The sequence below is a fragment of the Paenibacillus sp. cl130 genome, from assembly GCF_900116035.1.
Classification (GTDB): Bacteria; Bacillota; Bacilli; order Paenibacillales; family Paenibacillaceae; genus Paenibacillus; species Paenibacillus polymyxa_B.
The window spans coordinates 1-230,686 of sequence record NZ_FOYG01000007.1; the positions used below are offsets into that span (position 1 = coordinate 1).

A 230,686-nucleotide genomic window follows, 5' to 3' on the forward strand; every position below is an offset into this window, starting at 1 on the left:
TAATATTGCAGTATTCGCAATTCTCCATTTCTATCTCCTTTAAGTTAATAAGGTTATAAATGCTTTTCAACGCACTTCGAATATTTCACCTAACGTTCCTGTATCTACGAACCCGAGAGGCTTAAGGCGCATCGCGCCGGGTCCGACGGACTTAGCCTCGCAGGGTTGTGAGCTGATTCAACTTCCCAGCACTATTACTTCTTGCGAACCAAGGGCAACGCCTGCAGCGTAGATATGTTGTTAGATGATGCATCTGACATCTTTGAATCTACTCTCATTAACCTCCAATATGATAGTAATCAGGATCCAAGACAATCTCACTACCATTCTTATCTAGCCACTCATTACTGATTGTTATAACATCCCAAATTCGTTTCGAAAGTTTATTCCTCGAATCGAAATTTATATTATGAAAAGATAAAAGAGGTTCTTTCTGACCAATGTTTATTATCGCTTTGTTGACTACCCTAAACTTTCCCTCAGCATCTTTCTTTGCAAGAATATATGAATTAATTGGGTTTAAAGAGTTCATTTTAGATGCGGAAATCACATCATACTTATCATCTATTTTCTTAACGTCTTGAAATATATTCAAGTTACTCCTCGGTGAAATGCTCCACCTATAACTCCTTATCCAATCTCTAAATTTTAAAATTGTTATAGCCCATTCAACTGGATAAGTATTGGAGGTAGTAATCACAGTGTAAAGATCATCTAACTTTTCACTTACATCATTCAGATTATTATATACAAAGAAACCAAGTATCTCTTTATCTTCTTGTAGCTTCTCATTTAATGTTGATTCGGTTAAATTTAGAAGTTCAGTCACTCTAGCTAATGATTCAGACATTGAAACAGTCCCAAACACGAATGAAGTCATATGCTTTAGTATTTCAAGCAAACAGAAATCTATTTTTCCTTTAATGTGATCCTTTATGGGATTAAACAATATGCCCTTTGAATGTATTTCAGAAATACTTTGATAAATTATTTTTGATACTCTCTCTTTTTCATCTAATTCATCTGAGTCGTAAAATAATATACGCTTGTGATTTAGATCAAATGGAACATCTCGTACATTTCCAAATTTCTTATTAAAGAGACATATTATTTTTTCCCATCCTAATACCTTCGCTGCATAACCTAATTCTAATAACACATTAGGATTAGGTGTCTTTCTGCCACCGTAGTCTTGATTAATTATTGATACGTCACATATAAAAATATCTGTCTTATCGATTTTATTAAATATTGTTTCACTAATGTCCGGAGAACCAGTTACACCGAGAGTATCTCGGTCATAATCGAAATAAATCGAATATCCAGTGTTTTTACTTCTTTTTATTGCCTTTTTGATCACATCTTCAATAAAGGAGCGATTTGTATTATTGGGTAAATCAGATTGCCAAGAATAAAAAATGGTATAATTCAAAAGATCAACCTCACTATCCTTTAGGTTTACAGATGTTTCATCTAACGTTCGCACATTCCTGACGTTCAAGCGGCTTAAGTGACCATAGGGAACGGGTCGTTAGACTTAGCCGATTGAATGTGTCGCCAGAATTAACTTCTCCGAAATCCCTCTTGGCGACCGAGGACGCGACGTTGTAGGAATGTAATGTTAGGTGATGTCATCGGTTCTAAGAGTTACCTGAGGTTCATTAGAAATTATTGATGGATCGTTTGTTATAAAATCGATGATCTTAATAATGTCTGTTTTTACACTTGAAAAATACTCATCTATTGCTTCCTTAGTAATCACGTTTATTACAGTATGCGGCATCCCAACAATTGGGTTTCTCCATACCATAACTCCTTTAGAAACCTCAATTACAGACATCTCATTACTTTCATTTAAATAAGTTTCAAATAGTTTACCGTCGATCACTATTACAGGCAAACAGATACTTACATATCTATCATTCTTTCTTGAATCTACACTTTTTGATATAGCTCTAGTTGCTTTAGAAACCGAAACACATGAATTATATGCAACATCATTCCCGTTTGTAAAAGCTTGTGTAAGTCCATAACCGGGGCGTTCTGGTAAGCTAAATAGATTAAGGTCTTGAATTTCTTTTTTATGTGCTAAGTTTCTCAATACAATATTTCCAATTCTTGAGCCAGCTCTTTGAGCTATTCTAGCTGGAGGAGCTAATCTTGTATTCTCTGAGGTAAATATTATCCATGGTTTATCTTTCGATACTTTGCATTCAATTATCAGGCTTATTCTAACAAGTTTATTACCAATCTCTTTTTGAAGACTTGCAACTATATCTATCTCTCTTTGTTGAGTTGACTCATCATCAATAAAATACTCCGATTGAATAACATTAAATTTTAAGTTCAGTAAAACTTCTGCCACACTCATCTCTAATGGATAGCCCTGAGAATTTAACCAATCCATTATTCGTGTATTAATATTATTGTCTGACAATATCTTCACCTTTTCCTTTCACGATGATTTCACCTAACGTTCCTGTATTCATGAACCCCGAAGGGTTGTCTGCTGAAATGCTTCCCTGAAATCCTTCTCGCAGACCAAGGCTCCGAAAGGAGCCGCTGCTTGAATACTATGTTATATGACGGAATCACTTCTTCGATTAACCAACAGTCATTCTTGATTATAATCAGTCATTGTTCTGCTATATGTTCCAATAAATCTCCTGGCTGACAACCTAAAGCCGCACATAATTTATCAATCACTTCTAATGACACATATTCGTTCGTATTGAGTTTCGCCATTGTAGCAGACGAAATACCTGTCATTTTCAATAAATCCTGCTTCTTAATCTCCCTGTCGATCAATAATTTTTGAAAAGGTTTATAACTAATCATCTGATATTCCTTTCACACATCAAGTGAATTTTTCTTTAATTATATGAAAGTATATTTTCTTTATCAAAAACATCTTCAACATGTATTGACTTAATTGTTTTACATGTTAAAATTATATTTAATAAGTTAAACTTTAATTCATAAAGTCAAATGAATTGGATGGTGTTCAGAATGCATAATTCTTTGGAAGTCTTACTTGATTCACTGATTCAGACTCGAATTGAATCTTTATATGGCGAGCTTATCAAAAACAACTCCAGCTACAACCAGTTCTCATCCGAACGGAATCTCTACTTCAAGCAGTTACATGAAGGAGTACCGGAGAATATACAGAAGATCCTATTCCTTTACGATGATGCTGAGCTTTCTGTTCAAGCTATTTTAGAACGTGAAATTTATTTGCAAGGTTTTAAGGACGCTCTTCATCTGCATAACGAATTACATATATCTTTAGATTGAGAGCCTTCAGGCTCTTTTTCATTTTGATTCTGTCATATAAAGTTTTGCCCATTCACGAACTCCGTCAGGAGTTATCTGCCACGATTTTTCGGCAGATCAAGGAACATATTAACGGTGCGTGAATGGAATGTTATGCGGAGTACTTGTCGTCACTGAATTATTTACTGACCTCCTTAGTTTCCTCGTTCGCAACAATTGCTTCAGCCTTATAATCCATCATTGTTCTCAAGTGTTTTTTATAGGCTGAAAATGTTGAATAAATATAGTAAACGTAAAATACTGGGATACCGATACCCAGATACATTAACAAGTCACCAAGTAACAATTCTGTCGAAAAAAGATTGATTTTGTTATTAATGCTGGAGTTATTATTTGTATAAAGACCTAAGATAAATATTATAATGGGTATGGGTGAGAACGTTTTTAACAGATCTAATTTTGTTTTAGTTATTTCAACAAAAGTCCCTGACCACACTGCATACATCTCTAACCTTGCATAAGATAATTTTTCTTTTTTAGTTTTATAAATCAAGTTCATGTGTCTAGAAAACTCAATAATTTCTTTATAATCCTTATAACATATACCAATTATTATGATCGAATAAATTAACCAAAAATAAAATGAAAACATAAATTTTGATACATCAGGAAAAAAAGTTTTTCCCAAATATGAAACTATAATCATTAGAATAATCTTAGATATAAAGGAATAAATAGATCGTTTTAAGTGATAGTTCAATTGTTTGTCTCCTTTTACAAGAATTTCGTATAACATTCTCGTATTCATGAACCCCAAAGGGGTTGTCTGCTGAAATCCCTCCCCGAAATCCATCTTGTAGACCAAGGCTCCATTAGGAGCCGCAGCTTGAAAATTATGTTATATGGTATAGGCCACTTCCTCGAAAGCATGCTATATTATTTCATAAATCTTCAAACTTCTAATCTTTGAATCTAGATACCTACTTGTTCCTAGTGACTCTGAATATATGGTTTCAATGCAGTGCTCAATAATTTTGTCTTTTACTCCTGTAAAATTCATAATTACTTTAGGATTCACATCAATCTTAAGCATCTCGGTAATTGCATATTTTATAATTCCTGTAAGTCCACCTCTCCCTGTTATTTCCTTCAATAAAGTTACTCTTGAGCTTGTTTTTTCTGGTAAATCGCTCCCATCAAATTGTATTAATAATTTCGTGGAAATTGACTTACTGTCACGTATATAAATATATTCATTAAGTTGTCCTACAAGTTGCTCTGGAAGATGTATAGAAAATTCGTTAATTGTTATTATCCCAATATTCTCTTTATACGAGGTTCTAGGTAAATCAATAATTTCTCTATATGCAATTCCAGTAAATATAGTTAACTTATAAATTATTGCAGACAATAGTTTATTAAAACTAATCGAATCAGATTCTGCATACCTTGATACATCCTGTATGACGCTATTACATTCATTAATTAAATCTATAATCTCTTCTTCAGTGAATCGGCTTGACTTCCCAGATTCTTTAAGGATTGGGTGATCAGAAACTGCTTTATTTATTGAATACCTAAATGAATCAATTTTATGCGCAGGTAAACCAATAGCCTTTAACAGAGGCTCATTCTTAACATGCCCTACAGTCATTATGTATACAAAAAATTCCTTTACCGCTGAAACAAACCTCTGAACAGTTGACACAGATGTTACGTTGTTCTTCGTGATATAATAATTAATACAATCAATTATTATATCAGTTGAAATTCCCCTTAAATATTCGTTAATATTTTTTTCTGTTACATCTTTACTTTCAAGAAAATCATGAAATACACCTAAATCCTTATAATATCCAACGACATTCCTTGATTGTTCATTTTGCTTTGCTTGAATGAACTCATCAATTAAATCTTTTAGCTTCATGTAAATTCCCCCACAAGAGTAATAGAACTTCTAATTATTCGGGTTATGTCATATAACGTCCTATTTACGAACTTTATGAATCCTGCACTTTTCCCCTTATTCTCGCACTTTCTGCGTTTCTATCCTCCAGCCCGCTCATCCGGTCCAACGGACTTTGATTCCCCCCAATGTCCCGTCTGCTCACATGTGTATACCGCTCCTCGTTCGCACACTCTGATGCCCTAGCAGTTCCTGAATATATAGTGAAGATCGATCCTATTCTCCAGTAAGTGGGTCGCAAAGCAATGCCTTAGCGAATGGATACTCACCTGTTTGCGAATGTCCGCTTCAACCAGCGCTTTTTCAAACACTTTCTGCGCTGAACGTTCCGTCAGGTGGCAGCCTTCTCTCTGCCCTGGAAATAGTCAGTCTTCTAGCTGTCCAACCCTTATGTACTGCTCGGCCACCGCAAAGGCCACTTTGGAGAGCAGCGTTTGCCGAACCTTCCTGCTTCATCCCGATAGAGTAGGTTTATCTTCATCTCACTTGTCTCCTTAGTATATCAGCCGTTCAAAAATTTGGAAATCTAATTTTGCACAAAAAAAGGGCCTTAAGATGGAAATTTACCTTAAGTCCCTGATTCTTTCGGATCAAATTATTGATCCTTTAAGTTCAATTTTCATTATATAATTACTTGAAATAAGACTCCGAAAACAGTGGAATAATGTAACGTTAATCTCTTGTATAAGGATACGCGGCTAAAAAGCATAGTTTCTCGCCGCTTTTTTCAAGCAAACCGCTTGTATTACAATCATATATAAAGAACAACGAATTATATTTACCATCTATTTTACTCAAATCATGTAATAGTGGAGATAAAAAAGAATCAACATAGGAAACATCTTTTATACCATCATCGGTCCCGTCAACCTGAAAGACTCCTTCAGCAAAATCTTCGTCAAAATCATCTATTTCATGATCATTTAAAAAACCGCTAAAAACATCCTCATTCTCATCTTCCGGGTATTTGATCTCAACATATTCAAACAACTCATCTTCAGAGGCAAAGTGACCGTACCAGACGGACACAACATTTTTTTCAAAGCAATCCATATCTTCACCCCGCTAATATTTCAGTTTATACGTATAGTCTATCTGTATCCCGCACCAGCTACCATGCTCTCTATCCCACAACAGCTGTTAAAGCTAAAAAGCCCGCGCTGATCGCGGGCTTTGCTGTATATAAGTCAAAATCATGCCTAGTAGACTTGCTACTCAACCTTAAACTGCTTTAATTCGTCTTGCAGCTTATTGGACAATTGATTTAATTGTTTGGATAGTTCAGCAACCTGTTCGAAGCTCTCCAATTGTTCCTGCGTGCTGGCGCTGACCTCTTCGGTTGAAGCGGAATTCTCTTCTGTGGTAGAAGAGATGATCTCCAGCGCCTGTAAAATCTCATCTTTGTGCTTGTGGACTTTGGAAGTGTTCGTGCTGATCTGGATCATTCGCAATTTCAAATCTTCCAAATCCTTGTTAATGCTAAAGAATACTTGCTTCGTGTCCTCCACCGATCTCGCGTTTTCTTCTGCAATTTTCAGACCGTGAACCGTATGCTCAACTGATACACTGGTTTTTTCTTCGATGACACGGACCTTCTTGTAGATTTCCTGTGTCGCCAGTGCAGTCTGCTCAGCCAGCTTGCGAACCTCCCCGGCAACCACAGCAAACCCTTTGCCCTGTTCTCCTGCACGTGCAGCTTCAATAGAAGCATTGAGCGCCAGCAGGTTGGTCTGCGTTGCAATTTGGTTGACCGTATCCACGATGCTGGAAATCTCATGACGGCTCAGATCAATCTCCTGAATAATAGACGACATCGCTTGTGTGGAATTGTGATTTTCTTCCGCCCATCTGGATAACTGATCTACTACCGCAAGCCCCTGTCCGCTTTGCTCAACAGAGATTTGTACCATCGTTTCGATGGCTCTGGCATCATTGGCAATTTCGTCAATTTGGCCGGATAATGCTCCGGTTTTTTGTAAAATGTTATCCGTTTCGATGGATTGGTAGTTCGTTGCATTGGCAATCTCATTAATTGCTGTCGCAGTATCGTTCATAGTGATCGCGGTTCTGGAAGAAATGGATTGCAAATCATGAGAAGACTGATTCAAGACTTGAGCTGAGCCGCCCACCATTTGGAGCATGCCTTGAATTTTTTGAACCATATTGTAAATTCCTTGAGAAATTTGCCCGATTTCATTGTTGGATTGCGTATCAAACTGAACGGTCAAATCTCCATTTTCAATCAGCTTGATTTTTGCAAGCAATTTCGGGATTGATCTCAACAGATAACGGAGCGTTATATAACAAATCACAACGAGCAGGATGGTGGCTGCGGCAAAGCCGCCAATGGTAAGCCAGGTAAAGGTTTTTAATTCTGTGAGCACCTCTTCTTCAGAAATGGTTAAGCCTACAGACCACCCCGTATCTTTACTGGTTGCATACCCAATATAACGAGGTTCCCCATTATCATTAATTAGCTGTACTCCGGACTCGCCGGCAATCATTTTCTTTCCAATCTCCCCAAGGTCACCTGTGCTTTCGTTAATCTTTTCTTTCAGCACTTTATTTTGATCGGGGTGATACAAAATATCACCTGTTTTGGACGCAAGAATCGAATAACCTGTGCTTCCAAGCGAATAGCTTTGCATAACGGCAGGGATGTCTTTGAAAGCAATATCAACTGCAGCAAATCCGATTAATTGGTTACTGCTATCTTTAATCGGATAGAAAATGCCCATGAGCACATTACCCGAATTGACGTCCTTATAGGGTTCTGAGTAGTATAAACCGTCTGCTTCAACAGCTGGCTTGAAGTATGGGCGTGTATGGATATCAAAATCCGGTTTAGAAGCAACACCATCATTCTGAAGAAAGAAGCCTTTACCAGATATTCCTGCAATCCAGGCGTCGGCAAAAGATGGCTCTGCCTTTACAATGGCTGCCAGAGTCGCTACTGTTTCCGCAGCATAAGGAGAAGTTTTCACCATTTCTGCCGATGGGGTGGTTTCTAAATATTGCTTAAAAAGATTGTTCGTTGACATTTGTTTGACAAGTGATCCCTTTTCCTTAAACAACGCATCAAATTGAGTGACAACGGCCTGCGTCTTGGTTTGGAGCATGGCCTCTTGCTGCTTGACAAGTATGCTTTGCGTGCTTGCAAACATGAACGTCCCCAAGGTTGCAAAGACGACAACGATAATGACTAACAAGACCATGGCCAATGTGTTGGCGATGCTGGATGATCTGAATACGCGCTTCTTAATATTTTGTGACATGCTGCCATCTCCCCGAGGAATATTGAGCGAAAAGCTCTTAGATAATATGTCGGAAGTTTGCAGCTATTTTAATAGGTTTTTAGTATACACAATTTAAAGTTTCGCTATCTGATTCCTCATAGATTCCCTCCCAACCTGTTCGGTAACTCCAGCAAAAGATTAGGACAGCACAAAGAGCCTCCGTCAGACGTAGGCTCTTTACTAAAAGCTATATATGAGAACGCAGGGTTTTGCGGATTTAGAGCGTTTCAGCGATCCGTAAGCTCAACCCTCATCCTCCGTCGTTAACCCAACTGCATCGTTGTGATACACGTATCGTTTTTCTCATATGTAGAGAATTCAGTTTCAGCCGTTTTACCTTCATGATTCACGCTAATACGGTATGTTTTATCCCTCGGTAGCCATAGATCAATAAAACCATTGGATTGTGATTTTATGGCGGCATTCTCCATGATGACATTCCCTTCGGAGTCGTGAACGGTCACATTGAACGCTCCGTTTTTTATTTCGCCTTGGCAGCCCGTTAGACTATGAGTTGCACAAGGGTGGGTCTGTTCCACATATGGCGCAATCGAAACAAAAAACTCGTTGTCAGGCAAATCATAATTCATGGTCTGAGTATCGTCCCCTGTGACAATCAACTGACTGGAATTAATGGAAGCGGACTGGGGTGTTGCCTTGCCTGCACTGATATCATGCACCAATTGCTTGATGTCTGTGGTCTCGTGGTTTTCTGCCCCTTCTTTCTGAATATTTCCTGCAATTAGGTATGTCCCCAATGCGGCAATAACCAACCCTGAAGCGACCAAGATTCCTTTTTTCATCTGGAGTTCATCTCCTCGTCTGTTTTGTATTATTATAAGGGAGAATGCACCATAATGGGCAAAATGGGGTGCTGAAGTCACCAGATATTCACATTCAACGTAAAAATACCCCATTACTCTTGTGGAGCATTGGGGTACACTCGTTTTTAACGGTCCCTGTTCACGACATAATGTATTAAGTGCTTCAGAAAAGCAATATTACGTGGGATTTCTTCCAATGCTTCCATCGCGAGGCAATAGTGTTCCCACATCTCTTTACTGGCACCTTCAATACCGAGGATGGACACGAAATTCGAATTGTTATTATCAGAATCTTGGCCAACAGGTTTTCCGAGTACGAGCATATCTCCTTCCACATCCAGCAAATCATCTTTAATCTGAAAAGCAATCCCCATATGATAGGCGAAGTTCTTCAAAGCAGCAATTTCCGACTCCTTGACCTGTGCAAGCATGGCTGGCATAACCAGACAAGCCTCAAACGCCACCCCTGTTTTGTAAAAGCACACCATATTCAGCTGCTCCAAGGTCAGTGCCTTTCCTTTGGAATCCAGATCCATCGCCTGACCCATACACATATCCTCTGCCTTACGGGCCGAGTATTGTATCAAAGCAAGCACCGTTTCAGCATTGAACTGGTCAAGTGACGATTGTTCCCCAATCGCCTTCTGGATCAGATACAGACCGGTTAGTTCCGCAGTGGCGCTATTGTGCACCTGATGCAAGGTTTGACGCCCTCTACGGGTAGACGCATTATCCTGGGAAGGAAGATCATCAAAGATCAGGGATGCGGTATGCATATATTCCAGTGACCTCAGAAGAGGCACGATTGCCGATGCATCTAATCCATATTCGTTCACGCCCATGACCCAAGTCAATATAGGCCGTATCCGCTTCCCGTCCCCTTCGAGACTGTAATTTGCAGCCTCAATAAGCTGTTCTTTCATGGCCGGAATCCCTTGTGGCTTGGTAATTTTCAATTGGTTGTTAATCTGCTCACGGACCATTTTGACCGTATTGAAAAAGTCTTCTTTTTCCCTCGCATCGTTTTTCAGATGGGTAATCATCTGGTCCCGAAGCAGCTTATCTAAGAAATCTACATCATCCGCTTTTTGTACCATCTTCTGAATAAGATTATTAAATTCCGGATTTCCGGATGCAAAGATCTCCATCGTTTCGTCATACTTTTCAATACCTACACGTTCTTTATAACGTTTGAGTCCATTCATTGCCCGATCCAGTATCACCTCACGAGCCATGGCATCGGAGTCATATACATTATGGATCAAATAGGAAATAACCGCCCAGTATAATTCAAAGGGATTGATCAAATCCGATCTCTGATGATGATATTTTAAATAGTAGGTATAGGGTGTTACCGCACCGTCTCTCATATCGTCAACCATATCCGCAAAATCATCAGCAAGCTGGTTATAGATGCCATAAAAGAATGTTCGTTGCTCAAAACCCTCATCCGCAGGAACACTAATCACGGAACGGACAATCAATCGGGACGAAGAGGACTTCAAAATAACGGGTATATAAAGCTCTTCATTGGTATAAGTAACTCGCGTTAGGTCCTTAACACGGTCAATATCTTGAGCATGAAAAAAAACATAGGACTGCTCGAAAAAGGTTTGCTGTGTGTCTGGCCGCTGATGTTCCTTAATATACTCAAATGCATCCGAGAGCTCCGAATGTATGTATTGAATCAACTCCATATGATTTCCGGTCCAATCGCCCAACTCAGGCACAGATCCACTAAGAAGCGCGGTACGTATCATACGGGAATATTGTTCTTTTTCTTCAACCGTCAAAACCTGGGAATCGAGAAGATCATCAATGAAAGGATAGGTTAGACCATAGGAGTACCCAAGCCTGATGGCTTCATCAAGTCTGCGAGCACGTTCCACAGGCAACACTGTATCGTCCATTTCTTCCATCACATGCAGAATAACCCCGATAATGATCTTAATCAGTTTGCGCTGGGCTTGCTCGGCATCCATCTCCATGGGAATATGGGAGGATACAGACCTAAGTTTGTTGATCACCCAAATTATCGCGGTTTCTATACCTTCCCTCTGGGCCCACCGATACACCCCGGCCAAATTCATAAATTCCGGTTGGTCTCCCCCGTTTGCACTGGTGGATTGGATCAAGTGTTTTTTTACGTCTGCAATGACACGCTGAATCCGGGTATGTGTGTCAGGAGAATTCAGAGCTTTGCCTAGGTCCCTCATATAAATATAGGAGACACTTCGGTCCAGATAATCATCCAATTTGCCTGTATAATTCAGCCATTGAATGTATCTATTATAGTCCCGAGTATCAGGTTTTCTCTTTCTCCGTGAAAAAAAGGATAACCATGAGGAATGATGAATATGATTTTTTTTCCACTTTTGAACGTCTTCTGTCAGGGTGGTCACATAAGATTTGTCTAAGACCTGATCATACAGTAATGCAAAATACTGAATCGCCTTCCGCTCAGCCAGCTGATATCCTGTATTGGCTTGTAATTTTTCATTCATATAATGCATTACCTCAACTTCTCATTTTGTTAAACATGGTTGCATTTCTCCCTGAGGGAACGAACTTGGATCATGTTTTTATCTTTATACGGAAAAAAAACTGTAAGGTTACGAAATTATCATGCTGCTTATCGATACCCCCTCTTTGGCAATATCCATGAATTTAAAACAAGAATATAGGCTCAAATTACTTCCAATCAACAAAAAAACCCACGTCTGACGTGGGTTTTTATAATAACTCTTCTATCGCCACCTGGTACAACAGAGAACCTTCACGGAGCAGCAGGCGGTTTTTTCTGAAATCCTGTTCGTGCGGCTGAAGAAACTCTTGATCGTCATTTAAAAAACGGATGTTTTGCCCTTTGCTCAAACTACCTGGCTTCACATTCTTTTTCAGGACATATTGTCCACTCTTTCCATACCCGCCATCGAATAAAAAGTGATATCCATCTGTAGCCACCCCAGAGCAGCCAGAAATCCTCGGATTCATTAACGTAATATTCGTGTGGTCACTACCGGAAATACGTCCTAATGAAAAGTCTGAATAGTAATAAAACCAGATTTCCTGTTCGCTGACTACGTTTAATGCATAGCAATCATCAATGGCTGCTGCTTGGTTCTCATATATTTTATCTCCCTTTTCATTCCAGGCAACAAGGCCGGAGGACCCAACAGGCTCAACCCAACCATAATTGCCAAATATACCTTCGTCAAAATAACTGGTCCAGATCGTACCTTCTTCTGTTACCTGAACACTCTGGATGCCGTCTCCAAGCAACATCTCATTGACGGTATGACCTTCATAATCAAGGATTTTACCATTTAGATCGTATTGACCAGGTCCGTAATAATGGCACCGTGCTCCGACGAGTAACAAATGATTTTTTAGAGGCTGTACATAATGATAGTTGAACTGCTGCCCCTCCACACACACTTCTTCGATGTGATCGTCTAGGATGAGTACCTTGTAAGTATGTCTGTCTTTAAGAGAGGCAGGCGTGAACATCCCCCGCACTCGTTCTGGGGCTTTATCAATCAGCAAAATATACACGCGCCCATCAGGGCCAAATTGGGTCGAAACGATCTCAAATCCTTTTATATCATTGGAAATATCAACAAATGAATGAAGCTGTTTAAATAGATGTGACAAGGTAATTCCTCCTCTGAAGGGTCAATAAAGTGAAGTGTTATTTGTATTGAACTCATTTTGTCATAACGGCATGTTGCTGAGTAGGGCGGAAGTATGGCGATATAGTGAACAAAAAAAGCTGGGTTCTGCTTCATAAGAATAGCAGCCCAGCTTGATCTTTATAGATGTTCCCCTTGGAGCGTTTGGTCCTTCTCAACCTTCTGCCATAAAGCCTCAGTCAGTTCATCTATCGTCTCCTTCATCGCCAGCTTCTCGCGCCAACGACTCGGAATACCGCTTATTCCGTAATAAGCTCCTGCAATTTGCCCGTACACCGCCCCAGTCGTATCAGCATCATCCCCCAGATTCACTGCCAACAGTGCTCCCTCTTCAAATGAAGTCGAATGGTGGAATGCCCACAACGCAGCCTCAAGGGAACGAATGACATACCCGGTTCCTTGTATTTCAGGCGGCTCTTTATGCCGGTAAGATCCCCGAATTATTTCTTCAATGGCTACCGAATAAGCGGGCTCGTCCTGCCGCCACTTATAACAGACGTCCGCCGATAACATGGATTCTTTGTCCGCTCCTCGCAGACCTGCCACAAGGATTGAAGCAAGCACAGCACAGGACTCCACACTTTCGACTGCTCCATGAGTGGTTCGTGAGCTCATCTCAGCGTACATCACCGCCTCTTCCGGACGGTTCGCATAGGCCATAGCTACAGGTGCAAGCCTCATAATAGAGCCATTGCCGGCAGTCATGGGGTCAACGGACCCACTGTACGGATCTCCGGTAGCTTCGAAGCGATGCAGTGCTGCTCTCGTTGCACCACCGATATCAAAGCACGTTCCCGTGCTGCTCATATATCCCAAGTGGTACCAATTGGTGTATCGGCGCATTTGATCTGCCGGATCAAAGCCATCTTTTCGCACCATACTCTCGGCCAAGCAGAGCGCCATCGACGTATCGTCCGTCCACTGGCCCGGCTTTAACCCAAATACACCGCCGCCCACGATATCCGTTACAGGTTCAAATGTACCTGGACTGCTGAATTCCACAGTGGTTCCCAAAGCATCGCCCACAGCCAGCCCAACCAGACATCCCAAAAAACGATCCTTGATAAGTGCCATTTTGGTTTTACGCCCCTTTTCAAATGTAATAACTAACGCATATTTTCCCATCTCGCCAGGAAGGAAGCCCGACACTGCCATTTATTCGTAGCTTAAGGCCTTACAACGACTATCCGGTTTCAATTCAATGAAAATTCCTGCCTCTTGATGGTAAACGAGTGGAAACCGCTCCGTATCTACATATTCCCGCACACCGCTTGAAAGCCGCCATACCTGAAGCGGGACTCCTTTTCCCCATAAGAATAATCGGTCGTCGCAAATGGCCATATCCGCTTGGGGGTAAGGAAAAGCCCCGTCTTCAACAGGCTTACAATTTAGGGATGGGATCGCTGGAAGCACACGCCGGTACCCGGGCTGGGTCATATCGAATAGGACAACAGCCGGTTCAACTCCTTCCTCTCCCCAATCTTCCTCCTCCAGCAAATCGGCATCCATCTGTCCCCAAACCGCCAATGTATCGGGTCCTGTCCAGTACACCGGCCCATCCCAATCTATGGTTTGCCAAAGATGGCGAACTGACGGACCATTCTCCGATTCCCATGGGTTCATCAGCCAATCGGATAAGGACCAAGTTCGGACCACTCCTAATGGAGCCCATACCCATCCCGTATCCGCAATCCACTTTCCACCTGGTGAAATCAGCAGCCTCCCATGAAAATAATCTAGATAGTGCTCATTTTTGCTTTCGCTGTTATAAACAGGAGTAGGTCTTGCTGTCAAAAGCATGCCTGTTTCTACATCCGTCAGATCAAGCCGGTTCCATTCCGTCCCATGAACAAGAATATATGCACCGTCTTGATGTACAAATGCCAGGGGAAACATACTTTTATCGTAGTGATATTCGTCCCGTGATAATTTCATTTTTTCTTGAGCATGGACTAAATCATACACTGCCGCATGCCGTCCAAAACGATTGGAGATAGCTACGTAGCTGCCGTCAGAACTGGTAACCATTTGGACAGGTTGCATGGGATTAAAATCAGGAATACAAATACGTGTGCACAATTCTGCGCTGCCTGAGCGAAGTTCTAGTCTCCACAGTTCTGCTTGTGTGTTTAGTGCCAGCAGGGTTATGCTTTCCTGAGAGTCGCCCTGTAGTGGATGAATGGCTGTAAGGCGCCCGATAGACGGTGGTAAATCAGGTAAAGAAACGTGATGGAATGGCATCATTAAACCCCTTTTATTCTGGATAAATAATAATTTATACCCGCATTTGTGAAGCTGGATTTATCAACAAAAAATCTGATATCAAGCAATGCAGTTAATATTTTAATAAAAACTCCCGGTTTTTTCGTGCAAAACAACTTAAGATATGTAATTTCGCTAGGATTACTTTTGAGAACAAAATAGGAGTAATTCATCAAGATCAAGTTGGAGATGAACTGCTCTGTTGGAGATTGATGCTCATTGATACAGTCGATCAGCACCTCTAACACCCTATTTTTATCAGACTTGTAGGCTTGCATAAATATCGTTGCTTCTACAAACGGCTTGTTGAAATCATCGAGTGGAAAATCATATACATCATGACTACCCAGTATGAAGTTAACCCATTGGCCTTGTAAAAATTTTATTTTTTCCAGCGCTGCTTGTGTATCCATATCCATCTTACTTTTGTGAATATGCTCATGCAAAATGTTAATAAGAATGTGCAGATCATAATGTTGTGCGTCTTCCATTCTGTACATAATCCTATTATTTTCAATCGTTAAACGATCATAAATGTCGTCACCTAAACCCAGTTCAAATAAAAGATGTTGAAGGAAAAATAGTCTGTCCTGAGCAAACGTGAATTCATTGCCTCTCTCTGCTAGATGTGAAACTTGATATTGATAATAAAAACAACATAAGTTTTTTCTCCTATAAGCAACATCTTTATGTATATCAAAAACATTAAAAATGAGCGAAAGCAATCGAATCAGGCGTTCAGCATCCAGTTCGCCTCGAATGACATGATCCATTTTTGTAAATAGCGACCTGTCAAACAGATCATGCCATCGCACTAGAGAAACATAATCCTGCTCGTTTATATTCAGGGTTAATATTCTTAAATTTTGCTCTTGATCGGGATAAGAATAAAATAGATATTCATGACTTAAATCAGAAATACGCTCATTAAAATAAGCTCTTAATTTGTAATCGTATATTTTAGAAAATGACATACCTATCCTCCTTACAAGTAAGCCTGAGCATATTAAACTAAGCACAAAACATTTTCGAACTCCTATATTGTAAAATTAATCTGGATAGACTGGCAAGGCGGCACAATTACAGAAACATATGTTCTCCATATCTATATTATGATATCTTTACGATAGAAGTAAAACGTGATGTCGGAAATCATAGCCTACGATTAGAAAGGAATGACAACCTATGAAACAGCTAAGCGAAGCTCTGGCCCGTTTTGTACAACAACAAAACTTATATAATGAAGCCTACGGGCTGTTCCAAAACCACGACATCCAGCCCCGGATGGAGAAACTAGCAGATTGCTGGGACAGTCAGATTCCTGTATCCCCTGAGCTTAAGTACCTGTATAGCCATTATGAAATGATCGATGCCAAGGCAGCGGGAACACACAAATTAAAAAATGCAGCAGTTGAAATCGGGGATGCCGCGGTTCTCTTTTTTGCCGCACCAGAACATCTGTATCGCCAACAGCTGGGCTATCGCTGGATTACATCTGGTGAGCTTGTCCAAGAATCTTCTTCGTGGCCGCCCCATCATATCGTGATTGCCACTTTTAATGACGATCCAGTCATTGTCGATACTAGCGCACTCGGTTCCCCTGTATATGCTGCATTCGAAGGCGGTGTCCCGCAGCAGATTGCTGACTCTTTAGCTAACTTCTTTACGGCTCTCTCCATCCTGATTGAAGGTGCCTGTACCTTTAAGGGAGAATTGAAAGATGAGGAGACCTACGAAACCAAAGCAGAATATATCGAGCACGTAAAACCGCTGCTGCATCATTGGTTGGGCGACAATCAAACTACGTTTTTATTGGAATACCTATCCCTTTGTTAGAAATCCTTTTTTTTGAAGAGAGGTGGAGCTTATATGATCTATATCGCATTACTGCGAGGCATCAATGTTGGCGGCAACAACAAGATCGAGATGAAGAAGCTCAAGCAAACGTTTGAAAATGTAGGTTTGGGGCATGTGACGACTTACATTAATTCTGGAAACATCATCTTTTCCAGTCAAGGTGATTCCAACGAGGAACTATCGCTCAAACTGGAACAGGCGATTCTGGAGGATTTTAGCTTACCCATCCGCGTCATCGTCCGTAACATGAAAGAGATTCAGAGCATTATGGAGGCACTGCCGAATGAATGGTCTAATGATACACAGATGAAAAGTGATGTAATGTTTCTGTGGGATGAAATTAACGATATTTCCGTTCTGGACAAGCTTCCTTTAAAAACAGGAATAGGCCATGTAATATATACGACCGGGGCCGTTCTGTACTCTGTCAGCAAAGAACAAGTCACAAAAAGCGGGTTAACGAAATTAGTCGGAACCAAGCTGTATCAGCAAATGACGGTGCGGAATGTGAACACAACTCGTCAGATTTATAAGCTGATGCAAATGGCTGAACAGGAAGAGTTGCAGGATACGAGTTCTTGACTGTAATCCAAAAGCAACGTTGGGAGGGTAAACTTAAAAAGGAGCCTTTTTAGGGCTCCCCAACTGTTTTTCTTCGATGTAAAGTTTTCCCTAGTCTTTATATATTGTCTCGTTAAATTTTAAAGCCTTCGACCAGTTCATTCAGTCGGGCCGCGCTTTCCTTCACCTGATCAGACTGGTGTGCCACTTCAAGAGATTTCTCCGTCGATGAAACCATATTCTCTGCAATGTGCTGAGTGGATATAGCGGACTGTTCGCTGGCTGTTGCAATCTCATGAATCGCTCTCACCATCGTTTGGATGGTTGCATTCACCTGCTTAGAGGTGGCGTTCAAATCATTGACCGTGTTCGTATGCTCCACGGCATCATTGTAATATTGTCCTGCTGTATCCTCAAGCAGCTGATAATCCTTGCCTACCTGGGCTTGCAGGAAGTGCAGTAATTCTTCGGCATTAGTAGTTAAATTCTCTACCGATTGCACAACTTCTTGAGTAACACTCTGAATTTGGTCTACCGCGTGTTTGGAGCCGTCTGCCAACTTGCGAATCTCGTTAGCCACAACCGCAAACCCTCGACCTGACTCACCCGCACGAGCCGCTTCAATGGATGCATTTAGAGCCAGCAAATTGGTTTGTGCCGTAATTTCTAAGATAGACTGAGAAAGTAAACGAATTTGGTCTACGGCCTTGGCTCGTTCTAACGCTTCCTTCATCTTTTCATTGGCCTTCCGGTAAATTTCCTTGGCCGCTTTATTGGATTCACTTGCCGCATGCTTCAATGTTTCGGCTTTTACACTTGTATCATGGGCAGACTGAGCTCTTTCTTGAGTTTTGACCGAAATGTACTCTGCTGCCCGCTGCATTTCTTCCGCCGAATGGTTCATATTTTCGGTGTATGCCGAAGTCTCTTCCATAGCTGCTGACAGCTGTTCGACCGTGGCAGATACATCTCTAATCCGCTCATTGAGATCTGTCATATTATGATTCGTCTGATCACTCAGTTGGTTAATTTGGCGTGACTCTTTGATAACCCCCGTAATGACCATTGAGGTTGAATCTGTCATTTGTTGAATGGCACGCGCAATCACAGCGATCTCATTATTTCCTTTAAGCAAGGCAGGATCAAGTGCTGCCGTTAAATTTCCTTGGGTAATCTCCTCACAGTATTTCGTAATTGTACTCATCCGAAAACGGATATTTCGAATGGCCGCAAAGGAGATGGTGATAAGAATAGCCAGCACGAGGGCCAGAACTGTGATCAAAACAATTGTACGCATTTTAATCTCATTTTGCGTATTTTGATATAAGTTAGCGGATTGCTCATTGTTATAATCTGAAATCGTAGTCAGCATCGTAACAATTGCCGTACTGGATTTATTAATTCGGCCTCTTTCTTCCGTGTCATACGTTCCACTATTTTTTTTGACTGCCATGATTTGCTCAATATCCTGATAATATGTGTCTATACTCCCCCGTAGTTCCTCGTACATTTTCTGTTCCTTAGCATCCAAATTCCTTTGTGAGAATTCATTTAGTCCGGTTGTAACGCTATCTTTTCCTTTCTGCACCTGCTTATACTGTTTATCTGTGTACTCCTTATTGTCGAGTATTTTTGTATAATTAGCCCGCATATTATAGAAATCACTTTTGACTTCAAGAATATTCGTTTGGTGTTGAAAGCGATCCACATACAAAATACCTTGACCCTCTTTAGCTTGATACATACCGATAACCCCTACCAACGATACAATGAGTAAACCCACTAAGCTGATTACAATCATGGAAATCATCGTTGTCGTAACCTTTAAATCTCTAAAACCCTTCCCTTTTTTAGTCCTGTCTGATAGCTTGTTACTCATCCAAACCCCTCCAGATCGTCTATGGATAATAGTTCACGCTGCTCTCAACTTTCACGAGTTTCCGCTCGGTCTCCTTGACATTGCCCTCCAAACAACACAATGAAGCAGATCACAGAACGTGATGATATCTATATTTATATATATCGGTAGAAAGCGCTTAAATTTATAAGTAAGATAACAGTGATGCAAAAATAAAGAATATTATAATAGGCAACTTCATAGTTGGACTTGCTATGTAACTCAAAAATTTTGATGCTCATGGGCTTAAAGAATTTGCTAAACCTATCTACTATTTACATTTAGCCATAGGATAACAAGCCCCGATGATAAGTTATTCCATCGGGGTATATTATCCTATGGCTATGGCCTTCTTCTCTTTATTATTAAGTCTTCAATTTAAAACCTAGTGTGATAATTTCATGCGGCTTTACAGACTGAAGTAACTCATCAGAAGAATCCATTACGATGTCTTCTCCTTGTTCTTCGAGGATATTACTTTTATAAAAATCGTATTGCTGCGTCCTGGGCTTGATAATTAATTCGGCTATACTATGACTCATATTGTACCAGCGTAACAGCACATCCCCCGACAGCTCATTCATTTTCATAGAGGAAAAGGCAAGCTCCGTGCTTTTCCAATCAAACGGCGCATAATCTGGAGCAACTGTACCCTCATGAATCCCCGTTTGTTTTACAATCCAAGGAATTTGGTATTGATAGGCTTCTCTATACGCGCCGGACTGAATACCGTCGCCATCATGTGGAATGATTTCCAGACGGGCGGTATGCTCACCTGGACATTGCGCTTCCGGCGTCGGGAACCATCCCCAATCACCCAGCTCGCCAACTGAGCGAAGCAGCGTTACTGCAATCGTGTTACGTCCATCACGCAGCACTTCATATTCATTCAACCCGAGATTGGCCACGGTCAGACCGGTTTGTTCCCCGCTTACATCCACAAACGCCTGCTGATGTTGTGTATTGCTTGGGTTTTCCCACTCAGGTGCGGGTTCATTGTCCCGGATTGCAATTTCAAACATGGAGTCCACCCGATGCTCGCCAGAGTGTATTTCTGTCGGAAACAGCGCGCGTAGTCGGTGGTCCTTGGCTTGGTTGTTGAAGGTGGTTTCCATGGAAACACCCCTGCTGTTCCGAGATAAAGAAATGACAGTCCGTATCGTCAGCGGAACGGTCTGTCGGGAGCGCTGAGCCTGACGATACGGATAATAAACCAGTTCTCGCTGCTCCTGCCCCAGCGTTTCATCCGCAGAGGCTGGTATTTCCCAATGATGGATAATCTCCAAGGATGCGAGAAAAGGTGTATCTTCAAGCACACGGATGTCAGCGATCAAATCTTCGGTGGTCCGCGCCTGCTCTCCCTCGGGATGTCTGAACATATACTCGTTGCCGATATCACCAACATTTTCATATACGCCAAGGTCTTTGTAGCTGCAGCCTGTACGCTTATCCGTCAGGGTAAAAGAGCCGTTATCCGCAATTTCGACGTGAAGCAGATCATTTTCCATACTTCGACTGCCTTGAAAAAGTGAAGAGGAGTCAGTCTCGACATTGCTTTTCAGCCAAGCATAGGTTTTTAAGCCTAAAAGGGGCACACGTTCTACCTCAAAGGTAAGGCGAACCCGACGAGACATGTAAGGCTGGCGGAATCGATCATCCGGCAAATCATAACCGAACTGTAGCCCGAGGTCCTCCACCTTGCATGCCACCGGACACCCTTCACTGTCCACCAGTACGCGCCCGGAAAGATCCACTTTCTTCGCTCGATGAGAGGCCTCCTCAAGCGTGTATCCTTCACGGAAGTACAGACGCACCACTTCCAGTTCTGCCGACACTATACCACTGCGTTCCCAGCCTGACGTATTAAAAATCACGAGTGGCAACGCATCTTCTCCAAAGCGACTGAAGCCCGTCGTATCCACTGCTTGCGCAATGACCTCAATGCTTTCATCCACAATGCTCTCGGCTACATGACGGCTCTTATCAAACCGGGTCACCATCTCACGGTGCACCTCGTCCACACTACAGCCGCAAATACTGTCATGCGGATGGTTCTGCATCAGTGTTTTCCAGGCATAGGTGAACAAATGGTGAGGGTAAGCCTGCCCCAACAGATGCGCGAAGGTTGCAAGCGGCTCAGCCACTTTTTCCAGCATCACTTGTCCCAACTGGTTCATCTGTTTCAAATACACCCGGGCAGAAGCCGTATTCACCAGCGTTCCCCAGCCGTCCGTGCGCTGACTGCGAAACTCTCCCTTCACTGACGAGAGTTGCCTTTGGGTAGCCCGTTTCAGAGAGGTCAGATAATCGTTGAAATTAGAATGAATAAACTCGATATCCGGATAAAGCTTCTGTGCCGTACGGATTGCTTCCGGTAAATCAAGCTGTAAAGGCTGGTGATCGCATCCGTTCATGAACAGCAGCTCGCCAGTTGAAGCATATTTTTGCGCATCATCCAGTTTACGCTTCCAATAAACCTTGGCTTCCGCCTCATCTACCGGAACCTCATTGCCGTTGGAATACCAGTTAGCGAATAAAATACCGAGTACCTCCGATCCGTCTGGCCCCGTCCATAACAGTTCCGAAAAGGAGGACTCGTAGCCTCTATCCGACACTGTATTGTTAAACCCTGTGGGCTTTACGCCCCTTCCGAAGAAAACATTCGTAATCCCCGACTGTAGCATTAACTGCGGAGTCTGCCCAACCAGACCAAACGTATCGGGGAAGTATCCGATCTTGGACGGATTGCCGTAACGTTCAGCATCGCGGTGCCCGATCTGCATATTACGTACATTGGCTTCGCCGCTGGTCAGAAAAGCATCCTGCAAAATGTACCAGGGTCCGATAAAAATACGACCATTGCGAATATGCTGCTCCAGCCGTTCCTTATGCTCGGGGCGAACCTGTAGATAATCCTCCAGAATGATCGTCTGCCCGTCCAGATAAAAGCTTTTAAAATCCGGGTCCTGCTCCAGCTTATCCAGTAGAGAATCCATCAGGCTAATCAGGCGCATATGGTGCTTCTCATAAGGCAAATACCACTCCCGATCCCAGTGGGTATGCGAAATAATATGTGCTGTCGTCTTGCTACCCGTATATGTGTCTACTTCCCTGCTTATCGCTTGATTGCTGATTGATTCATCCCTTTGCTCGCTCATCGCATATCTCCTCACCGTATGTCTTGACCTGCCATTGTTCACTGTATCACTTCAATCGTCACGTCCTCAGGACGATATACTGCTAGCAACTGACCTTCTCGATCCACAGCAAACAAGACAGAGCGGCTCCTTGGCAACAGAAAAGCGTAGGATAATCCAGTCGCCTTATCTCGAACACGCACTTGCGTATCCCGGGAAAACTCCGATACGAAAATATACAAGCCCCCATTCTCGAAATTCAGCTTACGTCCATATAGTCCCGGCTGATCGCCACCGTCTATCCACTCCAGTTCTCGCTCCACCCCGGCGGCAGTGAGGGCATAGCGATATAGCTCACCAATCGGCTCATCCCTGCCATTCAACTCCAGTGGAAGCGGACTCCAGATCAAGCGCCCCTTGCCAAGCGGCAGGTTCACGACTTCATCCCCCATCGCTCCATCCGCTTCCGGTGACAGTTGTTCCTCCTTAGCCACCTCAGCAATTCGCCGCTGACCGAATGAGACAGGGAAGGTTTGACCCTCCAGACTCATCATTTCCTCCCGTTGGACGTTCCCCAGCGTACGCTGCCCAATAATATCATCGACTCGGTCGCTCACTTTCCAGTAAGGATCAAGGCCCAACGGTCCGGTGACTAGTAAAGTCACACCGAAGGATCGCACCATTTCCAGAAGATGTTCCAGCGATGTACTGTCGAAATTGTGCGCGCTAGGGATCATAATCAGTTTCGGTAACTGCCGCTTGAGCGAGTCCAGATGATACTCGGAGACGGCACGGAATGGCTGCTTGAGATCATAGGACATCACCCGGGTAAGCCGTGTCGTGGCATCAAAGGCAAGCGATCGGTTGGAGAAATCATTCGAGTACGGGAATACAACAGCCGTTTCCTCCAGTTTTCGGTCTGTAAACAGATCGCGAATATCATTCATAAAACGCCCAAAATCGTAAGATACCTCTGCTTCCGGCTTCTCGGTCCCATCCGCACGTAACGCACCGATGTGAGATTCATTGGCATTATCCATATAAAAGTTCGTATTCCATATCCAATGAATCGCACCCGCTCCACCAGTCGAAAAGGCATACGCATACTTGCGCTCCAGCATGTCGCGCAGCTCCGCCTCTGAACGCTTGGCTCGACCATCCGGCGTCTCAACATACATTATTCCGGTTTCCTGCACGAGATTCGGTTTGTCTGGTGTTTTGGCAAAAATACCGTCCCACACCAAATGGTCATTCAGCCACCATGAATGCACCGTCGTATAATCCACCACAGCCTCATAAAAAAACGGAGACGGCCGCTGCGCGCCCATTGCCTCGTCCTGTCCTACAGTTACCAAATGCCCGGGACAAAGCTCTCGAATCGTAGTCGCCAATTGCTCGGCCCACAGATTGTGCATATCCATTGAAAACAGACAGTAATCCAGCCACTTGGCTCCCTTTTTGGCCTGATGCATATCCTGAACGTCGAAGTTTATCTCCTCCGGCTCGGGAATTGTGGCAGAAGCAAAACAGGGAAGCTGCTGTGGCGTCATATTCCATGCTTCCTGCAAACCCTCAATGCTGCCGTGCCGTTGCCCCAGCCATGTGCTGAATGCCTCCTGTTCCCATGAGTTCCTCGCAGAACGCGGACCATCCGCGAAAATGCGCGACGGATCAAACATGGAAGGCTCGTTAATCAGATCCCAGTCTACATGGGTTGTAGTCGTGTGACGGCTGACAATACTGCGAATGAACCGCTTTTGTGCTTCAACGCTTTGCGGATCGAGATAAGGGTTAACCCCTTCCCATGTTTCCGGTGTAAAAGAAAAGAACGTGAACGTCACCTGCAATCCATGCCTTTTGGCTGTCAGCAAAAAAGCATCAATTGCTCGAAGCGCCTCTTCCGAGGCGTGCCCGTCTATCTGCATCATGTTGCGATAAGCCGTCCATACCCCTGTACGAATCCAGTTGATGCCCGCTTTGGCCATCTGGGCCATATCCCGGTCCCAAATTGCTGCATTGGGCAAAAACAGAAACTTCCGTGCTACATCTGAGGTCATATAGGTCATGCCGACAACAGGCAACGGGCGCCCATCCTTTATAAAATAGTCCCGACTGCGCATGATGATCTGTCCTTCAGCCAGCAGTTCGGCATCCTGCCCCCAAAAGCCCTGTCGCAATATACGCACTTCACCATCCGATGACTCGGCTCGGCAAATGACCCGATATAAACCGCTTAGGATGAAAAAGGAAAGGGGAATACGTACAAAGTCCTGTTCTCTGCTAACTTCAATCTGCAAGCGCTTGCTCCATACCTCCTGACTGTGATCATCCAATATTTGCTCCACCGTCAGGTCAAAGCTCCATATCTCGTGATATCTGGGCGTGGCTCCTCCTCGCTGCAATCTTTGGGTTTGAAGTGTCAGTACGGCTTGTTCCCCAGGCTCATAAGCAGCATAGTTTGGCTTGATAGATAGCTCCGTCATCCCCTTGGCGCAAAAACGTGCCCATTGGGCAAGCAACTGCTCCCCATCCTGTTCCCAAAAGGAAGCTGTCAACGGCAATTGGACAAACATCCAGCGTGCGCCGGCAAACAGACCTCGGGCATGCTCCCATAGCACCACTGGGGCGGCAATGTCCCGTCCGTCCTTACTTACTCCCTTGAGCAAAGGATAAATTCGCGTATTCATCGGCCCGGCAGAGCCCATTTGGTGCGGCAGATCGCTGCTTTTGGTCGTATGTGGAACGAGATTCCACGTATCCGCCACCTGGAACAGAGACTCCTGACCACACAGCACAGAAATATCCTCTGATGCGACCAGAGAAGTCACCTTCGACGCGTCTACTCTCAGCACCTCATGAATATGCAATTCCTGATGATATGCAGTCTGCTCAGTCTCAATTACCCAGTCTCCATGCTCATCAGCAGGATCGCGGACCGGATTCTTAAAGGGTGCTCCCCCGACGTTAAGCAGCCCCCCTCCCCTGTGGAGAAATGCCACGATTTCGGTCCAGGCGGACTTGGGGAAGTACGGTGCATGCAGATTGACAAAGCAGCCGTTGTCCATATGCTTTAGCGTTTCAGCCAGTTCATCGGCTCGTACGACCACCACGTCTGCAACTCCCTGAAATGCCTCGTCTGGCAACAGGCTCCCTATAGCGGGAAAGCCTTGCTCACTGAAAACAACGATGGATAGGTTTACTATGGATTCATTCATAACAAGCCATCCTTCATGGCCTTATACACAAGCTGGGCAAACAGACTGTTGGACCAGGCGAACCATTTTCTCGTATAAACCGTGGGATCATCTGCATGAAAGCCTTCATGCATATATCCGGTGTCGCCATCGGTCGCTTCCAGCATCCGGATCATCTCCAGCTTTTCTTCTGTGGTCTGGGCCGTTAACCCTTGCATAGACAGGGACATATGCCAGATGTAACCCGGCAGAGTGTGCGGACTTCCGATGCCTTTAGCCGCCTTGCCTTCATAGTAAAACGGATTCTCCTGACTTAAAGCGAAGAGTCTCGTATTTTGATAGATAGGATCGTCCGCCGTCGTATAGCCCAAATACGGAATGGACATCAATCCCGGCGTACCTGCGTCATCCATCAGGCAGTAGTTGCCAAATCCGTCCGTTTCATAAGCATATATAGGCCCGAATACCGGGTGGCGGTAAATGCCGTACAAGCGGATACCGTGCTCCACCTCAGCCTCCAGCTCCTTCAGCTCGTTCAGAAAGTCCATATCACGAAATACCCACTCCGCAAACTCCTGCATCTGCCGTAAAGCAACTACCGCAAACATATTACCGGGTATATTGTAGTGGAAATCGCAAGCATCATCACTGGAACGGAAGCCCGACCAAATCATCCCTGTATAGTTTACAGGCATACCGAGTCCCTGATTGCGCAAGGAATCGGTGAAAATGCCGTTATTACGCGTAAACCGATACGCAGATTGCTCTTGGTGACGCTGCTCCGTTTTGAACACATCCACCATTTTACGCAGAGCCATCTTGAATTTTGAATCAAAAATATCGGTAAGCTCCGTTTCCTTCCAGTACATATAAGCCAGCCGAATGACAAAGCAAAGCGAGTCGATTTCAAATTTTCGTTCCCACACCCATGGCGACATTTCCGTCTCATCGGCCGCGTTCCAGTGCCAGTCATTCGCCGTCTCATTGAACGCATTCGCATACGGGTCTATGAGGACATAATGAATATGGCGCTTGATCAGACCACCAATGATACGCTGTAAATCAGCATCCTCCCTGGCTAACGGCACATAATGAATGACCTGCTCTACGGAATCCCGCAACCAAAGAGCCGGAATATCACCTGTAATGAGAAACGTTGTCCCATCATCCATTAGTTTGGTCGTTGTCTCCAGTGAATTTGGAAAACAGTTTTTAAACAGCTTCAGCAGCTTCGGCCTGTGAGCCAGTGCTTGCTCCGCTTCCTTAAGTACGTCCTGAACAGCCTGCGGCAAGTCAAGGTCGGGCATCGGTATTTTGGGAAGTCTGAATTGTTCCAATAGCTTTTTCGCTCCTTTATCATATCTATTGCAAGCGTATCGTTTTAATTTCATAAGGTGTAAAAGACAATGTGAGACAGCTACCTTCCAGCTCAAGCGGCTGAAGGGGTTCCTCCAGCGCATTCGACACGTAGGCTGCGTTGAACGTGTAAGGCCAGAGCAACTTGATCGTTTCCCGTCCCCCAGAAGATTCGTACAAACGAAGAATCGTCCCCAGTCCATCTTCGGCCGGCTTGATCGTATCCAGCATAACGTGACGGCTATCAAAGTTAATGAACGATCCGCTGCTCGGCAGCACTCCGGTGCTGCGCTTTTGCTGTTGCACAACAGGCATATCTTGGTTCAGCTCAGCCGCATGACGCAAGGTATGGGCGCTGCGCCAGTCTCCCACATGCGGATATAGCGAATACGTAAAATCGTGCTCGCCCAGATCGGCATCTTTATCCGGCCATTTGGGTGCACGCAGCAGAGACAGACGGATGGTGCTGTCTTGAATGTCGTAGCCATATTTGCAATCATTGAGCAGACTCACGCCATACCCGTGCTCGGAAACATCCGCAAATCGGTGTCCACACACTTCATACTGCGCCTGCTCCCAGCTCGTATTCCGATGGGTCGGCCGCTCCAAAGCACCAAAAGGAATTTCATATGTCGCCTTGTCCGTAACCACATCTATAGGAAAGCCTACCTTTAGCAACTTGTGCGCTTCATTCCAGCTCACATGCGTCTTGAAATCAATTCGCCGCTCATGATGATAAAAGATCACATCCTGTGTCATTTCAGATTGATGGATTCGCCATCGGAAGCGCAGCACATCCTTCGTTTTCCCCTGGAGCACTACTTGTTTTTCCAGCAACTCGGCTTCTCCTGCTACCTGTTCCTCATAGCGGTCATCCAAGTCCCATGCATCCCACAAGGTCGGGCGGTCATGGAAAAAATGAAAACGGTTTGCCCGTTCCCCTTGCTTCAAGATTTCACGGTTTGCCGCTTTATCCAGCAGACGAATCATTTCGCCCCGCTCATTAAATTGCACCTTATAAAATCCCGTCTCCCAGATATCCCCCAGCGATCCAGATATCACAGCTAGCTCGGGCTTCTCACCTGTTTGAGCCTGTTCTCGCTCCAACCAAATCGTTTTGTAGCCCAGTGCAGGAACATCCGGAATACGCACCGAAATGCCGCCTTCCTCCACATCGATGTCCAGCCGCTCGGCTTCATCATTAGCGTAGTGGTAGGCATACAATCCCTTTGCCGATTCCGTAGCGATATGGATCATGGCACTACGGCTCCAGCCCAGGCTGTTAAACACAAGATACGGCATTCCTGTTCTCGAGCCTTCCGTGTTCACTTGAGCCGCCAGCGTCGTAATCCCCTGTTGAAGCCCGACATGTCCCCATTCGAAAATTTGCTGATACTCCTTATCCGAAGTCCCGTAAACCTCGGTAATCGCAGAGCCGGGGATAATATCGTGGAACTGATTCAACAAAATCAGCTTCCAGCCCTCATGCAATGCCGAACAGATGTCCTGCACCTGCTTCGGCTCCAGCTTTGGTAATGCTAGCGTGCTCCATAGCTCTGCCTCGCGGTAGACTCCCTCCGCTTTCCGGTTATTACGTTTGTTGCGAGCATGGGTCGTGTAGGTTCCCCGGTGCAACTCAAGGTACAAGTCACCATGCCATTGGGGAAGCTTCGGATGTGCCTGATCTATGCCTGCGAAAAACTGCCCCGCCGTGCTGAACCGACTCGCAGGCAGTCCCACCATTAGCGGAGAACGCTCTATATATTCCAGCATTTCACGCGTAACTCCACCGCCGCCGTCTCCATGTCCATAGAGCAACATGTGCTCAGGATGAGCCGATTTTTCACGATAGGACTGCCAATGGTCATGAATGTCCTGTGGCCGTGTATTTTCATTCACGCCATGATTGAGGTAGGACAACATCGAAGTACCATCGATGCCCACCCAGTGGAACAAATCGTAAGGAAACACATTCGTATCATTCCAGCCGAGCTTGGTTGTCATAAAATAGTCTATCTTCCCATGCTTTAAAATCTGCGGCAGGGACGCACAGTAGCCGAACGTATCCGGTAGCCATTCGATATGAGAGGTTTTGCCGAATTCCTGTTGGTAAAAACGCTGACCATACAGCATTTGGCGGATGAGTGATTCGCCACTAGGCAGGTTCAAATCAGGCTCTACCCACATCCCCCCAACCAGCTCCCACCGTCCTTCGGCGACTCTCGCTTTGACCCGTTCATACAGCTCTGGATCATTTTCTTTTACAAAAGAGAACAGCAGCGGCTGGCTCTGTGCATATTGATATGCCGGGTATTCATCCATCAGCGCATCCACCGTTGAGAAGGTTCGGCTTGTTTTCCGTACGGTCTCGCGCATCGGCCACAGCCAGGCAATGTCAATGTGCGACTGTCCTACCATGTGCTCCAAACCTTGCGCATTCCCACCGATCTCCTGAACTTGCTGAATGAGCTCCTTTTCTGTCGCTGAGATCGCTCCCCCTTCTCGAATGGCGTCTTCCTCCAAATTCGCAAAGCAATCCATCACCCCATACAGAGCTTTCAGCAGGCGTATTCTGCGGATATCGCCCTCAGGCAGCAGTAGAGCGGCTTCGCTAATAACGGTAACGGTATACATCAGACTCTGCACGGGCTTGTTTAGCCGTACAAGATAGCTTGTAATAGAAGAAATCGGAGGTTGAATGACAGCCTGCCGATTAAGTGGATCAACGGGTTCGGGTACAGGATCAAACAGTTCTATATCCAATACCGGTGAAGGCCCGATGACCTGCGGATTAAGCGTGACATAGGTATGATTGCGATCAAGCCCGTGATAGGCAGCACCATTGACCCGCAGCAATCCTTCTCCCCCGGACTCAAACACCAATCCAAAAGGTTTTCTCAACCACGCTGTCGGTACATCCAACTGCGTTTGAAAAAAATAAGTCGTCCCCTGACTGCTGGGGAATCGCTTGAGGTCCAGTCCTTCCGATAAAGGTGCGGCGTCTTCGTATTGACCTGGTGTTTGGTAAGTGGAGCGTGTAATGTTCCAGCTTCGCAAATCCAGCTTCTCCAGCCATTGGCATTCCGACAATTCCCGAATCAGGCGTTTGATACGCTCCATTATTCATCCTCCCGTACGATCAACTCGGCACACAGGGTATCTTTGGAGTGCCTGCCTACTTGAATAGAAAATCGCCCTGCCTCAACGACCGGCTGTAGATCACGCCCTATATATTGCAGCTTGTCGGAGCCTACAACAAACTCAACCGTCCGTGTTTCTCCCGGCTTTAATACAACTTTGCAGAAGCCCTTGAGCTCCCTGATTGGGCGGGTCACCAAACTCACCGTGTCCGAGATATAAAGCTGTACCACCTCAGCCCCTTCCCGTTCTCCCGTGTTGGTTACATCGACTGTAACCGTAACGGATTCGTCCGCTCGGATCGAGTCGGTGCTTAATGTAAGCCTTTCATAGCTAAATGTCGTGTAGCTGAGACCGTAGCCAAACGGATAGCACGGCTCGGAATCGTCCTCCAGATACCGCTTGCCCCGGGAACGCTTGCCATTGTAATATACCGGCAACTGGCCGACATGCTTAGGGATGGAGAGGGTCAAACGTCCCGAAGGATTTACATCCCCAAATAAAATATCCGCGATTGCATGTCCCCCCTCCTGACCGGGATACCATGCTTCCACAATGGCGTGCGCATGCTGCTCCACCCACGGCTCAGCAATCGGTCGCCCGTTCATATAAATGACGACCAGTTCCTTTCCCAGCCTGTAGACTTCCTGCATGAGTTGGAGCTGTACCCCCGCAAGCCCCAACGTCATCCGGTCGATGCCTTCGCCGCATTCCATGTCGTTCCAATCGTGATCCGATACCTTCGACGCGCCGGTTTTAAGATCAATCGTCCCTTCCCCGAAATCGCGGGCGCTGGACCCTCCAACCACCATCACCACTGTATCGGCCTCAGCCGCACATGCCAGTGCATTTTCAAAGCCTTCCCGGGATTCTCCCTTGATCCGGCAGCCAGGTGCGTACAGAACGCTAACCTGATCCTTGCCCAGCTTGCCACGGATACCATCAAGTACAGTTATCACGCGGGATCTCGGCTGCGGTGATGTATAATCTCCCAACTGATTGTAGACCTGATCCGCATTCGGGCCGATGACCGCAATACGCTTGGAGGTTTTCGGCAGGGGGAGCGTTCCATCGACGTTTTTGAGCAGCACAATCCCTTCTGTCGCAAGCTGACGAGCCAACCGAATATGCTCCGCCTGACCAATCACCTGCTCTGCTCGTTCCGCATCCACATACGGTTTGTCAAACAGACCCAGCCTGAATTTTAGCGTGAGCACCCTGCGAACCGCCCGATCCAGCACACTCGTCTCCAGCTTGCCAACGCGAACCGCCTCGGCCAGATGACTTCCGAACATTTCGCCGGACATTTCCATATCAATCCCTGTGCGAATCGCCTGCACAGCGGCATCCGATCCATCCTCGGCCACATCGTGCCCGCTCGCCAACATTTCAATCGCGCCACAGTCCGTAATGATCACACCATCAAATCCCCACGCCTGACGAAGAATATCGTCCAATAGCTCAGCATTCACTGTACACGGGACCCCGTCGATTTCGTTATAGGCTGGCATAACAGATTGCGCCCCTGCTTCCACTGCTTTTTGAAATGGATACAGATCCACCTCTAAAAGCTCGCGCCAGCCCATATGCACAGGTCCGGCGTTACGTCCGCCTTCCGAGCTGCCATAGCCTGCAAAATGCTTTAATGTAGCAGCTACGCTATGTTCGCTGAGTAAGCTTTCCCCCTGAAGCCCCTCCACTGCGGCAACAGCAAATTCACCGATGAGATAAGGATCTTCGCCGAAGCATTCCTCTGTGCGTCCCCAGCGCGGATCACGCACAACATCAAGCACGGGCGAGTACGTGACCGCCCCGCCCTGAGCGCGGGTTTCACTCGCAACCGCACGGCACATATCGCGGTACAGATCGACATTCCATGTGCTGCCGATGGACAGCGGAACCGGAAACACAGTGCCGTCAATCGCCATATGCCCATGAGAGCATTCCTCACCGATCAGTATCGGGATGCCCAGCCGGGAATGCTCTACTGCATAGCGCTGGATCAAGTTCACAGCCTTCGCCCCTTGCTTGGCAGATAAGCCATTCTCCAAGGTCACCCCGGTCCACGGATCAGCGCGAAGTACCCCGTATAAGGAACCGACTCCCCCATTTTGCACCTGCTGCTTGAAATCATGATGTAGGGACAATCCCCCATCTGTGTGCTCATACACTTGCCAGCCAAAGGGCTGCACAAGCTGTCCCACCTTTTCCTCTATTGTCATCAAACCGATTAAGTGCTCCACCCGTTCTTCGATCGGTTTGCTTTTATCTTTATAAATCAACATGGTCATGCCCTCTCCTCCCCTGTTATTCCTTCACAGCCCCAACCGTAAGCCCCTGCACAAAATAACGCTGGAAAAATGGATAAGCGAATATAATAGGTAGCGTCGCCAGTACTACCATCGCCATTCGTGAAGTATCCTGCGGAATGGATTGAAGCGCAGCCAGGCTCATAGAGCTATTCTGCGAATTTTGCTGGATGAACTGAATGCTGGATTCAATCCGCATCAGCATGGACTGAAGTGGCACCAGATTGGGATTGTCAATATACAACAGGGCATTAAACCAGTCGTTCCAGTAACCAAGCGTGCTGAATAAACCAATGGTCGCAAGTCCAGGCAGAGAGAGCGGAAGCACCATTTTTAAAAAGGTGTAAAACTCGCCTGCCCCATCTATTTTGGCTGATTCGACGATGGCATCTGGCACGCTGGTGCTATAGAATGTGCGCAGGATCATAATATAAAAGGCATTCATAGCCAGCGGTAAAATCAAAGCCCAAATCGTATCCTTAAGCCCGAGCAATTGGGAAACGACCATATAGGTCGGGATCATTCCGCCATTAAAGAGCATGGTTAAAATTGCAAAAACCGAAAAAAATCTTCTATAACGGAAGCTCTTTCGTGAAATAGCATACGCATATAATGAAATAAGAATGAGACTGATCACCGTACCGATGACCGTTACAGCAATCGTCACCCCATAGGAGCGCAGTAGCGTATCACTGGTACGAAATATGAAACGATAAGCCTCCAGACTCCATTGGGACGGGAGTAACCGATATCCGTCCCGCGCCAGCGTTTTCTCATCGGTTAGGGAAATAATGACGACGAATAAAAAGGGAAATACACACAAGAACGCGAACACCCCTGCTACCACATTCAGAACAACATTCCAGCCCCGTGAAATATGATGGAAATCTCGTTTTTTTCTTTCTTTTCCAGAAGCCACAGTCCACACCCCTCTCCTCTTTTTTAGAACAAAGCGCTGTCTTTATCTATTTTTCGCACAACATGATTGGATAGGATGACGAGAACGAAGCCAACCACCGACTGATACAAACCTGCGGCTGTACTCATCCCAATTTCCCCTGTCGTTTTCAACCCGCGATATACATAGGTGTCGATGACGTTCGTTACCGAATACAAGGTGCCCGAATCTCTTGGAACCTGATAGAACAAACCAAAATCCGCATAAAAAATCCGACCAACCGCAAGCAGCGTCATTATGATAATGATCGGCGAGAGCAAAGGGAGCGTCACATTACGAATTTGCTGCCACTTGCTGGCTCCATCTATCATGGCTGCTTCATACAAGGCTTTGTCGATCCCCAAAATCGAAGCCAGATAAACGACACTGTTATATCCGATCGCCTTCCATAGACTGACTAGAATCAAGATATACGGCCAATAAGCAGCCTCCGAATACCACTGAACCGGCTCGATGTCAAACCCTGCGAGAATTTGATTCAGCATCCCCCGATCCATGCTCAGAAAGCTGAAGGCAAAGTAGCCCACAATGACCCATGACAGGAAATACGGGAGAAACATGCCTGTCTGGTACAGCTTCGCCAATCGTTTATTAATCAGTTCGGAGAGCAGAATAGCCATAGCTACCGAAAACACAAGTCCGAGAATAATAAAGACCAGGTTATACAAAAGGGTATTTCGCGTGATGACATAGGCATCGTTGTTATTGAACAGAAACTTGAAGTTATCCCAACCCACCCACTTGCTCGTATAAATACTGGCCCAGAATCCTTCCCTGTTAAAACGATATTGCTTGAAAGCAGCCACTGTCCCGACCAGCGGCAGATATGAAAAGAAGAAGAACCAGATAGCGCCGGGCAGCACCATGAACAGCATAACTTTGTTTCTAATCACATTTTTGAAAAATGCGGCCATAGGTATCCCCTCCCAATCTGTTATGAGAAAAGCAGCTAAAAAAGCTATTGGAAAAAGATCGGGCGTAACTTACACCCGCCCGATCTCTCCTATATTTCACGACCTAAAATATTATTTGCTGTTTTTTTCCTTCCAGGCATCAAGCTGGGATTGCGCTTCCACCATCACCTTATCCAGACCAGCCTGCTTGAATTTCTCAATCACTTTCGGGAGATTCGTTTCCGGGTCCAGCGTACCTGTCATCAGCGAAGCCCAAAATTGCTCTTTGACGTTCTGAACGGCTGCCATCTCCGCAGATACTTTACTGCTGTCAAAGTTGAAGCTTAGGATTGGAGAGTTTTTTCCTTCCGAATTGAACTTCTTGAATTGCTCCCATTTATCAGCCGGATCATTCGGATTCAGATACAACAGCATATTGTTGCCGAGTGAATACGAAGGCATATCATAGTTTTTGGAATTAGCCAGATTTTCGATATACTGGCCATCTGTTTTTTTGTAATGCACTCCTTCAATACCGGAGTCAACCATATTGCGTAATACCGGATCTGTATTCAGCAGGTTCAGGAACTGCATCGCCTTTTCAGGGTTTGCCGAGTTTGCCGAGATCGCCATAATGGAGCCCTGTACAGACGTATTGGTCACAATTGGATCGCTGGCAGGTGTCGATATAACCGGATAACCGTAGCTTGCAGACCACAGGTTATCGGCCAGCGGTTGAGTTTGCGCACGATCCAGAAACCAGTTCCCGGACGTAGTTAAATCATTGGTCGAGCCTGTGGTTGCAGCTTCCGGTGATACGTATCCGGCCTTGTAATACTTATGCATCGTCTTCAGCGCCTGCTTCATTTCAGGCGTTTCCAAGATGTTTACGATCTTATAATCCGTGGTATCCAGTTTGACAGCCATCGGCAGGTTTTGAATGATATAGTCATATGGAACATAAGGAACATAGTTTTTGTCCATGCCGAATGCAGTTACGCCAGGCTCGTTTTCTTTAATCGTTTTGAGCAGAGGCTCCAGGCTATCCAATGAGCGGACATTTGAAAGGTCCAGCTTGTATTGCGTCAGCAATTTGTTATTGAACCGCCATACCTCTTGCTGCGGAAGCTCCTTATTGGCAGGAATGCCATAATGATGTCCATCCACCTTAGAGCCTTCCAGAAACGCAGGGTCAATCGTCTTTTTAAGATCCTGGCCGTACTTGTCAAGCAAGTCGTCCAGTTCCATGAAAGCGCCCTTTCTGGCATTTTGCACATAATCAAAGCCACCGGAAGCCGTGAATACAATATCCATGGGCTCTCCCGAAGCCACGTTCACCTGCATTTTTTGCGGGTAGTCGCCCCAATCGACCATTTTCATTCTAATCGTGGCGTTTATTTTCTTTTGGGTATACTTGCTAACCTCATCCATCACCCGATCTACATCTTTTTGAGGCGTACCAATGGTGTACCAGATCAGTTCTACCGGTTTTTCCGCTCCTCCATTCGTCGTTTCCCCGCCACCGCTGCTTCCTCCACAAGCACTGAGAACGAGCGTCAGCACCGTACACATCACGAGAACAAGCGAGTATCCTCTTTTGTTTTTACCCATGTATGATCCTCCCTTATGAATTGGAATTTGACCCTATCTTGTTCATTGGAAGTCGCTTATGGGATTTTTGCAAAATCCTCATTTATGAAGCAACTACATTAACCTTAACTAATGTAAGCACTTTCATAAAGAAGATAAACTTAATAAACCAAGGTACAAATTAAAGAAATCCATGTACACCTGGTATTTATCCCAATCCTTTATAGTCTGTCGGGGAAATGCCCACATATTTTCTGAACTGCTTATAAAAATATCCCGTCTCCCAATACCCCACGTTCCGCGCAATTTCGTGTACCTTGAGATTGGTGTTTTTAAGCTGTTCCTTGGCTTTTTTAATCCGGTACTGATTGATATATTCAGCAAAGGTTTCGCCCGTTTCCTTATGAAACAACTGACCGAGATAAACGGGATGAAGGTGGTACTGGTATCCTAATATTTTTAATGATAGCTCCTTGGCATAATGAACATGGATATAGGACAGCACCTGACTTACGATAGGGTTTTTCATATCTTGTAGCAGTGAATTCACCGTCTCTGTCGCCACATGCTGAAGCGCACTCACCAGCTCTGCCAATGTCGTACAGCATTTTATCTGGTGAAGCCCCTGCTGAAACCGTTCCGACTCATTGGAATGCTTGATGTTCTCCAGCTCCATCTTGAACCGGATCACCAACTCCAGCGCCATATTCCGCAGTTCATCCGGGGTAACACTTTCGAGATGCTGAAGCTGCTCAAAATCACTCTGAATTCGTGCGGTAAGCGCATCTAGGTCTCTTGCTATAATCAGCTTCACATAATCCTTCCAGTCGATGGAACAAGTCTCACCAGCGTTGCCCTCGCTCTCCTCCAGCATTGTATAGTCAATGATCCGGCGGTCATTATATATCATAAAATATTCCAAAGATTTTTTAGCTTCATTATAGCTGCGTGGAGCTGCAGCAAGCGAACCGGCGCTGCCTATCCCGATATACACCGTTTCTTCCCCGTCCGTCGACCACTGAACAGAAAAATCCTCCAACAGCGTTAACAAGTCCTGTCTGCCCTCTTCATAATTCGGTAGTGCGGCAATGATTACACTAACCGCATCAACATCGCGAAACAATGTTAAATCGGGCTGGTGTTGAATGTACTGCCTTAACTGTTGATGCATTCCTGCCGAATTCCCTTCCGTCCGTAACACAGCTACCTCCATGAAGGGGATATTTAACGAAAAACCTATCAATTCAGCACGTTCCTGGAATTCTGTAGGCGCAATCTGTCCTGTCAGCCAACGGTACAACGTATTTTCCTTGAGAACTTGCACCCCAAACGTCTCATATTGTTGATCCAACCGGGACCTGTCCAACTTCTCCATTGTATTGCATAAAGTGGATTCCAGTTCCTCCACATTAATCGGCTTCAAAAGGTAATTTTCGATGCCCAGCTTCATGCCTTCCTTCAAGTAATCAAATTCATTAAATCCACTCAACACAATCGCCTTCAAGTCAGCATACAGCTTTCTCGCCTCATGAATCAGCCTGAGACCATCCATCGTCGGCATAGAAATGTCCGTAATCAGTACGTCCACGGGTCTGGAGGCCAGCGCTTCCAGCGCTAAAGATCCATTTTCCGCATGTCCGACAATTTCTAGCCCAAAAGAGGTCCAATCCACAATATCGTATAATCCCTCAATGATAAAAGGCTCATCGTCTACAATAAATACTTTATACATATATGGCATCCATCCCTTCCCTGTTAGGGCATCGTACCCGAATCGTCGTTCCCTCGCCGCTGCGGCTCTCCAGTTCAATCCCGGAATCGGCTCCGTGTAAAAACCGAAGTCGGGTGTGCACACTGCGTAGTCCAAACATTTGTCCGTCTTCTTCCTGGCGTTCCAGTTCCTCCAGAATCTGTTTCAAACGCTCCCCTTCAATGCCCTTCCCATTGTCACGGATCTCAACCAGCAGAACCTCCCCCGTTTCACTCACTTCAATGGTCAGCACATTATCATTCCGGTCGCTTTGGATACCATGAACAATATAATTCTCAATAATGGGTTGAAGCATCAGCTTCATGACAGAACGAGTATACAACTCGGGGTCGACCGTAATCGTGTAATTGAACCTTTCCTTGTAGCGTATTCTGAACAACTCAAGATATAATCTGCAAGCCTCCAATTCATCTTTAAGCGTGTATATTTTTTTCTGCTGAACCAGGCTTTTGAACAATACCGATAAGCTATAGATCATTTCTCCTACATCCTTGGCTCCCTGGGAAATCGCCCTCATACGTATCACTTCAAGCGTGTTATACAAAAAATGTGGATGAATACGTGCCTGCAAGGCAACAAGCTCCGTTTGCTTTTGCTTGATCTCTGCTTTATACACCCGTTCAATATATAGATTAAGATCGTCCAGCATATCGTTGAAGCTTCGAGAGATTTGTCCCAGCTCATCCTCTTGGGGGTCTTGGATACGAGCTGTAAGATCGCCATTTTTCACCTGACGAGTGAATTTAATAATCCGATTCGTTCGTTTAGCAAAGTTAATGACGAAAAAGGCAGGGAACAGCACAGCAAACAGAATACAAACGACACTGATTGTCAAAATCGTATTACGGATACCCCGATACGATTCCGCCATTTCCTCATTAGGGACAGCGCCAATCACGACATACCCTTCGTCCGGAGAAATCAGCTTGTTAATATACATATTTTGCTTCGCCTGAATGATCCCGGCATCGGAATCCACATCGTCATATAATGATCGGGTCACTTCCACATAAGGGTACGTTTTTCCGTAATAGTTATTCCTTGAATCGAACAGAACGGTTCCATGGGTGGACAGAACGATAATTTCTCCCTTCAGGTTGTTCCCGTAGCTGGCAAGTGCATTGGAGATACTTTTGGAATTTAGAAACACCAGAAGCTGACCGGTATTTTTGAGTGTTTGCTTATTGTTAATGGGGACTTGTAACGAATATAACGAGGGGCTCCACTGATCGATCGCCTTCCGAATCCAGTAATTCGGAGCAGAGACGCTTTTGCTTTCGGCAGCCATCACATCCGGTACAAAGGAACGCGCCGCATGCACCGGGAATTGCTTGAATTGCTTGCTCTCATTGAAGGTGGACAAATATTGCTGGTCGGCACTGTACAATATCAAATTGCTAATATCGCTATTTTCATCCAGCCAATTTTTAAAATAAGTGAGCACATCTGTTGAATAATCATGACTCTCCATGTACGTTTCGTCCATGCGGTGCTGTACATATTCGGAATACGCGTGGTCCATAAAAAAAGAAACGTTCATCGAGAGCGCCTCATTCCGGTACATATCCCGCACCATGTTCTGAACGGATTCATGCCGGAGATGGATATAGCGGTCAACACTCTCCATCGCTGCTTTCTGGGTATCCAGTTCCCGTCGAATCATGGATTGCGATATGGATATATACGTGACATATGCAATCGTAATAATTGACAAAATGGCAATACAGGAGAACAACAATAGTATCCTCAGGAACATGTTGTTTTTAAAATAAGCTGTGTATCTATTGCCCCTTTTCATCGTATAAGCCCTCCAGGATCGTTCATGCGTAAATAAAGTATACCATGTCCTTCGCTGGATATAAGTAAGCGCATTCATGAAAATGAGGATTTTCTTTAATTTAAACGCCATATCTTTAATTTAGCCTCTATGTAAAAACCGTTTTATTGATTATCTTTAGGGGGGATAAATACTCGTTAGGGGGATGAGCTATGAAACGTAACAAGGTTCACAAGTTCGCTTTAAAATGGACTGCGCTGGTTTTGACTTCTGTCCTGTTAAGTCAAACCCTCTCTCCATCCGTTTATGCAGGCGATACCCTCCCATATGAAGGAGAAAGCGCCAAAGGGCCGAATCAGCCTTATCAGCACGGATACGCCAGCTCACATATTTTGGACTGGACTCCTACCAAAGATGTCTATGGAGATATGCTTCGCGCTCGCGTCCCTCTGCAACAACGTAACAGCTCCTTCGCCGCTACACAGGCCCAACCTGCTTTAAGCCCTGACACGCAAATGTTTACACTTAGCGGCGATTATGGAAACGCTTTTTTTGATAGCTATTCCTATACCAATAAATTCAGTCAATACTTGTTTAACTATTGGCAGTATACCGACTATTACGGCTACTGGCATGGCATGCCTACCGCCCATGTACCCGAAGAGCTATACGATCCCCAAAAGGATTGGACGGAAAAATGGTTCGAGTTCGGCATTCTGAACATTCCAAATCCGGGTTATACGAATGCGGCGCACAAAAACGGCGTTCTCTCCATCGCCTGCATTTTTTTCTCGGATAATGACCGTGGACCGCAAACGTATAAGCAAATGCTCGTGCAGGATGCTCAGGGTGGATTTCCAGTAGCCAAAAAATTGATCGAAATGGCGAAATATTATGGCTATGACGGCTACTTCATCAACCAGGAGGAAGCTTCAAAAGGCGTAGCTACAGAGGACATCCCCCGTTACAAGCAGTTTATGAAATACTTGCGAGATCAGGGCATGTATGTGCAATGGTACGACTCCACCGTAAACGAAACCGGTAAAATTGCTTATCAAAATGAGTTTAATGCCGTGAACAGCCCGTTTGTCAAAGACAAGCAATACGGACAGGTGTCCGATTCTATTTTTCTCAATTATTGGTGGGACAAAGCGAAGCTGAAAAGCTCCGGCGACCATGCCAAGCAATTGGGTCTGGACCCTCTTAAAACCGTTTTTGCTGGGATTGAGGGCGGGAACGGTGACTTTGGCAGATGGAAGCAAAAATACGATCTACGTCTGAATATCGGTGAGAACGGGCAGCCAATGAACAGTATCGCGACGTTGGGAGCAGATTTCACACATAATGCGCTGGATGAAGAGTTTGGCGGACAGGACACCAATCGCAGAGCTGACAATGCCTATCAATGGATGACCTTTATCCGCGACCGTGTCTGGTGGTCAGGTCCGAATCAGAATCCCGTCCGTGCACAAAGAAACCCAAGTGTAGATTTGTCCGATGTAAAAGCTTCGGGCGCAAACTGGGACGGTATCGCGGCATATATCGCCGAACGTTCTGTCATCCGTGGCTCCCATTTTAATACCAGCTTCAATACCGGACATGGCTTGCAGTATGTCGTGAATGGAGTCATCTCCAATCCCAAGGAATGGTCCAACATCAATATTCAGGATATCCCGGTAACTTGGCAATGGTGGCTCGATACCAAAGGTAAACCGCTCTCGGTTGACTATGACTATGGTCCGAATTATACCAAAGGCACTCGGTTTACCTATCAGCCTGTGGGCGCTTATCAGGGTGGCAGCTCCCTCGTCGTTAACGGAGAGCTGAATTCAGATAACTTTTTACGCCTGTATAAAACGGATCTGTCGGTAAATAAGAATTCAAACTTGTCCATCACGTACAATAAGCCTTCCTCCGATGACAGCTCGGTGCTGAGTATCGGACTTATTTTCAAAAATAACCCCGGCCAAGTCGTAAAAGTCAGCATCCCTAACTCTGGTAAACAAACCACGGGCTGGGTAAGCCACAATCTGGACTTGAGTGCCTATAAAGGAGAAACAATTGTAGCTTTGGGTTTATCTTTTGATAACGCAAATAAAACAATCAAAAACTATCAGATGAATATCGGCCAAATCAAGATAACAGACCATTCTGTCCTGAAACCAGCCGCGCCGACGGGATTCAAAATGACTCATCCTATTATATTAAATCCCTAAACCATAAATCCGGTGAATTAATGCTTACTGCAGTTGGGGCTGATGGAACGGAAAGCGAACCGGCTCGATTAAGCTACGATCTGAATGCTGCCGTCAGTCATATTAAGGTGGAGACTCAAGAAAACGGTGAAGCTACAGTAACATGGAAAAATCCCTCTGAAGCGGACGGAACGGTTAAATTGAACTTGATCACCGACTATACGGACACCGTATTCCATAAAACCATTACGGCGGACAATGGCGCTGAAACGGCTACGTTTACCGATCTGCCCACAAACGGTGATAGCTACACACTACGTATCGCTATCGGCAATCATGAACCTGTAGCATACACCGGGCATCTCGCAGACACGACGATAGAGCCTTATGTAGAAGAGAATGTGACGGTCACTGGGTCAACGTATACGCTTGCTCTACCAACCTTGAAGGACTGGCATCGTTTATATGTATACGAAAACGATGTGCCCAAGCAATTTGGCGTAACTTATGTATCGAAAAAGTTTCCTTACATTGTCCGGGGAAGAACAAAATTAAGTGAACTGACTTTTACCCCTACTTCTCGTACCAGCTCGCTAAAGATCGTGCTTGAAGATTATGCCGGCAATCAGGCCACAACATATGTAAGATAGCTTTGTGCAAGAATCCCATGGTCCTGATTGTGTATCGCATATCCGCTACAAACAGTCCCAATGAAGAGTTCCTTCAATGGGACTGTTTGTAGACTTCTCACTATTGGCTATATATTGGGCAGAATCATGCAGGTATCAATACAATGCCCATTTTTCCGTACACAGCTCTATAAATGAATGGGCAACCTGTTCACATTCGTCATATCCCAGACTACCAGAATGAGCAAAAAGAACGGGATACTCATTGTTTCTTTTTTCCTCTCTCATATCAAACATATAGTGGTTTCCGCACCCATCCATCGCAAACGACACAGCACCCGGCATATATTCCGGCAACTCGTAGGCGAGGTTCATTTCTCTCAAATCTTCGGTATTGAAAAACTGAAAATAACGTTCTCCATTTTGAAACTCCCCACCATTAGAATATTTCAAAAACTCCATATAGCTGTCAGGAAATTGTCCTTGGGGCAGATGCCAGCCAACAGGATCTAAAGGTTTATATTGATCATAGAAAGGAGACGACTTTGGAAAAGGGTTCACTTGTCTTTGCTTGATTTCGTGAATCTCTTGCTCGGATAGCTTTATGTTCCATGTTTTCAAAAAATTCGCGATTTGTTCATCAGTTGCTTCCTGACTTATTACAAACGGTTGTTCAAATTGAATACTCCACATATGTGCCAACCTCCATGCCTTGATGCCTCTAAGAGTTGTTGTTTCTACCACAAAAGCTATTCCTTATCCAATGCCACCTGCCATGCATTTGTAATGTCTATAGGCGACTTGCTGCTGGTCTCCCCTCCACCTTCTTGGGTCCATAGCGGCGGATAATATGCAAATACCTCTCCCTGCTGAAGTTGCTCCATATCCTTCTGCCAACCGTTCCAGCGGAATGTCTGGTAGAACAAGCCCAAATCTCCCTCAGCCAACCAGCTCAAGAAACCGGAATAGGCCAGCTCAGTGGATTCCCATTCCAATGCATCTGGTGCAAAATAGTAGATGTGACCGCTACGTCCGAATTTCCCTATATCCAATCCAAAAAATCCACCTGCTGCATCATAGGCCACCATTAGCATCCCCTCAAGCGCAGGAACACTTTCCGGTTCTTGAAGCCCGTTCCATGAGGTCAAGCTACCGAAAATTCCAGAGCCACCCGCACCCAGCAAGGTGATCCAACCGTAATCAAACACGATTCCTCCTGTCTCATAGGCAACTGTTCCCAAATACGATTTCGTACTCACCTGCAAACGGTACAGCGTGTCCCCCGTAGCGGATTCCGATTCGGCCGATACAATTTGATGTGAATTCCGGCCTTCTTTCAGAATATTTCTGACCTCTTCCCATGCATGGTTATCCTTATCCACCAGTTCATCAACCGTTAAAGTATGCATGTTCATTCCCCTTCCCGCATATCCCAAAATTCACTTTCAACCTGCGAACTGATTTTTGAAAACCTGCGTTTGATCTAAAATCACCCACTGATTCACTTCGTCGTATCCTTTTACAATTGCCGTGACCTCATGCTTCGGATACATCCACTCGGATGGTGTCTTTTCCTCATATGTACGAGTGTCTGACAATCCGACCGCATGATGCTGGAAAATATGAATAAGCGTACCGTGTGGAAAAAATACTTCAATATAACCCTTTACCTTAGTTCCAACGGGCAGTGCATTTTTGATTTGATGCCATTCCTGGTTCAAGGTGTGAAGATAATTGGACCAGACTTCTTCAAACTCTTTTTTTGTAATTTGCGTATAATAGGGCTCTGTATATTCAATCGCTTTCTCAGCTAATAAGAAATGATACTGCTCGTGCTTGCGATTAGAGGCGATATACGTGCCGTCATCCTGGATAACAATTTGTCGATAAGCTATTCCATCCGAATCTATTTCAAAATACCAGGTTCCCATGCCTGGTTCCGGGCAATCCTTAAGATATTTCATGGGCCCCTCCTATTAAAAAATTCAATTCGTTTGTATCACTTTTTCCCGCCATAGGTTCTTGCCAAATATGCGAGATATTCCGAACGCGTGAGTCCTCCCGTTTGACGGTTGAACTCATCATACGAAATGTCTTCCGGGAATCCGAATTCGGCCAGTGCTTTTCGACGCTCATCCTGATGTAACGGATTATCCAGCGTTTTGTGCCACTCCCGCTCTTCCCAGGAGCCAAAACAGTCGGCAACGATACCTGAATAAGCACCGTTATTTGAAAATTTTCGCGAGGACTTGAACACGGTCTCCCCTTCCGGTTTGGAAACCGTGCCCGTTCCCCAGGACAGACTATATGTTTTTTCTTTTCTACTATCCGTACTACAGCCATAGCCGATGGGGAACACAATATCCTCTTCCACTAACAGCTTATGCCCTACTCGCTCATAGGCACCCCGCATAAAGGAATCATCCATAACAATCCAGGTCGTTTCGGATAATGGGGCGGATGTGATAGATTCCAAAGCTGTTGAACGGTCACGACTCGTAAACAAATATGGACGTACGAATAAAGGCATGGTCATGACACTGTTCCAAATGCTCTCCTCTGAAAACAACTGATCCTTTTGCATTTGGCGCAAATCTCCAACGACCAGCACATATCCATCTGTGAAAAGGTCTATTTCCACGCGGAAGATGTCTCCTGGGACCGTTTTATAACGCTGGTTTTTCATATGCTTCAACCGGTGCAACCTGCGATCGTAATCCTTGGGCACAAGTGACGGATATTGCTGAAGCCAATCGATGATCTCTTCTTTACTATGTAAATGCTCACATCCCGTAATAGGGAGTTTCACACCCGTTTTGCTATTCACAGCAGTAACATAACTAAGAGGACGATCCCTTCGAATGCCTGCTGAAAAGGTCACGCCTTCTGCCTTGATGCTCGAAACACTTGTGTAATTCAGCTTTTTCTCTTTGCCACGAGCCGTTTTAGGCAAAACAAATGCCCGGTCACGCGTAAAAATCTCTACATCGGTTTCTCCATAAGTATCCTCAGTGGAAGAAATTCGCTTGCGAATAACGTCTCCATCCACACAAATAAAGTATCCTTCTTTAATTTCTACCACATCCCAATGCTCTTCCAGCACCTCCAGCCCGAAGTACGGTCGTAACGCGTTCGTTAGCCAACTATTCATCTGTTCCTCCAGTTCCAAGTACATCTCAATGCACCCGGGTTCAATTTTCCCAAAGATTATAACATAACGCAGCATGTAGCTCGTTTATTCCTACACTGTTCCAGCTTGGACCAACTCCTCCTGAATCCAGCTACTGCTGGTGGAAAGCTGGCGCAAGTCGGCAGAGATCTGTTTGACCTGCTCTTGCAATACGTGTGACTGATCCGTTCCTTCCAGAAAGCGACTCAAAAAATGAAGAAATACGTCTACCTTCCTAAGCAGCATCAATATAGGCACAGCATCAATCTCGGTGTGGCTTAAATGAACCTGGCGGCTGAAGCCCCGGCAAAAATCCCGAACTGCTGTCGTCTCCTCTGGTTGTCCCAAAAATCCTGATAAGATGACCGCCGGCTCCATGACCCGAACGTCTAGCGTACAAAATTCGAAATCAAGCAGTGCGGTTACTAGACTATGATCAGAATCCTTTACTAACAAATTGGAAGCGTTCAAGTCTCCATGTACAAGCTGATGCGGCAACTCTTCCAATGCATGAAGCGAATCTGTAATCTCTTCATAAGCTTCCCCTATTAATCGCAGCTCTTCATGCAAATCCTTTAGAGGCTCAGGCGGATGTAAACAAAAGCCCTGAACCGTTTCACGGTTACACAACGGATAGGATTGCTTCAAAGCATAATACGGTCGATAGACTGGAGTCATATCAAGATTGAATGTCGCAAGCACAGCCGATAATTCCCCCGTAGTCTCGCCCAAAGAATAGGCAAAGCTTGAATCCTGCTCCAGGGGTGATATGCCTTCTATGTATTCGAACAGACACACATATTTACCGCTTTCCTTCTCCAGCTGAGCGAGCGTCTCTCCCCTGACCGTCGGAATAGGCGTGGGTGTCCTGAACGATAGTGAACGCTTACTCAGCTTCTGCAAAACTGCATGCTCAAATTCAATTTTGTCCCGATCCTTGTGTGTATCGTAGACGCGCAGCACTCCGTTTCGCCCACCACTCTTAACAAAATACGTCGTATTATTCCAACCCCCGGTTTGTTTCTGCAGCGTTCCGTTCCACTCCGGCCAGTGACGTCTTAGTATTGCCTCCAAGGATGTACCCTCCCTTATAAACACCAGCTTATGAATTTGCAGATATTATAACAAATATAGACGCCCATTAGAATTGGACGTCCTTGTATATCCTTCATTTCCTCAACTGTTTGTTTCGGATATTTTGCGGGGTGGCACCATATGCTGTTTTAAACTTTTTATAGAAAAAACTCATGCTGTTATATCCCACCTGTTTAAATATCATTTCGAACGGCAGATTGGTATTCACTACCAAAGAATAGGCTGCATTGAGTTTAATGTTGGCAATAAGCTGAGTGTAAGTAAGACCGGTTACTTTTTTTAACTTATTACTTAAATACGTACTATTGTAATTAAAATGGTTAGATAATTGCTGTAGGCTTAAATGCTGATAGTGCTCTTCCATGTAATTCAGAATAGAGGTAATATTATCTTCCTGCTGGTTTAAGTGAATATTATGCTCGCTTTCCAATACACGGACCAATTCTCCAAATACAATTTGCAAATAAGCCTTCACCAATTCCATCGAATCCTCTTGCCTGGAATAATATTCGATTAAGATTCTACGCAATATATATTGAAGGTTTTCATTATGCTGCGACTCAAAAATAATAAAGTGATTATGGTGCTGATGCTGGAGGACAGAGTTGGCTAGAAATTCGCCAATCAGGCTTTTTTTCTTAGATAGCCGCTGCAGAAATAGGGATGAAATTGTTTCTCTTTGTAGCAAGATATTAATCAGTATATCGTCTTCTCCCAAAGGAGCGATGCTGTGCGGCACATCCTTATCCAGGACACATACTTGGCCTTCACAAAGCTGAATTTCTTTGCCTGCTATGATTTGGTTGCACTTACCTGAGTAAACATAGTTTAATTCAATAAATTCATGCATGTGTTCCAGCATCGGAGCAAATCTATTGTGCTTGCTAATATAAATATCATGTTCTCCAAAGAAAAATAAAGCGGGCATACGGTATATATTCTGATTTATATCAAAAAAACGCTCATTCTCCGATTCTTTGGAGAGATCATTAATCACCTGATTGTTTTGCTGTTGTAAAAGTTCAATTTCCGTTTTGTTTCTCAGCAACTGATCCAACTCATGAAGGTTCATAAATACTGACTCCTCCTTCAGACTCCCCATTAACTGTGGACTGCCGCTTGAGTTTTGCTTCCCTTTCCTCTAATAGCGATTCCCAGACAAAGGAGTGCCGCAATCGTAAATACAATCGCAGAAACAAGGAAGGAAAATGAAGCCGTTTCATTTCCAGACAACACGCCAACTAACTTGATCACATAAGGCGAAGCAAACGCTCCCAAATTGGACCCTACCATCGCAATGGAAATGGATAAAGTCTCACTGCCTTTAGGTACGATTTTAGTTAGTATGGTAAAAATATAAGGAATAAACAGCGCAAAACTAAAGCCAATGATCAACATAGCAACGGTAACCATGGTCACATTCTGAGCAAACCATAGTAGTACAAAACCTGTTGCTGTTAATAGACTGGAGATAAAGGGAGCGTAATTTCTAAACCATTTATAGATTCTACCAAACAAGAAGCCTGCAATCATGGTGGACAAGGAAAACAGCGTTAACGCAGTTCCTAAAAAACCAGCATTGGGCATGCTCTTTTCAGCAATCATAATGCCTGTTTTGGTATATACAATCATGATAAAAGTCATAAACAGAAAAAGTGCAGCCCCTAATCCAAGTACAGGTATGGATATTCCCCCGCTCTTGTGACCCTTTTCTGTCGAATCCTCTACTGTAGGCTCACCGCGCTCTGGTTCGGGAATGATCAGAAAGAATAATAGCGCAATAGGAATGGTGATTCCATAGCATAAAAAAGCGAACTGCCAGTCAATTAGGGCGAGCTGCCCTGCCACAAAGGTAGCCAAGCTGCTTCCGAGTCCTTGAACGGCGCTTTGAAAGCCTACTAATTGAGCGCGTTCATCCCCTTCAAAAAAATCACTAATTAAACTGACGGCCAGTGAATTGAACATCCCGAGACCTGCACCTAGTACCAAACGCAGCGCAAGAATCCATGTAATATTAGTCGTGAACATAGGAAGTATTCCGCCGATGACCACCAGCAAAAGTCCTAGCAGGACTGTATTTTTCTTACCCAATCGGGAAGAAATCGGACCACTCAACAGCACAAACAGCATCATCGAGAAGGATGGAATCGTGACTACGCTTTCAATCAGCGAACTGGAGACGCCTGATAATTGGTTCAGCATCATCGGTATGACAGCCGAAATGGCACTCGCTGACGTCAGGACTAAGGAAATGGATAGCAACGCCGTTTTAAACAAAACTTTGTTCTTTATATTCATTAAGCTCTCACCTCTAGTCTATGTTATTTAGCCTCTAGTTGCATCTGTACTGGAACGTATACTGTCCAGAACCGACCGTAAACGTCATTTCATGATCTCCGCCCCTTTGGAAAATCGCCTGTTCCCCTGTAGAACCTAATTTCCCGGCCAGCTCCTGTGGCACATCACCAGGCGGATACTGAATCGACGGATATTGCATAGCAATGGTCTGCTGTAGTGCATCCGGCTCCATAACGCCCGGAAGTGTAATCTCAGCCGTCGTATTATGTGGTACGTGAACCGTCATCTTCATTTCTTTATTCGCGATTTCCCATTGGACTTCAAGCGTGCCATATGGCGTCTCCAGCTTGCCATGGGCCGAAGTAAGATTGGCAGGCGGTTTAGGAGCTAAACGTGATTTTTTATAGCCCGCTTCAAGCACATCGATTCCAGCAATATTTTGGTACATAAAGTCTCCTACTGAACCGTAGGAATAGTGATTGAACGAGTTCATATCGGTGCTCCAGAATGAGCCGTCCACTTTGATGCTATCCCAATGCTCCCACATGGTCGTTGCTCCCCGTTCAACCTGATAGAGCCATGAAGGATAATCATTTTGAAATAAAATGTTATAAGCGACATCCGTATAGCCATGGTCGGATAAAACCAGACATAGATAGGGGGTGCCCACAAAGCCGGTATCCAGATGCATATCATTTTTTTCGATGAGCCGTACGAGCTCCTGGATCACTTGCGTTTTATACTTTTCTGGCACCAATCCGAAGTGCAAAGCCACAACCTGTGCAGTCTGGGTATTGGAGGTCAATTTGCCCGCGTCATCGAAGTAGCGGTTCGCAAAAGCCGTTTTAATCCCATCATGTAAGCTTTTATATGTGTTGTAATCGGTATAGCGATTCAGAAGTTTGGCCGTCTGTGCCAAAATATGAGTCGAATACGCAAAATAAGCAGTGGCCACTAGCGTTCCGTCCGTCGCCCCAAAATAGCTTCCTTCCTCGCTATCCAGCGCCAACCAATCTCCCAGCTGCAAACCGGTATCCCAAAGACACTCTTCGTCCCCTTGGGCGCGAATATAATCCACCCATGCTTTCATACTGTCATACTGCTGCACTAAGATTTGCTTATCCCCATAGCATTGATATAGGGTCCACGGACATATAACCGCCGCGTCTCCCCATGCTGCCGTCGTTTTGTCCATATTATCGGCAAAGGTTCCTTTGAGGACATCCGGCACTACAAAAGGCACTGCCCCATTTTCCAGCTGGTTGTAAGCCAAATCCCTAAGCCACTTTCGGAAGAAGGAAGCCGCATTCATATTGAAGCTGGCAGTTCTAGCAAAAATCTGTGCATCGCCGGTCCAGCCTAATCGCTCATCACGCTGCGGACAATCGGTTGGCACATCCAGGAAGTTCCCCTTTTGCCCCCACACAATATTGTGTTGAAGTTGATTCAGCTTTGGATCAGATGTCTCAAACACCCCGATCGTCTCCATGTCCGAATGCAGAACAACACCCGTAAAATCTTCAATCGTAACGCCATCAGGAAAGCCCTCAAGCTTCACATATTGAAAGCCTTGAAAAGTGAAATGCGGCCTAAATATCTCCGTCCCCTTCCCGCTACAAATGTACGTAATCTGCTGCGCTGCATCCCGAATATTATCTCTGTAAAAGTTCCCTTGCTGATCCAGCACTTCACCATGAACCAGATTCAGAACCGTACCTTCGGGGGCTTCCACTTTAAATTCCAGCCAGCCTACCATATTTTGACCCAAGTTAAGCACCAGCTCACCTTTAGGAGTTCGAATGAGTTCAACAGGCTTCAATCGGTTCATCACACGGACAGGCTCGTTCTCCTGAGCAATCAGATGACTTAACGGGAACGAGACGACCTGCATCATTTTCCGTTCGGTTAAGGAGCTATGTTCGGCTGCCTGGTGCTCAAGTCGGGCATCATAGATTTCGCCGTTATAAATATCCGACATTAAAATGGCACAGCTCGCTTCCTCCCAGGAAGAATCAGAGCAAATGACTTCAGAACGGCCATCTTCATAACTAATCTTCATTTGAAATAACAATGCATTCGTGTTCCCGTAGGTGTCCTTGCGCTTTTGCCAGCCCAGATAACCGCTGTACCAGCCTTCTCCCACCGTGGCTGTGATTCGATTATGTTGTTCTCGAATGGTAGAAGTCACGTCATATGCTTGCACCTGGACACGATCGTTATAATCCGTCCATCCCGGGGTAAAGTAGGCATCGCCCACCCTTTGTCCATTGAACTCCAGTTCATACAACCCAAGACTTGTAGCATAAATGACTGCTTTTTTCACTTTTCCCTCAACCGAAAAATATTTGGAAGCGGCAAAAGGAGCTCTTGTCTGAAACTGTTCATGGATGCTCCGCTCCTTCACTGTGATCCATTGTGCTTTCCAGTCCTGCTCATGGAGCAGCCCCATCTCCCAAAAGCCGGACTCACTCCATTCCGATTCTTCCGGTTCTGTGTCACCTGCTCCCTGAGCCCATACTTTTACCCGATAATAATATCTTTGTCCTGATTCCAGCGGGGGGCCTTCATAGGGAAACAAAATGGATTGATCCGAATAGGTAAAATGATTCCAAATCAGCGGTTCAAAAGTGGGATGAACGGATACTTGCAATTGGAAACGTTTTTGAGAAACATACATTTTTTCAGATTCGATCTGCCAACTTAACCGCGGTTTTAGACAACCCAATCCAATCGGATTATTTAAATGCTCGCATCTAAGCGCTTTCACTTTTAGCATTCTTATGTCCTCCCTGAGGTCTTCTTTTGTATTTCTATATTCAAATTAAAACGCTTCCATTGATTGTGCGCAATGTTGTATCCCTGCATGTTATATGCTTGATTTACAGGTGTTGAAATTCCACCCCTTATATTGAATCTTAAAATGGATTTATTGGAAAAATATGTGCGTTTGCAGAACAGCTACACTTAAAAAAAAGCCTGAATCCGTTTGAGAAGGATTCAGGCTTGATTCTTGCTAGAAGGTTTATCTATTCTTTTTCAGCTGGCCTATGCCTGTCCAGCTAGCGCTTGTTCGGGCGTGGAAGCTGGATACAAGTGACAGGCTACCTGTCGCCCTGGTGCAGCTTCGGCAAAGATGGGCTGTACTTTGCTGCATATCTCCATGGCTGCCGGGCAGCGATTATGAAACGCACAACCACTTGGCGGATTTTCTGGACTGGGCACATCCCCTTTGAGTACAATCCGATCACGCTCCGCTTCCGGATCAGCTACAGGTACCGCAGACATTAGCGCCTTTGTATACGGATGCAGCGGCTTTCTGAACACTTCTTGGGTCGGTGCGAGTTCGACCAACTTGCCCAGGTACATCACACCCACGCGGTCGCTGATAAATTTGACGACCGACAGATCATGGGAAATGAACATATACGTCAGGTCATATTGTTTTTGCAGGTCCTTCATCAGATTGAGCACTTGCGCCTGAATCGACACATCGAGGGCCGAGACTGGCTCGTCACACACGATAAATTTGGGATGAAGCGCCAGTGCCCGTGCGATCCCGATCCGCTGGCGTTGACCACCCGAGAACTCGTGCGGATAACGATGTGCGTGATAAGGAGACAATCCGACCACTTCGAGCAGCTCTTCCACCCGCTCTTTGAGCTGCGTTTTGCTTAGCTTTTCATGCGTGATGAGCGGTTCTTCCAGCACCTGCTGTACCGTCCATCTGGGATCAAGCGAAGCAAACGGATCTTGAAACACCATCTGCATATCCGTTCTGAATTTGCGCAGCTGCTCTGTGTTTAGCTTACGTATATCCGTGCCGTTAAACAGAATCTCTCCATCCGTCGGTTCGATCAATCTGAGAATTGCCCGTCCAGTTGTGGATTTGCCGCAGCCGGATTCTCCCACGATTGCCAGGGTTTCACCCTGCTGTACAGTCAGGTTAATACCATCCACCGCTTTGACTGCTCCCACTTGTTTGGAAAAAAGTCCTTTTTTGATCGGGTAGTGTTTTTTCAAATTACGTATTTCAAGCAGTGTACTCATGATATCCCTCCTGCTGTAGCAAGCAGCGGCTTTTGTGTCCGGGTTCCACTTCTGTAAGCTCCGGGGCCTCTGCACGGCAAATTTCCTTGGCAAACTGACAACGTGGTGCAAAGCGGCAGCCATGTGGCATATCAAGTGGGTTGGGAACCTGGCCCGGAATGGAAGCCAGACGCTCCTGATCACTGTTTAATTGTGGCAGTGAAGCTAGCAAACTTTGTGTATACGGATGCTTGGGCTCTTTAAAAAGCGTTTTTACATCGGTTTCTTCTACCACTTGTCCGGCGTACATAATCACGACCCGATCGCACATTTCAGCAACGACACCAAGGTCATGAGTAATCATCAGAATGGAAGTTCCTTCGGACTTCTGCAGCTCACGCATCAAGTCAAGAATCTGTGCTTGAATGGTTACGTCTAGTGCCGTTGTCGGTTCATCGGCGATCAGCAGCTTCGGATTGCACACCATCGCCATCGCAATCATCACCCGTTGGCGCATCCCGCCCGAGAGTTCATGCGGATAAGAAGCGGCTACTTTTTCTGGACGTGGAATTCCCACTTTCGTCAGCATGTCCACAGCCATGTCTTTCGCTTTGTGTTTGCTTACACCGTGGTGGTATCGGGCAGACTCCGCAATTTGCTTGCCGATTTTGAACACAGGATTTAGCGAAGTCATCGGCTCCTGAAAAATCATGGCCATCTCGTTGCCACGAATCGAGCGCATTTTCCGCTCCGAAAAATCCAGCATGTTTTCACCGTTAAACCGTACTTCACCAGCGGCTACTTTCCCAAGTCCCTTGGGGAGGAGCTGCATAATGGAAAGGGAGGTAATGCTCTTGCCGCACCCGGATTCGCCAACGATTCCGAGTGTTTCGCCTTTGCCAACCGATAGATCGACGCCGTCCACAGCCCGGATGGTGCCAGCCGCAGTCTTGAACTCCGTCCGGAGGTTGGTTACTTCAAGCAGTTGTGCCATGCCCTCTTCCTCCTCCTTGTCCATCATTGAACCTTCATGTTCTTTTTAACTTAGGGAATAAAGCTTATTCAGACTTGCCCATCGTTTGTAGATGCTTCATAGTACCGTACAATTTAGTAATATGTTGAAACTCCTTTTCCGAATGAAAAGAGCATTGCCCACGTCCATAAGCTTTGGCTGTTTCTACAGCCAATTTGGCCGCCAGCGCAATATCGCTTTCGTGGCTGGCCCCCGTTGCACTGCCTGGGACAGGAGCAGCTGCCGTGATGGCTACACCAACCACTGGAGCGGAAGTTGCCACCGCTGGTTGCAAAATGCTGTTGATGTGATACAGGTCGTTACCATAAGGTGTGATGTCCTGCGTAGTTACAGCAAACGTGACACACGGTTCGCCAGTAACGGTCTGAACAATATCGACGAGGTCTTCACTAATTCGTAGCACATAGCCTTGACGTACCGTCGGGGAAATGGCAATACCTTTATGGTTAATGACCCGATTCCCTTTGGTCGTATCAATGGATAGGATCGCTTCCATTTCGGGTGTCACTTCATATTTGTTCATCGTCAAAATATCTACGGGTGAATCCATAAATGGAACCGGATCATGGGGCTGAGTGGGTGCATCTGGACAAATATGTGTACAGATGATCACATCTCCGTCAAGCACATCTCCTTTGGACTGCATGCACAATAGTTTAGCCGCCGCCGAAATTGCCGCTGCCGCACCGTCACCATCGGATACAAATCCGATCATTTCCGGTCGTGCTCCAAGTCCACCAAGTCGCCCTACTACACCCAAGGTTGGAGAATCGCCCCCCTGAATGCGACCCGTTTTACCGGCAATGACAATTTTAATAAAATCCGTAGAGCCCTTTTCACCTTTCACGGTGGAGACCGTAATCTCCGCTTGACCCAGTTGTTCCAAATAAGCTTTGACTTCTGCCCCGCTGGCAAACGGGCTATCCAAAAGGTCATAGACTTCAAAAACTTGTTTCATCATACGGCAGATCCCCTTATGCTTCTTTTTGTGTTGTTTTCAGATATTTAAGCGCCGTCAAGGCGTATACTTTCGCAGATTGAATGATCTGCCATACCGGAGCTTTTTCATTAAAATTGTGAATGGTCGACAGTTCGGCAGGCCCGTATTGCAATACCGGGATATTGTATTTGCGGAATGCACGTGCATCGCTGGTTGCCCATTGCAGTACGCCATAGGCCTCTTTACCGCTGACCTCAGCGATAGATTCCACAAGCTCCTGTACAATCGGCTCGGTTGGAGGGGTCCAGTTGGCATTACCATAAAATCCGAATTGTTTGGGTTCCGCGTCAATGCCTACACTTGCAAGCAATTCTTTGGCTTTGGCCAGTACATCGCGGTGGTCTACGCCAAATGGAACACGGGAATCCACTTGCACTGTGCAACGGTCTGCAACCACATTGACTTTGGTGCCTCCCTGAATCGTACCAATGTTCACTGTTACATGATCAAACGCTTGTCCATAGCTTGGGTTCTCCCGTTCACTTGCATAACGCTTGGAAATTTCAATGATCTCTTTGACTTCTTCCGGGATGTCCGGCTTGATGTCCCACAGTTGTTGCAGCGCTTCAATTCCTTTTGCTGCCTTCAAAATAGCACTTTCACCTGCAATCGGCTGCAAACTGCCATGACCCGGTGTGCCTTCAACGGTAAATTCAAACCAGCAGCTTCCTTTTTGCCCGATGGTCGGGTTTTGCGGGCCTGAAGGCTCTGCGATCACAGCAGCTGTTCCTTCAATCAGCTTTCTTTCCAGCACCCAAGGTACTCCGAGATGTCCCCCAGTTTCCTCGTCTGGAACTACAAGCAACGACAACGCACCTTCGAGTGGTACGCCTAGTTTGGAGAAAAGCGCAACGGTAAATATTAATCCGCCCAGTCCTGCTTTCATGTCCGAAGCACCGCGACCCAGGAGATAGCCATCACGTATCTCACCACAAAACGGATCAAAATCCCAACGAGTACGGTCCCCTGCCGGCACGACGTCTGTATGCCCACAGAAAATCAATTTTTTTCCGTCCGCCGTTTCAGCGCCATAATCAGAAATGAGATTCCACATATTCGGCCCGGATTCATGCACCGTTGTTTCTATACCTGCTTCTTTAAGATAGTCCATAATGAACTGACTAATTTCGCGTGAATCACCTGGAGGATTTTCCGAAGGAAACTGAATCAACCGCGAGCATAGCTCAAGCAATTCGTCCTGCCGTTTATCTATTTCATCAAGAACTAACGTTTTCCAATCTGTCATTTCCATTCAATCCCTTCACGTTTTTCATTTAGCCAACTAAATTTTTTACGATCCATCGGGATCAGCTTCATACTTCAGGTGTAAAATGATAGCCTTCGGCTGTAAAAACCGAAGGCATAAGGTAAGATCACAACTTACTCTTTATTCAATGAATAGAATCGGATAACCTCATCTGGGTAGTAAACATATCCAGTGACGTCTTTGCTCATGCCAACAACCCGATTGTATTCATACAGGTACGCCCATGGCGAATCTTGATTTATAAGCTCTTGTGCTTTGCCATACAGCTCTTTACGTTTATTTTCATCTTGCTCTTTGCCTGCTTGTTCCCAAAGCTTATCCACTTCTGCATTAGCATAATGCATATAATTCGAAGAACCGCCGCTGTACATCAGGAACCCGAGATGGTAACCAGGGTCGTTGACGAAGGAAGTCCATTTGGAAATGTATGCTGTCAGGTTGCCTTCTCGTTGCTGTTCAAGGAACTGTGCACGGGCAACATTGACAACATTCATCTTTACGCCAATCTTGGCAAGTTCAGCTTGAATCAATACAGCATCATCTGCCCAGTCCTGGAAGCCGGAACCCAGTGTCAGATCAAAATTAAACCCATTAGGATAACCCGCTTCTGTAAGCAGCTGTTTTGCTTTGTCCAAGTCGTGCTTGTAGCTGTAGCCCGCATCCGTGTAGCCAGGCGTGTTACTCGCTACAGAACTCTTCATTTGCTTTGCTTGACCGTACATGACATCGTCGATTAATTGGTCGTAAGGAATAGCATAAGCAATGGCTTGACGCACTTTTGGATCATTAAAAGGTTTGACTTTGTTATTCATGGCGAAATACAGAATCCGGTTACTTGCATTGGATTGAACCTTCAGATCAGCGTTGGTTTCCAGCTTCGAAACGTCCTTTGCAGGAATTTCAATCGCCATGTCCACATCGCCTTTATCTAGCAGAAGTACACGGTTGGAAGCTTCCTTGGTAAACTTCATCGTTACTTTGCTCAGATTTGGCGCTCCTTGCCAGTAGCTGGCATTAGCATTAAAGACAGCTTCTGTCGCAGGGTCCCATTTTTCAAGCTTGAACGGACCTGAACCTGCCGCATGTGTTTTCAAATAGTCGCCATCGCCATTTTCTTTGACAAGCACATCATCCACAATAGAGAAGTTGTACAATGACAGGATTTGCAGAAACATATGATTGGGTTGGGACAATGTAACGACAACGGTGTGCTCATCAGACGCTGTAGTGGTTTTAATGGAGCTCATACCATACAGGAAGCTACCGGAATCGGAATTTTTAAGCCGCTCAAAGGAATACAACACAGAATTGGCGGTCAGCGGGTTGCCGCTTTGGAATTTAACGTCTTTACGCAGATGGAGCGTATAAGTCATGTTATCAGCGGACACATCCCATTTTTCAGCCAGCATGGGCTTAATTGCTTCCGTATCTGCCACTTCACCGCTATCCGTAGACTTTTTGCCGTAGGTCACAAGCTGATCATAGAGCGCAAGCACAAGGGTGTCCGAGGTAAGATCACTTGCTTCAGCAGGGTCCATGGTTGACCCTCCCTCCGAGTAAGCAAGTGTAATCGTCTTTGGTGGGGATGGGGCATCTGCGCCTTTCTCTCCAGATGAAGCGGACGGGCTGTTAGCATTGCTCGCACAGCCTGCCGTCCATAGCAACGTAGACAAGACGACAATTAGAGAAAGACTTTTTTTCAACATGGCTTACGTTCTCCCCTTTAATGATCTATTTATTTTTATTTGCTAGAGCGCAGTCTAGGATCAAGAACATCCCGCAAACCGTCTCCAAGCAAATTGAAGCCCAAAATAGCTGTCGCAATTCCAAGACCTGGGAAGGTTACAATCCACCACTCACCGGAAATGATATACGCTCGCCCTTCTGAAATCATTGCACCCCATTCAGCAATCGGGGGTTTCACACCGAGCCCCAGGAAGCTGAGACTGGCTGAGGTGAGGATGGCGAAGCCCATTCCGAGCGTTGCATTCACAAGCAGTGGGGCAAGTGCATTAGGCAAGATGTGGCGAAACAGGATCGTTCCGTTCGTTACACCAATTGCCCGGCTGGCCTCAACAAACTCCTTTTCCCGGAGAGAGATGGTTTGTCCGTGAATCAGTCTGGCGAATTCGGGTATGCCTACAATGCCCACAGCGATGAGTGCACTCATCAGTCCTGGTCCCATCGCTGCAGCAATGGCCATGGCGAGTACCAGCGACGGGAAAGCCAACAGAATATCCATACAGCGCATAATAATGCTGCCCATTCGACCGCCATAGAAACCTGCGATGGCTCCAAGCGGTACGCCGATGATAAATGAGATCGACACGGCAATCATCCCGGTCCATATGCTGATTCTGGCTCCGTAAATGACACGGCTGAGAATGTCACGTCCGTAATTATCGGTCCCAAACCAATGTTCTGCACTTGGCGGCAGCAGCTTGTTCGCCGGGTCGGTTACATAAGGATCATGTGGAACGATCCATGATGAGAGGATGGCAATGAGCGTCCAGCCAACGATAAAGATGAATCCGATTAAAGCGAGTTTATTGCCAAACAGTAATCGCCAAAAGGTCTTGCGTTTCGGTATAGCGGCTGCATTGGGCTGAGGTACAGCCGCTTTTGCCACCAAATCACTTGCAGTGCTCATCCGAGTACCTCCCCCTACTTTTGTGCTTCGTTCATTATTCGTACCGGATACGTGGATCAATCAATCCGTAAACCAAGTCGACTCCAAGATTGATAAAGCTGTAAATCAGCGCACTTACGAGGGTAAATGCTTGAATCGGTGCGTAGTCAGCCGCCAAAATGGAGTCCGTCACATAGCTGCCCACTCCTGGCCAGGTAAAAATGGTTTCGGTAATAACCGCTCCACCAATCAGGTAACCGACCTGCAAACCAAGTACGGTAAGTGTTGGAATAAAGGCGTTAATGAGTGCGTGCTTATAAATAACAATTCCTTCGCGCAGACCTTTGGCTCTGGCTGTGCGAACAAAATCCTGACCGATCACTTCCAGCATGCTGGAACGCATCATCCGTGCCACAATCGCCATAGTGCCTGTACTGAGACAGACTGCTGGCAGAACCAAATGGGATAAACTGCTTTTTAAAGCTACAAAATCACCGGTCATCAAACTATCGAGTACATAAAGTCCCGTAACGTGCGTCGGCGGATTGATGTCACCGCTAATTCGACCCATGGGCGCAGGAGCGATGCCCCATTTAGCATAGAAGATATAAATGAATAACAGGCCAATCCAGAAAATGGGCATACATGCACCGATCAAGGAAAACACACGTGAAATGTGATCCACAATCGATTCTTTACGGGTTGCTGCCAGGATGCCGATTGGGATTGCCACCAGAATCGCAATAACCAAGCTTGCCAGCGCCAACTCGATGGTTGCTGGAAACCGGGTAGCAAAGTCGCTTGCCACTGACTGTCCGGTGTGATAAGCCTGACCCAGATCACCTTGGAACAATCCAACTACATAATGAAAAAATTGAATGTACTTCGGTTGATCCAGTCCCATGCTGCTTCGAATATTTTCAATCGTCTCGGGTGTAGCCTGTTCCCCCGCAAGCATCACGGCAGGATCACCCGGAAGCACTCTTGAGATCATGAATGTAATGACGACAATACCAAGCAGTGCCGGAATCATTTGTATCAATCTACGTAGTGTGTATACGGCCACAGCCTGTCCCCCCTTATCCGTAATTCCTCGTGTATTTGTCACCTTTCTTTTCATCGCTTGTTATTTTTATTCATTGTACTAAGGAACAAGAACGGTTTCCACGTCCTGAATAACTAAAAATAATGACGAATTTTGTCGTTTGCGCACTAAAGTTACTCATCATGTTATTTAAATGTCGTGTTTTATTCGAATATAGAAATCAAAATCAGCATGATGCCAAACAAGCGATCCCCTTTCAAAAGGAAATCGCTTGTTTTTTTATATATAGAGATTGTAGTATTAGGCCGATCAGGAAAGGAGAAATAATCGCGAGCACTGCAAAAAACGAGGTGTTCGACTCAGCAGCTTGCTGTCCGGTCGCACCTTAAAGCGAGGGGTAGCGAAAATACGTATTGCTTTGTCTTTCTCTATAGATTTCCAGTCACGATAATACCATTTGCTCGCTTCAGGTGTGCTCTGACCCAAGCTATAAAGGAATCGATAAATATGCGCAATTCCGGCTCCTTGGCAGGCCAAGCATCCAATTCTGTTAATATCTCATGCCATATCGACTCCGGAATCGGATTATCCCAACAGGGATCAAAAGCCTCATACGTTTCCCCCGTATCAGGATCGTCAAGTGGATATTTGGACTTTAACGCAGACAACACGATATCAAAGTCATCTGCGTAGATAAAGATTATCTCCTCCAGCTTTGGTTCATCCGTATCCCCATAACGCAGCGGTTCAAAAGTATATCCAATATTGGCTCGTGGACCACTATAGCGATAGATTAGTGTCTGAATCTCTTTTTTGTCCTTCTTACTCAATCTCACCACTCCTTTCTTCGGCTACAGATCGAACCATTCCGCAGCACGCTCCTCTTCTTCCAGCACCCTGTACATTCCTTCCCTCCACTTCACCGCATCTTCGCCACCAATATGAAATAGACAATAGATATAAGGTTCACCGTCTTTTAACCCTTCAATATTCCTTGCCTCTTCCACTGAAACTTGGAGCGCCTCAGGCCAATCGGGATCATTTTGAAGCAGGACAAAGCCATCCTCATCCCTTTGCATCCGATATCCATCAATCCTAGGCAATGCTTCAGCTAAACGATCCATTAGCACTTGAATATCTTTAACATCTGCGACTTTAATTCCATACTCCCAACCCATCTGCATCCCTCCAATTTTATGAACTCCTCCTTAACTATCCCCCCCCCTAAATCGGATTTCACCTTCTCATTCACCTCAGGAGTTCAGTCGTAGTCCGCATATAAGAGGTACTTTTTTGTTTAAAACCACCCACTTTTGCTGGATTTCCATGAGCCTCCCACTTTCCTTCTGCTTTCCCTGAATTTTCTTAAAACTTATTATAATAGATATCTAAACTATGTAGTTTATGAATTAGCAAATTGAGACCTTTTGACTATCATTCAAACCAGCAAACAAAATAGGCTTCTCGTGAATATAGCACGGAAGCCTATGGGTTCATCAAACAATTCTTTTATTTATTTGGTCCTCTGAGATACCAGCTCACTATTCCCTTTTCTCTTTCTTACCCCCAACATAATGATGGCCATAACAGCTACTAGAGCTGCTATAAGAGCAAAAGGAATATATTTGTCCACCCGATATAGCGTCGTTGTCAAAATAGGAGCAATAATTGCAGAAATCCCTTGGACAGTGGCCACCAGACCAGCGGCTCCCCCTTGCTGTTCTTTACTAACAGAAAGAGAAGCCCCAGCCATAAATCCAGGCATAAGCAAGCCTGTACCTATACCAAACATAAAGAACGCTAAATAGTAAACAACCATGCTGGCTGACATGAGGAATATCAGCATACCGGCAATAAGGAACAGAGAACCGAGCAAAATCATCGGCTTGGGTTGCCATTTAAGCCATTTCATCTGAACGATCTGTACAATCAACATGGCTGCACCGGAAAACATAAGTCCAAAGGAAACCACTCTTGCTGTTTCTTCGGATGAAAGGCCTAGTTGATCTTGAAAATAAAATCCGCCTATAACCTGGATGGTCACAATACTAATCATCGTAACCAAACCTGCAAACAAATACATTCGTAGACCGGGTTGAAACGGGTTAATCCGAGCTGGCTTTTGCTGAATAACGGGCTTGGCAGACGGAATTGCCAGCAAGGCCACTACAAATGCTACAGCAGCAATTACAATCCCAAAATATAGAGGCCACAGCAAGCCTATTAAAGTAAAGGCACCTGCAATAGCAGGACCAAATACTAATCCAAGTCCATTGGCTGCGCTAATGATCGCCATCCCACTGCCTCGATCTTCTCCCTCGGTCACATCTCCCATATAAGCTTGGGAGGATGACAATACCGCCGGGATAAACCCGCCGATCAAACCGCGTGTAACAATTAACAGGACTAACAGCAGCCCACCGCTGAGCCAACCTTTTAATCCTGCAAAAAGAGTAAGCGTAAACAGCAAGCAGCTTACACACATCCCTATGAATCCAAGCAGAATCACAGGCTTGCGTCCCTTTGCATCACTCAGATTTCCCCATATTGGGGCCATTAAGGCCATCGTTATGGAGCCAAGCGATATAATTAACCCAGAATGACTTTCTCTTAATCCCAACTCACGAATAAGGGGCGGCATAATTGGAGCAATGAGCATGAGCCCTAGCATAGCCACAAATACACTGAAAAAGATGCTCCCTTTTATTCTGTTCATCCTCGCACACTCCTCTGTTATAGATTCTCTCTATGCAGAAGTATACGAGTCACAGCACCACTCTACTGCCTATATACGGATTATTCTACGGTTAAACGGATTTTATTTTAAAATACCTTCTTTAAGGATGATGGCTTCACTCCGTATTCCCGGAAAAATTGCTCTGAAAATGCACTCACATTGCTATATCCTACAGCCATCGCAGCTTCAGTCACATTGCTTTCTTGGCTTCGGAGCAGCTTCATCGCATAATCAAGACGAATTTGGCGCAAATATTCAAATACAGTAGTTCCAAAGCAGGCTTTGAATCCTTTTTTTAATTTAAAATCGTTTAATCCAACCTTTTTGGATAATGTGATCAGTGAGGGTGGATCAATCATGCTGAACTCAAGTATCTCCCGAGCCATATGCAGCTTTCTAACATCTTCTTTAGACAAACCTTCGGGCATAGGTGTTAAATCAAATAATTGAATCATAAATCGATTTAAAATCTCAAGTGCTGCTGCTTCCATTAACAAAGGCGATTTATGCACACTTTTCAAGTCTTTGATCAAATGTTCAATCATCACTATACTTCTGTGATCCAGTTCAAAACTAAAGTGATGGAATGCAGCTCCCTTAAGAATTTGATTAAATTCAATAGCTACCTGCCGACGAGCCGCTAACTGTGAAGCCGCATAATTAAACAACGAAATCGGAATGCCAAGTGCAAATGATTTGTATTGTTCGTTAACCGGAGGATGAAAGCAAGCTTTAAAATCCTGTAAAAAAATAAGTGCCCCCTGTCCCATCGGGAGTGTATAATCCAACCCAGCCACATTCACATGACGTTGACCCGAAAGCGCAAATTGGAGCTCAATCATTTGTCCACTGGAAGCAAAGTTGGTCGGATACGGCTCGTGATATTGAATATGCGAATACACGATCTCAATTCCACTATAAGTTGTAACTCGGTAGATATGTCCATGGCCCGCTTCCGGTAAAATCATATACGTATGCTCGTTCTGTTGTCTGAACGGGGTCTTTTCCAAATAATGCTGATATATTAATGATAACGAATTTGAATTCACAAGCGTCCACCTCAAATGTTTTCATTCATCCTGATCCTTCGAATGAGAATCGTTATCAATAATAGTAGCTGAATTTGTATGGTTTGACCAGACCTATTGGAGTAAGCTGTGGAGACATTCGGGGGCTTTTATAATAAAAAGCCCGCCGTAAGAGGCAGGCTCGGCTAATTAGCTCTAAGGCGTGTCAGCTCTTAATTCCCTTTATTAAGACTTTATCTATCTCTTTACGAGATTTGCTGAATGAGTGACCCGATTTCTCCCGCCACTTTTGGAAGTATACAGAGCCAAATCCGCTTGATGAACCATCGTTTGTTCCGTATCCTCTTGCGTCACCGTTGCCACACCAATACTCACAGTAATAGCATATTCTCCCCAATCCATCGAGGCCGTCGTGGAGCGGTATCTTTCCGCTGTAAGAATAGCTTCTTCTTGATCGTTGCCCGGAAGAATAATTACGAACTCCTCGCCGCCATACCGAGCGACAATGTCCCTATCCCGTGACATGGATTGCAGTAATTCTGCCAGATTCGTAAGCACTAGGTCGCCCACTGGATGACCATAAGTATCGTTAATACTTTTGAAACGATCAATATCAATGATAAGCAGCGAAAAAGATATTCCACTCTCACGAAAGGACGCGAGGCTAGCTAGTAATTGATCTTGGAAATACCTTCTATTTTTAAGACCGGTTAACGGGTCCGTTGATGCCATCGTTTCAAGCTGGAGATTAATCCTTTCTAGCTCCTGCTGTTTGATTTCATATTCTTCGTGCAACCGTTCAAGCTTCTGGTTCGCTTCATTCGTAGCCTGATATAATTCCTGAAGCTTGGTTTTGGTCTGCAGAATATCTCTCTCATGTTCAATTCGCTTACGCATCATAAGCACTACACAATCAATAACAGTTTCTCCGTTGCGTTCCTGGCGCACCCCGTTTAGAAGTACAGGCACATCCTGTCGATCACTTGTCCGAAACGAAAAGTACATCTCATCGACATGCCCGTACAACTGAATATAGGGATAAAAATAAGTATGAAAAAATAGCTTGTTGGTAACAGACATTGTGGATTCAATCGGCCGTCCGAGCAATTCATTACGGTCATAAAGTAGCATATCCAATAAAGTTTGGTTTACCGATTGAATGAAGCCAGAATCCGAGATTGAGAAATATCCACAGGGAGCTTTATCTAATTGAATATCCATTTCATGACTGCCTTTCTCCTGATATTACACACTGGCTAAATACTCTTTAATCAGATCGCTTGTTTCTCCAGGTTGACTTAAGTGAGGATAATGCCCCTTTGCCCTCATCTGTTGAAGCCTGCTGTTTTTAAGATGAGTATGTAAATAATTCCCTACTTCAATCGGAGCAATGCTATCGTCCGAGCACTGGAGAATCAGTGTAGGAATCGAAGCATGCTGGAGATCGACACGGCAATCCGAAAAAAAAGTCACTTCCGCAAATTGTCGTGCAATATGAGGGTCTCTTGAGCAAAAGGTTTTCTCCAACTCTTCGGTTAATTCCTGTCGTTCAGGATTCTGCATAACAATGGGTGCCAGGTAACTAGCCCAGCCAATGAAGTTCATTTGCATCATATCAAGCAATTCATCGATGTCACTCTTATCGAAGCCTCCATAATAATAGGGGAGGTCATTCACATAACGAGGAGAGGGACCGAGCATGACGATGCGCTCAAAATATTGGGGATTGCGGATAGAAGCAAGCATTCCGATCATACTACTAACAGAGTGTCCGACGAATATGACATTTCTTAATTCTAGCGCTTCCATAATATCTAGCACATCTTGGGCATACCCTTGTAAGTCGCTGTATTTTTCTGAATCATAGTACTTAATTTGAGATTCTCCGGAACCTACGTAATCAAATAAGACGATTTGGTAGTTGTCGATAAAGCTAGGGACGATATAACGCCACATATCCTGATCGCATCCAAAGCCATGAGCAAATACGATCGTTTGGCTGCCTGAGCCCAGCACTTTTACATTATTACGTACGAGGATGTCAACGGTCATTATAAATCACCTCTCTGAGGTAGTATCTGTTCTATCAGCTTCTTTTCATTATTATATCGGAAAAGATTTGATTATGGATAATGAATCTCATTCAGAAATACATGTACCCAATATTCTTCTAGTTCGGAGTAACTCTGTTCATTTAACTCATTCAAATTCATATCTGTATCCTCTCCGAGGCATTTATTCATCTAAATGAAAATATTTTTTTATAGGCAAGGGCATCGCAGAGAATATTAATTCGCCTAATTGCTCTGGAGATTCCTTCATGCCGTTCTCAAGCCAGTCCTTAGTCACATTCACTCCTCCATAAGCGTTAAATCTTATAGCAAAAAGGATGTCGGGAGGCAACGAAGTCCTATTTGTTTTCTTAAGAATATAATTGGTGTGGCATTCAACCGTATAGTTAAAAATATTATTATAAAAAGACAAGTGCGTATTGTCGTCAAAAGCCTTTTTAAAATAGATGTAATCCTCTTTAATAAACTCAACAATTCTCCCGGCAACACGTCCCCAAGGCTCTTTTTCTATATATTGTTCAATAATTTTATCTGCCTTATCACTATATATCCATGAGATCAGGTCATATTTACTGGAAAAATGATAATAAAACATCTGTCTGCTAACCTGACAATTGTCAGTAATATCCGTTACGGTGATGGACTGGATTGGATGTATTTTGGCTAAGTCTATCAAAGATTCAGCAAGAAGTTCCTTAGGAGTTGTTTTTCGAATCATGTTAGCCCTCACAAAATTTTATTTTACATTTGTACACTATGAAGCATTTGTCTACATTTTTAACACTCTTAAAAATCAGTCTATTATTATTTAATTGCCTATATTTTATACTAATGATGTAAATAGAAGCTGGACAGCCATCTACCAAATGAAAAGGTAATGGTTCAAAATCTTTTTTATAAAGGAGAATAACAGCATGAATCCCAAAAAGATTAAAAATGTAACTATTAATGCTTCATTCAACAGCGAGAATGAAGTTGCTAAAAAGAACATGGATGTCATTGTAGACTTTTTTTCTTTATATTTAGGAGATACGGACAAATTTTATTCTTTGTGGGTTGAAGATAATCCGGCTGTAATCACCCCATTTACCACTGATGATGTGGCAGTTTTGCACAATTCTGTTCAAGAAGGCTGGGATGCTGTAAAAGGCTTCTTTAATCCCATTTTTAATGATATGAAAGGGAAATTCGAATGGACCATCGATGAGTTTATAGTCGGAGAAAATCCTAACACGATTGTGACAAAAACACGCAGCCATATTGATATCACAGCGAATGGACCATGGGGAGAAAATAAAAAAATAAAATACAACGGGATCTATGTCCAGATCTTTAAATTTGAAAACAATAAAATCAAATCTTTCGAAGAGTATTATGATACTGCACTGTTAAACCAACAATACTCGTAAATATTTACTATTAGAAAAAGTCTCGGCCTGTAATCTACATTTCCATACGGAATGTACAATTCACAGACCGAGACTTTTTTTCATTCTTTATTCTGCTTCAACATCATCCGTGATTTTTTCTACTAACCCTCTCAAGCCGTGGTTGGTTACATTTAATTGATCAATAATATTCATAAATTCCGTAACAAGCTTGGCTTGCTCTTGGGAGGATACCGCAATCTGTGTGATTTCTTGTTCCATGTTATAAACCGATTGTCTGACGGCTTGCAAGGACTGCTCAATCCGTCCGGTTGCTTCCTTGGTGCCCGTAGACATTTTTCGGATTTCTGTAGCCACAACCCCAAAACCAGCTCCTGCCTCACCCACTCGGGCTGCTTCAATTGCTGCATTTAATCCAAGCAAGTTCGTCTGCTCTGAAATTTCCTTAATGTAGCCGGCCACCTCAGTCACGTTACCGGAGTCCTCAACCGCCTGTTTAGTATTGCTTAGAATTTCTTCGGCTGTCGCACTAAGCTCCTCCGAATGGGCCGCCACATGCTGAATCCCTTCAACTAGCTTGCTTGTAACATCCTCGGCTTGAGTCATCAACTTCTTCAGTTGATCTTGATTATCCATACTATAGGTGATACACATTACGGCCTCGATCTCATTCTGTTCATTCTTAATCGGATGAAAGTAAGAATCAGCAGCGATGCCGAAAACTTCAGCAGCGTAACGCTCTCTGGTCTTTTCACCGCCTACTAGCATTTTGAAGTCTCTGTGTACATCAGGAAGAGGATCGCCTGCTTTGAAATCATAAACTAAGCTTTTACCCGACTGAAAGAACAGAAATTTTTCCCTGTCCATTACGGAAATTGAAACATCTTGTCGTGCAGCTTCTTTGATAAATGGCATGGCGGTCAAAACAGCTTCTACTTGATTCATAATATGTATCCACTTCCTTATATTTTGATATAAGTCCTATCTTCTTTTTCGACATTTTCATCCCATGTGTTTAGTGAATTTTAAAATACATGGATGATGTTGAGCCCCTACCTATAAACAATCTCCGTAGTTTCCTGAAGGGAATCCATTTTTACGACCGGGATGCATATCCATTTAAGGTATTGTTTTCATTTCATAATAAATACAAGCAGCGCGTACCGATTAAAATTGGCACGCGCTGACGGTATGACTTTTATGAAACAGGCACTAAGATTTAATCCAACTGCTCTCCATTGGTTTCAATCACATTCTTATACCAATAGAAGCTCTTCTTTCTGGATCTGGCAAGTGTCCCTTTGCCTTCATTATCCTTATCGACATATATAAACCCATAACGCTTTTTCATTTCACCGGTTCCCGCACTTACCAGATCAATACATCCCCAAGGCGTATACCCTATTAAGTCTACTCCATCAGCAATCGCTTCTTTCATTTGCTCAATGTGTTGCTTTAGATAATCAATTCGATAATCATCGTGAATGGAGCCGTCTTCTTCTACTGAATCTACGGCGCCAAGGCCATTTTCAACAACCATTAACGGGATTTCATATCGGTTGTAAATGTTATTGAGGGACCATCTCAACCCCTGTGGATCGATCTGCCAATCCCAGGCACTTGCTTTCAAATGAGGATTCTTTAAGCCCATAGATAAATTTCCTCCCACCTTCTCCTGGTTGGGATCGGCACTGACACAAGTAGAGGAATAATAGCTGAAGGTATAGAAATCTACGCAGCCTTCCTTTAAGATGTCCTCATCCTCTTCTTGCATTTTGATCTGAATGTTATGATCTCTAAAATAGCGTTTGGCAAATCCCGGATAAGCGCCTCTTACTTGAACATCTGAGCATAAGAAATTACTTAAGTTATCCTTTTGTTGAGCTAGCAGAAGATCATCAGGATGGCATGTAAGTGGGTAGGAACACATATAAGCAATCATACAACCGATTTTAAAGTCCTTATTGATTTCATGACCCAGCTTTACAGCCTTTGCACTGGCAATAAATTGATGATGCAACGCCTGATACAAAACCTGCTCATCCTTCACTGTAGCATGGGCAAGCTCTCCATTCCCCTCCGGCATCATAGCTCCAGCCATGAATGCGCCAAATGACAAGGTTAAAATATTGATTTCATTAAAGGTTAACCAGTATTTCACAACATCTTTGTATCTGTTAAAAAGCACTTCACAATATCTCACATAAAAATCTACGACTCTGCGATCTGACCAACCATTATATTTTTGGGTCAAATGAAACGGTGCTTCATAATGTGAGATTGTAACCAAAGGCTCAATATTATACTTTTTCAATTCTGCGAATACACGATCATAGAACTGCAAGCCTTGCTCATTCGGCTCTGCATCATCTCCGTTAGGAAATATTCTTGACCACGCAATGGACATTCTAAAGACCTTGAATCCCATCTCTGCAAATAAGCGGATATCCTCTTGATAGTGGTGGAAAAAATCAATAGCCTCGTGACTCGGATAGTTCACTCCTTCTTCCAGTATAGGTGTAATTCTTCGGGAAGTCGTATGCGTTCCAGCCGTAATCACATCCGCAGTGCTTAAGCCTTTCCCTTCTTCATTATATCCACCTTCAAATTGGTTGGCAGCCGTTGCACCTCCCCATAAAAATCCTTGTGGAAATTCCAATTTAGTTGTATTTTCCATTGTTAATTCCTCCTCAACATTTAATTAAGATTAGACTACGACGGTCAATAAATCCTCTTGATACTCAATCGCCTTCTTCTCTGTTTCAATGACATCCAGGTAATTCGTAGTATTGGCAACGATAACGGGTGTGGTCAAAACATAACCAGCCTCTTTTATAGCTTCCATATCAAACTCCATAAGCAGCTGGCCTTTTTTAACAGCATCTCCCTGTTTTACTTTAGGATAAAAATGTTTGCCTTTTAATTTGACCGTATCTTTGCCTACATGGATGAGGACCTCAACACCGTGATCACTTGTAATTCCAATCGCATGACCTGACGAAAATAATGATGTTAATACACCATCTACAGGTGAAACGACCTTACCTTCAGAAGGTTCAATGGCGATCCCTTTACCCAGAGCACCTGTCGAAAAGGCTTCATCTGTTACTTCAGATAAAGACTTCACTTCACCTTTTAATGGACTCATCACCGTCTCTTGTTTTACTAAAACTTCTCCTCTTGCCGCTCCTGGTGTACTGTCTTCCTTTTTTGCTTCTTTCACTTCATCATCTTTAAATCCGCCAAAGAACATAAGCAAGAAACCTAATACAAAGCTTACCAGGATACCGATAACAGCCCCATAAAATCCGTTGTCTATACCTGCAGGACTGATATAGCTCGGGATAGCGAAAATACCCAATCCACCAATAATGTAACCTTTAGTTCCCATCATTCCTATAATACCGCCGCCTACTGCGGATGCTATACAGCTTAAAATAAATGGTTTCTTACGTGGTAATGTAATCCCGTATATTGCTGGTTCTGTCACACCAAAAATCCCGGAGATGACAGCTGGAATGGAAAGTGATCTCAGTTTTACATTTTTGGTTTTAAACAAAATCGCCAGTACGACGCCCGTCTGAGCAAAGGAAGCTCCCAGTGTAGCCGCAAGAATCGGATCGAATTTAAGCACTGCTAAATTGTTCATAGCGATAGGAACAAGTCCCCAGTGTAATCCAAAAATAACAAACACTTGCCAGAAAGCGCCCATGAGCATACCTTCAATAATCGGACTTAAGTTATACACAAAGAGGGTTCCAGCGCCAAGCAGTTGACCTGCCCAAGTCGAGAGAGGTCCAATCACAATCAACGCTAAGGGTACAATAACTAACAATGTGAAAAACGGAACCAAAAATGTTCTCACTACGCTAGGGATTACCTTTTTAAAGAAGTTTTCTATTTTTGAGCCTACATAGGTGGATATGATAATCGGAAGAACGGTTGACGCATAACTCATCAGAATGACCGGAATACCTAAGAAGGTGATATATACCGGTGACTCAAATATAGTACCGCTAAATAGAGTATATAGTGGTTTGCCCGAGGCTGTTATCGTGCTAAATGTTGGGTACACAAGCGATGCACCTATAGCCATGCCTATAAAAATGTTGGCATTGAATTTTTTAGCTGACGTATACCCCAGGAAAATAGGAAAGAAGTAAAACAAACAATCACCTAAAGCATTGAGAATTTGATAGGTACCCGATGTAGTGGCCAGCCAGCCCAAAGCTACAAATAAGGCGGTGAAGCCCTTAATCATACCTGTGGCACTTAAGACACCCAGCGTGGGTGTAAATACACCTGAAATGGTATCAATGAATCTATTGAACAAACTCATTTTTTCACCTGATGCTTCTTCTGAATCTCCTGTTTGAAAACCGCCTACAGCAGTAACATCAGCATAAACCTCAGGTACATGGTTACCTATAACAACCTGGTATTGCCCGCCACTCTTTACCACAGTGACAACACCATCCATATTTTTCAAAACCTCTGTATTGGCTTTACTTTCATCTTTTAATTTGAAGCGCAAGCGTGTAATACAATGAGTTAGACTATTCACATTTTCTTTGCCGCCGACATTTCTGATGATGTCTTTTGCTAATGTCTCATACTTCATTGTAACTTCCCCTTTAATTGTATTTATAAAAAAAGGCAAAACCAAAATAGATCAAATTCGATCTAGGTTGGTTTCGCCTGCATTACCAGTAACAATCCAAGTGTTATTCAATTTTCTCTTTGGGTCACACGCTGAATATGAATCGTTATATACAGCTTTTCCTCATCTGACAATACCATATCCAAGTATTTCTCAATCTTCAGCATGCAGCCATAAGCCTTTTTGTACTTTGCTTTCACTTGCCTCCACAAAAAATCGTCTTCCAGTTCTACTTTTTCTTTTTTATTTAATCGCTGAAAGAAGAACCTTAAATGCGTAATAAATCGCTCATAACTGATCGAGCGTTCATCTATGGTGGTATTATAAGAGTATTTAATAATATTCAAGATGTCGTGTATTTTTTGAGTTTGCTGAGCAACATCTGCTACCTTGTTGTAGGAGCTGTTTACTTGAGCATTTATTAAATGAAGAGCAATATTACCTGCTTCATCTTCTGACAATCGTTTGCCTGTTTCGTCTTCAATGAACTCCAGTGCTTTTAATCCAACCGCAAATTCTTTGGGATAAAATTTTTTAATCTCCCAAATTAATGGATTTGCATTTTTAAACCCTTCATCAAACATTTTAAATGCATTGTTCATGTGATCCGTAAGCGAAACATATATATAATCGCTCAATTGTGCTTCTAATATGCTTTTTCCATATTCAATGATGTCATAGCATAACGAAACATATTCTGATGGAACATCCTCTAACAATAACTTAAATTTCTCTGAAGCATCTTTATGTTTAAGCACAAAGACCTTTTCAATTAGATGCTCTTCTACTTGTTCACCTGCACTCTTTTTGAATGCAATACCACGACCCATAACAACAAATTCATCTCTTTTTTGATCTTTGGCTATTATGGCGTTGTTATTAAATATCTTCGTTATGATCATCTAACTGCCCCCCTTATCCCATCAAATTTAAAAAAGGATTTAGTTGCTGGGCGAAATTTCAGATAGGTCACAAGACGGTAATAGCCGATCAAACCTTCGTCATAAATCAAATTCAAATGTATTGATTTACAATTCCGTGTTATGAAAACGCATTCATAATAAGAGACAAAGCCTTACGTTTTCCCTGAATGATCTTGAGTGCTTCCAAACCGATCTGATATTCCGTTTTGAAAATGAATATAGTCGGTTAACCACGTCCTATGACATCATTTTTCGGATGTCGATTCGTTGGTCGACGTCATCATCTTTGTTGTTCAGCACTTGTAAGGCTTTATATCACTCACCTTTCTGCGTTATGGCTGGGCCATATATTCATATCATGCAGGATATCGTAAAGCTTGTATTCTAAAAAGAAAAGGCAAAACCCAACACATGGAAATCTAATTCCATGCCTCGGGTTTTGCCTTTTCAGTAACAATCCCAAGATCATAATAACATCGAATTTAAGTTTTGCCAACAAAAATGTTTGCGCTTTCTTTTTCGAGGCAACCACATCAAATACAGCACATTCTCATGGTATAAAATGTCAGCCGCCAATGTAGGACATGTTAATCTTTTTTTTGTTGTTGGCTGTCTGCTCCGTACGTTCATCGGAATACCGGTCTGTGCGTTGCTCCCATACAGAAGTAATCACATCGAGTAATTCCTGGTCATTCGCTCCATTACGAAGCATCTGACGTAGATCAAATCCGCCTGAAGCAAACAAACATGTATAAAACTTGCCATCGCACGATAAGCGGGCACGTGTACAAGACGAACAAAACGATTCAGAAACCGAAGTAATAAAACCAATCTGTGCGTCGCTGTCTTTATAACGGTAACGCTTTGCTACTTCTCCAAAGTAATCCTGATCCATCGGCTCCAGCTCGTACGCATTCTTAAGTCGTTCAACGATTTCTTTTTTGGTTAGTACCTTTTTGAAGCTCCATCCGTTGTCATTACCTACATCCATAAACTCGATAAAGCGAAGGGTTATTCCCTGCTCCTTAAAATAGGCGGCCATCGGCAAAATCTCCGAGTCATTAACGCCTTTTTGAACTACCATATTGACCTTGATTTCAAAGCCGATTTCTCTTGCATATTCGATCTGCTTCAAAATAATATCAGGCTTAATCCCCCGCCCATTCAACCGCCCAAATAGCTCGGGGTCCAGAGCGTCCAGACTGACATTAAGCCGTCGTAGCCCCGCGTCATAGAGAGGCTTAGCCTGCTGTCCTAGCAGCACACCGTTGGTGGTCAAGCCGACATCTTCCACTCCGTCAATGGACAGGATTTGGGAGACCAGGTCGGGTAGATTCCTGCGCATTAATGGTTCGCCGCCCGTGAGTCGGATCTTTTTTACACCCAGGGATACAAAGAGCTTCGTCAGCCGGTGAATCTCTTCAAACGACAGACATTCATTTTGGGGAAGAAAGGCGTAATCGTCACCGAAAATTTCTTTAGGCATGCAATAGGAACAGCGGAAATTGCAGCGGTCTGTAACCGATATACGCAGGTCACGAATCGGCCGCTGCAACTTGTCTTTCAGTGGATGAAAATTCATACGCCCCCTCCTTTCTAGTTGTTTAGCATCGTTTTCATTAGCCGCCGCTGACTGGGGGAATGAAAGCTGCAATATCTCCATCCTGTAATACATCCGTAGACAACGCATACTCCTCGTTTATCGCAATTCGCACAGACTTGATCGGCATATCTGGATATTGATCTGTTATCCAACTGGATAAATCGCCTACCGTTTGGCCCGCCAAATCTGCCAATTCTTCTGCTTTTCCCGTCACCTCACGGAGTCCCGCAAAGTAGTACAGCTTAATCATGACTGATCTCCCCTGGCTTTTTCTTTTGATCTCCGACCCACTGCGTTCCATCTTCCCAAATCTCTCGTTTCCAAATAGGAACTATTTCTTTGATTCGCTCGATCGCGTATTCATTCGCCTCATACGCATCCGAACGGTGAGGGGAAGAAACGGCAATGACAACGGCGATATCACCGATTTGAAGCTCGCCAATGCGGTGCGCGATCGCCACTCGCGTCCCTTCCCATTTCTGTTCGATTTCGCGACCAATCTCTGCGAGTTTTTTTTGAGCCATAGGGACATAGGCCTCATAAGCAAGGTATAAGGTCCGTACGCCTTGAGTCCATTCTCGTACGTGCCCTGTAAAAATAGTCACCGCTCCTGCTTCCGGCCTTAGGACATAATCTGCATAAGCCTGCGGGATAATGGGCTCCGTTACGATTTCAAATACACTCATCTTTTCCACCTTCCAGCCACCGGACAAGCCACTCTCCGGTGACAGACTCTTTTAAATGTTTCTGCTTTTTGTATCTACATCTCATTTAACCGAACAGCTGATGATATAGTTTTTGACCGTTGGCAACACTCCGTACCCCGTGTATGAGAAGCCTTCCGTTTTTGAATAAAATCATTCGATGCTTAAAAGCATAAAATTCAACGAAATAAGGGGTTCTTTTTACACGATCTGCTATAAGCCTGCCCATTTTCTCTGCATCATCGAGCGTGATCGGACGTTGTGGGTCTGGAAGAACCTGTACCACGTTCCGTCCGCACAGAGCCGCATACGCCGAGCGACGTGATGCTGTCAGTGCAGGAAACGTAGGATGCTCTCCACAGGTTGGACAGTCTTGGTTACGGATGCGGGAAATCCCTATGTCCATCTGCGTATTCTCCCATAGATCAAATAGATGAACCTTGCGGCGCATCTTATCATGTCTGCCACTCAGCCACTTCATGGCTTCTGCACATTGGAGGGCCGCTGTCACCTGGACTGCAGGCGAGATGATTCCAGCCGTATCGCAGGTCTGATTGATCGCAGGCAACGATGGCAGAAGGCAGCGTAAACAAGCAGACTCGCCCGGCACGAATGGAAAAACAACGCCTGTGCTTCCAACACAGGCTCCATAAATCCATGGAATTCCTGCCTTCAGTGCAGCATCGTTGATAAGCAGACGAGTTTCAAAATTGTCCGTAGCATCCATCAGCAATATACTTTTGCTGGCAAGTTCTTGAACAAGCTCGGCATCCAAGTTATCGAGATATGTGTGCAATCGCACGTCTTCTCGTATGGCTTTCAGCCTTTTTTCGGCTGCCATGACCTTAGGCTGCATTTCCGCGGCGTCCTGCTCCGTGAACAGCTGCTGACGTTGCAGATTCGACATCTCCACATAATCCCTGTCGACAAGATGAAGCTCCCCAACGCCCGCTCTTACCAATGTTTCGGCAATGGCGGAACCAAGTGCCCCGCAACCGATAATGGTGACGACAGCAGCGGATAAATTACGCTGCCCTTCGCCACCAATAGGTCTAAATAAGATCTGTCTGGAATAACGTTCATTCATTAGATTGTGTCCCTTGATAATACAGCCATATAACGAGGATCAGGCTAGCCAGCGCCACTTGGGAGAGGAGCATGAATCCAATGGAATATTGGCCAGTAGCGGCATGAATCGTCGACAACAAGATCGGAGGGAAAAAGCCACCGAGACCGCCCATCATGGATACAATTCCGTTAACTATACCTGCCTGTTTATTAAAATAAAATGGAACTAGCTTGAAAATGACGCCGTTCCCCATTCCAGCACATACAGCGATCGCCAAGCAGCCTACTGTATAAAGGGTAATCCCTGGTGAAAAAGCCAAAAGAATCGCAGCGACCGTATAAACAGAGAACGTGCCTACCAGCAGGAACAGGGGCTGAAACCGATCCGCCAGCCAGCCACCGATGGGGCGGAAGAAAGTGGCAATCGCTATAAAGCCTGCTGTACGCATCCCTGCATCCACTTTAGTCAGCTCAAAATTCGATACCAAGAAATTCGGCAAGTACACCGTGAACGCTACAAATGAGCCAAATGTAATAAAATAAAAGAGCGAGAAAAACCAAAGCTTTTCATTTTTGTAAACCCCTTTGATCTGTTCCATAATGGGCGTCTTTACTTTAGCTTCATGACGGTCCCCTAAGAAGAAATTCAAAGCGATAAAAACAAGCAGCAGAATGAGATACAGCTTCACTGTAGGGGCCCAGCCAATTTGAGTAGCCACAATAGGGGCCGAGAAGGTAGTGACGGCTGTTCCCAAATTCCCTATGCCATACATCCCATTTACAAACCCATGCTTTTCCTTTGGATAATACTTCGGCAGCGAAGTCACCCCAACCGAGAACACAGCTCCCCCAATCCCAAGGAACAAGCCACCGATAATTAAATCCATCATCGTAGAAGCTTCACTGATATAGTAGACGGGAAACAAAAGCAAAATAAAGCTAACGAGAAAAACGATTCTTGCTCCGAAGATGTTGGCATAATAACCAAGCGGAATGCGCAGAATCGAACCAAGCACGACCGGAATTGCTGTGACCATGGCCAATTTTCCGGGTGGAATAGCAATATCCTCCGTAATGAACGGCATAAGCGAAGAAATGATAACCCATACCATGAATCCAAGAATCAAGTTCAATGTTTGTAACGGCAACTGCATTTTTCTAATCATTTAACTCACCTTTTCAACGTTTTTTCTGTCGAATTATTGATTTGAATTTTCTGTCCCCATTGTAGCCGCTAGCCCATCCATTCGAATATAGGGGACTCCCCTTTACCTGACAGGGGAGTCCCTGAAAATATAAAAAGCCGCTTCTATAGGAAGCGGCTTGGTCAATTCAAGAGATAAGCGTATTTAATTTGTCACATAACTTGGTCAGATCATTCCGATTGATCTGTTGCTCTGCCATAGGAAAAAGTACGGCTTCTTCTTTTATAAAATGTACAGTCAGGACTTCGAACGCCTCTCCCGCGTTCTTGGTCGCCTCCTGAATCTCATCAAGCGTGAGCAAACTCAGATCGCCCTCCGTCTGATAAAGAAAATGATCGATATAGCCCTCTATTTCACGGTGCTCCTCCTGTATACCAACGAGCGGTCCCTGCTCAAAACCAATGTAGGTTCCTAGCATAGAAAAGAAGTGTTCTTCTTCCTTTTCGGTATGTTTCTTGAGGGGTACCCTAAAATCGATAATCTGCGTTCTCAGTTTTTCCAGTTGCTTGCGGCCTTCTTCCAAATCTAGTATTCTGTGCTGCTCAAACCACAATACAATGGCATGCCATTCATCCATCAGATAGGTTAGATAGCGATGCTCATTTTCAAGAATACGCATGGCAGGTTTGGAAAAGCGCAATTTCTCATTTTCCAGCACGCGGATTTCCTCCATTCATCGGCTAAAAATCCAGCATTTTTTTCTTTAATGCATATTGGACCAGTTCAGGCCGGCTTCTTAAATTCAATTTTTCCATGATTTTCGCTTTGTTCGCTTCCACCGTCTTGACAGAGATGAACAGCTTTTCCGCAACTTCCTTGTTACCGTAACCTTTTGCGACCAGAGGTAGAATCTCCAGCTCCCGCTTGGACAGGATCTCATAAGGATCTTCTGATTGTGACGTCGTATCTTTTTTGATGAACTCACGAACGAGAGAAGTAGCCATTTTAGGATGGATATAAGTCCCACCCCCATGAATGGTTCGTATAGCAAGCAATAGCTCCTCATCTGGAGCATTTTTCAAAACGTATCCTGAAGCACCATTCTTTAAAATATGAAAAAGATATTCTTCATCGTCATGCATGGTCAGAATCAGAATTTTAGTATCAGGGTGGTCCTCTTTAATTTTGCCTGTAGCGATCAATCCACTTTCGCCTGGGGGCATGCTGAGATCCATGATTAGAATATCCGGACGATATTTAGCTACCATCGTATACGCTTCAATGCCATCCGCAGCCGTTCCGACAACCTCCATATCCGATTGGAAGTTCAAAATCATGGAAAATCCGCTTCGTACAATAGCATGGTCATCCGCTAACACAATTTTGATCAAGTCTCTATTCCTCCTCTAGGCCAATCGGAATTTGTAAAAAGACTTTGGTTCCCTGACCAACATTTGAAAGGACGCCAAAACTTCCGCCTACCAGCTCTGCTCGCTCCTGCATGCCATATAAACCTAATCCCGTTCCAATAGGCTTGCTCCCCTTTTCAAAGCCAATTCCATCGTCCTCTACAGTCAAACGAAGTGTATGATCGTGCTCAGTCAAAGAAACTTTAACCATATCTACCTGGGCATACTTCAAGGCATTGAGAACAGCCTCCTGGCAGACACGGTAAATGACCGTTTCCTTTTCACTTCCATATCGCTTTTGGGAAAGATCCGACACAAATTCAACTACCAGACCAAAGCTTTGTTCAACCCTCTTAAAGTGGGAACGAAATGCCGCTTCAAGCCCAAAATCATCAAGTGTGGCGGGGCGTAATTCCACAGACAGGTTGCGGATATCATCCAGCAATCGCGTCATGGATGCTTCAGTCTGCTTCATGTTTTTGATGAGCTGTTCATCATTCGTCATGTATTTTAACACCCGTAGTTCAACAACCGCGCTCATCAATTCCTGGGCCACACTGTCGTGCAGTTCCCTGGAAAGCCGTTTGCGCTCATTTTCCTGCGCTTCAATGACATGCTTCATCATTTTGTTTTGATACAATTTTTCCTGCGTCTGAAATTGCGGAGTCAAGTCTCTCAACATCAACACCCGTGTTCCATGTTCAGAATCAATGGTGTGAAAAGAAGCGGCATAGGGAACCATTCCGTTGCTCTTCGTTTCCAGATACACCTGAAAAGAAGCGAAATCCTTGGATTCTGGCATATTGAAATAACAGTCAAGGCAGGTACGGGGCTCCGTTTCGCTTGTATAGCCCCTGCATGTTCCACATAAAGCTCTTTCCTTCCCTTCATAGAGTTGAATGAGGACGTCATCGCCCACAATCTCCTCTGCTGCCGGGTTCATGGCTAGGGTATTCCCTTGCCTATCAAAAAAGAAAATGGCTTCCGTACTGTTCTCAAACAACTTCACCATTAGCGCACTCAAAGAGCCAGTCCCTAAAGACAATGTCAATTCACATCACTTCCTTCCCGTTCAACTCTCCAATTCCTCTATGTGCCAAGGCTTCCAAATCACGCATCATGGCTTCGGTCATGAGCTGTTCTTCCCGAAATCCACCAAGCAGTACGCCCGCGACGCGAGCATCATTCCATAGGGGAACAGCCCCGAGACTCTTGAGCTTCTCGGATTGAACGATCGGATAGTTAAACAGGTTGTCTGCCCCCACATATTGATAAATAGATGGAATGAAAACGGATTTCCCGGTTTTAAACACGATTCCTGCTATGCCCTTACCGGATTGCAGCACAATCCGCTTAAAGCGATCATTTAAATTACCGGCTGCATTTTTCCATTTAATAACGTATTGATATTCGGCCGGTTCAACCAGAGCAAGCGCCATGAAATCATAACCGAAATGTTCGCGTATTCGCTCAAGCTCCCTTTGATAATCCATCCTATTATTCATCGCTCTCTCCTAATAGAATTAGGAAAGAAGGCAGAGCCCGCTTTCCTAATTCGATTTATGTCTTCTGTAAAGGATATAACTTCTGCGCACATAATTCAACGGAACACTCCACACATGTACAAGCCGGGTAAACGGCCAGAATGCAAAAATCGCAAAGCCCATAAGTATATGAAGCCTGAAAGACATCGGTACGTCTCTCATCAGAGTCGGGTCAACACGGAATATGAATAAACCGCGGAACCAGATCGAGATCGTCTCCCGATAATCGAATTCCGGCTGTACCGCATTCGTTACGAGAGTCGCGAACATCCCCATGCATACAATGGCCAAAAGCAATACGTTTACAATCAAATCAGACGCTGTACTTAAACGGCGCACATTGCGCATTGTAAAACGACGAGAGGTAAGAATCAACATACCGAGGAATGTCATCGCTCCAAATATTCCACCAACATAAACTGCTCCAATATGATACAGATGATCGTTTACACCCAGTGCATGCATCCAGGTTTTTGGTATGCCCAAACCGGATACATGACCCATAATAACTGGGATAATACCCAGGTGGAATAAGAGACTTCCGATCATCAATTGTTTTTTTTCAATAAACTCACTTGATTTTGCTGTCCAATTGAACTGGTCGTTTCTATAGCGGAAAATATGCCCTACAATAAAGACCACCACGCACATATAAGGGAAAATAACCCATAAAAACTGCTCTAGCATCATCATTGCGCGGCTGCCTCCTGTTCTACGCAAACTTTAAGCGTTTCACGCAGTCCCTTCACCAAATGAAAATACGGGCTTTCCATTTTTTCCAGCGCTTTAAGCAAATGATATGTGCCGTCTTCCAAGATCGCGATTGGCATGCGGAAGTTTTCTGTCGTCTTCGGATCTTGCGACCATTCGGCGGCATACAGAAATTCACACATGAGCGGCAGGTAATCTGGCAGCTCTCCATCTGGCATTTCAAGACCATACATCTCGTATAGCACCTTTAACTTGACCAACATTTGTCCCCGTTCTTTTGCATCTTCGAATTTAAAGTAAGTCATATATAGTGCACAATTTTTTTGAAAATCAAAGGTTTCTGTATACATTTCCTGAATCTCTTCCATACTGAACTCTTGCATAAGGGACCAGTAGGTGTTCGCATACGTATATGCCGGATGGTTCGGATCAAACGATGTTTCCAGAAAAGCCGGATGAAAATCCAGCTTTTCCGGGTACATGAGTTGCTGAGCGAAAAACCCGAATGATGGCTTGCATTCATACAACTTCGCTACATTAATCACGCCAAATACCCCCGTAGAAGTTTTCTTCATACATTTCTTTGCCCGTTTTCAAAGGCTCTTCCATCCCCATCGAACTTGCCATACTACAGCCGTCACATCCAGAGCCTGAACCCATGTTTCCCATGGTATCGCCGTAACCAGCAGATCCTTGAGCTCGGTACGGGTTCGAATATCCTTCTTTATGCGATGTCGGAATGACGAAACGATCCTCATACTTGGCAATCGCCAGAAGTCGATACATCTGCTCGGTCTGCCGCGGTGTCATGCCGATGCGCTCAAGACGGCTTTCATCGAAAGATTGTCCTGTGGACTGGGCACGCATATAGGAGCGCATCATAGCCATTCGCTGCAAGGATTCCTTCACGGTTTGCGTGTCGCCCGCCGTCAGCATATTGGCAAGGTACTGAATGGGGGTACGCATCTCTTCGATAGCCGGAAAGATCATATCGGGATTCTCAATCGAGTCTTTCCCTTCAAAGTAATTCATGATCGGACTAAGTGGTGGCACATACCAGACCATAGGTAATGTGCGGTATTCCGGATGAAGCGGGAATGCCAGCTTGTGCTCAATGGCAAGCTTGTAGACCGGCGAGTTCTGGGCTGCTTCAATCCAGTCCTCCGAGATACCGTCTTTTCTCGCTTGAGCAATCACTGCCGGATCACTTGGATCCATGAACAGGTCGCACTGCGCTTTGTAAAGTTCTTTCTCATCCTGCGTAGAAGCGGCCTCAAGCACCCGATCCGCGTCATACAGCATAACGCCGAGGTAGCGAATTCGTCCTGTACATGTCTCGGAGCAGACTGTCGGCAGGCCAGCTTCCACACGTGGGAAACAGAAGGTACATTTTTCCGCTTTGTTCGTCTGCCAGTTAAAGTACACTTTTTTGTATGGACAGCCCGTCATGCAATACCGCCAGCCGCGGCAGGCTTCCTGATCGACGAGCACGATTCCGTCCTCGTCCCGTTTGTACATGGCGCCCGAAGGACAGGACGCGACACAGCTTGGATTTAGGCAATGTTCGCAAAGCCGTGGGAGATACACCATGAACGACTTCTCAAAGTTAAATTTAATCTCTTCTTCGATTTTCTGAATATTTGGATCAAGCGGACCGGTTACATGCGCACCCGCCAGGTCATCTTCCCAGTTTGGGCCCCACTCCAAATCCATTTTTTCACCTGTTACCGCAGAATGCGCGCGTGCCACAGGTGAATGCTTCTGTTCTCCGGCGTTGGTCAGTTGCTCGTAATTGTAAGTCCAGGGCTCATAATAATCTTTCATTTCCGGCATGTCTGGATTGTAAAAAATCTTACCCAGTGCTATCTTGGACAGCTTGTTGCCTGACTTCAGTTCCAGTTTCCCTTTGCGGAGCTGCCAGCCACCTTTATATAATTCCTGGTCTTCCCAGCGCTTCGGATAACCGATACCGGGTTTGGTTTCCACATTGTTAAACCACATATATTCCGCACCTTTGCGGTTCGTCCAGGTTGTTTTACATGTCACGCTGCACGTATGACAGCCAATACATTTATCCAGGTTCATGACCATGGCAATTTGAGCTTTAATCTTCAAGCCAGTTAACCTCCTTCATTTTACGTACCGCAACGTACACATCACGCTGGTTGCCGATCGGACCATAATAGTTGAATCCATAACTAAGCTGAGCATATCCACCGACCATCTGGGTTGGTTTGAGATGAATTCTTGTCGGTGCGTTATGACTACCGCCGCGTGTATCCGTGATTTCGGAGCCTGGCACTTGAATGTGCTTATCCTGAGCATGGTACATGAACATCGTTCCTCTTGGCATCCGGTGGCTGACAACAGTCCGGGCGGTTACGACGCCGTTACGGTTGTATACCTCTACCCAATCATTGTCGGCCAGATCGTGTGCCTCTGCGTCTTCGTTGTTGATCCACACCGTAGGACCTCCGCGAAACAGTGTCAGCATGTGCTGGTTGTCCTGATAGGTGGAGTGAATATTCCATTTACCGTGCGGTGTCAGATAACGAAGCACAAGTGAATCTTGCCCGCCTTTTATTTCCCGGTCGCGAGGGCCGAACACCATCGGCGGCAGCGTCGGTTTGTAGATCGGCAATGATTCCCCAAATTGTTGGAAAATCTCATGATCAATATAGAAATGCTGTCTTCCCGTCAAAGTACGAAACGGAACGAGACGTTCAATATTCGTTGTAAATGGTGAATAGCGGCGTCCCTTCTTGTTCGATCCAGTGAATACTGGTGTCGGTATAACTTCCCGTGGCTGTGCCGTGATACTTTGGAAAGTGATCCTTTCCGCTGCCCGATCGGCCGAGATGTCTTTGAGTTCCACACCGTGAAGCTCTTCTGCCTGCTCATAAGCCTTTTGCGACACCCGTCCATTAGTCGCGGATGAAAGGTGAAGAATTGCATTGGCCACTTGGCGAGCTGTCTGGATTTTGGGCAGCCCATCTTTAATGGACTCATCGTAATAAACTCCGTTCAACTTTTTCATTTCCTCATATTCGTCCGCTACGGAGAAGCTGACGCCATGCGCACCTGCTTTCCCAGTAGTCAAATTAGGACCGAGTGAGATAAATTTATCGTGAATTTTAGTATAATCGCGTTCGATGATGCTGAAATTCGGCATGGTTTTACCCGGAGTCGCTTCAATCTCGCCCTTCGTCCAATCCTTTACAAGACCCATCGGCTGTGAAATTTCGCCTATACTATCATGTGCGAGCGGCGCGGTCACAAGGTCTTTATATATTCCTGGTAGATACTCTTTTGCCATATCCGAAAAGACTTCGGAAAGCTGGCGGTAAATATCCCAGTCCGCGCGGGATTCCCACAGAGGGTTAACAGCCGGATTAAATGGATGCACGAAAGGATGCATGTCTGTTGACGACAAGTCTGTTTTTTCGTACCAGGTTGCCGCCGGAAGCACGATGTCCGCGTACAATGGAGTTGTTGTCATCCGGAAATCAAGTGCAACCATCAAATCAAGCTTTCCTTCTACATCTTCTCTCCAGACGATTTCCTCAGGTTTCTGTTCTTCATTCGGCCGGGCAAGCAGGGCATCAGATGCTCCGAGTAAATGTTTCATGAAATACTCTTGCCCCTTCGCCGAACTGGAAATCAGATTTGACCGCCAAACAAAGAGTGAACGCGGGAAGTTCTCGGCTGCCCCAGGATCTTCTACAGCGAAGCGTGTCTTACGTGATTTAATCTCTTCCACAGAATGATTAATGATGTCCTCGTTGGACTTCTTGCCTAATTGCGCAGCCTCTTCGGCGAACAGTAGACTGTTTTTATTAAACTGTGGATAAGAAGGTAGCCAACCCAGACGCGCTGCGAGCACGTTGTAGTCTGCTGGATGTCTGTAACTGACATCCCCGCCAATCGGTGACTTCAAGGTGTCTGTTCCACTTTCTTCGTAACGCCACTGCTCTGTTGCAAAGTAGAAAAACGATGTAGCATTTTGCTGTCGAGCTGCCCCTTGCCAGTCTTTTGCAAAGGCAATCGTTGACCAGCCTTCGATTGGGCGGAGCTTTTCTTGACCCACATAATGCGCCCAGCCTCCACCGTTTACGCCTTGGGAAGCAGTCAACACGACAAGATTCAAGATGGACCGATAGATCGTGTCACTATTGAACCAGTGGTTGATACCCGCACCCATAATAATCATGGAGCGCCCTTTAGTATCGATAGCATTTTGAGCAAATTCCCGAGCAATCTGTACCACAACAGACGCCTTCACACCTGTGATCTTCTCCTGCCAGGCAGGGGTATAATGCGAAGCTTCGTCGTAATAATTCTTGGCGTTATGAGGGCTGTCATTGCGTGCGACACCGTACTGGCTCATCATCAAATCGTACACGGTTGCTACGTAACGTTCCGAGCCATCTGCCAAGCGTACTTTTTTGGCTGGAATTACACGTTTGAACGTTCCATTACCGGCGTTATCAAAGTAAGGGAATACGACTTCTTCCCATTGCTCGCCATGACCTTCCACAGTGAGCGCGGGCTCAACCTTTGTTCCATCTTCCCGTTCCAGAATCAGGTTCCATTTCTTATCCTGCTCCCAGCGCTGTCCCATCGTACCGTTCGGGACCAGCATTTCCCCCGCCGCTTCGTCATATATGACCGGCTTCCAGTCCGCATGCGGCGAAGCATCCCCCAGGTCACTCGCCCGTAGAAAACGTCCACCTTTCCAGGCTCCCTCGTGTGGATCAAGCAGAATCATAAACGGCATATCTGTATATTGTTTGGCATAGTTAATGAACATCGGTTCTTGGCGCTCTCTGTAAAACTCATCCAAAATAACATGCGTCATAGCCTGGGCTATGGCAGCATCTGTACCCGGATGTGGTGCAAGCCAGTTGTCAGCGAACTTCACATTCTCCGCCAAGTCGGGAGCCACGGATACGACTTTTGTTCCCTTATATCGTACTTCCGTCATAAAATGAGCGTCTGGCGTCCGGGTAAGCGGTACGTTCGATCCCCACATAATCAGGTAACCCGCATTGTACCAATCAGAAGATTCCGGTACATCCGTCTGTTCACCCCAAATTTGAGGAGATGAAGGCGGAAGGTCGGCATACCAGTCATAAAAACTCAACATCTGTCCACCGAGAAGCGAAATGAATCGGGCTCCTGAAGCGTAGCTTATCATTGACATCGCCGGAATTGGCGTAAAGCCCGCGATCCGGTCGGGACCATACTTACGAATGGTATAGATGAGTTGCGCCGAGATCAGGCGTAGGACATCGTCCCAAGCGACACGGACATGACCACCTTTTCCGCGAGCTGCTTTGTAGAGCTTGGCTTTCTCCGGATCTTCCACAATGCTTGCCCATGCTTCCACCGGATTGGCATGTTCCTGAATGGCTGCCTGCCAAAGCCGCAACAGCTTACCGCGCATATAAGGGTATTTCACGCGTAATGGACTGTATTCATACCAGGAAAATGTAGCCCCACGCGGGCATCCGCGCGGTTCAAATTCTGGCATATCTACACCGCAGGAAGGATAATCGATCTGTTGATTTTCCCAGGTAATGATGCCGTTTTTGACAAAAACCTTCCAACTACAGGAACCGGTGCAGTTCACTCCGTGAGTCGTCCGAACCACTTTGTCATGAGACCAACGCTGACGATACACGTTTTCCCATTCTCTATTTTTTTCCTCAAGGATTGACCAATTTCCCGAATAGCTTTCGATCGGTTTAAAAAAGTTGAGGTTGTATTTCTTTTTCATCGATGACCAACACTCCTTTTTAGAAAGAATCATCCCAACGCAAGTTCCAAGGGAAGACTCATTCGCTTACTCTCATTATGTAATTCATTCATCTCTGTTCCCATTAGGGAATGTCCTATAGCGCTACAGGAAATCCCTCGTTCTATGGAAAGATACAAAAAAGCCTCCCTCTGCTAAAGGGAAGCTTGTATGAAGTGGTTAATTGTTCTTTTGGCCCGTTAACAGGAGCATGATAAAAGAAATGAGTATAATAGAGCATGTCCACGCCCAGGCCATAGGAAGATGACCAGCATCCACCGCAATATAAATGGCCGTCGGAATTGTTTGTGTTTTACCCGGAATATTTCCGGCAATCATCAGCGTAGCACCAAATTCGCCCAGGCCGCGGGCAAAACCGAGTATAAAGGCAGCCTTAAAAGAAGGGAAAATTAAAGGGAAGGTGATATATCGAAAAACCTGCCATTCACTTGCACCCATCGAACGTCCCGCGTTTTCCAAGTCCCGGTCAACAGAAGACAATCCCATTCTCAGCGTCCGATAGACAAGAGGAAAAGCCACTACCACCGCTGCTATAACCCCAGCCCACCACGAGAATATAATAGGTTCTCCAAACCATTGCTCCACAAAACGTCCAAACCCGCTTTTTCGTCCAAGTAATATGAGCAGTAAAAAACCAACAACCGTCGGTGGGAGTACCAAGGGCAGCATAAGCACGGTTTCAACAACCGTTTTCCCTTTAAATAATCCTAACCGCGACATTGACCATGCCACAAGCAAGCCTAATATGATTACCAGAACGCTGGATAACAGTGCAACCTGCAACGATAGTCGGATAGGAGGCCAATATTCATTCCAATCTATATCTTGCATGCTCACTTCGGTATGGTAAATCCATACTTAGCCATAATATTCAGAGATTCTTGCGATTGTAGGTATGCATAAAAGTCTTCGGCTTCTTGAATGTGCTTTGTAGCTTTGACAATCCCGATTGGATACTCAACAGGTGAATAGGTTTTGGGAGCCACCTCAAAGGCGATTTTTGCCTTTTGTGAAGTCAATGCATCTGTTTTATATACAAATCCGACATCTACATTCCCAGTTTCCACATATTGCAGCACTTGTCTAACGTCTTTCGCTTGAACCAGCTTGCTCTGTAACGTGTCCCAAAGCTTCGCTTTCGTCAGTGCTTCCTGTGCGTAGTTGCCCGCTGGAACACTTTCAGGAATTCCGATCGCAACTTTCTTCACTTCTTTTTTTGTTAAATCGGTTACACTCGCGATGTTCATCGTCCCGTCTGCAGGGATAACCGCGACCAATTCGTTCGTCAGCCACGTTTTTTGTTTTTTCGTATCTATTAACTGCTGATCAACAAGGGACCTCATGTTTTTGGTCGAAGCGGATAGGAACAAATCCGATGGCGCTCCTTGCTCAATTTGTTTTTCCAGCGCACCAGAGCCGCCGAAGTTAAAATTCAATTTGATGCCTGTATGGATCGATTCGTATGAATGCTGAATTTCTTTGAGCGCATCCGTTAAACTTGCTGCTGCGGATATGGTAAGCTCAGTAGTTTCAGCCGTTTTCGAAGATGTCTGGCTGGAAGATCCATTCTGACCGGCGCTGCCAACATTTGAATCTAGTTGTTGTTTCGTACCGCATCCTGAAAATAATAAAATGATGGAAATAACCAAAACGAAAACAGTGCTACTTTTAATGAATTTTTGCATTTGGTTCGGCTCCTCATGTAGTTCATCATCAATTAATCGGTTTCGCTATTAGCTGTGCCTGTCTTGTACGTTCGATTAGTGTACAATTTTCAAGAAGAATATGATTAAAAATATCTGCTTCCAGGTCTTCTAACCGCTTCAATACGAGTCGGTGCGTACCACAAGCTTCCTGCATTGGCTCAAAGCCGTTTGTGATCAAGCGCATTTCCTTCAGGAATTCCACCACCGTTTGATGTTCGTCTTGCAACTTGGATAAAATTGAATTCAATGCATCTGCTCGTTCCACTGTTGATTCTTGTAAAAATGCTTCAATCATCGGAAACACAAGGTCCTCCTCATTTTGAATATGTTCCGATAATTCCTGTTTAAGCAAGGTGAACAGTTCATTAACTCGCTTTAGATGCGGATAACGTTCGCCGTGAACCCGCGTTAGTTTGGTTACATACGGCGTTAACGCCGATAGCTCTTCCCGAAGCTTCGTATGATACTCATTTTGAATATAGGCGATTAGTTCTTTGGGTTCGAGTGAAGGAGGTTGCATTTGCTTATGCTGTGCCTGCTTTTCTTCCACTTCATGTATCTGCGTCAGCAGCTCACCAGCGTGGAGGCCTCGATTGGCTGCTGCTTCACGGAGCGATATTTTCCCTCCACAGCAGAAATCAATCCTCAGTTTGCGGAACAGATCTCCCGTTTTGGGTACTACTTTCACAATGTCCGCCACCCATGTTTCTTCCGTTAACTGGCTCATCTTCCATTCCTCCATCTTACTTCGATTTTGTGCTTAACTTTCATTCTACGTCTCCCTTAAAGCTGAACCAATCAGGGGGTTCCCTCTTTCACTAGTGGAAAGAGCCTGATTATAAAAAATCAGAAAGCAACTGTTCAGCCGCTTCTTTCCCTTGAGCGATGCAATCTGGAATTCCAACGCCCCCATAGCCGGCACCGCATAGAAAAACACCCGGTAAATACTGTGCAAAGTCCTGTCTCATCTTCGCCATATGCTCTTTGTGTCCAATCGGATATTGCGGCATCGATCGATCACACCTACTGACTTCTGTGAATTCCGGTTCCGCTTCCAGGCCCATTAAATCTTTCAAATCCTTGCGCGCGGCATCCACAAGTTGATCGTCTGTCATCTGAATCCACTCCTGTGCACCTGCATGTCCGATATAGGTCCGTAAAAGCGTATATCCTTCAGGAGCAGTATGGCTCCACTTCGTCGAAGACCAAGTGCATGCGGTAATCTTTTTGCCTTCTTTGCGGGGGACTAGAAATCCCGTTCCCTCAAAAGCAAAATTAAGATCTGTGTTTTTATAAGCAAGGGCAATATTGGCTACGGAAACATAGTGAATCTTGTGTAACCAGCTAGCGCTTGCAACGCCGGAAAATAATGCAGCCGCTTCAAAAGCTGGAACAGCACAAATCACCGCATCCGCATCTATTTTTTGTCCATGTTCTAAAATGACCTGATAACCGTTTTCTTTCCTTACTTCAACTACACCTTGCCCCATAACAAAACGTACGGTATCCAGCCTTTCCTTTAGCCGCTCCACGATCGTAGATAATCCTAGCCGATAAGAAAGAAACATACTTTTCTTAGCGATATCCGGCAGTTTGTCTTGTACTGCTGGCTTTCTTCCCGCCCCTTTAGACATACCCTTAATCAAACTTCCATGCTTTTGTTCCATTAGTTTAAATTGAGGGAAAGTTGACATAAGGCTCAGAGAATGAGTATCCCCAGCGTAAATTCCAGACAGCAGAGGTTCTGTAATCTGATCCAGAACTTCTTTGCCGAGACGCCGTTTGATAAAATCCCCTAGAGATTCGTCCTCATCACCTTTCTTCGCTGGAATGAATAAATCCAAGGCTGCCCGTGCTTTTCCCAGCGGAGAAATAAGCCCTGTCCGAATGAAGGGGGTGAGCTTTGTTGGAATGCCCAGAATGAAGCCCATCGGCATCGTATGAAGTTTGCCCTTATGCAAAATGCAAGCAGATTTGGCTTTCGGGTTTGTCGATACCAGCTCTGCTTCCAGCCCCAACTCCATGGTCAGATCCAATATTGCTGTCTTTCTGGCCAAGAAAGCATCTGGTCCTTTTTCGATCATAAAATCGTTTTGGCGAACGGTTTGTAGCTTTCCTCCCAGACGTTCACTTTTCTCCACCAGTGTAATCTCTACTTCAAGCTGCCTATCCTCAGCCAGCTTTTTCACATAAAAGGCAGCACTTAAACCGCTTATTCCTCCACCGAGAATAACGACTTTTTTAGAACTTTTTTTCATGAAAACACTTTTCCTCTCCAACTCCGGGTATATAAGCACAATAAGGGTCACTCTCCAAATAGTCTCCTGTTATTGCAAAAGCCCTTGCTCTGGAGCCCCCACAGACGGCCTTGAATTCACAGACTCCACATTTACCTTTAAGTAGGGACTTATCTCTAAGATTCATCATGATCGGAGAGTTGCGATAAATATCTGCCAGGCTATCCTTTCGTACATTCCCGCACATAAGAGGCAGGAAACCGCTCGGGTATACTTCGCCGATATGACTAATAAAAACAAATCCATCTCCATCATTTACGCCTTTAGGAGCACGTCCTAAAACATCTGCCCTCTTTTGTCCGTCTGCTACACTGCTCTCACCTGCTCTGTGCTTTTGCTGCAGTACGACCCTCCGGTAGTGAGGAGCTTCTGTAGCCTTCACGCCGTACGGCATCTGTTGCTGTATTTGATACAACCATTTCATTACGGCTTCATGCTCATCAGGAGTAATCATATCTTTCTCCATGCCACGTCCGGTTGGAACAAGGAAAAATAAACTCCATAACACGGCCTGCATTTCCTTTACCCTTTCTGCAATTTGCTCCAGATCATGAAGGTTGTACCGGGACACCGTCGTGTTCACTTGAATAGGGATGTTCAGTTCCTTTAAATAACCAATTCCTCGCATGGTCGTATCGTAAGAACCCACTGTACCCCGAAAATGATCGTGAATGTCTGCACATGAACCATCCAGACTAAACGCCCACCGCGATAACCCAACTTGCTTTGCTTTTTCTACCGCTGCTCGTGTCACTTTAGGGGTGGCACTGGGGGTCATTGAAACCGACAGATTTTTCTCTTCAATTGCATATCGAGCCAGTTCAAACAGATCAGGACGCATTAAAGGATCTCCGCCTGTGAATACAACCAACGGATGATTCATTTCAGCAATTTGATCTATCAGCTTCTTACCCTCTTCTAATGTCAGCTGGCGAGGATCAGGTTTGTACTGAGCTTCCGCTCTACAGTGAAGGCACTTTAAAGCACAAGCTCGTGTAACCTCCCAGATGACTATAAACGGATCTGTATGATAATCACGCGGCGTTTTCAAAGATATCATTGATGTCTCTCCTTTTAGAAGTATAAAAACAACACAAAAACATAGAGCATCATTGAAAATCCAATTTCCGCCATGCCAACTTGTTTTGCCTTTAATCCGAGTTTAGGAAGCCATATGGCTCGTATCAAAAAAATCAAAAAAGGAACAAACAGAGGTAACTTTAACCAGGTAGCAAACAACAAAATCACCAAGTGATAGATGATGGAAGCATAATGGTAACGTATATTTTTTCTTTCACGAATGATCGTTTTGACATACAAAGCAGTTCCGATAAAGTAAAGCACCAAAAGTAAGAATAGCTCTGTTGCTACTCTCCAATCCTCTCCTCCCCCCATATAAATAACAGGGTATATAAAAGAACAAAAGAGTAGAATTGCAACAATGTCATTGAGTAAAGCACGTTCATTTTTCGTTTTTGCAAAATAAATATTAGCCATAAAAAAGAGCAATAGAAGAACTCCATACCAGATCAAAGCAGGCTCAAACCATATCAGTGAAATTAACAAAGGAAGTAATATCACTCCGTATACAACGGCGGGTTTGCGGTATCTTTCACTGCTGCCTGTTTTGATCCATTGGAGGACAGGAACACTGAATAAGTAGATAAAAAACCAGCACACAAATAGGGGGATATGAATGAGTTCCCCTCGAGAAGCAGTTAAACCGAATAAAAATGGAAGAACGAGCATGGCCCAGGCTCCATGTTGATTAGGTATGTATCTGCTCATCCCCTTCAAACTCTTGATCCTTTTTTCACAATCTTTTTTATGTCTGTTATTTCGGTTAATCGATTCATCATCCATTCCCCCAAGATTGAGTTTTATCTTCTAACTTCATTCTAAGTATTATATGAAATTGAACCAATTAGGGAGTTCCCTTTTCCTTAGCGGGGAATATCCTAACCGGAAAAATAACGCTATTTTCTTATGCTATACTGTACTAAAAAAGGGAACAAAGAAAGGATGAACTGTTATGGGAGGACCTTCTTTACGTCAACTGCATGCTCATCATGCCATTCATCAAGGCGGGCTAACTGGCGCTCTAGATAAGACGAGAGAAGTAGAAGAATTACTCGAAGCAAAAGAATTCAAGGTGGCGCGTCAGGCTGCCGACCACTTGATCGAATATTGGGAAACCCGCATTCTCAGCCATGCTGATGCAGAAGAGGAAGGATTCTATCAGGAAATGGTCGAGAAAAAACCAAAACTGCAGGAGGCTGTCGTCAAACTTACACGGGATCATGACCTGCTCCGAATCATTGTAAAAGAGCTCAAAGCCGGGATCCGTGAAGAAGGGCTTACGCCTGAAGTTCTTCAGCAGTTCCACGCGCTTCTGGTTGTCAATGCTATTCATAGTCGGGAAGAAGAACGTTTGTTGTTTGAGGAACCGTCATGATCAAGATGTGGCATAACGATTCACTTTCTCTATAAAAACGTACCGAAGAAATAGTCCAACGCCTCCTGCGAGTATCTGTCATCTCCTTGCCAAGCTGCTACGGAATAAAAATCATGATTGCCGTGCTGTCGTTTACGAGGCGTGTCCTGTGGGACCAGCAGTCCGGCATATCCCCACACCTCCATGACTACATCACGCTCGTTTTTGCTGGATGGAAACACATCCTTCCAGCGCTTTTCCAATTGACGTGCACTGCTTTGAGCATCACAGTTCTGAACAGCTTCGAGCATGTTATGAAGTATAGCTAGATCCTCATCGGAAACCTGAACATCCTCTTCTTGACTGAACAATTCAAGGTCCATCCAGCAATATAGAAGGTGGTTCAGACGAATACCGCCCCATTTGATTCGTTCAAAATTCAGTACATTCAAATCTTCATTGACGTATTCATTATCAGACATCATTTTATTAAAATTACAATCCCCACAGCTACTGTAATTGGGCAGGACGACAGGCCGCTCACCATAGGTGTGCAAAGGAAGCCCAGCGGTTAATGCCCAGCTCGATAAGGCGCTTCGTAAATGAACCTTTTTCGTGGAAAGGCTGTGCAAAAATGCTGCTGCCACTCGCTCTTTTGTAGCCTTTTGCTGATGCAGCTCATGTAATCTGTTTATAATCTCGTTATGTGTAATGGTGATCGGATCGAACATCAAGCCCTTACTTTTGGCATATTCAAAATCCTCACCCGAAAAAGATCCCCGCTCCTGCTTCCAGCCGCTGGAGGACCAGAATGTGTTCATCAGTATTTTTTTTGCCTTTTTATCCACAACACATCTCCCTTACTCATCTCAACCCCTTCACCTCCAATACGAAGCTCAGGGTTGTAGTGCATTTTATGTAAGATTGCTATTCATCTTTATATTTAAAAGCAATGGCCGTATTTCCTGACCGGGGGTCAAAATAAGAAGAGATTTTCCCCCAGCTCAGTTCATATTCCATATAGGGGTAAGGCTTGGTTTGACGATAGCTTGGCTTCACGGACAAATGTTGCTGTAACAAACGATCATGCTCCCCTTGCCGCTTTCTCTCCCCTTCCTCAGACCAATTATCCCAAGAAGTTGGAAATTCATTGCCCTGAAGCGAAATCTCCACGACAATTAGGCTTGTATCCTTAAAGCATACAGACACAAAAAAATGCCGACGCAGCAAAGAAACCTGATCGAAATGATACCAGATGTAGTTATTCCCTAGCCTTCTTAAAGAATGAAAATATTTCGAATACCAAGTGGTCTCTAACAACTGATCTTCTGTTAAAGATGAGTAGATCGCACGCTCACCATCGATCTGAATGATTCCCGATTCCCAGTCATTCATTGCTGTCACTCCTTCAGCTATTATGCCAATCTCCTACAGTTACTCTCTGTCCTCATTTGTCCACATGATTGAAAATGGCCTGCCATGCCCGATCTAGCACGCGCGTATGTAATTGCTTGGCATAAACATTTCTAACGATGGCAAGAACGATCACACCCACGAATACAACACTGAGCAAAGTGATAGAGGGAACCCAATGGTCAAACATGGCATTCGCCAGCACTTGCAGCAAATGTCGTTCGGGTTGTAAATATTCCACCGCCGCAACGATGCCTGCTGCCAGCAATATGATCACAGATATGATCATAAGCATTACATTGATTACTTTGTATTTAGCAAGCTCTCGCTGAAAAATGCGAGTTCCCGCATATTGCTCCAGCACGATGATTTGCTTGTGAAAATCATTTTCCACCTGCTCTACAGGTAGGTTGTGCTTCTGAATAAATGCATGAGCTTTCTTCAATTCGGATTGAATAAATAAACTACTCTGGATAGCAGAACCTAACTGACCTAAAACATTCATATCTTTTCACTCCATTTTCGATAGCTTCTAAACTACGAGTATATAGGGTTGCCATGCTCTACAAAACTATCGGTTCCAGACCGCTCTCTAAATGAGCCTATTAGTAAAAATCAAAGTAACCCCGCCAGACTCCTTCATTCTGATGCTTGGCAAAATAAAAGCTGCCTCCATCTACAATATTCAATTGGGCTTTGGCATCTGAAGCAATCTGAAACACAAATTCATAGCCCTCGCCAAAGTCGATGCCCGATTGAACAAAGCTGGGATAGCCACCGATTTTGTGAACCGCATATATTTCCTCTACGATGTCCTCAAAGTCGGGTTCCTCCTCGTCCAAATGGTTGAGGGCATCGCCATATTCCTCAGGAATGTCTTCACCGTCCCAGACCGGATAGTCATTCTCTTTGAGCTCAGGGAATAGCGGGAACGCCTTGATTTGCATAAATGCCGGACCAAAATCTTTTTCGACCAAATCCTCTACCGACGTATACTCACGAATACACATATATCCTTCCATGTCCTCATGATCCAGTACATCGGGAGACAGAAAGACCGTCAACAGCTTGACACTGTGCATAGCCGGAGGAACAAAAGGCAAGGCAGGCAAATACAATTGCATGATCGGAGCCATAACATTCCCCTGTACATCAATGGGTTGCTCCTCCGTTGGCAAAGCCACTGTAACTCTACCAATCCAGCTCTGATCAAGGGAATCCGAAGGTCTGCGACCCCCTGTATGAAAAATAGTAGCTTTACGTTTCAGAATCGTTCTTAGCTTCTCAATAGCGTTGCTGGACAACGAAACCACTCCTTTCTAATCTAGAATAGAAACAGAACAACATCCTCGCCTGCTTTAAATCCAAACTCTCTTAATCGATCTTCCATCTCTTGAATCTGGCGCAGATAATCTTCCGGCACAGCTGGCAGACCCTGTTCATTCACTAATGTCCCGCCAAGTCTGGCGCGTGCATATTCGGCACTTTTCCACATCGCCTCAAACACAGTTTGCGGCTGTACGGTTCGTACCCCATCCATACTGAAAATCAAATCTGCAAAGCGATCCTCTGCGAGTGTACTCAACCAAAAAAATCCAGGCTCGGTTCCCGTATGTACGCTAAATAGTTCATCATAGCCTCCCAGCCCGTGATGGTGTGCATGGAAAATATCCATATCTCCCCACTCCATTCCGAGACTCAGCATGACATCCCAGATATCCGCTCCACGGTAAGATTGGCCTTGATCCGCTACCAGCCTAAGCATGACAGCATGTTCCCTTTCACCTTCCTGATCTGTAAATGCTTTAAGTTTTTCCGCTTTTGCACGTGCACGGGCAGCATCCTCCCGAGGAAGCACATGAACAGTGCCCTTCTCCTGAAAACGCGCTGGCAGTGTGTTCATAAAGTCTGCAACCTTGGCTTCATCTAAACGAATATGCATCTCTACATTATCGAATATATCTATACAAATACAGATTTTATCAAAATGGCATTCGCCTGCCGATCTTCGCCCCACACTAGTCCACATCTGTAAATCATGGACATGTCCATACACGATATATCCTTTGAGCAATTGCAAAATATCCTCATCTGACAACGTAAAACCACTGAATTCCACATCAATCAGCCAATAGATATTTGCATCAGGCTCCACTTGATGGATTCCTTTTATGGCCTTCACAGGCTCATGTTCCAACTCCACGGCAAGGATGCTAGATACATCCTCACTCCCATGTTCAGGTAAATTCATGAATCTCCCTCCTAGCTAGCTGTTTTCACTTTACAGTTTCCTATAATTCTCAATCTATATTAAACTATAACTCACCAAGCACAAAATAGTATAAAAACGGTGCTGGGTTGTTGAACATAACTTTTTAGAAACTTCACAGCTTCGAAAGGGGAGAACTCATGATGCAAAAACTTTGGCAAAAAGGGAAGGCTCTGTCTCTGCCTATTATGGTGTCCGCATCGCTAATATCTGGAGCGCTGTCTGTAAGTACACCTGCGGCGAATGCGGCTGCAACCAAGGAATTGCTTCAGCTATCCGGTCAGACTACTTACTATGGAGAGGTCGAGAATGGGCAGCCGAACGGACGTGGTACGATCAAATGGAGCGAATATAAGCAGTATTCGGGTGATTTTGTGAATGGCAAGCGCTCAGGTACCGGAAAATATATAAATCAATACACCGATGCAGATGGACAAAATCATAAAGTCGTATACAACGGCACATGGAGCAATGACACGATGAGTGGCAAGGGTACGCAGACTGAAAAAGTGACCCAAATGGACGGAACCGTACGTTCGAACGAGATCCAAGTAGGTACCTTTCAGAACAATGGATTACAGAGTGGCTACCAAGTGATCCACGCTGTGGCAGATCCAGACTACAGCTTCACTTATAAAAATAGCAAAGAAATACTAAATATCTTGCACAGTAATCAAGATCTGGTCCAAAGATGGCAAAAAGGAGATCTCTTCTCCGTAAATTATAAAAATGGCTCTGTCCAAAAGGAATACTCTATGTTCCCTGAAGAGACTGCTACCAAGGAACGTCAAAGACAAGCGTCTATCAAGTATTTCAAAGGAATTACCGCCAAGGTCACTCCTCACTTGCAGCAGTTTGAAAAGCTGTCCAAGCAGATTCCGCTAAAATAATTAATACGACGCGAAACATGCATTAGCCTCTACGCAAGAAGGCCTCTCTTTCTAATGGAAAGCTCCATTTGAAAAGAGGGGCTTTTTTCGTTTCGTTATGAATGACATATAAGAACTTCGGATCATAACACCTCCTACTATTCTCCCTTATGCCCCCTCATGAACTCATACAAATGACTTATTTTTCACTTAAATCCCCTCCTTTTTTTGCTAACCCCCACTAGATTCACTAAAATATAAGTAATTATTTTAATCATCCGAGGTGGACATCATGGCTAAAATTATGGTTCCTCCTGAGAAACTAGAGGCGGTTTCCAGGCAGTTCGCACAGGCACGTGAGCTGGGGGCACAAATTTGCGGACAACTGTCACAGCATATTCAGATGTTGGAAAATAGCTGGGCAGGAACAACACAGCAGCGCTTTTATCAGGATTTTCATAAAGCGCGTGGACAAATGGATGCTTTCACTCAAACTGTCGATTCTGTCAGCACAGAGCTGCGTTCCATTGCAGTAAAATTCAAGGAAACAGACACCCAAGCAGACACGGGTATTCCCAAAGGAGATCACAGCGGACAGATCGGCAGCAGTGAAGGGGCAACTTCCGGGAAAAAAGGACCCGATCCAGCAGATATAGCTATTAACAGCATTTCAGAAGCCAATAAATGGCGCGGGCAACTGGGATTTGCCGGAACAGCTATCTATAGCGGTCTGGCTTCCACACTTGTGCTCACCAAAACAGTAGAATTCAAGAAAAGTCTGAAGAATCCCACTCGAGCGGTTATACATAATGCGGCATGGGTGAATGGCAAGGGTAACAATGCGTTTATGCGTAATTTGGGCAAAAGCCTAAACCGCCAATTCGCTAAACCCGGTATTGTGATGAAGGGTTTAAAGGGCTTTGATCGTTTAGCTGGAAAGCTTCAAATGGGTAAGCTCGGCCTCGGATTCAACAAAGCCAATAGCTTTCCTCAGTGGACGCGGAACGTCATCGCCGGGGTGGAAAAAGGCCGTTACGGCATAGCCACCCGCCAAATTCCCGGCATGATTGCCAAAAAGCTATACCCTATTAATGCCACCATGAATATTGTGGGCGAGGGTATCAGTCTGGCTGGAAAATGGAAAAGCGGGAAGCTTACCGGAACGGATGTGGCTGTATCTGCTTCTAACGTAGCGATTAAAACCGCTGCAACTTATGGCGGTGCTGTTGCTTTGGGAGCCGTAGGCGGCGCTATCGGTGGTCCGGTCGGTGCAGCCGTCGGTGCTTACGTCGGCGGTACGGTGGGAAGCTGGGCAGGTGGAAAAGTCGCCAAATTCGCCGAAAAGGGGATACGTTGGGCCAGCAAACTATTTAAATGACATACACCTAACAGATGGAGAAGGAGCCTGACTATGGACAAACAAACGGTAATTTTAACGCTTGAGGAACTAGGCTTTGCCTTGACCGCACTGGGCGCAGAAGATATGGCTTCTGGTCTGCTCCAATCTTATTACGGGGAACTAACCGAAGATCGCTGGGAACTGCTTTTTCATGCCGCAACGCATAGCCTGATATCCAAGGGTTTGATGGAACAACGGGATGACGGGCAACAACAGCTCGAATTTGATGCGTTTATTGTTGAGATGCTAGCTCATCTGGTACAAAGCCGCCAGATGCTACGTGGCTACAAGGAGCAACAGGACAAGCAAAATACATTAACGATACACCATGGAAATGAACGTTTTCTGTATCATTTTTCCAGCCACAATGAACTCCATTTCTTTCGCTGGTCTTCCCCAGAAGACTGGCATCACGACATTGATCAATTGTTCGGCCTGCTTGCTTCGAACTTCAATGAGCACAGCCGATACGTCGATCTGACAGAAGAACAATGGAATGAGTTAACCTCTTCCAGCTTCAGCATGCAGCAAATGACAACGTGGAAGCTTCATGAGTCCGCTCAGCAAATAATACAAGACTGGCGAGAGGATTTTGATCGTAATCAGTGTAGCCTAGATAATTTGAGCCAGATGATATACGCGGATACGGATGAAGATGGACCTTCCGTTACAAATCTACTATTTGTTCTTAAAGGAACGAATGATGTGTGGATCGTAAGAAATACAGAACTGGATATGCAGGCCACCCCATGTCTGCGTATTGAAAGTGTAACCGAAGCTGACTGGAGAGAACGAATAACTTATTTCATTCAGGAGTTTGTACGCGACGAGGCGGTATTCCGTGGATAAAATTGTATATCGAAGATCTTTGGCATTTTGGAAAGCCATGGGCAGCTTGATGTTTGTGCTGATTTGTCTGCTTTTGCTGCTGCTCATTTTTATCGACGAAGATATCTCAGCTCTACAAATCTTCTTCTTTATTACGTCCGCCATTGTCGGACTTCCTTTTTTCGGTAGCTATCTTGTGGTTTGTTTGAGCAGAACGCTTCGTAAGGATACCTATCTGTTCATTTTTGACGAGCACAGCATTTCCGATGGTATTCGAACTGTCCCATGGTCTGCAATCACTAAAGTCGAATTCGAAGGGGCCTCCATCCGCAAATGGTTGCGCCCTCGCTTTCCCGCCTTTATTTTTCATCTGAATGACCACAGCACCTGGGAAGTCAGCACCGATTATGTGTTGAACGATGTTGAGCTAAACCAAGCCGGGAAACAACTTCGAACTCTCATTAACCAGCATGGCAAGCCAAAGAAAAAACGTTCCTGAATAGTGCCATTGAATATGTCAAAGCTTGTCTCTATCATATGCAGCTACAAGAGCCACAACCACTGCTGCCGAGTTGGCCGCAGCCAAATCAAGATTGGCGTCAAAAGAATCCGCCGCTTCTACACCAGCAAGATCAGACAAAGAACGGACAGCCAAAAACGGAACACCAAACTGGTACGCAGTCTGAACGACCGCGGCCCCTTCCATATCCGTCACTTTCGCTTCAGGAAACTGGCTACGGATAAAATGGGCGCGCTCAGCCTGGGAGATGAAAGAGTCAGCCGTCGTAATCAATCCGTTGACGATCTGCCCCTCAATCCTGGTCTCCGCCAGCGCTTCTGTCGCAAAAGCAAGCAGCGCTGGATCGACAGGATAACTTGCCGGCATCTGTGGCACCTGTCCGTAGGTATAGCCGAACGCCGTTCCGTCCACATCGCTGTAAGTCAGCTCGGTCGCCACTACAACATCGCCAACATGCAGCGCTGGATCGAGCCCACCCGCAGACCCGGTATTAATGACAAGCTCCGGGCTAAATCGCTCAATCAGCAGCGCCGTAGTCGAGGCTGCGTTCGCTTTGCCAATTCCTGATTGCAGCAGAATAACCTCCTTGCCCTCAAGCTGGCCTGTATAAAAAATCCCGTTCGCAATCTGGGTCATCTTTATCCCTTCGATCTGCGCTTTCAAATCTGCTATTTCTTCCTCCATGGCTCCGATAATCGCTATACTCAAAGTTCTTCTCGCTCCCTCCATGAATTCCTTGTATTCCAGCTTATACTTGAAAAATACCCGTTGCTGCGATGCGCTGCACCGCCTCCAGCAGCCTTTCTTCACTGTTCACCAGACTGACCCGCACATAAGAAGCTCCCGCACGACCAAAGCCTTCTCCAGGGGCGACCGCAACATGTGCCTCGTCCAATAAAAAGTCTGCAAATGAAGCGGATGTGTAACCCTCTGGCACCTTGAACCAGGCAAAAAAAGACCCTTGGGGAGCAGCTACATCCCAGCCAATACCTCGTAACGCTGCAATGAGAATATCACGGCGCCGCTCATATAACGCCGCGAGCTCCCGTACCGGTTCCTGCGTGCCCAGCAATGCCACAGCCCCCGCATCCTGCACCGCTCCAAAAACAGTGCTGTAGGCATGCGTATGATAATGCTTGAGCGCACCAATGATGGACGAATTTCCCACTGCAAAGCCGAAGCGCCATCCAGCCATGTTATACGTTTTGGAAGCCGTATACGTCTCGACGCCATATTCCTTGCCGCCGGGGATTTGCAATAAACTAATCGGCTTATGCCCGTCAAATCCAAGAGCACCGTAAGCAAAATCATTCATAACCGGAAACTGATATCGAGCGGCATAATCCAGCGTCTTTGTCAGAAAATCTGCAGTAGCTACTGCTCCAGTCGGATTGTTCGGATAATTAATCATGAGCAATTTGACCTGCTCTGCGATTTCTTCCGGCACGGTTGTATAATCAGGCAAGAAGCCATGCTTCTCATCAAGCGGAATCGTATGAATATGGGCTCTTGCCAGCGCAGCAGCGGAATAATATTGGGGATATGCCGGATCGGTGGTCAATAACCAATCACCGGGATTCAGCAGCGCCTGTGGAATCCCCATTACGCCTATGGCTGAGCCGTTGAATATGGCAACCTCCCGGTCAGGATCCAGCTCCACCTGATACTCCCGTTTATAGAACGCGGCGACAGCCTCCAGCGTGCTTTTTTTCCCATGAAAAGGTGGATAGCCCTGATTGATCGGTTGATCGACCGCTTCCTTCAAAGCGCTGATGATATGCGCCGGTGTTGGCTGATCCGGGTTGCCGGCTGCCAAATTGATTACATCTATTCCTTTGCTTTTATACAGATTCACTTTGTCATCCATTGCGCTAAAATAGTTGTCAGGCAGAGCCTTGACGAGATCAGAGGATGAAAAAATCACGTTCATCTCCACCTTCTATCCATAAGATACAGGCTGACAACGTCAGCCCGCAGAAGATAATACCCCATATTATTTGAAATAGCTTGGCAGCTTGTAGCCTTCATAATCAGGATTCGATTGGATGTACTTTTGGAATTCATCTGAATGATATCCTTCAATAATGTCTTTGACGAAGGGCTTATCCTTGTTCTTGCTGTCCACAGCAACCACGTTCGTGAACGGATCTGTCATATTTTCAAGCTTTAATGCCGAGGTCAGCTTTATTCCATTCGATACAGCAAAGTTCCCTTGTATAGCCGCAAAATCAACATCCTCTAGTGCACGTGGCCCCTGTGCCGGGTCGGTAGCAACAAATTGCAGATGATGCGGATTAGAGGTGATGTCGTTCACCGAGGTTTGCAATGGATCGATATTGTCCTTTAACGTAATCCAGCCTACTTCCTTCAAAATATTCAGCGCACGCAGCATATTGACTGGCTCGTTAGGCAGGTTGATTTGGGCTCCATCACTGATTTCGTCAAGGCTGGTATGCTTGCTGGAGTACAATCCCATTGGAGGAGTCGGGACCTGCACAGCACCAATCAGATCAATATTCTCCCGCTTATTCATAGAATCCAGGTAGAGCGAGTGCTGGAACACATTAGCATCAATATCCCCCTTAGCCACGGCTACATTGGGCTGAACACCGTCTGTAAACTCTTTATATGTAATCGTATAGCCTTTCTTCTCCAAATATGGAGCCACACCATTCTTAAACTGATCGCTATATGGACCGGGATTAAAGCTGATATGCAGTGTTTTCTTTTCTTCACCCGCAGCGTTGCCCAACGTATTCTTGCTGCCGCAGCCTGAAATAAAAAGCACGACTGCTCCCAGCAGCAATATAAATGAAATCCATGGTTTCTTCATTTTGATGTCTCCCCCTGCTCCTTGATATCATCTACTTTTGGTGAGTTAGAATGTTTACAGTCGCCCAAAATACCAAGTAACTTGATGCGTTTTATAGATATTACAATGATTTTTTATTCACTGTCAACAACATTTAATTACGCATCTTCTGCATAGCAAAAAAGGGGGCACAACAGGAGATCCCCTTGAAAGCAAAACACTTCACACGTTTGTCATATATTTCCGTTTTAAATATACCCCATAGGGGTACATTTAAAATATGTAATTAAAACCCTAAAGGAGCTGTAAATATGAGAATGCAATGGGCTTTGCTCGCTGGTACAATCATGATTATTTTGAGTGGGTGCGGAAACAGTAACACGCCGAACCAGGAGCACACGACAAACAGCAGTCAACAGCACGACACATCGGATATGAACCATTCCACTTCCAGTGAGCTTCCTACCGGACTAAAAGAAGCTGAAAATCCAGCCTTCAAAGTTGGTAGCCAAGCGACTATTCGAGCTGACCATATGGCAGGCATGAATGGGGCCACTGCCGCGATTGTTGGTGCTTATACGACTACTGCTTATACGGTCTCATATACTCCAACCACTGGAGAAGAAAAAGTGAATAATCATAAGTGGGTTATTCATGAAGAGATTAAAGATGCAGGCAGCGAGCCCTATGCACCGGGAACGGAGGTTATCCTTACAGCAGATCATATGAAAGGGATGTATGGGGCTAAGGCTACCATTGACTCCGCAGAACCAACGACCGTATATATGGTAGATTATACGCCGACTACAGGAGGGGAGCCTGTCAAAAATCATAAATGGGTGACGGAGAGTGAGCTTTCAGCCCATTAGACACTTACAACACAGGTGCTTATGATAGCAAAAGGGAGCCTGACATCGGCTCCCTTTATACGGCTTTATTTGAGTTTGGACAAACCTACTTCGCTAAATTCAGCTTGGCATCCTTGATATCATACAAAGCCCCTTTGTTGGTATCTACAAGCTTTTTCATTTGTTTGTTGGCTGGTCCATTTGCAGGCACGATTGCATTAAAAATAACGCCATTTTTCTGTAATTGCTCGTTGATTTCATCTACTGAAAAACGTGCTTTACCCAGATCTGTATTCTTATCATGAACTGGGGCATCTGTAATGAATATGATCGTTTTGGAATTAGAATTTTTGGGGAATTTACTTATAGCTAACTGAATAGCCTCTAATCCCGATTCCTTCAAATCCCCACCAGCGGAAGGGCTCAGCATATTCAAATTACCTTTTAACTTGTTTTTATCGGTCGTAAACTCCAAAAATTCTAAATCTTTATCTGCCTTCAGATTGATATCCCGAAATGCGACGACAGCAAATTGGGAACCTGCTGGAACGGAATCAACAAAGCCTCTCACCTTCTGTCTCACATAATCCAGCGTCCCTGTCATACTACTCGTAACATCTATGACGAACACAATATCCGTAGATTTGGAGAAGGTGGTGGATATCTTTTTTAGAATCGTTGGATTGGAATGTGATTCGGAAGCATCTTCATTTTCCTCCATTAATTGTTCACTTTCACTGGTTGTCAAAACCTGCGGTGGAGCATGAAAAATCACAACGCTCTGAGCTGCAATATTCCATTTTACCTTCGCACCCAGCGCCTCACTTACAAAGCGAATAGGAACCATTACTTTGCCATTAATGAGTCTCGGCGCCGCATTGAGACGCACTAATTTACCGTTGATATAGGCATCTCTGGAGCCTACAGTTAACTTAATCGTTGTATTTCCCTTGGTTGCAGTAACGGTCTTGGTAGCTCCATCCCATTTCACTTTCGCCCCAAGCGCCTCAAAAACGGCACGAAATGGCACCAGCATACTTCCGCTAATAGAGGTCGCAGGCTGCTCATATTGTTGCAGTTTCCCGTCTATAAACACCTCAACCTGCTGAGCCTTGTTATTATTTATGGGAACAAATTGGGGTACAGATGCTGCCGAATTTCCCGACTGATCGATCATTTTGATATAAAAGTAGTATCCACCCGTAGATAAATTCAGGTTACTCAATGGGTAGCTAAACGTTGTTTCCGGATCGAACTGAATCCGTTTAATTAATTGAGCATCCGCATTTTTGACCATAACGTATGAAGTGTACGTGGGTTGAATATTTTTCATTTTCAAACGAACCGAAAATGACGTACCTGAAGTGTTGATTGTAAATGTCCCCGGAAAATTTTCTCCAGACGGGATAGACAAAGGGATTTCCGGTGACTCATCCACCTCTTGGTCCACTTTAGGCTCCACGACAGGCTGGGTTACTTGAGGTTCAATGACTTTCGGTTCATCCACAGGTTGAGCAACCTCGGGTTCACTGGGAGTGGGAATCTCTTTTAGATTGGTCTCCACCTCAGGCTGCGTTACTTTCGGCTCCCCAGCAAGTGGAGTTACTGTAGATTCATCGACTGACTGCACAGTCCCTTCCATAGTTGTAACTATAGGAAACTCTATATGATTTTCTGATCCTGGCCCAGGTGCTGGTCGTGAATCTGCAATCGAAATTGTGGAGTTGGCATAATCGATCGTAAAGTCACCAGGAGGAATTTCAATATAGTTGCTATACAGACGAATTGGTGTATCAGGCTTAATCGTAAACGGGAGATCGAATTTAAACACTCTGTTTACTCCATTCCCATCATCAAGGGTAAGCTTAAGCTTATCTCCATCTCTGAATACTGTCGAATTGGCAGCATGAACACTTTCTGTACACAAAGTGAACAACCCTACGAGTATCGTTAAAAACGAAAGTAGGAACATCATTCTTTTGAGCTTCATTCTTATTTCCCCTTTTGAATCTATAGTCTTGTCGGTAAATCATAGCATAGGGTTAGATGAAGTTCATGCCATCTGATTACAGTTATGGATATGCGAACTCACTTTTTCCATCATTCGCGCTCTGTTCATCTGTTCAATGTTCATATGTATCTCCTTGGCCCGCTTCTTCAACGTGGCATACGTAATATGGCCGCCTTCAGTGCTTTAGTGCCTTCTTCGCTTTTCAAATAATCCGACGGTGTTTCGTTGCCGAGTGCGGGGACTTTTCGATCCATCCAAGTCAGCAAATATTCCCCCATATCGGGCAGCAGCACAATCTGAATCTCCTTGGGAATTTTACTTTCGACCACTTTTGCTCTTATAGCCGGATCTACCTGTGCATACCGCTCCTGATAGATCTGAACCATGTTGGCCCAGTTCTCTGGCTTAAACTCTTTCAAATATATGTCTCTCATCTACGAACCCTCCTTAGGGCCTCAGACAACGCTTTTCATGCTGGAGCAACCATTCTTTTCTCCATAGCCCTCCTGCATAGCCCGTTAGTTTCTGATTGGAACCGATAATTCGGTGACATGGAATCACAATGCTCAGCTTATTTTTTCCATTAGCACTGCCTACGGATCGGATCGCTTTTTCATTTCCAATAGCAAGAGCAATATCTTTATAAGCTGTCGTTTTACCGTACCCCACGGACACCAGAGCATTCCATACTTTTTGCTGAAAATCCGTACCTTCAAAGGCATAAGGAAACGTAAACTCAAAGCGCTCACCTTTAAAATACTCGTCAAGCTGGATAGCGCATTCCGCTAATACTTGGATTGGAACCTCTTCTATAGCCCTCGTTAAGAGCTCATTCCGATTAGAGAACATAATAGAATAGACAGCCTCATTTGTGCCCTGTATCTCTATCTCTCCAATCGGCGATACATACTTCAATACGTAAAGTTCACTCATAAAAGGATACGACCTCCTTCCTTTCCTATTCCTTACTCAACTTTCTATACTCACTAGGAGAACAATGGTTCAAGCTGCGAAACGCCTTATAGAAATGGGAGGGACTTTGGAAGCCCGTCTCATAGCAAATCTCAAGATTCGTAAGATTTGTACTTTTAAGAAGATAGGCTGCCTTATCTACTCTTATTTTTTCCAAATACGTACGCGGGGTTTCGGCGGTTTCCTGTTTAAAGATCCGATCCAAGTAAAAGGAGCTTATTCCGATATGGTCCGCAATATCCTGCAATACAAGTTTTTCCTTGTAATGATTGACCAAGAAGGTTACTACATTCTGCACAAGTCTGATATACGGCGAATGGTCTGTATGGGGCTGGCATCTTTTGCAAGCACGAAAACCCGCCTTTTCCACTTTGTCCAAATCAAAGTAAAACTCCACATTTATTTTCTTCGGCTTTTTGGATCGACAGGAAGGTCGGCAGTATATGCGGGTTGTTTTCACAGCAGTAAAAAACAACCCGTCATACTTACGATCACACGCTATAATTTTCTCCCACATTTCTTCAAAAGAAAGACTAAGGTTAGCCATGATCGAATGCTCAGTCCTTTCTATAGTTCATATTCATCTAGCTCAAGGATTTTGCAAAATCCTCATAAAAATGTGATGTATCTTGAAGCTCTATCAACTGTTCTGCATTCTTTTGCAAAGCAACTATTATCTTATCAGAAAATGCATTTCCAAAGCTAAACCGTTTAACTCCTAACTGCTGAAGCTGGTGGACATTCGTCAGACCCGGCAGGGATAAAACATTAAGCGGAGCATGTATATGAAACACAACTTCCCTGATCTCTTCATCACGCTTTAATCCTGGAACAAAAATTCCGCTCGCACCACTATCCACATACGCTTTGGCCCGCTCTATGGTCTCTGAAAGTGGGGCATCCATCTGCAAATATGTATCCGTTCTTGCGTTTATAAAAAACTTTTTAAACCCACGCGTATCCAATGCTGTTCTTATTTTGGACAACAGGTTACTGTGCAGGCCCACTTCTCGAAGTCCCTTTTTCGTTTTCAAAGAATCCTCAATATTAATCCCTGCAACTCCCACATCGGCTATCCTTAAAACATGCTCAACAATCGTTGCCGTATCCTCCCCATATCCTGCTTCAATATCTGCCGACACTGGAATCTGAACATGCTCAGCAATCGTCCGAATAATGCTTACATGCTGGTCAAAATCAATAAGCTCTCCATCTGAGAATCCAAGCGTATTGGCAATTCCCCAGCTCGTCGTACCTATCGCCTTAAAGCCTGCCTTCTCCAGAGCCACCGCAGATAGCATATCCCAGGCGTTCCCTAAAAATAAAAGTTCCTCTGATGTGTGAAGTGCATGAAACTGATGAATTTTGTTCATAAATATAGCCTCCTGATATGTGATGTAACTCATTTTATCAAGAGGCTATCTTTGTTTCGTCCTCATTCTTGCACTTATGATCTGTAGGAATCTAGGAACAACTAGGTCCATTTATTCACATATAAATCATAATTTTTGAAAAAAACGGTTATTTAAATGAGGGCTTCGACAACTCAAATGAAGCTAGTATAGAGCCATTATCCCTTACCAGCGAAGCAGCTACTAGCCAAGAAGCGGTTACAGCTATTGATCATGATGCTAATTTCTCACCTTCAACACTTCAGTTTCTGAAGGCTAATACAGGACTCGGCGGTGAGCAATGGGATAATATTATGAAGCTAGTGAACAAACCAGAGCAAGATTCTTTGAAATGGACTGAATTCTATGGATATGCTGAAGATATCGGCGATAATCGCGGATACACCATTGGTATCTTTGGAGCAACAACAGGCGGTTCAAATGATACGGGACCCGATGGTCCGGACTTATTCAAAGCTTTTGATGCTGCTAGTGGAGCTAGTAACCCTTCCATTGCAGGTGGATTAACACGTGCTGGCCTGAAGGGGAAAATGAGTGGTTCGATTCTAAAGCTCAGCGATAGCGATAGTGTTATCAAGAAGAAGATCAACGCTCTCCAAAACAATGAAGCTTGGAGAGAAGCCATGTGGCGTACGTTCTATGACACCTATATCGAATATAGTGTACAGCAAGCACAGAAACGCGGATTTAATACTGCTCTGACGATTGGATCATTTGTCGACACAGCACTCAATCAAGGCGCTACTGGTGATTCAGGTAGCCTTGAAGGAATCCTCTCACGTTCAGGCAGTAGTACGAATGAGAAGAAGTTCATGACTAGCTTCTATGCTAAGCGTACATTGGTTGTCGATACCAACGATTATAACCAACCTCCCAATGGTAAGAATCGTGTGAAACAATGGAGTTCTCTCTTAGCTTCTGGTGAAACAGATCTTAAGAACGCAGATGCAGCCGTGATCAAAGCAACGAATTGGGAACTGAAGTAAATACAATATACGTCATGAGGAGGACATATCGTATGCCCTCCTTTATCTATTTTCATGAACATTGAGTTGGCGATGACTGCTGACAACGTCCCATTCTCCCATACAGTTCCTCTCATCATTCGAGTATGTAGGTCGCGTGTACAAATAGAGAGACTGCCCCGGAAGCCCGAAAGTTGCAAGCTCCTGAAACAGTCTTGTAAAATGGTTTATGAAGTCGAATTAAGGCCGTTAGATGATTCGATAGCCAGATGGAAGTCTACCGCTACTGCGGATATTACGGATTTGCTGCAACGTCAGACGTTGATTGGTAGAGATAATAGATTCCACATCATTCCCGCGAATCAGATCATCCAGGTCGGCGATGTTGCGATTGCCTCTAAACACAAGGAAGTTACCTCTAAACCGCGTGCCAGCAAAGAGTACAAGTGTAGCATTGCTGCTAGTAGAAAAGAAACGCAGACTTTCGATGCCGTCGAGAATGTTATCGGTATTACGAATGCCTAGGTTTCCTCTGAATACTCTCCTGGAACCCCGAAAATTTTCTTCGTTGTAGACTGTAAGACGTGGATACGTTTGAGATACATATGCTTTGTTGTCCATGTTGTAATTCCTACTTTCAACTTTATCTTATGCTTCACCATCCGATTGGCGCGGGCCTCGCAGCATCCATCTAAAAATAGTTATGTGATTGAATAGAGCAGATGCAGACTTGAAAAAGGAACATATGTTCTGTATAATCTACCTTAGCAATTTGGAAAATTTTGAACTAACGGAGATGCGGACATGGACGATAAATTTATTGAGGAACTACGTGAAATTAGCAGAAACGACAAGCGAAGATCCGAATTTCTTATTAAGGGTATGAAGGAAACACTTCAGGAAAGAAAAGAAAAAAACTTTATCGAAAGATGGATTTGGCGACAAAAAAATAAGAAGCTTATAGCGCGGAAGTTTAAATCCTAGTAGATATAACAACTGAATCTTCATAGCTTCATAGCACTTTACAAGTGCTTAGGTCATAGCTCATTTTTAGGAGGTAGAGTCATGATTGAGCTACTAGTCCCAAACGACGATATATTAAATCAAAATCAATTTTTGGCTGATGAAGTTCGATACAATTTGATCCATCGAATTTGTGAGTCAGAAGGGTCAACATGCCTCAAAACGTCCGATAAAAATATGATCTTTGCTCAATCACCCGGACATAAGGCTTGGCTATGGATCTCACAACAAATCACAGATAATCATAAATTGACCTATATAGAAGAACTCTTACGTTATTTAAAAGGAACCACCCTATACCCCGCCTAATTGCGAAAGAAAGGTTTTGCCAGCGCAATGGTATCCGAGCTATGTTCCATTTTGGAAAATGAGCATTTAGTACCCATGCTATATGCAGATTTAAAAAATTCGGTTTCCAATCAAGTTTATAAAAATATCGGCTTTGAGGAAGGCGGCAAAATCACTGATATTGCGTTTGAATAAGCCTTCCTACTGCAAGAGAGCATGTTATTGCTCATTCAAATCAAAGAAGGCCGCAATGTCACCTTCATCACTGGGCCTCCTCTTCACTTATCTATACACTTTACTCCGTAACACCCACTTGTGTTTGAACTGAGGATCTTCGTGTAAGTAAATACGTAGCCACAATAGCGATACCAACCCCTGCTGCTCCAAACCAGGTGATGGAAGACAGCGAAACCTGACCAACAACTACACCGCCAATTCCGGCTCCGGCTGCCATAGCAAGCTGCATTGTAGATTGATTGAGACTCAGCATCACACCGGAAGATTCAGGCACAAGTGTGACCAGATTATATTGTTGAGTAGGTCCAGTTGTCCAGGCTGCGAACGACCAAAGGATCAATAAAGCAAATACTGCGATCAGGGAATGAGCGGCAAAAGGAAGCAAGAGTAAGGAAATACCGTGCAACACCATACCCCCTAATAATGTAAAGGGTATACCCTTTTTATCCGCACTGTACCCACCAATTTTTGATCCGATTAGACTGGCAATTCCGAAGGCGAGCAATACTGAGCTTAGCATATCCTCTCCTACACCTGATACATTCAGCAAATACGGTGAGATGTAAGTATACGCGAGTGAATAACCTCCTAGCCAAAAGAAGGTAATACCTAATCCCAAAGCAACTTCAGGCTTTTTCAGAAGAGCAAACTGTTGTAGTAAGGGGACTGGTCGATCTCCTTTTAAGCGGGGAATTGTCATAGATATAACAATTAGGGCAATAATCCCTGTCAACGCGATGCCGAGAAATACGGTTTTCCAGCCATATGCAGAAGATATCATTCTCCCAAGCGGCACCCCGATAATCAGCGAAGCTGTAAAACCCATAGTGACTGTAGCAATAGAACTGGCCTGCTTGCCGGCTGGGGCAATTTTTGCTGCAATGCTCAGTGCTGTAACCACGACCATCCCCGCCCCGAGGGCCATAAGAATACGCGCGGCGATAAACATTCCAAAACCCGGCAGAATAAAGGAGAGGACATTAGCTACTGCAAATAATCCGAGCGAACTCAAGAGCAGCTTGCGTCTGTCCCATTTAGCGGTTACTGCCATCAGAATCGGCGTGCCAATCGCGTAAGCAAGAGAAAAGACTGTAATCAGCTGGCCCGCTGCGGACACCGTAATCCCCATAGTTGTCGCAATTTGATCCAAAATGCCTGAGATAATGTACTCGGATGTGCCTACCAAAAAACTAACAATTGCCAAAATATACACTTTCCACGTGCTCTGCATTTTTAAATAACGCCTCTTTTCTTTTGATATTTTGATATTTTTATATTTTTACAAATATCGAAATTAAGACTAAAAAAATTTATGTTATTAGGAACGGGGCATATTTCTGCGCTGCTTCCACATCCAAGCTGTAATAAATAAACGTCCCCTCTTTACGGTATGTGAGCAACCCCGACTCTGCCATTTGCTTCAGATGGTGCGATAGCGTTGAAATAGCTACACTGTTCAGCTTCTCGCCCAGCACAGAGCAGCATTGGTCGCTTTCCTCTTTTAGCAGAAGTGCTATCTTGAGACGAGTCGGTTCTCCAAGTGCTTTATATATTTTTACAGCCTGCTGCATCTCTGTTGTATCTTTCACCCTGTTCGGCTCCCTTCTGTTCCAGTCTTAATTTCGATGTTTGTCGAAATAAAATTATCACAAACATTTGTAAAAGTAAATACGTTTATTATAAAGGTACAGCTATTTTACACTCTGTGGTGTAAATGATGTTCTTTCTCATCCGATAAATAACCCCCCATCCATAAAGGATGGAGGGAAAAATGATCTGAGTAGAGAGAGAGTCATGGATGCCATGGCGTTAATTCGGGCTTGCCGTGGGTCTGACAATAATTTCATTAACATCTACATCTGCTGGCTGCTCCATGGCATACAGAATGGAACGGGCAATGGCATCAGGCGAAATCGAAATACGACGGTACTCTTTCATTCCTTGCCGGGCCTCTTCATCTGAAATACTGTCAGCAAGCTCAGATTCGGTTACTCCTGGCGATACCAGCGTCACACGAATATCTCCCCCCACCTCCAAACGCAATCCTTCAGAGATCGCCCGAACCGCATACTTCGTTGCGCAATACACCGCTGCAGTTGGGGTTACACTATACGCGCCAATAGAGGCGATATTGATAAACTGACCAAATCCTTGCTTTTTCATAATCGGAAGCCCTGCCGCAATCCCATGCAGAACGCCCCGTATATTTACATCAATCATGCGATCCCATTCCTCTACCTTCAGGGCTTCTAATTTTGAAAGAGGCATCACTCCCGCATTGTTCAAAATGACATCCACACGCCCAAATGTTTTTTCCGCGTACTTAATGAACGCTTCCATCTGGTCCCTCTTAGTCACATCCAGTTGCTGATAATCAGCCGATCCACCTTTAGAACGAATCTCAGATGTCAGAGCCTCTAGTCGCTCTGTCCGTCTGGCCCCTAATATTACATGAGCCCCATGGTGAGCAAGTAAACGGGCAGTAGCTTCACCGATCCCACTGCTTGCCCCCGTAATAGCTACGACTTTCCCTTTAATATCCAACATTCTTATTCCTCCTCTAGTTAAAATATCACTGAAACAGATTACTTTTTTACTTCCCTGTAAAAAACCATCCCTGCATGATACAAAACACCATTTTTGAATACACCCTCTGCCGTAAATCCGGTGTCGTCCACATATTCGATATAGTCATCTTCTAAGATATAGCTGCCTGTATAGGCATTTTGTCTCTGACCCCGTGCTTCATCATAACGACCATTAGGCAAGAGTTCGTGACGGATATTTCCGTCTTCAGTTACCCACATCCCTATATAGGGATGCTGCGAAGCGTGTACACTTTTTTCCGCTTTGTTACTCTCCATGACTCCCACTCCTTTGCACTTCTATTTTTTTCTCAATTGCTCATTAGGTGTTGTATCTGCATCTTATTATGAGAGGAATGTCCACCAGCCCGGTAGAAGAATCAGAGCAAATTATTGCCTAATCCTCCAAAGACCCTTAATATGTAATAAACTACTGAAAATGAAAACGGGCTACGTTGCAAAGAAGGGATGTGTCATGATGGGGGCAACCAAAATAGAGGGTTCTACCCTGGAAAAACAAGCCGAATTGGCAAGGCTTATAGAACGATTTTCAAATCAGGACGGAGTTCTCACTACAGCCATACCTTCGCTTCATTTCGTCCGAAGTTCAAATACAACCGTTCCGATACATCAAGTCCATGAACCTGCCTTATGTATTGTGGCACAAGGCAGAAAAGTCGTGATGCTCGCAGAGGAAAGTTACCATTACGGCACATCCGATTACCTTGTTGTGTCGGTGGATTTGCCGATTTCCGGGCAGGTCATTCAAGCGTCAGCAGAAGCTCCTTATTTGTGCCTCCGGCTCAATTTTGATCCGCATCAGGTTTTGGACCTGATCAAGGAATCTGCTTTTCCCACAAGCCCAATGCCTGATTCCAGACGAGGCTTGTATGTAAGCCAAACTAACTCTCTACTGCTGGATGCCGTGGTAAGGCTAGTGCATCTTTTGGAAAACCCGCAAGATGTTCCGGTGCTGGCTCCATTAGTCATTCGTGAGATACTGTATAGGATTTTACAGGGGAATCAGGGGGAATCCTTAAAACAACTGGTCATGACCGGCAGCCATTCCAACCGGATCGCAGAAGTCATAAAGCGGATTAAGCAGGATTATGATAAGCCGTTACGTATTGAGGAATTGTCCAAACTAGCGAATATGAGTCCTTCGTCACTACATCGTCATTTTAAAGAGGTTACGGCTATGAGCCCAATGCAATATCAAAAACAATTACGTCTACAAGAGTCCCGCCGCCTGTTGTTATCTGAATCAGCGGATGCGGCAGATGTCGGTTTTCAGGTAGGTTACGAGAGTCCCTCACAATTCAGCCGCGAATACGCCCGCTTGTTCGGCCTGCCTCCAATTAGTGATATTAAACGCTTGCGCTCAGATCAGGATCACCAGACCACTTGAACCCATTGTTAGATGAACATCTGAAACCAATGGTTCTACTAACGTTTATCCCAATCATAAATGCCAGGATGTAAAAAACAGCACAAAACAGCCGCTCCTCCGGTAGAGACGCGGCTGTTCAATATATTCCTCTATACATGTGGTCATCACTATTTGAGCATCAATACGGATTATCCAGCTTGACGAACAAGGCTCGGATAACATCCTTCTCTGCCGTAGTAAGCTTTTGTCCTGCCTGCCATTGTTGAATCTCTTTCTTGACTTCCTTGGGTTCTCTATAGCTGAGAGCATACCCGATGCTTCCTATACCTTGTGTGCGGTTGGTTTTGTCCATATTTGCCAATGCTCGAGTCATCGCAGTTCTATCTCTTGTAAACAAATCTCCCATAAGACCAGCATAGCTTTCGCTTAAAGCTCCATCCAATCCGTCAGAAGCCTGAATCAGATTTGCAAAGCTTTCCGATGGAATAAAAGCGCGCTGCCTATACAGATATTCGATAATTTCCAGGCTTTGATGTTCTTTGATTTCGTTTATCTTTCCCCATTGGATTCCTGCTAAATGGTCCGTCATATGACGGACTTTTGCTTCATCACTGAGGGATGAATCTTTATAAAAGGACAGCACTAGCTCCTCTTTACTTTGCTGGGTGTGCTGAGTATTGGCTGCAGTTTGCTTGGACTCCCCATTGTTTGCCCCGGACGGCGCCGCAGTTTCAGCATCCTGTCCCACTGGATGGGGAGTGCACCCTATGGTTACAGCCAGCAATAGTGCAGTACAAGCTACAGAAACGAACCCATTACCTTTTAACATGAATCCACTCTCCTGTCTGAACAAACAGTGGTCGTTATAATTGCCCAAAATCCACTCATACCCTACTACTCATCACGCCCTACCGTAGGCTTACGGATCACTGAGACGCTCGATTCCCTCACGATCAGGCGAGGCTCGAATTGCACACGCTCATAATCCCCAGGTGTCTGTTCCTGAATCCGCTTGAGCAGCAGCTCCGCAGCCAACCGTGCCACCTCTTCTCCCATGATGGAAACTGAGCTGATCTGAGGGGTCGTTACCATAGCCCACAGATTGTTATCAATACCGACTACAGCAACCTCATCTGGCACTTTTACACCCAAATCCTTAAATCGATTGACGATCCCTATCGCCACCATATCGTTAACCGCATAAATAGCATCCGGCATATGTTTCAAGCTGTAAAAATAATCGGCAGCGCGCAGCCCTGTCTCAAAGGAGAAATCATCGCCAAAATAAACGAGTGAAGGGTCCACATGCTGGAGAGACTGCTCATAAGCGAAGTATCTTTCCTCGATTTTGTCCTTCGCAGCACCTGCATAGGCAATTCTTGTTCTGCCGATTTTAAGCAAATGCTCCATCACGAGTCTTCCCTCTTGCCGGGCCAGACTGACGATATCCGCTTTGACATCTTCGCCCAGCTTCTTGCCATAGTTAATAATGGACACGGGAACGCTGGCTTTGTTAATCAGATCTACCAACATTTTGGGATACGCCAGCGGCATAATGATGAGCCCGTCGACATGCAGCTTCTTGACCTCACGAACTGTTTCAAGCTCCATTCTGGCATTCCCGGCGGTATTGATTTGCACGACCCGGTAACCATGCTGCTTGGCAGCCTGCTCTACGGACCAAGCGATCTCTGGAATAATCGCGTTACGAATGTCTGGCACGGCCAGTGCGATTTGTCGTGTCTGACGAACTTTCAAGCTCTGAGCCGAGGTGTTGGGCGTAAACCCCATCTCTTCAATCACTTGCAAAATTAAGGCTTTCGTCCTCGGACTGATGCCCTCACTATCATTAATAGCTCTGGAGACAGTCGCTATACCGACTCCTGCCCGCTTGGCTACATCCTCTATGGTTACTTTCTTTTGATCTGTCACGCCCAAAATCCTTTCAAGAACGGAATCGTTTTCTGACTTTCTAAAATAAAGTCTTAATGTTGATATTATACCACAGAATGAGTGTCTAAAAATTGAAGTCGTTTTCTTCTTGTCTTTGCTTCACCTGAAAAATTCACAAAATTCCTTTGTATAAAAGTAACGAGCCAAATATAGCACTGTAGTCACAAGTGATTATATTCACAAAAAAATCAAGTGCTTTTTGTATTAAATTGGTTTGACAATGTGTAAAAATTGTGACATATTATCTTTCGGAAACGTTTCCTAATTCATTCACTTTTATAGAGGCAATGATCATATATTCGTCAAGGAGATGACAGACATGCAAGCATTGAGATGGCATGGAGTAAAAGACTTACGATTGGAAAACATTGAGCAGCCCGCTGCTCTGGCAGGAAAAGTAAAAATCAAAGTAGAATGGTGTGGCATTTGCGGAAGTGATCTTCACGAATATGTAGCAGGACCGATCTTCATTCCCCAAGATGCTCAGCATCCATTGACTGGCGAAAAAGCGCCGATCGTAATGGGACATGAATTCTCTGGACAAGTTGTCGAAATCGGCGAAGGTGTAACCAAGATTCAAGTTGGCGACCGTGTAGTTGTAGAACCGGTGTTTGCATGTGGAGAATGTGATGCATGTAAACAAGGCAAATATAATCTTTGCGATAAAATGGGCTTCCTCGGTCTGGCAGGCGGCGGTGGTGGATTTTCTGAATATGTCGCAGCTGACGAGCACATGGTTCACAAAATTCCAGAAAGCGTATCTTTCGAGCAAGGCGCATTGGTAGAGCCTTCGGCCGTTGCTTTATATGCTGTTCGTCAAAGCCAACTGAAAGTCGGCGACAAAGCTGTAGTATTTGGCGCTGGTCCTATCGGATTGCTGGTTATTGAAGCGTTGAAAGCTTCGGGCGCATCTGAGATTTATGCAGTAGAGCTTTCCGAGGAGCGTAAAGCTAAAGCTGAAGAGCTGGGTGCTATCGTGATTGATCCTAAAACTTATGATGTGGTGGAAGAACTGCACAAACGGACCAACGGCGGCGTAGATGTAGCCTATGAAGTCACTGGAGTACCTCCTGTGCTGACTCAAGCTATTGAATCTACTAAAATTAGTGGACAAATTATGATCGTCAGCATTTTTGAAAAAGAAGCTCCGATCAAGCCTAACAATATCGTTATGAAGGAACGCAATCTGACTGGTATTATCGGCTACCGTGATGTATTCCCAGCTGTTATCAGCCTGATGGAAAAAGGTTATTTCCCTGCCGACAAGCTGGTTACCAAACGCATTAAACTCGAAGAAGTGATTGAGCAAGGTTTTGAAGGTCTCCTGAAAGAGAAAAATCAGGTTAAAATCCTGGTATCTCCGCAAGCCTAATATCGAAAACAAACCAGATGTCTGCTCTATGCAGACATCTTTTTATAAAAAAACGCTCTCCTTCCTGCGACATGCTGTCGTCAAGATGAGTAGCGTTTTTTGATTACCATTTGGATTACTGAGTTACATTTTTCAAAACATCGTCGATCATTTGACTGTTTGCAATTGTACCTGTATACAACCAGCTAGAATCCTTACCAAAATCGTATACATGGCCTTCTTTAACGGCTGGAATTCCCGCCCATACAGGATCTTTTACAATATCTTCTTTACTTACGTTTTTGCTGTTCACGATAAAGATATAATCCGCATCCAGCTCGGCCAGCTTCTCCAGCGATAAATTACTCCAGTTCGCCTTAGCCGTTTTGGAAATCTCCTGTACGACTTGTGGAATCTTGAATCCCAAATCCTTATACAATACATCACCGCTGGATAGATTCTGGTTTACGACATACACATTTTTATCCGTTACCCACAATGCCGCCGCAGTTTTTTGTCCTACCGTCTGACTCAGCTTGGCTTTAGCCTCTGCTGCTTTTTTGTCGTAGTTGCTCAATGCCTGCTTCGCTTCACTGCTCTTATTCAGCACCTCACCCACGGTCAGCAGCTCTTGACGCCAATCATTGTTCATATTAGTGCCTACCACGTAGGTTGGAGCAATTTTAGAGTATTGATTATATTTGTCGCCTTCCACCATGCTCGCACTGTCCATAATGATCAAATCAGGCTTGAAGTTCAGAACCGCCTCAAACGGAAGATCTGAAGCAATGGTAGGAACGTCCTTCAGTTCTTTTTGCAGGTAACCTTGAACTGAATTTTTGCCTACCGACCATTGGGCTACGGGTTTAACACCTAGGGCCACTAGATGATCCTCCAGATAAGAAGCGATCACACGCTGAGGCTGAGCCGGAACCTTCACCTCATGCCCAAGTGCATCCTTCAGCACCCTTTCCTGTGATGTTGGTTCCGCTGATGTATTATTGTTCCCTTGGGAAGCGCCATCGGTTGCCGCAGGACTGGATGTGCCTGAGCACGCGCTGAGCAGCAGGGTAAAACTAAGCAATAAAATAAATGCCATGGAATGCTTTGCGTTTCTATTCATTCGTAAAATCCCTTCATCATGATTTTGATAATGATTATTATCCTCAATAACAGTATGCAGGGCGCCACTTGCCGAATCAATGGAACATTCGGACATGCTTAATGGATTATCCAGACTGGTATCTCTCACAAAAGCAGATGAATATAGGCTGTCCCGGTAATGAACCGGGGATACACCCGTATATTTTTTGAATGCCCGGCTAAAGAAATAGACATCCGGGTACCCCACACTGACAGCGATATCCTGTAAAGTAGCATCCGTCTTCCGCAAAAGCTCCTTAGCCTTGTCCATTCGCAGTTGAATCAAGTACATAATCGGGCTACAATCCGTTTGTTTTTTAAATAACCGAGTCAGATGTCTCGGACTGCATTCCAACAATCCGGCCAAACGTTCGAGCGTTATGGACTCCGCGTAATGATCCTGCATAAATCGAATCGCCTGTGTCACGATATCCCGCGCAGAAGTTCGAGCCTTCGGTTCTTGCAATTGCCGCATACATTCATATGCAAAATCATAGAACCGACCCTGAGCCTGAATCTTGGATAGCGCCTCATGATCCTGCCATGCGTACTCCAGTAGTTGCAGCTTTTGGTACAGTATAACCGGATAAGGCGGTACAAAACCATGAGCTATCGAAGGATGATTATACATCGTGTGTCCCGATAGAGAAGTCGCTTTATATAGTACAAGGATATATTCTATCCCGTATTGCGAGGGTTTCATATTCAGTTCAAAGCCTTTGCTGCCATGCAGTACGTACCCTGAATGTGGCGTATTCTTCCAATCACCATCCAAACGCACGCTACCCTGCAATACAAATACAAAAGCCTGCGCTGGAAGACGATACGGTTGAAGCAACGCTTCCGGCTCCAGTCGAATATGCCGGACATCCATGACACGGATCGACGAATGAAGCCATAGGGACAGCAGTTTGTTTAACTCATCAGCTTCATGTCCCTTGCTCATCCCGGTATGGGAACCTGCCTGCTTTTGTCGATCCTGCTTCACGTATCAAAGCCTCCGCTTCATAAATATCATACTTTTTTTCCACACCAACCTTATTATATATCATCTTTTACTGCGTCTACCATGAGACAAATATTCCTGCACGAAACAAGGTGAATATACCATTTCCATGGTACAATTTGTATAAATACAAGATTTAAAATACATAGGGGGTTTGACAGCATGAGCGGTCCCAACATTGCATTGAGTACAGGAGCTAATGCACCATTCGGTAAGGAAGATACGGTGCGGGTCACCATTACATGGAAGCATGCACCTGCCGAACTGGATGTTAGCTGTTTTATGGTAGGAGCAGACGGAAAGGTTTCCTCAGATGACTATTTCATTTTTTACAATCAACCCGCTGACCCGCACGGCCATGTACGGTTACAGCGTCCAAATGACAGAACCACTGAGTTTACTGTAGCGCTCCAGGAACTGGAACGAACCGGAGTGGAAAAATGTGTGTTTGCGGCCACACTGGACGGCCCGGGTACTTTTGCCGATGTGGTCGGCTGCTCACTTACTGCTCAAGGCAAGCAATCCCATATCACCTACAGTATCACCGAAGCCACCAAAGAAACGTCACTCGTATTCGCTGAAATATACCGCCATACGTCTGGCTTCAAGCTTCGCGCAGTTGGGCGTGGTTTCAATGGAGGACTAAAGCCGCTCGCCGAAGCTCATGGTGTCACCGTAGAGGAAACGGAATCACCAGCAGCACCGTCAGCGGATAAAGCCGGCGTGAAGGAGCCTTCTCCTGTGAATGGAAGGATTAATCTGCTTAAACAGAAGGTACAAATTTCACTCCAAAAGAAGCAGATAGACCGTGAAAAAGCACGAGTAGCGGTTGTATTAGATGCTTCTGCTTCCATGGCGAAACTGTACTCTAAGGGAACCGTGCAAAAAGCCTTCGAACGTGTTCTGGCTGTATCGGCCTGCATGGATGACGATGGTGAAATGGATGTATGGTTTTTTGCGGACAAAGCCAAACGTGCTCCAAGCGTCACGGAACGGGATTACGAGAATTACGTAAAACGAAATTTCCCAGAAATCGGATACGGAAATATAGGATTTGGTAACAATGAGCCTGAAGTAATAGAGGATATTATTTTAAAATATACAAAAGAGGTACCCAATGAAACAATCCCGACCTACATTATCTTTTTCAGTGACGGTGGCGTATATGAAACGAAAAAAATATCAAAATTGCTGATCAAGTACTCGAAAACTCCTATTTTCTGGCAATTTGTTGGTCTTGGTAATGCTGATTTCGGAGTCCTTCAAAAGTTGGATAATCTGCGCGGTCGCGTAGTGGATAATGCAGATTTCTTTGCCTTGGATGACATTGAGTCCGTGACAGACGCAGAATTGTACGACCGTCTGCTGAATGAGTTTCCTGGTTGGCTCAAGCAAGTGCGGGCTAAAGGAATATTGCGGAGCTAATCCTTCACCGCAATGCGATACTCCTACATGATCACTTAAATATCCGCCGAGCAGAACAATAAAGGCAGAATGACCGCAGATAGAGCAATCATCAGCGCCAGCATTTTGCCTCTGTTTTCCTCGGTTTTCTTCAGTTTGTCCTCTAGCGATTTCAATCTCCCTACCAGATCCTATTTATTTCATTTCCTAATTGGATATTTTCATGTAGTATAAGTCTAATTGAAGTAACCCTGTTTGGGCCATGCTGAAGCTATACACTATATGAAGGAGGATTTCATATTGAAATCAAATGAAGCAACTTTGCACAAAAAGCTGCTCCCACGGCACATTACCTTTATGGCTATGGGTGGAGTTATCGGAACGGGAATTTTTAAAGGAAGTACCGAAACGATTAGCTTGGCGGGACCTGGAGTTATTTTATCCTATGTCTTCGCAGGACTCTTGCTCTTAGTCGTTATGGGCGCAATTGCCGAGATGGCTACCGTCTATCCCAACATGAATATGAAGGATTTTATTCGCAAAGCTTTTGGAGAACGTCTGTCCTTTATTATCGGCTGGTTGTATTGCTTTATGTGGCTGGCCGTCTGTATCATTGAGGTCATTGCTGCGGGGAGCTTCCTGCAATATTGGTTGCCAGATGTTCCTCTATGGGTACTCAGTTTAGTGAGTGCGGCTTTCATTATTGTCGTCAACATGCTGAGTGTCGGCGGTTTTGGGGAGCTGGAATTTTGGCTTGCGGGTATTAAGATTGCCATGATTATTATCTTCATCGCCTTGGGTGGCTGTATACTGTTCGGGATTATTCCCACTGAAACTCCACCTTATCTAAGCAACTACGCGCAGCACGGCGGATTTCTACCTAATGGCTGGTTAGCTATCTTTTCAGCGCTGCTGGTCGTTACCTTTTCATACGGAGGGTCCGAGCTGATTGGACTGACGTTGACGGAGACAGAAAATCCAGAAAAGGTACTGCCTAGAGTGGTTAAAAGCTTTATTCTTCGCGTTGTTTTGTTCTATACGTTGCCCATTCTCATCATTTGTGGCTTGATTCCCTGGAACCAACTGGATGCGAATACCAGCCCGTTTGTACAGGTACTGTCTTCTGTAGGGCTTCAAGGCTCGGCTCATGTTATGAACTTTATTCTGATCACTGCTGTACTGTCTGCCGCCAATTCGGGAATTTACGGGGCTACACGTATGCTGCATTCGCTGGCTATCAATGGAGAAGGTCCCAAATCACTCGCCCGCTTATCTTCAAACGGGGTTCCGGTAAATAGTCTCAAATTGTGCGCTGTAGTCCTGATTGTCGGTTCCATGGTTGCTTATGTCGCTCAGGACGGGCTGTTCCGTATTTTGATGGCTGTACCTGGCTTCGTCGTGCTGCTCGTCTGGAGCTGCATTTGTCTGTCCCAATTGAAATTGCGCAAATCTTATCCAGTGGAGCCTACTTTCAAGATATGGGGATTCCCTTATGTAACGGCGGTTACAGTGGGATGCCTATGGGTCATTGCGTTTCTATTCTTGCTTGACCCGCAAAATCGCATTAGCATTAGCGTGTGCGTGGCTTTCATGGCATTTCTGGTCATCTGGTCTTTGGTGAAGTTCCGGAGAAAGCAGGCGTAAGTAGCACATGATTCAATCTTACCTGTTTCCTGTTTCGTATGCCTTTCTTGCGTTTCCTTTTGCTGCCTTATTGTTCACACTGCCTTTCCTAATCGTGCAATATCGCAGGCATGGCTATATTCACAAGGCTAGAGCATGGCTGCTTTACTTGATGCTGTTATACTTAATGAACGCCTTCTTTCTGGTCATACTCCCGCTTCCAGCATCGCGTCATAATGCTGCATTAGCCGGGGGAGCGTTGCAGTTGATGCCCTTGCAGTTCGTTCACGACATTATAAGAGAAACATCCGTCTCACCCGCCCATCCCTCCAGCTATGTTCATTTGCTGAAGGAGCGAGCTTTTCTGCAAGTCGTTTTTAACGTTGTGATGACCGTGCCTTTCGGTATGTTCTTACGTTATTATTTCCGTGCACGATGGGGATGGTGTCTGATTCTGTCCTTTATCCTCTCCCTCTTCTTTGAGGTGACGCAGCTGACAGGACTGTATGGATTTTTTGACCATGCGTATCGTGTGTTCGATGTAGACGATTTGATGGCTAATACATTAGGCGGTATGCTAGGCTTTCTATTAGGCGAATGGTTTTCACGCTTCCTGCCCCGCTTGGAACATCTGGACAAGCATGTGGACATGGCAACGAAGCGAGTGTCCTATACCCGACGGGGCGTAGCCATTTTCGTGGATTCTATCATTTGGACCGGGCTACTCGGCATCATGGAGTCCCTACATGTGCCTGCTGCCTTCTGGGTTTCCAGTGGGGTATACTTTATAGTGGTTCCTTACCTGACGAATGGACGAACTCCAGGAAAATGGCTGGTGCGTATTCATCTTACAGGGACAGGACAACGGATTTCCCTGTGGGGGCTCATCAAGCGTTACAGTCTCTTGTATTGGTTGTATTTTGGACTTAATTACGTACTGGGTGGGCCTGTCCTATGGTCTCAAGTGTCCCCTTGGCTAAGTGTTCTGATTAGCCTTTTGCTGTTAGTGATCAACGGATGGTTCTTTTTCCATCTGGTCATACGCCTATTTAAGAAAGCCCCGTTATTTTATGAGGAGCTTAGCCATACTTCACACCAAATTATATGGCCCAAGCACTATCATCATCCTCAAAATGACACCGCTGACTCGGCAGAAACGTCGGGAGCGAATACCGTGAAATGATAACTGAAAGACTGACAACGTGATAAGCACCCGCGATCTACGTTGCATCTAAGCAAATAAAAAAACAGGTGAAGCAAAGGATTTCCTTTGTCCGCCTGTTTTTTATTTTGCGCATAGATATTAGTTCGTTTCCCTTATTTCCACTGTGCAATTTGATCAATAGGCAATCGTGTGGACGGATGACCATCGTTGATACCTTTACCCATGGAAATGAGCATAACAGGGACATAACGATCTTTTTCCAGACCAAAGGCTTCAGCAATTTGATCCTTTTCAAAACCGCCAATAGCGTTAGTATCATAACCATGAGCGCGCGCTACCAGCATAAGCTGCATGGATACCAAACCACCGTCAATCAGGACTGTTTCTTTGTTCACAACTGGATCAAGCGCTGCAAAATGAGCTGCCACTTTTTCCTGTTGCATTTCTTTAATGTCTTTTGGCATATAGCCCAGTTCTACAGCTTCTCCGAAAATTTGTTCGAAATTATCAAAGTTATTCAAATCCCCAAATACAGCGATCACTGCCGAAGATGTTTCTACTTGACGTTGGTTGAAACGGGCCAATGGTGCCAGTGTAGCTTTACCTTCAGGGCTGTCAATGACGAGGAAACGCCAAGGTTGCAGGTTAATGGAAGATGGTGCGCGTGTAGCTTCTGTCAAAATCTCTGTCATTTCCTCGCGGCTAATCTTTACGGACGGATCGTATACTTTGACAGAACGGCGACCCAGTGCAATTTCTTTAAAATCATTTGTTTTGACAATATTGGATGTGTTCGTATTATTCATTCCAATCTCTCCCACTATAAATTAATATTTTCTCATGTTTTCTCACTCATTCTTCGGTTTTCAGCCATTGACATATCGAGCACTGGAGAAGTGATGTAAGGATGTCATTATTTTCCCGATGAGCCGGTGGCAGGAATAGAGGTTGAGACATTTTTCCCAATCTATGGATCGACTTCTATGATCGCACCTTGGATATCCACTCCTGACTCTTGACGGCTTACCCTCCCATATCACGCGGGGTCTTTGCCCTTATGGAAATGATTCCTGCGGCTGCTCCGTGCTTCCTTTGTCTCTGCTTATTCCTGTCCGATGAGAAACATAAATCCGGTTTTTCTTAAGCTGTCTTCTGTAACTGGGCCTCACGTACTGGCCCTAAAACGTCGTTTGCATCGTACCGAACTTGCTTGGTGCCGAGCGTGTGAAGAACGCGAATCAGCTTCCCGCACAACGCTACAATCGATTGCTTTTTCTTCAGTGGATTCTGGCTTCGTTTGGTAAAGTATTGGTGCAGTGCCTTAAACTCCGCATTCTTCGCCACCATGAGCATCACGACCGAAACAGTAGCGCTCTTAGCCTTGCGCGTCCTCGTTTGGTTATACTGGATTTTCCTTTTTTCTTCCCCGAGCTGTTCTCTTTGAGATTCAGTCCGGCCAGCCGTATAATCTGCTGTCCATGCTCGTAACCCCTTAGATCCCCCACTTCCGCCAGGAACCCCGCCAAGGTGACCACAGCCACGCCTGGCACAGTGAGCATCTCTTTCGTTCCTGGGATTTGAGAGAGTAGACGTTCCACCTCGGCTAGAATCTCTTCGAGCTGTCTGGCGAACATGTCGTACTGTTCCAGAAGTGTTTTAATCTCTATTTTTGCTGCTGGAAGTCCTTCGGTCAGACCGATGGAACTTCTCGCCGTTTCCACCAGTTGCCGGGCTCGTTTCGTCCCTACGGCTCGCTTCACGTCTTTCTTCCAGCGCTGGACGATGGCTTCTGCACCTAATTCTACGATCTCACCTGGCGTTGGAAACTCCTGCAAGGTAATGCGCGAAGCTTTCCCTTCCCAGTCTTTAATTACCTGCGTGTACTCTGGAAAAAAGCGATCCTGCCAGTTCTGTACCCGTGCATACAGGAGGCGCTTTTTTTATTCAAATCTCAAATTAATTCATTACAGAAATGGCTCCTTACCTTAAAAATGAATGAACCCACTTCATCTTCTGACATTAGCGATCAGATAATAATTTTCCTCCCAAACCAATGTTTTCTTTTTCGCTTTCCTTAATCAAAACAATAAAAGCCGACTCGGGTACATTCATTATGGTTGAAGCTGATGTGGTAAGTTCAGTGACCAACGATCTTTTTTGTTCTTTATTTAATTTGCCTGCTTCAATAGTAATTACTGGCATGTAAATTCCTCCTTGTTTCCCCTATGGGTATAATGTAATTGGGGTCAGTCCATATCGGACATATGACCATTCATAACTTGCAGCATATCGGCTAGCTGGTGCCGCTGAGTCTCGTCGAAACTTTGGAGCAACCGGGTCACAAACTGTGAGCGTTCCTGTTTAAAAGTAACAATACGTTCACGCCCATAATCGGTCAGGCTAACCAGCGTAACTCTGTTGTCCTCCGGCTTGGTTCGTCGTGTGACCATCGCTATCGCTTCAAGCTGCTTCAAATGGCGCGTTACGGCTGCAGCGTCAATGCCAACCTCTTTTTGCAGGAGAGTTTGACTAATCTCCTCCACTTGATACAACTTGCACAATAGCTGCAATCTGGATGCGCTGACTCCTGCGCAACGCTCAAACTTGGAGCTAATCTGCTTGTTCAGCAACAACAGCATGTCAAAAATATACTCAGGCTCGGATGGTGTCTGGGTGATATCAATCTCTCCTCCCTTAAGCATATCGCTGGGCTTCGTGATCCGACCTTTGATCCATCAATTATTGATCTATCAAGTAATATACATCCTCTTTAAAAATAAATCAAGTCCCTGAGAAAAATAAAGTGCTCTTTGCAAATAAAAGCTGAGCGACTCGCACAAGAGCCGCTCAGCTTCAATTTAACTTTATTATGTTCCGTTGTGCTAAATAATCCCGTGGGACAGCATTGCGTCGGCCACACGCACAAATCCTGCGATATTGGCTCCGACAACCAGATTGCCCGGCACGCCGTATTCCTCAGCCGCCTTCACGCTGTTAGCATAGATATTTTTCATAATATCATGCAGCTTGGCATCCACTTCCTCAAAGGTCCATGACAGGCGCATACTGTTTTGTGACATTTCGAGCGCCGAAACGGCTACTCCGCCTGCATTGGCTGCCTTGGCTGGTCCAAACAGAACTCCATTGCCCAAGAACACTTCAATGGCCTGGAGCGAGGATGGCATATTGGCACCTTCGCCTATAGCTTTTACGCCATTGCTTACCAGCAGCTGGGCTGCTTGCTCGTCAATTTCATTCTGTGTGGCGCATGGCAGTGCGATGTCGCATGGGATCGACCAGATCCCCGAACAGCCTTCTGTATAGATTGCGCCTGGACGCTCTTGAGTATACTCGCTAATCCGCAGACGGTTCACTTCTTTCAGCTGCTTCACCAGCTTCAGATCGATACCGTCTGGATCATAGATGTAGCCATTCGAGTCACTACATGCCACGACTGTAGCGCCAAGCTGCTGTGCTTTTTCAATCGCATAAATGGATACGTTCCCCGAGCCTGACACGACGACGCGTTTTCCTTCAAAGGACGATCCCTGCGCCTGCAACATCTCGTTTACAAAATATACACAACCGTAGCCGGTCGCTTCCGTACGTGTGAGACTGCCTCCGTAATGAATCCCTTTACCCGTCAGGACGCCACCTTCATGTCCTCCGCGAATCCGCTTGTATTGTCCGAACATGTAACCGATCTCGCGGCCACCTACTCCAATATCCCCAGCCGGAACGTCGGCATCTGGACCAATATATTTATACAACTCAGTCATGAAGCTTTGTGTAAAACGCATCACTTCGTTATCTGATTTCCCTTTGGGATCAAAATCCGAGCCGCCTTTACCACCACCGATGGGAAGACCCGTCAATGCATTTTTGAAAATCTGCTCAAAACCCAAAAACTTGACGATTCCCAGATATACAGACGGATGGAAGCGAAGTCCACCTTTATAAGGCCCTATCGCACTGTTAAACTGCACACGGAAGCCACGGTTGACCTGTACAACCCCCGCATCATCCACCCAAGGTACACGGAAGGTAATGACTCGCTCCGGCTCCACTAGCCGTTCCAGAAGCCCCTGCTGCATATACTTAGGGTGCTTAGCCAATACCGGAATTAGCGAATCCAATATTTCCTTGACGGCCTGATGGAATTCATTCTCATGAGGATTGCGCGCGATAACCTTCTCAAAAACGGACTGCACATATTCGGCTGCTGCTTGTTGACTCTGCTCTGGACGGATCATGGTCATTATTTAATACACCCCTTTTATAATTAGCCCCTCTGTTAAATGACGGAACGACGTTATTCTGCACCTTCGAGAGTGGAACTTTATGTATTCATAAAATTTAGTTAACTATACATGATTTTTTATAATAATACATCTAATTCGCCTATAAAAAATTTTTGTATCCTTCATTAAATAACTCTATGAACCTCTCATTGTCTGTTAGTTTCCTAAAGCTAAATCCCTTGATTCATGGGCTTTTTTCACGATTTCTGAGGCCCTAACACCTTACCCTACATGGCATTATAATGTGAACAAATTGAAACTAAAACATACATTATGTCTGGAATATGGAAATAAGAAAAAGAGGCTGCGCGCAGGGCGTAGCCTCTTTTCCCATTCTTTTACACATAAAAGGCTTCAAGCTGACGCACAATTTCTGCCTCGTCATGCTCTACCACCTGCTGATGCTGCGATTTGGAGAACAATTGTTCAATTTGCGCTGGGAACTCCTGCTTGATGTCCACCAGACGAATGGCTTCATCAAATTTGGCCGGATGCGCTGTCGCAAAGGTTACACATACTTCGTCCGCGCCATTATACGCCTCATACGCGGCAATACCGCAAGCCGTATGCGGGTCCAGCAAATAATCGTATTCGGCCTTGTATTTCTTGATCAGCTCCAGACACTGCTCATTCGAAGCACCGAGCGCTTCAAAATCCTGCTGTACCCGCTTCAAATCCTCTGCACTGATCACAATCCGTCCCTCAGTTTTGAGGTTATCCATGTATTCAGATACCTTGGCTGTATCCTCACCGAGGAAGTAATACAGGTATCTTTCGAAATTGCTCGCCACCTGAATATCCATCGAAGGACTGTATGTGCTTTTAAAGTCGCCTGGCTTGTATTCGCCTGTCTTCACGAAGCGCTCCAAAATATTATTTTCATTGGTTGCAATGATCAGCTTATGGATCGGCAAGCCCATTTTCTTCGCAAGAAAGCCGGAAAAGATATTGCCGAAGTTGCCAGATGGCACACTGATATTGATTTTTTTCGTACCCGCTGACTCCTGCGCCCGGAAATAAGCATAGAAGTAATATACGGTTTGCGCCAAAATGCGCACAAAGTTAATCGAGTTAATCGCCCGCAAATGATGTTTAGCTTTGAAATCCAGATCGGCAAACAGGTCCTTAATGACCTTTTGACAATCGTCAAAGTTCCCTTTTACGGATAGATTCAGTACATTTTCATCGTCTACCGTCGTCATTTGCAGCTCTTGTACCTTGCTCACCTTTTGGTGTGGGTGCAAAATACAGATTTTAATGCCTTCCTTGCCACGCACGCCCTGAATCGCTGCCGCCCCAGTATCGCCCGAGGTTGCACCTAAAATATGAATGATCTCATTCTGCTTTTTGGACACGTAGGAATAAAATTCACCCATAAATTGCAGGGCCACATCCTTGAACGCGAACGTAGGTCCGTGGAACAGCTCCAAAATAGACAGGGAATCGTTGATCTTCTTGACTGGCGTGACTTCTGGATCACGGAAGCTCGCATAACTGCGCTCTACCAGTTGCTGCAAATCTTCACGAGGAATCTCATCATTGATATACAGCGCAAAAACTTCTAGCAGCAGCTCTCTGTAGCTCAATGTTGCCCATTGCTCCAGCGTAGCTGCCGACACAGTCGGAATCTGCTCCGGTACCATCAGACCTCCATCGTCAGCTAACCCCATGAGCACGGTATCAATAAATCCCTTGGCTTCTACTCGACCTCTAGTGCTTATATATCTCATATCCATCCCCCAATAAAAATTCAATTCGAACCTTTTTTCGAATATATTATTGTCTATAATACCCTGTCGCGGTGCTGTAACCAAGCCTTTTTTTCATATTTCAAAGACTTTCTCCTACTTTACCATACCCTGATGCATCAGGCATCTGTAATCACTAGGCAATCGGAACGTCAGAAACAGGCCGTGAGTTTAAAAAAAGAAGGCTACTCCAGTCATTAGGAACCTGAAATCGAGAGTGCAGCCAGCTTAAGCGAAGGGGATGTGCAGCTTCCCGTAAAACGCAAATCGTTGCCAACTTCCTCTACCTGCTGCAACACATCAAAGAAGTTGCCCGATACGGTGATCTGATTGACTGCTCTGACCACTTGCCCCTGCTCAATCCAGTATCCCAGACAAGCCAGCGAAAAATTACCGGACGCCGTATTCGTACCCGCATGCAGCCCTTGCAGCTCTACGATCATCAGCCCGCGATCCGTCTCGCGAATCATGTCCTCCAACGTATACGTGCCCGGTTCCACATACAGGTTATGATACGACACACCGATTTTGCCGTTATAGCTGCCCTTGGAAGCATGAGAGGTACTTTCCACCCCAGCCTTGCGGGCCGTCTTTCGGTTATGGAAATACGTCCGTAGTTCTCCGTCCTTGATGATCTCATTACGATGCGTTGCGCTGCCTTCGGCATCAAACGTACTGCCTGCGGGAACGTTCTCCATCAGCGGATCATCAATCAGCGTAATATGCTCACTTGCCACCTTTTGCCCCAGTTTCCCAGCCAATCGCGAAAAGCCTTTATCCACCGACTCCGCTGAAAATACCGACGTATACGCAGCTAGCAATTGCGCGGCTGCATCATGACGGAAAATGACCGGATAGTTATCCGATTGGATCGTGTGCGCACCCAGCTTGGAAACAGCCTCTTTTACGGCTTTATGCGCCACATCCGCAATATCGATTTCTTCCACACTTCGCAGCGAATAATCATGCCAGCCCCCGGTAACGGTCTCGTCATGGTCTGCTGCAATCACATACACATAAGCGGTCGCCAGACTTTTGCGACGATGGCAGTGTAGCCCTTTAGTATTCACAATCAGAACCTCATTTTCACGAATGCTGACCGAGCAATGCCGAGCCATCACAATCCGTGGATCTGCGGCAAGCGCTGTGCGCTCCATTTCCAGCGCCGCTTCGATCAGAATCTCAGGAGCCGTGTCAGCTAACGCTGCGGCATAGGCAGGCTGCTCAGGGTAGCTCTCAGAGCCTGCGAACAGCTCATCCTGCTCCTCGCTCTCCAATATGTCCGCGTTGCTGCGTGCCTCTTCCAATAAAAAGTCGATCACGTCCGGTTCCAGCTTCTCCGTAGAGGCATAACCCATTTTCCCGTTAATGACACCCCGGAAGGAAAGCCCACCGTTTTCGACGATGGTATATTGATCAATTTCTCCCTTCAGTACCTTCACTGAGGTAGAGCGTCCATTTACATAGTAGATTTCCATATCCGCGTAGCCGATTTCCCGACCTTTTGTGAACAACGCTTCCTGAAATTGCTGAATATTCATCGCCTATTCCCCCTTCCGTCCGCCGACGGTCATTTCGGACACACGAATCGTCGGCTGTCCGCAATTGACCGGAAGACTTCCGCTGACCGAGCCGCACATCCCCTGACCATGATCCAGATTGTTGCCGACCATATCAATATTTTGCAGGGTTTCAATCCCTTTGCCGATTAGCGTTGCCCCTTTAACCGGCTCCGCAATTTTGCCGTTGCGAATCATATACGCCTCTTCGACTGCAAAATTGAACTCGCTCGTCGAGGTATTCACCGAACCGCCGCCCAGCGATTTGGCATAGATCCCGTACTCCGTATTCGCAATGATCTCTTCACGGGTCGAATCACCATTCGCAATAAACGTATTGTTCATACGGGACGCAGGCGCAAATTTATAGGACTGTCTTCGTCCTGACCCTGTCGCAGGTACACCCATCTGGCGCGAGCCCATGCGGTCGATCAGATATCCTTTTAAAATGCCGTTCTCAATCAGTACGTTGCGCTGTGTCGGCGCTCCTTCATCATCGATATTGAGCGAGCCCCACGCGTTCTGAATCGTTCCATCATCTATAGCCGTGACAAGCGGTGAAGCCACCTGCTGCCCGATCTTATTCGCAAACACGGAGGTTCCATGGGCCACCGCCGTAGATTCCAGCCCGTGTCCACATGCCTCGTGAAAAAGAACGCCACCGAAGCCGTTCTCAATCACGACCGGCAGTCTGCCGCTAGGCGCATATCCCGCTTTGACCATTGTGGTCGCAATACGAGCGGCGTGTCTCGCATTTTCTTCGATATTCAGATTCTCCAGGAATTCAGTCCCTGCATACGCTCCCGGCCCACGGAATCCGGATTGTCTATGCTCCCCATCGGTCGCAATCGCGCTTATTCTCATGCGTGTATACGTACGGGTATCCTCCACCAGCAGCCCGTTACTATTGGCGATCAGCACGTTTTGGATTGAGTTACTAATCCCAATGGAAGTCTGCGTGATGGAAGGATCATATTGGCTTGCTGCCTCATGCGCCCGTCTCATCATGTCAATCTTGGCACGTTTCTGTGAAGCGTCAGGAATGATCGCAATTGGATGTTGGTTAGGGATAGCATGAGGATGGAGTGTAATGGTGTGTGTACCTGGCGCTCCACCTCCGCGAATGGCCTTAGCGGCCGATTTGGCCAGTCGGATCAGGCTCTGTTCGCTCATATCGCTGGTGTAGGCGTACACCGAGAAATGCTCCTTCATAATCCGAATACCAATCCCAAAATCCCGGCCTGACAGCGCCGTATCCACGATTCCCCCGGTCATGCCCAGTTGTCCATTGGTGCGGTCCTCGACGAACACCTCTGCAAAATCTCCGCCCGTCTCCAGCGCGGCTTGCAGCATATCCTGAATCTGTGTTGGATGTATCATCACGTTCCTCCTCGTTTTTGCCATGTTTCTTATTGTACGGTTATTCGTTCAAGATAATATGCGGGTTCATGTTTATTTCCCATAACTTTACTATACATGATGTTGGGAGTGGGTGTAACTATCTGGGTGGCAAGTGGTTTGGAGGAGGTGAAGATTTATGCGCGGGGATTGAAATGAGAAAACCCGATCAGACCGTGAAGGGTCATGTCGGGTTATTGAGCAAATTTATTACTGGTTGGATTGAGCAAGTAAGTGCAACTAAGGACGCTACGTAGACGGATCATTCTTCCGATCGCTGTTGCCCCCAGGTTTTTTTGATTATATTTTAACGGTAAAAATCCGCGTTCAAAGGCGAACGCTCCGCTTCTTCAGAACTATTCCGTCCCCTCCGCTACTATGCTTGGGTTTGCTTCATTTTGTTCCAATCTCTAACTGATTAGTTAAAATACTTTTCTCTAAACGGATATAGTACAAAACATGGTTTAGTTCAATCTCCGTTGAGTGTAAATAATAGGCCGCTTCCTTAACTGAATCCATGCTAAGCGCTCCTGCTTTGGCAGCGATAATGTTAAACGCATCTCCAAGTAATTTAATACAAGTTTGAATCCTCTCTGTGTATTGCTTTTCAAGTTCTACTAACTTTTCATACTCCGCTACCATGTCACTCTGAGAAGTCAAAATATTCCCCACCTTTTGGTACGCATATGAGTACCAGTTTTACAAAAATTATATGTTACGTTTATGCGTATCGTCAAGAAAAATTTGTAAAATAAGGTGGGAACTCTAATGGCAAAGAAAGTAGTTGTGAAAATAAACGAAATTACGAGAAAACATAATATCTCCTTGAGAGAACTCTCACGTTTATCTGATGTACGTCATGCTGCTCTAAGCGAACTTCAATCCGGTAAACGTGAAAGTATCAATTTTAATCATATCGAAAGAATAGCCGAAGCCATGAATATTGAAGATATTCGGGAAATTATTGATCTGGTTAGTGAGGTAGAACAAAATTAGTTAATTTTTGTCGTGTTTAAAGTGAAAATTCCTCCTCTAATACTTTAACAAACATAATAAATATTCCTATATCATATCGAATATACATTCCTAATAAAAACTCACTTTGGAAAAACCGTCCTTAAAGAGGGGAAAGTTCATGTTTCGAAAGCAAGGGGAAGTATGATGAAAAGGCCCAGCATATCTCCTAGGCCCTGAAACTTGAATATTAAATAATTTCAATGGAACAAATTTAGTGAAAAATGGCATACACAACATAGGAGAGCACATTTTTGACCTCTTCATTGTCAGTGGAGCGATAAGACTTTGTGCGTTAGGGAAATACGTTGGAAAGCCTTGTCCGACAAGGCTTTCTTTAACTTTCTTTGTTATACGTTCGAGTTTAACGCTCAAGAAAGCAAAAGTGTGACCAAAAAACAACGGATATTGTTGCGGTTACAAAGTCATCTGTAATCCATAAATCTCTTTTTTCAAATAATTTGCTACATCAATTGATTCTACATCTAGATTCTTTAACCACTCTATACAAGTATCTGTAGTAATATTATCGTGAAATCCCATAATACGAGACAACTTGATTGCAGCTTCACGATGTAAACCAATTGCCATAAACTCTAATGCAGAAGTAGCGCAAGCTCCATACTCTAAATATGCCGATATATTTATTATTTTTTCAGAATCCTCTCTTCTATTAATGCTAATAAGGAAGGTTTTTAATACTTCGATATATGTTTGAGTATATTTAACTATTTGATATCTGATTGTTTTATTTATAAATTCAATCTGGTCTTTAACATGCTTAGTAATTTCTCTTTGTTCTCTGTTTAGAATCTGTCTATCGTAAAAAATAAGACTTGTCAAAGAAACGCCTTTCATCCATTTATCTCCTACTGTAGTGATTCTTTTAACCTGTTTTTCAGTCCATGAACTATCATTAAAGAAAACATTGATAGCATTAACTATCAAGTCAAAACGTTCATAGCCACTTTCGTTTAATGGGAAAACTGGGCAGAGATAATCAATCTCACTCTCATTATCAACCAAAAAATCCCACAATGCATTTATTTTCTGGGGCATAACCCCTGGATTCTTATTCAATAACTCTGTAGGAGGCTTAAATGCGTTAATTGTTGAACCAGTTATAGTGTCAATCTCTTTTAAAATATCTAAATTTTGATCTGTACTATACAAAGAATTTTCCAATCTTTCGCCAAGCAGATGCTCTTTAATAACTAGCGAGAATAACTGCTCGTTATAATCATCACTTTCTTGCCTTTTTGGATTTTCGCTCTTGATAAACTCTTTAAATTTTTCTGGTTCCTTAACTAACCTGATTTCAGAAGAGGGAATTATATCCTGATATCTTTCTCCTATAACTGGATTTGTGACCCAACTTTCTAATTCTATACATATAACGTTACCAGAAAAGTCATTTCCGATTCGTCCAGCTCTCCCCACTAAATTCCAGAAACTAAGGTTATCAATAGGGTTTTTTCTACCTTTTTTAGGTTTGTAAACAAAAATATTCTTAGCTGGCATGTTTACACCTTCTAATAAGGTTGACGTACAACTCACTATTTTTAAGAGTCCTAATTTAAATAGATCTTCAATACCGGATCTTATTATTGCAGGCAAAGAACCAAAATGGAATGCTAGTCCCCTTCTTATAAAATTTGCAAGTTCATAGCTTTCTGTAATATATTCTTCAATAAAGTCAGCAAAATCATTTAAACGCACATCATCTAGAAGAGGAAAATTTCCATTGTTATATAACTCTCTGATTACATCAGTGGAAAGCATTGGCTCATTTGAGTAGACAATTGAAGTTTGATTATTCCAAAGGTCTAACGTTGCACTGGAAAGAATTTTAGAAATTGTTTTACTTCCCGAATAAGTATAACTTTTCTTCCCTATAGCTATTTCTTCTTTGTTAAATAATGCGGTAACCAACAACGTATCTTCTAACAACTTTACTGTTATAATGTTCTGACGTACCAGTGGCAAATTATCTCTTTCATTTACCCCATTCTCGAACTCAAATGTGTCCAATAATTTTTGTGGATTTTTAACAAGCGGGCTTGAAAACAGTATCTTTGTCTCTGGCCAGAGTAAACGAGAAAATTTAACTGCGTTTTCAAGTAATACTCCTCTCCCACCATATTGAATGTTATGAGCCTCGTCCACTACAATAATATTTGTTTTAACTCTGTTTACATCTTTTCTGTTACAAAGTTGATATAACCTTTCTTGAGTTAAAACTAGTATATTCGATCGTTCTGGATGCTCGATTAGGACTTCAATTTCCGAAGAACATCCTACAAAGATATTCTTTAGTCCCATTTCTGATATACTTGAAAGGAAATCGTTCATAACTTGCTTAATTAGTGCTCTTGTTGGCACAATATAAATAGCAGTAGTACCCTTCTGTTTAACTATCTTATCTAATAACACTTTGAGATATACAAATGACTTTCCAGCAGATGTAGGAGCAGAAATACTAATCCCATCTACCTCTTCCTCGATCATGTCAACTACTCTTTTCTGAAAATTAGTTAAAAGATAATCTTTCCCTGATAAATTTCTAGTGTTAGCATTCTCAAACACATGTGCTTCGAAAAGCGCCATCCCATTTAATTGTCTTTTATAATTACTTAGTTTATTTCGATCTTCTAACAATTTTATTCCAGGGTAATTTCCAAGTTTCCTCAATATTAATGAAGAAGCCATTACAATCGAATTCGACGGTTTGATCAAAGGAAGAGTGGTAGCAATGTTTAATGCTTTTTGTTTATTTTTAATTTTAACTGATGCAGCTAATATATTTGCAGACTCCAAAAGTATCCTAGTTTCTTCACCCGATAACTCTTCATCAGTTTGATTAAAGAATTCTAGTTGAATTTCCATTTTCTTTATTTTTTTTATTAAAAAATCTATATTTCCTGAGTATTCCATTCTATATATTAGGGACTCGAAGCTCATAAATCACACCTCCATTCCAATTTTATGCATAAATTGATTCTCGAAATCAATAATTTTATTAAAAGGAAGTATAAACCAATTAATCTTTACATTTTTAATACTGCTTGTTTTTAATAATTGATGGCAAATAGATTCGTAGTTCTTCTTCAATTCACTAATAAAATATTGATTTAAATGTTTCTCTAAGGTTGGACCGTTTATTCCATCTTTTTCAAACATATTCAAAAGTTCAGAATTATAACCTGTAAATACAGTCATTTCTACATTAACTTTGCTCCAATCCCTTGAATCAAAGAATTTGTCAATTAGAGTCTTCAACGGACCATGATTTAAAGTCTCATATGAATAATCATCATAAAAGAGAATATCATTCTCCATATTCACTATTTCCTCTAATTCTTTAAGAATTGTAGTAATAGCTACTTCAAAATTATCATGTAGAATGCCTCCACCAATAAATAGCGCCAACTGCCCATTCTTCAAACCTGCATGCACATCATCTGAAATATAATTCAGTTCTGTAGACGGGATGTCGCTTCTAATTCTTGTATACATTTTAGGCATTTCTAAAATTCCTTCTATCAACATCCACAAGAGCATAGAACCAAGTTTTCCACTTTTGCTAATTTCACTAACTATTTTATTATTATTCTTAAAAATCTCTAATTGTTTGCGTAGGTCATTTGATGATGAACTAATAATGGTTAGACTATTAGCATACTGTTGTAAAACAAGTGTTAAATGTTCAGCTAGTTCACTAATTCTTTTATTTCCTGATTCATGATATTTTACATAGTAGAAATCAACATCCATATTCAATTCCTGATTTATCATCGAATGGTTTATTTTGTTGAATATGTCGTTACATACTCTCTTTTGTATATCCAATCTTTGTTTCAATAAATTATTGGAATTTGCTAGCGAAGAATTAATCAAAATTCCATTTTGTAGCAAGAAGTTTGCACACTTGAAGAAGCTAACTGACTTCAGTTGATTCTTTAAAAGGCTGTACTCCTCTTTAATTAAGATACCAACTATTTTCTTATCAACCAATAATGGGGCACCTGATAGGCCTGAAAGACCGTACGGCCAGTCTTCTTTTATATAATTACTTGTTAATTGCTTATCATACTCTTTACTGTCATCAAAACTGCTATCAAAGTAGAGTTGCCCTCTGAGATAACAATAAGCATCTCCCTCGGCATCAGTATTCCAATCTTTGGGATACCCCATACTCTCCCATTCAATCTCCCTGCTATCATAACTATTTACGTCAATTGCTAGCCATTCTTCAATATGCGTTACTTTATCAGTAATTTCAAGCAGAGCCATATCATCTTCGATTGAATCAGCTATTAAATTCGCATACCTTTTAAAAGATTTCGTACTTCCAGGATAAAATTCAAGTTCTATTAGCTCATTATTGTCAATATGCTCTTTTATACAATGTCTTGCTGTAATAGCACGTTTTTCATCAATTAAAAATGCAGTACCTTGGTTACGGCAGATAATTTTCGCTGTAGTTTTATATAAATATTTAATAGTATCTATGCTAAACTTCCTCCTTAACTTTTTCGTTTTTTTGAAATGAAATTATTGTAGGAACATCATCCAATGTGTTTGCCAAATCATTGGTGTAATGAATACTGTAGCTATACTTTTCCATCAAATTTGGATCATTAAATTTATTTAAAATCCTGAAAGGTTTATAGTTGAAAATTAGCTCCTTATCAGGAGTGTTGTCAGTCGATATTATTCTATAGATCGCTTCAATATCAGGATGACTAAAGTTCTTGCCTTTACCGTTTGTTGAAAAAATATATTTATTGGAATGTATCAGTTCTAACATACTAACACTAGTATTGTGTTTACTTCCGTGATGAGAAACTTTAACCATATCAAACCACATTTTCTCTTCTTTTCTCTGATTCAATAATTTTTTTAAATTATTTTCAATAATTTCCGAATGACAATCTCCTAAGAAAAGCAGTTTCTTAGAGTTGAACTCCAATATAAATGCAATAGAACTTCCGTTCACTTCTGCTCTATCTGGTTCAAAAGACTGTTGTGCTATTTCTTCCAATGTGTATCTAGTAGAATTTATATCTTGGACCTTTCTCTGTTTTTGTTCCATTTGGATATTCGACATATAAAATTCGAAAGCATCGTCCAGTGTCTGATCACTATCAACTTTATCTTGATAACCGAGTGATGATAATTTCTCAGCCCATTTATTAGAAAGCAATTGAAGATTTTCAATATTAGGAGATAATAAAGTTATTGATAATTCTTCATTCGTATAGTTTACCTTGATCTCGTTTTCATCAACTACTACAGCTTTATGATTAAAGCTAGTATTCCACTTGTTCTCATAACCATTTTGTAGTATTAGTGATCCCAAAGTTGAGCCTTGCTTATATCCTATATCTGCTACTTCTCTTACTCCTATTTCCCGTGGATATCCCATAGAAAGAATGCTATTCATTCCACTGTTAATAGAGAGCTCCCCTTTAGTTTGAATCTTATCAAACTGTAAGTGTCGAAAACTGTTATACCAAATTTCTCTTATGTCAATTGAATTTGGATTATCAGAATGACCGTTTTTCTTAAAGAATCTAACTCCGCCTAGAATATGATCTTCATCTACATGAGTAAAAATTAACAAAGATATACCCTCTGCTTTTATTTTCTGAAGTTCCTCACTAATAAACTTTTCATAGGTAGTAGCAAAGCCCATATCCACTAAAATATGATTAATTGCTTTCCCTCTACAAGAAATAAGAAAACTATCACCATACGATGCAGGAAACATTTTTACCTCTAACATATATCTTCTCTTCCTTTTTAAAATATTCATGACATTTGACTCAGTAATTAAGTCCTATATAAATAATAACTCAGTTTGACCGAAAAAAATGTCGAAAATTGTATTACATTATGTTTCAATAGATAAAATTAAGCACTATGTAAGCTTCATTCTATATTTCACGTAAGAAACTTTCTATTAATCATTAAAAAATCTGGATAATAGTAAAATCAAAAAATAAACAAAAAAATCCCCTGTGAGTCTTACTCAACAGGGGCTGCCAATTCTTTCGAACAAAATAAGTACAACAGGAATAATTAAATATTCCTCTTTTAATCCAAATCAAGTTAAAAAATGTGTTAATTTTTCATTATTGACCATTTCCATTTTCAAACTTAACTTCCTTACCTTCTTTAACGCTATAATTCTGTTTTATTTGTTCGTCATGATCAGATTTTTCGCCCTTTAAATTGGTCTCATTAGGAACACTCCCTACCATTTTAGGTTCTTTATCTTGCTTCTCAAACTTTGAACCTTCTAATCCTAGCTCTTTAAGTGCATCTTTTAATCTTTCGTTAGGTTTACTCTCTTCTTGTTTTTTATTCTCAGGTTTTAGGCCTTCTGATTGGGCTTGATCAGAGGACTTTTTCCATTTTCTGTATGCTTTACTCTCTTCTCGCTCCTTACTTCCAGATTTTGGGGATGCTGAGCTATTTTCCATCTTACTCCACATTGACTTCCAATCTAATCCACAAGATTCTCTCACAAAAGAAAGTATATTACGCGATACTTTAAATTTTTCATCTGATAACGTATATCCGAACAAATTCCTAATTTCATCATCTGTGTAATCCCTACCCTTTATACCTTGCTCAAAAAGTAAGAAATCGAGATGCTGAGGCATTGACAAGTATGCATTTGGACGAGCCAATGCTCTTTCAATGAGACCAATTAGACTAGAAGTGTAAGGGGGGGGTACAATCTCTCCAAAGTCAACATCTTTTGGCATCATTGCCTTCGGAACTGAAGTTTTTATTATTTCATTTGCAAGTTCTTTGGCAGTGTTTATTAGATTTCTAGCAGTACCTGGGTCTAGCTCTCCATAAGTAAGCTTTGATGAAATATGTTCTCTTCTAGCCTTTTCTGGTAGACCTAGTATATCTGAACTTATCCACAATATCTGTAATCCAACTAAAACTGTTAGTTCACATGCGAGATACTTTAGAGCATCATAATGATCTTTGCTATGATTCCCTCCATGTTGAAAGCCTTTTGCAATGTTAGTAAGAAACTCCATACATATGTTAATAGCAACGTAAGGATTCTTATGAAGATATAACTTTTTAGTATTCAAAATGATATTATTCAAAAGAGAACTTGACTTTGCAGCATTCTTTATTTTCTGTTCATAGTGAGTATAAAATTGCCCGTCAGCTAAACCGTAAGAAGATTGATTCTTTCGGTATTCACTCATACTATCACTAGTAAGAACTTTCACTCCACCTGAAGCTGCAAAACGAATAATTTCCCATTGTGTTTTGTTGAGAGCTACGAATACATTAGAAGCATTAACAAATTCACCAAGACCTTTTGCCCAAAATACCCTCTCAAAAGGCTTAGCTTTAGTTTTGTTTTTGCAATCGCATATTATCTTATGACCTTGAAAGGGGTTAGTAAATACAATTCCCAAAACATCTATATCAGTCGCATCATTGCCATAGGATAAGGGGACTCCTCTTCTAGTTAAGTAACCCTGGCTTTGAAACATACTAGAAACATCATATTCAAACCCAAAGCCCTTCTGATCAGATTTATTATTATAAACCACACTTTACACCCCCGACGAAGTACGAATAGTAGTTAGCAACTTATTTCGCAAGGCTTCTACTGGAGCTGTAGATTTTGCAAAAATCTCGCTTTTCCTTGTTTCAGGAATAATACAGCCACTTGGCTGATCTTTTAACAGATCTCCAATATTTGCCTCCGCTTCAAGAGCAACTTTATTGTAAGTAATCATTTGTCGAACAAGTTCCCCCACCTCAAGTTGGCGTAACTTCATTTCAAAACCATATGGCTTTGCTGGTCTTGTTTGTATCACACCATCAATTTCCAGCAATGCATAATCCTGACCTATAGCTGTTGCAGGACCAACCCACTGTCCACGGAGTAACTTATTCAGAATATTCATCATCTTGTCAAGAGTAGAAATTTTCCCTCTCCCCCATGTCGACTTTGTTTGTCCAAAACGCAAACAACTTAATAGTATTTTCGCCTTATGGAAAACATCCTCAGAAAGTGAAAAACTTCCTATACCTTGACCTTTAATTTGAGGTGTTGTTAGGAAAGTGGCCGATCCTATTGCAGATTGTACAGTAATACCATCAACAAGCCCCACTCCTTCCATCATCTCCACAATATACGTAGGAATATGCGATGGAATATGTTCAATTAGAAAACCCTGTGTCTCAGAAATCAAATTTTGAATTTCAATTACCATATCTCGTTCATTGTTGTCCAGTGACGACAATGCTTTTACTACCCTTTGTGGATCTCCATTAAACGAGTATTCGTTAAACAGTACTTTTTCACCACTCTGACCACTCTCTCTAACTAGTCCAAAAGATTGCTGTAACTTGATAGTTGTTTCAGCACATTCTTCAGATATACTACTGGTTGTCAAATACTGCTTGAGTTCATCTGTAGTTCTTGGTAAATGAAAGGTGTGATTTAGACCGATTAAACTCGCATTCTCTTCTTGTTGGGGTTCAAGCGTCTCATAAATGGTTGATACGCTTTCCAGAGCTTCCTTACCAGAGAAACAATAGATTTCAATTTCTTTCGGTCTGTTCATTGCATCAACTGAATAATCGACTTTCTCAGCTTGCCGTAAGTAGCTCAAATATGTATTCAATTCTGCAGGTGAAATACTAGATTGGCGAGCAAAAACTTTTGCATTCTGTATAGGTATAATTTCTTGTTTATCTGCCACCAACCTACCAAGAAAGGCTCCAGCTTTTCCTGCTTGTTCTGTTGCCTCATAAAAAGCAAGCTCGGTTGTATACTGTTTAAGTTCAGCCAGATGTTTAACCGTGTTTACAATCCAGGTACCCTTTGTAAGCTTATCCATCTTCATGCCTCCTGTAATTTTGGTAAAACAAATATTTCTTGTTCAATTTGAATGTACTCCTTTTTTTGGCACATAACAACAGCTTAGGAAAGGAAAAAATCGTAGGTTAATTATTTTCACTTTGTCCAAATTAATATAACGCATTTAGGTGACCCTTTAGAGCTGGATTAAAACTTGCTGGTAACACCATCAAAAACTATAGATAATGCCTATAAACAGATACTAAAATGTTAAAGATAGAATGCTGTAAAAGGTTTTAGTTGAAGAAAAAATGGCCGAGAAAAACGGGCAGACGTATATAGTTCATCGAGTTTATACTGAAAGATTTCTTTATACTCCTAAAAACCAACCGTTTTTACAGGGCCAATCACTAATAATTTTATGAATTCTTCAGCGATGAAGTTGGATGAATATTTCATGTTTTGGTTCAACCACCATCGTATCACTGACATATACAAAGATGTCATCCATTCCAAGAATAAATCCCGAGATATTAAGATATTATTCGGGAAGCTGCTATCCATTTTTCCAATGAGAGCTTGCTGAAACTTTTGATTAATGTCTATCATCTGCGGATCGTTAAGCAGTACCTTGTATAGCACCGCATCATCTTCCACGACTTTAAGAATTGCACGAATATTTTCTTTGAAGCTGCTATATTCTAGTTCTCCATCAACAATATGTGTTTCAGGGGCTACCAATTCTATGATATTAGCTAACGCTTGTTCCGCTGTTTTTTGCAGTAAATCATACTTGTCCACATAGTGTAAATAAAAGGTAGAACGATTAATCATAGCTGCATTCGCAATCTCCTGAACGGTAATCGCCTCAAATCCGTTTTTATCCAGCAAATCAATAAATGCATCCCGAATTACTTTTTGTGTTTTTATAATACGTAAGTCCTTATTTCGAATCATTTTAATACCTCCTGTCTACTATATACATAATAATCATCATATATGAGATTCGTGTCGTATAAGCAACAGACCCCTATATATCAATGATTGAAGACTATTACACAAGAATATTATGCTGTGTTCATACTTATTTGAAAGGAGTTTTAATATGACAAAGAAATGGCAACCTGATGATTTTCCGGTAGGACTCTACGAGCTGCATCCTGATGCAAGCGTTAACTTCCATATGAATGTATTCTATAACTGGACCAATGATAACGTCTTACTTGATGAAATGCGCGAAGTAGGCAAAATTGCTCACAACTATGAAACATTAATTAAACGCTTTATAGAACTTGGAGACGAGTCTTTGAAAAAAGATGCAAAATTACGTGCAGCCTTTTATTTCAGAGGCGCTGAGTTTTTTATTCCACAATCAAATTCACTCAAGCAAACTTTACGTGATCAGTTTATTCAGCTCTCCAAAGAAGCTTATGGTATTACAGATGAACAGCACTATTTAATTCCCTATGAAAGAGGCTATCTTTCCGCTTATCGTCTTTCGGCAGAAAATCCGAAGAAGACTTTGGTTTTATTTGGAGGTTTCGACAGTTATATCGAAGAGCTTTTTCGAATGTCTATGGTATTCAGAGATGCTGGATATGATGTTATTATGTTTGAAGGTCCAGGACAAGGAAGTGTCTTGGAAACCTACAATATTCCAATGACACATGAATGGGAAAAAACAGTTAAAAGTTTGCTGGACTATTTTAAGGTTGAAAATGTAACACTTATAGGCCTCACTTTAGGCGGCAATCTTGTTTTGAGAGCAGCTGCTTATGAACCAAGAGCAAAAAAAGCAGTTGCCTATAATATATTAACGGATTTTTATGAAGCGGTAACGCATCAAATCCCTCCTTCCTTCCGGGATAAGCTTAATATCATGATTGATGAAGGAGATTCACAAACCGTAAATGATACCTTAGCTCAATTGATGAAGCAGAGTTTAATGCTGGAATGGGCTCTTGCTCAAGACATGCATGTTACAGGAAGCAAAACCCCTTATGACTTCCTTAATGGCACAAAGGCCTACAACGCGAATCACTTCTCTCATTCAGTAACTCAGGATGTCTTGCTGCTTGCAGGACAAAACGATCATTACGTGCCAATCAATCAGCTTACAGATCAAATTTTGACGCTAACAAATGTTCGATCACTTTCAGCAAGAATGTTTACTCCACATGAAACATCTGATACTCACTGTCAGATTGGTAATATTGGACTGGCTTTGCATGTTATTCTAAATTGGATGGAACAAACAGACTAAGTCTTAGAAGCTGCAAATTATAAATTTTATACAAGAGCTCTCTTTGACATACATCACATATGTATGACTATTCAAGGGGTTTTTTGCTATGTCCCCTCTCCCATTTTCCCTATCTCCAAAAATACATATTGAAAATCACCCAATGAATGGGTCATTCTGTAAACTAAGTCTCTCTTTTAACCGATAAATACATATGCTGGGTTGTTTATTAAATATCACCTCTCGTCCCTTTATAGCGTACAAACCTTGTAATACATATCTATTTTGACTCACTGTTGTACTCATCTGCGGCTTCGATAATTCAGAAGCAAATGCAAGATGACCTGCTTTACTTGGAAATACCCATCGCATCTAGAAAGGAGTTATGAACTCACTTGAGCGTATTATCAGATGGGATCGGATATGAAAGCCTACGCTTTTATGGTCCCTTTCAGCCACTACACATCGAACAACTTCAAATAACACGTGCCATTAATGATCATGCCTTTTTACATATCAGTGGCATGCTCTCCGAAGAACAAGGAGCTGTATGCATCGGACAGGATATGGAGCAAGAGCCCATTGTGATCCGTCAGTTGGATGATCAGGGACAATCGCTGAGAAGATTGTTCCATGGGATTGTCACACGCATGTCCGTACATTGCGTGCGAGACGTGTATACGTTTGAACTGGAGGCCGCTTCCCATTCTTACCAGATGGATATTAAGCGTAAAAGGCGCTCCTATCAAGATATTCATCGCACTTATGATGATCTGGTCACTGCGCTGGTTCGAAAATATCAATACGGAGATGCCATTGATACGGTAAGCAACCATGCCAAACTGGAGACATTTGTTTTACAATATGAGGAGACCGATTGGGCGTTTTTAAAACGTCTCGCTTCTCGCTTTGACTCCGTACTTGTGCCAGAGGTAACCGCAGCCTCGCCTAAGGTTTTCTTCGGGATGCCCGAAGGCAAGCAGCATAAGGTGGAGCGAGATGTATTTTATCGAGTACGAAAAACGTTTCATGAGTTGGATGCGGAAAAGCCAGGAGAGCGTGCTGGCTCGTATGTCACCTATATGATCGAAAATCTGCAATACTATGCGCTGGGCGACCTCATCACGTTACCCATCGGACAAGGCAAAGAACTGGTCGTGGTTCGGGCCGTGACCACACTAACGGATGGCTTACTACGCACCCGTTACGATCTTCAAGCCGAACAGGATATCCGCTATGCCCGTTATGAAAACGATCAGGTCACCGGGATTTCGCTGACAGGAACGGTACTGAAGGTACAGCAGGATTTTGTACAGCTCCAACTGGACATCGACCCGAAGCAAGATCCTGCCAAAGCCTGCTGGTTTCCAGTAGCCACCCGTTATGTCGCTGAAGAACATAGCGGCTGGTACGATATGCCTGAGATCGGGGAACAGGTGGAATTGTATCTGCCTACACACCGCGAACAAGATGCCTATGTCACGGATTCACTGCGACAACAACGCCACACCAATGGACAGCCGAATGTGAAGGTATGGCAACATGTACAAGGTAGCGGCGTAGAAATGTCTGAGCATGAGCTGACTCTATCCACCTCCGGTGAATTTTCCATTACACTGCATGAAAGTAGCGGCATTACCATCGACAGTCCGGGGAATGTGCAGATTCAGGGTGGTCACGTGAAGCTCGATGCAGGCGAGGAACTTTCACTCGAAGCTGGAACGGCGCTGTATCTAAAAGGCGGGTCCAGCAGCATGGTACTGGATGGTGAGACGGATACCAAAGCTCCGGTGATTTATCAGGAAGGTACGGTGAAAGCCCCTGTTTTCGTAGCCGACCTCCCCCCTGTGCCTGAGCCGCCACTCATGAGCATCAAAGCATACGAGGCGGCGCAAGCTCCATCAGCAGCTAAGACTTCATCAAGCAGCACTCCTACCGCCAAAGTAACAAGTCCGGCTGCACTTCAACAAGCCAACTCTTTGTTGGGTACGGTGTCCAAGCTATTAGGCTCCATTCCAGTGATGGGAAAAGTGGCTGGCGTTGTTGCGGGAGCTTTAGGTGGGCCTGCGGCGGGTGTGATTCTGAAAGCAACCGCTATGATCCCCGTTCGGAGCAAAGGAACTCCTACGATTGGAGGCGGTAAGGGGAACGGTATTCATCCGTTGAAACACTTGGCTGGTCTAGCACTCCAAGGATTGATTAACCAGTATGAACATGATCAAGCGAGACAAGCCTACTATAGCAAGTGGATTCTGGGGAAAGTGTTTACGAGTGCACGTCATATAGCGCATTCTGGTGGCCCACTGGAACTGATTCAGAACCTGCTGAAAGAATCGAATGCCATGGTTCATACGTATCAGCAGATTCCTGTAGATCTGAGACAACGCTGGAGAGCCAATTATGACCGCTACATGGCTCAACAAGCAAAGCCAAAGCAAGAAGAGGAATCTCAGTCGTGGTGGGATCTTATGGCGGCAGGCCAGCTCCAAAATGCGGAAAACGAAGCCATTATGGCGAAGCAGATGGCGAACGAGTTGGAGTATACTGTAGATGTGAGTGGAGAAGTTGTATTAGGAGCAGCAGCCGCAGTTGTAGAAGATTACTCGTTTGGAATAATGAATAAGGAATACTCCTCAAATCATCCGATGGCGCGTAAAACAGGTGAAGTGATCGGACATTCCTTGACAACTGTAGCTGGAGCCGTAGAAATGACGGGTGCAGTGGTAGAAGGATTCTTTGGTGGTTTGGTAACGAGCACAGGAGTAGCAGCACCTGTAGGCGTGGGTGTTATAGTACAATCTGCCCTTTTGGGAGCACATGGGGCAGGGGTAACGTATACCGGAGCATCCAATAGTGTGCAAAGTGCTAAGGATCTGTATCGAATGTCTAAAAGCGAGGGCCCAAATAGTTCACCACCCTCTAAACCTGCTGGCGCAAAGTCAGGCAAGAGCGAAGGAACACCCACCTCGCAGAAACCAAGCAAACTAAACGAGAAGCTTCCTGAAACTAAAGAGACGAAACAAGTTGCCAATAATTTCAAATGGGGAAATCCTAAAAGTACACCAACGTATGGGCATACTTTTTCTGAGCATGGTGCAAAGAAAAAACCCAATCAGCTTATTGATAGAGCAAGAGGAAAGGGGCACCAAATCAGCCAATGGATTGACGAGAATAGTGCAGCGGACTTTCTTGCAGAGGTAGCAAAAAAGGGGCCCGGTGTTCATGAAGTTCCACTACCATCCACTATTAAATCAAGAGGATACTTGCCAGATGGTACTGAAATAAAACCTGATATGGCTAGAGTTATAGTAAAAGAGGATGGTGGAATTAGATCTGCTTTTCCATATAGCAGCGCTCATCCTTCAGGAATAGGAAAATAATAAAAAGGAGAAATAACCATGGAGAATATATACCCAGAGTATGTTACTAAAAGTGCAATTGAAGGTCTTGTAAAGAAAATCAAATTACCTGCTCCTGATGAGTTTTCACAAGATTGGGAGTATGAAGTGTCGGATTCTTCAAGAATAACCGAATTTTTATACGCCTATGAAAATATCGAATTAAACAAAGAAGAAAAATTTGCTTTAATGATTATTATTATTTCATCATTCAATGATGCCATAGTAGAAGGAAAGGTTGAGGAGAATTGGGCTAGTTTTATCAGATATCATCTTCTTCAAGATATTAGTATTCATAAGAATACTATTTATTATTGGTCGATGTTGGATGAGGATGATCTGGAAAATTGTCATGCTGTAACATCTTTCATGAGAGAGATTGTAAATGTCGCCAAATTAGATGATCAAGACTAAAGTTCTAGCGGAATTAATTTAATGGGTTTCATCAGTTAGTACAATACAACAAACCAAACACAAAACAACTTGACAATACGCTTGATAAACTTTCAAGGCTTATTCCAACTTGATCTAATGAGTAGGAGTAAGCTTTTTGCATGTCAAAATCAGTAACTACATAACATAGCAAGTTACTTCCTACACAAATAATAACTTGCCATCCCTCCCCATCAGAGTTAACATACACACACTCAAATAACAGGAGGGAAATATGCTATGTCCATTTGGCCAGATTGGTTTCAGGAAGCGTTACACCAACGATTTTATCAATTAGAAATTGCAAGTGAGTAATGGGCTTCATATTCAATAGAGGACAAAAATCTATTCACTCAAATTGAGCAATTAAAAACCAACTAAAACGTGTATATCCAACGTCTATTAACTGAATGGGAAGAAGCTACAGGCTATCAGTTAACCCAACACAAACAGTCTATTCCATAAATTCATTTAACAGTGATATATTATATAAAATGATTTATCTTTAGTCATTCCACTCTTCAAAAACGTGAGAGGAAGAAAAATGTGTATGGAAAAATTATACACCTAATAACAAACGCTACTTTAGATAAAGATGATAGTGTTATAGTAGCTGCTCTGAAGTTATTAAAAAATGATTGCAATTTAGAAGAATTAGTAGGTGACTACTTTGCTCAACTTGTTAGTATGATTCCTCTGGTTAAAGAACAGAGTACAAAGGCACTTTTAATCGAAACAATTGTAGAATCTCCAGAATTCGTTAACGACGATACGATACTGGACGAATATGTGAAACTTATATCAGAAGGTGCGACTAACGTTCATGAGGCGGCAAGATGTCTAGGTGCATTTACCGCTTCCGGCTCTACAAACAATCAGATATTCTTACAATTGGCCAATAAATTAAATAATAAATTTGCCGTTAAAATACTAGTTTCAATGGGACGTTCTAATTGGGGAAAAATCCCTCATTACCTAGAATCATTTGCTCAAGAGGTTCAAAAAGCACAAAGGATAAGATATCGTTCAGGAATAATTGCAGCCTTTTTATTAATTGTTCATCCTCTATGTTCAGAATATGTTCATATCAGTTCGTTATCTTTTGGATATCCATTTATTGAAGCGGCCATGAATGATTGGGCGTGGGTAACTCCAAAAAATACAGAAAATATAGTACAAAGGAAAATAGTAACCTCAAAGGAAGCTGACGTATTGGTGAAATTAGGGGGCTTATTACGATATAATAAGGACTTGAATTCAAACGAAATTGCAAAGCTCTACACCGAGTTTTTTGAAGATAAGAACCCATTTGATGTTATTTACACTCTACCAAAATAAAAACATAACGCCCAAGAAATCTCTAGAGGAGTTGTTTAGTTCTGTAGGGAAATAGGGAAAGTTCTATCTTCTCCAAAAACAATAACTTGCCTTCCCTCCCCCATACATTTCCTTTCAGCTTTGCACGTTGATCCTTTTCCTTTGGCACTACCTCAAATATTTCCTTATAGACGATCAGTTCATGATTGTTCTTAATTATATATCGCTGCTCTTATCCTTCAAATTGGCAGGCAGATACTATTATTATCAGCAGTGTATTTTCTGAATTTCAGATGGTTGCAAGTTTAAACGGTGTAGCTTATGACGCAAGAACAGGAAAATATTATTATGGAATGAATAAAGGTATACAACTTAGTGGAGATGAAAAGATTGCAGTATCATTTGGAAGCAAAGACAAAGCAGGATTATTGCCAAAAGATTCTCTTAATGAATATGCAGTGGGAAATTGCGCAGAAGTAGATACAGTGAATCAAGCGCTAAATCAAAAGGCTAATGTGAATGATTTATATATATACTATTAAAACAACTCCACACGAATTTGGAGCAGCAAAAATATCTTGCGAAAACTGCACATTTACTTTTAAAGGAAATGTTGCTGACGCACTCACCGGATGGTATAAAGGAGACTAACGATTATGAACATGGAAAAATTTAAACATACTTCAATGAGGGGTAGAGTTGCATATGGTGTTAGCTGTTTTGAGAACGCTATTATAGCCTTGAAATATGATGTTAATGATTGGAAGATCGTTTTGAATTATTTATGGGAATTCACTAATATACAATACTTGGATGATTGGAATGATATAGTCGTTGAATTAATTCCTGAGAATTTAACAGAATTCAAAACATACGAAGAGGAAGAGTTTGAGAAGTTGAGTAAAGATGAATTCATATATTTGTATAGCTTATATCAAAATATTGATGGATCAGTCGACGCCTTACTGCGAGGTATTTATGACCTTGGTATCAGTCATGCGTACACTGTAATCGAAGGATACGGCGAAAGCAGTTTGAAATCTTTGGAGAAAATTGTAAAGCTCATGATAGATTACAATTTTCCATTGCCAAGTATCGAACCATTTCTAAAATTTTCTATAGAAGAAAATAAAGGATGGGGTGACAAGTTTGATGGCACAAAATTATCTAAAATTCTTTAACATAGAAATTGATTAGTTTAAGTGTACCTAAACAGTAAAATTCCAGAAGCTTATTCCAACTTAAATCTATGAGTAGGGATAAGCTTTTTTTTCTAAAGATCTAGCTGAATTGTATACACACAGTTAGCCCTATAACAGATTTTACAAAAATATTGTCGTGATCACGATCACGGTTTAGACTGTAAATTTAAGTTAAAATACAAACAATTTTAAATTTTATTTCATCTAAAACCAAAGATACTGTGATGGATCACAAAGAAAAAACAAGGAAGTGTACAAAGATGAAAAGAACTGATTTACCTCTTGTCTATTCATGTTCTGGATGTTCCTCCGCAGCACAAACCGCTAACATGATCGCTATACAAATGGATCGAGAAAAAGTCGCTGAAATGTCCTGCATAGCTGGTGTTGGTGGTGATGTCAAACCACTTGTCAGAACAGCAAAATCGGGACGTGACATCATTGCAATTGACGGCTGTCCCTTGTCCTGTTGCAAGAATTGCTTAGCAAGACATGAGGTTCAACCCAAATACCATTTCCTACTGTCTGACTTCGACGTACCCAAGATAATAGGAGAAGATCCTAACCCCGATCATTATAGGAATGCTTACACACAAATCTTAGAACAAATTGGACAATAATTCTTAGTCAAAATTAAGGTGTGTATCGAAAGATGGCTCACCCATTTTTTTATTCCTTTGAGGTGTTGGTACAATATACAGTAAAAGTATAGTTGGCTCTTATTAACAATATAAGTAAATTAGTTTTTACTGGTGGCTCTTATCGCATCTTTAAGGGGCACCAGTATTTTTTTACTCCCAGTTTAATCCAGAGTCATTTTTTAAATTTTTAAGTAGCTCATTTGCAACATCTGGCAAAGCGTTTTCGAACACTTTTCTTACAAGTACTATACATTTATTCTCTTTTTTTAATTATTTTCAGATAACTAAGGTTCCCCCTCCTATATTACAAGCTCCCCCGCTCCTTGCTGCCTTGTAAAATTACTCGTCGTTACCATCCAAGCAACACAGCAACTATGTACCTGCTTACCAGCCTTGAGTTGGAGTAGTATACCATTCTCAACATCACGTTTCCAGCATTTGCACTGAACGGCGATTTTATAGCTCTCTTTGCCTTTGAGAATTACTTTGCGTAATAGCGAAGAGCCTAAAAATAAACGTAATGATGAAATTGGTGAATATCACAATATGACAACAGATGTTATATTATACTTGATCGAAGTTGAGCAAAGGAGATGCTTATGATGAATCAAGAACCAAATCAGCAATTAGGTGAGATTATTGAACAGTTCATACATTCATATATTGCAGAAAATAACAATATTCGATCCCGAAAAGTAATCAACACTGCAGATGGGGATACAATAGCTCATTTAAGGGGAATTGGTTTTCCGAAAAAAGGAAGACCGATACAAGAGGTCGTCGATGAAATGAGGAAAAACGTCTATCCTCACCAAACCTTCATGCAACACCCTCGCTTTTTCGCATTGGTTCCTGGTCCAATGTCTCTTTACTCGTGGTTAGGAGATATCATGACCAGCGCTTATAATACCCATGCCGGAAGCTGGATGCTGAGTTCGAGCGCAAGCCTTTTAGAGGGGGAAGTGATCCGGTGGATGTGTGACCAAGCAGGGTATCCCAATACTGCTGGAGGCTTATTTCTGTCGGGCGGATCGCTGTCGAATTTGACCGCTTTAGCGGCTGCACGCAATGCAAGGTTATCCGAGCAGGAATATGCCATTGGAACTGGTTATGTTTCAGATCAAACTCATTCATCGGTCGCCAAAGGGTTACGCATCCTCGGATTCCGTGGTGATCAAATCAGAAAGATTCCAAGTGATAAAAATTTTCGTATGGATGTTTCAGCCTTAGAAAAAAAAGTAATGGATGATCAGGCGGCTGGCATGAAGCCTTTTGCGATCATTGCCACGGCTGGCACAACCAATACGGGAAGCATTGACCCGTTGAACGAAATTGCTGACCTATGTGAAAAACATAACATTTGGTTACACGTGGATGGAGCTTACGGTGCATCGATTTTGGCTTCTTCGAAATATAAGCCCCTTTTGAGCGGTATATCGCGTTCAGATAGCATTACCTGGGATGCACATAAATGGTTAATGCAGACATATTCCTGTAGCGTAGTTTTAGCCAAAGAAAATCAACAGCTTAGAAACTGCTTCAGCACACATCCAGAATATTTGAAAGATGCCGAGACTAATGAAGAATATATTAATTATTGGGATCTGGGCCCTGAATTAACGCGGCCTGCTCGAAGTTTGAAACTATGGGTGACACTACAGGCTTTAGGAACTAATGCTGTCGGTGAAGCCATAGAGCATGGAGTTCAACTCGCAGAATGGGCTGAAGATGAAATCAAAAAACATAATCATTGGGAAATTGTATCCCCCGCACAGTTAGCGATTGTTAATTTTCGATATGCGCCAACTGGATTATCTGAGCAAGAATTAGATTCACTCAATAAAAGGATCTCCCAAGAAATGATGACAAACGGATACGCCTCTGTGCTTACGACACAACTTAATGGAAAAACTGTTCTCCGAATCTGTGCAATTCACCCAGACACTACGGAACATGAGATAAGGAATACAATTCAGCTTTTATCGAATATAGCACGCTCATTGAATGAGACAAAAGCCTTTTTGTGATGAAAAATCTTGAAATGAAATGCTACGCTTTCTGTAAATGAATAAAAATGCTCAACATCACACAAATAAGAGGGGCTCGCCGCCCCTCTTTACTGTTTCCTAAACATCTTCCAAATTATTTGCCATTGTGCAATGCAGTAACAATGAACAGCACTCAATCCTAAAACGTTTTTTTGGAATGCAGGAACATATTCAAATTCCCCTCTAGCCCTCGTGCATCAATGCCTCTCATCTCGATATATCACTACCACACACTCCACATGTGTCGAGACGATGGTAAGGATATACCTCTCGCTTAAGTTGAAAATACTTGCTTTGAAGAACAATACACCATACTAAAAATCTGGTAAACAAATTCTCAAACCGACTTTCTAGGTAGGTATACATTTTTAACGAAAAATAAGTGTTTGATTAAATAGCAAATCATTTCTCTTTAAGTAATTACCATTAAAAGTAATAGGAACCGAGGTTCCATTGAAGTAATCTCTCTTATTATCATGTTTTATAGCATGAACATGAAGATGCGGCTCACTACTGTAACCTGAGTTCCCTACTTTCGCAATTTCTTGTCCAACCTTGACAAAATCATTTTTCTTAACTAATAGACTATTTTTCTTCAAGTGTAACAACAGAATATTATATCCTTGGTGTTTGATGATAATCATATTTGTAGTACTACGGCCCAGGGAGTTTGGGACATTATCTTTTACTCCATCCACAACTTCGATAATTCTACCCTCAACCGGACTATATACTGAATCATTATAAATGGGATAGGATTTTAAAGATTCAGGATTATCAAATATCCCTTTTCTTGAACCTAACGGGGTGAGCTTAGTTATATCCACCGCATATTTCAGAGTACGATGCGAAAAGTGATAGTTCATAGATGAACTCATTCCACCATTCACTACCTCGTAAGCCCCTCCTTTCAAAGGGAACGCTAAATCGACTGCATCTTCGTGTTTAGGAGTGGATGTAATGTATGAAATACTAAATAAAATACATATAAAAACTTGATATATTGCTAATAAACCATAAAGAGAAAGGAATATTCGTGTTTTTCTATTTAAGCCATTAAATTTAAAAGAGCGTAAAGTAACCATTTGACGGAATAAGGAACATCCAAACAATACGATGCAAACCGGTCGTAAATAATAGCTAATTTCTGTCCAATCATTTATGAATAAAATCATGAACGTATATGCACTTGTAAACAAAGTGTGTATATACCACGAAATACGATTTTTAAATGGAAAGTAAGCCATGATCCAGTAAAGTATAAGCGGAATCAGCAGCATTTTTACAAAATAAAAAAACATTCAATTTCTTCCCTTGTCATATGATAATTTGCTTCTTACCTCTTCTTGAAATGCAGTATCCGTTAATAATTTGTAAAAAAACAAATCCAGCTTCTGCTTGAGCCAAATATGATCCACCCCAGAATCATCTTGAATAAACATGGCTAATTGAATGTCATTTCCTTCCCGATCCGTACAATATAAAGCCTCTGTTAGAACAGAAATGGTAGATCCACCTTTGTTTCCAAACTCTATTAACTTGGAGTTATCCACTTGTCGCTGAATTAGCATTTTTAGATATGGATTTATAGTAGAAGGAACCAACTCCCCCTTGTGTATAAGCTTCATGAGGTAAGCATACTCTTTAGTCGTTGAACGAGGAAGCTTGCGCGATTCCAGCACTTGAAGTTTTCGTACATAATTCTGCCTGGTGTTCCATTTCTGAATACATTCTATCCCCTGATCACGATTTAAAATCTGATGAATTTCAATAGATTTTTTCATATATTCCTCGTAACTCATCTCACTTATCTTTTGTATCGACTCTTTAAAGCCTATGTTTTCGGTCTCTTGGATATAAGGAGACATGAATCCCGCAGATGAAAAAGGAAAGATTTTATCATGGGAAGAAAGTGAGAGCTTCATAATATTCTCATTTATCTTATCCAAACCCATTTTCGCCATCAGAAATTCTGTATTGGCATTGGAACTATATGCTAACATGCCGTGAGTAATATCCAATAACGTAATTTTCCCTTGAACCTCTTTATGGTTTGCGCGAATGGATTTGATCCAGTTATGATGAGCGTTACCATCGGAACCAGGGATATAAAATTTATTTAATTCCTCTAAAGGAACAAGTTCCTGCTCGTCTAATATTTTCGCTGCAACTTGGCGAGCAAATTCGATAGCAATGATCACTTTGGCCGTGCTGGCAAGCGGCATTTTAACTTCTGAGTTATAGCTGATTTTCTCCATACCATTTTTGATCATAAACAAAGATGCTTTACTCGGATTTTCCTTCAAAAAACTTAGAACATCCATTTCTGTTTTCTTATTATTTTGGCGCTTCGCAATGAACAAAAACAGGATACATATGAACACAAATATTAAAATTATAGCTACTAACGATAAAATTATTTTCATACTTTGCTCCTTAATGGACACGCTTAGGCTGAAGTTCACATAAGTCGTCACAGTTCCCCACGGGAATCACTTTTCTTTTAGAAGCTATATAATCATACAAATAACCACCAATACCCATTTTTTTGAAAATAATTATAAAGGGAACCGCCCACCAAAGATACGGTATTCTTGTACAAATTTGTGCAATAGAGTCAATTCCACGTTGTATTTTACTGGAATCATTCATTGAGAAACTATGCATTCGCCTTTCTAATTCATTAACATCTAATTTGTATGCTTGAACCAATGAAGAATTCCGAAAACTAACAAGCCGTAGCATTCTAAAATAATCTAGCTTGTACAAATTGTCTTTTATATTTGTACAGACAGGACACCAACCATCATAGAAAACCAGAATTTGTTTGTGTTGAAAACTTACATATCCTAATTTTCTTGTTTTTCTTCGAATTGTAATTGATATTTTCCGGAAGCTGATCTTTATAAAATGGTATAACTTTTTATATTCTCGATCCGTAAACAACAATAATTCCATAACAATCATAATTAGTGAAAACGTCAGTAAGCCCATGCCTATACCGATTCCTGCATGAAACAATATCATAGCAATAACTACAAACGGTTTAAGGCTTTTATTAATTACAGCAAAAGGAAAAGCTATTTTAACAATTATAGATAAATAAGTGAATAAAATGGTGAGTCCAACATAATGGTTAACCATATAATCCAAAATAGGTCTGCTAAACTCTCTCACCTGAGAGATATAATAAAGTGCCGTTCCGTTTTGCCACATTTCTCCCATAAGCTGATACATTCCTGAGAAGAAATAAACAATACACAGTTGTATAATACAAAAAAGTACTGCAAAATTGTGAATTATTATGGATAACTTATAAATCAAAGACTGCTTCGAGCCTTTTCCATGTAAGCTATTCAATTTAGAATCAAAAGAGAAATATGCAGTATTATTGGCGAATAGGAGAAAAAACATATTTACTATCAGTAAATTGTCTCCTCCGTCACTTATATGAAAAGAACGAACATACAGTGAATAAAAAAATAGATAGGTCAGAATTGAAAAAAGGCGGCCTTTGTATCCAATTAAATAAAAAATAGTAACCACAATTCCTAAATGATAGATAAAGTCAAAAAATAAAGCTGATGAATTCAAATTATATAAAGACCATGTTAATGACTTGTACCCAGCAGAATATATATTAATTCCAGATTCGTGCCAAAAAAAATATCTTTGTTTATAATGAATAAAATAATTGAAAAGTAATATCAACCCGATACATATCCGAAGGATACTTGTGCCAATAAGAAAGCGTTCATTCATAAAAAAATTACGGTAATTCAACAACATCCTTTACAACTCCTTTCCAACCATATACGACATTATCTTCTTTCACTTTAAAATGAAGATCATCTCGCTTTGAATATGGAATTGCATCCGATATTGAGGTCATAAACTGGACATCGGTTATTTCATGTTTCAAAAACTCTCTTTTCGCAAACGCAGAGGCATAGCGGTATATGATTTGTTCAACTTGATCCGAATCCTTTTCTAAAGAAGCATTTATTTCTTTGGCGACATTATCTTTTTTAGATATTTTCTCCATTAATTTATATGTTAGATCATCTTTTCCTCCTATATATAATTGATGTATGTATCCACTTCCAATTCTGAGCATCCTATTATAAGGTGAAAATACTGTCGTCTCATTCGTCCTGATCATAGGTTCAGTAACATCATACCAATTGCTTATAACAGTTTTGGTACTGCCCTCCCCCTTATACTTCACACGTACATATAATTTTAGATTTTGAGTCATAGGCTGGGGAGCAAATAGATGCCAGTTTTGTTGAAAAAACCGTCCAACATAGTTATCAGTTACTGATTTCAATGAAACAGAGACCGGGTTAAGCGGTCCAGCGTGAAGAAAAATAAAGAAGAAATGAACCATCAAGAACAACGATAAAGAGAATAACGTAGCATTTAAAATAAACGCTTCACTTCTTTTTTTCATTTAAGCAATCACCTCTTTTAAATAACATCAGGGAGAGAGAAATATAAAAATCTGATCCTCTCCCTGATGTTTCAGCTATTTATCAAAAATTACATCTGCATTCTCTACATCACTACTAGAAGCACCTGTACCTAATAGACTTCCTAAGCGGGTCGCTTCCCTCAAAGCATCCTTGTTAGCTTCATAAGCTGCTTTACCAACTTGTACTGCTTTACGAGCAAGGGATGCTATTGCTTGAGGCTCAACAGCAGCACCATTTGCATTCACGCTAATTAAAGGAGAAGAATTTCCAGAGGAAACGTCATAATCAGAAGCGTAAGAAGCGCTTAAACTTACAGTAGAGAAGGCTGTGATGGCTAAAGCTAGACTAAGTATTGTTAATTTTTTCTTCATAGATAATTCCTCCTAAGATGGTTAGTAACAAAATAATTTCAATTCCTTAGTTTTATGACTTTTTTATCATAAATACTATTATTCAATATAATTACTTAATATATCACTCCCTTCCATATTTTATATCTTATTTTCCCTTGCCAAAAATCATAAGCATAAATTTTTAGTAATTAAAATTAAAAATTATTTCGGATTATATCCTATTCCAGCAGGTGTCGCGCTTCATTTTAAAATCCATCAAAAGAAGAAAACAGCAATGTCTACAAGTTCCAACAAACTCTGTGCCTTAAATAGTTTTATGTCTACATTTGGTCTACAATAAGGGTGACTAAAAGCAAAAACCCGCTCAATGAGCGGGTTTCAGTATAGAGACATGGGGATTTGAACCCCTGTTCCAAACTTTTTGATATACATTAAAATTGCTACTCCTCAAACTCTACGACCCAAGATTTAAAGAGCAATTAGTTTTACCCATTTCAAAACTATCAAGCATTATTTCTTAATGTCAACATGTAATGTTCCATTGATCGTAGTTGAATTTACTGTAGCTCCCAGAACTTCCGAAACAAATCTAAGAGGTACCATAACCCGATTTGGATATTCCGGCATAATGGGAGCACTCGGCATCATCTTTTCTTCATCGTTCACGTATGCAACTTTGCTACCCACGGTTAATCGTATAATTGTACCATTCTTCGATTTAATTGTAACTTCTTGTGTAGGCATGTTCCATGAGACAGACTCTCCTAGCCCTTCAATTATGAATTTAATAGGAACATATACGGTGTTTGTGGATCTCTCTATATACGGACTGACGTCTGTCGTCAAGGTGCTATTATTTTCGTTTGTGGCTCTCTCTAGAAATGGATCTAATGTCAAAGCGCTGTTATTTACAGAAACTTCAACATTATAACTAAATTTAGATCCCGCATGTGCTCTCTCAACTGAGACTAAAGAAACGAACACAAAGATAACAGCTAAGGGTAAAATTATACGTTTTAACATGGTTTACCTCTCTCTATTTATCGACTAGACCCTCATTGAGGAGCTAAAACACCACCTATGCATCCTGTATTCAATCTTTCCTTACTGACAGTGAACAGCGCTCAACATGCCTTATGTGGTGATAAAGATGCCGTATTTTCCGCCAACTAATTGCCACCAGAATTTCGATTACATCATTTTAGCAGATTGTCACTTTAATACATTTTACCAAAGAAGTAATTGCATTTATTCTCCACTAAAGCCTTTGGCCCATTCAGCAACCCTACGACTACTTTCTTCTTCTGACAAATCCTCGATTCTGGTCATAATAGACCATCTTACTCCACAAGGATCCAATATACTTCCGAATCGATCACCTGAAACAAAGTTTGTAACTGGTTCCCTTACTTTCGCTCCTCTTGCTACCGCATTTTCAATGACCTGATCCACATTCATGACGTAAATTCCGAAAGAATAACACGCATTGTCTTCATCTGGCGGCAAGACCAATTGATATGCCGGATTCGCTGCTCCCAGCTGCAAAAAACCATTTCCAAAATCTAATTCAGCATGAACAATTATTTTATTGCCATTCTCATCAGGATATTCAGTAATATCCTTAACCCTTGCATTGAAAACCGTTGTATAGAACTCTATTGCTTCCGAAGGATTCTTCACGGTAATAAAAGGGGTAATAGATGTAAAGCCGTTGGGCATTCCATTCTTTGTATATTTACCCGACACTCCCATATATTCTCTGCTTTCAGTCATTTTAACTCCTCCTTTAAATGATCGTAATAGTTCAATTTTATGCTCATACCTTCATTGGATTGAATTCATCAACTCATAGTAATATTTGGATTCACGAGTTTTGTTAAGACTATACCAGGCTTCTAATGTTTTTGAAGAAAACACACCCAGAGCTTTTAAGACATGTACAGAAAACTCCAACGGAGCTGTTCCAGATGCAGTGATCAGTTTTCCATCCGTTACAGCAGACTCCACTTTGTAATAATTTTCGCCCGTGTAGTTGGGACAGATCATTTTAAGGTATTCCAGATCATTGCTTGTATGCCAACGTGAATTCAGCAATCCTGCCTGGGCAAGTCCCATGGTAGCACCACAAATCGCTGCAACCCATATCCCTTCCTCTAAACACCTCTCAGCGATTTTTAAGATGGGTTGGTGAATGGTTTCTGTCCATGTATCTCCACCGGGTAAAATCAATGTATCTGTGCTTTCAATGCTGCACTCATCCAGTGTGATGTCAGGCAGGATTTTCAATCCGCCCATTGTAGTTACAGGGGTCTTTTCCATTCCCACGGTAACTATTTTTGATGGGACCAGCCCCTTTTTATAATATCTCCCCGAGTTCAGTTCGGCAGTTAAGTAACCTGTCTCCCAATCTGCCATGGTGTCAAACACATAAAGATATACTGTATTATTCATTTGCAAATTCTCCTTATTTTATAATTCATCGAGTGATACCAATCATCCTTCGGTAATCAATGATTATCATCATTATAAAAAAGCTTCACTGACATCTGCTGTCAGTGAAGCTTTTAACGTTGATAATATTCCATTAACTCCGACGCAACAGCAACAAGTTTTTCCTTCAAACTCTGTGGTTCGATGACTTGAATGGATTTCCCATAGGGTAAGAGTAAATAAGGGACATATGTATGAAGTGATTTTTCCTCAAGCAAAAAGATGGCTTGATTGGATGTCCGCTCTTTCAGATGATGCCCCAAAAACCAATGCAGACATAAGTCATCCAATGCCTCTGACCTGCCTCCGATAGTTAAAGAAATTAAACTGTCCTTGCCCACTAAATCAGGTAATAGATTTTGCATAAAAAATTCACGGGCTGAAAAAGCTTCAGAACGCTTAAATATGATTGGAGTACGCTTGATTTGTAGAATTCGATCTGCCCGAAAGCAACGGATCTCATTTCTTAGGTGACAAAATGCAACAGTATACCATTTATTGTTCCAGTAGACCATTCCATAGGGGTCTATCACCCTATTCTTGGGTTGTTCTTCATGGCTTGTGCGATAATCCATTTCTACAGAGAATTCGTTGGCTATAGCCTGTTCTAATTCCGCCAATACCGGCTGAAGAGAAGGGTCTCCCGTGCGGTTAATAACTTCAAATCCGGCTAAATGACGGCTAAGTATACTTTCCTGCTCTTGATTCGAATACATTTTCAATTTTGATGTCGCATTGTCTAATGCCTCACTCAAAGGGTATCCAGCTTCTTTTGCAAAAATAGCAGCATGAAGGAGTGCCTTTTTTTCCTCAATATCAAATAGCAGAGGTGCTCTGATAAAATTATTCAGCAAGCTATACCCGCCATTATGACCTGTGTCGGATATTATAGGCACTCCACTGGCACATAGTGCATCAATATAACGATAAACTGTCCTTATATTTATTTCTAACTTTTCGGATATTTGTTTTGCAGTCATTTTTACGCCCGAATTCAGCATCCATAGAATGGCCAGCATATTATCGTTTTTTGGCATAACATGAACCCTCATCTTTCATTTAAGCTCAATCTTATATATATCTTTTTATACTCCCTCTTACCACCTATTATATACTTTTTTCCACCTTATACTTCCCTCTCATATCTTCTAATTCCAGATTTACACATAGTAAATACCACTTCCAATGGTTCATTCTGTAAACTAAATCTCTCTTTTAACCGATAAATACATATGCTGGGTTGTTTATTAAATATCACCTCTTATTTCTTAATATCAAACAATCCCCTTAATACATTACATATCTATCTTGACTCACAGTTTGTACTCATCTGCGGCTTCTATAATTCAGAAGCGAATTCAAGATGACGTGCTTTACTTGGAAATACCCATCGCATCTAGAAAGGAGTCATGAACTCACTTGAGCGTTTTATCAGATGGGATCGGATATGAAAGCCTACGCTTTTATGGTCCCTTTCAGCCATTACACATCGAACAACTTCAAATAACACGTGCCATTAATGATCATGCCTTTTTACATATCAGTGGCATGCTCTCCGAAGAACAAGGAGCTGTATGCATCGGACAGGATATGGAGCAAGAGCCCATTGTGATCCGTCAGTTGAATGATCAGGGACAATCGCTGAGAAGGCTGTTCCATGGGATTGTTACGCATATGTCCGTACACTGCGTGCGAGGCGTGTATACGTTTGAACTGGAGGCCTCTTCCCATTCGTACCAAATGGATATTAAGCGTAAAAGGCGCTCCTATCAAGATATTCACCGCACCTATGATGATCTGGTCACTGCGCTGATTCGAAAATATCAGTACGGAGATGCCATTGATACAGTAAGCAACTATGCCAAACTGGAGACTTTTGTTTTACAATATGAGGAGACAGATTGGGCGTTTTTAAAACGTCTCGCTTCTCGCTTTGGCTCCGTACTTGTGCCAGAGGTAACCGCAGCCTCGCCCAAGGTTTTCTTCGGGATGCCCGAAGGCAAGCAGCATAAGGTGGAGCGAGATGTATTTTATCGAGTACGAAAAACGTTTCATGAACTGGATACGGAAAAGCCAGGCGAACGTGCTGGCTCGTATATCACCTATATGATCGAAAGCCTGCAATACTATGCGCTGGGCGACCTCATCACGTTACCCATTGGACAAGGTAAAGAACTGGTCGTGGTTCGAGCCGTGACCACATTAACGGATGGCTTACTGCGTACTCGCTATGATCTTCAAGCCGAACAGGATATCCGATATGCCCGTTATGCAAACGATCAGGCTACCGGGATTTCGTTGACAGGAACGGTACTGAAGGTACAGCAGGATTTTGTACAACTTCAACTGGACATCGACCCGAAACAAGATCCTGCCAAAGCCTACTCGTTTCCCGTAGCCACCCGTTATGTCGCGGAAGAACACAGTGGCTGGTACGATATGCCTGAGATTGGGGAACAGGTGGAGTTGTATCTGCCTACCCACCGCGAACAAGATGCCTATGTAACGGATTCACTGCGACAACAACGCCACACAAATGGACAGTCGAATGTGAAGGTATGGCAACATGTACAAGGTAGCGGCGTAGAAATGTCTGAGCATGAACTAACTCTATCCACCTCCGGTGAATTTTCCATTACACTGCATGAAGGTAACGGCATTACGATCGACAGTCCGGGGAATGTGCAGATTCAGGGTGGTCACGTGAAGCTCGATGCAGGCGAGGAACTTTCGCTCGAAGCTGGAACGGCGCTGTATCTAAAAGGCGGAGCCAGCAGCATGGTACTGGATGGTGAGACGGATACCAAAGCTCCGGTGATATATCAGGAAGGTACGGTGAAAGCTCCTGTTTTCGTGGCCGACCTCCCTCCTGTGCCTGAGCCACCATTGATGAGCATCAAAGCATACGAGGCGGCGCAAGCTCCATCGACAGCTAAGACATCATCAAGCAGCACTCCTACCGCCAAAGTAACAAGTCCGGCTGCACTTCAACAGGCCAACTCTTTGTTGGGTACGGTATCCAAGCTATTAGGCTCCATTCCAGTGATGGGAAAAGTGGCTGGTGTTGTTGCGGGAGCGCTAAGTGGACCTGCGGCGGGTGTGATTCTGAAAGCAACCGCAGTGATCCCTGTTCGGAGCAAAGGAACCCCTACGATTGGAGGCGGTAAGGGGAACGGCATTCATCCGTTGAAACACTTGGCTGGTTTAGCAGTGCAAGGGTTGATTACTCAATACGAGCATGAGCAAGCGAGACATGCCTACTATAGCAAATGGATTCTAGGAAAAGTGTATACAAGCGCACGTCATATAGCCCATTCCGGTGGCCCATTAGAGCTGATTCAAAACTTGCTGTCAGCATCAAAAACTATGGTTCATGCCTATCAACAGGTACCTAAAAGTGTTAAAGATAGAATGCTGAGGGAATATAAAGAACAAGAAAAAGCTAGAACTGAAGCTGCCCTTAAAGCAAAAAAAGAAGCTGCGCCACCAGAGCTGACAGAAGAAGACTACGAAAGAATCTGGCAGGATTATCTTAGGGCAGCATATACCGAAGACTTTACACCCAAACTTAAACCGGGGAGTTATCGAGGAGAAGATGGTCTTGTACGTACTCGTGACGGTAAACCGGATCGCCAATACTATAGTGAATGGAAACATAATTATCCCGGCGATTTCTTCATGCTAACTAGGAAGCAAGGAGTATCTGAAGAAGAGAAGAAATGGATGTTCTATGCTATTATCACAGAAAACCCTCTTATGTTTGGTGGTCGAGGGGGGATAGACCATACTAAAGAATTAAAGGGGATACTTTCAAAACTGGGTAGAGGAAAAGGGTTCTTTAATATTTCTTCTGGAGTAAGTGCAAAAGTAAGAGTCCAGGAATTATTAGCGAGACAACAAATAGAAGCTAGAGAAAACATAGCTAACCCAAAAAATAACCAAACTCTTGAAACCAAAGGCTACAAACCACAACCAAATGAAAGGTTAACAACGAAAAACCAATATAAACAACAGGATCAACAGGCAAGGAAAACGCTACGAGAGACTGCCTCCAAGGCAACTAGAGAAGAAAATAGTAAAATTCAAAAGAAGGTCATATATAATGTAGCTAAGAGTACAAATACAAGAAAATCCTCAAATATAAAAGAATATTTAAAAAAGGAAAAAGAAATTGTTAAATCATCAATAACAGCAACTCCCGAGTTGGAGACTCATATAAAACATAGAGAGTTTGTGGATAAGAACGGAAAAGAGCACCCAAACAAAAAAGGAATCGTTGGTGCACACAATAGTGAGGAGTTTTATAAAAATGATGTAAAAGTAGTAAACGAGTATAAAGTGTATGACGTGAATGGTAATGAAGTAAGGGGAGTTAAACAAGTAGAGTATAGCATGCCTGAATTAGATCCTAAAACAAGACAACCGACTGGTACTTATAACAAGAAGGTGCTAAAGAAAACTATTTATGATCCTAATGTTATATCTGATAAAAAATATATTGAGAGAGGTATCGAAGCTGCGAACAATGCTTTAACAAAGGAGACGTCAGGAACTTTACCTCGTGTTTGGATGGGAGTAGATTCAAAAGGAGTATCATGGGTCGGATATTATGAAGATGGAAGAATAACATCGTTATTCCCAACCACACCTTAGGAGGAATGAAAAATGAAAAATATTTTAAATTCTGAAGATTTGATTAGTATTGAACACTTGCCATTGGAAGGGCTGGTGAATTTTTGCTACTTATCAAATTCATTTAAAGATGCAATGAAGTATTTAAGTAGGGAAGTAGGTTTTGGGACAGATTTCGGCGGTTTTACCTTTTGGAGTGATCTTGATGAAAGTGATAAAAGTTTATATCATGAAGAGTTCAAAGGTATTGAAATCGAGTACGGAGATGATTCGATAATTATTGCTTATGAAAATCTATATTATTATTTTAAATTAGCAGCAAAGAGATACATTGAAAAAAATCCGCAAGATGAGCAAGAAATCGAAAAGTATCTTAAAGAAATGAGAAGTAACCTAAATGTAGAGCAGGAAAATTGATTTATAAATTTTATAAGAATTAACTATCAGTATGTATATTGTATAACACCATATGTATAAAGATTTCTCCATTTTGATAGTACGTACAATTTATACCCCAAATAACGCAATAGCATTACATTGAACAGGTCGACTATGGTCAGATACCACCATGATTGACCTGTTTTATGTTATATTCGTTTTTTTCACAGTTTTTCAAAATCCTTCAAACTGTAGAGTATACCTCCCCGATAGGGAGAGTGAAAGGATAATACTGCAACATCCAAGCAATATAGGCCAAAAACTATAGTGCAAGGATTAGAATAGTTCCGCAACAATCAGAACAGCATCCGTATTAGACTTTACTGCTAAGTGCATATTTGCTTGAGTATAATATATAAAACTTATTCCAATAGAGTTAGGGTTGGAGCTATCTAAACGTATAGAGAGATAGCAACTTTCCCTGATAATATGCTACAACCATAATTTTAAGGAGGATATTTAATGTTTGAAGAAAAAGTAAGAGCAATCTTGGGTGCACGGGCATTACTTGATGATAACGATCCAAGAATAGAATAAAAATGGGATGAATTAATTAATTTACTCAGTGAAGATGAAAACTCAACTTTGAATTTCTTGCAGATATGCAATAAAACAGAGATTTCATTTTTAAGTGGGTTTTCGAAGAAGTGGCGTACAATTTACAGAGCAAAAAGTATATCGACATATTATATTCTTTAGATAAGAGATATCCAGACTTAGATTTAATAAGACATATTCACACCGCTGAGAGCTACATGGATTATCGATTTGAAGCTCACAGTATCGATTATATCAATATTTAATAATTTACAAATTTTACTGTATAATACCTATTCCAACTATCCCTTCGCTTTTTACGCGTACGACAGCAAAATATATCACTTAAATAGTGGAAAGTAGTTACATAGAATAGGTCAGTTATGGTGAGAACCATCCATAATTGACCTTTTTCTCCACAACACCGTTACATTTAAAATAGATAACCCCCATTAGAATGGATATAGTAAAAGCTAGCCACCCTAAAAAAATTATTTTAGTGAAGTTCTTGTTCTCCCAAGCAAATAGTCCAAAATTTAATTTCACACAAAAGAACAATGGCTCGCAATCATCTTCAACTCAAACTAGACTCACACAAAAATGCACCCCCTAGCAATCACCGGACAAACCAAGAGGTTTGTTCCAAGTTCCAATGTCTACACTAGGGGGCACTCTTCTAATCTGGGGAATTTGTTTTATCCCTTAACCGACCCGGCCGCGATCCCTTCCACAATTCGGTCACTCATGATGAGAAACACGAGCAAAATGGGCAAAATGCTGATCATCAACGTAGCTCCGATAGCTCCCCAGTCGGTCGTATATTGTCCAATAAAGTTTTGGACGCCTACAGTCAGTGTTTTGTTTTCGTCCGAGCTGATGAACGTATTGACGAAAATAAACTCATTCCAGTTATAGATCATGTTAATAATAGATGTCGTTGCCATGACGGGGGTTGTCATGGGCAGTATGATCCGAAAGAACATCCGGTTGACGGAGCAGCCGTCCATAACGGCCGCTTCTTCCACTTCACGGGGCAAAGCGTAATAGAAGCCCAGCAAGATCATCATCGTTGTCGGTAGATTAAAAGCAACATACGACAGGATGATGGAGAGTGAAGTGTCTGTTAAATGCAGTTTGAGAAACATACTGAACAACGGAATCAAGGTAGAATGGACCGGAATCATCAGTCCGACCATAAAGAGCCCGAGGACCAGTTGGCTTCCTTTCCACCGCATACGCGTAATAGCAAACGTTACAAAGCTGGCTAGCAGCACCGTCAACGCCACGGATATGACCGTAATCCACACACTATTGAAAAAGTACCGCCCGATATTGCCGCTGGTCCACACATTCATATAGTTCTCCCAATGCGGCTGGGACGGGAGTGCAAACGGCGGAAGGTTAAACACTTCCTGATTATTTTTAAGCGAGAACAGCATCAGCCACACCAGCGGTAAAAGCTGCGTCACCGCCAAGATGATTAAAATGATATACAAAGCGGCATAACCGACCCGAGTTAACATTTTGCCGCGGCTAGCGACTCCAAGCGGATAGTTGGCGGCTGCCTGGGTTTTCATATCCGTTCCTCCCTCTTCCTGTCCTTTGTTACCCTCATCTGTTTGCAAGACTGGATTATGAATACTGGATGGTTTCACTTGTGGCCGTAACCTTACGGATCAGCCACGTAGCGATCAGACAGATGAGCAGCAGGGCAAAGGCTGTAGCGCTGCCGTATCCAAAATCAAAGCTGCGGAATGCCTGGTGGTACATGTAAGAGGCCATCACTTCACTGGCTCCATTCGGTCCACCGTCCGTCATGACGTAGATAAGGTCAAAATATTTGAGCGAGCCGACAATGGACAATATGATCGTAACGTTAATCACCTCGCGCAGCAGGGGCAATTTGATACGAGTCGCAATCTGCCAGGCACTGGCCCCGTCGATCCGGGCAGCCTCCATCAGCGTTTCGGGAATGTTTTTCAGCCCGGCATAATAGATCAGGATATAAAATCCTGCATATTGCCAAATAATCGGAATGAACAAGGCCAGCAGCACCAGAGACGGATTGGCTAACCATTCAGGCGGGTTGTGAACTCCAACCGACGTCAGTAAGGAATTGAGCACTCCGTTCGTTGGATGATATATTTTGAGCCATAGCTGTGCGATCGCTACAGAAGACAGCAGCATGGGAATCAGATAAATTTTCCGCAGCAGATTCGCTCCCTTGATTTTCCCTGACAAAATCATCGCAATGGCCAGATAACCGATCAGACTAATTCCTGAAAACAAGGCCAGCAGCAGCGAATGCCATGCACTTTGCCAGAACGCTTTGTCTGTAAACAGATGTTGATAATTGTCCAGCCCCACAAAAGTCATAGAGCCAATTCCATTCCACTGATTCAAGCCGTAATAGCCGGTCAGTACGATGGGTACATATATAATAGCGAATAGCAATAGTAGAGAAGGCAATACATATAGAGCAATGACGAGCTTATTCGACATGACCTTTTCCACGGTCGGACCTCCTTAGGTGGTCAATTTCAATTTCCTTTCTCGATGGCAGCCTTATGCTGGTCGGCAAATTGTTGCGGTGTCACCGCTTTACCAAACAACGCCTGAATCATATTCAAATGCACCTGCGCTGCATTCGGCTTCATCTGTACATCGGCGAACAATGTAATGCTGCTAGCTTGATTCAGTCCGTTCAGCAAATCGACATACAGCTTGGGCAAATTTTCTTTGGAGGTGTCCACTTTCGTCGCCGGAATAACGCCTGCCTGTGTGACCGATTGTTCTCCCCATTTGACTACGAAGTATTCAACGAACGCTTTGGCCTCTTCTTTCACCTTGGAATTTTCCGAAACGAACAAGCCTACTCCCGGACCTCCTACCCAACTGTTCTCGTTGCCCTTGCCGCCTGCAACCATCGGGAATTTAAAGAAGCCAATTTGATCTTTAAATGCTTGTGGGATTGCGGGATTGGTCGTAAAATTCGGCAATTCCCAAGTAGCCATCAAATACATAGCTGCCTTATCGTTCATAAACTCGGATTTTCCCTCATCATTGGACAAGCCGTTAAATCCTTTGTTAAAGGCATTCATATCCACAAGCGTCTGGACTTCGGAGGCCGCCTGAATTAAACCAGGGTCATCGAACGATCCTGAACCGTCAATCGCTTTTTTCAGCGTTTCGTTACCCGCTATACGCTCTGCCAGATACATGTACCAGAGCGAGCCAGTCCAGCGGTCTTTATTGCCCAATGCAATCGGTGCAACTCCATGATCCGTAAGTGTTTTCACAACCTGCTTAAACTCGTCAAATGTCGCAGGTACCTTCAAGTTGTATTTTTGGAATATGGCTTTGTTGTAATAAATAGGTGTTATGTTCAATTCAATCGGAAGCGCATACGTTTTGCCATTAAGCGCATAAGCTTCGGTCGTTCCTGGTACAAATTTGTCCTTCAGCTTGGAACCATTCAACAGGTCATCCATCGGTGTAAATAATCCACCTTTAACGTATGGCTCCATAAAGCCCGCTGCCCAGGTGATTCCGATATCCGGCAATTCATTGGAAGCTGACAGCACTTTGAGTTTGTTTTTATATTGTTCATTTTCCAGCACTTCCTGCTGAATGACGACATTCGGATGATCCTTTTGGTATTGATCTATAATCTGAGTCACAAGCTTGCTCTGCTGTGCCGAGCTTCCCTCTGGCCACAGGTGCATCATTTTGAGTGTAACCTTTCCCCCTTCTCCACTGGAACCGCCTTGACCATCCTTACCAGCACCGCAACCGGATAGCACCAGCATGAATGACAGCAGCAGGGTCAACCCAGCAAACCATTTTTGATGTGAACGCTTACGTAAACCATACTCGTTGGACATCGTTAGACCTCCGTTTGTTGTATTTATATTTTTTGTAACCGTTATCATTTGTAAGTTTAGCACTCCATTCCTGCTTCCAACAGGGTACGCTCATTGGGTATAATTCCACTTTTATTGGGTTTGATCTGCCTATACGTCAGTCGATATTCTCCGGCCCTGTACGCATCTGCTGCCTGTAGCGGCTGGGACTTACCCCCTCGGTCGCTTTGAATACTTTAATAAAATATTTATCTGTTCGGTAGCCTGATCGCTCGCCGATTTGGGCAATCGTTAACTGGGTATGCAGCAGCAACTCCTTAGCCCGTTGGATCCGTAGCCGATGCAGATATTCGCTGAAGGACAAACCACTTTGCTCCTTGAATAAAACACTAAAATAGCTGGCATTCAGGTGTGAATGCGCGGCAGTCTGCGCCATCGTAATGGATTCGTGAAGATGCTCCGCCATATAGGTGAAGGCACGTCGTACCGGATCACTAAGAGTAGTTGCCTGGAGATCAAGCTCTAGCAGAACAGGGTCAGCCAGCTTGTCCAGCTTCTCGTACCGCTGCCGCTCCTCTTCCAGCCGAAGCGCTTCATTGACCGCATTCAGCAGCTCCTGCTTATCAATCGGTTTGAGCAAATAATTGACGGCTCCCAGACGAAGAGCCTGCTGGACATAATCAAACTCCGCATAACCCGAGATGACAATGATCGCTGGTCGTCGTGAATCCCGTTCCAGAGAGCGGATTAAATCCAGCCCACTGAATTCCGGCAACCGGACATCCGTAATCAACAGATGAACTGTCTCCGCTCGCAGTATATTTAATGCTTCCAAACCATTATCGAATGTTACAATCCGGTATTTCCCGGCGGCCCATTGCTCCAGTGTCTGGTGTATCCCCTGACGTGTTCGCTGTTCATCGTCTACAATGACAATGGTTTTGGATGAAACACTCATTCCTACCGCCCTCCATATTCATCAGGAATTTCAAAAGCGACCACAGTTCCTTCCTGCTCAGCACTATGTATCAGCACACCATCCGTTGAATAAGATGCGCTGTCATAATAAAGAGCAAGCCTGCGCTGCACATTCACTAGTCCCATACCGGTTCCCTTGCTCTGGCAGGCTGCTCCCCCCATCAACGCTGTACGCACAGCTGCAAGTTCTTCCAGTGTCATTCCAGGTCCGTTATCTATGACCGCGATCTTGGTCCAACCCGTTCTGGTCGAAGGAGTGACACTAATTTCAACACGGCCGTTGCCGATGCGATTTTCGACACCATGCAAAATGGCATTCTCTAGAATAGGCTGGATCAGCAGTTTAGGAAGCGGAATTCTGGCTGCCTCCGAAGGCATATAAATTTGCCAGTTCAGACGTTCACCCAGACGCATCTCCATCAGTTCCAGATAACGACGGATTTGCGCCATTTCTTCCCCGAGTGTCACCCAAGAGTCATGGTGAGCAGGTTCGATAACATAACGAAACAGCCGCGACATGGACACCATCAGCCCGGCAAGCTCCTCCTCTCCCTTCTCCTGTAGCGACCAGTTGAAAGCATCCAGCGTATTAAAAAGAAAATGCGGATTGATCTGCGCCTGCAGAGCTTTAAGCTCGGTTTGGCTTTGTAAAACCTCCTTCTCGCAAATAACACGGATCAATTCATTAATATCGACAATCATTGTGTTGTACTCTGCGTTCAATTCTCGCAGCTCGACTGCTGCTGCCGGTTCTGGATTCAGGGCCAATGCCCCTTCCCGTGAACGACGCATCGCCTGAATCAAGTGACCTATCGGTCTTGTAATCAACGTAGACAACATAAAGGACATGAACAGGAATAGCACGGCACCAAGAGACGCAGAAATGATAAGTGTAGTCCGTAAAACCGTAATTCCGTCTGTGACGACGCTAACCGGAATCAGGATCAGCAGCGACCAGCCCGTCCGCTCCGACTGCTGAACTGCCTTCACATATTCCCGCTCCCCAATATGAACCGTCTGTGTCTTGCTATACAGTACACCTGACAAATCCGTCTGTTTCATTGGTTCACCCGACAGCAGCTGGCCTTGACGATCTACAAGCAGCATGGTTTCATCCGCTTCTTCATTGACTGTTGACGCACCATTCAGTCCAAAATAACTTCGCTCCATACGGGTAATCAAGTACCCTCCACGTGAGAACCAGCGATCCACCAGGCTCACCTGCCGAATTGCCAGCAGTGACCGGGAGTCTTCGGGATCAATGCCGATCCAGACCAGTCTTCCTTTCATCTGATTCGCTTCCCGGATGTCTGCCTGTCCAATACGTTCCTCCAGACTGCCCTCTCTAATCGGAAACAACATCTTCCCTTCGGCGGTATACAGCTCCAGCGAGCCGACACTCGGCATATATGCCTGATAGCTATGCATCACTTGCAGTAGTGATTGACGCTGTCCGAAATTCACCTTGCCCCCGTTACGCTCCTCCAGCAAAATATGCTGAACAGACGGGTGATTCGCGACCTGCTCCGTCAAGCTGTCCATCTGGCCGATTAATGCATCCAGCCTACCGCTTGCTTGTACCGCAGTCTGACCAATATGTCGCTCGGCACTGTCTTTTAACAGGTGAGACACATTGAGATAAATGAACGCCCCCGCCACACTCATCATAATGAGCATCACCAGTATAAATCCGATAAAAATCTGATTACGTAATGTGTTTAATGGCTGAAACCTTGACCTTGAACGCATATGCCTTCTCCCCCTGAACCATCGCAGAAAAAATGGGTGATGATAACGCTTTCCTTTTCCTATTCTATCGCATCGTTCGTCTTTGTTGGCGTATTTTCAGCAGAGATTAATCAAAATGGGCAGGAATGCTATGAAATAGAAAGGTCGTAGGGTAAACGAAAAAAAATGACTCCCGACAAATGCAGGAGCCATCTACTGACCAGTTACACCGAAGCTTCTTTCAAATCACCCAAACTAAGGTACCGTCCAGGCTCCGAAACTTGTATATGAAATGGGTATCCTATTGGAGCGCAGCCAAAATGCGGTCGCACAGCTCCATCGTTTTCACGTTATCCCGTCCACTTGAATCAGGCGTCCGTCCTTCTTGGCAGCAGTTCATGAAATGTGCGATTTCACCAACAAAACCGCGCAAGTACAAATCACGGTATCCGCCCGACATCGCGGAAGCTGATGGTGTCAGAACCGTATCATTTTCCGCAAGGGATTTCCAAGGAAGCTCTGTATGACTCTCCGACTTGTGAATGATCAGTGTATTCACCTCATCCGCGTTCGCAAAACCATGATCAAAGGTTACCGTGAACCCTTCGCTCTCGCGTGTCCAAGCTGTCATACCTGCGAAGTATAGGCTACCCACTACACCATTTTCAAATTTCAGGGCAATCGTATGGGAAATACACTCACCGTTATCGTTCGCAAATCCGGTAACCTGCACCACTTCTCCGAACAAATAACGTACCAGATCGACCATATGAACCGCCGCCAGCTTCATGAAATCTTCGCCAGTTTTGCAAAACAGGGTACTGTCCACGAGGAATTTCGCCTGAAACGAGCGTGCGGCTCCAAGCGAGCCACCCTCAATCAATTCTTTTAATTTTATGTATACAGGCGCGTAACGCTTCATGAAACCGACCATCAGTACGACACCCGCTGCTTCTGCCGCATCTGCAATTTGGGCCGCTTCCTCGGCATTCCAGCCCAGTGGCTTGTCTACAAAAACATGTTTTCCAGCCTTAATGCAGTCCAGTACGAGCGAAGGATGATCTGCCGCTTGTGCAATCACGACAACTCCTTCACAGTCTTCCTGCTCCAGCATAGCCTTGTAATTGTCATAAGGTGTGCCACTGCTTCCAAACCGCTGGAGTGCCGTCTTCGATCTGCTTAGATCTCTAGTCGCAATCGCCTGAATTTCAGCACCTGCCCCAATAACAGCAGGATATATATTCGTTGAAGCGTGAAAGCCAGCCCCGATAAAACACAGCTTCGCCTTGCTCATGTTAGTCCCTCCCATGTACACACTAAAATAATCCGATCCCATCGTACCATATTGCCGAAGTATATATACAGTGGCATAAAGATAAAGGACATGATTCTTAAGGAGAACAAGATAAAAAAACCTTAACAAAGATAATCCCTTATCCTTGTTAAGGCTCTGTCTGTATCACCAGCAACAATCCTTAAAAATACATTCAATTACAGGGTTCAGACATTATCTTGTGGATAACGAAGCCCATTTTTGCTCCAGCCACTGATCAAATTCAGCACCCTTGTCACCTTCATAGATGTCATAAATATCGACTCTCATCTTGTGCAGCTTCTCGCGAAAATCGTTATAGGTATGGTCGGCTGGCAAGCTTTTTTTAATCCGCACCAGAATCTTCGTCAGGCCCTTAACAAGCTCACCCTCTTTGCGCACAGGCGGCTGTACATTCTCGCCCCATTCCTGAAGTCTGCGGTAAGCGGCTTCCTGAACGGCATATACCGTATCATTATTCAAACGGTGTGTCAGCAAGTCAATCGTCTGCTGGTTCTTCCATGCACCCAGATCATTTACCGCGGCTAGGCGTGTTTTCCAATCGGAGGTTCGGTTTGCAGCTACTTTGAGCTGCTCATATACATCTGCAAATTCTTGCTGAGTTTCGTTGTTTTCCAAAATCATCTCATCCTTTTCTAAAAATCACTATATTACTGTTCATCACGATTGCCGTTTGTTAAATATAACATACTTGCAGGTCTTCTTCTAAAAAAAGATAAAAAGAAATGTATCGGACATGACATGGTCAGAAGGCGTTCATTCGCCTCTGTTGTCTGCCGCTGAAAGGCATCGTAAATTCCTCCAGATATCGGGGTAGATAAACCGTATTTTGAAAGGGGAATTTACAGAAAATCTGCACGTGCTGGTGTAAATGCATCTAGCAGAATACCGCCATCCTCCAGTGGGATACAGCCATGAAGAGTATCGGATGGAAAATGGATGCTGTCTCCTTCTCTGACAGTCTGCACTTCCTTTGTTTCGCCATTATCGATCATGAACTTAAAGCTTCCCTTTATTACATAAGTGACTTGTTCATGGACATGCTTATGCAACAGGATCTCCCCTGTTTGGGCTTTAGCAAACATCACTTTGACATACATAAGCTGGTCACTGTGGGCCAGCACTTTCCGGGTGGTATTACTGTCAACGATATCAATTTGAATATCTTGATCGTTAAAAAACATGGATAATTCCTCCTCTTTTTAAGGCACAAATGATTTAGATAAGTTATTTTGAAAAAATTCATAAATCGATTTAGTTTAAAACCAACGGAAAATAAGCCAAAGTACTCCGGAAAGGGTAGTAAAGTCGGGATCGGCGAACGTTACCCCTTCGGCACCCAAAAAAGAAAAGAGCGGCAAGGTGAGCGCTGGCAGCAGACAGAGCAAGAATCCATTAAGACAACTGGAAATAACAGCTCCTCTGAAACCACCGCTGGAATTGCCGAATATCGCGGCTGCACCACCAGCGAGGAAGCAGGCCATGATCCCTGGCACAATGACAGGCAATCCGATAAACGGGAAAAGAAAGACGCAGGCAACGCCTGTGAAGAAGCTGACCAAGAAGCCTACCAACGCGGAATTGGGTGATTTGTCGAACAGTACCAGAACATCCACACCAGGGATTGCTCCAGGTGCGAACACTTGGGAGAAACCTTTGAAAGCGGGTACAATTTCAGTTGTGAACAGCTTAACACCTGCTTTTGCGATATACAAGCCGGCAGCAAAAATAGCTGACTGTTCGAGGATGAAGACGATATATTCTTTGCCATCCGATAATTTGCTGACATAATCAGAACCAGCAACCAGTCCAGATACCAGTAAAAGCACAAGCATCGTCAAGGTCGTTGCAACATTGGGGTCGCGCAAAAAACTGATGCGGTCATTAATTTTCACATTTTCGGTGTCATTTTCACGGTTGCCAAAAACTTTCCCTAAATAGGTACCTAGAATGTAAGAGGTCATGGAAGCATGAGCAATCGTATATTCATCCGATTTAATAATGTTTTTGCTGGCATTCCGGAGTAGGTAAGGAAACACCGCCATATAGCCCCCAATTACCAAAGAACCGACGATAATCGTAGTTAGCGAACTGAGACCCAGACCTTTCATAACGGCTGTAGCGGCAAAGCTCATAAACAAAATCAAGTGAAGAGACAAATAAATGTACTTGAACTTGGTCAGGCGTGCAAGCACGATGTTAAGGATCATGGAAAAGAGCAGAATGAGTGCAGCATCCGCCCCGATCTGATCAATGGTCAGTGCCATAATGGCTTCATTGCTTGGTACGACACCTTTAAGGTTGAAGGCATAAGAAAAAATTTGGCTGAAGTTAGTGAGAACGCCACCTAAAATTCCGCCGCCGACCTTGATCATGGTGAAGCCCATAAAAGAAAGGGTAGTTCCCGTAATGATCTCTGATACTTTCTTCCTCTGGAATATAAGGCCGAGTAATGTCACAATCGCGATAATGATGGATGGCTCCCTGATAATGCTCATAAACATTTCCATAGTGATCTCCGACTTTCTTTTATTTATTTTCCATTCTTACTAAATCGATTTAGTAATACTCGAAAAAAATTTCCCTCTCGGGAATGTAAAAAGAAGCAGAATCATTTATTGTGAATTAATTCACAACTCACTCCATACATTATTCGTTAAGCTTCATTCCTCCCCTCTCTTCAATCGCAATCATTACTAAAATCAGGACATACATAAATGAAAGGGTATTCATGACTCGAATCATAAGATCATTATAGCTCTTTATTTTCTTTTTACAATAGAATTTATAAAAACGTTTTCAAAAAGATGAAAAGGACATATTCAATCATTCAGTTCAGTTTTTGGACAGATTCTCTGTGGTTAATGACCGGATTCATTCGGATGATTTCTGACATATCCTCATGATCCTGTTCTTTTTGATCAATTTTCTCCAGCAGTAGCCTGGCACTTCTTTTCCCCATTTCAAAACTCGGCTGGGAAACGGTTGTGATCGGCGGATTATAAAAAGATGCAAAGGATACATCATCTATGCCAATCAAGGAAAAATCATTAGGTATGGTCAGATGATTATTTTTTGCATAAATCAGCACCTGCTCCAAAATCATGTCATTCGTAGCAATGATTGCGGTGGGCGGATTCTCCATATGGAATAGTTGTCCAATCAGATTAGGCATTTCATCCAACCTGCCGCTTTTGATATAGTTTTCATTCACTGGTATGTCATGTTTGCCCAACGTATTTCGATAACCTGACAGCCGCTCACTTCGTGTGGTAATCGCTTTTTTGCCTAAGGGGAACGTGATAATCCCAATGTTGTTATGACCATGCTCAATGAGTGCTTCAACCGCAAGCTCGCTGGCCTTTTCATTATTCAACAGCACTGTGTCTACACTGATTTCATCGATTTTTCGGTCCACAAACACGAAAGGATAGCCATTCTTGGCAAGGGAAACATATAATTTCTTGTTCTCTTCCGTCGGGAAAATGATAAGTCCATCCACTTGCCGAGCAATCATCGACTGGACATACTTTTTCTCTTTGAGCGAATCATCATCGGTATTGCAGACAATGACCTGGACATTTTCCAGTTGGCATTCATCTTCAATTGCACGCACGACTTCTGTTGTAAATCTCGATAAAATGGTTGAAGAAATAACCCCCACAATGAAGGTCTTCTTCTGCTTGAGACTACGTGCCACCTCATTAGGTATATAACTGAGATCCTCAATCGCTTGCTCGATCTTCTTCTTGGTGTTTTCACTCATATAGTTGTATCTCTTTTGCAGAAACTGCGAAACTGTACTCTTCGACACCCCGGCACGTTCTGCAACTTCCTTCATCGTTGTTACCATAATTACCCTCCTTTCTTTTTCTGCATGTCAGGCGTATTAATTTTCAAATATATATATTCTGCAACCTGTATGTAAAGTGAATTTCACTTTATTATATACCTTCTTTTACAGCAGGAAAATATAATAAATGAGGAGTTAGAGCGTGCCCTCCACCTCATATATAACCGCCCCCACAAGTGCTGGACACTTAGCTTAACCATCCGTTGTTACGAATCTATTGAATTCGAACGAAATCTTAGAAATATACGAATTTTATGAACTTGTTTGATGGAAGATTTGAACATAAAATGAGAATGTAATCGGTTACAATTTCTTTTAAATAAAGGAGGAAGCAGAATTATGAAGAAAAAAGGACTGAAAAAAACATTTTTCATCATTACCTCCCTCGTAATGGGCTTCACACTGTATGGCTATACTCCCGCTTCAGTAGATGCAGCCAGTGTGAAAGGATATTATCACACCCAAGGAAACAAGATTGTAGACGAATCCGGGAAAGAAGCGGCATTTAACGGCCTGAACTGGTTCGGTCTGGAAACTCCTAATTACACCTTGCATGGACTGTGGAGCCGCTCAATGGACGACATGCTGGATCAGGTGAAGAAAGAAGGCTACAATCTGATTCGTCTGCCTTACAGCAATCAGTTATTCGATTCCAGTTCCCGTCCAGACAGTATTGATTATCACAAAAACCCTGACCTGGTCGGATTAACTCCGATTCAAATTATGGACAAGCTGATCGAAAAAGCTGGACAACGCGGTATTCAGATTATCCTTGACCGTCACCGTCCAAGCTCAGGTGGGCAATCCGAGCTGTGGTACACATCCCAGTACCCTGAGTCTCGCTGGATTAGCGACTGGAAAATGTTGGCTGATCGTTATAAAAACAACCCTACCGTCATTGGTGCGGATTTACACAATGAGCCACACGGTCAAGCAAGCTGGGGCACAGGCAATGCCTCCACAGACTGGCGTCTGGCGGCACAACGTGCAGGGAATGCGATTCTGTCCGTGAATCCGAATTGGCTGATTCTCGTAGAAGGTGTAGACCACAATGTACAAGGCAACAATAGCCAATACTGGTGGGGTGGCAACCTGACAGGTGTAGCCAACTATCCTGTCGTTCTGGACGTACCGAACCGTGTCGTATATTCTCCTCATGATTACGGCCCTGGTGTGTCTTCGCAGCCATGGTTCAACGACCCAGCCTTCCCGTCCAACCTGCCAGCGATCTGGGATCAAACCTGGGGCTACATCAGCAAGCAAAACATAGCTCCGGTGCTGGTCGGTGAATTCGGCGGTCGTAATGTTGATTTGTCTACTACTGAGGGGAAATGGCAAAATGCACTCGTAGACTATATTGGTGCCAACAACCTGTACTTTACGTACTGGTCCCTGAATCCGAATAGCGGCGACACAGGCGGTCTGCTGCTGGACGACTGGGTTACCTGGAATCGTCCGAAGCAGGATATGCTGAGCCGGATTATGAAGCCTGTTATTTTTGTAGCGGAACAAGCGAAAGCAACCGCCGAATAGGCACAGGGCTTCACTTCACTTATTGAAAAAGCCGATTTTCCTCCTTCAGGCCAGATTATACTGGGCTATGAGGATGTGGAGAAACGGCTTTTTTTTGTGATACCTGCAAACCTCCAGGATTACACTCCACGTGTGTACATGTTTTCCTCCCCTTCTTGACGCCTTCTATCCATTTTTATACATTGTAAATTTCCCATCGAATGGGGCATTTTGTAAACTAAATCTCTCTTTTAACCGATAAATACATATGTTGGATTTGAACTCAGGAAGGAAGATTTCATGTGATTATTTGGAAGGGTTTTGGTATTTTAAACATCGTTGTTCCAGGGATTTTATTTGTTATTGTCGGGAGTTTAGTATCCGCTCTAGGACTTGACTCCATAGATTCCCGGCTGCCGATGGCTTTTGTGTTCATTGTGTCGGGAGTTATTATCTGGTATTTGGGAAAAGCGCTTAATGCTGACTCGGACAAAGTGCTAGTTGATATGGAAACAGGGCAACGCTATCGAATGGGAACCCAGCACAGTCTGTTTTTTATCCCTATGCATTATTGGGGCCCTGCCGGTCTAGCGATCGGATTTATTTTAATCGTTGCATCGATATTTATATAACGTTGATTTCAAAACATGAGCTATCCCGAACACCACAATGCGAGTCAGTTGCTCCCATTGTGGTCTTTTTCCTTTTCGCAGGTCAATTATGATCAGATACCACCATGATTTACCTGTAGGCCAATGAATTTGGGGCAGGCAGGTGAAAACCTAGCTCATATTTCGCCCCAGCTGCTCCACCTTGCTCAGCCAATCGTTGCGCTGCTGATCCGATAATTTATTCATGAGATCAATCGCAGTAGAATGCACCGGTTTGACACCACATAGATGCAGCGTGGAATCCTTCATCATCCGATGTCCAGGCTGTCCCTGGAAAAATCGGTAGTACCAATGCGGACCGTCCATCGTTGTAATGAGGCGGGCCGTTCTTCCTTTTAGAAGCTTGTCAGGCAGGGGTTTTCCTTTTTGATACTTAAACGCAAATCCCGGCATAAAGGTACGGTCAATGAATCCTTTCATTAATGCAGGCAAGCTGCCCCACCAGATCGGAAAGACAAAAACGAGATGTTCTGCCCATTTAATCGACTCCTGTGCTTGGATCAAATCAGGTTCCAGCGGTAATTTATTACGATATCCACCTAGTAGATTTGGATTAAAGTCCAACGCGGATAGCTGCAACAAACGAACCTCCGCCCCTGCAGCCTTCGCTCCTTTTACATAGGATTGAGCCAGCGCTTCCCCATAACTGCCAGCGACCGGATTCCCTTGAATCACCAATATTTTTTTAGACATATAAACCACTTCCTACCTTCATATTATGATTTTAGTTAGAAGACACTAACTTTATATTTAAAAAGAAAAGGTCACTACTGACCTTTACTTAATAAAGCAGTTAAACGTTGTTTGACCTCTGCTGCAAATGGAACCAACTGCTGTGGAAGTTCACCTTCCAGGCTGGACACGGACAAGCGTGTAATGGCTCCAATGATGAGCACACCGGATAGCAGAGCATCCTGCTTCGGCAGTTCACCTTGTTGAATCCCCTGTTCGATGAATTCAGTCAACGCCTCCAGCGGCTGACGCACATTCTGGCTCTGGCTTGCTTCAACATACAGCTCATGATGTTGTGATAGTAGAAGCAAACCATACTGGTCCTCATCATGCATATCCAGCACTTCATCCACCAGTTGATGGAAACGACTAACGAAGTTCCCACTCTGCTTGCGATAGAAGTCAATTAATGTGGTGTAGCTATTACAATACTGCCCGAATACTTCCAAGGCCATCGCATCTTTACTCTTAAAATGCTTATAAATCGCGGCATCCGTCACACCAGCAGCCTCTCCAATTTCTTTGACTGAAATCCCGTCAATTCCTTTGGTTGCAAATAAGCACATTGCTGCCTGCAGAATATCTTTCTTTTTGCTGTCTACATGTGTTTTCTTATTCATAAGCTTATAGTAAGTGATAACTAACTAAAATGCAAATTATATTTATGCAGGCTCATTCTGTCTTCATACTTTCATTTGAAATATATTGAATTAAACCTAAAAACCATGTTTTATAAGCGATTAATCATAAATACCCTAAATAATACGTGCATCATCCCATTTTATTCATATAAAAAAGATATGTAACCGAATAAAACGGGCGCTAGGATAGGTGGGACTAATTATGCTTGAGGTGCATGCAGTCACCCAGCAGGGAAAAGACTCAGGCAGTCTTGGATATGGAGCGACGAGTACATTTCCCCGCTGCAAAAAGTCGTACAAGCCATCCATGACCAAGGCCCCAAAGCCGATCTTCAGCTTTGGCGTGTCGGGCGCAAAGGCTCGTTGCCCCAAGAAACAGCTGTATCTGCCTCTGGGTTGCCTCACCGCAAACAGTATCATCCACTGGATCGCACACTAAATTGGACAATTTCCACAATAATAGGTGTGCCGGAGAGAATTGCCTCTCCTTCGTTAAGGCGAATCGTCAGCGATAAAGGTGTCAGGCTGTACAATGTGCTTTCTTGTATCATTCCATTAATGTATAGATTGGCATAGCTGTTGCTTCCGACATTAAAACGCTGAAAAGCCTCCTGCACACCATCTACAGAAAATTGATCCGCCATAATCGTGATTGAAGATTCAATTGTAGCAGGTGCAAGATAAAAATACCGCTCAGCCGTAGGAACAATTTCAATATTTGAAATGTCAGCTGCCGGGCCGGTTGGCCCTGTTATACCTCGGGCTCCAGTAGGACCAACTATGCCCTGCGATCCAGTAGGGCCGGGTACTCCTGTTGCACCTGGACTTCCTTGGACTCCAGCCGGACCTGGCACTCCTGGCGCTCCCCGTGTTCCTGCTGGACCCTGTATTCCTGGTATTCCTTGGACTCCCGGTGTTCCCGCAGTTCCCGATATACCTTGGGCTCCTGCTAAACCTGGAATACCTTGTACCCCTGTCAAACCGGGAATGCCTTGTGCTCCTGCCGAACCCGGTGCAGCTCGCTTTCCCGTCTGGCTCATGCTCCTCCTCCGCTTGCTAGGAGTATTTCTGCACCTCCGTTGCATGATTAGCTTTGGATGCTTTTTGGCATGGAACCCCGTTTTTGTTCTACCTTTGAATGAATAACTTGTTTTACACTTTTTACGTTTGTTGATCTTGTAATGTACGGTCCTCTTTCCTAGCCTCCTTAGTGATGAATCGCGTCTCCTCATACCAGCCGTATACACCTCCTTCTCACATGCTTATTTATGTATTGTATGCACATCCCCCTTTAGGGTCTTAGGCATTTGTAACCTTCAGATTCCAAGTATTCGCTTCCATCTATATTTGTACAAAATAGGGCCTTCTCCATTTACCCTATTATTAATAGAAAGGTTAATATGCCGTTTCCGAATAGGTTGAACAATCATTTATTGATTAAGAGCCAGCGAATGCAAATGGCTCATTACCAGTAAAGAAAGGAGATGAGAACTATGCCAATCATAAAACCTGTGTTTACAGCAGTAGCTACTGCTCCCGTGTCAACAGGTGGCGCCATAGCCACGACCGTAGCCCCAGCCACGACTCGCTTTTTTGCAACGATTACAGCTGGAATGATCGGAGCAACAGAAACAACCGTTCCTGCTGCAAGCTTTGTAGATGACGCCGATGCTCCAGTTGTTGCTTTACCGACATTAACGGCTACTGATTCTTCTAATTTTTATATTAACGGAGTTATTCAGCAGAGCTCCTTATTCACCCTCACCACAGCAAGTCTGGTCATTGCCTCCGTAGATATTACACCAGGTGTCCCAGTTGTTATAGAAATAACAGATTTTAGCGGCACAACTTCCATTATCGCGACTCAGCCTACCATCTCTGCGCCTACCGTCACTATTATCACTTAACACTTTTCATATTTTTGATTCAAGTTGGACTGAACGGTCATTCACGCTGTACATTACCCCGTATAAGCTAGAAAAGACCGATTCAGATGTCGATATCTGAATCGGTCTTTTAGATTATATAATCGTTTTCAAATGACTGGATACTGTATGATTAAGGCAAAATAGCAAAGGAGCGCACCGGAAATCCGGGGGAATCTTGAATGCTCGGAACGATATTATATATGACCGCACCCGTCGGGGGCAGCTTATCCAAATTCGTCAGCACTTCAACTTGATACCGATCCTGCTCCAATATGTAATATTCCCCTACCAGCTTGCCAGCTTTGCGATAAGCTACAGAGGAATCGGTATCTAGCGTTTCATGCCCAATGGCAGCCACATTCCGTTCTTCTACCAAAAAGCGCAGCGCCTCCAGCGACCAGCCCGGGCAGTGTGCATCTCCGGCGTCGTCCTTGTTCGAGAAGGCATCTGAATCAGGCCAACGTTTGCTCCAATCACTGCGAAAAGCGACAAAGGACTGATCAGCAATGCGTCCATGCTCTTTCTCAAAGTCCAAAATATCCGCAACCGTAAGTTCATAGTCAGAATTGGCTGCAACGGCTGCTGAACGGTCAATGACAACTAGCGGCAAAACCAGCTCCTTCAACGAAAGCTCATGCAAGTAACGTTTGCCCTTCACAAAATGAACGGGTGCATCAATATGAGTCCCATACTGACCGGGAAAGCAGTATTGTTTTACAAAAAAGCCATCATCGTGGGTAAACAGGGTATCCACCTGAACATTATCGAATACTGGAAAATGAGGGATTTCAGGATAAAAAGCGTGGGACAAATCCACCCACTCTTTTTGCTTCAACAACTTCAAGATATCTGCTAAATGCTCTGCCATGATGCCCATTCCTCCTCAGCTTTATTACAAGCCATTTTACCTGAGGATTCTGCAAAAATCTATAAATCGATCTGCTCTTCTAATATATAGAAAGAAATCTATTTTGTGCGACGGTATGGACGAAGAAGCTGCCATCCCAGTCTACGATGAAATGAGCAATTTATTAACATTTGATATTCATGAATGGCCTGTACCAGGCAAGAACTCCTCCAGCGACTTTTTAAGCCTCCCTAGAGATCGGTTAAGCGCGAGCCAGCTTCCCGTCTATTCAAATGCTGATCAGTTCTATCTTGTACAACAGCAAAAAAAAGACGTTTCCAGTTTATACTGGAAACGTCCTCTCGTGCCGATCTGAGCATCAACAAAATTGTACCTCTCTCTAATACTGACAGCCTCATACTTTCCATTCCTAGCACGTATATTTTCGCAAAAACGAACGAATACTGTTAATTTTCAATGTGCTATTTTATTCAACTCCTGTGCTTTTTGCGGGCTGTCTGCACCTTTACCGTTCATTAATTTGAAACTATCCCAAAAGGGGAACCTCTACTTAAATCAAGCTCTTTTGCTTCGGTTTCTCATTCGTGTAACGACTACGATCAAGAGTAAGGGAAGAACATATGCCAGATTATCGAATAAGGTCCAAGCCATGTATCCGTCCTCGTTGAAGGACGCCTGATCATGGTACATGGTAACTGAAAGAAGCAAGCAGATATATGCTATCGGAAACGTTAAAATACGGTAATTTTTTACTCTAAAAAATCGCGAAAATAAATTCGTCAATATAAATACCATGATCGAGGTTTTCATGTACGAACCGGCAATTAATGAAAATCCGATTACAGGCTCAATTCTTTCGATAATCTCCTGTATATAGATTAATCTGGCCAGCTGATACATGGAATAATTCATCTCGCCTGCTAAAGGTCCTAGAGCCAGAATGGTGCAAATAATAGATGCAATTAATGTGACTCCGTTCATTATAATAGCAAAGTACATATATTTTCCGAGCATTCGCTCTTCGCCTTTACGTGCAAACGGAAGAAGTGAAGAGTACAATACGACTTCTGCGAATGGAAACCCATAGGTGATATAGGCTCCATGAAGAATCGGTTTCATTCCGTCCGGCATGATCGGCAGTAAAAATTCTGGATGGTAGTTGGCAGAAGCCAAGACCAAAACCAATAAAATAAACCCATACATCATAATCAATAAAATGAAAAACATTCGGGCCATAACTTCAATTCCAGCCCGGGCTGTCAGTGCAGCCGTCACAAAAAACAAGGTATGGACAACAGTTACAGGCGTTTTTGTCATTATAGTACTATTGAAAAAACCGCCAACTTCAATAATTATGGCGGCGTTCTGCCAGAACAGGGCACAAGTAAAAGGAATGATCATTAAGAGGGTCAACCATTTTCCCAGCGCTTTACGGCTGTATTCGACGAAGAGCAATCCGGGATATTGGCTGTGCAAATAAAGGACGCAGGCCAATAGACACATCCCCATTACCCAAGCTATTAATAAGGAAATCCATGCTCCGTTTTTAGCAGCGCCGATTACTGAAGCAGGGATCAGAACGATGGCCGATCCCGTCATTCCGGCAAGAAACAACACCGCTGTCTGGAGCGCACTGATACTCTCTTGATTTTTCATGAGATTCCTCCGCTGATATGAAGTGAGTTCAGGTCGGGAGCCTGAACCATGCGACGATGCGTTTGGCCGGAGCGAGAAGAAAGAAATCAATAAGCTCGTCAAGATTTGGCCACGGGAGATTCGTAATATAGAGTAAGCCAAGATAGGCTATAGGCAGCATAAGCGATAGATACAGGATACGTGCTCTGCGATTTGTCCGTTTCCACTTTGGAATATCAGTGATCAGCATTGCAGCATTACAAATCATAAAAAACAAAAATTTAGCAAACATGGCTATCTCCTTTTCTAAAATGGTACTCCTATCCCCATTCCCGTACTCACAATATTAACTTCAACGGCTACATTAAACTCAGCCTTGGCAAACCGTTCGTTCCAGGTTGGCTTCCAGCGTTTCCATAATGCCGAATTTTTTTGAAAAATCTGATTGCCGATTCCTATTGCATCTAATCGTTCCTTCTGAAGAAGGGAAATCGTTTCCCTCAATTTCTCCTTAATCTCGGCTTCGAGTCTGCCTTTAAATTTATTTTGCTCCTCTCTGGTCATCACGGAAGAGCTATGCAGCTCGCCGATTGCCCCTATGATTTTGATATGTACACGAGCAACGACATCCTCTCCTTCGATAAAAGGTACTATCTTCGTTTTTAAGGAGATAACCTGGAGGCTTTCTTTGGTTTTCTTTTTTTCAGACTCTGCATCCTTATCCGCAATATCGATAACTCCGCTTTTGAATTTTCCAAGCAGCATCAATAATGGTTGGGTATTTGTCGGGCTGATAACACTTTTTACCAGCTTTCCTTCTTTAAGCAGCGCAACTCCGGCAATGGAAATCTCATCGAGGGGCTTGTCTTTGAACACATTAGGAAGCGTTGTGACTCCGGTTTCGTTTTTTAGTTGAATCGCCAGATCAAGTAACGGAACTCTGGAAGTTTTGGCAGAAAACCGTGCTGTCGTTTCTTCAATTTTCCGTAATTGCTGACCTATGGTGTTCTCAATATACGGCTTGGTTTCTAAATAGTCGCTTGCTTTCCCCCGAGCAATCAGGACAAGTATGGTTTTTCTAGTTTCAGGATCTCTCATGAAAAAATCAAGAACGTCTTCTAAACCTCGTTGTCGGGACATTTCTTCCCCGATGATAAGAATGCGCATGTGATCCAATTTTGCCCTTCTACCAAGGTGGATGGGAATGTCTTTTATCGCTTCATTCATGTTATCTCCTTTTGTTAGGATATTAAATGCTTTTGAGGACTGCTTGGGGGCTCCTCCCATCTCCTGCGAACCCGAGGGATTGTAAAAATGGGTAGTGAGATATATTTCTTCACTTTGGTCCAGGTCAACCGCTATCGCTTGTGCATACCCGAATTCCACCAGCTCCGCCTTGTCCCAGCAGCCCGCGAGCAGGATGACAGCCAATATACAGAAACCAATGGATATTCGCGTTCTCATGTTTTCCCCCCTTTTCTTTTATGCAAATGGCGGTTTCGCGGTTGGTGAAGCAGTATTTTTCGCGGGGCAACAATGAATACATCGCGCAATTGATTGATTCTAAGCGGCCCCAGTGGTGCAAAATAGGGTTGACCCAAAGAGCGCAAGCAAACTAAATGCAAAAATATGAGGAGAAGTCCGAACATAATTCCAAGTCCTCCCAAAGTGCTAGCAAGGATCATTAAAGGGAATCGCAGCATGCGGATCGATATGGCCATACTGTATTGAGGCAGTGTAAACGATGCGATACCGGTCAGAGCGACGACTATGACCATTACCGGCGAAGCAATCTTGGCTTGAATCGCAGCTTGACCGATGACAAGCGCTCCGACAATGCTTACAGCAGAGCCTATCGGACGGGGCAACCTGATTCCAGCTTCCCTAAGAAGCTCGAAAAAAACCTCCATAATCAGTGCTTCCACGAAAGCGGGAAACGGAATCCCTTCTCTCGTATCCAGAATGGCTAGAAGCAGAACGGTCGGAATCATCTCAGAATGGAAGGTTGATAAGGCAATATATATGCTTGGAAGCAGGAGTGCCATCACGAATGCACCAAATCTTAGTATACGTATCAGCGAAGCGAAGATGGTTTGCTGATAGTAATCCTCACTGGAGGCGAGGAACTCAAAAAAAATTCCCGGACATATCAATATTGTTGGAGTTCCATTCACCATTACGATAATCTTTCCATCCAACAGGGCAGACACAACGGTATCTGGCCGTTCCGTATAGCGCACCTGAGGAAAAGGAGAATAGACAGAGTCGCTGATCCATTCTTCCAAATAAGATGTTTCAAGAATCTCTTCCGTGTCGATGTCTGCAATTTTTTGTTTAAACTCTAATAGCGATTCAGGATTGACGGCCCCATCCAAATATCCGTAAGCAATTTTTCTCTGACTTATTTCTCCTACCGTGAAATACTCAAATTTAAGTTTGGCTGATTTGAGCAAGCCACGAATGATGCCTATATTCACATTCAGTTCTTCAATTGTACTTATATGAGGCCCTTGAACGACCGGTTCTGTGATCGGCTCACTAACTTGTCTAAAGGGAAGCCCACTAGCAGCATAGCTAATTGCTTCCTCCCAATGATCAAAGAATATAACTATGGCTCCACTTAATATCTGTTCATTAACTTGATCAATGTCTTTCAACAGCTTGGGAGAATGGCCAGTTATTCCATGTTTTTTGAAGAAACGCATCACAGCTTTGGGAGTGACCGCCTCCGCCGAGCCAGCTTCATAAGTGATTAGATCCTCCATAGCAGATTTCATGTATTTTAAATGTTCATTTTGAATCATTGTCTCAAAGTAAACAGAAAGAGCATTATGTTCAAAACTCGAACCATAACTCCAAGGTATGAGAACAAGATCGGTACAATCGGAAAAGCTGTCCTGAATTTGTTTTAAATTTTCGGCCAAGCATTTCGATATCATCACCGTTCCCACCTCTTAGCTATCCTTTATTTAAACTATTTTTAATGTGCTGATTAGTATCTCTTTAAGATGAATCTTTTATGCAAGGCTATATCTAGTTTCTCACGAACAAATCAGCCTCTCCATATGGCAAACCCCGCGATAAATGGGTGAGGGGAACACTCCATTTTTTCTCTGGCCACAGGGTCGTTCTCAACATCTCCATAGATCCGTCTCTCCAGATGAGGTCTTAAATTTTGGCACCATGCTATCATCACCGACAAGTGTACCGTCAATGTCGATAAACACAAATGACATGATTGTTGTTATGTACTACATTTACACCGTAATTAGTGTAACGCATTACAGGTCAAATCTTTTTTTGAGAAACTGATACGTTTTAAAAAAAAGCCGCCAATATGGCGACTTCCTATATGACTAAAACCTGCTTGGAGTGTAATTGCTGTTTTTTAAATACTCGATTACGAATTTGTCTAAAAATAAAAACAGATTTTCATTCATCACTTTGTAGTCACTATTTCTCAGTAGTTCTGGCTGCTGAATGAATCTGTGGCTACTACGTTCAGATAGTCCGGCTTCCGAATTCTCGATTAGAAGCTCTACCAATTCATGTTTAAACTCCATATGGCATTGAAAACCGTAGACAAGCTTCCCGTATTCTCTATAATCTGCCTCGGACAAGCTTCACTGTAGGCTATTATTTTGCAATTTTCAGTTAATCCAGGCTTATCATTTATGCCAGTGTCCAACAATACTAGTATTGTCAAAATGGGCAAATTTATCATTGCATTTGCCTTCATCTGTGAATATTATGAAAAAAATCCTGCTTCTAACTTTTTCAGTGTACGATTGTACGGTTATGTGTTATCCAATGTTTTTAACATTCCGCTTCGGGCGTTGTAAGATTCAACACATACTTTCTGAAAGTACAATATTCGCTAGCTCCATCAGGGTTTTTATTTCAAAGGTTGGTTGAATTGCAGATGTGTTTATTTTCCCGGTAGGGTTGAACCAACAGCTATCAATTCCGTTATTGTTCCCTCTCTGAATATCCTAAGTCAGTGAATCACCGATCATGAGAGCCTTCCTTTTATCCGAAATGACCCGCTTTGTAAATACATAATCAAAAATAGCAGCTTGTGGCTTTTGGTAACCTACTTCTTCCGAAATAATCACCTGTTCAAACACATCACGCAGTGTTTGATCTCCCAGTTATTATACAGAAGCTGGTCGTGCCATCAAGATACGATCAAGAATTGAAATCGTTAACATTCTGATAAAAATACAAAAACAATTCCATATATTCATATATACATTTCCTATTCCGTGTGATTGTTAACGTTTTCATTATTGCATATACGTCTTGATTGGAAAAAGAAGGGGTCTATTGAATTATATAAAAAATTCGACAAAAATTTTAGTATGTAACTTTTATTATATTAACAAATACTGGAACAGAAAGTATGATAGAAAATGTAGAAACCACAGGAGCACCCGGGACTCCCTTCGTTCATCTACTCCATTAATCCAATATACGGAGGTATTTTATGAAAAAGAGATTTTCACTCGGAATCGCAGCGGCTCTACTGTTCACTACTCTGGCTCCTATAGGTGCACCTGCTCATGCAGCCAGCGATATTGGCAAGGAGACGCTCGGCAGCAAAAACGGATGGGCAGCCTTTTCTACAGGCACAACAGGTGGAGCTACGGCGACTACCTCCAATATTTTCACCGTAACGAATCGCAAGCAACTTGTCGATGCTTTGGGCAAAAACAGCAATAGTACGCCTAAAATCATTTATGTCAAAGGCACGATCAACGCCAACGTCGATGACAATAATAAACCGTTAGGATTGAACGACTACAAGGACTCTAAATATGAGTTTGACGCCTACCTCAAAGCGTATGACCCGTCTACATGGGGTAAAAAGGCCCCGTCTGGCACATTGGAAAAGGCACGTGAGGCTTCACAAAAAAATCAGGCCAGTCGTGTCGTCATTGAAATTCCGTCCAATACTACGATTGTCGGTCTGGGAAGCGACGCGGTCATTAATGGCGCAAACTTCCAACTAAAAAAAGGGACAGACAACGTTATTATCCGTAATATCGAATTCCAGGATGCCTACGATTATTTTCCTCAGTGGGACCCAACGGACGGCAGTACAGGCAATTGGAATTCGGAATATGACAGCATTACAGTTAACGGCGCCACACATGTATGGGTAGACCACAATACCTTCAATGATGGGTCTCACCCCGACAGCCAAAATGGCACCTTTTACGGCCAAGAATACCAGCATCATGATGGACTTCTCGATGTGATTAACCAAGGCGATCTGGTTACTGTTTCTTACAATCATTTTTACGATCATGATAAATCATCGATTATTGGCAACAGCGACAGTAAAACAGCAGATGAAGGGGCTTTACGTGTAACTCTGCATCACAACTATTATGAAAACACGGTACAACGCACACCACGCGTGCGGTATGGACAAGTCCATCTGTACAACAATTACTATACTGGTGATGTAAAACGCTCCGAATATCCTTCACTGTATATATGGGGCGCAGGTAAATCCTCCAAAATCTTCGCCGAAAACAATGTCATTGACGTTGCTGGTTTAACTGCAGCTAAAATCGTGACTGTCTTTGGAGGAACTGCCCTGTCAGATACGGGCACAATCCTGAATGGACAAGCTGTTAACGCAGGCTCCAGCGCGGGTCTTAGCTCCTCTGTAGGCTGGAAACCATCGCTGAACGATAAAATCTCCCCATCCGCCAGTGTGAAGGCAGAAGTCACTTCCCAAGCCGGTTCCGGTAAGCTGTAAGCACTGCCCGCTAACACAAATAACCACAGGCGCCTACAACCTGCGATTTTACACCAAAAAGGCTGTTTCCTCCGTAGAATGATTCCACACGGAGAGAACAGCCCTTTTTTTATTTTTCATTTGTTTAATTACAAATTATAACACACCTTAACTGCCGTATTGTTCTACCAAAACCGGCTTTTCAAATGCGTTATCCAGCTTGCGAAGTTTAGCCTTTACCGCTTCTGGTGGCTCAACCGCAGGCGCATCTGGATGCAGCAACCATGATTTCACAAAGTGCGTATCGGATAATTGAAAGAGTGGAGGCTCTTTCTCAAAGTCAATTTTCATAGCATAAGAACTGCGGGCTGCAAAAGCATCCCCTACAGGTGGGTGAAGCAGATCCGGAGGTGTTCCCGGAATAGCTGCCAGCTTCTGACCATGGCTGTCCAAACTTGGCATAGAAGCGAGAAGGCCCCATGTATATGGATGTTTCGGGTTATAGAAAATTTCATTAACCGTACCTGTTTCCACGATTTGTCCTGCGTACATAACGGCAACGCGATCAGCCATCTTCGCCACAACACCGAGGTCATGGGTAATAAAGATGATGGAAGTATCGATCTTTTTCTGAAGATCCTTCATTAGCTCCAAAATTTGAGCTTGAATCGTTACGTCCAACGCAGTCGTCGGCTCATCGGCAATCAGAAGTTTCGGATTAGCAGCCAATGCCATCGCAATGACGACACGTTGACGCATACCGCCACTAAATTCATGCGGATATTGGTTAAAACGCTGTTCAGGATGTGGAATACCTACCAGATTCAGCAACTCAATACCCCGCTTGCGAGCAGCATCCTTGGATATTTTTTCATGCTTGAAAAGCACTTCCGTGATCTGCTTGCCCACTTTCATCGTCGGGTTAAGCGAAGTCATTGGGTCCTGAGAAATCAGGCCAATTTCCTTACCACGAATTTTTTGCATCTGCTTCTCTGTTTTATTAATCAGCTCTTGTCCGTCAAACATAATTTGACCCTTTTGATAAATCCCTGGAGGGGTCGGAATCAACTTCATAACAGCTTGTGAGGTTACGCTTTTGCCTGAGCCGGATTCGCCCACAATCGCCAGCGTCTCTCCTTTATTGACATGAAAGTTTACGCCACGAATGGCCTGCACTAGTCCCTGACGGGTCTTGAAAGATATCGTTAAGTCCTTCACTTCCAAAAGGCGGTTCATCTCATCACTCTTTCATTTATTATTCATCACTATTATTGACCACTATCTAAAAAAACGACGTCCATGAGTCAAGGTATATACGATTAATTTTACTCAGTTTAGTACCTACCAGTCAAGCTATATCTAAAATATCATCAAAAACCTTTCACACCATGTTATATAAATGGAATGTTTGTCCGAAAAAACGATCATTTTTAACCATTTCTGTACTCATTTATAACATGCGCTGGATATAGCTGAAGCGTGCTCCACCCCATGGCGAACGTGTGCAGAGTAGTTCTCCGTTCAATCGGGTAGCAATTTGACGACAAATAGCCAATCCAAGACCTGTGGCACCATTCGAGCCCGCATAGAATCTTCCAAATACCTCGGCTGCCTCTTGTTCAGTCAGCCCTTCCCCATCATCATCCACATGCATAACCCATACAACCTCCGGTGTTGTCCCTGTCTCCAAATGAATGACAACCTCCGTAGAGGTGTGCCGAACTGCATTTTGCAACAAATTCAATATCATACGGAACAATTGCTCGGCCGGAACGGCCACATGCAGGCCCTCTCCCTCCACTCGAAGCGAGATAGAACGTTCAGCAGCCACCGGCATCAATAGATGAACAGCATCCTCCGCCATGCTTCTAAGATCAACCAGAGAGACAGGCCATTCTTCATTCAGCGCCTCCAACCTCGATAGCTGCAGCAGCTTTTCCACCATATCAATTAACCGCTGGGACTGCACTTTGATGATACTTAGCCCCTCGTCCTGGGATACCACTTGATCCTGAATGGCATATACATAGCCTTGAATGGACATTAACGGTGTCCTTAGCTCGTGAGATACATTTTGCAGGAATTCAATTTGACCCTGGTGATGGTGCTGAATACGGGCGGACATGGAATGAAAGGTGCTGATCAGCTCGCCAATCTCACTTTTATCCGCCTGCGGAAAATCACTATCCTGCGGCTGATTCGGTTCGTAGTTGCCTACCGCCTCCTTCAATCGTTTGAGCGGACGCACCAGACGTGAGACAACCATCAGACCAATGACGAGAATCACCAAAAAACCCGCGATGATAGACAGTAATGTGGTTCTCATTAACGGTACATACAGTGCTCGCAAAGAAGATAAGGGTGAGTATACAAAAATACGAAAAGGTTGTCCGGGCAATTCTTCATTCGTAAACAGTACCTTTTTACCTTGAAGCACAGCCACCCCTTCATGTGTAGCGGTCAGATCCTGGGCAGACGGATGAACCGATGCAAAAAATCCTTGGCGGATCAAAAGCAAACGCTCTATCTTTTTGCCTTCCATTCCAGAGACGCTTGAGTCGATGATGCGGTTATCCGTGCTTAAAATAAAGTAATCAGCAGATAAAAGCACGCCCTTGATAACATAGTTAAATTCAGCATTATCCAGTCGATCAAAGCCTCCGTCGCTCATAATATGGACGGCTTTGCGTGCCTGCTCATGAAGCTTGGATTTGGCCTGATTCACCAGAATGTCGTCGATAAGCCTGATGAATAAGACCACCGTAATACAGACGGTAATAAGCATGGCGATGGTCAGGGAAAGCAGTATTTTAGCTCTCATCGTACGCATGGTTACAACTCCTGAACTGTTGCTTTATATCCGAAGCCCCATACGGTGTTAATGACGAGCGTAGAGTGATATTCAGCTAACTTTTTACGAATCCGCTTGACCAAATCATCCACGACTCTCACATCACCTATAAAATCATAGCTCCACACCTGCTGAATCAGATGTTCCCTGCCGAAAGGTCTTTCCAGATGATTCGCAAGAAACAGCAGCAGGTCGAATTCACGTGAGGTCAAATTTAGCTCTTGTCCGTCCACTGTCACTTTACGAAAGTCAGCAAAAATACACAGATTGCCCGCATGGCATATATCTGCGCTTTCTGCCGCTTGCCTATCGTCTGATGCAGACATTCCGGCCTTGCTCAGTCTCAGCATCGCTTTGACCCTTCCTACCAACTCCCTTGGATTAAAGGGCTTAGTCAAAAAATCACTGCATCCCAGCTCCAGCCCGTGAATACGGTCGTTTTCTTCTCCACGGGCAGAGATCATAATGATCGGCATTTCCGTAAACTCACGAAGCTGAGTCAGTAGAGAAAGCCCATCAATGCCAGGCATCATAATATCAAGAACGAGACAATCCGGACGGTTCGTACGGATATGCTCTACCAGTGTTTTACCACTGGAAAAGGAAGTGACCTCGTAGGATTCTTTTTTCAAATATTCAGATATTAATTGCAGAATGAACACATCGTCATCCACTACTACTATTTTTGTCATGACCTTAACCCCTTGCCGTTGTTCTGGATGCTTCCATCCTCTCTTTAAGCTTAACAGAAGCCCAGCAGAATAGACAAAAGACGGGTATACCGTTCCCGGTCCCGTCTTTCTTATCATGAATCGCTGCTGTATATGCCAGGCGAGCTGAATGCTAACTACATATCAGTCTTATTTCTTGGTTGTTACTGTTTTTGGAGCTGTTTTGACTGTTTTTGGAGCTGCTTTGGCTGGAACTGCTTTTTTAACTGGAGCTTTGTGGGTCACTTTTTTAGCTACGACATGATGTGCACGAGTTTTATGAGTTGTTGCTTTGTGTTTAACAACATTATGTTTTTTTGCATGATGTTTAACTGTACGATGCTGCACTTTCACTGCTTTTGTTTTGTGGCTTGCCACTTTTTTCGCAACGGATTTTTTGGCAGGGGCTTTCTTCGCTTTGGTTGTTGTTTTATGAGCTGTTGTAGCTTTTTTAACGGGTGCTTTCACCTCAGGTGTTTTCGTCACAGGTGATTTTGCCGGTGTTTTGGTAGCCGGAGTCGTAACCGCAGGAGCTTTGATTGCTGATGCAGTGCTCGCTGGAGTCGTTGTTGCTGTAGCGGCGAATGCGCTGCTTGCTCCTCCCAATACACTTACTACGGTTAATACGGCTGCTGCATTTTTAGTCCATTTTTTCATGATTGAATCACCTCTCCTTTAAAGTATCTTTAGCTTATCAGGAGAATTCGGGATAATTGTGGAGCAAATGTGTGAAAAGTATATGAAAAAGCGTGCAGCCCTGTATTTAGAAAATACATGAGTCTGCACGCTATGAGTTTTACAATAACCATCTTCACTAACCAATGGCGATCCAGGAAATAATACCGTAGTTATGCGCGGTTTCGTTCCACTTGGTTACGACGATCACTGCTCCATTCGGCGTCTGAGATTTCAGCGTCGCATGAAAGAGAGGGTGGTTCGTCATCGCTACCAACGTGTAGTCCGGGTTTACAAAAGGCTCCCCGAATACAATGGTCACTTCCGTCTCTCCTTCACTGCCTTTCAAAAGAAACGGCGCTCTGCCAAACTGCTGCAATGCTGGCTGATTCGCACAAGTACGGACCGGGGTGATGCTCAAATGCTCCGGCTTCACTGCGTTCAGCTCCAGCTCACGTGAGCCTACCGAGCCTTCCACCAGATGATGACCTTCAATGCTCTGCTCTGCCACATGATGGCTTTGTACCGCAGCCGCTTGCAGATGCTCTGGTCCCACGGCTTCTGGGCTCAGCACCTCGCTGTCGACGGCCTGAGCTTTCAGATGGCTGCGAGATACACTGTTTGCCTGAAGTCTGTCGCCACTGACGCCTTCCTCTGGCAAAAGTCCCGAGAGATGTATATCTGTGGACAGCTGAGCCAGTGTCACCGAGCCCGGCTTTAGGTGATGCGAATCAATAACTTCCTCTCCAATGTGGTGGCTTGCAATAGCCTCCTCAGCCACATGGCGGGACTGTACCGTTCCATCTGCCAGCTTGCTGGACGTCACCGCTCCTTCCTGTATAGCATCCTCAGCCACTGCCTGCCAGCCTACATGCTGTGGCTGAATAGCCCCTGCCTGCAGATGCTCCGACTGGACTGAATCCAGCGCGATATGCCTGGACTGCACCACGCCTTCTGCCAGTGCGGACCCTTGGATCGCCCCATCGGCCAAATGCTGAGCGTGTACGGCATGCTCCGTCAAATGGACGGAGTTTACGCTGGCTTCTGCCAGATTCGAAGCACGCACCGCCCGAAGCGCAAGCTTCTCAGCGTTCACGCTGCCTGCCTGGAGCGCGTGAACCGATACACTCCCGGGCGCAATATGCCGGGTCATCACTGCCGAAGCCTGCAAATGAGCAGAGGTGACGGATTCCGGAGCCAGATGGCTCGACTGGACGGCCTCTTCTGCCAAATGATTGGCTTGCACCGCTTCGTCCGTAATATGCCACGGCTGGACCGAATGAGGAGATATTTTGGCAGCAGTCACGCCATCATCCGCCAGTTTGCCGGACGTAACCGACTCATCCTGCAAAGCATCAGTTGATATTGCTTGGGATGCGATATGCACACCCTGAATGGTTCCAAGGTGTAGATGGTGCGGCTGAATGGACTCCGGTGCGATATGCACGGACTTCACTGCCCCCTCTGCCAGCGCTCTGTCCTGTACTGCGCCAGGTGCCAAATGTCGGGGGTATACGGCATGCTCAGACAACTGTGAAGGACCGACGCTTCCTTCCGCGAGATTCGTCGCTTGCACCGAGCGTGCCGCCAGCTTTTCCGAGGTGATGCTTTCTGCTTGAAGCGCACGACCTGACACACTGTCAACGGCCAGATGTCTCGCAAACACCGAGGAAGCCTGTAAATGATCAGAGGTGACGGATTCCGGAGCCAAATGGTTCGACTGGATGGCCTCTTCTGCCAAATGATTGGCTTGCACCGCTTCGTCTGTAATGTGCCACGGCTGGACCGAGTGGGCAGACAGCTTGGCGGCAGTCACGCTCTCATCCGCCAATTTGTCGGACGTAACAGATTCATTCTGCAAAGCATCGGTCGATATCGCCTGTGAGGCGATATGCACACCCTGAATGGTTCCCATTTGCAGATGATGCGACTGGATGGACTCCGGTGCGATATGCACGGACTTTACTACCCCTTCTGCTAGCGCTCTGTCCTGTACTGCGCCAGGTGCCAAATGCCGGGGGTGTACGGCATGCTCAGACAACTGTGAAGGACCGACGCTTCCTTCCGCGAGATTCGTCGCTTGCACCGAGCGTGCCGCCAGCTTTTCCGAGGTGATGCTTTCTGCTTGAAGCGCACGACCTGACACACTGTCAACGGCCAGATGTCTCGCAAACACCGAGGAAGCCTGTAAATGATCAGAGGTGACGGATTCCGAGGCCAAATGGTTCGACTGGACGGCCTCTTCTGCCAAATGATTGGCTTGCACCGCTTCGTCTGTAATGTGCCACGGCTGGACCGAGTGGGCAGACAGCTTGGCGGCAGTCACGCCCTCATCCGCCAATTTGTCGGACGTAACGGACTCATCCTGCAAAGCATCGGTCGATATCGCCTGTGAGGCGATATGCACACCCTGAATGGTCCCCGTTTGCAGATGATGCGACTGGATGGACTCCGGTGCGATATGCACAGACTTTACTGCCCCTTCTGCCAGCGCTCTGTCCTGTACTGCGCCGGGTGCCAAATGCCGGGGGTGTATCGCCTGCGTGGACAGATGTGAAGGGCCGACGCTTCCTTCCGCGAGATTTAACGCTCGCACCGAGTGTGCCGCCAGCTTTTCCGAGGTGACGCTTTCTGTTTGAAGCGCACTACTGGATACGCTATCCGAGGCCAGATGGCTCGCAAGCACCGCCGAAGCCTGCAAATGGGCAGAGCTGACGGATTCCAGGGCCAAATGGTTGGACTGGACAGCCTCTTCTGCCAAATGATTGGCTTGCACCGCTTCGTCTGTGATGTGCCACGACTGGACTGAGTGGGCAGACAGTTTGGCGGCAGTCACGCCTTCATCCGCCAATTTGTCGGACGTAACGGACTCATTCTGCAAAGCATCAGTCGATATCGCCTGTGAGGAGATATGCACATCCTGAATGGTTCCCGTTTGCAGATGATGCGACTGGATGGACTCCGGTGCGATATGCACGGATTTCACTGCCCCTTCTGCCAGCGCTCTGTCCTGTACTGCACCCGTTGCCAAGTGCCGGGTGTGTATCGCTTGCGTGGACAGATGTGGAGGGCCAACGCTGCCTTCCGCGAGATGCGTCGCTTGCACCGAGTGTGCCGCCAGCTTTTCTGAGGTGATGCTTTCTGCTTGAAGCGCACTACTGGATACGCTATCCGGGGCCAGATGGCTCGCAAGCACCGCTGAAGCCTGCAAATGGGTAGAGGTGACCGATTCCTGGGCCAGATGATTGGACTGAACGGCTTCTTCTGCCAAATGTTTGGCTTGCACCGCTTCGTCTGTAATGTGCCACGGCTGGACCGAGTGGGCAGACAGCTTGGCGGCAGTCACGCCCTTATCCGCCAGTTTGTCGGACGTAACGGACTCATCCTGCAAAGCATCGGTCGATATGGACTGTGATGCGATGTGCTCTCCCTGAATGGTTCCAATTTGCAGATGATGTGGCTGGATGGATTCCGGTGCGATGTGCACGGACTTCACTGCACCCTCTGCCAGTGCTCTATCCTGTACTGCTCCAGCTGCCAGATGCCGAGTGTGCACCGTTTGCGCAGAAAGATGTGAAGGGCCGATGCTGCCTTCCGCGAGGTTCATTCCTTGTACCGAGCGCGCTGCCAGCTTTTCCGAGGTGACGCTTTCCGCTTGAAGCGCACGACCTGACACACTATCCGGGGCCAAATGTCTCGTGAGCACCGAGGAAGCCTGTAGATGCACCGAGGTGACCGCTCCTGCAGCCAGATGTGCCGAATCCACGGCCGCCACAGCCAAATGGTTGCTTTGTACAGCTTCGTCCATAATATGTCCGGACTGCACGGCATGGGCAGACAGTTTCGTGGGAGTTACGCTTCCCTCCGACAGTTTGGCAGAGGTGACCGATTCATCCTGTAAGGCCGGAGTCGCTATAGCCTGCAATGCGATATGCTCTCCCTGAATGACCCCGCTTTGCAAGTGCTCCGATTGGATGGATTCGGGCGCAAGATGTGCAGACTTCACAGCATTCTGGGCTAATTCCGTCTCCTGTACTGCTCCTGCTGCCAAATGCCGAGTGTGTACGGCTTGCGCAGCCAAATGTCCGGGACCCACGCTATTTTCCGCCAGATTGGGAGCCTGCACAGCACGGGCTGCTAGCTTCTCAGAGGTGACACTTTCCGACTGAAGCGCATGACCGGATACACTATCGGGGGCGAGGTGTTTGGTTTGGACCGATGCAGATTGCAAATGATTAGAGGTGACGGATTCCGGAGCGAGATGATTCGCCTCCACCGCTTCAACAGCCAGATGGTTACTCTGCACTGCTTTATCCGTAATATGCCACGGCTGCACGGAGCGAGCAGACAACTTAGAGGAAGTGACACTACCCTCAGCTAACTTAGGAGCCGTAATCGCCAAATCATTGATTTTATCCGTGGCCACACTTTCCGGCGATAGTTTCAGCGAAGTAACAGCATGATCCTGCAAATGATGGGAGTACACCGCTCCGCTGGCCAAATGCGCGGTTTGAACAGCGCCTTCACCTAGTATGTCCGCGGTAACGGACTGTTCTTGCAAAGCCGAGGTTCCAACACTGTCTTCCCCAAGATGTTTGCTCAAAACAGAACTCTGGGCCAGATGGGCCGAATCGACGGATTGAGCCTGCAATGCCTTTCCACCCACACTGTTGTCGGCAAGGTGGTTTTCACGAATTCCCCCCGTTGCAATGTGTACGTGTGTAATGGCTTGAGAGGCAATCTTATTTCCGGTTACCGCCCCTTTGCCAATTTTAGGTTCTGTCACTGCTTCGTCAGCGATTTTGTCAGACTTAATCGCGCTCGAAGCAATGTGATTTTCCTTGACAGCCTGATTCGCCACATGGTGTTCCAGAACTGCTCCCTTCCCTAATTTCTCGCTCGTCACAGCCCCGGAATGCAAATGTTGCTCCGTAACCGCCTCCGATGCAATATGATTCTTTCGAATGATTTCGGACTGGAGGTGTACGGAAGAGACTGCCTCCGGAGAAATTTGGGGACCTTGTATGGCTGCTGTAGCAATATGTCTGGTAAGTACCGCCTCGTCGGCAATTTTGTGTGGTAATATGCTCTGATCCGATATCTTGGATGAAGTGACGGATTGATCGACAATTTGCAATGAGCCTACAGACTGATCTGCCAGTTTATTGGACTGAATACTCCGATCCGCCAGGTGACGGGCTGTTACTTGGCCCGTTCCAAGCTGCTCTTCCCCAATGGAGCCAGGACTCAGATGCTTTCTTTCAATCGCTCCAGCCTGAATATGCGAACTGGTAACTGCCTCCGACTCCAGATGACGCCCGCTGACAACACCTTCCTCCAATTGTTCCTTGCCCACAATTCCATTGGATAGCTGCTTGCGATTAATCGAACCGGGGGCCAGATGCCTTGCATGAACGGCATGCTCGGTCAGGTGTGCACTCTCAATGCTGCCAGCTTGGATTTTAGCCGCATCCACAGCCCCATCCCGCAGTTTGGAAGTGGTCACAGATTGATCGCCCAGCTTGGAGCTATCGACAGCTTCATTAGCCAAATTGTTCGATTGAATCGTACCACTGCGAATTTTATCAGATGTAACCGCCTGATCTTGAAGCATATCTGAAGACACGATCCATTGCTTGAAGTGACGGCTCTCAATGGAGCCATTCGCAATATGATCGCCGCTGATAATCTTATCAGCCAGCTTTTCTGGAGTGATGCTACCATCTCGAAGTTTTTCACCACTGATGGAGCGATCCTGCAATTTACTGCCTGCCACCGATGCGTCCGACAGATGTTCCACCGTAATGGAGTCCGGGGCAATCTTCGAAGAAGTCACAGCACCGTCGGCTATCTTAATCGTTTGAACGGCATAATCCGCCAGAGATTCCGTGTGGATACTCTCTTGCTTCAGCTTGCTGGAATCTATGGAAGCGGGAGCGATCTTCTCACCCGTTACAGCGAGATCGCTCAAATCGTCTGTATAAATGAAAGCGTTGTTTATATGCGGAGCCTTCTTATTGCTCAAAATTTCCTCCACATCAATTGGATCAGGTTCTGGCTCTGGCTCCGGCTCTGCTTCTAGCTCTTGGGGTTCCTCCATCGACACTTGAGTCTCCTCTGCATCCGCAAATTCAACCTCCGTCTCATGCGAAGCCTCGACTTCAGGTTCGACAACAGTCTGTAGCTCCGGCTCCTCTTTGGTTGGGGGAGGCGGAGAAGCAACTTGATGAAGTCTTGCTTCTGTCTCCCTCTCCGCAGGCTGTGGCTTCACGCGATGTATCATACTTAATTCATTCATATCCGGGTCAATTACACTATAGAGCGGCTTTTTGTTTCTTATGGTTTTGCGGCTCTTATTCTTCAAGCAGCTCTCTCCCTTCTCATATTTATCGTTACAGCATCATATGCAGGCACTTAGGCACTTGCCACCCCGTGCAAGGATACACTTTTGGGTAAAAAGGATACTTACTAAAATCCACGTTTGAAAAAAAATAGTTAAAAGTTAAAATAGTAAGGGTGAAGATCGCTACAAGAAGAGAGGAATTACAATAACATGATTATCAAACCAAGAACACGTGGCTTTATCTGCACCACTGCTCATCCGGTGGGCTGTGCCCAACATGTTCAGGAGCAAATTGACTATGTACAGGCCCGTCCTGCTATCCAAGGACCCCGTAATGTACTTGTGATCGGGGCATCTGCCGGATATGGGTTGGCTTCTCGCATTACTGCCGCCTTCGGTGCGCGTGCCAATACAATTGGTGTATATCGCCCTAGTAATGCTACCGCCACACGTACAGCATCGGCAGGCTGGTACAATTCTGCTGCATTTGAAAAAGCTGCTCAGGAAGCTGGGCTTAAATCCTTAAGCGTAACAGGCGATGCCTTCTCGGATGAGGTCAAATCCAAAACGGTGGAAGCCATTCGCGAAGAACTGGGACAAGTCGATCTGGTGATTTACAGTGTCGCTTCAGGTCGTCGTACAAATCCCCGCACAGGCGAAACGTTTAATTCCGTGCTCAAACCTATTGGTAAGCCTTACACAAACAAGACCGTTAACTTCCACACCGGGGAAGTCAGCAGCGTGACGCTTGAACCCGCAACAGAAGAAGAAGTACAAGCAACTGTAGAGGTTATGGGTGGTGAGGACTGGAAATTGTGGATTAACGCCTTGCGTGAAGGCGGTGTATTGGCTGATACTGCAACAACCTTTTCCTTTTCGTATATTGGTTCAGATATTACGCAAGCCATCTACAGAGAAGGCAGTATCGGAAGTGCAAAGGATCATTTGGAGGAGACAGCACATCAGCTGAACGATCAGCTGAAAGTTACAGGCGGACGCGCCTTCGTCGCAGTCACCAAAGGACTCGTTACCCAATCTAGCTCCGCTATCCCTGTCGTTCCTCTGTATATTTCTGCTTTATATAAGATAATGAAGGAAAAAGGGCTGCATGAAGGGTGCGTAGAACAGAGCTACCGCCTGTTTGCTGAGCGTCTGTACGCACCAGAAACTCCTGTAGATGAAGAAGGACGTATTCGTATTGATGATTGGGAACTGCGCGAAGACGTACAGGCAGAGGTTGAGAAGATATGGGAGGCGCTGACGACCAACAATATCTACGAATTGTCAGATCTTGAAGGATATCGTCACGAATTTTTCCAACTGTTCGGCTTTGAGTTCGAGGGTGTAGACTATGATGCTGACATTGATCCCATCGTAAATATTCCCAACGTGCGCTAAGCCTTTAATACCGTCATTATGTCAGAAAAACAAACAAAGCTGTTCTCCAGCAGAAAAACATTTCGTTCTGCTTGGAGGACAGCTTTTGTTTTTTAATTAAAAGGGACACTTGTGTCCGCTCTGAATTGCAAAATGAAGCAAACATTGCAATTTTAAAATTCATTTGATATTGTACAAGTAGGCATAGCAAAGTCCCTCTTCCTAACAAGAGGGTAAACACAGTTGGACAAGTCCTACCTTGACTGACCGTGATTTTATTTGCTCAGCCCACCACATCCATATAAGGAGGTGTACCACATGGCAAAAGACGTTCTGTGTGAAGTCAATTCATGTACGCACTGGGCCCAAGAGAATAAATGCAGCGCTAGCTCCATTTACATCGTAAGCAACAGACCTGAAGACACTCACAAGTCTGAAGAAACAGACTGCAAAACCTTCGAAGCCAAGTAAATCTTTGATTTCAAGCCTAGTTTTATAATGAAGGAGCCCATGCCCGGGTTCCTTCTTTCTTATGATATTCTAACAATAATGATAATTATTATCAAGTCCTTTTTCGGTACAGAAAAACGCTATTCGCTTGTATACAATCATTTCTCTGCTACTTTATAAATCCAAGCCGACAAGGACACTGCTGTTCTCTCTAAAGACAAAAAAAAGAAGCGTCGCTCTGAACGATTCGCTTCTTGTGCTTGACCTTTTGTAATTGTTCTTGCTTGGTCGGCTTCACTCGTATGTGCTGTGAAATCTCGCCATAATGGTCATTCGTTTTGCGGCTTTGTGCCGCGCAATAGATTCCAGCGCGTTTTGCCTTGCTCAGCGCTTTTTGTGTTTGAGTACGTGCCATACGGCTTCACTCTCCTTCATTGGACTCCTTTTATCATAGCATCCAATCGTCAAATCGTGAATGGTTTGTCTGACTCAAGCATTCTTCAATTGATTAAATGTCTGAAAAAATATCCGGATCGCCACTGGAGGCCGCTACAATAAAAACAATAACTATAAAAATGATGATCAGTGTATAAATCAGTGTACCGATAATACTACATACCAATCCAGCAATGGCCATACCTCTGCCTTGCTCGCCATGACGGTTAATTTCCTTCAGGGAAAGACTGGACAAAATAATACCCACAATTCCGATAATCAACCCAATATAGGGAATGACAACAGATAAAATCCCGAGCACCATCGAGGCAACAGCTTTACTATTTGTAGGTGGAACTACTGGGGGCGGGTTAAATGGGGCGTTATAATCGTTCGTCTCCTGAAAAGGATCGGAAGATCGAGGCTCCTTGTACAAATCACTCATCTGTTAAATTCAACTCCAATACGAAAAATAGCAATTATATAAGTTCTAGGGTACCACAATCTTACAAATCAGGACAGTACTTATTTCGAATTTTTAAATTAGAACGTTAAAAAGAAGAAACCTAGCGATATTAGCACTTTTTGAGGTAACCGGGCATACAGTATTGTACCTGTTACAGATCAATTGCGCTCCATGAGAGCATCCTGCCAAGGAGGTCGGAGCTATGCTATATCGTGCAACATCCCGCAGAAAGGGCTCGCCTCACAAACGTTTAAATGCAAACACACTTAGGATAATTTCCACTGCCATGCTGCCATTTTACAAAGCTATTGCAACTCGCCGTGCGTTTGCAGTTCAATGGTCACGAGCTGTCGTTCAAGGCAATTTGGATCGGATGAAATCCCTTCTCTGCTCAGTAGCACCATTTGCCGCCAAACAAGGCTTAGGCACGAATGGCATCGGCTACTTTATTTCCTTTTTAGCTCAGCCACCGATGCTCTATTATACGAATGGAACGACGATTCCACCGGGGACTGTGCAGTTTACGTTTGAGCCGAGAGTTCATCGCGCCATTGCAAAAGCCGTTTTTCCGCTGTATCGCGAATTGGCACGCAATCCATGTTTTGCTTCTGCCTTTGCCAAAGCGATCAACAGACAAGACCAGCGTGCAGTTCATGTCATGATCCGTAGTTTGATTCCATCCTCTGCGCTGAAATCCGTACAAATTGAGGATGATGGCTTTGCATTGCTATTTAAGTATCCCTTTAGTAAGTACCCATATCGCAATCTGCTCTTTCGGGAGTTCACTTAAAAAGGTCGCTACTAGCGTGCTTGCTTGAGTTCTCCAATGAGCTCTTTTCCCAGTTGTATAGCCATATCTGTCAGCACTCGGATTTCATCCTTGGTTGCATGATCTAAATGTGCCCCGCAGCAAATGGCAAAATTGCCTGCAAACTCTTTTCGCAAGCGAACTGCAATTTCTTCGGTAATATAAAACTCCTTGTGATTTTGCAATTGCACAGTTTGAATCGGCTCGAGTCTGGCCCCTGCTGTAATCGTTCCCAAATGAGGCTGATCACCGCCTGAAATGAGTACAATGATATCTTCCCCCATAAAATAGGCATCCAGCACAAGACGGATACGTCCGCTTTCTTTTTGCAAATGAATCAATAGGATCCTCTCCTGCTAAAAAATATTATTCAGGATTTTGCAAAATTCGATTCCAGTCGCTCCAAAGTGCAATATATAGACGAACTAGACCATTTCGATCTATATATCGTTTATTGAAAATCGCTTATTGGATTTTTGCAAAATCCTCTATTGTGAAACGATTCACTTTATAGAGTTCTACTCATTGTACCGCTTCTTGAACGGTTCGACAATTTAAAAATGGCCCACAGCAGCCTCTATAAACCGTGGCTTGCTGTGGGCCTTCATTGTTATTCTAAAAGAAGCATTTCCTTTCCTACTGGCTGTTAACGGATCGTGATCGTATGCACAGTCTTACCACTTGCGCCGTCATTATCCGTTACCGTTAGCTCTACGGTATACGTTCCAGCTGTGGTGAATTTATGCTTCACCTTGGAACCGACCGCCGTATCGCCATCGCCAAAATTCCAGCTGTAACTAACGATCTCACCGTCTACATCACGGGAAGCTTTGGCGTTAAATTGTACATTTTTGTTCTTCTTAGCTGATTCATTAGCCTGAATAATGGCTACCGGCTTCTCATTGGATGGATTCGGATCAGGGTTCTGTCCTCCACCATTGGTTACATACAATCTTCCCGGTGCCTCCGTCTCCACTTCATTTCCCGCTGCATCCCTTACCCGGATCACGATGACTCCGCCTTCCAGATTCAGAGAAGATGAAGTGAAATAAGTTCCTTCATAGTGGCCTGACGAAGTTTCATTTAATGGAATATCGTTGCGGCCCAAAGTGGACAGGTTGAAAGGCAGCTCCACATGGAAGGACGCCTCCAAACCGGATGCACTGTCAAAGGATACTCGTACCGGCTGCCCTGGAGTAATACGCACATCCTCAGCAGGGCTAATGTTTTCAAGCTTCGGCAGAGCTGTATCGACATACACCGAGCGCGTAACACTTGTTTCGTTTTCGGCAAGATCCTTGGCCGTCACCGTAATTTGATTTTCACCTTCGTTGATAAGCAACCGCTTGTTAAAGCTGCCGTCACTTCCAAATTCAGCGGGCTCACCATTAATCGTCAATTCGGTGAGGAACTCGTCATACACGGTACCGACTACACTGACTACACCCGCGTTTGTACGGGCCCCTTCATCAGGTGAAGTCAGGATCAGACCCGGTTTAGTCTGATCGAGTGTCACAACCACCGTTTCGGAACGATCCGTTAATTTGCCGTATACCGCTGCTTGAACACTTAGCGGATTAGCTCCTGGTTGAAGATCAACCGACAAACTGAAGTGGCGATCCTTCACTTTCGTTGTGCCAGCCAGCTCCTTACCGTTAAAGAGCTGAATATCGGCTCCTTCTGCCGGGGAAGTTCCTGTTACGGTAATCGACTCTTCCTGCGTATACGTAGCCTTCGTAGGAGTCGTAATCGTTGGAGCATTCACCGGATATCTGACGATAGCCCGGATCATGTAATTCCCTTCCTCCTCAGGTGATTGGCTCCATGCGCCGCTTACACCTTGCCAGCTGCGAAGTGCATTCGGGCCACTCTCATCTGTAGCAAGACCCGGCGACTGTGTGCCTACAGCAGACTGTGTATATACGATGTAGAAGTCACCTTGAACCGTCACCGGCTCTGGAAGCTGCACCGTCGTCCATTGTGACTCGTCCCGCACGGCAGTCCCGTCGAATGGACCAGCCAATAATCGTCCAGGCGCTCCTGCCGCACCGGAGGCGTCATAGACAGAATATTGGAATGCCGTTCCTCCCGGATTCGGGAAGGCAGAGTTCCAGAACAAAAGCGATGCTCCTGTCACTTGAGCCACTTCCGACTCAGGCGTCATTCTGACTGCCCATGAATTGCCTGCCGCGTTAAAGGCTCTGGCATTTTCTCCTGTCCCGTCATCGTAGGCGATGCCTCCCTGGAACCCGATGAAAGGTTTCAACGTGACATTCGCTTCCACGCTACCATTCGGAGGAGCAATAACGGATACACTGTCGCTATAATAATTCTCAGCTGAAATGGACAATGTGTATGTTCCTTCCAGCACGTCCAGCGTAAATTCTCCAGCCTCATTCGTCTCTACCGGAGCAATACGTGCATCCTCCAGCACCAACACTTTCGCTTTTTGGATCGGTTCACCGGATTGCTTGTCGGTAATGACCCCGTGAATCGTACCGTGAGGTATAGCCTGAAGGCTAAAGTTTGCTCTAATAACTTTGTTATTCTCAATCGTGACTGCTTTCGTTTGAGGCACATAACCATAGGCTTCAGCCTTCAGCGTATAGTCGCCTGCTACATGGGTGAAGCTGTATTTGCCCGTGGTCGGATCCGTTTTCACCGAACGTCCGGTTTCCAATACCGTAACCGTAGCGCTGGCTGGAAGACTGTCGAGCCCGACACGTCCACTATCCACCGTTGTTTCTGCCGGCTTCACTTTCTCCTGGAATTCACTCTTTTCAGTGCTTGTAATTTTGTACAGCGGGAACTGTTCTTCCGCTTTTTCCAGCTTGATATTCGACTCAGGTACGATGTCCTTGGTCACTGTCGCAGCTGGAATACCCAACACACGGAAATCGTCAATGTACCAGCCGTTCTTGTTCACACTGTTATCCGATTTCAAACGGAAGCGAATTTGGATCTCATTGCCGGTGTAGCTATCCAGATTGTAGTAAACCGGAGTCCACTTTTTCCCATTCGTATTGTGAGAGAACTTGCCCAGCTCGCTCCACGTGTCGCCATTGTTTTTGGACACTTCCAAATAACCGTAATCATAGCCGGCCTCAATTTCAAACCAGTGATTGAAGGTCAGTGTTGCATTGCGTACAGCCTGCAAATTAATTTTTGGAGAAACCAGCGAAAATTCAGCTCCGTTCTCATAATTGCTATCAAGATCGGTTGCCCACACATTTGGTCTGGACACTGCGCTTTCTGGTCCTACTTCCTTCGGAATGCCACGTTCCCACTCATCCTTGGTACCGGAATGAGTCCAGCCATTATCCGAGCTGCCGTCAAAATGATCGCTATACAGCGTATCCGGCACGTCTACTCTCAGAGAAGCCTCATTCGACTTGATTCCTTCATTGCCACTATAATCCTCAGCCGCCACTGCATAATGATAGGTCGCTCCACCGACCGTGATGGTATCTGTGAGTGTCAGTGCTGAGGTTGTACCGATGGAAGTATAATTTTTGCCTGATTGGGTAGAACGATACACCTTGTACTGCTTCACATCATCATCGGAGGAAGCATTCCAGGCCAGTGTGACGTTGCCCACAGTATCTGCTTCAGCAGTCAAATTGCTCGGCGCAGCAGGTGCAACGGTGTCTGGCTCCTGAATCGACAGATCGTCAATATACCAGCCATCTTTCACAACCGTATTGTCACTAGTAAAGTTGAACAGGAGGTATACTTTTTGACCCGCGAATGCCCGCAAATCAAGATATTGTGTTTTCCAGCCATTGCTGGTGCCAGTAAACGATAATACCTGCTCAAACGCATTCTGATTGTTTGTGGTTGCTACGTACACTTTGCCGAAATCAGAATTGTTTTCAAGATCGTACCAATGCTTGAAGCTGACCAGCGCCCCTTTTGAGCTCTCGGTCAGATCAATCGGAGGGGCCATAAAATAACTGTTGGAGTTGGCCTGATATTGGCCTTCGAGATTAGTCGCGATGACCTTTGTACCCGAATGTGCGCTTTTAGGGCCGCTTGTCGGAGTTCCCCATTTCCAAACACTGCCCTGTCCACCGATATTAATACCGGCAATGTCTTTTTCAAAGTCTTGTGTGTAGCCTGGTTTTACGCCTTTGGAGATTTTAACCTTGTATACTTCAGTTTCAAATCCGTTATTACCGTAATCATTTACACGAATATAGTATTCCAGACCAGCGCTGTCCACCAAAAAAGTCGGGATGGACGCTTGATATGTACCATCTTTGCTGTCGCCGGAGGTCCGTTCCAACGGAATATATACATAGTTTGACGTACCTGCTGTTTTGGCAAATGCCTCAACGGCCGTCACGCCGACATCATCCGTTACATGAGCAGTCAGAGGTATATCAATACCCTCGAATGCCGCTGCGGGCGGTGTATGCTCGAGAACAGGTGCTTCCAGATCGTCGCCACCCGTTACAACTTTACCAGACACGGAGCCCAGACCTTGCATGACCGAACCGACTGCATCCAGCGCATTAATGACACCATGTCCGTAGCCATTGTTTGGCGAAGTAGGATATGTGCTGTCCGTGCGCGGTGTAGCTGTGTTCATCAAAATTTCCTCAAGCTGGTCTACGGTAAGAGAATGATTCGCTTGCAGCAACAGAGCTGCAAGGGCCGCAACATGAGGTCCCGCCATGGAAGTACCGTTATACCCGCCTTTATAGCCGCCACCAGCCACAGATGACCGGATATTTACACCCGGCGCGGAAACTTCGGGCTTCACCTCACCATAGGGTGATGGTCCTAACAAGGAGAAGCTGGCCAGATTATCATTGCTATCCGTGGCTCCAGTAGCGAAGGATTCCGGATAGTTTGCCGGATTGGCTACCGAGGCAGGTCCGCCCGGATTGGAAAGAGAGGTATTACCTGCGGAGAATTCGGGGAAGATTTGAGCATCCCGCCATGCCTGAACCACAGGCCGGAACCATTCATCAAGACCCGGTCCGCCTCCCCACGAGTTGTTCACTACATCTGGAGCAAGCTCGGGATGAAGATTCCCTTGGGCATCTTTTGGCGCAAGCAGCCATTGACCGCCATCCAGTATAATCGCATCCGTCGTTTCCGGATTAAAAATCCGAACCGCAATCCACTTCGCACCAGGTGCAACGCCAACTCGGTTCGTTCCATTTTCCTCAGAGCCGACCATCGTGCCCATCGTATGTGTACCATGGGAATCGTCTTCCTGATCGACCGGAAGCGTCGCATGACTATGCGGATCGTACCAGCTCAGCTCGGGATTCACGACATTGCCTGCCGCGTCCAGCCCCCGCCATTTGCGATGAAGGGCCGGATGTGTATAATCTACACCTGTATCCAGATTGGCAACCACGATTCCGGTTCCGTCAATTCCCTTTTCCCACACTTGTGGTGCGTTAATATGGGATATGTTCCATTCCACCGTAGATGGGTCTACAGCGTTCTTACCTGCATTGCCAGGCTTAGCCGATGTTTTGCCATCGTCCTTCTCCAGCTCTACAGCCTTCTCTACCGTCGTAGACTTCGCCGCGGCTGCTGTCACTGTTTTAGCTGTTTCAGCCGTTTTGGCATTTGCTCCCTCTGCTTGCTTGTCAACCGTCACCTTTTGCAGATAACGCGTTTCATTCGGCAAGACTTTATCGACCTCAGGCAGCTGCGAAATATGATCCAGCACCTCCTTGGTGCTTGTTACAGCCAATGCATTGACAATAAAAAAGCTTTTATATTCCTTCACTCCGCCGCTCTCTGATTGCTTATCCAAATAATTTTCAAGCCCATATTGGGTTCTTGAAGCCGTTTCACGCAGAGAACTGATCACATGGCTGCGTGCAGCCATTTTGGCGGCGGAAGGTGTTATTTTCTCAAGTGAGGCCTTTTGAAGAGCATTTTTGGAAACCTTGTTGGTGTCTACCTGTTCTTTTAATTTGACCAGATAGGTAACATAGTTATTCTCCTCAAACTGTTTGGTCAGTTTCGGGGATACCTTCGCGGTCGTGACCTTGTGCGAGGCGGATTTCAGCTCCAGCTTGGAGCCATCTGGTGTGTTATTCGCCAAAGCGGGTTGAACAAAGGAAAAGGCCATTAGCAAAGATAGTCCGATAGATAGTGGTTTCTTGAATCGTTTAGGTTTAATCAATTACTTCTCCACTCCTTTTACTGGGTTTAATGTTTCTGGAATAACCTGTACAGAGTAAGACCTCATACTTTACACATCAAACACACGGGTTGCGCAACACGATGTGGTTGGCGACCACCTCCTTCATAGAATATAGAGGCACAAAAATATTTGGCTGTTCATAGGTGGTGGTACTTCATAGGTGAGTTTACAATCCCAATAGGAAGCGATGAAATTCAGTAGAAACCAAGGAGAAAAAGCAGGAGAACTTCGAAGAAAAACATGTTATATCATTACATTTTATATTAAAAATTGATATATAATCATATATTATGGAATAGTATAAAGTTATCAAAACAGATATACAAGTCATTTTTTTGCATTTTTCTTGAAATTCTATGACTTTTATATTCTTTTATGTACGAAAACCCCTTTTTGCGGCTACGTAATAGTGCATTACACGGTTAATAGGTGTATGCAATCTCTGTACGAGCCGCTCAAAGGGATTTTCGGGGGTCTTTCTTAATCCTATCTTTCGCTCTATATCTTGTTCATTGGAAGTCGCTTATAGGATTTTTGCAAAATCCTCACTTAAGTACGGAGTTCACCGCAGCAAGCGCGTCGATCAGACCATATCCGTAACCATTGTTCGGTGAAGTCCGATACTGGCTATCTGTCAGCGGCGTCGCTGTTTTTGAAATAACATCCTCCAGTTGATCCACAGTCAAAGATGGCTTGGCCTGAAGCAGTAATGCCGCTAATCCAGCAGTATGCGGGCCTGCCATAGAAGTACCGTTCCATCCCCCCTCATACACTCCGCCCGGTACAGAAGAACGGATGTTTACACCAGGAGCCGAAATTTCAGGCTTCACTTCGCCATAAGGAGAAGGACCGCGCAGCGAGAAGCTGGCCAGCTTGTTGTTTACGTCCGTGGCTCCTGTCGCATAAGCTTCCGGTAGATTCGCCGGATTGGCTACAGACCCAGGTCCGCCCGGATTGGACAGTGTTGTGTTGCCGGCGGAGAACTCAGGGAAAATCTGAGCCGCTCTCCACGCCTTGGTGACTGGACGATACCATTCATCCAGGCCAGGTCCACCGCCCCAAGAGTTATTCACCACATCCGGTGCAAGCTCAGGGTGCTTTTTACCGTTTTTATCTACAGGAGCAAGAATCCACTGTCCACCGTCCAGTAAGATGGAGTCGGTGGTATCTGGATTGAATACTCGAACCGCAATCCATTTGGCGCCGGGAGCAACACCGATTTCATTCGTACCGTTGCTGTCCGAGCCAACGCTCGTCCCCATCGTATGTGTACCATGTCCATTTGAATCAGTTGGCAGCGATGCTCCATTAACCGCATCATACCAGCTCAGTTCTGGATTAACGACCTGGCCGGAAGCGTTCAGACCACGCCATTTTCTTTTCAGTGCCGGGTGAGTATATTCAACGCCTGTATCCAGATTGGCGACAACAATGCCTTTGCCGTCAATGCCTTTGGCCCAAACCTGTGGTGCTTTGATTTTAGAAATATTCCACTCGACACGGCTTGGCGTTACCGCATCCTTATACACGGATTCTTCCACCGATTTTTGCGCATTCTCTTCCGTCACAGCCGTATCTACAGCGGCTTGATCTGCAACCGCTTGGTCAGCTGTAGATTCCTCAACTACGGGCTGGGCATCCTTATCTATTTCTACCTTTTGCAGTTCCCGCTTTTCATCCGGTAAAATTTTGTCGATCTCAGGAAGTGTGGCGAGATTATCCATGACCTCTTTGGTGCTGGTTACCGCAAATGCGTTCACGATAAAGTAACTCTTGTATTTTTTGACGTTTCCGTTATTGACTTCCTTCTTTAAGTATTCTTCCACGGATTGTTGCGTTTTTTCTGCTGTATCCATGAGAGAGTTCACAACCGTTGTACGTACAGAAAGCTTAGCAGCAGCCGGTGAAATTTGCTCTGCAGAGGCCTTTTGGAAAGCATGCTTGGCAACTGACTCCGTATCCACCTGATCCTTCAATTTAACCAGATAGGTGACATACTCACTGGAACTGAATTGTTGGTTCAGCTTGGCTGAAACCTTGGCGGAAATGGTTGATCCTCCTGCTGAGGTGGTTGTGCTGGAATCTCCATATACCGGAGAAATTAGAGAAAAAGCAAGAAGAGCGGTAAAACTGACCGACAGCGTCTTTTTGATATTTTTCGACTTAATCAATACTTTCCATCTCCCTTTACTTGGTTTTTTAATTCTCAAGGACAGCCTCCGAGTAGCTACGTCAAAAGCTCACAAAATAGCCTCTGGTACTCACCTCCTTTAAAAAATATAGATTTCGCTGGGGTGAAATCCATAGGTCATCATTCTGAGGTGAATAACCCTTGGTGCAGACCGCAAAGAACGAGCATCGGGTAGGAACAGGTGGACAAGTTTGAAAATAGTAAGTGAAAAAAATGAAGAAAAAGGTAGGGTAAGAAACTAGAAGTGATCGAGGAGGTTGATAAGCAAGTATTAAAATACAATTTAAAACAAAAGAATGAAACATATGGTATCTTTTGAATCTAGTATAGTGTCATAAAATCAGATATTCAAGCATTTTTTTGAATTTTATTCCTTTTTTTCTTTAAGAAGAGAAAAATCTCTTCCATTTTCGAAGCAAATGCAAGTCTTCATTGTGCACTTGGTTTCGGAGATTAGAAGAGATTTTTCGGCATTCAGCAACAAATTTAAAAGAGTGTTATCTGCCGCTATTTACTGGTAAGGGAACCGAAATGGCTCCGTCTGGAAAGGAAGATTTGGTTTGCTGCGATCTGCGGCACAGACTCGTACATTCTCGGAAAGCCATTTGCCTGCATCCACAGCAATGATCCTGATTCACCAGCGCAAGGGCAGCCGTAAGGGCCTCTCCTGTATGTTCGAAAAAATGCTTTTGTCCAATCATGTCGTAGCATCCGGTTTTCTGTAGTAATGCCAGCGGTTGAGGCTGGAGTCCGGAAACAAGCACCGTCCCGCCAGACTTCCGGTATTTCTGAATTAATGCGGTAAAGTTACCTTCTCCCGTCATATCCATAAAAGGGACCTTTCCCATACGCAACAACAAAATCCCTTGTAGGTGGTCAGTCTGACCTCCCACACCTGAGTTTTCCAATACCGAAGCTGCACCGAAAAATAGAGGGCCTTCCACATTGTAAATAGCCACCTGTGGACAATCATGCTGATCTGTGACCATATGCGCGCCTACTTTTTCATGTTTTACAGAAGGATCAGGAAGTACCTTGTCTACTGAAAGTGTATTGCTCATACGTTTAACAAACAATACAACCGCCAGAATTAAACCCACCTCCACAGCCGTTGTCAGCGTCGTAAATACCGTCAGCAAAAAGGTGACAACCAGCACAATAGAATCCGCTGTCCGCGTTTTGAGAATGTGCGCAAAATGCTTGCGCTCACTCATATTCCACGCTACTACCATCAGCACCGGAGCCATACTGGCCAACGGAATATTAGATGCATAAGGTGCAAAAAGCACCAGAATGAGGAGCACCACGAACCCATGTACGATGCCTGACATAGGAGAAACAGCACCGTTACGGATATTTGTGGCGGTGCGGGCAATTGCACCTGTCGCAGGAATACCTCCGAACAGCGGTGTCAGCAAATTAGCAATCCCTTGTCCAACCAGTTCACGATTGCTGTTATGCCTGGCTCCCGTCATACCGTCAGCTACCACCGCTGAAAGCAGAGATTCAATAGCTCCCAGCATTGCAATAACAAGTGCTGGCGGCAAGAGTTTCACGATCAAATCCCACGTCATCACAGGAATATGTAGCTCAGGTAAAGATGCTGGAATTGCGCCATACGCAGATCCAATGGTAGCCACCTGCCCTGGAAAAAGTAAAGCTGCCACCAGCGTTGACAAGAGTAGGCCAACCAGTGAGCCGGGTATCTTGGGCCATTTTTTAGGCACCAAAATAAGCGCGGCAAGACAGATACAAGCCGTCAGGATACTATATACATTCAGTGAAGGAAGTCGATGGATGAGCTCTGCCATGGAAGGCAGAAAAGTTTCATGTCGCTCTACCCCGCGCAAGCCGAGAAAGTTAGCAATCTGACCGCTGAATATTGTCACGGCAATTCCGGCCGTAAAGCCAATTGTTACTGGCTTGGGAATAAACTTAATCAGTGCCCCCAGCCTTAGCACACCCATTAAAATGAGCATAATGCCCGCCATAAAACCGGCTATGAGTAGGTTCTCATAACCGTATTGCATGACAATAGCCAGCAAAATCGGAATAAATGCACCTGTAGGTCCTCCGATCTGGAATTTGGACCCTCCCAGCAGCGAAACCAAAATTCCCGCAACAATGGTCGTATACAGCCCATATTCCGGCTTTACTCCTGATGCAATGGCAAACGCCATACCGAGCGGAATCGCCACAATCGCTACAATACTTCCGGAAATTAGATCCTTTCGCAAAGCCCCTGCGTTATAGCCTTCGAACCTTCCTATCCACTTCATTCCTATAACCCTTCTTTTCTGTAATAGCATTACTTCTCGTTACGTATACCTTCCAGCAACGAGATAGCTTCGACCAAATGATTGTCAAAAATCCGCCGCGCCACCGCAAGCAGCTCCGTCAAAAGCGGATCACGTAGTGAATACACAACCGATGTACCTTCCTTGAAGCTGTTCACCAAATTTTTGGCCCGTAAAACGGCCAATTGCTGCGATACGGCAGAACCTTCGGAACCGAGCGCAGTCTGCAGCTCGTTCACATTCCGTTCTCCTTCACTCAGCACCTCCAAAATGCGGATGCGCAGAGGGTGAGCCAATGCTTTGAAAAAGTCGGCCTTAAATTTCTGGAGATCTCCTTCCATGCCTGCTCCGTCCCCCTCACAGAATTGTCCTATAAACGATCAACAATATCTGAATATTTGAATATTCAGTACAATAACAGCTTTGGGCCAATTGAACTATGATGTTACTCACACTTCACCATGAGTAAAGTCACATTCTCCCACACTTCTACCTTTCAGGGGTTGACAGCTTCCACAGGTTTCCATTAACATAGCAATTAACTTTAAGAAAAGGGGGCCGACAGACATGACCGAGCTTTATATGATAACGACAGACAGGCAGCACGATACAACCACATATTTGAGTTTTTGTCTCATCGGCCCCGTTCGGGCGACATGATGGGCGATATCACGCTGTCTGACGGCGTGATTAGCCAGGCTTTTTTATTTTCTTATGCTATTGGAAGAACAAGTTATTTTACGTATTTATGATGTGTTGATCATAAAATGTAATGACACTTTCGGTGCAGGAAGCCGTAGACGACAAGTCTGCGGTTTTTTTTGTTTTTTAAATCTTTTTATGCAAGTATTTATGAATTTACATGAAGAAGGGAACTACCCATTTATATGAATATACAACATACAACCAACTCGTCCTTGCATGAAGGACCATACAGCCATCTGATGAAGCTTCCAGCAGGTGATCTAACCGTATATGCTTCTCAGCAACTTTTCTCCTCACTAGATTACAAGGTGTTCGAGATGGCTAATAACAATTTACAAATTCCAGGTATCCGCTATATGGGATACACACCAGATGTACATGTAGGCGTCGGAACCTGCATCGGTACGACTGCTGTATGGGGAATGGAGGACGGCTATGTATCTCCCTCCATCGTCGGCAGTGATATTGGCTGCGGCATGCGCGTACACCTGACCAATCTGCACAAGGATGCTTTGAAGGAAACCAAGCTACGCCGCAAGCTGGTCAAAACCATCGACAAATACTTGCCCATGGAAGCCCACCAGCGCGGGCATTATTCGGATATCCGACTGGAGCATATTGTACGCAAGGGTCTACACGGCTTACCCAACAAATATATTCCGGACAGCTACACTCCTAAGAAATCCACCTCACTCACCCATGTAGAGCACAGTAAGTTCTCCTTTGACGAGGAGGTGCTGAATCTTGTCGAAGACCGTACATGGCATCGGGCTCACCGACAGCTCGGCACACTGGGTGGAGGCAATCATTTCGTCGAAATTCAGGCGATTGAAATCGCGGAGGAAAACCGCGAAACAGCTGAAGCGTGGGGTATGTTCGACGGTCAGGTGGCTGTGATGATTCATTCTGGATCGCGGGCTTGGGGTGGAGCAGTCAGCCAGGCCAGTTCATCTGCTATTGCCAAGACGATGAGCCGTCTCGGACTCGGTACCTCCGATCCAAGACTGGTATTCGCACCGCTGGACCATCCCGAGGCTGCACATTATGTCGATATGATGTATTCGGCGCTAAATTATGCCGTGGTGAACCGACATCTCATCGCATACTCGGTGCGTGAAGCCTTCCGCGACGTCTTTGGTACAAAGTGCGAGTTGCGTACTTTATACGATCTAATGCACAATTATGCTTGGGAGGAATCCCATCCGGATCACGGCAGCGTGTTTGTGCATCGTAAAGGTGCTACGCGTGCTCTTCCAGCAGGACACCCCGACAATCCGCGGCCTTATCAGGCGACAGGGCATCCGGCCCTGATCCCCGGCTCTATGGGGACAGCCTCTTATATTATGGTAGGTTTACCGGGCGGTCAGGATAACTTCCACTCCATTTGTCATGGAGCAGGCCGTATTCGTTCGCGTTCTGCGACCAAACGACTCGTCAGTGTGGACGATTTTGCAGGGGCCCTGGGTGTAGGGACAGACGACGAAATTGTGGTCAATCAGGCATCACTGGAAAGCATTATCGACGAATCTCCGCAAGCCTACAAAAATGTAGATGATATTATCGAAAGTGTCACCGGGGCAGGACTCGCAGCAGTTGTAGCCAAATGCAAGCCGCTAGCCGCCCTGAAAGGAGCCAAATAATTTGAGTATAGACATCCCAGCTATTTACGAATTTGATGAACGTACAGATGGGCGCATTACCGGTTATGCCGCTTATGCCCGTCTGATCGACGGTATCAGTGAAGCACTCTATAACCGCTACGGCGTAAAATACGTGCTGTATGCCAGCGATGATCCCAATATTGAGTATTGGGATTTACTGGAGGAGGACATTCGTGCAGGCAGTCCCGATCTGGAGCATGTAGCACGGGTCTTCGATCGTCTGGAGGAACGCACCATCCAGTATGACGATGACGGGCCGACTCCTGAATATGGCGTGCATCTGTCGATGCGTAATAATGTATTCGCCTATCCCAAGTGGGGCATCGCGCTGGCGCGAGTTCCCTTTTTCCGTGAGAATGGCGTGTACAATGAAGATTACGTATTTGCGATAGGCGACCAAGAGCTGCAAGGCTTCCTCGCGGGAGTACGCGGTCGTGAACGTAAGCAGAATATGAAGCGTGTCACCGTTTTTACCGACACAAGCCGTGGACTTTCTCGGCAGGCAGAGCCGATAACCCGCGCAATTACGCGGGATGACGTGATTTTGAAAGCGGAAATCAAACGGGATATTTTCCGATCACTTGATCAGTTTTTTGAAGCGGATCGTACCTTCTATCAGACTTATAACATTCCTTACAAGCGTGGTATTCTGCTATACGGCCATCCGGGCAACGGTAAAACAACACTTGTAAAATCAATTGCCAGCAGTGTACCGGGTCCGGCAGCCTACTGGCAAATTACGGAGTATACAACCAGTGAATCGGTCAAAGAGGTGTTCGAGGCGGCTACTCGCCTGGCTCCGATGGTACTGGTTATTGAGGACATTGATTCCATGCCTCAGGAGGTGCGTTCTTTTTTCCTGAATACCCTCGACGGTGCTACATCCAAGGAGGGCATCTTCCTGATCGGAACGACCAATTATCCCGAAAAAATCGACCCAGGTCTGATGAACCGGGCAGGGCGTTTCGACCGGGCTTATGAAATCAGTTTGCCTGACGAAGCGCTGCGACTGGCGTATCTCAAGCTGCGCAACTTCCTTGTTTTTGCAGGGGAAACAGGTACACAGAAGGCGGCAGCCATGACTGACGGGTTTTCGCTGGCACAGCTCGGAGAACTGTATGTCAGCACTGCTCTGGAGTGGCATGAGCAGGGAAAAGCCGATATTGAACTGATTATCAAAGGTATGCGAGGCGAGCTCGATAAGAGCCGTAAGCAGGACTGGTTAAAAAATGTGGCCGAAGGACGAGTCGGGTTCTTCTGAGTTATCCTTTCATTGCCTTATCAAGAAATTTATGTTACGTTTATAAATAATAAAGTATCGAAAGGGTGACCTTAAGCCAATGATCTACTAATCCTATTCCACCGAAGAAAAAAATCGTAATCTTACGAATTTTCTGGATAGGATTAGTGTAGGCTTTGGGTATTCACGATAAGAGCATTGCTTCTTTGATGGGAGCAGTGTATCTTCTTGTTCGCACGTCTACCTCCTATCCAGAAACCAATGGATAAGGAGGTTTTTTGCATGAAAAGAATACTTGGAATCCTAATGATTAATATCTTCATCGTTATGGTGGGCGTTGGTTTAATTACCCCCATCCTGCCAGAACTGATCATTGAGTTTGGAGCCAGTGGACGGGCGATCGGTTTATTGGTAGCAGCCTATGGCATGACACAATTCCTGCTCTCTCCCCTGACTGGACAGCTGTCTGATCGATATGGGAGAAAGGCATTCATCGTCGTAGGTGTCATTGTTTTTGCTGTGGCTAAATTTATCTTTGCTATTGGAGATGAGCTGTGGATGCTGTATACCTCAAGACTTCTGGAAGGAATGGCAGCAGCCCTGATTGTTCCACCCATGATGGCATATGTAGCGGATATTACAACAACCGAAGAACGCGCCAAAGGAAATAGCCTGCTAGCCGCAGCCATGTCATTCGGATTTGTTATTGGACCTGGACTGGGTGGTCTTCTTGCAGGATATGGAACGAGAGTGCCGCTTTACGCAGCGACAGGTGCTGCTATGGTTGCAATTATTTTTTCAGTGTTTTGTTTGCCTGAAAGTTTATCGAAAGAGCAAATGAAAGCAGCACGGGCAAGAATGATTCAGAAGGAATCTATTTACAAACAATACGCGAGATCGTTGAAGTCAAAATATACGATGCTCTTTGTACTTGTCCTGGTGATGACCTTTGGACTCGCTAATTTTGAATCTGTTCTTGGTTTATATGTAACGAACCGCTTCCAATTCTCACCTCAAAATATTGCTGTCATTCTGACCGCAGGTGCTGTGATCGGAGTCGGTATGCAAGCATTAGTTGTTGCTAAAATAATCAATAAGTTTGGTGAACAAAGGGTGATCAAAGAATCGCTTCTTTTCACCTCAGTTGCTTATATTTTATTTCTCTTAGCCAAAAATTTTTGGAGTATCTTCCTTGTCACTTCCCTTATTTTCTTTGCCACAGCTATGCTTCGTCCAGCTCTTAATACACAATTATCGAAGATGGCCGGGAATGAGCAAGGATATGTAGCGGGTATGAATAATGCCTATATGAGTGTCGGGAATATTTTAGGCCCTACTCTTGCGGGATTTTTGTTTGATGCAAATCTGTTCGCTCCATTCATAGCAGGCTGTTGTATTCTGTTGATTACTTTTTTGCTTACATTAAAATTGAAATAAAAGAGGACAACTGATGAGCAAAAGGCAGCTACGGGTTCGAGGCTTATTTTTCAATGCCCGGCTGTAGCTGCCTTTTTATTCAGTCTAAACGCTTATTTTAATAAATACTGTAATTCCCTTTATTCCGCTTCCCCGCTCAGACGATTCAAAAACTGAATAGCCCGTGGACTGGTGGGCTGCTCCAGAACCTCATGCGGCGTACCCTGCTCAACGATTACACCCTGATCCATCAAAATCACATGGTCCGCGACCTCAGCTGCAAATTTCATTTCATGGGTGACAATGACCATGGTCATCCCTTCGGCGGCCAGTTGCTTCATGACCTTAAGCACCTCGCCTACCAACTCGGGGTCAAGCGCAGAGGTCGGCTCGTCAAACAATAGTACCTCAGGTTCGACCGCCATTGCCCGGGCAATACCGACCCGTTGCTGCTGTCCTCCCGATAACTGATGCGGATAGGATTCCGCTTTATCAGCCAACCCCACTTTTTTAAGCAACTCCAATGCACGTTTGCGCGCCTCATCCTTGCTCTTTTTCTGAACCGTGACTTGGCCCTCCATCACATTTTGTACTGCTGTCATATGCGGGAAGAGATTGTAGGCTTGAAATACCATCCCTGTCCGCTTGCGCAGCGCCAAAATGTTTTCTTGCCGGAGCTTCGTTCCTTTCGCAAAATTCAGTACAATATCCCCTACTTGGATCTCTCCTTGGTCAGGAATTTCCAGCAAATTCAAGCAGCGTAAAAGCGTTGTTTTACCAGAACCTGAAGGACCGATGATAACAAGCACTTTCCCCTTACCCAACGTCACGTCAACACCCTTAAGCACTTCCAGCGAGCCGAACGATTTGTGTATATTCCGAATTTGGATCACCGGTACAATCTCCTTTATCTGACGGAAAAACGGCCTAGTCGCTTCTCCAGGTAATTTTGCAGCACAGTCAAAATGGTGCTAAACAGTAGGTAAATAATCCCCGCCTCGGTATACACCAATAGCGGTTCGTATGTGGTAGCTACAATCTGGTTAGCCGTTCTGAACATTTCCACATAGGTGATGGTCGCAGCCAGTGAGGTATCCTTCACTAAGCTGATGAATGAATTAGCCAACGGAGGTACGGACACACGGGATGCTTGCGGAAGCACGATACGCCGCAATACTTGCCAGCGCGTCATACCCAGAGAGTATCCCGCCTCCCATTGGCCTTCCTGAATGGATATGATAGCCGCACGCATAATTTCAGAGCTATAAGCCCCTACGCTGAGGGTAAAGCCGATCACTGAAGCAATAAACGGGTCCAGTGTAATACCCACGGAAGGTAAACCATAGAAAATAATATACAATTGCACCAGCAAAGGAGTTCCTCGAATCACCCATACATAGAAGCCGAAAATCAGCTTGAGTATTCTCCATTTGGACAGCCGGGCCAACGCTGTAATCAGCGCCAGCACGAGTCCCAGAGCAAAGGAGATAAGCGTGAGCGGAATCGTAAAAGAAACCCCTGCTTTTAGCAGAGGCAATAATGAATCGATAATGATTTGTATTTGACGATCATCCATTGTACAGACATCCTTTGAAAAGATAGGTTTGAGAAGATTCAGTTCGACTTGGCGAACGTTTGGTCTTCATTTATTATTTGGATACGTCAGCTCCAAAATATTTCTCGGAAATTTTCAGGTACGTACCATCAGCCTTCATATCAGCCAGCGCTTTGTTTACTTCCTTGATCAAATCTTCGCTGCCTTTATTGAATACAGCTGCGCTGTGTGAAGCATCTGGAGATTCGTCCACCTTTTTGATGGGTGCGTCAGGCTTTTGCTTTTTCAGATCGAGATAGGATAATCCATCATTGACGGTCGCATCCACCCGTTTGGAAGTGAGGAGGTCGATGGCTTGGTTGAATCCCTCTGTTGCCACAATTTCCGCACCGTTGCTTTTCGCGATTTGAGTCAGGTTACTGGTCAGGGACTGCCCAGCCTTTTTTCCTTTTAGATCAGCAAATTTCTGGATGTCTGTATTGTCTTCGCTTACGATCAGAACTGCCTTGGAGACAATGTACGGATCGGAAAAATCATATTTTTGCTTACGCTCATCTGTAATGGATACTTCATTAAAAACCGTGTCAAACCGCTTGGAGTTCAACCCTGCGAATATGCCGTCCCATTGCGTCTCGATAAACTCCGGTTGTACCCCTAGGCGTTTACTCACTTCAGTCGCAATATCGACATCGAAGCCTGTCAGCTTACCAGCAGCATCATGGTAGGTAAACGGAGCATAGGTACCTTCCGTGCCAATTCTTAGCTTGCCGCTTGCTTTTACAGATTCAAGAGTAGCTGTAGCAGTAGTATCTGCTTTTCCATTATTAGATCCGTTATCTCCGGTAGATGCATTATTGGTACTGGCGCCTTTATCGTTGTTACCGCAGGCCGAAACCAGCAATGCCATCACGATGAGTACAATCGGCAAAAAACTAAATTTTTTCATGGTATCCACACTCTTTCCCTTTTTCTTGATAACCTAGCACGCGGCTGGTCATTGAATAGTACATCATTCATTTTCACGCGTCAATGCTTTTATCCAATAATCCCTATGCAAAAGGTAAGTTATATATCTTTGCAGCCTAAAGTTATTCTAGGTTGACTCTTTCATTGGCAGGCTATTCATTACAACTCCCCTCACAGCAACTTTTTCTGTACCCTTACGTTAGAGATTTCGTATAATAGGTTTTAATATGCAGTTTAGAAATATACCGGAGTGTGATCATGGATACCCAAAATTCAACCTTATCCTCTACATCACCTGAAGGAAGTCACTCGGCCTGGGCTACCTTCACTTCACCTTTAAAACAATCCAAAGCGTTCACCCTGTTGTGGCTTGGACATTGGATCGCAATGTTGGGGAGCTCAGTCACCACAGTCATTTTGCCACTGGTTATCTATTCCCTAACAGGCTCGACTACTATCATGGGACTGGCGATGACTGTTTATATGCTGCCTAACGTACTTATTCTGCCTTTCGCAGGAATGATCGTGGACAGAATTGACCGAATTCGTCTCCTTCTGTTTACGAATATCGCCCGGTTTGGACTGATGTTCATTGCGGCAGTGCTGATGTTTACAGGCGGGATGAAATTGCCGGTTCTATTCGTTGGCCTAGCGTTGTACGGATTGATGGACGGTATCTTTAATCCTGCTTATTCTGCCTTACGCGCACAGGTGTTCACACCGGACATACGTAATGCAGCTAACGCGCTTAGTCAGATCAGTATACAAGCCGTCCGTCTACTTGGCCCTCCGTTAGGAGGCTTCATTGTATCTTTTTCCTCACCGGGTGTCGGCTTTGGACTGGATTCCATCGCTTATCTGATATCTTTTGCCTGTTTTTGGATGCTGAGCGCTCATTTGGCCTCCATCATCGGCAAAGGTCAGGTAGATCCAGAACAGCAAGATCAGGGTGGACAGCATTTTCTCAAGGATTTTATCGCAGGCTTTATCATTCTCAAAAGCCACCCCTGGCTATGGATTACGATTCTTGCCTTTTCCTTCATTAATATTTGTTATTCAGGCATTATCGCTGTACTTATTCCGTGGCTGTTCAAGGTTCATCATGGCTACAATCCAGTCATATACGGCATTGCGATGGCAAGTAGCGGCATTGGCGCCATGCTGGGGGCCTTTGTGTATGGATCACGCAAACATTGGAAGCATCGCGGTCTGCTCGCATACTTAGGTGCTTTTGTCAGCGGCCTTGCTTTACTACTGTTGTCTGTAGTCACTTGGATGCCAGGACTGATTATGAGCATGATGCTCGAAGGATTTGGCATTATGATATTTGCGATTATCTGGGAGACAAGCCTTCAGGAATTAGTCCCAGCCGAGTCTTTTGGACGTGTAGCTAGTCTGGATCTAATGTTTTCCTTTGCCCTGCTCCCTGTCGGCTATCTGGCCGTAGGTGCTGTAGCGGATAAGCTTGGTGGTATGTTCACAATTGGCATGTTTGCAACCATCGGCATGTGTATCGTGCTCGGCGTTCTAAGTGTTCCTCATATCAGGCGTTTTCAATAGGAAAAATTCGTCACTTTTCCTCAAAAAAAGCTGCTCCCACAGGTTCTTTTTCGAACCTTGCGGAAGCAGCTTCTTTCCATTTTTAGCCTTGTGCCCATAGGGGCTAGTCTATTCAATAATTCGTAAAGTTACCCTCTACTCCGTCCAACGGAACGGAAGATCAAGCTTACAATCACGACCAGCACAATCGCACCAATTAATGCAGGAACGATGTAGAACGATCCGATTTCAGGACCCCAGTTTCCCAGAATCAAGCTACCCAACCATGCGCCGATAAAACCAGCGATGATGTTACCTATCACGCCACCCGGAACATCACGACCTGCAATAATTCCTGCCAACCAACCAATAATACCACCAACAATCAATGCCCATAACCAACTCATTTTGCGTCACCTCGTTTAAGTTTTTATCGTTGTGTTCTATTATTAACCACTCGAACTCCTTTTGAACACACAAAAGACGATTGGTTAATATTACCACAGAACGGAACACTGATTTAGGGACTTGATACCATCTTACGTGCCTCTACGACTATTTATACCCCTTGTGTGAAAAGTGTGTCTCATATGCGTTTATCCTTGTATTCCTGCTTTTTTTGTGCCATCCTCACATTATGGCTTCATTAATGTCACTTCATGCATAAGTTACAAAAATAACAGATTTTAAGGAGTGACCCCAACTGGAGTGTCGAGTAGGATGTGCCGCGTGCTGTATTGCCATTACGATTTCTTCCCCTATTCCCGGCATGCCAGATGGAAAACCAGCTGGTGTTCCTTGCCCTCAGCTCACTTCCGATTACCGTTGCCGATTGTTTGGCAAACCTGAGCGCCCAGTTGTATGCAGTGGATTCCATGCTGATGAGGATACGTGTGGAAGCACTAATGAAAGAGCATTTGAACTGCTGAGAAAGCTGGAGGAGTCAACTTTACCGGGTAAAACTTAAGGAGAAGTTCATTCTATATGAAGGAGAATTTTAATTATGAATGTTATTGAAAAAAGAATTGCCGAATTAAAGCAATATCGGCCCGATCTTACCGCCCCGAAGGATATCGATTTATTCTGGGCCAAAACATTGGAAGAAGTACACACCAAACCTGTACGTGCGTTCAAAGCTCCCGTAGAAACACCATATCCTCATATCCTTGCCTACCGGGTTACTTTTGAGGGTGTCGATGATACGCCTCTGCATGCCTGGTATGTACGCCCCCGATTTGCCGGAGATCAAAAGCTGCCGTGTATCGTTCTGTTTCATGGCTATACAGGCGGAAAAGGCTATCCTGAAGATTATTCCTCTTGGCTCATGCTTGGCTTTGCTGTATTGGCAGTAGATGTACGTGGTCAGGCAGGAGAAACGGGAGACCGTCTGGGTGATCCTCACGGTACGGTTAAAGGCTGGGTAACGAAAGGAATATTGGACAAGGATACCTGCTACTACAAAACGATTACAACCGATGCCCTTAGAGCCGTAGATTGGGTAGCGGAGCAGTCGGATGTCGATTCGGCTAAAATCGCAATCAGTGGCGCCAGCCAGGGCGGCGGACTTTCATTAATGGTGGCTGCGCTCAGCGATAAAGCTGCTATTACGGTAGCGGATATCCCCAATATGTGTCATATGGATTTTGGTATGATGAATTCTACCAGTTCACTGACGGAAGCAGCTGAATTCGTCAACCGATTTCCGGAGCATTTGGAGCAGGTACTACATACATTAAGTTATTTTGACGTGATGAATCTTGCTCATCGCATTCGTACCCCGATCATGGTATCGGTAGGGTTCAAGGATACTGTGTGTATGCCAGAAACGATTTTCGCCGCTTATAACCGTATTGAATCACCGAAAACGATTGAAATTTATCCGTTTACCGGACATTGGGTTGAAGGCTTTCAAAGACGCAAAACGGCAGAATTTTTAGTTCAGCATTTTTCATAATTCCTCCAGTGCACAAAAAAAGAACACCACGCATCAAACTGCGTAATGTTCTTTTCTACTGCATCGGGGCCAGTTCCGCTTACGCTAGACAAACTCCTCGACACTTCACACTAAAAAATCTTCTAAGATTACGATGCAGCTCGCTGTTCTGCTGCCGAATTCCCTGTCCATTTTCGCACCCAAACAAAATCCATAATCATCAGACCAAACGGGATGAAGGAGGCGAACATAATAAAAAGAGGCCGCCGTATAGACCAGTGCAGTGCTGTTTTTCCATAGATTAAAGCAACGAGGAGCAACAAAAAGCTCACCCGGTATATGTTACCAATCACCATAACCGCCTGGGTCATGCCCGCAGCTTGCAGCGGCTGGTGGGTGAATAGTATCGCCAAATAAGCTATAGCTTGAAGCCAAAGCATGAGTCGGACACGCCCCAAAGGTGTTCTTAACACAAATTCAATCCCCTCTCCATAAGCAAGGATGTTCTCTCATCCTTTACACATCCTTTATTATAACGAAAAGGTCCCCAAACTCCAACCTATCCATTTTTGAGTTTTGACCTAATGAGTTGTGTCTGATACAGTTGTGTAAGAGGTGATTGCAAAATGCTTAAACTGGGTATACTGGACCAGTCTCATATTCCTGAAGGCGGTAATGCTCAGGATGCATTATCCAATACAACAGATTTAGCGCGTGAAGCTGATCAACTGGGATATAGCCGTTATTGGGTATCCGAACATCATGCGTCCAAAACACTAGCGCACTCCAGCCCTGAGGTGCTGATTGCGCATTTGGCTGCTCACACATCACGCATTCGTGTAGGTTCAGGCGGTATTATGCTGCCACACTACAGCGCGTATAAAGTCGCCGAAAACTTCCGCTTGCTGGAGGCACTCCATCCAGGACGCATCGACCTGGGAATAGGGCGTGCTCCCGGTGGTTTACCGCTGGCTACTCGTGCCCTGCAGGAAGGCAAGTACCAATCTGTCGAACAATATCCACAGCAGATTCTCGATTTAATCGACTACTTCCATGATTCGGTGCCTGACAATCATCGATTTGCCGGTCTTCATGCCTCCCCGATGATATCGACCGTCCCTGAATTATGGTTGCTTGGCTCCAGCGGAGAAAGCGCTAGATTGGCTGCGATGATGGGTGCCTCCTATGCCTTTGCCCAATTTTTCGGGACTCCAGGTGGTGTAGAAGCTACCGCACGTTACCACGAGCAATTCCAGCCTTCAATCCTGGGTGATAAGCCCCATTCCATGGCGGCAGTTACGGTGGCCTGCGCGGAAACCGAAGAAGAAGCTGAACAACTGGCGTCCAGTGCTAGTTTGTATTTCCTTTTGCTCATGCAAGGTAAAGAAATGAGTTCTCTTCCGTCGGTGAAAACAGCAATGTCCTATCCGTACACGGAGTTGGATCGTGA

Annotated in this window: 195 protein-coding genes and 3 pseudogenes (1 of these 198 cut by a window edge); 45 read left to right on the plus strand and 153 right to left on the minus strand. The window is 44.2% G+C overall.

What is annotated here, in order from left to right:
• Nucleotides 1-277 precede the first annotated feature (277 nt).
• The 3 genes from BM358_RS18565 to BM358_RS18575 form a co-directional block, all read right to left on the minus strand.
• Nucleotides 278-1,432, minus strand: coding sequence for a hypothetical protein (locus tag BM358_RS18565; protein ID WP_049828473.1), 1,155 nt, complete (start codon nucleotides 1,430-1,432; stop codon nucleotides 278-280).
• A 189-nt stretch (nucleotides 1,433-1,621) separates the two neighbouring features.
• On the minus strand, nucleotides 1,622-2,437 hold the full coding sequence (locus BM358_RS18570) for a hypothetical protein (protein WP_028542324.1): 816 nt from the start codon (nucleotides 2,435-2,437) through the stop codon (nucleotides 1,622-1,624).
• Between the two features lie 197 nt (nucleotides 2,438-2,634).
• Nucleotides 2,635-2,838 (minus strand): helix-turn-helix domain-containing protein, encoded by a 204-nt coding sequence (locus BM358_RS18575; protein WP_010345194.1) that lies wholly within the window; start codon nucleotides 2,836-2,838, stop codon nucleotides 2,635-2,637.
• Between the two features lie 171 nt (nucleotides 2,839-3,009).
• Here BM358_RS18575 and BM358_RS18580 point away from each other — a divergent pair, with 171 nt between their 5' ends.
• The gene (locus BM358_RS18580; protein WP_028542323.1) at nucleotides 3,010-3,297 is read left to right on the plus strand and encodes a hypothetical protein; all 288 of its coding nucleotides are present in this window, start codon (nucleotides 3,010-3,012) and stop codon (nucleotides 3,295-3,297) included.
• A gap of 157 nt (nucleotides 3,298-3,454) precedes the next feature.
• Here BM358_RS18580 and BM358_RS18585 read toward each other — a convergent pair whose 3' ends face one another.
• The 11 genes from BM358_RS18585 to BM358_RS18635 form a co-directional block, all read right to left on the minus strand.
• Nucleotides 3,455-4,036, minus strand: coding sequence for a hypothetical protein (locus tag BM358_RS18585; protein ID WP_143109567.1), 582 nt, complete (start codon nucleotides 4,034-4,036; stop codon nucleotides 3,455-3,457).
• Nucleotides 4,037-4,207: 171 nt separating this feature from the next.
• Nucleotides 4,208-5,203 carry a hypothetical protein gene (locus tag BM358_RS18590; RefSeq protein WP_028542321.1) on the minus strand — a complete coding sequence of 332 codons (996 nt, stop codon included), beginning with the start codon at nucleotides 5,201-5,203 and terminating at the stop codon, nucleotides 4,208-4,210.
• 221 nt (nucleotides 5,204-5,424) lie between these two features.
• Nucleotides 5,425-5,553: a tyrosine-type recombinase/integrase gene (locus BM358_RS26950; protein ID WP_231517242.1), complete on the minus strand. Its 129-nt coding sequence runs from the start codon at nucleotides 5,551-5,553 to the stop codon at nucleotides 5,425-5,427.
• Between the two features lie 361 nt (nucleotides 5,554-5,914).
• A complete protein-coding gene (locus BM358_RS18600; protein WP_028542320.1) occupies nucleotides 5,915-6,295 on the minus strand; it encodes an immunity 22 family protein in 381 nt (126 codons plus the stop codon).
• Nucleotides 6,296-6,453: 158 nt separating this feature from the next.
• The gene (locus BM358_RS18605; protein ID WP_028542319.1) at nucleotides 6,454-8,517 is read right to left on the minus strand and encodes a methyl-accepting chemotaxis protein; all 2,064 of its coding nucleotides are present in this window, start codon (nucleotides 8,515-8,517) and stop codon (nucleotides 6,454-6,456) included.
• A 284-nt stretch (nucleotides 8,518-8,801) separates the two neighbouring features.
• A complete protein-coding gene (locus BM358_RS18610) occupies nucleotides 8,802-9,341 on the minus strand; it encodes a CueP family metal-binding protein (RefSeq protein WP_028542318.1) in 540 nt (179 codons plus the stop codon).
• Between the two features lie 146 nt (nucleotides 9,342-9,487).
• On the minus strand, nucleotides 9,488-11,875 hold the full coding sequence (locus BM358_RS18615) for a polyprenyl synthetase family protein (protein WP_028542317.1): 2,388 nt from the start codon (nucleotides 11,873-11,875) through the stop codon (nucleotides 9,488-9,490).
• 220 nt (nucleotides 11,876-12,095) lie between these two features.
• The gene (locus BM358_RS18620) at nucleotides 12,096-13,016 is read right to left on the minus strand and encodes a hypothetical protein (RefSeq protein WP_028542316.1); all 921 of its coding nucleotides are present in this window, start codon (nucleotides 13,014-13,016) and stop codon (nucleotides 12,096-12,098) included.
• Nucleotides 13,017-13,174: 158 nt separating this feature from the next.
• Nucleotides 13,175-14,128 carry an ADP-ribosylglycohydrolase family protein gene (locus BM358_RS18625; protein WP_028542315.1) on the minus strand — a complete coding sequence of 318 codons (954 nt, stop codon included), beginning with the start codon at nucleotides 14,126-14,128 and terminating at the stop codon, nucleotides 13,175-13,177.
• Between the two features lie 81 nt (nucleotides 14,129-14,209).
• On the minus strand, nucleotides 14,210-15,295 hold the full coding sequence (locus BM358_RS18630; RefSeq protein WP_028542314.1) for a hypothetical protein: 1,086 nt from the start codon (nucleotides 15,293-15,295) through the stop codon (nucleotides 14,210-14,212).
• A gap of 2 nt (nucleotides 15,296-15,297) precedes the next feature.
• Complete coding sequence (locus BM358_RS18635) at nucleotides 15,298-16,290, minus strand: hypothetical protein (protein WP_028542313.1); 993 nt, start codon at nucleotides 16,288-16,290, stop codon at nucleotides 15,298-15,300.
• 211 nt (nucleotides 16,291-16,501) lie between these two features.
• Here BM358_RS18635 and BM358_RS18640 point away from each other — a divergent pair, with 211 nt between their 5' ends.
• Both BM358_RS18640 and BM358_RS18645 read left to right on the plus strand, forming a co-directional pair.
• Nucleotides 16,502-17,152 carry a hypothetical protein gene (locus BM358_RS18640; RefSeq protein WP_028542312.1) on the plus strand — a complete coding sequence of 217 codons (651 nt, stop codon included), beginning with the start codon at nucleotides 16,502-16,504 and terminating at the stop codon, nucleotides 17,150-17,152.
• A 33-nt stretch (nucleotides 17,153-17,185) separates the two neighbouring features.
• On the plus strand, nucleotides 17,186-17,755 hold the full coding sequence (locus BM358_RS18645; RefSeq protein WP_028542311.1) for a DUF1697 domain-containing protein: 570 nt from the start codon (nucleotides 17,186-17,188) through the stop codon (nucleotides 17,753-17,755).
• A 112-nt stretch (nucleotides 17,756-17,867) separates the two neighbouring features.
• Here BM358_RS18645 and BM358_RS18650 read toward each other — a convergent pair whose 3' ends face one another.
• The 11 genes from BM358_RS18650 to BM358_RS18700 all read right to left on the minus strand — a co-directional run bounded on the left by BM358_RS18650 (nucleotide 17,868) and on the right by BM358_RS18700 (nucleotide 39,775).
• The gene (locus tag BM358_RS18650; RefSeq protein ID WP_028542310.1) at nucleotides 17,868-19,613 is read right to left on the minus strand and encodes a methyl-accepting chemotaxis protein; all 1,746 of its coding nucleotides are present in this window, start codon (nucleotides 19,611-19,613) and stop codon (nucleotides 17,868-17,870) included.
• Between the two features lie 383 nt (nucleotides 19,614-19,996).
• Nucleotides 19,997-22,789 (minus strand): alpha-mannosidase, encoded by a 2,793-nt coding sequence (locus tag BM358_RS18655; protein ID WP_028542309.1) that lies wholly within the window; start codon nucleotides 22,787-22,789, stop codon nucleotides 19,997-19,999.
• Between the two features lie 38 nt (nucleotides 22,790-22,827).
• Nucleotides 22,828-25,983, minus strand: a complete 3,156-nt coding sequence (locus BM358_RS18660) for a beta-galactosidase (protein WP_028542308.1) — start codon at nucleotides 25,981-25,983, stop codon at nucleotides 22,828-22,830.
• A complete protein-coding gene (locus BM358_RS18665) occupies nucleotides 25,980-27,299 on the minus strand; it encodes a glycoside hydrolase family 125 protein (protein WP_028542307.1) in 1,320 nt (439 codons plus the stop codon). Before BM358_RS18665 ends, BM358_RS18660 begins: the two co-directional genes overlap by 4 nt.
• Nucleotides 27,300-27,324: 25 nt before the next feature.
• Nucleotides 27,325-30,438: an alpha-mannosidase gene (locus tag BM358_RS18670; RefSeq protein WP_028542306.1), complete on the minus strand. Its 3,114-nt coding sequence runs from the start codon at nucleotides 30,436-30,438 to the stop codon at nucleotides 27,325-27,327.
• Complete coding sequence (locus BM358_RS18675; protein ID WP_028542305.1) at nucleotides 30,438-32,741, minus strand: glycoside hydrolase family 3 N-terminal domain-containing protein; 2,304 nt, start codon at nucleotides 32,739-32,741, stop codon at nucleotides 30,438-30,440. The genes BM358_RS18670 and BM358_RS18675 overlap by 1 nt, the downstream gene beginning before the upstream one ends.
• Nucleotides 32,742-32,763: 22 nt before the next feature.
• Nucleotides 32,764-33,684, minus strand: coding sequence for a carbohydrate ABC transporter permease (locus tag BM358_RS18680; protein WP_028542304.1), 921 nt, complete (start codon nucleotides 33,682-33,684; stop codon nucleotides 32,764-32,766).
• A 23-nt stretch (nucleotides 33,685-33,707) separates the two neighbouring features.
• Nucleotides 33,708-34,637 carry an ABC transporter permease gene (locus tag BM358_RS18685; RefSeq protein ID WP_028542303.1) on the minus strand — a complete coding sequence of 310 codons (930 nt, stop codon included), beginning with the start codon at nucleotides 34,635-34,637 and terminating at the stop codon, nucleotides 33,708-33,710.
• Between the two features lie 111 nt (nucleotides 34,638-34,748).
• Nucleotides 34,749-36,227, minus strand: a complete 1,479-nt coding sequence (locus tag BM358_RS18690) for an ABC transporter substrate-binding protein (RefSeq protein WP_028542302.1) — start codon at nucleotides 36,225-36,227, stop codon at nucleotides 34,749-34,751.
• A gap of 187 nt (nucleotides 36,228-36,414) precedes the next feature.
• Entirely contained in the window at nucleotides 36,415-37,938 is a 1,524-nt protein-coding gene (locus tag BM358_RS18695; RefSeq protein ID WP_028542301.1) for a response regulator transcription factor, read from the minus strand.
• The gene (locus BM358_RS18700) at nucleotides 37,931-39,775 is read right to left on the minus strand and encodes a sensor histidine kinase (protein WP_028542300.1); all 1,845 of its coding nucleotides are present in this window, start codon (nucleotides 39,773-39,775) and stop codon (nucleotides 37,931-37,933) included. Before BM358_RS18700 ends, BM358_RS18695 begins: the two co-directional genes overlap by 8 nt.
• Before the next feature lie 191 nt (nucleotides 39,776-39,966).
• Between BM358_RS18700 and BM358_RS18705 the strand changes: the two genes are divergently transcribed.
• Nucleotides 39,967-41,970, plus strand: a complete 2,004-nt coding sequence (locus BM358_RS18705) for an endo-beta-N-acetylglucosaminidase (protein WP_231517241.1) — start codon at nucleotides 39,967-39,969, stop codon at nucleotides 41,968-41,970.
• A 20-nt stretch (nucleotides 41,971-41,990) separates the two neighbouring features.
• A complete protein-coding gene (locus tag BM358_RS26955; protein WP_231517240.1) occupies nucleotides 41,991-42,599 on the plus strand; it encodes a hypothetical protein in 609 nt (202 codons plus the stop codon).
• A 135-nt stretch (nucleotides 42,600-42,734) separates the two neighbouring features.
• Here BM358_RS26955 and BM358_RS18710 read toward each other — a convergent pair whose 3' ends face one another.
• From BM358_RS18710 to BM358_RS18815, 22 genes are all read right to left on the minus strand, one after another.
• Nucleotides 42,735-43,271: an SMI1/KNR4 family protein gene (locus tag BM358_RS18710; RefSeq protein ID WP_023989666.1), complete on the minus strand. Its 537-nt coding sequence runs from the start codon at nucleotides 43,269-43,271 to the stop codon at nucleotides 42,735-42,737.
• A 56-nt stretch (nucleotides 43,272-43,327) separates the two neighbouring features.
• Complete coding sequence (locus BM358_RS18715) at nucleotides 43,328-43,987, minus strand: DUF2625 domain-containing protein (RefSeq protein ID WP_028542299.1); 660 nt, start codon at nucleotides 43,985-43,987, stop codon at nucleotides 43,328-43,330.
• A gap of 36 nt (nucleotides 43,988-44,023) precedes the next feature.
• Complete coding sequence (locus BM358_RS18720; protein WP_028542298.1) at nucleotides 44,024-44,542, minus strand: hypothetical protein; 519 nt, start codon at nucleotides 44,540-44,542, stop codon at nucleotides 44,024-44,026.
• Between the two features lie 35 nt (nucleotides 44,543-44,577).
• Nucleotides 44,578-45,729 carry an immunity 26/phosphotriesterase HocA family protein gene (locus BM358_RS18725; RefSeq protein WP_028542297.1) on the minus strand — a complete coding sequence of 384 codons (1,152 nt, stop codon included), beginning with the start codon at nucleotides 45,727-45,729 and terminating at the stop codon, nucleotides 44,578-44,580.
• A 90-nt stretch (nucleotides 45,730-45,819) separates the two neighbouring features.
• Nucleotides 45,820-46,821 (minus strand): phosphotransferase enzyme family protein, encoded by a 1,002-nt coding sequence (locus BM358_RS18730; protein WP_028542296.1) that lies wholly within the window; start codon nucleotides 46,819-46,821, stop codon nucleotides 45,820-45,822.
• A 94-nt stretch (nucleotides 46,822-46,915) separates the two neighbouring features.
• On the minus strand, nucleotides 46,916-47,914 hold the full coding sequence (locus BM358_RS18735) for an AraC family transcriptional regulator (protein ID WP_028542295.1): 999 nt from the start codon (nucleotides 47,912-47,914) through the stop codon (nucleotides 46,916-46,918).
• Between the two features lie 29 nt (nucleotides 47,915-47,943).
• Nucleotides 47,944-49,140, minus strand: coding sequence for an MFS transporter (locus BM358_RS18740; RefSeq protein ID WP_028542294.1), 1,197 nt, complete (start codon nucleotides 49,138-49,140; stop codon nucleotides 47,944-47,946).
• Between the two features lie 34 nt (nucleotides 49,141-49,174).
• Nucleotides 49,175-51,916 (minus strand): alpha-L-rhamnosidase, encoded by a 2,742-nt coding sequence (locus BM358_RS18745; RefSeq protein ID WP_028542293.1) that lies wholly within the window; start codon nucleotides 51,914-51,916, stop codon nucleotides 49,175-49,177.
• A 269-nt stretch (nucleotides 51,917-52,185) separates the two neighbouring features.
• Nucleotides 52,186-53,187, minus strand: a complete 1,002-nt coding sequence (locus BM358_RS18750; RefSeq protein WP_028542292.1) for an ABC transporter ATP-binding protein — start codon at nucleotides 53,185-53,187, stop codon at nucleotides 52,186-52,188.
• Nucleotides 53,171-54,160 (minus strand): ABC transporter ATP-binding protein, encoded by a 990-nt coding sequence (locus BM358_RS18755; RefSeq protein ID WP_023989675.1) that lies wholly within the window; start codon nucleotides 54,158-54,160, stop codon nucleotides 53,171-53,173. The genes BM358_RS18750 and BM358_RS18755 overlap by 17 nt, the downstream gene beginning before the upstream one ends.
• A gap of 64 nt (nucleotides 54,161-54,224) precedes the next feature.
• Complete coding sequence (locus tag BM358_RS18760) at nucleotides 54,225-55,160, minus strand: DUF1177 domain-containing protein (protein WP_028542291.1); 936 nt, start codon at nucleotides 55,158-55,160, stop codon at nucleotides 54,225-54,227.
• 13 nt (nucleotides 55,161-55,173) lie between these two features.
• Complete coding sequence (locus tag BM358_RS18765) at nucleotides 55,174-56,445, minus strand: M20 family metallopeptidase (protein ID WP_023989677.1); 1,272 nt, start codon at nucleotides 56,443-56,445, stop codon at nucleotides 55,174-55,176.
• 134 nt (nucleotides 56,446-56,579) lie between these two features.
• A complete protein-coding gene (locus BM358_RS18770) occupies nucleotides 56,580-58,172 on the minus strand; it encodes an ABC transporter substrate-binding protein (RefSeq protein ID WP_028542290.1) in 1,593 nt (530 codons plus the stop codon).
• Between the two features lie 35 nt (nucleotides 58,173-58,207).
• A complete protein-coding gene (locus tag BM358_RS18775; RefSeq protein WP_028542289.1) occupies nucleotides 58,208-59,116 on the minus strand; it encodes an ABC transporter permease in 909 nt (302 codons plus the stop codon).
• A 34-nt stretch (nucleotides 59,117-59,150) separates the two neighbouring features.
• Entirely contained in the window at nucleotides 59,151-60,161 is a 1,011-nt protein-coding gene (locus tag BM358_RS18780) for an ABC transporter permease (protein ID WP_023989680.1), read from the minus strand.
• A 407-nt stretch (nucleotides 60,162-60,568) separates the two neighbouring features.
• Complete coding sequence (locus tag BM358_RS18785; RefSeq protein WP_023989681.1) at nucleotides 60,569-60,970, minus strand: hypothetical protein; 402 nt, start codon at nucleotides 60,968-60,970, stop codon at nucleotides 60,569-60,571.
• Between the two features lie 21 nt (nucleotides 60,971-60,991).
• Nucleotides 60,992-61,318 carry a hypothetical protein gene (locus tag BM358_RS18790; protein ID WP_028542288.1) on the minus strand — a complete coding sequence of 109 codons (327 nt, stop codon included), beginning with the start codon at nucleotides 61,316-61,318 and terminating at the stop codon, nucleotides 60,992-60,994.
• A gap of 335 nt (nucleotides 61,319-61,653) precedes the next feature.
• Nucleotides 61,654-62,856, minus strand: a complete 1,203-nt coding sequence (locus BM358_RS18795) for an MFS transporter (RefSeq protein ID WP_023989683.1) — start codon at nucleotides 62,854-62,856, stop codon at nucleotides 61,654-61,656.
• 107 nt (nucleotides 62,857-62,963) lie between these two features.
• Nucleotides 62,964-63,926: a helix-turn-helix domain-containing protein gene (locus BM358_RS18800; protein ID WP_028542287.1), complete on the minus strand. Its 963-nt coding sequence runs from the start codon at nucleotides 63,924-63,926 to the stop codon at nucleotides 62,964-62,966.
• Nucleotides 63,927-64,142: 216 nt separating this feature from the next.
• Nucleotides 64,143-65,126: a sensor domain-containing diguanylate cyclase gene (locus BM358_RS18805; RefSeq protein WP_028542286.1), complete on the minus strand. Its 984-nt coding sequence runs from the start codon at nucleotides 65,124-65,126 to the stop codon at nucleotides 64,143-64,145.
• Between the two features lie 24 nt (nucleotides 65,127-65,150).
• Nucleotides 65,151-65,957, minus strand: a complete 807-nt coding sequence (locus BM358_RS18810; RefSeq protein WP_028542285.1) for an alpha/beta fold hydrolase — start codon at nucleotides 65,955-65,957, stop codon at nucleotides 65,151-65,153.
• Between the two features lie 183 nt (nucleotides 65,958-66,140).
• Complete coding sequence (locus BM358_RS18815) at nucleotides 66,141-66,695, minus strand: TetR/AcrR family transcriptional regulator C-terminal domain-containing protein (RefSeq protein WP_023989688.1); 555 nt, start codon at nucleotides 66,693-66,695, stop codon at nucleotides 66,141-66,143.
• A gap of 196 nt (nucleotides 66,696-66,891) precedes the next feature.
• On the opposite strand from BM358_RS18815, the gene BM358_RS18820 reads away from it, so the two are divergent.
• Nucleotides 66,892-67,386, plus strand: a complete 495-nt coding sequence (locus BM358_RS18820; RefSeq protein ID WP_028542284.1) for a nuclear transport factor 2 family protein — start codon at nucleotides 66,892-66,894, stop codon at nucleotides 67,384-67,386.
• A gap of 87 nt (nucleotides 67,387-67,473) precedes the next feature.
• Here BM358_RS18820 and BM358_RS18825 read toward each other — a convergent pair whose 3' ends face one another.
• From BM358_RS18825 to BM358_RS18935, 23 genes are all read right to left on the minus strand, one after another.
• Nucleotides 67,474-68,310, minus strand: a complete 837-nt coding sequence (locus BM358_RS18825) for a methyl-accepting chemotaxis protein (protein WP_023989690.1) — start codon at nucleotides 68,308-68,310, stop codon at nucleotides 67,474-67,476.
• Between the two features lie 274 nt (nucleotides 68,311-68,584).
• On the minus strand, nucleotides 68,585-70,042 hold the full coding sequence (locus tag BM358_RS18830; RefSeq protein ID WP_028542283.1) for a glycoside hydrolase family 1 protein: 1,458 nt from the start codon (nucleotides 70,040-70,042) through the stop codon (nucleotides 68,585-68,587).
• Between the two features lie 30 nt (nucleotides 70,043-70,072).
• A complete protein-coding gene (locus tag BM358_RS18835) occupies nucleotides 70,073-71,986 on the minus strand; it encodes a beta-glucoside-specific PTS transporter subunit IIABC (RefSeq protein WP_028542282.1) in 1,914 nt (637 codons plus the stop codon).
• Between the two features lie 107 nt (nucleotides 71,987-72,093).
• Complete coding sequence (gene licT / locus BM358_RS18840; protein WP_023989692.1) at nucleotides 72,094-72,927, minus strand: BglG family transcription antiterminator LicT; 834 nt, start codon at nucleotides 72,925-72,927, stop codon at nucleotides 72,094-72,096.
• 586 nt (nucleotides 72,928-73,513) lie between these two features.
• Complete coding sequence (gene moaA, locus BM358_RS18845) at nucleotides 73,514-74,530, minus strand: GTP 3',8-cyclase MoaA (protein ID WP_023989693.1); 1,017 nt, start codon at nucleotides 74,528-74,530, stop codon at nucleotides 73,514-73,516.
• A 37-nt stretch (nucleotides 74,531-74,567) separates the two neighbouring features.
• Entirely contained in the window at nucleotides 74,568-74,801 is a 234-nt protein-coding gene (locus BM358_RS18850; protein ID WP_028542281.1) for a MoaD/ThiS family protein, read from the minus strand.
• Entirely contained in the window at nucleotides 74,794-75,237 is a 444-nt protein-coding gene (locus tag BM358_RS18855; RefSeq protein ID WP_028542280.1) for a molybdenum cofactor biosynthesis protein MoaE, read from the minus strand. Before BM358_RS18855 ends, BM358_RS18850 begins: the two co-directional genes overlap by 8 nt.
• Nucleotides 75,238-75,322: 85 nt before the next feature.
• A complete protein-coding gene (locus BM358_RS18860; RefSeq protein ID WP_028542279.1) occupies nucleotides 75,323-76,342 on the minus strand; it encodes a ThiF family adenylyltransferase in 1,020 nt (339 codons plus the stop codon).
• A complete protein-coding gene (locus BM358_RS18865; RefSeq protein ID WP_023989697.1) occupies nucleotides 76,335-77,489 on the minus strand; it encodes a nitrate/nitrite transporter in 1,155 nt (384 codons plus the stop codon). The genes BM358_RS18860 and BM358_RS18865 overlap by 8 nt, the downstream gene beginning before the upstream one ends.
• 166 nt (nucleotides 77,490-77,655) lie before the next feature.
• Nucleotides 77,656-78,186 (minus strand): hemerythrin domain-containing protein, encoded by a 531-nt coding sequence (locus BM358_RS18870; protein ID WP_023989698.1) that lies wholly within the window; start codon nucleotides 78,184-78,186, stop codon nucleotides 77,656-77,658.
• Between the two features lie 22 nt (nucleotides 78,187-78,208).
• Nucleotides 78,209-78,856: a response regulator transcription factor gene (locus tag BM358_RS18875; RefSeq protein WP_023989699.1), complete on the minus strand. Its 648-nt coding sequence runs from the start codon at nucleotides 78,854-78,856 to the stop codon at nucleotides 78,209-78,211.
• Between the two features lie 7 nt (nucleotides 78,857-78,863).
• Nucleotides 78,864-79,928 carry a PAS domain-containing sensor histidine kinase gene (locus tag BM358_RS18880; RefSeq protein ID WP_028542278.1) on the minus strand — a complete coding sequence of 355 codons (1,065 nt, stop codon included), beginning with the start codon at nucleotides 79,926-79,928 and terminating at the stop codon, nucleotides 78,864-78,866.
• A gap of 1 nt (nucleotide 79,929) precedes the next feature.
• Nucleotides 79,930-80,382, minus strand: coding sequence for a GAF domain-containing protein (locus BM358_RS18885; protein WP_023989701.1), 453 nt, complete (start codon nucleotides 80,380-80,382; stop codon nucleotides 79,930-79,932).
• Nucleotides 80,383-80,427: 45 nt separating this feature from the next.
• Nucleotides 80,428-81,111, minus strand: a complete 684-nt coding sequence (gene narI / locus BM358_RS18890) for a respiratory nitrate reductase subunit gamma (RefSeq protein ID WP_028542277.1) — start codon at nucleotides 81,109-81,111, stop codon at nucleotides 80,428-80,430.
• Entirely contained in the window at nucleotides 81,111-81,677 is a 567-nt protein-coding gene (gene narJ / locus BM358_RS18895) for a nitrate reductase molybdenum cofactor assembly chaperone (RefSeq protein WP_028542276.1), read from the minus strand. The genes narI and narJ overlap by 1 nt, the downstream gene beginning before the upstream one ends.
• Nucleotides 81,670-83,247 carry a nitrate reductase subunit beta gene (narH, locus tag BM358_RS18900; protein ID WP_028542275.1) on the minus strand — a complete coding sequence of 526 codons (1,578 nt, stop codon included), beginning with the start codon at nucleotides 83,245-83,247 and terminating at the stop codon, nucleotides 81,670-81,672. The genes narJ and narH overlap by 8 nt, the downstream gene beginning before the upstream one ends.
• The gene (locus BM358_RS18905) at nucleotides 83,237-86,911 is read right to left on the minus strand and encodes a nitrate reductase subunit alpha (RefSeq protein ID WP_028542274.1); all 3,675 of its coding nucleotides are present in this window, start codon (nucleotides 86,909-86,911) and stop codon (nucleotides 83,237-83,239) included. The genes narH and BM358_RS18905 overlap by 11 nt, the downstream gene beginning before the upstream one ends.
• A gap of 198 nt (nucleotides 86,912-87,109) precedes the next feature.
• The gene (gene modB / locus BM358_RS18910) at nucleotides 87,110-87,787 is read right to left on the minus strand and encodes a molybdate ABC transporter permease subunit (protein ID WP_028542273.1); all 678 of its coding nucleotides are present in this window, start codon (nucleotides 87,785-87,787) and stop codon (nucleotides 87,110-87,112) included.
• Nucleotides 87,784-88,635: a molybdate ABC transporter substrate-binding protein gene (gene modA / locus BM358_RS18915; protein ID WP_028542272.1), complete on the minus strand. Its 852-nt coding sequence runs from the start codon at nucleotides 88,633-88,635 to the stop codon at nucleotides 87,784-87,786. The genes modB and modA overlap by 4 nt, the downstream gene beginning before the upstream one ends.
• A gap of 28 nt (nucleotides 88,636-88,663) precedes the next feature.
• Entirely contained in the window at nucleotides 88,664-89,383 is a 720-nt protein-coding gene (gene ric, locus BM358_RS18920) for an iron-sulfur cluster repair di-iron protein (protein ID WP_028542271.1), read from the minus strand.
• A gap of 109 nt (nucleotides 89,384-89,492) precedes the next feature.
• On the minus strand, nucleotides 89,493-90,914 hold the full coding sequence (gene hemG, locus BM358_RS18925) for a protoporphyrinogen oxidase (RefSeq protein ID WP_028542270.1): 1,422 nt from the start codon (nucleotides 90,912-90,914) through the stop codon (nucleotides 89,493-89,495).
• On the minus strand, nucleotides 90,898-92,013 hold the full coding sequence (locus tag BM358_RS18930; RefSeq protein ID WP_028542269.1) for a TIGR04053 family radical SAM/SPASM domain-containing protein: 1,116 nt from the start codon (nucleotides 92,011-92,013) through the stop codon (nucleotides 90,898-90,900). Before BM358_RS18930 ends, hemG begins: the two co-directional genes overlap by 17 nt.
• Before the next feature lie 14 nt (nucleotides 92,014-92,027).
• On the minus strand, nucleotides 92,028-92,816 hold the full coding sequence (locus BM358_RS18935; RefSeq protein WP_028542268.1) for a YwiC-like family protein: 789 nt from the start codon (nucleotides 92,814-92,816) through the stop codon (nucleotides 92,028-92,030).
• A gap of 169 nt (nucleotides 92,817-92,985) precedes the next feature.
• Here BM358_RS18935 and BM358_RS18940 point away from each other — a divergent pair, with 169 nt between their 5' ends.
• Nucleotides 92,986-93,408 (plus strand): hemerythrin domain-containing protein, encoded by a 423-nt coding sequence (locus BM358_RS18940; RefSeq protein ID WP_028542267.1) that lies wholly within the window; start codon nucleotides 92,986-92,988, stop codon nucleotides 93,406-93,408.
• Nucleotides 93,409-93,437: 29 nt separating this feature from the next.
• Here BM358_RS18940 and BM358_RS18945 read toward each other — a convergent pair whose 3' ends face one another.
• The 5 genes from BM358_RS18945 to BM358_RS18965 form a co-directional block, all read right to left on the minus strand.
• Nucleotides 93,438-94,235: a hypothetical protein gene (locus BM358_RS18945; RefSeq protein WP_023989713.1), complete on the minus strand. Its 798-nt coding sequence runs from the start codon at nucleotides 94,233-94,235 to the stop codon at nucleotides 93,438-93,440.
• Between the two features lie 79 nt (nucleotides 94,236-94,314).
• Complete coding sequence (locus BM358_RS18950; protein WP_028542266.1) at nucleotides 94,315-94,782, minus strand: hypothetical protein; 468 nt, start codon at nucleotides 94,780-94,782, stop codon at nucleotides 94,315-94,317.
• Nucleotides 94,783-94,834: 52 nt separating this feature from the next.
• Nucleotides 94,835-95,305 (minus strand): DUF6097 family protein, encoded by a 471-nt coding sequence (locus BM358_RS18955; protein WP_028542265.1) that lies wholly within the window; start codon nucleotides 95,303-95,305, stop codon nucleotides 94,835-94,837.
• Between the two features lie 100 nt (nucleotides 95,306-95,405).
• The gene (locus BM358_RS18960; protein ID WP_028542264.1) at nucleotides 95,406-96,104 is read right to left on the minus strand and encodes a DUF1963 domain-containing protein; all 699 of its coding nucleotides are present in this window, start codon (nucleotides 96,102-96,104) and stop codon (nucleotides 95,406-95,408) included.
• A 20-nt stretch (nucleotides 96,105-96,124) separates the two neighbouring features.
• Entirely contained in the window at nucleotides 96,125-97,051 is a 927-nt protein-coding gene (locus tag BM358_RS18965) for a cell division protein ZipA C-terminal FtsZ-binding domain-containing protein (RefSeq protein WP_028542263.1), read from the minus strand.
• Between the two features lie 161 nt (nucleotides 97,052-97,212).
• Here BM358_RS18965 and BM358_RS18970 point away from each other — a divergent pair, with 161 nt between their 5' ends.
• The 4 genes from BM358_RS18970 to BM358_RS18985 all read left to right on the plus strand — a co-directional run bounded on the left by BM358_RS18970 (nucleotide 97,213) and on the right by BM358_RS18985 (nucleotide 100,664).
• Nucleotides 97,213-97,959, plus strand: coding sequence for an MORN repeat-containing protein (locus BM358_RS18970; RefSeq protein ID WP_028542262.1), 747 nt, complete (start codon nucleotides 97,213-97,215; stop codon nucleotides 97,957-97,959).
• Between the two features lie 271 nt (nucleotides 97,960-98,230).
• Nucleotides 98,231-99,316: a WXG100 family type VII secretion target gene (locus BM358_RS18975; protein WP_028542261.1), complete on the plus strand. Its 1,086-nt coding sequence runs from the start codon at nucleotides 98,231-98,233 to the stop codon at nucleotides 99,314-99,316.
• 33 nt (nucleotides 99,317-99,349) lie between these two features.
• A complete protein-coding gene (locus BM358_RS18980) occupies nucleotides 99,350-100,186 on the plus strand; it encodes a hypothetical protein (RefSeq protein WP_028542260.1) in 837 nt (278 codons plus the stop codon).
• The gene (locus tag BM358_RS18985; protein WP_023989721.1) at nucleotides 100,179-100,664 is read left to right on the plus strand and encodes a DUF5381 family protein; all 486 of its coding nucleotides are present in this window, start codon (nucleotides 100,179-100,181) and stop codon (nucleotides 100,662-100,664) included. Before BM358_RS18980 ends, BM358_RS18985 begins: the two co-directional genes overlap by 8 nt.
• A gap of 18 nt (nucleotides 100,665-100,682) precedes the next feature.
• On the opposite strand, the gene BM358_RS18990 is transcribed toward BM358_RS18985, so the two are convergent.
• The 3 genes from BM358_RS18990 to BM358_RS19000 all read right to left on the minus strand — a co-directional run bounded on the left by BM358_RS18990 (nucleotide 100,683) and on the right by BM358_RS19000 (nucleotide 103,518).
• Nucleotides 100,683-101,393, minus strand: a complete 711-nt coding sequence (locus BM358_RS18990) for a 5'-methylthioadenosine/adenosylhomocysteine nucleosidase (RefSeq protein ID WP_028542259.1) — start codon at nucleotides 101,391-101,393, stop codon at nucleotides 100,683-100,685.
• A 40-nt stretch (nucleotides 101,394-101,433) separates the two neighbouring features.
• A complete protein-coding gene (locus BM358_RS18995) occupies nucleotides 101,434-102,609 on the minus strand; it encodes an aminotransferase class I/II-fold pyridoxal phosphate-dependent enzyme (RefSeq protein ID WP_028542258.1) in 1,176 nt (391 codons plus the stop codon).
• Between the two features lie 69 nt (nucleotides 102,610-102,678).
• A complete protein-coding gene (locus tag BM358_RS19000) occupies nucleotides 102,679-103,518 on the minus strand; it encodes a MetQ/NlpA family ABC transporter substrate-binding protein (RefSeq protein ID WP_049828471.1) in 840 nt (279 codons plus the stop codon).
• Between the two features lie 290 nt (nucleotides 103,519-103,808).
• Here BM358_RS19000 and BM358_RS19005 point away from each other — a divergent pair, with 290 nt between their 5' ends.
• Nucleotides 103,809-104,366, plus strand: a complete 558-nt coding sequence (locus tag BM358_RS19005; RefSeq protein WP_028542256.1) for a YdhK family protein — start codon at nucleotides 103,809-103,811, stop codon at nucleotides 104,364-104,366.
• 85 nt (nucleotides 104,367-104,451) lie between these two features.
• Here the strand turns inward: BM358_RS19005 and BM358_RS19010 are convergent, their stop codons facing one another.
• The 5 genes from BM358_RS19010 to BM358_RS19030 form a co-directional block, all read right to left on the minus strand.
• Nucleotides 104,452-106,335 carry a stalk domain-containing protein gene (locus tag BM358_RS19010; protein WP_028542255.1) on the minus strand — a complete coding sequence of 628 codons (1,884 nt, stop codon included), beginning with the start codon at nucleotides 106,333-106,335 and terminating at the stop codon, nucleotides 104,452-104,454.
• Between the two features lie 167 nt (nucleotides 106,336-106,502).
• Entirely contained in the window at nucleotides 106,503-106,790 is a 288-nt protein-coding gene (locus BM358_RS19015; protein WP_023989726.1) for an antitoxin Xre/MbcA/ParS toxin-binding domain-containing protein, read from the minus strand.
• A 13-nt stretch (nucleotides 106,791-106,803) separates the two neighbouring features.
• Complete coding sequence (locus BM358_RS19020; protein ID WP_028542254.1) at nucleotides 106,804-107,289, minus strand: methylated-DNA--[protein]-cysteine S-methyltransferase; 486 nt, start codon at nucleotides 107,287-107,289, stop codon at nucleotides 106,804-106,806.
• A gap of 25 nt (nucleotides 107,290-107,314) precedes the next feature.
• Nucleotides 107,315-107,875, minus strand: a complete 561-nt coding sequence (locus tag BM358_RS19025) for a bifunctional transcriptional activator/DNA repair enzyme AdaA (RefSeq protein ID WP_023989728.1) — start codon at nucleotides 107,873-107,875, stop codon at nucleotides 107,315-107,317.
• Between the two features lie 37 nt (nucleotides 107,876-107,912).
• On the minus strand, nucleotides 107,913-108,701 hold the full coding sequence (locus BM358_RS19030; RefSeq protein WP_028542253.1) for an isocitrate lyase/PEP mutase family protein: 789 nt from the start codon (nucleotides 108,699-108,701) through the stop codon (nucleotides 107,913-107,915).
• A gap of 332 nt (nucleotides 108,702-109,033) precedes the next feature.
• Between BM358_RS19030 and BM358_RS19035 the strand changes: the two genes are divergently transcribed.
• Nucleotides 109,034-109,726: a chitosanase gene (locus BM358_RS19035; protein ID WP_226887739.1), complete on the plus strand. Its 693-nt coding sequence runs from the start codon at nucleotides 109,034-109,036 to the stop codon at nucleotides 109,724-109,726.
• A 228-nt stretch (nucleotides 109,727-109,954) separates the two neighbouring features.
• Here BM358_RS19035 and BM358_RS19040 read toward each other — a convergent pair whose 3' ends face one another.
• Nucleotides 109,955-110,326, minus strand: coding sequence for a hypothetical protein (locus tag BM358_RS19040; RefSeq protein WP_081819230.1), 372 nt, complete (start codon nucleotides 110,324-110,326; stop codon nucleotides 109,955-109,957).
• A gap of 444 nt (nucleotides 110,327-110,770) precedes the next feature.
• On the opposite strand from BM358_RS19040, the gene BM358_RS26960 reads away from it, so the two are divergent.
• Both BM358_RS26960 and BM358_RS26965 read left to right on the plus strand, forming a co-directional pair.
• Nucleotides 110,771-111,037, plus strand: coding sequence for a hypothetical protein (locus BM358_RS26960; protein ID WP_231517237.1), 267 nt, complete (start codon nucleotides 110,771-110,773; stop codon nucleotides 111,035-111,037).
• Nucleotides 111,038-111,211: a GNAT family N-acetyltransferase gene (locus BM358_RS26965; protein ID WP_238808085.1), complete on the plus strand. Its 174-nt coding sequence runs from the start codon at nucleotides 111,038-111,040 to the stop codon at nucleotides 111,209-111,211.
• 100 nt (nucleotides 111,212-111,311) lie between these two features.
• On the opposite strand, the gene BM358_RS19055 is transcribed toward BM358_RS26965, so the two are convergent.
• From BM358_RS19055 to BM358_RS19070, 4 genes are all read right to left on the minus strand, one after another.
• On the minus strand, nucleotides 111,312-112,484 hold the full coding sequence (locus BM358_RS19055; RefSeq protein WP_028542251.1) for an MFS transporter: 1,173 nt from the start codon (nucleotides 112,482-112,484) through the stop codon (nucleotides 111,312-111,314).
• A 79-nt stretch (nucleotides 112,485-112,563) separates the two neighbouring features.
• On the minus strand, nucleotides 112,564-112,842 hold the full coding sequence (locus tag BM358_RS19060) for an ArsR/SmtB family transcription factor (RefSeq protein ID WP_013311367.1): 279 nt from the start codon (nucleotides 112,840-112,842) through the stop codon (nucleotides 112,564-112,566).
• 220 nt (nucleotides 112,843-113,062) lie between these two features.
• On the minus strand, nucleotides 113,063-113,800 hold the full coding sequence (locus BM358_RS19065) for an SDR family oxidoreductase (RefSeq protein ID WP_028542250.1): 738 nt from the start codon (nucleotides 113,798-113,800) through the stop codon (nucleotides 113,063-113,065).
• Between the two features lie 38 nt (nucleotides 113,801-113,838).
• Nucleotides 113,839-114,117: an Atu4866 domain-containing protein gene (locus BM358_RS19070; protein WP_028542249.1), complete on the minus strand. Its 279-nt coding sequence runs from the start codon at nucleotides 114,115-114,117 to the stop codon at nucleotides 113,839-113,841.
• Nucleotides 114,118-114,316: 199 nt separating this feature from the next.
• Here BM358_RS19070 and BM358_RS19075 point away from each other — a divergent pair, with 199 nt between their 5' ends.
• The gene (locus BM358_RS19075) at nucleotides 114,317-115,246 is read left to right on the plus strand and encodes an AraC family transcriptional regulator (RefSeq protein WP_028542248.1); all 930 of its coding nucleotides are present in this window, start codon (nucleotides 114,317-114,319) and stop codon (nucleotides 115,244-115,246) included.
• Between the two features lie 160 nt (nucleotides 115,247-115,406).
• Here BM358_RS19075 and BM358_RS19080 read toward each other — a convergent pair whose 3' ends face one another.
• Nucleotides 115,407-116,057, minus strand: coding sequence for a hypothetical protein (locus BM358_RS19080; RefSeq protein WP_028542247.1), 651 nt, complete (start codon nucleotides 116,055-116,057; stop codon nucleotides 115,407-115,409).
• A 65-nt stretch (nucleotides 116,058-116,122) separates the two neighbouring features.
• On the minus strand, nucleotides 116,123-117,160 hold the full coding sequence (locus BM358_RS19085; RefSeq protein WP_023989739.1) for a LacI family DNA-binding transcriptional regulator: 1,038 nt from the start codon (nucleotides 117,158-117,160) through the stop codon (nucleotides 116,123-116,125).
• Between the two features lie 340 nt (nucleotides 117,161-117,500).
• Here BM358_RS19085 and BM358_RS19090 point away from each other — a divergent pair, with 340 nt between their 5' ends.
• Nucleotides 117,501-118,553 (plus strand): 2,3-butanediol dehydrogenase, encoded by a 1,053-nt coding sequence (locus tag BM358_RS19090; protein WP_028542246.1) that lies wholly within the window; start codon nucleotides 117,501-117,503, stop codon nucleotides 118,551-118,553.
• Nucleotides 118,554-118,668: 115 nt separating this feature from the next.
• Here the strand turns inward: BM358_RS19090 and BM358_RS19095 are convergent, their stop codons facing one another.
• On the minus strand, nucleotides 118,669-120,663 hold the full coding sequence (locus BM358_RS19095; protein ID WP_081819229.1) for an AraC family transcriptional regulator: 1,995 nt from the start codon (nucleotides 120,661-120,663) through the stop codon (nucleotides 118,669-118,671).
• 180 nt (nucleotides 120,664-120,843) lie between these two features.
• Between BM358_RS19095 and BM358_RS19100 the strand changes: the two genes are divergently transcribed.
• From BM358_RS19100 to BM358_RS19110, 3 genes are all read left to right on the plus strand, one after another.
• Nucleotides 120,844-122,106: a VWA domain-containing protein gene (locus BM358_RS19100; RefSeq protein WP_028542244.1), complete on the plus strand. Its 1,263-nt coding sequence runs from the start codon at nucleotides 120,844-120,846 to the stop codon at nucleotides 122,104-122,106.
• A gap of 279 nt (nucleotides 122,107-122,385) precedes the next feature.
• On the plus strand, nucleotides 122,386-123,729 hold the full coding sequence (locus BM358_RS19105) for an amino acid permease (protein WP_028542243.1): 1,344 nt from the start codon (nucleotides 122,386-122,388) through the stop codon (nucleotides 123,727-123,729).
• 7 nt (nucleotides 123,730-123,736) lie between these two features.
• Nucleotides 123,737-124,891 (plus strand): VanZ family protein, encoded by a 1,155-nt coding sequence (locus BM358_RS19110; RefSeq protein WP_023989744.1) that lies wholly within the window; start codon nucleotides 123,737-123,739, stop codon nucleotides 124,889-124,891.
• Nucleotides 124,892-125,025: 134 nt separating this feature from the next.
• Here the strand turns inward: BM358_RS19110 and BM358_RS19115 are convergent, their stop codons facing one another.
• The 9 genes and pseudogenes from BM358_RS19115 to BM358_RS19160 form a co-directional block, all read right to left on the minus strand.
• A complete protein-coding gene (locus BM358_RS19115; RefSeq protein ID WP_028542242.1) occupies nucleotides 125,026-125,679 on the minus strand; it encodes a nitroreductase family protein in 654 nt (217 codons plus the stop codon).
• A gap of 334 nt (nucleotides 125,680-126,013) precedes the next feature.
• Nucleotides 126,014-126,792: pseudogene (locus BM358_RS19120) on the minus strand (transposase); the annotation flags it as partial.
• Between the two features lie 100 nt (nucleotides 126,793-126,892).
• Nucleotides 126,893-127,075 (minus strand): 4-oxalocrotonate tautomerase DmpI, encoded by a 183-nt coding sequence (gene dmpI / locus BM358_RS19125; protein ID WP_023989746.1) that lies wholly within the window; start codon nucleotides 127,073-127,075, stop codon nucleotides 126,893-126,895.
• Between the two features lie 44 nt (nucleotides 127,076-127,119).
• Nucleotides 127,120-127,512 carry a MarR family winged helix-turn-helix transcriptional regulator gene (locus BM358_RS19130; protein WP_028542241.1) on the minus strand — a complete coding sequence of 131 codons (393 nt, stop codon included), beginning with the start codon at nucleotides 127,510-127,512 and terminating at the stop codon, nucleotides 127,120-127,122.
• A gap of 243 nt (nucleotides 127,513-127,755) precedes the next feature.
• The gene (gene gdhA, locus BM358_RS19135) at nucleotides 127,756-129,132 is read right to left on the minus strand and encodes an NADP-specific glutamate dehydrogenase (RefSeq protein WP_028542240.1); all 1,377 of its coding nucleotides are present in this window, start codon (nucleotides 129,130-129,132) and stop codon (nucleotides 127,756-127,758) included.
• A gap of 380 nt (nucleotides 129,133-129,512) precedes the next feature.
• Entirely contained in the window at nucleotides 129,513-130,904 is a 1,392-nt protein-coding gene (gene thrC, locus BM358_RS19140) for a threonine synthase (RefSeq protein WP_028542239.1), read from the minus strand.
• 215 nt (nucleotides 130,905-131,119) lie between these two features.
• Nucleotides 131,120-132,463, minus strand: a complete 1,344-nt coding sequence (locus BM358_RS19145) for a TldD/PmbA family protein (RefSeq protein WP_028542238.1) — start codon at nucleotides 132,461-132,463, stop codon at nucleotides 131,120-131,122.
• 3 nt (nucleotides 132,464-132,466) lie between these two features.
• Nucleotides 132,467-133,861 (minus strand): TldD/PmbA family protein, encoded by a 1,395-nt coding sequence (locus BM358_RS19150; protein WP_028542237.1) that lies wholly within the window; start codon nucleotides 133,859-133,861, stop codon nucleotides 132,467-132,469.
• Nucleotides 133,862-134,272: 411 nt separating this feature from the next.
• Entirely contained in the window at nucleotides 134,273-134,539 is a 267-nt protein-coding gene (locus tag BM358_RS19160; protein WP_028542235.1) for a hypothetical protein, read from the minus strand.
• A 108-nt stretch (nucleotides 134,540-134,647) separates the two neighbouring features.
• On the opposite strand from BM358_RS19160, the gene BM358_RS19165 reads away from it, so the two are divergent.
• The gene (locus tag BM358_RS19165; RefSeq protein ID WP_028542234.1) at nucleotides 134,648-134,875 is read left to right on the plus strand and encodes a helix-turn-helix domain-containing protein; all 228 of its coding nucleotides are present in this window, start codon (nucleotides 134,648-134,650) and stop codon (nucleotides 134,873-134,875) included.
• A 435-nt stretch (nucleotides 134,876-135,310) separates the two neighbouring features.
• On the opposite strand, the gene BM358_RS19170 is transcribed toward BM358_RS19165, so the two are convergent.
• The 6 genes from BM358_RS19170 to BM358_RS19195 all read right to left on the minus strand — a co-directional run bounded on the left by BM358_RS19170 (nucleotide 135,311) and on the right by BM358_RS19195 (nucleotide 144,704).
• Nucleotides 135,311-137,854 (minus strand): DEAD/DEAH box helicase, encoded by a 2,544-nt coding sequence (locus tag BM358_RS19170; protein ID WP_028542233.1) that lies wholly within the window; start codon nucleotides 137,852-137,854, stop codon nucleotides 135,311-135,313.
• A gap of 3 nt (nucleotides 137,855-137,857) precedes the next feature.
• Nucleotides 137,858-139,405, minus strand: coding sequence for a Hachiman antiphage defense system protein HamA (locus BM358_RS19175; protein WP_371263102.1), 1,548 nt, complete (start codon nucleotides 139,403-139,405; stop codon nucleotides 137,858-137,860).
• A gap of 1 nt (nucleotide 139,406) precedes the next feature.
• Nucleotides 139,407-140,681, minus strand: coding sequence for an MBL fold metallo-hydrolase (locus tag BM358_RS19180; RefSeq protein WP_177235830.1), 1,275 nt, complete (start codon nucleotides 140,679-140,681; stop codon nucleotides 139,407-139,409).
• 349 nt (nucleotides 140,682-141,030) lie between these two features.
• Complete coding sequence (locus BM358_RS19185; RefSeq protein ID WP_028542231.1) at nucleotides 141,031-142,488, minus strand: hypothetical protein; 1,458 nt, start codon at nucleotides 142,486-142,488, stop codon at nucleotides 141,031-141,033.
• Nucleotides 142,489-142,491: 3 nt separating this feature from the next.
• The gene (locus BM358_RS19190; protein WP_028542230.1) at nucleotides 142,492-143,787 is read right to left on the minus strand and encodes a hypothetical protein; all 1,296 of its coding nucleotides are present in this window, start codon (nucleotides 143,785-143,787) and stop codon (nucleotides 142,492-142,494) included.
• 338 nt (nucleotides 143,788-144,125) lie between these two features.
• On the minus strand, nucleotides 144,126-144,704 hold the full coding sequence (locus BM358_RS19195) for a TetR/AcrR family transcriptional regulator (protein WP_028542229.1): 579 nt from the start codon (nucleotides 144,702-144,704) through the stop codon (nucleotides 144,126-144,128).
• A 148-nt stretch (nucleotides 144,705-144,852) separates the two neighbouring features.
• Here BM358_RS19195 and BM358_RS19200 point away from each other — a divergent pair, with 148 nt between their 5' ends.
• The 7 genes from BM358_RS19200 to BM358_RS19235 all read left to right on the plus strand — a co-directional run bounded on the left by BM358_RS19200 (nucleotide 144,853) and on the right by BM358_RS19235 (nucleotide 152,958).
• Nucleotides 144,853-146,010: an alpha/beta hydrolase gene (locus BM358_RS19200; RefSeq protein ID WP_028542228.1), complete on the plus strand. Its 1,158-nt coding sequence runs from the start codon at nucleotides 144,853-144,855 to the stop codon at nucleotides 146,008-146,010.
• A gap of 374 nt (nucleotides 146,011-146,384) precedes the next feature.
• Nucleotides 146,385-149,369 carry a contractile injection system protein, VgrG/Pvc8 family gene (locus tag BM358_RS19205; protein WP_256253376.1) on the plus strand — a complete coding sequence of 995 codons (2,985 nt, stop codon included), beginning with the start codon at nucleotides 146,385-146,387 and terminating at the stop codon, nucleotides 149,367-149,369.
• Nucleotides 149,370-149,387: 18 nt separating this feature from the next.
• Nucleotides 149,388-149,801, plus strand: coding sequence for a hypothetical protein (locus BM358_RS19210; protein ID WP_028542227.1), 414 nt, complete (start codon nucleotides 149,388-149,390; stop codon nucleotides 149,799-149,801).
• Nucleotides 149,802-150,365: 564 nt separating this feature from the next.
• Nucleotides 150,366-151,157: a hypothetical protein gene (locus tag BM358_RS19220; protein ID WP_049828470.1), complete on the plus strand. Its 792-nt coding sequence runs from the start codon at nucleotides 150,366-150,368 to the stop codon at nucleotides 151,155-151,157.
• A 185-nt stretch (nucleotides 151,158-151,342) separates the two neighbouring features.
• The gene (locus tag BM358_RS19225) at nucleotides 151,343-151,678 is read left to right on the plus strand and encodes a hypothetical protein (RefSeq protein WP_028542225.1); all 336 of its coding nucleotides are present in this window, start codon (nucleotides 151,343-151,345) and stop codon (nucleotides 151,676-151,678) included.
• Between the two features lie 114 nt (nucleotides 151,679-151,792).
• Nucleotides 151,793-152,317 (plus strand): hypothetical protein, encoded by a 525-nt coding sequence (locus BM358_RS19230; RefSeq protein WP_028542224.1) that lies wholly within the window; start codon nucleotides 151,793-151,795, stop codon nucleotides 152,315-152,317.
• Nucleotides 152,318-152,598: 281 nt separating this feature from the next.
• Nucleotides 152,599-152,958: a putative zinc-binding protein gene (locus BM358_RS19235; RefSeq protein ID WP_028542223.1), complete on the plus strand. Its 360-nt coding sequence runs from the start codon at nucleotides 152,599-152,601 to the stop codon at nucleotides 152,956-152,958.
• Between the two features lie 320 nt (nucleotides 152,959-153,278).
• On the opposite strand, the gene BM358_RS19240 is transcribed toward BM358_RS19235, so the two are convergent.
• Nucleotides 153,279-153,509: a restriction endonuclease gene (locus tag BM358_RS19240; RefSeq protein ID WP_081819231.1), complete on the minus strand. Its 231-nt coding sequence runs from the start codon at nucleotides 153,507-153,509 to the stop codon at nucleotides 153,279-153,281.
• Nucleotides 153,510-153,578: 69 nt separating this feature from the next.
• On the opposite strand from BM358_RS19240, the gene BM358_RS19245 reads away from it, so the two are divergent.
• Nucleotides 153,579-155,006 carry a pyridoxal phosphate-dependent decarboxylase family protein gene (locus BM358_RS19245; protein ID WP_028542222.1) on the plus strand — a complete coding sequence of 476 codons (1,428 nt, stop codon included), beginning with the start codon at nucleotides 153,579-153,581 and terminating at the stop codon, nucleotides 155,004-155,006.
• 389 nt (nucleotides 155,007-155,395) lie between these two features.
• On the opposite strand, the gene BM358_RS19250 is transcribed toward BM358_RS19245, so the two are convergent.
• The 9 genes from BM358_RS19250 to BM358_RS19290 all read right to left on the minus strand — a co-directional run bounded on the left by BM358_RS19250 (nucleotide 155,396) and on the right by BM358_RS19290 (nucleotide 163,382).
• The gene (locus BM358_RS19250; RefSeq protein ID WP_028542221.1) at nucleotides 155,396-156,328 is read right to left on the minus strand and encodes a M23 family metallopeptidase; all 933 of its coding nucleotides are present in this window, start codon (nucleotides 156,326-156,328) and stop codon (nucleotides 155,396-155,398) included.
• Nucleotides 156,329-157,453, minus strand: coding sequence for a serine hydrolase (locus BM358_RS19255; RefSeq protein ID WP_028542220.1), 1,125 nt, complete (start codon nucleotides 157,451-157,453; stop codon nucleotides 156,329-156,331). It lies immediately after the preceding gene.
• Between the two features lie 10 nt (nucleotides 157,454-157,463).
• On the minus strand, nucleotides 157,464-158,252 hold the full coding sequence (locus tag BM358_RS26970; RefSeq protein ID WP_231517233.1) for a DCC1-like thiol-disulfide oxidoreductase family protein: 789 nt from the start codon (nucleotides 158,250-158,252) through the stop codon (nucleotides 157,464-157,466).
• Nucleotides 158,253-158,796: 544 nt separating this feature from the next.
• Nucleotides 158,797-159,480, minus strand: a complete 684-nt coding sequence (locus tag BM358_RS19265) for a DUF5819 family protein (protein WP_028542218.1) — start codon at nucleotides 159,478-159,480, stop codon at nucleotides 158,797-158,799.
• Nucleotides 159,481-159,555: 75 nt separating this feature from the next.
• Nucleotides 159,556-159,873 carry a hypothetical protein gene (locus BM358_RS19270; RefSeq protein ID WP_028542217.1) on the minus strand — a complete coding sequence of 106 codons (318 nt, stop codon included), beginning with the start codon at nucleotides 159,871-159,873 and terminating at the stop codon, nucleotides 159,556-159,558.
• Nucleotides 159,874-160,365: 492 nt separating this feature from the next.
• A complete protein-coding gene (locus BM358_RS19275) occupies nucleotides 160,366-160,878 on the minus strand; it encodes a copper amine oxidase N-terminal domain-containing protein (RefSeq protein ID WP_028542216.1) in 513 nt (170 codons plus the stop codon).
• A gap of 225 nt (nucleotides 160,879-161,103) precedes the next feature.
• Nucleotides 161,104-161,628: a VOC family protein gene (locus BM358_RS19280; protein ID WP_028542215.1), complete on the minus strand. Its 525-nt coding sequence runs from the start codon at nucleotides 161,626-161,628 to the stop codon at nucleotides 161,104-161,106.
• Between the two features lie 51 nt (nucleotides 161,629-161,679).
• The gene (locus tag BM358_RS19285; RefSeq protein ID WP_028542214.1) at nucleotides 161,680-162,306 is read right to left on the minus strand and encodes a type 1 glutamine amidotransferase family protein; all 627 of its coding nucleotides are present in this window, start codon (nucleotides 162,304-162,306) and stop codon (nucleotides 161,680-161,682) included.
• Between the two features lie 113 nt (nucleotides 162,307-162,419).
• Nucleotides 162,420-163,382 (minus strand): helix-turn-helix transcriptional regulator, encoded by a 963-nt coding sequence (locus BM358_RS19290; protein ID WP_028542213.1) that lies wholly within the window; start codon nucleotides 163,380-163,382, stop codon nucleotides 162,420-162,422.
• A gap of 382 nt (nucleotides 163,383-163,764) precedes the next feature.
• On the opposite strand from BM358_RS19290, the gene BM358_RS19295 reads away from it, so the two are divergent.
• Both BM358_RS19295 and cdiI read left to right on the plus strand, forming a co-directional pair.
• Complete coding sequence (locus BM358_RS19295; RefSeq protein ID WP_081819228.1) at nucleotides 163,765-166,998, plus strand: contractile injection system protein, VgrG/Pvc8 family; 3,234 nt, start codon at nucleotides 163,765-163,767, stop codon at nucleotides 166,996-166,998.
• Between the two features lie 12 nt (nucleotides 166,999-167,010).
• Nucleotides 167,011-167,394 (plus strand): ribonuclease toxin immunity protein CdiI, encoded by a 384-nt coding sequence (gene cdiI, locus BM358_RS19300; protein ID WP_049828469.1) that lies wholly within the window; start codon nucleotides 167,011-167,013, stop codon nucleotides 167,392-167,394.
• 1,253 nt (nucleotides 167,395-168,647) lie between these two features.
• Here cdiI and BM358_RS19310 read toward each other — a convergent pair.
• From BM358_RS19310 to BM358_RS19355, 10 genes are all read right to left on the minus strand, one after another.
• Entirely contained in the window at nucleotides 168,648-169,529 is an 882-nt protein-coding gene (locus tag BM358_RS19310) for a carbohydrate ABC transporter permease (protein ID WP_028542212.1), read from the minus strand.
• Between the two features lie 55 nt (nucleotides 169,530-169,584).
• Nucleotides 169,585-170,466, minus strand: coding sequence for a carbohydrate ABC transporter permease (locus tag BM358_RS19315; protein ID WP_028542211.1), 882 nt, complete (start codon nucleotides 170,464-170,466; stop codon nucleotides 169,585-169,587).
• A 26-nt stretch (nucleotides 170,467-170,492) separates the two neighbouring features.
• A complete protein-coding gene (locus BM358_RS19320; protein WP_028542210.1) occupies nucleotides 170,493-171,836 on the minus strand; it encodes an extracellular solute-binding protein in 1,344 nt (447 codons plus the stop codon).
• Between the two features lie 136 nt (nucleotides 171,837-171,972).
• Entirely contained in the window at nucleotides 171,973-172,773 is an 801-nt protein-coding gene (locus BM358_RS19325; protein WP_023989783.1) for a response regulator, read from the minus strand.
• A gap of 2 nt (nucleotides 172,774-172,775) precedes the next feature.
• Nucleotides 172,776-174,542, minus strand: a complete 1,767-nt coding sequence (locus BM358_RS19330) for a cache domain-containing sensor histidine kinase (RefSeq protein WP_028542209.1) — start codon at nucleotides 174,540-174,542, stop codon at nucleotides 172,776-172,778.
• Nucleotides 174,543-174,822: 280 nt separating this feature from the next.
• On the minus strand, nucleotides 174,823-175,815 hold the full coding sequence (locus BM358_RS19335; protein WP_028542208.1) for a Gfo/Idh/MocA family protein: 993 nt from the start codon (nucleotides 175,813-175,815) through the stop codon (nucleotides 174,823-174,825).
• A gap of 213 nt (nucleotides 175,816-176,028) precedes the next feature.
• Nucleotides 176,029-176,472, minus strand: coding sequence for a HEAT repeat domain-containing protein (locus BM358_RS19340; protein WP_028542207.1), 444 nt, complete (start codon nucleotides 176,470-176,472; stop codon nucleotides 176,029-176,031).
• Between the two features lie 224 nt (nucleotides 176,473-176,696).
• A complete protein-coding gene (locus BM358_RS19345; RefSeq protein WP_028542206.1) occupies nucleotides 176,697-177,038 on the minus strand; it encodes a cupin domain-containing protein in 342 nt (113 codons plus the stop codon).
• Nucleotides 177,039-177,113: 75 nt separating this feature from the next.
• Nucleotides 177,114-178,358, minus strand: coding sequence for a PTS ascorbate transporter subunit IIC (locus tag BM358_RS19350; protein ID WP_256253377.1), 1,245 nt, complete (start codon nucleotides 178,356-178,358; stop codon nucleotides 177,114-177,116).
• A gap of 326 nt (nucleotides 178,359-178,684) precedes the next feature.
• On the minus strand, nucleotides 178,685-179,707 hold the full coding sequence (locus BM358_RS19355; protein WP_028542204.1) for a substrate-binding domain-containing protein: 1,023 nt from the start codon (nucleotides 179,705-179,707) through the stop codon (nucleotides 178,685-178,687).
• 339 nt (nucleotides 179,708-180,046) lie between these two features.
• Here BM358_RS19355 and BM358_RS19360 point away from each other — a divergent pair, with 339 nt between their 5' ends.
• Both BM358_RS19360 and BM358_RS19365 read left to right on the plus strand, forming a co-directional pair.
• Nucleotides 180,047-181,240 carry a glycoside hydrolase family 5 protein gene (locus BM358_RS19360; protein ID WP_028542203.1) on the plus strand — a complete coding sequence of 398 codons (1,194 nt, stop codon included), beginning with the start codon at nucleotides 180,047-180,049 and terminating at the stop codon, nucleotides 181,238-181,240.
• Nucleotides 181,241-181,521: 281 nt separating this feature from the next.
• Nucleotides 181,522-181,851 (plus strand): hypothetical protein, encoded by a 330-nt coding sequence (locus BM358_RS19365; protein ID WP_028542202.1) that lies wholly within the window; start codon nucleotides 181,522-181,524, stop codon nucleotides 181,849-181,851.
• Nucleotides 181,852-182,001: 150 nt separating this feature from the next.
• Here BM358_RS19365 and BM358_RS19370 read toward each other — a convergent pair whose 3' ends face one another.
• The 3 genes from BM358_RS19370 to BM358_RS19385 all read right to left on the minus strand — a co-directional run bounded on the left by BM358_RS19370 (nucleotide 182,002) and on the right by BM358_RS19385 (nucleotide 184,303).
• Entirely contained in the window at nucleotides 182,002-182,583 is a 582-nt protein-coding gene (locus BM358_RS19370; RefSeq protein ID WP_025723258.1) for an NAD(P)H-dependent oxidoreductase, read from the minus strand.
• A gap of 74 nt (nucleotides 182,584-182,657) precedes the next feature.
• Nucleotides 182,658-183,242 carry a TetR/AcrR family transcriptional regulator gene (locus BM358_RS19375; RefSeq protein ID WP_023989793.1) on the minus strand — a complete coding sequence of 195 codons (585 nt, stop codon included), beginning with the start codon at nucleotides 183,240-183,242 and terminating at the stop codon, nucleotides 182,658-182,660.
• 437 nt (nucleotides 183,243-183,679) lie between these two features.
• A complete protein-coding gene (locus BM358_RS19385) occupies nucleotides 183,680-184,303 on the minus strand; it encodes a DUF4183 domain-containing protein (RefSeq protein WP_081327489.1) in 624 nt (207 codons plus the stop codon).
• Nucleotides 184,304-184,756: 453 nt separating this feature from the next.
• On the opposite strand from BM358_RS19385, the gene BM358_RS19390 reads away from it, so the two are divergent.
• Nucleotides 184,757-185,170: a DUF4183 domain-containing protein gene (locus BM358_RS19390; RefSeq protein ID WP_028542200.1), complete on the plus strand. Its 414-nt coding sequence runs from the start codon at nucleotides 184,757-184,759 to the stop codon at nucleotides 185,168-185,170.
• A gap of 151 nt (nucleotides 185,171-185,321) precedes the next feature.
• On the opposite strand, the gene BM358_RS19395 is transcribed toward BM358_RS19390, so the two are convergent.
• The 7 genes and pseudogenes from BM358_RS19395 to BM358_RS19435 all read right to left on the minus strand — a co-directional run.
• On the minus strand, nucleotides 185,322-186,059 hold the full coding sequence (locus BM358_RS19395) for a cyclase family protein (RefSeq protein ID WP_023989797.1): 738 nt from the start codon (nucleotides 186,057-186,059) through the stop codon (nucleotides 185,322-185,324).
• Nucleotides 186,060-186,614: 555 nt separating this feature from the next.
• Nucleotides 186,615-187,715 (minus strand): GerAB/ArcD/ProY family transporter, encoded by a 1,101-nt coding sequence (locus BM358_RS19405; RefSeq protein WP_028542198.1) that lies wholly within the window; start codon nucleotides 187,713-187,715, stop codon nucleotides 186,615-186,617.
• 28 nt (nucleotides 187,716-187,743) lie between these two features.
• Nucleotides 187,744-187,986, minus strand: a complete 243-nt coding sequence (locus BM358_RS19410) for a hypothetical protein (protein WP_023989800.1) — start codon at nucleotides 187,984-187,986, stop codon at nucleotides 187,744-187,746.
• Nucleotides 187,987-188,000: 14 nt separating this feature from the next.
• Nucleotides 188,001-189,158 (minus strand): Ger(x)C family spore germination protein, encoded by a 1,158-nt coding sequence (locus tag BM358_RS19415; RefSeq protein WP_023989801.1) that lies wholly within the window; start codon nucleotides 189,156-189,158, stop codon nucleotides 188,001-188,003.
• Entirely contained in the window at nucleotides 189,155-190,633 is a 1,479-nt protein-coding gene (locus tag BM358_RS19420; protein WP_028542197.1) for a spore germination protein, read from the minus strand. The genes BM358_RS19415 and BM358_RS19420 overlap by 4 nt, the downstream gene beginning before the upstream one ends.
• 106 nt (nucleotides 190,634-190,739) lie before the next feature.
• Nucleotides 190,740-190,869: pseudogene (locus BM358_RS26975) on the minus strand (Cof-type HAD-IIB family hydrolase); the annotation flags it as partial.
• Between the two features lie 641 nt (nucleotides 190,870-191,510).
• Nucleotides 191,511-191,830, minus strand: a pseudogene (locus BM358_RS19435) (HAD-IA family hydrolase); the annotation flags it as partial.
• Nucleotides 191,831-192,180: 350 nt separating this feature from the next.
• On the opposite strand from BM358_RS19435, the gene BM358_RS19440 reads away from it, so the two are divergent.
• Nucleotides 192,181-193,464 carry a pectate lyase family protein gene (locus BM358_RS19440; RefSeq protein ID WP_028542196.1) on the plus strand — a complete coding sequence of 428 codons (1,284 nt, stop codon included), beginning with the start codon at nucleotides 192,181-192,183 and terminating at the stop codon, nucleotides 193,462-193,464.
• A 147-nt stretch (nucleotides 193,465-193,611) separates the two neighbouring features.
• Here the strand turns inward: BM358_RS19440 and BM358_RS19445 are convergent, their stop codons facing one another.
• From BM358_RS19445 to BM358_RS19465, 5 genes are all read right to left on the minus strand, one after another.
• Nucleotides 193,612-194,679 carry an ABC transporter ATP-binding protein gene (locus BM358_RS19445; RefSeq protein ID WP_013311421.1) on the minus strand — a complete coding sequence of 356 codons (1,068 nt, stop codon included), beginning with the start codon at nucleotides 194,677-194,679 and terminating at the stop codon, nucleotides 193,612-193,614.
• A 214-nt stretch (nucleotides 194,680-194,893) separates the two neighbouring features.
• Nucleotides 194,894-196,273 (minus strand): sensor histidine kinase, encoded by a 1,380-nt coding sequence (locus BM358_RS19450; RefSeq protein WP_028542195.1) that lies wholly within the window; start codon nucleotides 196,271-196,273, stop codon nucleotides 194,894-194,896.
• 2 nt (nucleotides 196,274-196,275) lie between these two features.
• Nucleotides 196,276-196,986 carry a response regulator transcription factor gene (locus BM358_RS19455; protein ID WP_023989808.1) on the minus strand — a complete coding sequence of 237 codons (711 nt, stop codon included), beginning with the start codon at nucleotides 196,984-196,986 and terminating at the stop codon, nucleotides 196,276-196,278.
• A 168-nt stretch (nucleotides 196,987-197,154) separates the two neighbouring features.
• Nucleotides 197,155-197,661 carry a hypothetical protein gene (locus BM358_RS19460; protein ID WP_028542194.1) on the minus strand — a complete coding sequence of 169 codons (507 nt, stop codon included), beginning with the start codon at nucleotides 197,659-197,661 and terminating at the stop codon, nucleotides 197,155-197,157.
• Nucleotides 197,662-197,818: 157 nt separating this feature from the next.
• A complete protein-coding gene (locus tag BM358_RS19465) occupies nucleotides 197,819-204,043 on the minus strand; it encodes a WIAG-tail domain (RefSeq protein WP_091002050.1) in 6,225 nt (2,074 codons plus the stop codon).
• A gap of 189 nt (nucleotides 204,044-204,232) precedes the next feature.
• Between BM358_RS19465 and fabV the strand changes: the two genes are divergently transcribed.
• On the plus strand, nucleotides 204,233-205,420 hold the full coding sequence (gene fabV, locus BM358_RS19470) for an enoyl-ACP reductase FabV (RefSeq protein ID WP_028542496.1): 1,188 nt from the start codon (nucleotides 204,233-204,235) through the stop codon (nucleotides 205,418-205,420).
• 297 nt (nucleotides 205,421-205,717) lie between these two features.
• Nucleotides 205,718-205,870: a DUF1540 domain-containing protein gene (locus tag BM358_RS19475; RefSeq protein WP_023989813.1), complete on the plus strand. Its 153-nt coding sequence runs from the start codon at nucleotides 205,718-205,720 to the stop codon at nucleotides 205,868-205,870.
• Between the two features lie 190 nt (nucleotides 205,871-206,060).
• Here BM358_RS19475 and BM358_RS19480 read toward each other — a convergent pair whose 3' ends face one another.
• Both BM358_RS19480 and BM358_RS19485 read right to left on the minus strand, forming a co-directional pair.
• Nucleotides 206,061-206,264: a hypothetical protein gene (locus BM358_RS19480; RefSeq protein ID WP_028542495.1), complete on the minus strand. Its 204-nt coding sequence runs from the start codon at nucleotides 206,262-206,264 to the stop codon at nucleotides 206,061-206,063.
• Between the two features lie 93 nt (nucleotides 206,265-206,357).
• Nucleotides 206,358-206,729 carry a DUF4190 domain-containing protein gene (locus BM358_RS19485; RefSeq protein ID WP_025720792.1) on the minus strand — a complete coding sequence of 124 codons (372 nt, stop codon included), beginning with the start codon at nucleotides 206,727-206,729 and terminating at the stop codon, nucleotides 206,358-206,360.
• Between the two features lie 223 nt (nucleotides 206,730-206,952).
• On the opposite strand from BM358_RS19485, the gene BM358_RS19490 reads away from it, so the two are divergent.
• Complete coding sequence (locus tag BM358_RS19490) at nucleotides 206,953-207,540, plus strand: hypothetical protein (protein WP_028542494.1); 588 nt, start codon at nucleotides 206,953-206,955, stop codon at nucleotides 207,538-207,540.
• Nucleotides 207,541-207,551: 11 nt separating this feature from the next.
• On the opposite strand, the gene BM358_RS19495 is transcribed toward BM358_RS19490, so the two are convergent.
• From BM358_RS19495 to BM358_RS19515, 5 genes are all read right to left on the minus strand, one after another.
• A complete protein-coding gene (locus BM358_RS19495) occupies nucleotides 207,552-207,899 on the minus strand; it encodes a prenylated flavin chaperone LpdD (protein WP_023989817.1) in 348 nt (115 codons plus the stop codon).
• Between the two features lie 305 nt (nucleotides 207,900-208,204).
• Nucleotides 208,205-213,712, minus strand: coding sequence for a S8 family serine peptidase (locus BM358_RS19500; protein ID WP_028542493.1), 5,508 nt, complete (start codon nucleotides 213,710-213,712; stop codon nucleotides 208,205-208,207).
• Between the two features lie 566 nt (nucleotides 213,713-214,278).
• Nucleotides 214,279-215,904: a S8 family serine peptidase gene (locus tag BM358_RS19505; protein ID WP_028542492.1), complete on the minus strand. Its 1,626-nt coding sequence runs from the start codon at nucleotides 215,902-215,904 to the stop codon at nucleotides 214,279-214,281.
• A 517-nt stretch (nucleotides 215,905-216,421) separates the two neighbouring features.
• Entirely contained in the window at nucleotides 216,422-218,203 is a 1,782-nt protein-coding gene (locus tag BM358_RS19510) for a SulP family inorganic anion transporter (RefSeq protein ID WP_023989820.1), read from the minus strand.
• Between the two features lie 29 nt (nucleotides 218,204-218,232).
• Complete coding sequence (locus BM358_RS19515; protein WP_013311437.1) at nucleotides 218,233-218,562, minus strand: ArsR/SmtB family transcription factor; 330 nt, start codon at nucleotides 218,560-218,562, stop codon at nucleotides 218,233-218,235.
• Between the two features lie 546 nt (nucleotides 218,563-219,108).
• Between BM358_RS19515 and BM358_RS19520 the strand changes: the two genes are divergently transcribed.
• The 3 genes from BM358_RS19520 (at nucleotide 219,109) to BM358_RS19530 (ending at nucleotide 223,264) form a co-directional block, all read left to right on the plus strand.
• The gene (locus BM358_RS19520) at nucleotides 219,109-220,566 is read left to right on the plus strand and encodes an RtcB family protein (RefSeq protein WP_028542491.1); all 1,458 of its coding nucleotides are present in this window, start codon (nucleotides 219,109-219,111) and stop codon (nucleotides 220,564-220,566) included.
• A 1-nt stretch (nucleotide 220,567) separates the two neighbouring features.
• On the plus strand, nucleotides 220,568-221,848 hold the full coding sequence (locus BM358_RS19525; protein ID WP_023989822.1) for an AAA family ATPase: 1,281 nt from the start codon (nucleotides 220,568-220,570) through the stop codon (nucleotides 221,846-221,848).
• A gap of 261 nt (nucleotides 221,849-222,109) precedes the next feature.
• The gene (locus BM358_RS19530) at nucleotides 222,110-223,264 is read left to right on the plus strand and encodes an MFS transporter (protein WP_028542490.1); all 1,155 of its coding nucleotides are present in this window, start codon (nucleotides 222,110-222,112) and stop codon (nucleotides 223,262-223,264) included.
• Between the two features lie 119 nt (nucleotides 223,265-223,383).
• Here the strand turns inward: BM358_RS19530 and BM358_RS19535 are convergent, their stop codons facing one another.
• From BM358_RS19535 to BM358_RS19545, 3 genes are all read right to left on the minus strand, one after another.
• On the minus strand, nucleotides 223,384-224,136 hold the full coding sequence (locus BM358_RS19535) for an amino acid ABC transporter ATP-binding protein (protein WP_028542489.1): 753 nt from the start codon (nucleotides 224,134-224,136) through the stop codon (nucleotides 223,384-223,386).
• 14 nt (nucleotides 224,137-224,150) lie between these two features.
• Complete coding sequence (locus BM358_RS19540) at nucleotides 224,151-224,819, minus strand: amino acid ABC transporter permease (RefSeq protein ID WP_028542488.1); 669 nt, start codon at nucleotides 224,817-224,819, stop codon at nucleotides 224,151-224,153.
• Between the two features lie 73 nt (nucleotides 224,820-224,892).
• The gene (locus tag BM358_RS19545) at nucleotides 224,893-225,744 is read right to left on the minus strand and encodes an amino acid ABC transporter substrate-binding protein (protein ID WP_023989826.1); all 852 of its coding nucleotides are present in this window, start codon (nucleotides 225,742-225,744) and stop codon (nucleotides 224,893-224,895) included.
• 278 nt (nucleotides 225,745-226,022) lie between these two features.
• Here BM358_RS19545 and BM358_RS19550 point away from each other — a divergent pair, with 278 nt between their 5' ends.
• A complete protein-coding gene (locus BM358_RS19550) occupies nucleotides 226,023-227,324 on the plus strand; it encodes an MFS transporter (protein ID WP_028542487.1) in 1,302 nt (433 codons plus the stop codon).
• A gap of 128 nt (nucleotides 227,325-227,452) precedes the next feature.
• Here the strand turns inward: BM358_RS19550 and BM358_RS19555 are convergent, their stop codons facing one another.
• The gene (locus BM358_RS19555; protein WP_023989828.1) at nucleotides 227,453-227,710 is read right to left on the minus strand and encodes a GlsB/YeaQ/YmgE family stress response membrane protein; all 258 of its coding nucleotides are present in this window, start codon (nucleotides 227,708-227,710) and stop codon (nucleotides 227,453-227,455) included.
• 296 nt (nucleotides 227,711-228,006) lie between these two features.
• On the opposite strand from BM358_RS19555, the gene BM358_RS19560 reads away from it, so the two are divergent.
• Both BM358_RS19560 and BM358_RS19565 read left to right on the plus strand, forming a co-directional pair.
• Nucleotides 228,007-228,270 carry a YkgJ family cysteine cluster protein gene (locus BM358_RS19560; protein ID WP_176716855.1) on the plus strand — a complete coding sequence of 88 codons (264 nt, stop codon included), beginning with the start codon at nucleotides 228,007-228,009 and terminating at the stop codon, nucleotides 228,268-228,270.
• Between the two features lie 36 nt (nucleotides 228,271-228,306).
• A complete protein-coding gene (locus BM358_RS19565) occupies nucleotides 228,307-229,257 on the plus strand; it encodes an acetylxylan esterase (RefSeq protein WP_023989829.1) in 951 nt (316 codons plus the stop codon).
• 128 nt (nucleotides 229,258-229,385) lie between these two features.
• Here the strand turns inward: BM358_RS19565 and BM358_RS19570 are convergent, their stop codons facing one another.
• The gene (locus tag BM358_RS19570; protein WP_028542486.1) at nucleotides 229,386-229,709 is read right to left on the minus strand and encodes a DUF3817 domain-containing protein; all 324 of its coding nucleotides are present in this window, start codon (nucleotides 229,707-229,709) and stop codon (nucleotides 229,386-229,388) included.
• 153 nt (nucleotides 229,710-229,862) lie between these two features.
• Between BM358_RS19570 and BM358_RS19575 the strand changes: the two genes are divergently transcribed.
• Nucleotides 229,863-230,686, plus strand: partial view of an LLM class flavin-dependent oxidoreductase gene (locus BM358_RS19575; RefSeq protein WP_023989831.1) — the 5' portion only. Its footprint extends 181 nt past the window's final position; only the first 824 of its 1,005 coding nucleotides appear in the window; the start codon lies at nucleotides 229,863-229,865; its stop codon lies beyond the right edge, outside the window.

What these genes read in the sequence shown, in the direction of transcription:
- BM358_RS18575 (WP_010345194.1), bottom strand. Translation starts at nt 2,838, where the DNA reads ATGATTAGTTATAAACCTTTTCAAAAATTATTGATCGACAGGGAGATT.
- BM358_RS18580 (WP_028542323.1), top strand. Translation starts at nt 3,010, where the DNA reads ATGCATAATTCTTTGGAAGTCTTACTTGATTCACTGATTCAGACTCGA.
- BM358_RS18590 (WP_028542321.1), bottom strand. Translation starts at nt 5,203, where the DNA reads ATGAAGCTAAAAGATTTAATTGATGAGTTCATTCAAGCAAAGCAAAAT.
- BM358_RS18600 (WP_028542320.1), bottom strand. Translation starts at nt 6,295, where the DNA reads ATGGATTGCTTTGAAAAAAATGTTGTGTCCGTCTGGTACGGTCACTTT.
- BM358_RS18605 (WP_028542319.1), bottom strand. Translation starts at nt 8,517, where the DNA reads ATGTCACAAAATATTAAGAAGCGCGTATTCAGATCATCCAGCATCGCC.
- BM358_RS18610 (WP_028542318.1), bottom strand. Translation starts at nt 9,341, where the DNA reads ATGAAAAAAGGAATCTTGGTCGCTTCAGGGTTGGTTATTGCCGCATTG.
- BM358_RS18615 (WP_028542317.1), bottom strand. Translation starts at nt 11,875, where the DNA reads ATGCATTATATGAATGAAAAATTACAAGCCAATACAGGATATCAGCTG.
- BM358_RS18625 (WP_028542315.1), bottom strand. Translation starts at nt 14,128, where the DNA reads ATGGCACTTATCAAGGATCGTTTTTTGGGATGTCTGGTTGGGCTGGCT.
- BM358_RS18630 (WP_028542314.1), bottom strand. Translation starts at nt 15,295, where the DNA reads ATGCCATTCCATCACGTTTCTTTACCTGATTTACCACCGTCTATCGGG.
- BM358_RS18635 (WP_028542313.1), bottom strand. Translation starts at nt 16,290, where the DNA reads ATGTCATTTTCTAAAATATACGATTACAAATTAAGAGCTTATTTTAAT.
- BM358_RS18640 (WP_028542312.1), top strand. Translation starts at nt 16,502, where the DNA reads ATGAAACAGCTAAGCGAAGCTCTGGCCCGTTTTGTACAACAACAAAAC.
- BM358_RS18645 (WP_028542311.1), top strand. Translation starts at nt 17,186, where the DNA reads ATGATCTATATCGCATTACTGCGAGGCATCAATGTTGGCGGCAACAAC.
- BM358_RS18650 (WP_028542310.1), bottom strand. Translation starts at nt 19,613, where the DNA reads ATGAGTAACAAGCTATCAGACAGGACTAAAAAAGGGAAGGGTTTTAGA.
- BM358_RS18655 (WP_028542309.1), bottom strand. Translation starts at nt 22,789, where the DNA reads ATGAGCGAGCAAAGGGATGAATCAATCAGCAATCAAGCGATAAGCAGG.
- BM358_RS18660 (WP_028542308.1), bottom strand. Translation starts at nt 25,983, where the DNA reads ATGAATGAATCCATAGTAAACCTATCCATCGTTGTTTTCAGTGAGCAA.
- BM358_RS18670 (WP_028542306.1), bottom strand. Translation starts at nt 30,438, where the DNA reads ATGGAGCGTATCAAACGCCTGATTCGGGAATTGTCGGAATGCCAATGG.
- BM358_RS18675 (WP_028542305.1), bottom strand. Translation starts at nt 32,741, where the DNA reads ATGTTGATTTATAAAGATAAAAGCAAACCGATCGAAGAACGGGTGGAG.
- BM358_RS18685 (WP_028542303.1), bottom strand. Translation starts at nt 34,637, where the DNA reads ATGGCCGCATTTTTCAAAAATGTGATTAGAAACAAAGTTATGCTGTTC.
- BM358_RS18690 (WP_028542302.1), bottom strand. Translation starts at nt 36,227, where the DNA reads ATGGGTAAAAACAAAAGAGGATACTCGCTTGTTCTCGTGATGTGTACG.
- BM358_RS18695 (WP_028542301.1), bottom strand. Translation starts at nt 37,938, where the DNA reads ATGTATAAAGTATTTATTGTAGACGATGAGCCTTTTATCATTGAGGGA.
- BM358_RS18700 (WP_028542300.1), bottom strand. Translation starts at nt 39,775, where the DNA reads ATGAAAAGGGGCAATAGATACACAGCTTATTTTAAAAACAACATGTTC.
- BM358_RS18705 (WP_231517241.1), top strand. Translation starts at nt 39,967, where the DNA reads ATGAAACGTAACAAGGTTCACAAGTTCGCTTTAAAATGGACTGCGCTG.
- BM358_RS26955 (WP_231517240.1), top strand. Translation starts at nt 41,991, where the DNA reads ATGCTTACTGCAGTTGGGGCTGATGGAACGGAAAGCGAACCGGCTCGA.
- BM358_RS18710 (WP_023989666.1), bottom strand. Translation starts at nt 43,271, where the DNA reads ATGTGGAGTATTCAATTTGAACAACCGTTTGTAATAAGTCAGGAAGCA.
- BM358_RS18715 (WP_028542299.1), bottom strand. Translation starts at nt 43,987, where the DNA reads ATGCATACTTTAACGGTTGATGAACTGGTGGATAAGGATAACCATGCA.
- BM358_RS18720 (WP_028542298.1), bottom strand. Translation starts at nt 44,542, where the DNA reads ATGAAATATCTTAAGGATTGCCCGGAACCAGGCATGGGAACCTGGTAT.
- BM358_RS18725 (WP_028542297.1), bottom strand. Translation starts at nt 45,729, where the DNA reads ATGAATAGTTGGCTAACGAACGCGTTACGACCGTACTTCGGGCTGGAG.
- BM358_RS18735 (WP_028542295.1), bottom strand. Translation starts at nt 47,914, where the DNA reads ATGAACCTTCATGAGTTGGATCAGTTGCTGAGAAACAAAACGGAAATT.
- BM358_RS18740 (WP_028542294.1), bottom strand. Translation starts at nt 49,140, where the DNA reads ATGAATATAAAGAACAAAGTTTTGTTTAAAACGGCGTTGCTATCCATT.
- BM358_RS18745 (WP_028542293.1), bottom strand. Translation starts at nt 51,916, where the DNA reads ATGCTAAAAGTGAAAGCGCTTAGATGCGAGCATTTAAATAATCCGATT.
- BM358_RS18750 (WP_028542292.1), bottom strand. Translation starts at nt 53,187, where the DNA reads ATGAGTACACTGCTTGAAATACGTAATTTGAAAAAACACTACCCGATC.
- BM358_RS18755 (WP_023989675.1), bottom strand. Translation starts at nt 54,160, where the DNA reads ATGGCACAACTGCTTGAAGTAACCAACCTCCGGACGGAGTTCAAGACT.
- BM358_RS18760 (WP_028542291.1), bottom strand. Translation starts at nt 55,160, where the DNA reads ATGATGAAACAAGTTTTTGAAGTCTATGACCTTTTGGATAGCCCGTTT.
- BM358_RS18765 (WP_023989677.1), bottom strand. Translation starts at nt 56,445, where the DNA reads ATGACAGATTGGAAAACGTTAGTTCTTGATGAAATAGATAAACGGCAG.
- BM358_RS18770 (WP_028542290.1), bottom strand. Translation starts at nt 58,172, where the DNA reads ATGTTGAAAAAAAGTCTTTCTCTAATTGTCGTCTTGTCTACGTTGCTA.
- BM358_RS18775 (WP_028542289.1), bottom strand. Translation starts at nt 59,116, where the DNA reads ATGAGCACTGCAAGTGATTTGGTGGCAAAAGCGGCTGTACCTCAGCCC.
- BM358_RS18790 (WP_028542288.1), bottom strand. Translation starts at nt 61,318, where the DNA reads ATGGGTTGGGAGTATGGAATTAAAGTCGCAGATGTTAAAGATATTCAA.
- BM358_RS18795 (WP_023989683.1), bottom strand. Translation starts at nt 62,856, where the DNA reads ATGAACAGAATAAAAGGGAGCATCTTTTTCAGTGTATTTGTGGCTATG.
- BM358_RS18805 (WP_028542286.1), bottom strand. Translation starts at nt 65,126, where the DNA reads ATGGATATTCAATTAGATAAAGCTCCCTGTGGATATTTCTCAATCTCG.
- BM358_RS18810 (WP_028542285.1), bottom strand. Translation starts at nt 65,957, where the DNA reads ATGACCGTTGACATCCTCGTACGTAATAATGTAAAAGTGCTGGGCTCA.
- BM358_RS18815 (WP_023989688.1), bottom strand. Translation starts at nt 66,695, where the DNA reads ATGATTCGAAAAACAACTCCTAAGGAACTTCTTGCTGAATCTTTGATA.
- BM358_RS18820 (WP_028542284.1), top strand. Translation starts at nt 66,892, where the DNA reads ATGAATCCCAAAAAGATTAAAAATGTAACTATTAATGCTTCATTCAAC.
- BM358_RS18825 (WP_023989690.1), bottom strand. Translation starts at nt 68,310, where the DNA reads ATGAATCAAGTAGAAGCTGTTTTGACCGCCATGCCATTTATCAAAGAA.
- BM358_RS18830 (WP_028542283.1), bottom strand. Translation starts at nt 70,042, where the DNA reads ATGGAAAATACAACTAAATTGGAATTTCCACAAGGATTTTTATGGGGA.
- BM358_RS18835 (WP_028542282.1), bottom strand. Translation starts at nt 71,986, where the DNA reads ATGAAGTATGAGACATTAGCAAAAGACATCATCAGAAATGTCGGCGGC.
- licT (WP_023989692.1), bottom strand. Translation starts at nt 72,927, where the DNA reads ATGATCATAACGAAGATATTTAATAACAACGCCATAATAGCCAAAGAT.
- moaA (WP_023989693.1), bottom strand. Translation starts at nt 74,530, where the DNA reads ATGAATTTTCATCCACTGAAAGACAAGTTGCAGCGGCCGATTCGTGAC.
- BM358_RS18850 (WP_028542281.1), bottom strand. Translation starts at nt 74,801, where the DNA reads ATGATTAAGCTGTACTACTTTGCGGGACTCCGTGAGGTGACGGGAAAA.
- BM358_RS18855 (WP_028542280.1), bottom strand. Translation starts at nt 75,237, where the DNA reads ATGAGTGTATTTGAAATCGTAACGGAGCCCATTATCCCGCAGGCTTAT.
- BM358_RS18860 (WP_028542279.1), bottom strand. Translation starts at nt 76,342, where the DNA reads ATGAATGAACGTTATTCCAGACAGATCTTATTTAGACCTATTGGTGGC.
- BM358_RS18865 (WP_023989697.1), bottom strand. Translation starts at nt 77,489, where the DNA reads ATGATTAGAAAAATGCAGTTGCCGTTACAAACATTGAACTTGATTCTT.
- BM358_RS18885 (WP_023989701.1), bottom strand. Translation starts at nt 80,382, where the DNA reads ATGAATAATAGGATGGATTATCAAAGGGAGCTTGAGCGAATACGCGAA.
- narI (WP_028542277.1), bottom strand. Translation starts at nt 81,111, where the DNA reads ATGATGCTAGAGCAGTTTTTATGGGTTATTTTCCCTTATATGTGCGTG.
- BM358_RS18905 (WP_028542274.1), bottom strand. Translation starts at nt 86,911, where the DNA reads ATGAAAAAGAAATACAACCTCAACTTTTTTAAACCGATCGAAAGCTAT.
- modA (WP_028542272.1), bottom strand. Translation starts at nt 88,635, where the DNA reads ATGCAAAAATTCATTAAAAGTAGCACTGTTTTCGTTTTGGTTATTTCC.
- ric (WP_028542271.1), bottom strand. Translation starts at nt 89,383, where the DNA reads ATGAGCCAGTTAACGGAAGAAACATGGGTGGCGGACATTGTGAAAGTA.
- hemG (WP_028542270.1), bottom strand. Translation starts at nt 90,914, where the DNA reads ATGAAAAAAAGTTCTAAAAAAGTCGTTATTCTCGGTGGAGGAATAAGC.
- BM358_RS18930 (WP_028542269.1), bottom strand. Translation starts at nt 92,013, where the DNA reads ATGATATCTTTGAAAACGCCGCGTGATTATCATACAGATCCGTTTATA.
- BM358_RS18935 (WP_028542268.1), bottom strand. Translation starts at nt 92,816, where the DNA reads ATGGATGATGAATCGATTAACCGAAATAACAGACATAAAAAAGATTGT.
- BM358_RS18940 (WP_028542267.1), top strand. Translation starts at nt 92,986, where the DNA reads ATGGGAGGACCTTCTTTACGTCAACTGCATGCTCATCATGCCATTCAT.
- BM358_RS18950 (WP_028542266.1), bottom strand. Translation starts at nt 94,782, where the DNA reads ATGAATGACTGGGAATCGGGAATCATTCAGATCGATGGTGAGCGTGCG.
- BM358_RS18955 (WP_028542265.1), bottom strand. Translation starts at nt 95,305, where the DNA reads ATGAATGTTTTAGGTCAGTTAGGTTCTGCTATCCAGAGTAGTTTATTT.
- BM358_RS18965 (WP_028542263.1), bottom strand. Translation starts at nt 97,051, where the DNA reads ATGAATTTACCTGAACATGGGAGTGAGGATGTATCTAGCATCCTTGCC.
- BM358_RS18970 (WP_028542262.1), top strand. Translation starts at nt 97,213, where the DNA reads ATGCAAAAACTTTGGCAAAAAGGGAAGGCTCTGTCTCTGCCTATTATG.
- BM358_RS18975 (WP_028542261.1), top strand. Translation starts at nt 98,231, where the DNA reads ATGGCTAAAATTATGGTTCCTCCTGAGAAACTAGAGGCGGTTTCCAGG.
- BM358_RS18980 (WP_028542260.1), top strand. Translation starts at nt 99,350, where the DNA reads ATGGACAAACAAACGGTAATTTTAACGCTTGAGGAACTAGGCTTTGCC.
- BM358_RS19000 (WP_049828471.1), bottom strand. Translation starts at nt 103,518, where the DNA reads ATGAAGAAACCATGGATTTCATTTATATTGCTGCTGGGAGCAGTCGTG.
- BM358_RS19005 (WP_028542256.1), top strand. Translation starts at nt 103,809, where the DNA reads ATGAGAATGCAATGGGCTTTGCTCGCTGGTACAATCATGATTATTTTG.
- BM358_RS19010 (WP_028542255.1), bottom strand. Translation starts at nt 106,335, where the DNA reads ATGAAGCTCAAAAGAATGATGTTCCTACTTTCGTTTTTAACGATACTC.
- BM358_RS19015 (WP_023989726.1), bottom strand. Translation starts at nt 106,790, where the DNA reads ATGAGAGACATATATTTGAAAGAGTTTAAGCCAGAGAACTGGGCCAAC.
- BM358_RS19020 (WP_028542254.1), bottom strand. Translation starts at nt 107,289, where the DNA reads ATGAGTGAACTTTACGTATTGAAGTATGTATCGCCGATTGGAGAGATA.
- BM358_RS19025 (WP_023989728.1), bottom strand. Translation starts at nt 107,875, where the DNA reads ATGGCTAACCTTAGTCTTTCTTTTGAAGAAATGTGGGAGAAAATTATA.
- BM358_RS19030 (WP_028542253.1), bottom strand. Translation starts at nt 108,701, where the DNA reads ATGAACAAAATTCATCAGTTTCATGCACTTCACACATCAGAGGAACTT.
- BM358_RS19035 (WP_226887739.1), top strand. Translation starts at nt 109,034, where the DNA reads ATGAAGCTAGTGAACAAACCAGAGCAAGATTCTTTGAAATGGACTGAA.
- BM358_RS19040 (WP_081819230.1), bottom strand. Translation starts at nt 110,326, where the DNA reads ATGGACAACAAAGCATATGTATCTCAAACGTATCCACGTCTTACAGTC.
- BM358_RS26960 (WP_231517237.1), top strand. Translation starts at nt 110,771, where the DNA reads ATGATTGAGCTACTAGTCCCAAACGACGATATATTAAATCAAAATCAA.
- BM358_RS19055 (WP_028542251.1), bottom strand. Translation starts at nt 112,484, where the DNA reads ATGCAGAGCACGTGGAAAGTGTATATTTTGGCAATTGTTAGTTTTTTG.
- BM358_RS19065 (WP_028542250.1), bottom strand. Translation starts at nt 113,800, where the DNA reads ATGTTGGATATTAAAGGGAAAGTCGTAGCTATTACGGGGGCAAGCAGT.
- BM358_RS19070 (WP_028542249.1), bottom strand. Translation starts at nt 114,117, where the DNA reads ATGGAGAGTAACAAAGCGGAAAAAAGTGTACACGCTTCGCAGCATCCC.
- BM358_RS19075 (WP_028542248.1), top strand. Translation starts at nt 114,317, where the DNA reads ATGGGGGCAACCAAAATAGAGGGTTCTACCCTGGAAAAACAAGCCGAA.
- BM358_RS19080 (WP_028542247.1), bottom strand. Translation starts at nt 116,057, where the DNA reads ATGTTAAAAGGTAATGGGTTCGTTTCTGTAGCTTGTACTGCACTATTG.
- BM358_RS19090 (WP_028542246.1), top strand. Translation starts at nt 117,501, where the DNA reads ATGCAAGCATTGAGATGGCATGGAGTAAAAGACTTACGATTGGAAAAC.
- BM358_RS19100 (WP_028542244.1), top strand. Translation starts at nt 120,844, where the DNA reads ATGAGCGGTCCCAACATTGCATTGAGTACAGGAGCTAATGCACCATTC.
- BM358_RS19110 (WP_023989744.1), top strand. Translation starts at nt 123,737, where the DNA reads ATGATTCAATCTTACCTGTTTCCTGTTTCGTATGCCTTTCTTGCGTTT.
- BM358_RS19115 (WP_028542242.1), bottom strand. Translation starts at nt 125,679, where the DNA reads ATGAATAATACGAACACATCCAATATTGTCAAAACAAATGATTTTAAA.
- dmpI (WP_023989746.1), bottom strand. Translation starts at nt 127,075, where the DNA reads ATGCCAGTAATTACTATTGAAGCAGGCAAATTAAATAAAGAACAAAAA.
- BM358_RS19130 (WP_028542241.1), bottom strand. Translation starts at nt 127,512, where the DNA reads ATGCTGTTGTTGCTGAACAAGCAGATTAGCTCCAAGTTTGAGCGTTGC.
- gdhA (WP_028542240.1), bottom strand. Translation starts at nt 129,132, where the DNA reads ATGACCATGATCCGTCCAGAGCAGAGTCAACAAGCAGCAGCCGAATAT.
- thrC (WP_028542239.1), bottom strand. Translation starts at nt 130,904, where the DNA reads ATGAGATATATAAGCACTAGAGGTCGAGTAGAAGCCAAGGGATTTATT.
- BM358_RS19145 (WP_028542238.1), bottom strand. Translation starts at nt 132,463, where the DNA reads ATGAATATTCAGCAATTTCAGGAAGCGTTGTTCACAAAAGGTCGGGAA.
- BM358_RS19150 (WP_028542237.1), bottom strand. Translation starts at nt 133,861, where the DNA reads ATGATACATCCAACACAGATTCAGGATATGCTGCAAGCCGCGCTGGAG.
- BM358_RS19165 (WP_028542234.1), top strand. Translation starts at nt 134,648, where the DNA reads ATGGCAAAGAAAGTAGTTGTGAAAATAAACGAAATTACGAGAAAACAT.
- BM358_RS19170 (WP_028542233.1), bottom strand. Translation starts at nt 137,854, where the DNA reads ATGAGCTTCGAGTCCCTAATATATAGAATGGAATACTCAGGAAATATA.
- BM358_RS19180 (WP_177235830.1), bottom strand. Translation starts at nt 140,681, where the DNA reads ATGTTAGAGGTAAAAATGTTTCCTGCATCGTATGGTGATAGTTTTCTT.
- BM358_RS19190 (WP_028542230.1), bottom strand. Translation starts at nt 143,787, where the DNA reads ATGGATAAGCTTACAAAGGGTACCTGGATTGTAAACACGGTTAAACAT.
- BM358_RS19195 (WP_028542229.1), bottom strand. Translation starts at nt 144,704, where the DNA reads ATGATTCGAAATAAGGACTTACGTATTATAAAAACACAAAAAGTAATT.
- BM358_RS19200 (WP_028542228.1), top strand. Translation starts at nt 144,853, where the DNA reads ATGACAAAGAAATGGCAACCTGATGATTTTCCGGTAGGACTCTACGAG.
- BM358_RS19210 (WP_028542227.1), top strand. Translation starts at nt 149,388, where the DNA reads ATGGAGAATATATACCCAGAGTATGTTACTAAAAGTGCAATTGAAGGT.
- BM358_RS19230 (WP_028542224.1), top strand. Translation starts at nt 151,793, where the DNA reads ATGAACATGGAAAAATTTAAACATACTTCAATGAGGGGTAGAGTTGCA.
- BM358_RS19235 (WP_028542223.1), top strand. Translation starts at nt 152,599, where the DNA reads ATGAAAAGAACTGATTTACCTCTTGTCTATTCATGTTCTGGATGTTCC.
- BM358_RS19245 (WP_028542222.1), top strand. Translation starts at nt 153,579, where the DNA reads ATGATGAATCAAGAACCAAATCAGCAATTAGGTGAGATTATTGAACAG.
- BM358_RS19250 (WP_028542221.1), bottom strand. Translation starts at nt 156,328, where the DNA reads ATGTTTTTTTATTTTGTAAAAATGCTGCTGATTCCGCTTATACTTTAC.
- BM358_RS19255 (WP_028542220.1), bottom strand. Translation starts at nt 157,453, where the DNA reads ATGAAAATAATTTTATCGTTAGTAGCTATAATTTTAATATTTGTGTTC.
- BM358_RS26970 (WP_231517233.1), bottom strand. Translation starts at nt 158,252, where the DNA reads ATGGGAGAAATGTGGCAAAACGGAACGGCACTTTATTATATCTCTCAG.
- BM358_RS19265 (WP_028542218.1), bottom strand. Translation starts at nt 159,480, where the DNA reads ATGAAAAAAAGAAGTGAAGCGTTTATTTTAAATGCTACGTTATTCTCT.
- BM358_RS19270 (WP_028542217.1), bottom strand. Translation starts at nt 159,873, where the DNA reads ATGAAGAAAAAATTAACAATACTTAGTCTAGCTTTAGCCATCACAGCC.
- BM358_RS19275 (WP_028542216.1), bottom strand. Translation starts at nt 160,878, where the DNA reads ATGTTAAAACGTATAATTTTACCCTTAGCTGTTATCTTTGTGTTCGTT.
- BM358_RS19280 (WP_028542215.1), bottom strand. Translation starts at nt 161,628, where the DNA reads ATGACTGAAAGCAGAGAATATATGGGAGTGTCGGGTAAATATACAAAG.
- BM358_RS19285 (WP_028542214.1), bottom strand. Translation starts at nt 162,306, where the DNA reads ATGAATAATACAGTATATCTTTATGTGTTTGACACCATGGCAGATTGG.
- BM358_RS19290 (WP_028542213.1), bottom strand. Translation starts at nt 163,382, where the DNA reads ATGCCAAAAAACGATAATATGCTGGCCATTCTATGGATGCTGAATTCG.
- cdiI (WP_049828469.1), top strand. Translation starts at nt 167,011, where the DNA reads ATGAAAAATATTTTAAATTCTGAAGATTTGATTAGTATTGAACACTTG.
- BM358_RS19310 (WP_028542212.1), bottom strand. Translation starts at nt 169,529, where the DNA reads ATGAAAACCCAGGCAGCCGCCAACTATCCGCTTGGAGTCGCTAGCCGC.
- BM358_RS19320 (WP_028542210.1), bottom strand. Translation starts at nt 171,836, where the DNA reads ATGTCCAACGAGTATGGTTTACGTAAGCGTTCACATCAAAAATGGTTT.
- BM358_RS19325 (WP_023989783.1), bottom strand. Translation starts at nt 172,773, where the DNA reads ATGAGTGTTTCATCCAAAACCATTGTCATTGTAGACGATGAACAGCGA.
- BM358_RS19330 (WP_028542209.1), bottom strand. Translation starts at nt 174,542, where the DNA reads ATGCGTTCAAGGTCAAGGTTTCAGCCATTAAACACATTACGTAATCAG.
- BM358_RS19335 (WP_028542208.1), bottom strand. Translation starts at nt 175,815, where the DNA reads ATGAGCAAGGCGAAGCTGTGTTTTATCGGGGCTGGCTTTCACGCTTCA.
- BM358_RS19345 (WP_028542206.1), bottom strand. Translation starts at nt 177,038, where the DNA reads ATGTTTTTTAACGATCAAGATATTCAAATTGATATCGTTGACAGTAAT.
- BM358_RS19350 (WP_256253377.1), bottom strand. Translation starts at nt 178,358, where the DNA reads ATGTTTATGAGCATTATCAGGGAGCCATCCATCATTATCGCGATTGTG.
- BM358_RS19355 (WP_028542204.1), bottom strand. Translation starts at nt 179,707, where the DNA reads ATGGTAACAACGATGAAGGAAGTTGCAGAACGTGCCGGGGTGTCGAAG.
- BM358_RS19360 (WP_028542203.1), top strand. Translation starts at nt 180,047, where the DNA reads ATGAAGAAAAAAGGACTGAAAAAAACATTTTTCATCATTACCTCCCTC.
- BM358_RS19370 (WP_025723258.1), bottom strand. Translation starts at nt 182,583, where the DNA reads ATGTCTAAAAAAATATTGGTGATTCAAGGGAATCCGGTCGCTGGCAGT.
- BM358_RS19375 (WP_023989793.1), bottom strand. Translation starts at nt 183,242, where the DNA reads ATGAATAAGAAAACACATGTAGACAGCAAAAAGAAAGATATTCTGCAG.
- BM358_RS19385 (WP_081327489.1), bottom strand. Translation starts at nt 184,303, where the DNA reads ATGAGCCAGACGGGAAAGCGAGCTGCACCGGGTTCGGCAGGAGCACAA.
- BM358_RS19390 (WP_028542200.1), top strand. Translation starts at nt 184,757, where the DNA reads ATGCCAATCATAAAACCTGTGTTTACAGCAGTAGCTACTGCTCCCGTG.
- BM358_RS19395 (WP_023989797.1), bottom strand. Translation starts at nt 186,059, where the DNA reads ATGGCAGAGCATTTAGCAGATATCTTGAAGTTGTTGAAGCAAAAAGAG.
- BM358_RS19405 (WP_028542198.1), bottom strand. Translation starts at nt 187,715, where the DNA reads ATGAAAAATCAAGAGAGTATCAGTGCGCTCCAGACAGCGGTGTTGTTT.
- BM358_RS19410 (WP_023989800.1), bottom strand. Translation starts at nt 187,986, where the DNA reads ATGTTTGCTAAATTTTTGTTTTTTATGATTTGTAATGCTGCAATGCTG.
- BM358_RS19415 (WP_023989801.1), bottom strand. Translation starts at nt 189,158, where the DNA reads ATGAGAACGCGAATATCCATTGGTTTCTGTATATTGGCTGTCATCCTG.
- BM358_RS19420 (WP_028542197.1), bottom strand. Translation starts at nt 190,633, where the DNA reads ATGATATCGAAATGCTTGGCCGAAAATTTAAAACAAATTCAGGACAGC.
- BM358_RS19440 (WP_028542196.1), top strand. Translation starts at nt 192,181, where the DNA reads ATGAAAAAGAGATTTTCACTCGGAATCGCAGCGGCTCTACTGTTCACT.
- BM358_RS19445 (WP_013311421.1), bottom strand. Translation starts at nt 194,679, where the DNA reads ATGAACCGCCTTTTGGAAGTGAAGGACTTAACGATATCTTTCAAGACC.
- BM358_RS19450 (WP_028542195.1), bottom strand. Translation starts at nt 196,273, where the DNA reads ATGCGTACGATGAGAGCTAAAATACTGCTTTCCCTGACCATCGCCATG.
- BM358_RS19455 (WP_023989808.1), bottom strand. Translation starts at nt 196,986, where the DNA reads ATGACAAAAATAGTAGTAGTGGATGACGATGTGTTCATTCTGCAATTA.
- BM358_RS19460 (WP_028542194.1), bottom strand. Translation starts at nt 197,661, where the DNA reads ATGAAAAAATGGACTAAAAATGCAGCAGCCGTATTAACCGTAGTAAGT.
- fabV (WP_028542496.1), top strand. Translation starts at nt 204,233, where the DNA reads ATGATTATCAAACCAAGAACACGTGGCTTTATCTGCACCACTGCTCAT.
- BM358_RS19475 (WP_023989813.1), top strand. Translation starts at nt 205,718, where the DNA reads ATGGCAAAAGACGTTCTGTGTGAAGTCAATTCATGTACGCACTGGGCC.
- BM358_RS19480 (WP_028542495.1), bottom strand. Translation starts at nt 206,264, where the DNA reads ATGGCACGTACTCAAACACAAAAAGCGCTGAGCAAGGCAAAACGCGCT.
- BM358_RS19485 (WP_025720792.1), bottom strand. Translation starts at nt 206,729, where the DNA reads ATGAGTGATTTGTACAAGGAGCCTCGATCTTCCGATCCTTTTCAGGAG.
- BM358_RS19490 (WP_028542494.1), top strand. Translation starts at nt 206,953, where the DNA reads ATGCTATATCGTGCAACATCCCGCAGAAAGGGCTCGCCTCACAAACGT.
- BM358_RS19510 (WP_023989820.1), bottom strand. Translation starts at nt 218,203, where the DNA reads ATGAAGTGGATAGGAAGGTTCGAAGGCTATAACGCAGGGGCTTTGCGA.
- BM358_RS19515 (WP_013311437.1), bottom strand. Translation starts at nt 218,562, where the DNA reads ATGGAAGGAGATCTCCAGAAATTTAAGGCCGACTTTTTCAAAGCATTG.
- BM358_RS19520 (WP_028542491.1), top strand. Translation starts at nt 219,109, where the DNA reads ATGAATATACAACATACAACCAACTCGTCCTTGCATGAAGGACCATAC.
- BM358_RS19530 (WP_028542490.1), top strand. Translation starts at nt 222,110, where the DNA reads ATGAAAAGAATACTTGGAATCCTAATGATTAATATCTTCATCGTTATG.
- BM358_RS19540 (WP_028542488.1), bottom strand. Translation starts at nt 224,819, where the DNA reads ATGGATGATCGTCAAATACAAATCATTATCGATTCATTATTGCCTCTG.
- BM358_RS19545 (WP_023989826.1), bottom strand. Translation starts at nt 225,744, where the DNA reads ATGAAAAAATTTAGTTTTTTGCCGATTGTACTCATCGTGATGGCATTG.
- BM358_RS19550 (WP_028542487.1), top strand. Translation starts at nt 226,023, where the DNA reads ATGGATACCCAAAATTCAACCTTATCCTCTACATCACCTGAAGGAAGT.
- BM358_RS19555 (WP_023989828.1), bottom strand. Translation starts at nt 227,710, where the DNA reads ATGAGTTGGTTATGGGCATTGATTGTTGGTGGTATTATTGGTTGGTTG.
- BM358_RS19565 (WP_023989829.1), top strand. Translation starts at nt 228,307, where the DNA reads ATGAATGTTATTGAAAAAAGAATTGCCGAATTAAAGCAATATCGGCCC.